This window comes from Chitinophaga sp. CB10 (assembly GCA_001870995.2).
Lineage (GTDB): Bacteria > Bacteroidota > Bacteroidia > Chitinophagales > Chitinophagaceae > Chitinophaga.
Genome location: MLAV02000015.1, coordinates 1 through 169,758 on the forward strand (window position 1 = coordinate 1; position 169,758 = coordinate 169,758).

Below are 169,758 nucleotides of genomic sequence, written 5' to 3' on the forward strand. Positions count from 1 at the left end.
GCCTTGACTATTATTAACTTTTGCGATGAACTGTATTTTATTCTTTTATCCATAAAAGTGCCCCCAAAAAGTGTCTAACTTTTTGGGGGCACTTCAATAGGTCCCTCCTTTGTTTTTATGCTTTGTACGGGCGGGTAAATGATTTTTACATGCCCTGGCAATTAGGTTATTATCTGATCCTTTTACATACCTCTGCGCTTCATTTCCTTTCTGATCAGGGCAAGCTCGCGGCCCATCTGGCCGGCGATGGAAGTATTTTCCTGCGCGCGGCGGATCAGGTAAGGCATTACGTCCTTTACAGGCCCGTAAGGGAGGTATTTGGAGACGTTATAGCCGGCGTGGGCCAGGTTGAACGTAATATTATCACTCATGCCCAGCAACTGGCTGAAGCTCACGTGCTCGTGATTATGAGGCAGGCCTTTTTCGTGCAGGATACGGGCGGCGAGCATGCAGCTATCCTCGTTGTGGGTACCGATAAACACGGCGAGTTTATCGAGGTTATCCAGGCAGAAAGTGACTGCTTCGTTATAATCTTTATCAGTAGCGGCTTTGCTGGGCTGGATCGGGGTAGGATAGCCCATTTCGACAGCGCGTTTATTTTCTTTTTCCATGTAGGCGCCGCGCACCAGTTTAGCGCCGAGCAGGTAGCCTTCTTTGACTGCTTTTTCCAGCGATACTTTCAGGAATTCCAGCCTGTCGTGACGGTACATCTGGAAGGTATTGAAAATGATCACTTTCTTTTTGTTGAACAGCGCCATCATTTCATCCGTGAGGTCGTCTACCGGCTGCTGTATCCAGGATTCTTCCGCGTCTACCAGGATGCCTACATTATTTTTGGCGGCTGCTTCCGCAATGGCGTGTACGCGTTGGCGTACCCGGGCAAATTCCTGTTCTTCCTCAGCAGTGAGGGGAGCTTTGCTATGCATTTTTTCCAGGAGGGCAAAACGGGCAAAACCAGTAATTTTAATGGCAATAAACGGGATATCAGGACGGGAGGCAGCGTATTGAATAGCGCGGATAAATTCAGGAACGGCTTTATCGTAGTTTTCTTCGCCTTCCATGGCTTCCACGCCATAGTCCAGCGCTACGCCCACATGGTAGTTACCCAGCTGCAATGCAGTATGGGCAGCTTCTTCCAGCGTTTCGCCGCCGCAGAATTGTGAAAAGATGGTGTTTTTGATGATTCCCTTGATCGGCAATCCCAGTTTAAAGGCAATAGGTGTGAATGTGGCGCCCAGTTTCACCAGCCAGGGCTTGCCAATGTTACTGAAGAGAAAGTTGGCCTTACTTAAAGCCTTGTCGGTTTTTGCTTCAAATGCAATAGCCGTATTATCAAAAGATAAAGATAGCTGCTTTTCCATGGCTCGCAAAGTTAGGGTGGACGGACAATTCAGCCAAAAAACATTGGCTCAGGGAAATATCTTTTTATCCGTATTAACAGATATTGTCTTTTGCTTGATAGAAATTGGAAAAGTGCCGTTTCCCACTGCTGCTAATTTTGATTACTTTTAGGATTTTTCGTTTGCATACAAAATTCCCGGAATATGCTATTTAAAAATGATACCAACTGTTTAAAGTTCCTGTTACCTGTAGCCTTACTTTCCACCATGGCCTGCCATACAGCGCCCCCTGCGGCTGAAAACAAGGCCAGCGCTATTTTAGCCATGCAATCGCCGGGAATGCACTATACTACTTACCAGGGGGAAACGGGTACCCGCAAAACCATCACGCTGCCGGATAGCTCGACGGTGATCCTTAACGCCAATTCCCGGCTGCTCGTGCCAGACGATTACGGCAAGGAACAGCGCCGCATTTTGCTGGACGGGGATGCCTGGTTTACCGTAAATCCTTCACCAGCCGTCTTTACAGTAGTAGCGGACAAGCTTACAGCGGAAGTGCTGGGCACGTCGTTCAGGATGCGCTGCTTTACCAGCCAGCAGGGCGCAACCGTACACCTGCTCAGCGGAAAGCTAAAAGTTTCCAAAAGCTATCATTCCGAAACGGACAATCAGCCGGAACTACTCGAAAGGGGGAATATGATCCTGGCAAACAAGGAAATAGACCTCATGGAGAAGGAAACCTATGATCCCCGGGATGCAGAACGCTGGCTGGCGGACAGCCTGCAGCTGACCAATGCACAGGGCTTGCTGATGTGGCGCACCCTGGAGGATTGGTATGGCGTAGAGATCAGCGTTACGGGGGATGCCTCCAAAACCACGCCCGTAACCCAGCTGTTTGTAAAAGCATCCTTGCAGCAGGTGCTGGATACATTGGGTAAGACGCAGGGCTTCGGGTATAAGGTGGAGGGGAATAAGGTAGCGATACGGTTTTAAGATGGGAGGTAAAGCAGCTACCCTGTTCCGGTCAGCTGCGCAGGTTGAAGGGAACCAGGTAACTGAACGGGCAATAGCTACCTGAGTCCGGGCAGCAGGCAATTATTCGCTCCTTAGGCTTTTTACCGGATTCATCATAGCAGCCCGTGCGCTCTGCACCCCTACCGTCAATGCAGCCAGGATCACCGTGCCGGCAATGGCCAGCAGGAATACGCCCGGCCCCAAAGTGATATGGTACTTGAAATCATTCAGCCAGGCATTCATCATCCACCAGCCTAAGGGGCCGGCGATTACAAATGCCAGCAGGATCAGGCGGGCAAACTCTTTTCCGAAGAGCCAGAGGATACCTGCCACGCTGCCTCCCAGCACTTTGCGGATGCCTATCTCCTTGCGCTTTTGCACGACCATGAAGGATACCAGCCCGTACAATCCCAGGCATGCTATGAAGATGGACATGATGGAGAATATTTTGACAATGTGCAGCATCGTCTGTTCCGTTTCGTAAAAGCTGGCGATGTTATCGTCCAGGAAGCGGTATTCATAGATTTTTTCAGGGTACATGGCCGACCAGTGTTTTTCAATTGCAGCAAGGGTGGCGGGCAGGCCGGACATATTGACCTTGATGGCATACTGCTGAAAATTTTCCGGCATAATCGCCATGCCTACCGGTTCAATTTCATTATGCAGGGAGCCGTTATGGAAGTCCGCCACCACGCCCACTACCGTTACCTGGTACTGGCCGCCATCAAAAGTGATACGCTTATTCAACGCCTCCTCCGGGGATTTCAGTCCCAGCTTTCGTACAGCCGTTTCATTTATGAGCATTTCCCTGGCGGTATCAGCAGGCAATAAGTTCCTGCCGGCAGCCAGTTTGAGCCCAAAGGCAGGTACGTAGTTTTCATCCACCGCCTTGATGTTTACCCGGAACAGTTCACTTTCATCCCTGTTATCGAAGAAGATATTGGTATTCCAGGAGGCGTTGGCGCTGGGCGCTGCAAAGCACATAGTCACTTTTTGTACGCCGGGAATATTTTCCAACTGATTAGCCAGCGTTTTGCGGCTCATATCCGGCTCGCTTGTTCCCAGCGGCACCATTACCACTGCGTCTTTATCGAACCCCAGGTCTATCTCCTGGGTGTATTGCATTTGCCGGGTTATTACCAACATTACAATTATTAATACCAGGGAGATGCTAAACTGCACGGTGATCAAACCCCTCCGGGTATTGAAGCCACCCAGCTGAGCCGGGCTCACCTTACCTTTTAATGCCGCGACAGGCTTAAATCCTGAGAGAATAAGCCCCGGGTACGCTCCCGCCAGGAAGGTCACCAGTACCACTACCAGCGCAAGCATGCCTGCCATTTGCGGATCTGTAAAAAGGATATAGCTCAGGTGTGTGTTGAAATAGTTATTTACAGCCGGCAGCAGTAACCAGGCCAGGCCGGCAGCTATCAGTGTAGCCGTCAGCGTTATAACGCCCGTTTCTGCGATAAACTGCCAGAACAGGCTGCTGCGCTGGCCGCCAAGGGCCTTTCGTATGCCCACTTCCTTACTTCTGTTCACAGCCTGGGCGGTAGCGAGATTGATAAAATTCACACAGGCGGTAAACAGGAGGAACACTGCTATCAGCGAGAGTATCACGAGGTTTTTCCTTTCCATAGGGCCGCCGTAACGGGCGTTGTAGTGTACATCGCTGAGGGGTTGCAGCTTATAGTGATGCACATTTTTATTTTTCGGGCGGTAGCGCGTTACGTAACCGGCCAGTTCCTTTTCCACTGTGGCAGGGTTCACGCCCGGGCGCAGGCGCACGTAACAGGCAAGGTCGGAGGTGATGCCGCCCCAGGAATCCTCGTTCGCCAGGAAGCTTTCGTATAGCTTTACCGTTGGCCAGGACAATATTACTTCCGGCTGTTGTTCCGATTCGGCAGGGATATCATTCAATACCCCGGTGATGCGGATATCAGCCTGGTTATTATAGTTAAAGGTTTTATTGACAGGGTTTGCGTTACCAAAGAGTCTGCGTGCAGTCTTTTCCGTTATAACGGCGGTATTAGGTTCATTCAGCGCTGCGCTGCCTGCCGCCAGCGGAAAGTTGAAGATATTCAGGAAGTCTGGCTCTGCAAAATAGAGATTATCTTCCTTGAACTTCTTTACATCCTGCCCTTCCCGGATGGTGATCAGCGCTCCATCGGTGGTAACGGAGCGGGATATATGTTCCGCATAGCTGTAATCCCTGCGGAAGGCGCTGCCCAGGGCCGGGGGCGTACTTGGCGCATAGGCAATCTTATCCCGGTGCTGTTCGGTAACAATCCGGTAAATGCGCTCGGGGTGATGATGAAAGTTATCAAATGCCAGGTGGAACTTCACCATGGTAATGATGAGGATAGCCGCGCCAATACTCAGCGACAGCCCCAGTACATTCAGCAGGCCGTAGGTTTTATTTTTCAGCAGGTTGCGCCATGCGATTTTAAAGTAGTTCTTCAGCATAACTATTTTTATTGCCGGAATGACTCCCAAACAAATGCCCTAATTGGCCGAAACTGATTGACACGCCTAAACATATAAACAAAAACAACAATATGTTCGGTTTTGATACAATCTTGTTCGTTTTTGTAAGATACGCGATCTCCCTCGCCTGTCACAAATAAAAAGAGGGTGTATCAACTGTTGATACACCCCCGGTATAATAAATGATTTTATCAGCTCAGGGCACTGCCTACTTTCACCAGCAGTTCTTTTGTTTTGCGGATACCGTCTTCTTCAGAGAGGTTGCTGCCTTCGTATTCGATACCTACGTGACCGGTATAGCCGGCATCTTTCACGATTTTCATGATGCGTGCGTAATCCATGGTAATCTCGCTGCCATCGTCTTTGAAATCGTATGATTTTGCGCTCACGCCTTTGGCGAACGGCATCAGTTCCTGGATACCTTCATAGCGGTCATATTCCTGCAGGCATTTGGTTTTGGCCCATGCTTCCGGCGTATTGGCTTCCGGCTTACTGCGTTCGATGCAGAAGTTGCCGAAGTCCGGCAAAGTACCGCAGTTAGCCAGGTTGACTGTTTTCATTACGTTGCTCAGCCATTTGCCGTTGGAGGAGTTGCCTCCATGATTTTCAACGATTACATTGATGTTGAAATCTTTTGCGAAGGTGGCCAGTTTTGCCAGCCCTTCTGCGGCCGCCTTACCTACTTCTTCCGGCGTGCCTTCCCCGGCAGCGTTGACGCGGATAGCGTGGCAACCGAGGAATTGCGCAGCTTCCACCCATTTGTAATGGTTTTCGACTGCCTGCATCCGTTTTTTAGCGTCTTTATCGCCCATCTCTCCTTCCCCGTCGCACATGATCAGTACGCTTTTCACGCCGTTGTCGTCACAACGTTTTTTCATTTCGCCGAGGTAGGTTTTATCTTTTGCTTTGTCTTTAAAAAACTGGTTTACATATTCCACTGCGTGGATATCAAATTCGTTCTTTGCACGCAGGGGGAAATCCAGGTGATTCATTTTGCCGGCAAATAGCGACTTATGGAATGACCATTCAGCGAGTGAAATTTTGAAGAACAGTTCATGCACATCTTTAGCGATATCGCTGCTGTCTGTTGCTTTACCGTCTTTGCTGTTTTCATTGGTGGATTGGCCCGTATTGCAGGCGGCCAGGAAGGAAGGTAACATACCGAGACCCATCGTATAAATGCCCATCTGGCGCAGGAAGTCGCGGCGATTGTTGGAATTGCTCATAATAACGTGGTTTTGTTTAAATATATCGTTTTTATGAGAATCAGGGAAGGTTTTTTTGATGAGTGATTTTTTCGGCCGGGGAGGGTTGCTCGCAGAGGTTTTTTTTCTCGCAGAGGGGCATAAGGAGCAGAGTGCGCAAAGAGGAGGAGGTTTTTTCTCGCAGAGGGGCATAAGGAGCAGAGTGCGCAAAGGAGGAGGTTTTTTTCTCGCAAAGAGGCAAAAGGAGCAGAGTGCGCAAAGGAGGAGGAGGTTTTTTCTCGCAAAGAGGCAATAGGAGCAGAGTGCGCAGAGGAGGAGTTTTTTTTCTCGAGCGGCGTAAGCAGCAGAAACGTGTGTCTAATTTCCATGTTTTCAAATATCGTTTTGAAAAACAGAATGTATGTCTTTGCTGCTTATGTCCTTTAGCAAGAACAATCCGCACAGGCCGAAGGCCCTCTTTGCGTACTCCGCTCCTTACGCCCCTTTGCGAGAAACAAACCCGCACAGGCCGAAGGCCCTCTTTGCGTACTCCGCTCCTTACGCCCCTCTGCGAGAAACAAACCCGCACAGGCCGAAGGCCCTCTTTGCGGACTCTGCTCCTTACGCCCCTTTGCGAGAAACAGGCATTCAAATTCAATTCCTCACTGTCTTATGGAAATAAATATAAGACACTGTCAATATCGCCATACCTACCAGCGGCGGCAGCGCAAACAACGGACCTTTCACCACGAAGTTCGCAATGAAAGCAGATATCAGGGAAATCCCGAATCCAACATACGCCCATTCCTTGAACCGTGCAGGTATCATCGGTAAGATCAGCAATATGCCGCCAATAATTTTACCAATGCCCAGCTCTACGCCAAAGTAAGCGGGAAAGCCCATGTCCTTAATACCCTGGCGGGCCAGCTCACTGTTAAACCAGATAGCCGGTACGGAGTCCAGCAATACAAACAAAGTGGTGAAGACCCAGTAAATGATACGGTCTCTTTTTACTACGCGGGTGGAAGTTAAGGTTGTCATAACAGAAAGTATAAAAAGTGATTTAATCAGGTTTATTTGCTGATGTAAAATTAGCACCCTTATACATTTCCGGTGGGGAGGCAATAAGACAATAAATGGGGTGATTGCGACATTATCGCCTAAGCAATAACTCCTCCACTTCCTCCGCATAGGCCGCGCCTATCGGAATGGGTTGATGATGAATATATAACGCAGTCCGGTCTGCCCGTTCGATCTTTTTATTGGCGACAATATACGAACGGTGCACCCGGGTAAACAGCGATTGCGGCAGCAGGTCCATGGCCTCCTGCATGGAAAGCCGGGAGATGATCTTCTTGTCCTTCAGGACAAAGTTTACATAGTTACCGGCGCTTTCCAGGTAGAGGATATCATCGAGGATAATTTTAAACTGCTCGTAACCACTTTTGACGAAAATATATTCCGGCACTTCCTTAGGCGCTGCCGTAACCGACTTATGCTTCAATAACCAGAGGTTATGCACCTTATTACAGGCTTTCATGAAGCGGGTAAGGGAGAAAGGTTTGAGCAGGTAATCGATCGCGTCCAGCTCAAAGCTTTTCACCGCATGTTCCGAATAGGCCGTGGTGAACACGGCCATGGGCGGCTCCGGCATGGCAGAAAGAAAGTCCAGCCCGGAAATATCCGGCATCTTTATATCAAGGAAAATCAGGTCTACTTTTTCCCTGCTCAGGAAGTCCATCGCTTCGAAAGCATTGGTGAAATAACCTTTTACATCCATAAAAGGCACCATGGCCGCATGGTTTTTTATTACCGTAAGCGCCACCGGTTCGTCGTCAATTGCAATGGCGGTCATTTTCATAATACGCTCTGTTTACCGTAACGGCAAGATAAGGATTACATCATCCTGCCGAGAAATAATCTTTTGGCTTGCAGCCAGAATTCCTTGATCGGGGAATGGGCATTGTTGCGCCACTGGTTCACCATATCCGCGGCTCGTTCCCGGCGGATGGCGTTACTTTCCTCGAACAGGTAATCCATTAATTCCCTGTCGGCCGTAACGGCCCGTTCTTTATAGTACTCCATCAGCTCCCTGCCTTTTTCCACCTCCATCTGCGAGGCGGTCACCGCTTCCTGTGTAGCGGCGGCCAGCCTTTCATCGTATTCGCCGCGGGGCATCAGCAGTTTACTGAGCAGGGGCATAATTTCTATCAGGGTGATAATGAATACGATTAGCCGGTACCGTTGCTGTAAAGGCGGGTGGGAAGCCGTCAGATCGTGCAGGGCTTCCGTCTGGGCCAGGAAGCCGTCCGTAAGGGTGGCGGTATAGGCAATAACTTTCAGGCTGTCGGCTGTACGCAGGTTAGCCAGCTGAATCTGCAGCGCTTCCCGCTCGGGAGCGAGCTGTTTGCGCAGGGCGGCCAGTTCCTCTTCGGAAGAGAGCCAGGCATTTTTCTTTGCCCTGGCCACCGCCTGTTCGCCAATACGGCCGGAGCCGCCTGTACCGTCGGTTTCAGCGAGGTAGCCGTCTTTATAATCCTTGGTATCGGCTTCCTTACGGGTAATTTGCTGATTCAGCTTGTCCAGGTCACGGGTAAGGGTGGCCTGTTGGCTGGCATTTTGCTTTTGGAGGGAGGCCTTGAAAGCATCTATCTTGTCCTGTTTGCTTATTTCCAGCTGGGCAGTTATATCTTTCTTAAATAACATTAAAACCACTGGCTGGGAAATAAAAAGGCCGATAGTAATGGCCAGGAAGAGGCGGAACACCACCGGCAACCACTTCGTGTTGCCATTACTGCGGGTCATGGCGGCGATGAGGGTTCTGTCGATGCTCAGGATGGCGAAGCCGAAAAACAGCGCCAGGGCAAGTACGATCAGGTCATCGTTGACGATGGTGGAAAAGAAATACCCCCAGGCGATGGTGGCAAACATCCAGGTTACGAATACCGCGATACCGATGATGCGGTAGCGTTCTTTTTCGGTTCTGCATTCCTTCAGGATGCTGCTGTCGGCAGCAGCAAGCCACCACAAAAATTTTGTGATGGCGTCCGGCTCGGGATTTTCCGCATTCATTTTTTTGTCAGGTACAGTGGTCATTGCGCTTCGTTTGTTTTCATGCGTATAGTAAGGTGTACAAAAAATCCGGTGGCCGTTTGTCGAATACTCAGTTCGTGGGAGCCGGGATACAATAAAGCCAGTCGCTCTTTGACGTTGTTGAGGCCTATTCCCAGGCTATTGCGTTCCGGATCGTTTTCCGGTTTGGGATGTACGCTGTTATAGACGTCAAAAAATATTTCCTCATCGTTGCAACTCAGCGAAATAACAATACTGGAGCGGTTACGCAGGCTGATGCCGTGTTTGAACGCGTTTTCCACAAACGGGATCAGCAGCATGGGGGCTATTTCGTGATGACAATTGGTTTCGTCGATATTCACTTCAATTTTGATATCGGGCGACTGCATCACGCGCAAACGCTGTAAGTCGATGTAATTTTGCAGATAAGCTACCTCCTTATCTAACGGAATTTTCTCCAGCGTATTATCATGCAGCATAAAACGCATCATATCTCCGAGTTTCTGAATCCCCTCGCTGGTACGGGCTGCCTGCTCCTGTAAAGCAGTACCATAGAGGGTATTCAGGGCATTAAAGAGAAAATGGGGGTTAATCTGGGTACGGAGGAAATCCAGGTCAGCCGCGGAGCGGCCCAGCGCTTTTTGCAGGCCGATGACCGTACGCTGTTGTTCCAGCCGGGTACGGAACAGCAGCCAGCAAAGCGGGATGGTCACCACCACGCTAACGAGCGCGCTCACCAGGCCGAGGATGACGGCGGCATCCCCGATGTGGTGTACCACGATGGCTGTTACAATCACCATCACAACATTGGACAACAGTACGAGGATCACCAGGTCGCGCCAGAGCTTTGGCTTACGGCCATGCGCCTGGAACTCAGGGAATATCCGGTACACGGTGAAGTAGTAAATAGCCAGCATCACCGGGCCAAAGAAAAAGATGGTATAGCTGACATGGCCATAGGTAATTACCACGAGGGCCAGCCAGAGGATGGCGCCGATGGAAATTTCGCGGGCTACCTTGTTGGGCAGCACTTTTTCCACCACCCAGCGGTGCAGGTATTGGGCATAGGCCGTCCGGGCCGTATAGTAAAAAACGTAGAGGATAACAAACACGATGGTGCTGAGAAAGGCCATTTTGGCAAACTGCGTATGTGCGCCACGTATGGTTTTATATTGACCGAGCATGTATCCATAGCGGTAGGAATTGGCTACCATCAGGGCAACAAACAATGCCAGTACCCCGGCCAGCACCAATAAGCCTCCGGTAATCCACCTGGACTTTTCCAGGAATTTGGGCACTACCAGGAAATTGAGGTACACAAAAAAGAGGTAAACAAACGTAATCTTGGTCATCAGGGGCAAAACAACGTGCAGGTAGTAGTCAAACACCTGGTGGTAGCGGTCGAACCTTGCGCGAAAGCCATCGTTGTAGCTGACGTGCCCGTCGCCCATAAAAGATGGCCCCAGCAAACTGAAGAGCGCCAGGAGGAAGATGCCTGTAGCCAATCCAAATTCAATTTTTCGCAATTGTTGCTGATTCATAGTAGGAGGAAGTATTTAAGGCAATATTACGGATTGCTGCCTGTCATGCTAACAAAATGGGATAAAACCGGTATTCTGTGTTATGAACAGCCATCTCCCGGGGCACTGCTTTGATTTCTGCGCCGGGATGTGTATTTTCAGCCAATTAACCTTAAGATATTATGTCCAACACAAACCGCAGAAAATTCCTGGGTACGGCTGCCGCCCTCTGCGCCGGCGCCGCTACCGCATCTGCCAAACCGCTGGTTCCTGCCGATAATGGGAAGCCATTGATCCACCATGTATTCTTCTGGCTTAAAAACCCGGGTTCCAAAGCGGACCGCGAGCAGCTCATTGAAGGGGTGAAAACCCTCTCCCGGATTGAAACTGTCCGTAAAATTTATGTAGGCACCGTTGCCGATACGGAAAAACGTGACGTGGTGGATGCCTCCTGGGACGTTTCCGAAATGATCTTTTTTGACGATCCTGCCGGTCAGTCCGTCTATCAAACCCACCCCATCCACCTGGCCTTCGTAAAAAATTACAGCCATCTTTGGGAAAAAGTGGTGGTGTATGATGCGATGACGGTGTAAGGGCAGAGCGGAACCACGCTGTTCCGCCGGCATATTTCCCCCTAAAAGCCGCACAGATACAGGTAAACAGAATTTACCCTATCTTCAGGCCGCAGAAATATTAATAACAGCGCCATGCAGGATCATCCGCATGGCCGAATGAAAAAATTGCTAAATTTCCACAAATGAATAGAAGAATTCTGCTCACCGCGCTGCTTGCGAGCGGCGCCCTGATGGTACAAGCACAGGAAAAAGCCAAACCCGAAGACACAGAGGTTTGGGAACCCGCTCCCAAAGTAGTTACGCCGGGAAAAATCACTTTCGAAAGCGCCCCATCCGACGCGATCATCCTTTTCGACGGTAAAAACCTGAATGAATGGGTATCCGTGGAGGACCGTACCAAAAAAGCCGAATGGGATGTAGCCAACGGCGTTATGACGGTTAACAAATCCAAAGGCAACATCGAAACCAAACGCGCCTTCACCAACTACCAGCTGCACCTGGAATGGCGGGTGCCGGCCAACATTACCGGTAGCGGACAAGGACGGGGCAACAGCGGTTTGTTCCTCGCTTCTACCGGCAAAGGCGATGAAGGTTATGAACTGCAGATTCTGGATGCCTACAACAACAAAACTTACGTAAACGGTATGGCCGGCAGCATCTATAAACAGGTGATTCCGCTGGCAAACCCATGCCGCCCGCCGGGAGAGTGGCAAACTTATGATGTGATCTGGACAGCGCCGGTATTCAATGGGGATGGTTCCTTAAAAGAGCCTGCCCGCGTAACCGCATTCTTCAACGGCGTGCTGGTACAAAATAATACGGCGCTCCAAGGCCCTACCCAATACATCGGCAAGCCTGCATACCGCAAGGCGCATGGCGCCTCGCCGATTAAACTGCAGGCGCATGGCGATAAGAGCGAGCCGCTGAGCTTCCGGAATATCTGGATCAGGGAACTGTAATTTATTGTAAATCATATTATTGAAAAGGGGAAGAAGGGAGACCTTTCTTTCCCTTTTTTGTTGGTATAACGGTAACGGATATACATAGTTATCATGAATAAAGTTACAGGATATATATAGTTCCTTGCGGATCTAAATTTTTATCCTTAACCAATACCCGAAGCGCCTATGAAAATAGCTTTACCCCGTTACCTATTTTTATGCCTGATCGCTGTGCTGTGCAGCCTTACCGTCCGCAGCCAAACTTAGTGGTAGAACTCCGCGGTATGGCGGAAACCAATATCCGCATCCAGTTGATCTCCGCCCAGGGTAATCTCGTATTCCAGCAGGATGTACCCGCCAACAGCAATACCGTCTCTCTGGATGTTTCCCACCTGCAGGACGGTTTATACCGGCTTATAATTAGAAGTGAAAAGGGAGCGGTGACGAAACAAATCATGATAAAGCGATAATAGACATCTCCCCCTAAAAAAAAATAAAATGCCGGTCAACAACCTGTTGGCCGGCATTTTTGTTTGATACCATATGAACGCTCAACAGCCAAAAGTAGCCGTAGTCTATCAAGCCCATCCCCTGCCCGCCACAAACGGTATTATAAAACCCATGAAACCCGGCGGATACGCGGATAGCGGCGCTGATATCGCCTACGCGCTGAAGAAGAACAATACCACCGTCATCACGCCGGCCGACAACCCGTTTATCGACCAGGACCTCGACTGGGTTTTTCCCGATACGGACGCCGGCATCCGCCACGCTATCGATAAAGGCGCCAATTGCATCTGGCTCAATACCACTCTCTATGCGGAGCATCCCATTACCACCTATCTCAACAGGGGCGTTAGCGTAGTAGGCCAGCTGCCGCTCCTCGCAGCGCTTTACGATGATAAATGGACCACCAACCATTTATTGAAGGATAACGGACTCCCCATCCCGGACGCCATCCAGGTGCATTATAAAGATTTTAAAAACCATCCCCTGCAATTCCCCCTGCCGGCAGTGGCAAAGCCCGTCAGAGGCCGCGGCAGCGAAGGCGTCACCCTCATCCATACGCCCGAAGAATACGAAGCCGTACTCAATCACCTCTTTGAAACGGACCGTTACGGCGCCACCGTTTATATAGAAAGTTTTTTACCGGGAGAAGAAATTACCGTGACGGTCATGCCCCCGGGCGAGTACGCCATTCACGGTAAACATGTGCCAAAGCCTGCCCCCTGGTGCCTGCCAGCCGTCCGCAGGTTTAATCATGAAAATGGCATTGCGCCTTACAATGGAACCGTGGCAGTGATCCATAACAGCGCCGTACTCAGCGATCGCGAAGAGGCTTCCATGCCCATCCGGCAGGTATATGAACAATGCATAGCAGCAGCTAAACTGGTAGGCCTGCGCGCGCCTGTCCGGATCGACTGCCGCCAGGATAGTACCGGGAATTACAAACTGTTTGACCTCAACATGAAACCCAATATGACCGGCGCCGCCCGCCCCCACCGCCACGATCAGGACAGCCTGACTGCCCTCGCAGCAAGGAAAATAGGCTGGTCCTATACGGATTTACTGGAAAATATGCTCGCCCAACGGTGGCACGTTTAGTATTTTTGAAAAAAATTTACTGGAAAATATACTCGCCCAACGCTAGCACGTTTAGTATTTTTCAAAGAAATACTTACCTTTGCACCACCATGTGATTATAATACACCCATACATACAAGCATAACGCTGCTTCAGCAGGCCGCCCGGCGCTGCTTTTATTATAATTCAATTTCTTAACTAAAATTTTACTGACATGAAACTTACATCCGACCGCAGGACCGTGTACTCATTTTTTCATTCCACAAATCAAACCACATGCTTATCAACGCGCAAAATATCTCCTACCGTAAACCCGATGCCACTGTATTATTTGAAGAAGTCTCCTTCACGGTAAATAAAGGCGACAAAACCGCTATCGTTGGAAAAAACGGTATCGGCAAAAGTACATTACTCAAAATAATCGCCGGCAACACTACCGAATACAACGGCGTACTGCAAATAAACGGTACCCTGTACTATGTACCGCAGCACTATGGCCACTTTGATGAAGTGACCGTCGCGGAAGCCCTGGGCATAGCGCCCATCCTCCAGGCCATGCAGGCTATCGAAAACGGCTCTACGGAGCAGGCCCATTACGACCTCATGGAACACAACTGGGACATCGTAGCCAGGTACGAGGAAGCCTTTGCCAGCTGGGGACTGGCCGGACTTCAGCCGGATCAGCCACTCCGGGAACTGAGTGGTGGCATGAAAACAAAATTGTTCCTCTCCGGTATCCAGATCCTTCAGCCGGATATAGTGCTGCTGGACGAACCCACCAACCACCTGGACACCGCTGCACGCAACCGCCTCAGCGACTGGATCAGCACCACCAATTGCGCGGTTTTACTCACCAGTCACGACAGGCAGCTCCTCCGCATCTGCGATCCCATCTGGGAACTCACGCCCACCGGCATCCTGGAATACGGCGGCAACTACGATTTCTATGAAGAACAAAAAGAAATTGAAATAGCCGCACAGGAACACAAACTCGAGTTCCACACCAAAGCGCTGAAAGAAGCAAAAAAGAAAGCACAGGAAGCGCTGGAAAGAAAACAACACGCGGATGCGCAAGCCCGCAAAAGCGTGCGTAACAGCTCGGACCCGAAGATCCTGCTCAACGCCCGCCGCAACGCCGCAGAAGCCAGTACCGGCAAACTCAAAAGCGTACACGCCGAAAAAGTGAACGACCTCCGCAGCTCCCTGCAGGAAGTAGCCGCCATGACCCAAATGCAACAGATCATGAAAGGCTTTTTCGACAGCGCTACCATGCCCGCAGGGAAAGTATTGTTCCAGGCGAATGACATCAACTTCGCCTGGCCGGGAAAACCTTTGCTGTGGACAAAACCACTGACGTTCACCATCCGCAGCGGTAATCGTATATCCATTGCCGGTAGTAACGGGAAAGGCAAATCCACACTGCTGAAAATACTGCTGGATCAACTGGAACCTACCACCGGCACGCTGCAGCGCACGCCCTGCACCAAGCTCTTGCTGGATCAGGATTACAGTGGGATCGACCGGAACAGGAAAGTGCTGGAGCAGGCGCTCGCCTTTAACGAACGAAAGCTGGATGAAGCGCAGGTCCATACCACGCTTGCCAACTTCCTCTTTAAGCCGGATAGCTGGGAGAAGCCCTGCAGCGTGCTAAGCGGCGGGGAAATGCTGCGTCTCTCGCTCTGCTGCATGGTATTGCAAAACAGAACACCCGACATCATCTTCCTGGATGAACCGGTCAACAACCTCGACCTGGTAAACATCCGGATGCTGGCAAAAATTTTCAGGGATTACAAAGGCACGGTCATTCTCATTTCACACGACCAAACCTTCACCGAAGAAACCGGCATCGAAGAAGTGATTACATTGGAGTAGCCCCACGGCTACTCCAACTCCTTCCTGCTCCCATTGCGGTCTATCACCGCCATGCGGGCCCCCTCAATCAGCAACCCCTGGTGCCGCCCCTCATGCTGGTCCACATCCACGCCAATTACCTTTCCTTCAAAACGCGTCACAATAGTGGTATCCATGATGGTATGCCCAACGATGATATGTTTGGCCTGGTATAAAGCCAGCGTACTGTCTACCGTAGCGCTGGTGGCTTTGGGATCGTAAAAGTAACCGCGGTACCAGAAAGGCCCCCGACTGTCAAACAGCAGTTGCAGCGAATCCGGAATTTGCTTACGGGGCACGCCCAGGTACTGCCGGCAATTTTCGTTGATGCGTTGGAGTGACCACTGCTTCCCTGTCAATTCCGGGGACGCGCCGGCGTGCATCACCAGCAGGTCGCCAATCTTCTCGATGACGTTTTTACTCCGCAGCCATCTGCCCAGTTCGGAGTCCGTACCAAATACCTGCCGCAGCTCTTTTCCCATCAGCCAGGCGTATTTGAAATAACGCGCATCAGTGTAGCGGTAGTCGCCCGCCAGCTGCATTACATCATGATTGCCCAGTATCACATGCACCGCGCCACCAGCGGCGGCGGCTTTATCCTCCAAGCTGTACAACAGCCAAAGCCAGGGCAGTACGGCGGTTCCGCGGTCAAACAAGTCGCCGGCAATAATCAGCTTGCCCTTGCCGAAGGTCCAGTTAAACTGCCGGTCTATTACGCCTGCCGCCAGCAACAAGTCTCTCCCCGCGTCAAATTCCCCTTCGATGTCGGAAAGCACAAACATCCTGCTGGCAGCGGGGCTCTCGTTGGGAGGAGTAGTAATTTTTTGTTTCAGGGAGATGGAAAAGCCGTTGACGGGCAGTTCCGGCGGCGACTGTAACGCATAAACTTTGCTGTCTGCCGTAGCCAAATCGTCTTTCTGATAGATAGTTTTCACCAGGAGGGAATCGTTCCGGTAAAAAACATAAGGCCCGTCCGCATACTGCTGGGCGTGGGTGAGCAATGGGCAAAGCCATAGTAACAGCGATAGTTTGAAGGTATTCATGGTGTATGTTAGGGTGAAAAAAAGTGAGGGACTGTGAAGATAAGGACTCTTCACCAAAATAAAAACTCCCGGCTGCCGGCAGGCAACCAGGAGTGTGCTGGTATTGTAGGCAAAAAATTACAAAGCGCCTTCCGGCCAAACGCTGGCCTGCACTTCGGCAATATGTTTTTGCTGCAGGAGCAGCATGCACAGGCGCGACTGCCCGATGCCGCCGCCCATGGAAAGCGGGTAGGCGCTGTTCAGTACGCTGGCATGGAAATCCAGCTGGGCGCGCTCTTCGCAGCGGCGGATCGCGAGTTGTTTTTTCAATGCCGCAGCATCCACGCGGATGCCCATGGAAGAGATTTCCAGCGCGCTGTTAAGCGCAGGGTTCCAGATGATGAGGTCCCCGTTGAGGCCCGTATAGCCGTCCTCGTTAGGAGTACTCCAGTCGTCGTAGTCCGGCGCCCGGTCATCGTGCACCTGGCTGTTGCTCAGCGCAGCGCCAATGCCCATAATGAATACGGCGCCATACTGTTTGGTAATTTCGTTTTCTCTTTCTTTGGGAGAGAGATGGGGGTATTGGGCGAGCAATGCCTCGCTGTGGATGAAATGTACATTTTCAGGTAGCGCTAACCTTTGCTCCTGCTGGTCCGCCAGCATGTCGTTCGTAGCTTTTACGGCGCTGTAAATTGCGTTGACGGTGGATTGCAGGTAGGCGATGGACCTGTCCTGCTGGCCGATGCGCTTTTCCCAGTCCCACTGATCCACGAAAAAGCTGTGGATGGGCGAAATCACTTCATCCGCCCGGATGGCCCGCATATCGGTAACAATACCGTGCCCTGGCTGGATTTCCAGCTCGTGGAGGCGCATGCGTTTCCATTTGGCGAGGGATTGTACGATTTCCACAGGAGTATTGACGCCGTTAAGATTAAATTTCACCGGCCTTTCGATGCCGTTGAGGTCATCGTTCAAACCCGTTCCTGCTTTTACAAATAGGGGCGCCGTTACCTTCACGAGGGAAAGTTGCTGGCAGAGTTGCTGGGCGAAGTGATCCTTGATCTTCGCAATAAGCTCTTCTTTGACGAGCAATGCACTTTTTGCTGTTTTGGCGGTCGATTGCATAAAATCTATTTACCTATATATTGATTCAGTTTGAAAATTTCGCATAAAACACACGAAATACAATACGAATTTCAATAATTAAGTTGATTAAATGAAATTATTTCAATCAAATAGGATAATTTTTAACAATTTGAACAAAAATAGTCTGGTTTATGACAAAATACGTAAACAAACCGGCTTTTTTTAGACAAAACCATTTTTAAAACGCGCAAATTTCATCACATTACTGCAGCCAGTGTTGCGGGGGAATGGTTAAATTTAACGGCATGATATTACCTTTCGAACCATATAACCACGAGTGGAAGCTCACTTACAGCAACCTTCAAAAAGAATTGGCCCAGGCCCTGGCCTCCCTGCGGCCGGTGATCTCCCACATCGGCAGCACCAGCATCGAAGGCCTTTCCGCCAAACCAATCATCGATATCCTCATTGGCTTGCAGGAGGAATCGCACCTGGATAAGATTCCGGCCCTGCTGATGGCAAAAAACTACCTCTACTATTCCAAATACAATGAACTCATGCCTTACCGCCGGTACTTCATCAAACTGAAAGTACCGCCCAAAAGCTTATCGCTGCCTTTGGAGCTGACCGTAAACGACGCTATTCCCCCCATCCTGCACGATCATCATTACCGGCTGGCGCATATCCACGCCATCCCGCTCTCCTCGCCCCACTGGACCCGCCACATCGCTTTCCGCGATTATGTGCGCGCCCACCCCGCCGTTAAGGCAGAATACCAGCAGTTGAAAACCGAACTGGTAAAGCAGGAATGGAAAGATGGCATCGATTATAACGACGCGAAAGACGCTTTCATGAAAAGGACGGAGAAAGCGGCCGTGGAATGGTACAGCCAACAACATAAATAGCTATTTTTGGCCCGCAAACAACTGCAGCTAAACATATACGGAATGAAAGCACAACTGACCTCCCTGTTGGAAAAATTAAAAGCGAATGAGATCAGCTTCAAGGAAGTGATTGAATTTATCGAAACTTATTACCAGCATCAGCCTACCGCCTTTAAAAACGGCGGGGCATACAACGAGGCGACCCAAAACCAGGGCAGCGCCAAAGTATTCTCCTTTGCACAGCAAAACCAACTGAGCAAGGAAGATACCCTGCATCTCTTTGCGGAACACTACCAGGCAGTGTTAAACACGCCGGACGCAACGGATCATCAGAACATCCGCCAGTTTATGCAACACGGCTGGGATGGCATCCGCTTCGAAGGCCAGGCCCTCACAGCGAAATAAATACATGCAGCCCCGTTAATCAACTAACGGGGCTTTTTATTTTTATACCATTCAGTTAAAGGATCGCCGGTAGGCCAGTGGCGAGGTATTCGTTTTCTTTTTGAAGAACCGGTTGAACGACTGCGAATGTTCAAACCCAAGGCTCCACGCAATTTCACCCACGCTGAGGTTACTGGTGGATAAAGCTTCCTTCGCCTTTGCAATCACCCGTTCATGAATATGCTGTTGCGCATTCTGCCCCGTCAGGTGGCGCAGCATATCGCTGAGGTAATGCGGCGAGAGGTGCAGCTGCTCCGCCAGGTATTGCACGGTAGGCAGCCCCTGCGTCAATGCCAGGGAGTTAGCGAAATAGGCGTCCAGCACGGATTCCAGCTTAGCCAGCAAATCGTGGTTCACAGCTTTGCGCGTGGTAAACTGCCGCTTGTAAAAGCGCCTGCTGTACGTCAGCAATAATTCAATCTGCGAAATGATTACATCCTGGCTGAAGTCATCAATCCGCTCTTCCAGTTCCGCTTCAATGCTGTTGAAAATGCCCACTACGGCGTCCTTCTCCCTGGCGGACAAATGCAGCGCTTCGTTGGCCGCATAGGAAAAGAAATCGTATTGCCTGATTTTCGCAGCCAGCGGATAAGATTGTAAAAAATCAGGATGCAGGAAGAGATTAATACCCTCGTACGCATCGGCGTCATCAGCCACGGTCAGCACCTGGTTGGCGGCAACAAATACCATCCCGCCTTCGTCGAAATCGTAATACCCTTGCCCGTAGCGGATTTTCCCCTTCAGGTCGTTCAGGAAGGAAATTTTATAGAACCCCAGTAACAACGATGCCGGGAAGGTTTCTTTTATCAGCTGCACGTCGCAGTTATGCACCACGCTTACCAGCGGATGCTGCGGCTTAGGCAGCCCCAACATGCGGTGCAATGCGGCGATGGACTCCACCCGGTGCGGTGCGGCTACTGGCTTCTTCATCACTCAATTTAAAGGTTTTCGCTGAAAAATTCCCCGAGCTTTTCCACGGCTGCATCCACGTGCGGTTGCTTGTAATACAGCTCCACGTGCGTCGCGCCGTCAATGATATGATGCGTCTTGGGCGCTTTGGCGGCGGCAATCGCCGCTTCCGTCATCCACGCCGTCACCGCTTCCGAACCGGTGATCATCAGCAGTGGCCGCGGCGCAATTAAATCTGCAAAGCGGAATGCATCAAAACCTGCGATAAGCTCCACGCTTTTCCACTGAAACGCTTTGGCAGAGCGGGGATGCTGCCCCTGGTCCGTACAGTAATATTTCCAGCCTTCGTACACATGCAGGCCCATAGCCCTGGCCTGTTCCTCCGCGGGAAAGAGGGGGAATGCGCCCGGTTCGGCCCCGCGCGCTACTGCAAGCCGGTCCGCAGCGGCCATATCCAGCATTCCCATGATCACGTCCGGACTTTGCCGGCCATCGCCGCCGTTGCGGAACTGCCGGCCTATATCCGCAGCGCTTACCGCGCCCACGGCCTTTATCCGGTGATCGGTGGCGGCGGCAGCTACGGCATAACCGCCGGACGCGCAGATGCCCAGCACGCCAATCCTTTCCGGATCCGCTGCCGGCAATGCCTGCAAACAGGAAACCGCCGCCCTGATGTCTTCCACCCGTTGCGCAGGGTCCTCCAGTCCGCGCGGGAAGCCGCCGCTGGCGCCCTGGTACGCAGCGTCATATGCTAAAGTGATGAAGCCTTTTTCCGCCAGTAATTGCGCGTATAACCCTGCAGTCTGTTCTTTCACGGCGGTGCCGGGGTGCCCCACTACCAGCGCGCCGCCGGCCGGCGTTTCCGGCAGGTACAGGTGGGCGGCCAATGTGATACCGTTGCTCAGGAAGCTTACTGCTTGTTTGGTTGTTTTCATGTTTTTTGATCTGTTTTGTTGGATACAAAATTGGGGGGATGGGGGGAGAAAGATGTAGCCGTACTACGGGGAAGTGTAGCGTAAATGAATAATTGTCCGCCGCCTTATGCCATGCAGGACGGTGCTGCAAAAGGAAAGGGCGTTCCTTAGGGCATTTCGCACAGGGCAAATGCAGCGGCATAAAAAAAGGGTGTTTCCCGGAATGGAAAACACCCTTTGCTGGTGGAGCTGACGGGAATCGAACCCGTGTCCAAACATATCCTTCAAAAGCTTTCTACATGCTTATTTGTGCATTGGTTTGTCGGGACTCGGCAGGGGCACAACAAACCAACCTCGTCCTTATCCGTTTAGCTTCAGCGCTCACTCACGGAAACCATGAACGCCTATCCCTATGGGTTTGATGATTCAGCGGCGGGAGTCGCATAAGGCGACAACTCCAGGCGGCTATAATGGGTGTCTAATCTCTGATTAGGCAGCCATGGCGTAGTTAGATTCGCCATTTAAAGTTTGAATATTCAGATTAACGTGCTAATTATCCAACGCACGGCATGCTTACACTCTCAAAGATCTACGCTGTCTAAACCAGGCAGCCCCGGGTTTATTGGAATGCAAATATACGACTTTTTTGAGAAGTAACACGAAAACCAAAATAAATACCTGGTTTTCAGGGGGTAGTACCTGGCAGTAGCGGGGTGGCCGTTCCCGTCCACCGTTAGGTGCGCCTGGGGAACTGAAGGCCCCGAAGCCGCAATGCCGGCGCCCTGTGGCGCCGGCATTGCGAACATTATTTTTCCCCTAAAAAATTTATTTACCGAAAATTCCCCTCCAGATATCCAGTCCGTTAGCGAACAACAGTAATCCCAGGAGTATCACCATCCCTACGATCTGTGCGTATTCCAGGAACTTCTCGCTCGGCTTGCGGCCGGTGATGATCTCGTACAGCAGGAAGAGCACGTGACCGCCGTCCAGCGCCGGGATCGGCAGGATGTTCATGAACGCCAGGATGATGGACAGGAAGGCTGTCAGCTGCCAGAAATCCAGCCAGTTCCACTGGTCAGGGAAGAGTTTGGCAATGCTGCCAAAACCGCCGAGGGATTCGGTTACTTTCACTTCCTTGGAAACGAAGAGTAAGCGCAGCTGCAATACGTAAGAGTTCAGCTTGTCCACACCCATTTTTATGCCGGCCGGGATCGACTGGAAGAAGGTATATGGCGTGGTCACCGCCTTGTAAGGCAGTACGTTCAGCTTGCCGGTGGTATCCAGTACCGGGTGCAGCATCACGGTGTCCGCACCTCTCAGCACCTGCAGGTTGATCGTTTCGCTTTTATGCTGCTTCATTTCAGCCATGAACGATTTCACGTTGGGCGTAGGTACCCCGTTCACGGCCAGCATGCGGTCCTCCGGCTTCAGACCGGCTTTGGCGCCGGCGCCATCTTCCAGGATATGACGCGCTACATAAGGCACCGTGTCAGGCATGTACGGCGCAATGAAAGAACCGCCGCCTTTCATGATGCCCATCACCCGGCGGATAAATCCATCCGGGATGTTCACATTCACGGCCTGTCCGTTTCTGTCTACCTGGATGGTTTTGCTGCCATGCAGGATCATATACACAGGAATTTTTTCAAACTCCTTTACTTCCTTGTTGTCGATGGATACGATCTTATCGCCATCCTGCAGGCCGATGCTCTTGCCGAGGGAATCCACCTGGATACCGTATGGCAGGTCCTTCACGGGCATATAGGTATAGCCGTTGGACCAGAGGATCATGGCATAGATGAAGAACGCGAGGAGGATATTTACGGTCACACCGCCAATCATGATGATCAGGCGCTGCCAGGCCGGCTTGGCTCTAAACTCCCATGGCTGCGGGGGTTTGGCCATCTGCTCCTTATCCATGCTTTCGTCGATCATACCGGATATTTTCACGTAACCGCCCAATGGCAGCCATCCGATACCGTATTCGGTTTCGCCTTTTTTGATTTTGAAGAGAGAAAACCAGGGGTCGAAGAACAGGTAGAATTTTTCTACGCGTGTTTTGAACAACTTGGCAGGGATAAAGTGGCCTAACTCATGCAGTACCACCAGTATAGAGAGCGACAGTATAAGCTGTCCGCCCTTCACCAATATTAGCTCTAATGTCATTTAATTAATTTCTGCTTTTATTCTGCCTGTTAAGATATCCGATTTGCCAGATATAATGGCAAAATGTGTTGTTAATTTTTGGATGCGGTTAGATTACAATAGAATTTATTAAAGAGGCCGCGTGCTCCCTGGCAGCGTTATCACATTCGTAATAATCATTCAGGGTTGGCTTTTCCACAAACGGTATTTTAGCCATGGTCTCTTCAATCACTTCTGTCATCTGCAGGAATCCGATCCTGTTTTTCAGGAAGGCGTTCACTACTTCTTCATTGGCCGCATTCATGACGCAGGCAGCGTTTCCGCCTTTGTACATCGCTTCCATGGCGATGGCAAGGTTACGGAAAGTTTTGGTATCCGGCTGTTCAAATGTGAGGGACGGATAGTTCCTGAAGCTAAACCGCGGGAAATCGTTAGGCAGCCTGTCCGGGAAGCCCAGTGCATATTGGATGGGCAGTTTCATATCCGGCAGGCCCATCTGCGCTTTCAGGGAGCCGTCCACGAACTGTACCATGGAGTGAATAATGGATTGCGGATGGATCACTACTTCAATGTCTTCCGGCTTCAGGCCAAACAGCCACCTGGCTTCGATCATCTCCAGCCCTTTGTTCATGAGGGTGGCGGAGTCGATCGTGATCTTGGCGCCCATGCTCCAGTTAGGATGCTGCAGGGCGTGATCCTTTTTCACATTGATGAGGAAATTCGGCTTCTTCCCGAGGAAAGGCCCGCCGGAAGCCGTGAGGATCACTTTTTCCAGTTTGGACATCGGCTCGCCGAGTAGGCACTGGAAGATGGCGGAATGTTCGGAATCCACGGGGATGATGGGCACGTTCTTGCGCGCAGCCGCGGCCATTACGATGTCGCCCGCGCATACGAGGGTTTCCTTATTGGCCAGGGCCACGGGAATGCCCTGCTCGATGGCTGCCATGGTAGGCGCAAGCCCTGCAAAGCCCATGATGGCCGCCAGCATCATATCGATAGAGTTCCAGGAGGCTACTTCCACCATTGATTTAGCGCCGGCAAATACTTTTATCCCTTTGTCGAATAATACGTCTTTTACCTGCTTGTATTTCTCTTCGTTTCCGATGACTACAGCATTAGGTTTGAATTTCAGCGCCTGTTCAATGAGCAGGTCCGCGTTGTTCTGTGCGGTCAGTACTTCCACACAAAATCTGTCGGGATGTGCCGCTATCACATCCAGTGCCTGAATGCCAATAGATCCTGTGGACCCGAAGATGGCAATTTTACGTTTGTTCATTACGGTTATTTACATTTTTACAGGTTACAAAAAATGAATGAACAGCCGCAGGATATGCTCCTGCAGCTGCTATGTATAAAGTCCTTTCAGGATACTATCATTGTAAATATTGGGTCAGTTCGTCTGCCAGCTTCCGGTCATTGCTCAGTCGTGGAACTTTGTTTTGTCCTCCGAGCTTACCTACTGATTTCATATAATCGATAAAGCCCTGGCGGCGTACCGGCCTGATTTTCAGCGGTTGCAGGATATTTCCGGACAAGAGGTCGTTATAGTAGATATTTTTCTGACGCATGTTTTCATCTACCTTTCTGGCGAAGGCCTCCAGGTTAGCCGGCATATTTTCAAACTCTACAAACCATTCGTGATAAGGCAGTTCCCCATCCGTCTGGACCTTTGGCGCTACGGTAAACTCGGTGATGTGCAGGTTTTCCTCCTGCGCCGCCTTCATGAGGCTGTACTCCACTTCCTCCCCGATCACATGTTCTCCAAACGCAGAAATGAAGTGTTTAATACGTCCGGTCACCAGAATTTTATACGGATTGGTGGAAATAAACTTGATCGTATCCCCGATGTTGTACCCCCACAAGCCGGCATTATTGTTAATAATGAGGGCGTAATTTACGCCAACCTGTACATCTTTGAGCGAGAGCCGGGTAGGATTTTCGTTAAAGATCTCCCCTGCCGGGATGAACTCGTAATAGATGCCGGAGTTGGTGTTGAGCAGCAGCCCTTCCTGTTCCTGGGAATCCTGGAAGGCGAAAAAGCCTTCGGATGCCGGGAAGGTTTCGATGGTGTGGATGGGCGCGCCGATGGAGGCCATCAGTTTAGCCCGGTAGGGTTCGAAATTCACCCCGCCATAGACCATCACATCAAAATTTTTAAATATTTCACGGATGCGTTTGCCGTTGGTACGCTCTATCAGGCGGTCGAAATACATCTGTACCCAAGGTGGTATGCCGCTGATGAGGGTCATATCCTGGTGGATGGTTTCCTCCACTATTTTGTCCAGCTTGGTTTCCCAGTCCTCAATGCAATTGGTTTCGTAAGACGGGAGCTGGTTGGTGCGCAAATAGCGCGGGATGTGGTGATTGACGATACCGCTGAGCCTGCCGGTAGGGATACCGCCTACCCTTTCCAGCTCGGGAGAGCCGGAGAGGAAGATCATCTTGCCATCCGCGAAGCGGCTGTTGCCGGTTTCGCCCATATAGTTCAGCAGCGCGTTGCGGGCCGTATCGATATGGTTGGAGATGGAATCCTTTGAGATCGGGATATATTTTACCCCGCTGGTAGTACCGGAGGTTTTTGCCAGATAAATGGGCTGCCCTTTCCAGAGGACGTTCTGTTTACCCTGCTTGATTCTTTCTATATAAGGTTTATACTGTTCGTAATCACGGATAGGGATTGCCTGTTTAAACTCATCATAATTATTAACAGCCTCCATTTTATGCTCCGCGCCGAACTCTGTTTTCCGTCCTGTTTTGATCAGCTCCTCCAGGATATGCTCCTGGTCTTCTACCGCCCTGGACATTTCCTTCTTTATCTTGCTATGGACGATAGAAGCAAATGGTTTGGCCAGCAGTGATTTAAACTTCATGCCACTTTATTTTATGATTGAAAGATTGGACATCTATTATATTATAGTGTAAACGACAAATGTATATAAAAATGCGTTGCCTTTTGCAGTAAAAAAGATGTTTTAAAGAATGGTAAGAAAATGTTAAAAAAATCTAAAATTCAGGAAAGTACGTATCTTTGAAAAGATTAAGTTTTATTGGGTTGAATACATTATTTTACGCATTGGAATTAAAAAATGCAGGAAAACTTTGTCAATTCAATAAACAAGTGTTACTTTTGCGGAAATTATATTTTGGATAATTATGTTTGCAGTTGTAAAAATCGCAGGTCAGCAATTTAAAGTACAAAAAGACCAGGAAATTTTTGTACAGCAGTTACAAGGAAATATCGGAGATAAAGTGGAGTTTTCTGATGTACTGTTGACAGATAACGCTGGTACGCTGGCTGTAGGTACTGATGTAAAATCAGTAGTAAAAGCAGAAATCTTAGGACATGTTCAGGGTGATAAAGTTATCGCTTTCAAGATGAAGAGAAGAAAAGGCTTCAGAAAGAAGATCGGTCACCGCACCCACTTCACTAAGATCAAAATCAATGAAATAGCTTAATTTTTGTACATTAAGCTGAACTTATTTTTTAGACAAAGTTTTTTAAAGTTATTATACAATGGCACATAAAAAAGGTGAAGGTAGTGTAAAGAACGGCCGTGACTCCCAAAGCAAAAGGCTGGGCGTTAAAATTTTCGGTGGTCAACCTGCTGTTTCTGGTAACATCATTGTTCGCCAGAGAGGTACTGTTTACCATCCAGGTTCAAATGTAGGCATTGGTAAAGATTTTACCATTTTCGCAGTTGCAGACGGTGTTGTAGAATTCAGAAAAGGTCGCGAAAACAAAACCTACGTTTCTGTTAAAGCATTTGACACCACTGCTCAGGCTGAAGCCTAATCAGTGTTTGCCATAAAGTTTTTTTATACCCAATTATTTTTTACTAACCCAAATTCAAAAAACAATGGCAACAATTAAAAAAGCCGCTGCTAAAAAAGCTGCGCCTAAAAAAGCTGCGGCTAAGAAAGCTGCTCCTAAAAAGAAAGCTGCTGCTAAAAAAGCTGCTGCTCCTAAAAAGAAAGCTGCTGCTAAGAAAGCCGCTCCTAAAAAAGCTGCTGCTAAGAAAGCTGCTCCTAAAAAAGCCGCTGCTAAGAAAGCTGCTCCTAAAAAAGCTGCTGCTAAGAAAGCTGCTCCTAAAAAGAAAGCTGCTGCTAAGAAAGCTGCTCCTAAAAAAGCCGCTGCTAAGAAAGCTGCTCCTAAAAAAGCTGCTGCTAAGAAAGCCGCTCCTAAAAAGAAAGCTGCTGCTCCTAAAAAGAAAGCCGCTCCTAAGAAGAAAGCCGCTGCTCCAGCACCAGCTGCAGCTCCAGCAAATCCAGCTAACTAAGACCGGATTTACAAAATGTAGTTATAAGGGTTCTGATGACAACATCAGAACCTTTTTCTTTTAGCAATATTACATAACCGCAGCTGCCCCCATTCCTTCCAGGTAATTAACCGCACCTCCACCCGGCTCCATATCCCCCTCCTATCCCAACTCCAACCCTCTTTTGCCCCTTTGCCCCTTATGCCCCTCTGCGAGAAACCATCCGCCCCACCAGAAAAAATTCCCTAATTTTATTGCATGGACAATTACGCAATAGCCGACAACTTCGCCCTGCTCTCCAAACTCATGGATATCCACGGCGAAAACAGTTTCAAAGCAAAATCATTTGCATCAGCAGCATTTACCATAGAAAAATTACCCGTTCAACTGAAGGATACTCCTCCCGAACAGATATTCAAAATCAAAGGTATCGGCGAATCCACCGGGAAAGCCATCCTCGAAATGCTGGAAAAACAGCAGTTCGCCCTGCTGGACCACTACATCCAGGTGACGCCCCCCGGTATCCTCGAAATCATGAAAATAAAAGGCCTGGGCCCTAAAAAGATCGCCACCATCTGGAAAGAACTGGAAGTGGAATCCATGGGCGAACTCCTTTACGCCTGCAACGAAAACCGCCTCCTCCTCCTGAAAGGATTCGGCCAAAAAACGCAGGAAAACGTTAAACAGAACATAGAATTCTACCTTTCCAATAAACACCGCTTCCTCTACGCAGAAGTGGAAAAAATCGGGAAAGACCTCGAAAAACAGCTGCAAACCCTGTTTGCACCCGCTCCCGTGAGCCTGACCGGGGCCTTCCGCCGCAACGCCGTTATCATCGACGAAATAGAACTCCTGATCGCCGCCTCCACCAACAACATCCGGGAACAACTCTCGCTGCTCCCCGGCTTCCACCTCGAAGCCAGCAACGATACCCACCTGGTATGGACCAACGAAGAGAAAGTAAAAGTAATCACCCACTCCTGCATGCAGGCGGAATTCTATTCCCAACTCTTCCTCACCACCGGCTCGCCGGCATTTATCGATAAATTCAACGTCTACGGCGGCCATACCGCCATCGCAGGCGCCGCCAGCGAAGAGGAGATCTTCAGCAAAGCGGATATGGACTATATCCCGCCCTTCCTGCGCGAAGGCATCAACGAAATTGAACAGGCCCGCAACCGCCAGCTGCCCCAACTCATTCAGCCCACCGATATCAAAGGCATCATCCACTCCCACAGCCAGTGGAGCGATGGCCTCAACACCCTGGAAGAAATGGCCACCGCCGCGCGTAAACAAGGCTTTGAATACCTCGTCATCAGCGATCACTCCCGCTCCGCCTTCTACGCCAACGGCCTCGATGCGGAACGCGTACTCGCCCAGCAATCCCAGATCGATGAGCTGAATACCAAAATGGCGCCTTTCAAAATATTTAAAAGCATTGAAGCGGATATCCTCAACGATGGTAGCCTCGACTACCCGGATGAAATCCTCGCTACGTTCGACCTCGTCATCGCTTCCGTACACTCCACGCTGAAAATGACGGAGGAAAAAGCCATGGCGCGGCTTCTCAAGGCGATCGAAAATCCCTACACCACCATCCTCGGGCATATGACCGGCCGCCTCCTGCTGAGCCGTAACGGTTACCCCGTAGATCATAAAAAGATTATCGACGCCTGCGCCGCAAATAATGTGGTGATTGAACTGAACGCCCACCCGCGCCGCCTCGATATCGACTGGACCTGGCTGCACTATGCAATCGAAAAGAACGTCCTCATCTCCATCGATCCGGACGCCCACAGCATCGAAGGCTTCCACGATACCTATTACGGTACCCTGGCCGCCCAAAAAGGCGGAATAACGAAGGCAAACAATCTAAGCAGCTTCTCTGTTGAAATGCTGAATACCTTCCTCGCAGAACGGAAAAAACAGAAAAATCTGACCGCATGACATTATTGGCCCTGGCCGTAGCTCCGGGATTGGCAATTTCCCTGCTCATCTATGCACTCGACAAATACGATCGCGAGCCCGTGGGCCTGCTGCTGAAAAGCTTCCTGCTCGGAATGGCCAGCATTGTGCTGCCGCTGGCCTTCCAGGCCGTGGCATTGATGCTGGGCTTCCGGGAAAGCGGGGGCGGACTCCTGAATACCGCCTTCTTCGCATATTGCATCGTCGGCTTCTCCGAAGAAACGGCGAAGTTCCTCGTACTCTACCTCTACGCCTATCCCAAGAAAGCTTTCAACGAACCCTTTGATGGCATCGTGTATGCAGTGATGATAGGAATGGGCTTTGCCACCCTCGAAAACATTGCCTACGTGGGCCAATACGGCTTCGGAACGGGCGTGGCGCGTATGTTCCTCTCCGTGCCGGCACATGCGGCGTTTGCCGTGCTAATGGGCTATTACGCAGGCCTGGCAAAATTCGTCCCGCAAAAGAAACAGCACCTGCTCGGGAAAGGGCTCCTCGTAGCCATCTTCTTCCATGGCACGTACGATTTCTTCCTCTTTACCGGCAATAATATTTTCCTGCTGGGAGCGGCTATCATCACGCTGATCTACGCCATCCGGAATGCCATCCGGGCCATCCGGAAAGACAGGAACCTGTCGGAAAAACTCTACGACAATCATTACTTCCGCGAAGAGGATAACGGGGACCAGCGCTGAGCAACCATGCCATCTCTCCCCATAATTCAGTAATTTGAACTTTCAACGATAACCAGTTCCCATGAAATTAATATATGTTACCGACGCCCTCTGCGGATGGTGTTACGGTTTTACCCCGGTAGTACAACAACTGAAAGCAGCCCATCCCGAAATGGAAGTGGAAGTACTGTCCGGCGGTATGATCCTCGGCGCCAACCGCCGCCCATGGTCCGCCATGCAGGCCTATATCCAGCAGGCGCATACCTCCGTGGAAGAAATGACAGGCGTAAAATTCGGGGACGCTTTCCTCCACAAACTGCTGGCCTCCGATGAACGGATGGATTCGGAAAAACCCGCAGTGGCCATCACTGTATTCAAACAATACCTGCCCGAAAAAGCGCTGGATTTCGTGCACGATATACAGGTAGCCCTCAACTACGACGGGGAAAGCCTCAACGATGATGAAACCTACCGCCGCCTCGTGGAAAAATACAACCTGCCGGCAGAAGAGTTCCTCCAAAAAATGCAGGACGAGCAGTTCCGCTACGAAACGCAACAGGAGTTCCAGGTGGTGCAAAACTGGGGCATTACCGGGTTCCCCGCTGCCATACTGGACGTAAACGACCAGCTGTACCTTTGCGCCAGGGGATTTACCCCGATCGATCGCCTGCAGCAAACAATTGATAATATTCTCGCAGAAATAAACAGTAAAAAATAACATGCTTCAAGTACGCCCTGCCAACACTGCCGACATTAAGCTGATCCGTGAACTGGCCGCCAAAGTATGGCCGGTAACCTATCAGTCCATTCTAAGCCCTGAGCAACTCCAATTCATGATGCAAATGATGTACAGCGAAGAGGCCCTTGCGCAGCAAATGACCGAAAAACAACACCAGTTCCTCATCATGACCGATGACGGCCAACCGGTAGCCTATGCTTCCTACAGCACTACCGGTGATCCCACAGTATATAAACTGCATAAAATCTACCTCGACCCTGCCTGCCAGGGCAAAGGCGCCGGCAAATTCCTCATCAATACCATCGCTGATATCGTGAAGGAAAAAGGAGCGCATATCCTGGAACTGGATGTAAACCGCTTTAATAAAGCGCTTCATTTTTACGAAAAAGTGGGGTTTTCCGTCATAAAAGAGAAAAATACAGACATCGGCAACGGCTTCCTCATGGAAGATTACGTGATGCAACGATCATTGGTGTAACAACAAAAACAGCGGAAAATAAAAAAGCCCGGTAAGGATATACCAGGCTTATTCCCAAGTTAACCATTAAAAGACACAACTCTTTATTAAGTTTCTTACTCTCTTGATTTATTTGCAATTCAAAAAATGAAGGGTTCATTTTCCTATCGCTGTATGGATCTATGAGGTAACCACCAACAGACGCTGACCCTTTTACAGGTCATAAAATATCGTGGGGGTTAGCGCTCTGCCATTATTCAACTGCTGCTAGTTAGATGAATAAATAACATGACAATCTTTTACAGACGAAAAAAAAGAACTTGATTTATTCTAAGGATATAGTGGTTGCTTAGTCGCTTTATTTCATATACGCGAACAATATTCCCTTTGGATTTAACAGGAAGAATTTTTTTTATAATTTTTTTTATAATTTCTTTTATATAATATATAAGTAATTGTTTGTTAAAAATTTAAATAAAAATCCCGCATAGTTTCCTATGCGGGACCGTAGGTGCTTGAATGCGTATATCGGTTAATTAATCAAGCCAACAGTTATTTAGCTGTTATCATGGCGCCATTCTCGTCAGTGTCATCATCGTGGATAACCGCAACAGCCTTGTTCAGCTTCAGATCCGGCGCAATGCTCAGTACACCCGCATTCGCAGCGGCGGTAGCATCACGCAGCTTCACAGCCACCAATGCATCGTTTTCCTTAATACGATCGTTTACCAATGCCACCTGTATATCGGTTTCGCTGAAAGCGCAATCGCCGGTGATCTTCACCATGTCCCCGTTCATGATCACGTAATCCTTACCATATACGGCGGTCGACATAGAGTCCACCCCAAAGTAAATATTGATATCACTACCGGTACAGTTGGTTTGTACGGACTGGTCGGAAGCTTTTACAAGGATACATTTAAACATACTTACCGGGGCGGTGGCAGACTCGTTGGCATCCGTGAGGCGTACCAGCGTAATATGCGCCGCCTGGTCCTGGATGTACTGGGAAGCGGAAATGCTCGTTACGTCACCGTTATAGCCTACGATTGCCTCGTTCTCCGCTTTGATTTCGCTCAGTACCAGCACCACGGTTTCGGCCAGTTCAAAGCGATTGTCGTCCTTCACTTTTACGTTCAGGTTAGCAGTGCTGGCGCCGGTTTCAATCACGAAAGGCGCTTTGATGCTGTTCACAAAATCCTGACCCGGCAACGCAGTACCGTTTCCGAATTTATACGTCAAACGCACCGGCTTATTGGTAGCATTGATCAGCGGCGTTCCATCGCGCTTGAACAAACCGGCGGAAAATACTACATCGGTAGCTGGTTCCGCGCCATTGTTACCGCCAATAAATTTCACGATAGCCGGCTGATCCAGGATGGTTACTTCACCCTTTGATTTGGTGAGGTATAAATCGCTGGCATCCATGATCTCTACATGAAACGCTTCCTTGCCTTCCAGCAGGTTGTCGCTCTTTACCGGTATCTGGATGGTTTTGGAGATGATAGCGCCGGCAGCAAACTCGGATGGCACGAAAGAGATAGTACCCTCTGTAGCATCGAAATCGCCGGTACCGGCCCCGCCATTATGTGGAATCGTTTTGTAATGCACGTTCACGGGCGTACGAACACCGTTGTTGCGCAGGAAGCCAGACAGCGTAATCGTCAGCGAAGCGTTGGACAAACCGTTCAGCGGCTCGGATACAGCAATGTCGTTGATAGACACGCCATGGCTGATTTTGATGATACGGTTCCCGTCTTCATCGCCACCGCCGGCAGCAATGATTTCGCCGCTTGGGCTCATGAGCAGCGCAGCGAGCGAGGTTTTGGCATCGTATTTACCCAGCTGTTTGTCGAACATCTGTTCGCCATCCGGCGTGAATTTAGTCAGGCGGTAACCATCTCTGGCCACCACGCAAATTTCATCGTCTTCCGTCAGCAGTAAATGCTGGTAAACAGTGCCGGCGTTCTTATTCACCACTTCCATTCCGTCCGGCAGCAGCTTCACGATCTTACCGGTGTTGGTGCTGGTGTTGCCACCGGCTGCCACCACTTTACCGTTTTTGCCTACTTCCAGGGCATACAGGGCAGCGTCCACTTCTTTATTGAACAGCTCTGTACCGTCGGGGCGCAGCTTAACGATACGGCCTCTTTCCCGCTCTTCCGCACACGCGAAGATCTGGCCCAGGTCGTTCACCCGCATCGCGTTGAACTTCCCGTCTACCGTACTGTATTCTTTATCGAAAACTACCTGGCCTTCTGCGTTTACTTTAGCAATACGGCTGGCATTCCCGGTACCATAAGCGCCGCCACCCATAGCGAGTACGGAGCCATCGTCCAGCAGCAGCATTTCTTCAAACACGGCGCCGGGCTTACCGAAGTTTAGTTCATATTGTTTTTCGCCTTTACCGTCCACTTTCACGAGGAATGCTTTCCCCTGGCCATCGCCCACATCGCCGCCTACTGCGATGATGTTCTCATCTTCATCGATCAGCACGTTGTTGAATACGTTGTGCGCGCCAAAACCTTTGTCGAACACGATCTTGCCGTCAGGTCCCATCTTGGTGATGCGCGCCTGGGCAGGTTTGCTACCGTCTACCCCTACAGTGATGTAGTTGCCGTGACGGTCGGTGATAACTTTTGTAAAATAACCGCCCTGGCCATTTCCGATGCTTTTATCGAAAATAACTTCGCCGGTAGCACTCAGTTTGGTAATGCGCGCGTTGCCATATGCGATGGTACCGCCGCCCACTGCCACCAGTTCGTTCTTAGGCAGCAACAGCATATCCTGGTATGCTACCAGACCGCCTTTATTCAGTTTGGCATTATAAATAAGGTTTCCGGTAGGAGATAACTTGGTTATGCAACCGTTATCAGACCCTCCTCCGATAGCAACAATGGAGTTATTGTCAGCAATAGCCAGCTTCTTGTACTGGTTTTTCACTGCGCTGAAACTCTTGTTGAACACTACTGGCATCTCCTGGGCAATGGCTTGTGAGCCTACCGCCAGGAAAAGCATTAAGGAAGCAATCTTGTTCATTTCTGTAATTTTGATATACGCTAAATTTTATTCTACAATATTTTCACTTCGCAGCGGCGGTTCACTCCCTGCAGGCGGATGAAAGTTTCCCTGTCTTCCTCCTGGCCCCGCTGGCCTGCCACCCATACCGGCTTTGCGGAACCGAAGTAGTTGATCCTTATCTTATCCGCACTCACTCCCCTGCTTTTCAGGCATTCCTGTATATACACCGCCCTGTTTTTTGAAAGGGCCAGGTTATATTGCTCTTCTCCGGTCACATCTGCATGGCCGTTGATCAGGATCAGGCGCTGCGGATGCTGCTTCCAGGTGCAAAAAATGGAATCCAGTTTTTTCCACTCCTGGTCCAGCGGTATATAGGAGTTCAGGTCAAAATAAATGATCCCCGGAACGGTGAGCAGCAGGTTGGCAGCACGCATGATGCTGTCCAGCCTGGTGGCGGAAGCGCCGCCGGCCTGCTGTAATCCCGAATTTTCCTTCTTGTTCGTAGTACCGTTACCGTTATCAGCCTTGCTTTTCGTGTTGGCGTTGGCGTTATTACCCTGCCAGGCCACCATTTCCGGATTGCTGTTCACCGGCCTTTCCACGACTGTTTGTGCAGCGGGAGCGGCTGCCATTGTTTTGGCAGCGGCGGCGGCGGCCTGTGGGCTGCCGGTTTCGTAATGCCAGGAAATCATTTCCGGCCCCGCGCTGTTGGCCGCAGAATTACCGTAATCGATGGTAGTACGCGCATCGGTTACCGGCGGCGCTGCAGGCGCTTGCGGCGCAGGCGTTACGGGCTGAACGGTGTCTTTGATGATGAGATTGTCGTAACGTGCATCGCCGGTAATGGTTTGCAGACGGCGATCGTCCGTTTTCATGACGGTAAGGGACAAGTTTTCATCTTTAGGCGCATCCGGGTTGGATATACCTACGTCTTTCAAAGGATCTTTCTTCAGGCTCATGACGTAAATATGGTCGTTGTCGTGCACCCCTGAACGGTCAGAGGTAAAGTACAGCAACCATTTTTTATCGTCCAGCACCGGGTTCAGGTCGTCGAATTGCGTGTTTACCGGGAAGGGTAAATGTTCGGGTTCCTTATCCGGCTCATTGATATTTATCACGAATATATCCAGGCCGCCAAATCCTTCCAGTCCGTTGGAGGAGAAGAACAACTTTTCCCCGCTGATGAAAGGATACAGCTCATTCCCGTTGGTATTGACTTTCGGCCCCATATTCACCGGAGCTTTCCAGCGCTTTTCGTTGGCATCCCAGTCGGCATAGTAGATGTCGGTACCGCCAAGGCCTCCCGGCATATCGGATGCAAAGTACAAACGTTTACCGTCAGGAGCAACTGATGGATGTAAAATTGAAGCGGAACTGCTCACTTTTCCGATTTCCACAGGTACCGGCCGGCTCCACGCATTGTGCTCCGCCTGGAAGCTCGCTGCCAGCAGCTGCGTGCCGTTGTTATAATTGATGAATGAATTCTTCTCGTTCCGCACATCGGTAAACCGGTTGGACGTGTAGATCACTTTGTTTCCCCCATCAAAGAAGGAAGCCGGCCCTATCTGTAATATCCCTTTCAGACTGCTGCTGAACGGGGATACGCCGGACTCGGAAATCATGTACAGCCTGGAGTTGGTGTACAGGGATTGTGCATCCTTTTTCTTTACGTCATTGGAGAGGAACACCAGGTTATCCTTATACAAGGCCAGCCCGTACTGGTAGCCGGGCAGGTTGGTCTTCAGGCTGTCCACCTGCATCTTGTCCGACTGGTTACGGTTAAAGAAGCTGTAATAATTTTCCAGCGAACGCTGGATATTGGTAAACCGGGTATTGTTCGTATATACTTTGGCGTATAATGCCGCCGCTTCCTTTGCCCTGGCAATGCGGCCCGTTCTTTTCAGGAGGTCCGTATAGGTGGTAACGTCAGACACTTCAATATCTTCCCCCGGCTTATACAGCAACTCGTCATACAACGCGATGGTCTTTTCAAACTGCCGGGTTTCGTAATAGGTACGCGCCAGCTGCAGTTTGGCTTTACGCATCACCGCTTCGCTGCTGCCTTTATTAATGACGGTATTACACAGGGAGATGGCATGTTCGTAATCCTGGCGCTTCAGCAATCTTTCGGCACGGTTCACTTTGGCCATATCGCCAAAAGAGCCGCCGCCGCTATGGTTCACGGCTGCGCAAGACGCCATGAGCAAGGCAACGCCATGCAGGAGTATAAGGGATGTAAAGGGCTTCATTGGCATAGTTCATCAATTATACAATTAGAAATAACGAGGCGCCACCACTTTCCATTTGTTCCAGGCAAAGCGGTAGTTGATCATTAGCTCGTGCGATACGGTTTGCGCACCTTTAAGATTGGATTGCAAGGGTGTATCATAGGAATAGCCTATCTGTAAATTTTTGGTCGCCTGGATTTGTACCAGCCCGGTGATCGTTTTTTCCGAACGCCAGGAAGCACCCAGCCAGACGAGGTTCTTAAGCAATACGTTGGCATTGATGTCGTACTCCACGCCTGCGCCGGTAACGGCACGGAGCAGGAGGTTGGGCTTGAATTTCACATCATCGGTCAGGGTAAACAGGTAGCCTGTCTGCAGATAATAGTGAGATTTGGCCGTCACCTTATAGAGCTTCCCTCCCAGGTCAAAGCTCTGAAAGGTAGGCGAAGATAAGCCAACAAAAAATTTATCCGTAAATAACATTAATCCAAATCCAACATCCGACTTCCAGTAGCTCTGATTCTGGGCAAATACCGGGTCGGTGGTGGACAGGGAGCTGTTATCTTCCCTGTACTGGGCCATCCCTCCTTTCAAACCGAGTGCTATATACACTTTTTCGTTCAGCTTTACACGTTGAGATATGTTGAAATTCAGTTGGGTTTGCGAATTGACCGTGATCTTTTCATTGATCAGGGACACGCCCAAGCTGGTATTGGTGGCTTTTACCGGGGTATAGAACGAAGCGGATAACGTCCTCGGGGCGCCGGCCACGCCTACCCACTGGTTGCGCCCCACGGCCGTAAAGCTCGAGGACTCATCCATAGACGGGTAGGCAGGATTGATCACCATACCGTTAAACATGTACTGTGAATAGATCGGCTCCTGCTGCGCCTGTACCACGGAGGCGGCGCCCAGCATCACCGAAAGGAAACAGCCTGTTCTAATCAAAAAGTTACGCATAGGTTCAACTTTTGAATGTTAGCGTTTTATTACAATGAAGCCCGTTTTGCTTTCCACCTTGCCATCTACCCAGATCTGGATATTATAGAAGTAGGATCCATCGGGCACATCGCTGCCGGACGCTCCGCCGGTATTGGATTTCCCTTTAAAGTTGTTGGACTTGTTGTTATAGTTATTTGTTTTGAACACCGTACCACCCCAGCGGTTGAAGATCACCACCTGGTTATTCGGGTATTTCTCGATGTTCTCGATATACATAAAGTCATTACCGCGGCCGTCATTATTAGGGGAGATGGCAGGATGCACCCTGATCTTACCCTCGTTATCGCTTAACTGCCGCCCATCGGTAGTCCATCGCTCTACGGAATCCGGTACGCCATCGCCGTCGGAGTCGAGGTCGAGGAAGTTTGGAATGCCATCGCCATCGGTGTCATCATCAAACGGATCGCCGTTCTTGTTGATATCCTCCTGGGCATTCGTCAGCCCATCTCCATCGGTATCGCACTCGCCGCACATCGGGTCATCGTTCAGGATGATGCCGGTAGCTTTACCCGGCTCGCCGATGGTTGGCAGGTTGGTGGCCGCATTGGCGCTCACGCTCAGCATCTTCAGCACAAAGGTTTCGTTCTGCTCAAAAGTGGTATCGCCGATCACATCTACAAAGAACTCGGCTTCGCTGCTAAACGGAGGAATCACCAGCTCGTTTACCGCCATGTTGTAATCCTCGCCCGGAGTGGCTTTGAAGTCGAAATACGGATAGCTCACGCCTTCTGTTGACGGCTCGGTGTCGAATTTCACCGTTACGGCGCGACTGCTCTTATTACTCAACGCCACTACAAACCGGAGGCGGTTGTTTTCTCCCCTGTCCCCTTCTTTGACGGAGAATTTGGTATCCGCAAAGGAGAGCATCAACGGATCGTTATCCGTGATGATCACATTGGCATTGGTAGCGCTGCCGGTAACATACAGCGGCGTGCTGTTAGCGCCGGCATATGGCAGCAGCGTCGTGTGCAGGAATCCGTCGTCATCGTTCACCGCGTCATCGGAAGCGGTGATGGTAAACGTATGCTCGGATGTCATAGCCGGCAGGTTCACGGTGAGAATGTTGCCACTGATCTGTCCTTCGCTGGCAGTGAACGTTCTTACGGCGTCCTGGGCTACCTGTATTCTAACGGGTACGGCTATAGCAGCGCGACTTGGCGACTTCAAAGTAAACTGTACCGGGCTGCCTTCAGCGGCCGTGGCTACAGCTGTGCTGAGGTTGACCACCAGCGTATCATTGTCCGCAATAATCACTTCCGGCGCCGTTTGGCTGGCCACCGGCCAGGTTACGCCGACCATGCTGCTGGTGATATCTTTTATCTGCAGGGAAACGGTACCATCTCCCTCCACGATGTTATTGTCAATCGGATCTACAACGATGGTGGCGCTGCTGCTGCCGGCAGGGATGGTTACCGTGCCGCTCAGTTTTTTGTAGCGGCTATCCGCTACGGCAGTACCGCCCACGGTATAATTCACCTGTACATCCTTCACGGCGGCCAGTTGCGCGTCCGTAAAGCCTATTTTAAATGCGCCCTGCACGGCCGGCTCGGCGGCATCTTTCACTTTTTGCACCAGCATGGTTCTGGCGGCCGCCTTGGCGCCGGTGGCGGCGCTTTCATCGTCATGAATAAGCATTTTCACCGTATCCAGGGTATTGACGGTAAACTGGAAGATGCCGTTACCCCTGTCCATCGTGGCCGCTTTCAGCGCGGCAGGCAGGGTTTCATCCCCTTCGATCACGTTGTTGTCTATCACATTCACCAGCACGTCCGCACTGTTGGCGCCCACCGGGATGGTAACGGTAGTGGCTACACTGCCAATGTTGGTAGCCCCCGGCACTGCGCCTGCAAAGAGGCTTACATTCACATCCGCCGCGGCGGTATAATCCAGCGGCAGCTTCACCGTGTAAGCGCCGGTGGTAGCCGGTTCGGAGGCATCGTTCTTTTTAAGCAGCTGCACGGTAGTTGGTACCGACTCCTGAATCGTCAGCAGTTGCGGCTGTTCCAGCTGGTAGCTGAAGTAGCTGGATGGAATGCTGCCTTTCAGCAAGAGTTTTTCACTGCCTTCAATCACTTTATCCGCAATTGCGGTGAGCGTATAGGTGGCGTAAGGTTCGCCGGCTTTGATTATCAGCTGAGGGGGCAAACCGGCATAATCCGCCGCGTCAGCGGTCGAGGACGGGTCGGGTGTCACCGCTATCACTAAATCTTCTCCCGCTATAATATTTTGTGTAACAAAACCTACCGTAACCTTACTGCTGTTACCTTCCATCAATGAAGTGGAATCCAGCGCCAGCTTCACTCTCAGGTTCTGAGGGTCCGCACTGGTAGCATCCACGATGGTCACGTCAATGGAATCGCCCTGCATACCGGCGTAGTTAACCGGGGTAGCCACAATGCGGTACAGCTCCGGCCTTTCTATGATGTTATCCGTCAGCGCGGTAAAGGCAAAGGCGTAGTTCGGCTGGCCGGCAGGGATGGTAATGGTCGTTGGCAGGCCATTCACGTCGGACACGGCGGCGGTAGAGTTGCCGGAAACGCTCAGCGCTACGGTGATGGCCTTGCTGGACGTCACGTTCGGCGCCAGGGATACATTCACCGTATAACTGTTGCCTTCCACTACGTTAGGCCCCGGCGTTACGCGGGAGAGGTAAATCCTTCCCGTGGCAGGGTCGTCGTGCGTCCTGTCGAGGATGGTCACCCGGGTGGCGTCCACCGGCAGGTTGGCATCGCTGCAAACGCCGTTGATCAGTACCTCTTCATCATCTTCCAGGATGAGGTCCGGCAGGCCGTTCAGCGTGGTCTGCGCATCGCCTGCATTCTGGTCCTTCGGAATGGTAATGCTGGCCGGGAGTGTGGAATGGTCCGTATCTGCCGCGGTGCTGGCCGCATCTTTCAGCAGGGACACCACGTAATCTTTCCCGGCTTTCCAGTTATTTTCAAACTTCGCACGGAGGGCTGTGCCTGCGCCGCCTTCATCTATCCGGGCAGGTATCGCCTCCAGGATGATGCGGGCCGGGTACTGCGCATCCTTAATCGTAAATGCAGCAGGTGTATTCGTATAGGCGCTGATGCCGTCCGTAGCGGAGGTACCGATGTTCAGCGCTTCTGTGCCTTCCACCAGGTCGTCCGCAGTAATATGTAAAAGGAGGGTTGTATCCTTATTGAAAGTAAATGCCGCCGGCAGCGTATAGTCGTTTGCGTTAACGTCCCCGCTAACGTTCATGGTTACACTGATAGGCACTTCCGTCGTGATGCCGGCAGGCAGGCTTACCTGTAACTGCACATCGTCCCCTTCTGCCAGCTGGCCTGTTTTCGACGGCGTGATGCTGAATACCAGGTTGGAGGCCGTCTGCCGGGTCATATCATGAATGGTAAACGGCAGGTCCGCAATGCTGTATTCGCCTGATTCGCCGGTTACTACAAACAGCTCGTCGCTTTCCAGCACCTGGTCCGCCACGGCGGTGAAGAAATCCGGCACGGTAACGCTGTGCGTGCCCGCTTTCAGCAGGGCCGTAGCTGTGGCAAACTGCAGCTCGCCGGCGCCGGCAGTGGAAGTAGCCTTGCGGCCGAGGGTCACCACTATGTCGGATTTGGACATCAGGCTGCTACCCAGCGCCACGGTGAGGTCCGCATGTTCGCCTTCATTCAGCGATGCCTTATTGCTGGTAATGTTGAGGATATTGGAGCCCGGGCGCTTGATCGTACTATCCTGTACGGTGATAGTCACCGGGGTAATGGTAATATTATTATCGGTATGGCTGCCTTCCACCACAATGGTACCGCCATCGCCGAGCATGTCATTGCTTTTCGCCAGCACGCTTGCGGCGGTAGCGCTGTTGCCGTTCTTAGGAATCACCAGTGTAAGCGGCAGCGGACTATGGCCCGCATCTTCCAGGGTGGAAGCCGCGCCTTTGTTAATGGTGATGGTCATATCCTCCGCGGCACGCCAGTTATTGGGCAGTTTAACGGATACGTCAGTCGTAAAGCCTTCAAGAATGTGGTCAGGCGTGGCCGTTAATGCAAGCGTAACCGGGTATTGCGCATCTTTTATCTCTGCATGAATATCATTTACGGTATAGGCGCTACCGGTATTATCCAGCCCGGAGGCAGTAATGATAATGGTTTCAGGGCCTTCCACGAGATCGTCTGCCAGGACGGTGAGCGGTACGGTTACCTGGTCCCCGCTGCTGATGATAGCCACCGGGTCAAAAGTATAATCCCCCGCTGCGCCGATCGTAGCCGTGCCGCTGGCGGTAAAATGCAGCGTGATCGGAATTTCTGTCGTGATGCCGGTTGGCAGGCTAAACGTGTACGGCTGTACGAAATTCTCCGGCAGCTGTACGGATGGCGGCGTGCTTACCGTAATCACGCGATTATTGATATCCCTGCGGGTAGCGTCGTTGATCGTCAGCGTATAACCGGTAACGTTATACCCCGCGCCGGCGTTCCCGGTGATGGTCAGCTGCTCATCGCTTTCAATGATATTGTCCGCAGCGGCCTGCAGCACATCATTATCCGTAGTGGTGCTGTTAACCGTAGCCGGCAGCGTAATGGTGGATTGCAGCAGGCTGTAATCCCCGGCGGAGGCCTGTGTGGACTGTACGCCCAGCGTTATAGCGATATCTTTGGCGGACTTGATATTCGCCGGCAGGCTGATCTGGAATTTGGTCGCACTGTTTTCCGTCAGCGGCGCAATTACCGGCGTAATAGTGATCACGTCGCTGTTAGGCGTAGTGACCCTGGTATTGTCCCCGATGTCCAGTTTGACAGGCGTACCTGCAATGATGTTCGGGTCCGTGCAGGCAGCGCCGATATAAAGGACGTCGTCATCGTCCAGGATATTGTTCGTAGTGGCGGTAATGTACACCGGGTCAGAGGTCTGTTTGCCGGATGCAATCGTCGCCTGTGCCGGCAGGTTAAACCTCGCGCTGGCGGCAGTGGTGCCCGCCGCGGCCGACAGGTTAAAGGTAAAGGTACGCCCTGCGGTAGCGCCGTCCGGCAGTTCGATCCAGAACGCTGCGCCCGGCGTTTCGCCTTCTTTGACAGCGGTTTTATCCAGGTGCAGGATCACCGGGTTTGCCGGCGGATAATCCTGGTCAATAATGGTAAACGTATGCGGGTTTACGGTGAATACATCGCTGGTACCGTCTGTGGCGGTAGCGTCAATCACCACCGTTTCATCACCTTCCATCAGGCCATCTGTTTTCAGGTCGAGGTCCGCCTCGGCGCTGTTGCCGGTGAAGCTACCGGCAGGGAAAGTCAGCGTATAATCCGCCGCAGTGGCTTCGCCCGTATTGGGTTTGAAGTTGACCGTAATTGGTACCTGTGTGCTAATGCCTGCCGGTAAGCTGATCTGCACTTTGCCGGTAAAGCTTTCCCTGAGCAGGGATGCAGCCGGCGTGCTGAAACTGATCACCCGGTTGGCGGCCACCTTGCGGGTTTCATCCGTGATGGCGATATTCCAGCTGGTATTATTTAAAGTATATCCTGCAATGCTTTGCGCAGTAACCTGCATTTGTTCATCCAGTTCCAGCACCTGGTCCGTATTGGCCGTCAGTTGCACATCCGCCGGCGTGGCGCTGTTGGCGGCTTTGGGCAGGGTGAGGGCAGTACCGCTGAAGCTGTAATCGTCGCTGGTAGCGGTACCTGCGGTGGCGCCCAGGTTTACGGTAATGGGCGTTTCGGAAGTTACATCCTTTGGCAATGCAATGGTAAACAGGGTGGATTCGCCTTCTTTCAGCGTGGAGGCCACCGGCGTGATGGTGATCACATCGCTGCCCGGAGCCGTCGCACGGGTGTTATCCGTGATGTCCAGCATGGCGTCAGCCGGGGAGCTGATCACAGGATCACTGCAGGTTGCTTTGATATACAGTACAGCAGGGTCGTTCAGTACCAGGTTGGTACCCGCTGTTATTTTTATTTTGGAAGACAATTTTTCGCCCTGCGTTATGGTAACGGCCGTGGGCAAAGAGTATCTGCCGGAAGCTGCCGTGGTAGCCGCACCTGCTGATATGGTAAAGGTTAAGGTATTACCCGCCGCAATATTGTCGGGCAGTTCTACCCAAAATTCAGCGCCGTCTGTATCCCCTTCCGCGATGTTCGTTTTGCTCAGGTGATAGATGACAGGGTTTACCGGCGGATAATCATGGTCAATGATATCAAACGTGCTGCTGGTAACGGTGTAGACGGTGGCGGTATGATCCGTTACGGTGGCATTCAGCACTACGGATTCAGGGCCTTCCATGAGGCCATCCTGCGGTATGGCCAGGTCGCCCTCAATGTTATTGCCGGTGAAGTGATCCGCAGGGAAGGTCAGCGTATAATCGGCCGTACTTGCGGAACCGGTATTAGGCAGCATCGTAAAGTACAGTGGTATTTCCGTGGTAATGCCGGCAGGGAGGCTCAGTTTCACCTTGCTGTTAGTGCCTTCTTTCAGGTCCGCCGCGTCCGGAATTTCAAAATGCAACCGGCGGTTATTCGCATCCTGGCTGGTAAGATCGTTGATCTGTATGGTTACCGGGCCGGCTATCTTCATGTTATTATCCGCGGTGGCGGTGAGTACGAGCGTTTCTGTGTTTTCCAGTACCTGGTCCAGCGCGGCGGTTACTACCGGGTCGGTGGTGGTCACGGAAGTAGCGCCCTGCGGTAAGATGAGCGTGGCCGTTTGCAGCGTATAATCGCCGCTGGCGTTGGCGGTGGACGAAGCGTCGGCCGTCAGCGTAATGGTAACCGGTTGCGCGCTTTTCACATTCGCAGGCAGCGTAATGGTGAAGGCGGTAGCCTCGCCTTCATCCAGCGTGGCTTTAACCGGCGTGATGGTGATCACGTCGCTACCCGGGGTAGTAGTACGGGTATCGTCCTGTATTTGCAGCTGTTTGGCGGCAGGTACAGGGATGTTGGCATCCCCGCTGGCGAGGTCGATATTTAACAGCGCATCGTCGTTGAGGATGGTATTGGCGGCAGCGGTGATCCTGCCGGTGGCAGCATCGCTGGAAGCGGTATTTTCCTTAATGGTAACGGTGGCTGGCATCGTATAACGGTCCGTGCCGGCGGTAGTACCGGCGGCAGGACTGAGCGTAAACGGCATGTCGAAACCGGCAATCAGTCCGCCCGGGAGCGTTACCGTGTAGGCGGCGCCGTTAGTATCCCCTTCTTTAATCGCCGTTTTATCAAGCGTTACTGTTACAGGCGCCGTTAATGGATAATCCCCGTCCAGGATGGTAATGGTGTGCCCTGTAACGGTGTACCCCGCGAAGCCGTCCGCATCGGTGGCGCCGCCGTTAAGGATGAGGGTTTCCGTTTTTTCCACCAGGTTATCGTCCGTCAGTTTTAAGGTGGTGGAACCGGCGTTACTATTGTTGATCACCATCGGCGTGCCGATGGTATAGTCACCCGGTTTAGCCGTTCCCGTTATAGCAGACAGGGATACGGTGATCGGTATGGTAGTGGTTACGCCTGCCGGCAGGGAAAAGGCCAGGGTGCCTTCATAACCCTCGTACAGGTCGCTGTTGGGTATGGTGGAAAAAGTAATGACGGTATTGGCCGGGTTCAGTTTGGTGCCATCTTTAATGGTGACATCCTGGCTGGTAGTTTTGGTATTGCCCATCACCACGGCGGAGATATTGATTTTCACCAGTTCATCCGGTTCTATCACCTGGTCCGGCAGTGCTTCCAAAATCAGGTCCGTACCATTTGAGCCGGGATTGATATCCGCGGATACAATGGTGGGGAAGTCGGTTCCTTCCGTGGCGGGGTTAGTAACCCCGGCGTTATTAATGGTAGCCGTTACGGTAATCTTTTCGGTTGCTAACACGTTATCCGGCAACTTCACATGAATGGTAGCATTATTACCTTCCACGACAGATGGGGAGGTTACGGAGGCGGTGATGTCGCTCGGTTCATCATCGAGGATCGTGTATTTGGTGGTGGTCCGCGTGCCGAGTACTACGAGCGGGTCCACTGCGGGCAATAACTGGAAGTTCAGGTTGCGGGCGTATTGCAGCTGCGTATTTCCAATGATTTTAACCATATCCACCGTAATGGTTTGGGGGGTGGAATAATCGCGGGCCGGAATCCAGAAGCCGGCATGGTCATAGGTATAATCCACGCCTTCCACGGCAGGGTGTTGCTCGCCCGGGTCTGCCGGCGCGGGTGCAAACTTCACGTAAGCGGGGGCGGTGAGTATTCCTCCGCTCACCTTGATGGTAAGGCTGGTAGCGGGAGCGGTGGTATTGCCTTCGGCCTGGGACTGGTTGGCGGCGGAGAATTCCACCGTTACCGGTTTACTGTTCAGGCCACTCACGTCCGTCATCGGTTCCCGGACGGTGGAGGTGGCCAGCATGTCGCGGGTATCGTCGTAGCCTATACGCAGTACGGTTCCGGAGGCAAAGCGGTTGGTGGAAGGCCCGGTTTCCGGCAGGCGGATGCCTACTGCCATGCCCCTGAGTACGCCGGTGCCGTTATTGACGTCGTTATTCAGGAAGCCGGTGCTGGGGTCCACGCTGGTAGTGGTGGCCAGCAGGCCAAGGCTCACGGAGTTAAAGCTCTCATTGTCTTTCAGGCGGTACACATGCGCATAATCCCCGTTGTTGGACTGGGGATAATTCACAAAATCGTCCGTAAAGCGGACGATCCCCGGTAAAGTATTGATAGTGGCGGAGGCGCCGAGCGTATTGGTATAAGTTTGTCCTGTCTGGTAAAAGCCCCTGGAGTTCAGGTTATTCTGCACTTCGGGCGCAGCGATGTTATCCTGGAGGGCAGCGTATTCCGTGATATAGAGGAAAGGGTTTACCCGCGTGAAGTCCGTTCCGTAGATGGTCACATTATAGGTAAAATATTTTTTAGGAACCTCATAGCTGATAACGGTGCGTATATAAGCAGTACGTGGCTGGCCGGAGAAATAGTCTATTTTGGAAAATATCGCCACTTTATATGGGTTGGTGGCTGTACCATCTCCCATAACATCCGTTACGGTAATATTATTGGGTAGAAAGTTCTTGGAGCCGGGAAAGCCATCGCTCCAAAAAAGTCCTTTCCAGAAAGTCCAGATCCCTTTATCCCCGGTGTCCGGGTTCGTACCAGTTTCAGCTCTGCCGTTCCGGTAAACGTTTATTTTACCATCCGGGGTGATGGAGATCCTCAATCCATCCGTGGCGGTATTGCCTCCGGAAGGGTTGATGACTACCTGCGCAACTGCGGCGAAAGCAGGCAGCAGGAAGATGGCTATCAGCAACACTTTCCTCATGGCAAAGGCTAAACGTTGGAGCATAGCTGTCTTAGATACTTTCGTAGGATAGGACAGGACTAACATATAAGCGTGTAAAATTTCTATTTATACATATAGATTTTAAGTCAGTAATGAAAAACAGTCCTTTGTAAACCCTATATGCGCGATTCCGTAAAATGGCTCTCCAATGGCATACACCTCAGAGGTGCTGAAAAACCGGCCATCGGTGTAAAATAGTTCCGTTGCATTTCAACGTGGAGCAAACAAAGTACCTGCAATACTTCAGCAGTGGGATGATTTATATAAATTATTTTATCTTACTTCTCGCTGTATTCTAAATCACAACAATACTATATTAAATCATATATTTTAAATTACAAATTTAAAACATAAAATATATTTATTCAAATAAAAATATCTTGAAGACTATAAATCCACCTTTGGGGGTATTTTTCGGATATTTTAACGTTTAGACAGAAAGAATGAGGTATAGAAAGCTATGTAGAAAGAAAAAATAACCATAGATTTGCAAAAAAAAGTAAGAATGTCTACTGTTTCAAAATCTAACATTGACTTTAACCTGAAATATAAGGTAAAAGATATGTCCCTCGCTGATTGGGGCCGCAAGGAAATTGAGCTGGCAGAAGCTGAAATGCCGGGTCTGATGTCGCTCCGCGAGGAATACGGTAACAGCCAGCCGCTGAAAGGCGCGCGCATTGCCGGTTGCCTGCACATGACCATCCAGACTGCCGTACTGATCGAAACCCTGGTACACCTGGGCGCTGAAGTACGCTGGAGCTCCTGCAATATCTTTTCCACACAAGACCACGCAGCTGCTGCCGTAGCTGCTGCCGGCGTGCCTGTTTTTGCCTGGAAAGGCCTGAACGAGCAGGAATTTGACTGGTGCATCGAGCAGACCCTGTTCTTCGGCAGCCCTGACCGCCCGCTGAACATGATCCTGGACGATGGCGGCGACCTGACCAACATGGTACTGGACCGTTATCCTGAGCTGATCCAGCACATCAAAGGCCTGTCCGAAGAAACTACTACCGGTGTTCACCGCCTGTACGAGCGCATGAAAAACGGTACTTTACCAATGCCTGCGATCAACATCAACGACTCCGTTACCAAGTCCAAATTCGATAACAAATACGGTTGCCGCGAATCCTGCGTGGATGCGATCCGCCGCGCTACCGACGTAATGATCGCCGGTAAAGTAGCGGTGGTTGCCGGCTTTGGCGACGTTGGTAAAGGTTCCGCTGAATCTCTCCGTGGCGCCGGCGCACGCGTAATCGTCACTGAAATCGATCCTATCTGCGCCCTGCAGGCTGCAATGGAAGGTTACGAAGTGAAAAAAATGAGCGATGCTATCAAAGAAGCCGACATCGTAGTAACTACTACCGGCTGCCGCGATATCATCACCGGCGAACACTTCAAACTGATGAAAGATAAATGCATCGTTTCCAATATCGGTCACTTCGATATCGAAATCGACGTTGCATGGTTAAATAAAAACTACGGCCATACCAAAGTTGAAATCAAACCTCAGGTGGATAAATACACCATCGATGGTAAGGATATCATCCTGCTGGCAGAAGGCCGCCTGGTAAACCTGGGTTGCGCTACCGGTCACCCATCTTTCGTAATGTCCAACTCTTTCACCAACCAAACCCTGGCTCAGCTGGAACTCTGGCTGAACTCAGACAAGTACGAAAACAAAGTGTACGTACTGCCTAAACACCTGGATGAAAAAGTTGCCCGCCTGCACCTGAAAAAAATCGGTGTGGAACTGGATGTACTCACTCCTACCCAATCCGAATACCTCGGCATTCCGGTGGAAGGTCCGTTCAAACCTGATTACTACAGATACTAATCGTTATACACGTAATCGTAAACGGGCGCCTCGTAAAAAAGGCGCCCGTTTTTATTTCCCCGCTTATTTTCGTTTAGCCCGTTCCCGTGCCCGCATTGCCAGAAAAATTCAATAATTTTGCGGCATGACAAAGCTTAGTGTTAACATCAACAAGTTTGCAACACTGCGCAATGCTCGCGGTGGCAACGTTCCAGATATTTTAAAGGTAGCCCGGGACTGTGAGCGATTCGGCGCCGATGGCATTACTGTTCACCCACGCCCCGACCAAAGGCATATCCGTTACCAGGATGTGCTGGACCTGAAACCGCTGATCACTACGGAATTCAATATAGAAGGTTACCCTTCACCGGATTTTATGGACCTGGTACTGAAAGTAAAACCAGACCAGGTAACGCTGGTGCCCGATCCGCCTGATGCCATCACCTCCAATACCGGGTGGGACACTGTTACCTACCAGTCCTTCCTCAAAGATGTGATCAGCGCATTCAAAAAAGAAGGCATCCGCGTTTCCATCTTCCTGAACCCGGAAGTAGGCATGGTAGAAGGCGCTAAAACCGCCGGTGCGGACCGTATTGAACTCTATACCGGCCCATATGCGGAAGAGTACTTCAACGCCCGTACGCAGCCGCAAAACCTGCAGCTGTTCAACGATTACAAGAACACTGCCCGCGCGGCCACGGAAATCGGTCTTGACCTCAATGCCGGCCATGACCTCAACCTGGATAACCTCCGCTTCTTCAAACTGCATATCCCGCAGCTGAAAGAAGTATCCATCGGGCATGCGCTCGTTGCGGACGCTATTTATTTTGGCCTGGAAAACACCATCCAGCTCTACAAACGCCAACTGGCGGATTAAGGACTTTCCTCAGTTTTATATAACGGAAAACGGGAATCGGGCGCAGGCCCGGATTCCCGTTTTTGTTTGGTGAACGCACCGCTGCCGGTGACGCCGTTATTTAAAGCGATAAAGCCACTCGCTTCCGCAAATGGCTTTATCGAACCCTTAAAACAATCAACATGATTCATACCGGGGTCACAACAAACCGATATGAATTTATTTATAGGTTACCGTCAGGAGTGACAGTAATGATACACGGTGTTACTTCTTTAATAACGCAATATCCAGCACTTGGTTCATTTCCCGTACATAATGGAACTTTAATCCCTTGATGTAATCCGGATTAATGTCCTTGATGTCCTTCTCATTTTGCCAGCACAGGATGATTTCGCGTATCCCGGCGCGCTTGGCGGCCAGGATTTTTTCCTTGATACCACCCACTGGCAGTACCTGCCCGCGGAGGGTAATCTCGCCCGTCATTGCCAGGTAGGATTTCACGCGGCGGCCGGTAAAGGCGGAAGCCAGCGCCGTCAGCATGGTGATACCTGCGCTCGGGCCATCCTTCGGCACCGCGCCTTCCGGTACGTGTACATGCACGCTCTTTTCCTTAAACAACTTCGGATCAATCTTATAGGTAGCAGCATTGGCCTGCAAATAAGTCAGCGCCGTTACTGCGGATTCTTTCATTACATTGCCCAGGTTACCCGTCAGCTTCAGGTCGCCCTTGCCTTCGCTCAAGCTGCTTTCAATGAAGAGGATATCCCCGCCAACATAAGTCCATGCAAGGCCTACGGCCACGCCCGGCGGGTTGCCCACCTTATAGATTTCGTTGGAGTAACGGGGCTTGCCCAGGACTTTTTCTACAAACTCGTTGGTAACAGCCTCCGGCAAAGGATTTTCCAGTGCCACCTCTTTGGCGAGGTTGCGCATCAGCGCGGCAAACTGCCTGTCCAGCTCACGCACGCCGCTTTCGCGGGTGTAGTTGGCGATGATATATTCAATAACGCTGTTGGCTATACGGATTTTAGCGTCCTTGAGGCCATGGGCGTCTTTTTGTTTCGGGATCAGGTGGCGCTTGGCAATCTCTATCTTCTCTTCGATGGAATAACCGGTCAGGTCAATGATCTCCAGCCTGTCGCGCAGCGGCGCCGGAATAGCCGCCACATTGTTGGCGGTAGCGATGAACAGGACCTTACTGAGGTCGTACTCCAATTCCAGGTAGTTATCGTAGAAAGTGCTGTTCTGCTCCGGATCGAGGACTTCCAGCATCGCGGAGCTGGGATCTCCCCGGTGATCATTTCCTAATTTATCTATCTCATCCAGTATCATGACCGGGTTGGAAGATTTGATCTTACGGATGGACTGCACAATGCGGCCGGGCATAGCGCCGATGTAGGTTTTGCGGTGTCCGCGGATCTCGCTTTCATCGTGCATGCCCCCCAGGCTCAAACGCACATATTTGCGGCCTACGGCATTGGCGATAGAACGCCCGAGCGATGTTTTACCAATACCCGGAGGGCCTACAAAGCAGAGGATAGGCGATTTCATATCCCCTTTCAGCTTCAGCACGGCCAGGTATTCCAGGATGCGCTCCTTGATCTTGTCCATGCCATAGTGGTCGTTATCCAGTATTTTCTTCGCCTTCTTCAGGTCGTAGCTATCGGTAGTATATTCATTCCAGGGCAGGTCCAGCAGGAGGTCCAGGTGGTTGTACACCACGCTGTAATCCGGCGTACTCGGATGCATGCGTTCCAGCTTCTCGATGCCTTTTGTGAAGGCTTCTGCAGCGGCTGCCGGCCACTTCTTGTCTTCCGCCTTACGCTTCATCTCCCGGATTTCGCGGTCATTGGTATCTCCCCCCAGCTCCTCTTTAATAGATTTCATTTGCTGCTGGAGGAAGTAATCGCGCTGCTGTTTATCGAGATCGGCCTTGGTTTTATTGGTAATCTTATTTTTCAGTTCCGCCAGTTGCAGCTCTGTTTGCAGGAGCTTCATCAATAATTCCGCCCGGTGCCGGAGGTTATTGGTTTCCAGCAGCAGCTGCTTATCCTTGAGTTCCGAATTCAGGTTGGAAGACACGAAATGCACCAAAAACGAAGCATTTTCGATGTTTTTCAGGATAATGCTGGCTTCGGAAGGCAGGTTGGGCGAAAGCTGAATGATTTGGGTGGCGAGGTCCTTGATAGAGGAGATGTAAGCGTCAAACTCCGGATCATCGTCTACCAGTTCATCCTGTAACAGCTCAATTTTAGCCTTGAAGTACGGATCTTCCGTCAGCACTTCGTCAATCTTAAAGCGCTTGCGGCCCTGGATGATGATGGTGGTGCCGCCATCTGGCATTTTGATCAGCTTCACGATACGGGCTACGGTTCCCACCTCGCTGAGATCGGCGACGGTCGGATCTTCGATCGTACTGTCTTTTTGCGCTACCACACCGACCATTTTGTCAGTCTTGTATGCGTCGTTAACTGCCTTTATGGATTTATCCCTGCCCACAGTGATAGGTAATACCACACCCGGGAAGAGTACTGTATTTCTTAACGGTAATAATGCCAGTTCATCGGGGATCTTCTCGTCCTGCTCTCCTTCTCCGTCTTCACTGAGGGGGATAATAGGCATGAACTCCATTTCATCTTCTGAATTTCCTAAATAAAATCTATTCATCTGAAATATTTAAAGCCACTGAGGACATTCTGTCAGATTATCTTTCTAAAACGACCTTAGTTTTATGCATGGGTACCTTGTCAAGATTAATGCCAAGTGAAATCCCTGCCAAAAGTAAGGGCTTTTATTCCTGCCCGCGCAGGAATAAAAGCCCTTAACAGTGTTTTAATAAAATATCTTTAGAGGGTCACACCCACACCCAGCTGGATGGCCTGGTTTTTCCAGTTGCCGGAATTGGTCACGCTGCTGAGGTTCTGCACATCGTTAAAGCCAATGATGTAGCGGGCGGACACGTTGATGATCGGCAGTTGCAGCCACAGGCCGGCCACACCGGAGATTTCGCCGCCGTTGAATGCGTTTTTGGCTGCGCCGAATACCTTTTTGTCGCTCACCATTGCGCCAAACTGAGGGCCCAGCTGCAGTTTCAGACGTGGCGTACCGAGGTCGATATTAGCCAGGATCGGAATACTCAGGTAGTTCAGTTTCACTTCTTTGCGGTTGTCGGCAGTACTTACGCCTTCGTAGATATCGCTGAAGTTATCAGTTGTTTTAGTTTTGGTGGAGGAGAAAATAGCTTCACCCTGCACGCCGAAACCTTTTACCAGGTTTAATTGTACGAAACCTCCGAGATGGTAACCGAGGTTAAAACCATCATCAAAGCCTTTACCATCGAGTTTTCCAAGGTTGGCGCCACCTTTAACACCCCAGCGGAGCAAAGATTGAGCATTAACAGACGAAACAGCTGTTGCAGTCAGCAGGACAACAGCAAGTAGGAACTTTTTCATAAAATAATTATTTGTCATGGTTAAAATATAGACGTACAGGAAATCATTTACCCCTACGTGTAATCCGTGGCTGGCTTTTATACAAATTCCGTGCTATATGTTAATTTTTTCAGAAGATGTAGGACAGGCGGGCAGTAAAGTAGCTCAGGAGGCCGGTTTCGTCCATATTAAAAGTTTTGAAAACGGTGTAGGACGGGGACAAACTGATTTTACCGAAGAGGTAAGATACGCTGACCGTCAGATCCAGCGCCCTCGGCTGGAACTCCGTTACCTGGCGCAGGCTGTACTCCTGGCCCAACGGCACTTTGGGCGGGTATCGCTTCAGCTTGGGGGACCTGGAAAAATACTGGAAGGATTTAAGGTTGCTGTAATAATTGGCCGTGCCGGTGGTGAGGGATAGGGATGGCGTTAGCAGCAGGGCGTCTTTGGAGGAAAAAAAATCTGTGAATATAAACGGATGCCGCAGGGTGGCGATGACGTTGAAATCCGCGCCCCGCATGGTTTCCTTATAGTACATACCTTCGGCGGTGGTCCTGCCCCAGCCGAAATCCAGGCTGATGCCGGGTTCCAGCCACCAGCCCCGGTAATAGAAATAGGTAAATAACTCGTTGTCGATGGGAGAAAGCGGCACATCGCTGCTGTCCGCAAAGAAGTAATGCGTATAGGAAATCCCGGTCAGCAGCTTGGGATTTTTCGTATAGTCGTACCCTATGGTAGCATCCCATTCAAACCAGGGCTGCTGGAAAGCGTTGAACAGGTAATACCCTGTGAAGCCCGCATAGAAACCGGATTTATGGTAATAGGTCAGCGAAGGCGCTACAAATGTTTTCATCACCAGCGGGGCGGTGTAATCCGGCACTTTACTGCCATAGGCGGGATTGTTGCCATAACCCAGTCCTGCCACCAGCTCACTTTTCGTTTTCTTACTTAACAGCGAATCCAGCTGGCGTTCGAGGTCGGCCAGGGACTGCCCGAAAACCGGGCGACTGCACAACAGCAACAGGAATATAAAGTAGGCACGCATGAACTGCTATTTGCGAGATTTTCGTTGGTGCAATATAGTTGTTCCTTAGCAGTGTTGCGTCAACTAAAAGGCCAAGGGGCCTTAACTATAGGTCAGGCATGGAAATTTGTCGATAACCGGGTGAAAAATGGCTTTAGGAGGGCCTGAATGAGCCTGGTGCGTGCCGGCTATGCCAGCTCGATCACCGTAATCTCCGGCAGTACCCCTACTCTGCCCGGGTACCCCAGGAAGCCAAATCCCCTGTTCACATACAGGAACTGCTCTCCTTCCTTATACAGCCCGGCCCATTCCTTATAGATATACTGCGCGGGGCTCCATTTGAGGCCCGGAATTTCAATACCGAACTGCATGCCATGGGTATGGCCGGCGAGGGTGAGGGCGATATCCGGGAATTCCGGGCGGATCTGCGCATCCCAGTGGGTAGGGTCGTGGGACATGAGGATTTTGAACGGCACATCCGCCACGCCTTCGTAGGCGCGTTTCAGGTCCCCGTACTTAGGGAAGCGGCTCATGGCGCTCCAGTTCTCTACTCCCAGGAGGGCGATCTTATCTTCTCCTTTCTGCAGGATGGTATTTTCGTTCATCATGAGGCGCCAGCCGAGGTCCGCATGCACTTTCTTCAGCGTTTCCAGGTTCTCGTGCTGCATGGCGCTGTAGCCGTTGGGCTGCTTGTCCGGCCATGGGTAATAGTCGCCATAATCGTGGTTGCCCAGGGTGGAATACACGCCCATAGGCGCTTTCACCTGGCGGAAGACGTCCATCCACTGTTCCATTTCCACGGCGCGGTCGTTCACAAGGTCGCCGGTAAAGAGGACCAGGTCCGGCTTTTGGTCATTGATCATTTTCACCCCTTTCATCACCGCTTCGCGGTTGGCAAAGCTGCCGGAGTGGATATCTGAAATTTGCACGATGCGCATGCCTTTGAAGGCGGCCGGCAGGTTTTTGAAGTTCAGTTTGATCTTATGAACATGATAATTATACTTGTTGGAAAACCCGTAGACGAGGGTGGCAAAGAGGCTGCCGCCGGCGATGAGGCCCAGCCTGTTGAGGAACTGGGAGCGGGTAAGGCCGTTGACCGCTTCCATGGTCACTTCCTTCGGGGTGGAAAATTTCCGGATGATCCAGGTGATCCCCCTGCGGGCGTCGTCGATAAGGAGGAACACGGCTGCCAGGAGCTTGGCGACCACCAGCCCGATGATGATGGCCAGCACGTAGGAACGCACGCTGGTAGGCCAGTTATGCCATTTTATATACGGGAGGAGCACTACCGTTACCAGGCAGGCAATGGAAATGATCCAGTAGGTACTGTAGGTGATGGTCCGCACCCGGGGGCTGGACATATAAACAATGGCACGAACGGCCTGAAAGACATAAATATCCAGTAGCAGCAGGAATATGACCAGAATAAACGAATTAGAGCCAGGGCGCATTATTATATATTATATTAATATGATTAATTAGGCAAGGTACCGATTTAGGGCCGGTACAAAAAGTTAAAAGTCATTCAGTTCGTTATATAGACGAATAACAATCCGGATAATTGTATGTTTTATTTTTTTTCCGTGGAAAAAGAAACAATTACTTTTGAAGCAATCTGGGAAACAGGGGTGTACGAAGGGAAGTTGTGAATAAATAAATATACTGCCTCGTCTGATTTTTACCTAATCGTTGTATTTTTGTCCGATTGGGGTTACTTTTAATTGTGTGAAATTAATATTGATATTCAAATTACGGGCCCTGGGCCTTGTAGTTCATTCAAATAATTAATTTATGAAATTCACCTATTACGGACATTCATGCTTTGTTGTGGAGATCAAAGGGAAAAAGATCATGTTTGATCCCTTCATCCGCCACAACGAACTCGCAAAGAAGATTGATATTGAAGCCATTAAGGCAGATTACATATTTGTTTCGCACGGTCATGACGATCATACGGCTGACCTGGTGGAAGTGGCAAAAAAGACCGGCGCCACGGTGGTGAGCAATTTTGAGATTGTGAGCTGGGCCGGCAAGCAGGGACTGGAATTATTACACCCGATGAATACCGGGGGCAAGTGGAAATTTGACTTTGGTATGGTGAAATGCACGGTAGCGCAGCATAGCAGCAGCCTGCCGGATGGCAGTTACGGCGGTAACCCCATGGGCTTTATCTTCATCACCGATGAGGGTAATTTCTATTACAGCGGGGATACGGCGCTGACGTACGACATGGAGCTGGTACCGGCGGCGGCTAAACTGGATTTTGCCATTTTGCCGATTGGCGACAATTTTACCATGGGAGTGGAAGATGCCATTGCGGCCTCCGAGATGATTGAATGTTCAAAAATAATTGGGGTACACTACGATACTTTTGGTTATATTAAGATTAACCACGTCTCGGCCAAAGCGCAATTTACGGATGCAGGTCTGGAATTGCTGCTGCCGGACATCGGCAGTACCATTGAGGTTTGAGGAAGAGGCAGCAAGTTTGGTTTATCCTTATCCTATAAATAACCTTGAATTTTTAAATTAGACAATGGCAAGAATAATCGCAATCGCTAACCAGAAAGGTGGCGTAGGAAAAACTACAAGTGCAATTAACCTGGCAAGCAGCCTGGCAGTACTGGAGTTCAAGACGCTGCTGGTAGATGCTGACCCACAGGCTAACAGCACCACGGGGCTGGGCTTTGACCTGCGCAATGTGCAGCAGAGCCTTTACGACTGTATGGTGAACGATGTGCAGGCCAAAGACGTCATCCTGGAATCTGATACCCCCAATCTGAAAGTACTCCCTTCCCATATTGATCTCGTTGGCGCTGAACTGGAGCTGATCAACCACCCCAACCGGGAACGTGTGATGAAGCAGGTGATTGACAGCGTGCAGGCGGATTACGACTTCGTTATACTCGACTGCTCCCCTTCCCTGGGCCTGATCACCGTAAATGCCCTGGTAGCGTCCAACTCCGTTATCATCCCCGTGCAGTGCGAATTCTTTGCGCTGGAAGGTTTGGGAAAACTGCTGAATACCATCAAAATTGTGCAAAGCCGGCTGAACACCGAACTGGAAATTGAGGGGATACTGATGACGATGTACGATGGCCGCCTGCGCCTGAGCAACCAGGTAGTGGATGAGGTGAAGCAGCACTTTGAAGAAAGCGTTTTCAACACTATTATACACCGTAATACCAAGCTGGGCGAGGCCCCGAGCTTTGGTAAGTCCGTTATTATGTACGATGCAGCCAGCACAGGGGCGATCAACTATCTCAACCTGGCCAAAGAGATCCTGCAGAAACATAATTTCACCAAAATAAAAACTAAAGATAAAATCTTAGCTATAAACGATGACCAATCCAAGTAAGAAAGAGGCGCTGGGTAAAGGCATCCGCTCACTGCTCCAAAACATCGAAACAGACCTGAAGCAAACCGCAGGCGCGCTTGGCGATAAAAGCGCCATCCCGGCTGCTGCGGCTGCAACCGGTATTGAACGCATCCCGGTGGATCAGATAGTGACCAACCCCAAACAGCCGCGACGTGATTTTGATGAGGCAGCCTTACAGGAACTGAGTCAGTCTATCAAACTGCATGACATCATCCAGCCTATCACTGTAGCTAAAATCAGCAATAAAAAATACCAGCTGATTGCCGGGGAACGCAGGCTCAGAGCCAGTAAGCTGGCAGGCCTGAAGGACATACCGGCGTACGTGCGCCAGGTCAACGACCAGGAGCTGCTGGAACTCGCCCTGCTGGAAAACCTGCAGCGCGAAAACCTCAACGCCATCGAGGTAGGCCTCAGTTACAAACGCCTGATGGAAGAGTGCAACCTCACCCAGGAACAGGTGGCCGACCGCATGGGTAAAGAAAGAAGTACCGTTACCAACTATATACGCCTGCTCAAACTGCCGCCGGATATCCAGGTAGCAGTCCGCAACGGACAGCTCAGCATGGGCCATGCCCGCGTAATCACCGGTATTGAAAAGGTTGAAAACCAGCTTTTCCTCTTTAATGAGGTCATGAAAGGCGGTTTATCAGTGAGGCAGACGGAAGAGCTGGCCCGCCGCATGCACCAGGCCGGTGAGAAAGGTAACCAGCAGCCAAAAGCCAAAGCCAAACTGGCGCCGGCATTCCTGAAAATCCAGGATAACCTGGCTTCGCACTTCTCCACTAAAGTTAAACTGGAAAGAGATAAGAACGGAAAAGGAAGTATCATGATCGAATTTTATTCAGATGAAGAGCTGAACGGAATTCTGGAAAAAATTGACTTATACGGTGGCTAAGCCTGCAGAGATTTATTCTTTCATCAGAAATTTATGCTTACTGCTACTGGTCATGGCGGCATTGCCTTCGATGGCTGCCTCCCGGCCCCAGCAGCAACAAGATACGGTAGCGCCGGTCATCAGACATGCCGGGGATACTACCGGCGGGCTCGTTATGCAGGCTGATACAGCCGTTGCCACGCAAACGGCAACCGCGGATTCCAGGTTCAATGAGCCGAATATCCACAGTCCCCGCAAGGCGGCCCTGTACTCCGCCATATTACCGGGCCTGGGCCAGGCTTATAACAAGGAATACTGGAAAATCCCTTTGGTATATGCCGCTATCGGAACCTGTACCGGGTTTTTCATCTTCAACATGAAAGAGTATAAGCGTTACCGTGACGCCTACCGCATCCGCATGCTCAACAATCCGGATATCCACGATGAGTTTGAAACGATCTATCCCCGTACCTACCCGGCGGAAGCCATTAAGGTAATCAGGGACCAGTACCGGCAGTATGTGGACTTGTCCGTATTATTCTTTGTGCTGTCGTATGGCCTCAATATCATTGACGCTACTGTATTTGCGCATCTGCGTTCCTTTGATGTATCCAACGATCTTACATTGAGGGTATCCCCTACTATCATTAACAACCGTACATTGGGAATAGGCGTGAATATCTCCATCGGAGGTAAAAAAGCCAAAAGGGGCCTGTTTTATGCAGGTCGCTGACGCCTTTCCAACCACAACATAAAACACGAGTCAGGTCATGAAAATTGCGTTAATCGGATATGGTAAAATGGGTAAAGCCATTGACGCCATCGCCACCGCCAAAGGACACGAAGTCATTCTCCGCATTGATATCAACAGCAAACACCTGCTGGAAAAGGAACACCTGGGCCAGGCAGATGTTGCCATTGAGTTCACCACCCCTGAAACAGCGTACGACAACGTCATGAAGTGCTTTGCAGCCGGCGTTCCCGTTGTTTCCGGCACTACCGGCTGGCTGGAAAAGCTGCCGGAAGTAAAAGCCATCGCGGAGAAGGAAGGCAAAGGCTTCCTCCATACCACCAACTTCAGCATCGGGGTAAACATCTTCTTCGAGGTAAACAAACGCCTCGCGGAGCTGATGGCCACCCAGCCCCAGTACGATGTACAAATGGAGGAAATCCACCATACGCAAAAGAAGGATAGTCCCAGCGGCACCGCCATTTCCCTGGCCGAGCAGGTACTGGGCGCCGTTACCCGCAAACATGCCTGGGTAAACGAACCCGCTGCCGCTGCCGATCAGCTCAGCATCATCTCCAAACGTATCGACCCGGCGCCGGGTACCCATACCGTTACCTATACCTCCACGATCGACGATATCAGTATCACCCACACTGCCCACAGCCGCGAAGGCTTTGCAGCAGGCGCCGTGGTGGCAGCCGAATTCCTCAAAGGCAAAAAAGGAGTCTATACCATGAAGGACGTCCTTAACCTCTAAGGGAAAATATCTAAAAGACGCAGGAACAACTTATATTTGTTGCATTAATAATGTTCGCTGCAACAAAAGTTCATCCGGGAGGGATGCAAAACAGACGATATGTTATCGAAAAAAACACAATACGCATTTCACGCTTTAATTTACCTGGCCGAGAATGTAGATAAAGGGCCCATCCTGATCTCCGAGATTGCACAGGAAAAAAATATCTCCATTAAATTCCTTGAAAATATCCTGCTGGAGCTGAAAAACTCCGGTATCCTGGGTAGTAAAAAGGGTAAAGGTGGCGGGTATTACCTGATGAAACCCCCGAAAGAGATCGCATTGGCCAAGATCATCCGCCTGCTGGATGGTCCGATTGCGCTGCTTCCCTGCGTGAGCCTGAATTACTACGAGCGGTGCGAAAACTGCCGCGATGAAGCCGTATGTGGTTTGAATGAGGTGATGGGAAGAGTGAGGGACTCCGCATTGAAAATATTGGAGAATAAAACCCTGAAGGACATCCTTACAAAAAACTAAAAGATTCATTTTCAACTATTTAAAATGCTCCTGCCACCGCAGGGGCATTTTTTTTCCACTTACACCCATTTAGTCTATCTTTTTTATAGGATTTATGTATTTTTGTGTATTGCTGGCACAAGCATATCACTATAAGGAAGTATTACATGACAGACATTACCACCGCACTGGACAACCTCTCGGTTGCGGAGGGCATCCAATACCTCACCGAACAATACCCGGGAGCGGTAGCCTTCAGCACCTCGTTTGGCCAGGAAGACCAGGTAATAGCGGATATTATCTGGAAGAACCAACTGCCCGTTCGGGTATTTACCCTGGATACAGGGCGCCTGTTCCAGGAAACCTATGACCTCATAGATCTGACAATGGCACGTTACAAGCAACCGATTGACGTGTATTTCCCGGAAACGGCCGCCGTAGAGCAGCTGATCAGACAAAAGGGACCAAACAGCTTTTATGAATCAGTGGCCAACAGGAAAGAGTGTTGCGGCATCCGCAAGGTAGTGCCGCTCAACAGGGCGCTCGAAGGGGTGAAAGTCTGGATTACCGGCCTGCGCGCCGAGCAATCTGAAAACCGTCATGATATGAAAGTGATAGAGTGGGATGAGCAAAGACGGTTATATAAGTACAACCCGCTGATCCACTGGGGATACGATGAAGTACTCCAGTACCTCACGGAGCATAACGTACCTTATAACAAGCTGCACGACAAAGGCTTTATCAGCATCGGCTGCGCCCCATGCACCCGCGCCATCGAACCGGGCGAACATCCGAGAGCCGGACGCTGGTGGTGGGAAGCATCTCACAAGGAATGCGGCCTCCATGGCTAAGTTCCGCTACTGACAAACAATATTGCATTCACTTAATTATAGTCCAATGACGAATCAGATCAATTGGGAATTTCCGCAGGCACTGGAAGATGAAGCCATCTATATTTTACGCGAAACGGCTGCCCAGTTTGAGAAACCTGTACTCCTTTTTTCAGGTGGCAAGGACTCTATCACACTCGTACGCCTGGCCCAAAAGGCCTTTTACCCCGGTAAAATCCCATTTCCGCTGCTGCATGTGGATACCGGGCATAACTTCCCGGAAACCATCCAGTTCCGCGACTGGCTGGTAAACTCCCTCGGCCTCGATATTATCGTGCGCAATGTGCAGGACAGCATCGACCAGGGTAAAGTGCAGGAAGAAACCGGCAAATACGCCAGCCGCAATGCGCTGCAAACCGTTACCCTCCTCGACGCCATCGAGGAAGGTAAATTCGATGCCTGCATCGGAGGCGCCCGCCGCGATGAAGAAAAAGCCCGCGCCAAGGAAAGAATATTCTCCGTTCGTGACGAATTCGGCCAATGGAACGCTAAAATGCAGCGCCCTGAACTGTTTGATATCCTCAACGGCAAAATTAATATAGGCGAAAACGTGAGAGTGTTCCCCATCTCCAACTGGACGGAGCTGGATGTATGGAATTACATCCGCCGCGAAAAGCTGGAAATACCTTCCATCTACTTCGCCCACGAAAGGGAAATCATCGAAAGGGACGGCTTATACTGGCCTTATTCCGAATTCCTCAACACCACCGCAGACGAGGTGCCTTACCGCCAGAAAGTACGCTTCCGTACCGTTGGCGATATGACCTGCACCGCCGCCGTCATCTCCGATGCGGATAAGCTGGAAGACATTATCGCCGAAATTATGGAAGCGAAAATCTCCGAAAGGGGCGCCCGTATCGACGATAAACGTTCCGAAGCTGCCATGGAAAAGCGCAAACAGGCCGGTTACTTTTAATCCTGCCCCTGCAGCATTCCCATCTCCCTAAAAAAATTACCTGCGCCCCCGGCGCAGCCTAACAATAGCAGCGCCACCGGCGCCGCCCTAAAAAATAAACAATGGAAGTATTACGTATAGCCACCTCCGGTAGTGTAGACGATGGAAAAAGCACACTTATAGGCCGTTTACTTTACGATACCAATTCCATCCCGCAGGATAAAATGGAAGCATTGCATGCTGCCAGCAAACGCAAGGGACTGGACTTCACCGACCTCTCCCTGCTGACAGACGGCCTGGTTGCAGAACGTGAGCAAGGCATCACCATCGATGTCGCGCACATCTACTTCTCCACGCCTACCCGTAAATACATCATCGCCGATACGCCCGGCCACGTAGAATATACCCGTAACATGGTTACCGGCGCCTCCAACGCCCAGGTATCCCTGATACTCATCGATGCCCGCAAAGGCATCGTGGAACAAACCTACCGCCACTTCTTCATCGCCAGCCTCCTGCGTATTCCTTACCTGGTGGTATGCGTGAACAAAATGGACCTCGTGGAATACAGCGAAGCGCGCTTTAACCAGATCGTGGAAGAGTTCCAGCAGCTGTTGCAGAACGCCTCCTTCAAAGCGCAGGACGTTGCCTTTATACCCGTATCGTCCCTCTATGGCGAAAACGTAGCCAGCGCAAACGGCGCTATCGACTGGTACAAAGGCCCTACCCTGCTGGATTACCTGGAAGGTGTGCAGTTTGACCATGCGGACAGCGTACACCCTGCCCGCTTCCCCATCCAGAGCGTGATCCGCCCCCGCACTACGGAATACCACGATTTCCGCGGTTTTGCCGGTAAAGTGGCCAGCGGCCATTTCAGTGTAGGCGACGAGGTTATTTCCCTGCCCTCCGGCCAGAAAAGCCGTATTAAAACGATTGAGCAATTCGAAAAACAGCTGGAAACCGCTCATGCAAGGGAAAGCGTAGTCATCACCCTGGAAGATGAAATTGATAGCAGCCGCGGTAACATGCTCGTAAAAACCAATGAGCAACCCAAGCAACTGAAAGAAATCAGCGCGCAAATCTGCTGGATGGACGCTCAACCCCTCACCGCCGGCAAAACCTACCTCCTGCAACATGGCGTGAACCGCGTGAAGGCAAAGGTGCAGCAGATCAATTACGTGATCGATGTAACCAGCTACCAGCAAACAACCGGTAAAACGACCATGGGCCTCAACGATATCGGGAAAATTACCTTAAAAACAGCTTCCCCGGTACTGGCAGACCCTTACAGCGTAAACCCCGCCAATGGCGCGTTTATCCTGATCGACGAGTTTAATAATACTACCGTTGCAGTAGGTTTCGTGGAATAGAAATTTGCAAACAGCCATAAAAAAAAGACGGATGCAGTATTTGCATCCGTCTTTTTTATGGGTAATGCTATTGCCTGTTGAATGGTTACAAATCGCCATCCCGCGGCAATACACGGAATAACGCTGCCTGCTTAATAACTCACCGCTATCCCCACATTAAACGAAGCCCCTCTGCCTTTCGCATAAAACCCCGGTTGCATAAACCACTGCGAGCGCGCCGGGAAATAATCCTCATTAAACAGGTTCTCCACCCCCAGCGTAAACATCGTCTTCGCATTCAGCTTGTAGCTCGCCGCCAGGTTAAACAGGTTGTACGCCTTTACTGCGCCTTCATTGCCGTTATACACGCCTTTCGCATTTTTTGCGAACCTGTCCCGGCCCTGCACACCTAAATACTGCAACCGCACCTCCAGGTCCCTGACCGGGCGGTAAGCAATGGTACCGGTAATTTTAGGCGGCGCAATGCGGCGGCCGTTCAGGTACACGTTATAGCTGCCGCCGGTTTTGGCGGTATCGGCTTTGCCTTCCAGGTAGCTGTAGGTAGCGCTCAGGTCCAGGTTTTTCAGCACCGCGTAGGATACGGCCGCTTCAAAACCATAAATCCTTTCCGGGGTACGGCTCACATTAAACAACTCCGTTTGCGGGTCAAAAATCAGCTCTGCGCCCAGTTTGCTGGTGCTGATAAACCCGCTCAGTTCAAAACGCAGTCCTTTATGCTCCGTTACAAAGCCCAGTTCGTAGTTATTCACCAGCACCGCCTCGGTATTGATCTTTTTGATATCGTTGACCTTGGAATCCCGCAGGGCCAGGCCAATGTCCGACACGGAGAAGCCCTGTGAGAAGCTGAAATAAGGCATAAACAGCGGCAACCGGTTGTAGCGGATGCCGGCATTAAACAGCTTCGCGGTATAGTTCAGGTCCCCGCCCTTTACCTGGATGGATGGCGTAACGTTGGCGCCATTGGTTAATTCCAGCGTGGTATAATCTTTTACTTTCACCCGCACATTTTCCACGCGTACGCCCGCTTTCAGGATCAGGTTATCCCAGAAGGTAAATTGGGTTTCCGCAAAGGGAGCGGCGTTGAGCATATTCATTTCCGGTACCCAGATGCGGCCATCGATCAGCGGCTGGGAGGTAATATCATTCAGCAGGTCCGCTCCATAGGAGAGGTTACCGGTGAAACCGCCGCGATTCAGTAGCGGGGAATTCATCATCAGCCTCAGTCCTTTCTTTTTATCCAGTGTGTGGGATTGTCCGTCGCCGCCTTCAAATCTCCCGAAGGAAACATAAAAAATATCATCCCTTGATTCGTAGTAGGCATCGGCCGTGAGGGAGGTACCGCCGATCAGGCTATCCGCCTGGTACACGAGGTGTATATTGTGATTGCCCTTAGCGCCTGTAGGCTCGCCCACCGGCTTGCCCGGCGTGCCGGTAGCAGGAATACCTTTGGCGATATCCCCGTTCACGAGCGTATAGTTACTGTTTTGCTGGCTGCGGAAGAAGTTGTACATCAGCTGCAGCTTTTGCCGGCGGTTGATATGATAACCCACTTTCGCAAAAGCGTTCCAGGTTTCGGTTTCGCCGAGGCTATAGTTGGGCCCAACGAGTTTTCCGTCTGCATCCTTGTACTCCCCGGTTTGTTCGTACACGCCGCTGACCATATAATCCCACCTGCCGGCGCGGCCTTGCAGCATCTGGCTGAAACGGCCGCCCACACTGTTTTTCAGGCCGGTGAGCCCGCCGGTCATGTTAATGGAGGTACGGCCGGAAAGCGGTTTATCTCCTTTGGGATTGGCGGTAATGTAGTTGATTAATCCGCCCGTAGCGCCGTTGCCATAAATAGCCGTGGCGCCTTTCAGCACCTCCACTCTTTCCAGCACGGCGGGGTCGATAGAACGCAAATCCACCTCTCCATTGCGCAGCGGGGAAGATTGCGGAATCCCATCGATCATGATCAGCACGGAGCGGCCGCGGAGTCCCTGGCCTACGTTGCTGTTGGTTTGCGCGCCGGGCGCCATGCCTGGCACCTCGCGGGCCAGGATGTCCGTTACATCGGTCGTGACAGCCATTTGGTTGTCCAGCATCTTCCGGGACACGATGGTAACGGAAGATGGCACATGGTCCAGCGTAACCGGGCGGCGGTTCGCGGAAACCACCACTTCGCCGAGGTGTTTTTGCTGTAAGGAATCGGGCGCATTCTGTGCGGAAAGCTGCTGCAGCGGCCAGGCGGCCAGTACGAGCAGGGGCAGTGTAGCCAGCGGTTTATACATATCTTCTGAAATCTGAAATCGCGCAAAGATAAGCCGGCGCCTACAGGGAGGTTTACGCAATCCGGAATTTCTGCCCGCTGAAAATTTTCCGCTTTCGTACGCGCGTGGCCGTGAGGCATTCCCATCTCCCCCAACAAAAAAAACCGCCAACCGGTATGGTTGGCGGTCTTTAGCCTTTAAGATATTTTTCTGTGCTTAGATATGGTCCAGCATATCTTTGGTCATTTTAGCCAGGTCGAATTCCGGCTTCCAGCCCCAGTCGGTGCGGGCCTGCGAATCGTCCATGCTGTTTGGCCAACCGTCAGCAATCTGCTGGCGATAGTCTGGTTCGTAGGAGATGGTAAAATCAGGAATATGCTTTTTGATCTCTGCGGCAATCTCTTTTGGAGAAAAGCTCATGGCCGACAGGTTGTACGCTGACCGGATGGAAATTTTAGACGCGTCGGCTTCCATCAGTTCAATGGTAGCGCGGATGGCATCCGGCATATACATCATCGGCAGGTAAGTATTTTCGGATAAGAAGCTGGTGTATTTTTTATGTTCTTTCGCCTCGTGGAAAATCTCGACCGCATAGTCGGTAGTACCGCCGCCCGGAGCCGATTTATAGCTGATCAGGCCCGGATAACGCAGGCTTCTTACATCCACGCCATAGCGGTGGTTGTAGTATTCGCACCAGCGCTCGCCGGCAAATTTGCTGATACCGTAGATGGTAGTAGGCTCAATGATGGTATGCTGCGGCGTGTCCTGCATCGGGCTGTTAGGGCCGAATACAGCGATGGAACTAGGCCAGTACACCTTATCGAGATGCTCTTCCTTGGCGATATCCAATACGTTCAGCAGGGATTGCATATTGATATGCCATGCCAGCAGCGGATTCTTTTCGCCGGTGGCGGAAAGGATGGCGGCCAGCAGATAGATCTGGGTAATGTTGTGGCGGATAACCAGTACGTGCAACATTTCTTTGTTCATCACATCCAGGGACACATAAGGACCGGTGCCTTTCAGCAGTTCATGCTCCTCCCGCAGGTCGGAAGCCAGGACGTTTGATTCCCCGTAAATTTTTCTCAAGGCCAGGGTCAGCTCCACGCCAATTTGTCCACAGGCGCCGATTACCAGGATCTTATCTTTCTTCATATCAGGTGTATAATGCAGTATTTTCTAAACGGACGTAATATTAAAGGCTTCCCCGCTATTTTCGATCAACGCCCCGCACTGGATGACAATGCTTTAACAATACCAATTACCATTGGGGAAAGGAATTGTTGCCGGATTACAATATTATGACAATAGGGTTACAAGGGCTGTTGGACATCCCCGGATAACTGAGATATAAAAGTTACCTTTGCCACCTGAATCAACAGAAAAAATTTCAAGATGAAGCATTTAAAAACATTGTTCCAGGGGCAGCAGTATAATCCGGATAACTTTTTCCTGATTGCGGGCCCGTGTGTGATTGAAGAAGAAGAATTACTGATGACCGTTGCTGAAAAGGTATCCGGCATCTGTAAGCGACTGGAGATTCCTTATATTTTCAAAGCCTCTTATCGTAAGGCCAACCGTACCAGCATCCATTCCTTTACCGGCATTGGCGATGTGGAAGGTTTGGAGCTGTTGCAGAAAGTAGGCAAAACATTTAACGTACCTGTAACTTCAGATATACACTCTGCTGCAGAAGCGGCCATGGCGGCGGCTTACGTGGATGTGCTGCAAATTCCGGCCTTCCTTTGCCGGCAGACGGATATTTTGCTGGCAGCCGCGGAAACCGGTAAAGTGGTGAACGTAAAGAAAGGCCAGTTCCTCAGCGGCGAAGCCATGAAATTTGCCGTGGAAAAAATCAAGGGCGCCGGTAATGATAACATCCTGCTGACCGAGCGTGGTACTACCTTCGGTTACCAGGATCTCGTGGTGGATTACCGCAATATCCCTATCATGCGCGAACTGGGCCAGCCCGTGGTGATGGACTGTACGCATTCCCTGCAGCAGCCAAACCAAACCAGCGGCGTTACCGGCGGTAACCCGAAGCTGATCGGCACGATTGCCAAAGCGGCGATTGCTACCGGCGCGGACGGGTTGTTCATTGAAACGCATCCGGACCCTGCCTGCGCAAAGTCAGACGGCGCCAACATGCTGCGGCTCGACCTCCTGGAGGAGCTGCTGGAGCAACTGGTAGCCATCCGCAAAGTGGTAAAATAACACCGGTGATTCCCCTTCCGAACATCTTGATGATTTGAGGCGTTTTATGTATATTCATATAACACTTTAAATCGTTCTCGCTATGATAAACTTACACCATTTAAAATCAGGTGATACTGTTATTACCAGTTACGGAGGAATGGAAAGGGAAGGCACGATTGTGCAGGTGGACCACGTGGAGAAGAAGGTGCTGGTGGCCACGGAAAACGATAATGAGTTCTGGTATGATCTTGACAACCTGAAATCGATTCCGCTGACCCCGGAAACGCTGTTGAGGTTGCAGTTTCATGTGGACGAGTCGCAGTCCGGCCAGGAAAGAGGCACCTTATACGTAAGGGGGCCGTTTTCCGTACGCTGGTATCCTGACGGGCACGATCCTTTGCTGGTGCTGCATTTCAGGGATGAGTTCCGGCAGCTCAAGCACCCGATTACGCTGAATGAATTGCAGAATCACTATCATGGTATGACGAATTACCATTTGGAATAGTGGGAAGATATTTTGCGGAAAGCCCCGGGCATAAGGTGTCCGGGGCTTTTTGCTGCGGGTAATTATTTTTTTTAGGGGGAAAGATTTAAGGACGCAGGGCCGGCGGTCCCGTACAGGAACGGTTATACGAAGGCGTTCTGCCGGAGTGGACCATGCCGCAACAGGCATCGCCGTACAGTAAAACGCAGGGAAAAAGGAAGCAGGTATGGGGCAAATAACGATAGCGCCACATGCGGGTGGCGTCAAGCGGGGACAAACCCTTTAAAACAACAATTACAGGTAACGCACCGGGTTACGACGTGCGTTCAGGATGTAATTTTTCATATTCATCCAGAAAGCGAGGATCATGTACACAATCAGTGGCGATCCCATGGTCAGGAATGTGGCATAGATGAAAAAGAGGCGAATCCGGGAAGTTGCAACACCTAGACGGTCCCCAATAGCATTGCAAACTCCGAAGGCCTTCCATTCCACGAAGTCTTTAATACGGTTCATGCTTCAAATTTATCAAATTTCAGATTCAAAAGCAAGCAGCCGTCTGCCATTTTAGCGGTCCAATTATTGATTGATTATCATATGTTTACCTGCTTCTGCCGTATAGTCGCACCGGTGAACGTTGTTCAAAAATTAAATATAATAATTAACATTAACGTTGTGAGGTTTCATATTCACCCGATTTAATTTAAAAACTTGTTGATTTATGTGTAATTTTGCAACCAATTTTTAACCGCTCTTAAATATTTTTTTCCATGGTGTTTGATATTGACATGATTAAAGGAGTGTATGCGGCATTACCGGGTAAGGTGGAAGCGACCCGCAAAATGTTAGGTCGTCCGCTCACACTGGCCGAGAAGATTTTATACGCACACTTATCCGCACCTACATCTACTCCTTTTGAAAGAGGTAAATCTTATGTAGATTTTGCTCCTGACCGTGTAGCGATGCAGGATGCTACTGCCCAGATGGCTTTGCTCCAGTTTATGACTGCTGGTCGTGACAAAGTTGCGGTTCCTTCTACTGTTCACTGCGATCACCTTATACAGGCTAAAGTAGGCGCCGTTCAGGACCTTGCTGTAGCTAACGATACAAATAAAGAGGTTTACGCCTTCTTATCCTCCATCTCTGATAAATACGGTATTGGTTTCTGGAAACCCGGCGCTGGTATCATTCACCAGGTTGTGCTGGAAAACTATGCATTCCCGGGCGGTATGATGATCGGTACTGACTCCCACACCCCTAACGCAGGCGGTCTGGGTATGGTGGCCATTGGCGTTGGCGGCGCTGACGCGGTAGACGTTATGGCCGGCCTGCCATGGGAACTCAAAATGCCTAAACTGATCGGTGTTAAACTGACCGGTAAAATGAGTGGCTGGACTTCCGCTAAAGACATCATCCTGAAAGTGGCCGGTATCCTCACTGTAAAAGGTGGTACAGGCGCTATCGTGGAATACTTCGGCGAAGGTGCTGACTCCTTCAGCGCTACCGGTAAAGCGACTATCTGTAACATGGGTGCTGAAATCGGCGCTACCTGCTCCCTGTTCGCTTACGACCAGAAAATGGCCGACTACTTGAAGCTCACCAACAGGGCCGAAGTAGCCGCTGCTGCTGATGCGATCAAAGAACACCTGCGTCCGGATGAAGAAGTGTACGCTGATCCTGCAAAATACTACGACCAGGTAATCGAAATCAACCTGGATGAACTGGAACCATATGTAAACGGTCCTTTCACACCGGACCTGGCATGGCCTATCTCCAAATTCGCACAGGCAGTGAAAGAAAACAACTGGCCTGAAAAACTGGAAGTAGCCCTGATCGGTTCCTGCACCAACTCTTCCTACGAAGACATCTCCCGCTCTGCGTCCCTGGCTCAGCAAGCTATCGACAAAGGACTGGAAATGAAATCCGAATATACCATCACTCCAGGTTCTGAACTGGTTCGCTACACCATCGAAAGAGATGGCCTGCTGAATACGTTCTCCCAGGTAGGCGGTGTGGTACTGGCAAACGCCTGCGGACCTTGCATCGGTCAATGGGCCCGTCATATCGACGATCCTAACCGTAAGAACTCTATCATCACTTCCTTCAACCGTAACTTCGCGAAAAGAAATGATGGTCTGGCTTCTACCCACGCGTTCGTAGCCTCCCCTGAAATCGTAACCGCACTGGCTATCGCCGGCGATCTGACCTTCAACCCGCTGACTGACACGCTGACCAACAAGAACGGCGAACAGGTGAAGCTGGATGAACCTAAAGGTTTTGAACTGCCTGTAAAAGGCTTCGCAGTAGAAGATGCCGGTTACCAGGCGCCTGCCGAAGACGGTAGCGGCGTACAGGTAATCGTTTCCCCTACTTCCGACCGTCTGCAACTCCTGGAACCATTCGCTCCATGGGAAGGCACTGACCTGAAAGGCCTGAAACTGCTCATCAAAGCAAAAGGTAAATGTACCACTGACCACATCTCTATGGCTGGTCCATGGCTGAAATACCGCGGTCACCTGGATAACATTTCCAACAACATGCTGATCGGCGCTGTAAACGCATTCAACGATAAAACCGATACCGTTAAGAACCAGCTGACCGGCGAATACGGTCCTGTTCCTGCGACCATGCGCGCTTACAAAGCTGCCGGCCTCGGCGCGGTAGTAGTAGGCGACGAAAACTACGGTGAAGGCTCCAGCCGCGAACACGCAGCTATGGAACCACGTCACCTCGGCGTTCGTGCCATCCTGGTGAAATCCTTCGCCCGTATCCACGAAACCAACCTGAAAAAACAAGGTATGCTGGGTCTGACCTTCGCTAACAAAGAAGATTACGACAAAATCCAGGAAGATGACAACATCGACATCCTGGGTCTGACTACCTTTGCTCCGGGCAAACAACTCACCGTTGTACTGCATCACAAAGATGGCAGCACCGACGAGTTCCCTGTAAACCACACTTACAACGAACAACAGATCGAGTGGTTTAAAGCTGGTGGCGCGCTGAACGTAATCCGTGCAGAAGCTGCTAAAAAAGCATAATCAAACCGTAAAGGTAAAAGCATAAAAAAGGACCGCAGTGATGCGGTCCTTTTCTTTTTGACAGGAATCAGCTGATAGATCCCATTAAAACCGGATCCACGCAATATACGCCCGCTTATCCTTTCCCTTCCTTTCAATCAGCATCGTCGCCATCGTCTTCTTATCCTGGCTGAAAGTATTCATTTCCATCTTACAAAACCTGGCTTCATCCTTCTTCCCGGGATCGCCGAACAGGTACGTCTTTTTCACCGCGCCGCCTTCTTCCCAGGCCAGTACCGTGTTGGCATCGCCCATGAACTTCATGGCCTTCTTCCCTTTGTAACTCTCATCATCTTCATCCATGTTCTGCGGGTTATCGTTGAACACCGTCAGCAGCTTATCCCCTGCATACACGCAATCAAAGGAAAAGAAACCATCATTGGGAGATTTGCCGAAAAAGCCTTTTTTGAAATTAAACGCGCCGTTACTGCGGTCATACACATACAAGGGGTCCAGCCAGGAGTAAGCCACCTGTTTTTTCGCGATGGCGTAGCTGCCAGGCAGCTCCTTCCCATCGGCGCCGAGCCGCACAATGCCCATATCCCCCAGTTTGGTGTAGGCGGAAGTGGTGCTGCCTACGGACATGCTGGCCGCAGAGTTAGGCGAATTGGAGAAACCCGGGGAGGAACCCGTTGGATTGAAATAGCGGGTTTGAGACTGCCGTATCTGCGCGTCCAGCTCTTCAAACATCAGCGTCAGGGAGCCGTCGTCATGTACGCGGAAGTCCTGTATCACGCCGTAATACGGCTTCTTATAACCTAAACGGTCCTTCGAATAGGCATTCAGCGCAGGATGATCAATGTACATCTCCTTGCCGATCTTCAAAGCAATAGGATCGATCACGTTTAATTTCAACACGTAGTTCACTTTGCTCGTCCACATCGTATAATCCATATCCATACTCTTTGCGCTTAAGGCCGAGAGCATGTACAGCTGCTTATTTGCCGGCTGGTACTTCAGCGCCACCAGCGGCTCCACGGTGGAGCTGCTGCCTGCAATGAATTCGGATTTAAATTCCTTTTCGCCCCTGGCCAGCCGGGAGATCATCACCCGCGACTCTTTGCCGCCGCTGGTAAGGGTATTGAACGAGAAGGATGTCACAAACACAAACTCATCGCCCCTGACATACATATCCTCAATTTTCAGGTACTTGTACTTGTTTTCGGGCGATTCATAAAACGCCTCGTTCAACACCTTATGCTCAGGGGAATAGTGGGTAATCTTCACCCGCTCGTTCTTATCATGCGAAAAGGCATTGTAGGTAGCCACGGCGTAGTAATCTGATTCAGGGTCCTTACGGACAATAAATCCCGGCGCATCCACTTTTCCGAACAGCATGGAATAGCCGGCCCCAAAGCCCAGGCGGTTGGTTTCGCTCACGAGGTCCTCGCTTTTCAGCTTACCTGTTTTGCCGTCAAACGTTAAGCGGAATAAGGAAGGCTTGCGGTCCACCATCTGCGTCATGAAAGCGACCGGCTCCCCGTTGATATCAAACAGGCCTTCCAGGGTGGCGGTAGACATTTTTTTTGCTTTCCAGGATTTGATTTCATTCGGGCCGCCGCCAATCCGCTTATGCTTTGCGTTGTACACGGTGGTTTCGATCCCGTCGTTTTTCGTGAAATGGACTAAAATGGTGTTGCCGTTTTTCATCAGGAGCAACTTGCTGGCGCCATCTTCCGGCTCTTCAAAACCGGCGCTTTTTTCCACCACCGGCGTTTGTGCGGATAATGCCATGGGTGCGAGGAAATAGCAAAAACCCAGCAGTAACAAACTTTTTAAACTCATAAGTATCAGGATTATGGCCCGTAAATTACAGCGCGCCATGCATACGGCCAATAGCCATTTGGTATAATATTATGCGGCAACTTATCCAGTTAAAATGTTTCCTAACTTTACCCTTATGAAACCGCTCCTACTCGAATACATCTGGACGGACCTCTGCAGCCGGTACACGGCCGACGATGCCCTTGTTAAAAGCGCCTATGGGCAGCTGGTTGCGGCCTACGGCAGCGAAGGCCGGTATTATCATACGCTCACGCATATACGAAATATGATCAGCAGCGCCTTTACCCATGAAGCGCTGATACAGGATAAAGATGCCTTCCTGTTTGCCATCTTCTTTCACGACATCGTGTACGATGCCACCGCAAAGGACAATGAAGAAAAAAGCGCCAGGGCCGCTGTAGATTTTTTACAAAAAATTAATTTTTGGGAAGAAGAGTTAGTGACGGTAGCGCAAATGATACTCGCCACCAAAACACATACCCCGGGCGATATGCCGGATACGGCCATGCTGCTGGATGTAGACCTGGAAGTTTTAGGTGCTGATGCAGCAACCTACCGGACGTATAGTGAACAAATCCGGAAAGAATATGCCATGTACCCGGATGAAGTGTACAACCCCGGCCGGAAGAAAGTGCTGGAGCATTTCCTTGAAAAACCGTTTATTTACGCCACCGCCGCCTTCCGGGAACAACTGGAAATACCGGCCAGGACAAACATTGAAAACGAAATTGCAACATTATAACTTATGAAGAGAATAGCAGTGTATTGCGGCTCCAGCATGGGCAACGAGGATATCTATAAAGAGCAGGCCATGCTCCTGGGCGCCACGCTCGCCAAAAAGGGAATAGGCCTCGTGTACGGCGGCGCGCGCGTAGGCCTGATGGGCGCTGTAGCGGATGGGGCCTTATCCGGAGGCGGCGAAGTAATAGGGGTACTGCCTCACTTCCTGCAACAAAAAGAGCTGGCGCATACAGGGCTCACCAGCCTCCTGCTGACGGACACCATGCATGAGCGCAAAGCTAAAATGAATGAGCTCTGCGACGGCGTCATTGCGCTCCCCGGCGGCTTCGGCACCATGGAAGAGTTGTTCGAAATGCTCACCTGGGGTCAACTTGGACTACACCGCAAACCAGTGGGGCTGTTGAACTCCGGCGGCTTCTATGACACGCTGATCGCCCTGACGGAACACATGACCAGCAAAGGCTTTTTATCTTCCCCCAATAAAAACATGCTGCTGCACAGCCCTGACATAAACCAGCTGATAGCAAAGATGGAACAGTACCAGCCGGCAGCAGGGCCTAAATGGATACCTTCGGAAAAGGAAAGCTAGAAGAGTTTATGCTTCAGCGTGAACCGGCGCACCATGCTCACCCGGAAGTTGCCCGCGCTGAAGGTTTGAAAAGTATTCGGGAGCGACATTTCGCTGCGGTTGGTATTGGCCACATAATGAATGCCGGCAAAGTACAACGGGGAATTATAGCCCAGCGATGCGCGGATGTTATTGTTGATCTGCCAGCCGAAATCGCGCGTGATATCGCCGCTTTCCAGGAACAGTTTGGTCCTGTTGATGCCAAGCCCGCCGGTGACGGAGAGGGACAGGAACCAGTGCGCCTTATACACAAACGTGTACGCATATCCCACGCTGGCCGTGGTGCTCATGATATTGGACTTGTAATAATGTATATCGTGTAAAAAGGCCGTATCCGCGAGGTTGGAAGGCACCAGCGAAGAATCTCCCGCTACCTGCACATAAAAAATATCGCCGCCTGCCAGGAAGGAGCCTGCGCTTTTTTTCTGGTACTCGTTCTGCAGGTTGGGCGCCCGGTAGGAAAAACGCTTGTCGTTAAACACATACTGCCCGCCGAGCCCGAAGGCCAGGCTGCGGATATCCGGCCGCTGCGGATAAGGATGCTGCGCGGCATACGCCTTCCCGAACACTTCCACGGGGTTGGCCACATAATACCCTTTGTACGACTGCCCGTAAAAGTCCACCACCAGCTTGCGGAGATAGATATGCGTCTGCAAATCGAGGTACTTGGTTTTGCCGTATTTGTCGTTATGCCGGTTCACGAAAGGCAGGTTGAACCCGAGGTTAAGCCCCAGGAATTTATAGTTGGCGCCAAAGCCGATATTGAACGGAGAGTTGGGGCGGTACTTGATGTCCTTCTTCTGCCGGGTATCCATGATATCGTAGCTGTTGAACTTACGGGACCCGTAGAAGCGAAACGTTACCTTGTCCGTATAATCCTGCACATATGCCGTATCGGTTTCTGTTTTGAGCCAGCTAAGGAGCGCGCTTTGTGCCTTTGTATGCGCGCATACAAAGCAACTGAGGCAGCAAAACAAAATTATTCTAGTTACCATACGCATATATCAGTTGTAGGGCGGGCCAAGATACGCAATCCTGATTCAAAAATGAGTAAATAATAGATAAAAGTCCTGATTTCAGCCTTATTTAGGCAGTTCTATGACTTCCAGTTGCTGGATATTCCCGGCATCCACCTGGAAACGCAGCAGGGTTTTCACCTTATGCCAGCCTTGCTGGCCGCAGGCGCCCGGGTTCATATGTAACAAGTTCAATGCCGGATCAGGCATTACTTTCAGAATATGCGAATGCCCGCAGATGAAGAGCCTGGGCCGGCGTTCCAGGAGCTGCGCTTTCACGCCGGGCGCATATTTGCCCGGGTAGCCACCGATGTGCGTGATCATCACCGGCACGTCTTCCACGGTAAAATGCAGCGTTTCAGGGTAACGGATACGGATATCTTTTCCATCGATATTGCCCCATACCGCGCGAAATGGTTTAAAGGCTTCCAGCTCGTCCGCCACCTTTGCATCGCCGATGTCCCCGGCATGCCAGATCTCGTCAACGCCTTCAAAATATTTGAATACCTGTGGATGCAGATAGCTGTGCGTATCCGACATCAGTCCTATTTTTTTCAATGTATTTTAGCTATTTTGGGTCGCATAGATTGCAATACCCCTATGGAAAATAATATTAGTTCTCCCAATACTGCCCGGTTATTAATCAGCTGTCCCGACAAGCCTGGAATAGTGGCCACCGTTTCCCGGTTCCTCTACCAGTCAGGTGCAAATATACTGGATGCAAGCCAACACAGTACCGATCCGGCGGAAGGTCTTTTTTTTATGCGCATGGAAGTGCTGATGCCGCATACGCCCGGCTTTGAAGCCGCCTTCCAGGAGCAGGTGGCCACGCCGTTAAATATGGAATGGAAGATCAGTTATGCGGATCAGCGCAAACGCATGGCCATCCTTGTGTCAGCATATGACCACTGCCTGCTGGACCTGCTCTGGCGCTGGCGTAGCGGCGAGCTGGGGGTGGATATTCCGCTCGTCATTTCCAACCATCCTACACTGGAAAAGGATTGCACTTCCATGGGCATCCCGTTTTATTACCTGCCCGTAAGCGGCGACACGAAAGCCTCGCAGGAGGCCGCCATCGCGAAGCTCATGGCGGAGCAGCGGATCGACTTCATTGTGCTGGCCCGCTACATGCAAATATTATCGCCACAGTTTGTGAGTTTATTTCCGCAACGGATCATCAATATTCACCACTCCTTCCTCCCCGCCTTTGCCGGCGCCCGCCCCTATCAGCACGCGTACAACCGCGGCGTGAAGCTGATTGGCGCCACCGCGCACTACGTCACCGATGAACTGGATGAAGGGCCTATCATTGAACAGGACGTGGCCCGTGTAAGCCACAAGCATGCGATCAACGACCTCGTGATGCTGGGAAGGGATATTGAGCGGCAGGTGTTAACCCGCGCCGTTAAAGCGCATATCGACGACCGGGTGATCGTCCTGGGCAACAAAACCATCGTATTCTAAAACGCTGTTTGCACGCTCCGGAGGTGACTGGCACATAATGCCAGCTGTTGCTGCGTTTCCTGCTTTAGCGCCTCCTGCAGCTTTACCGCCTTTGCAGGCACCGGCAATTGCTCCCGGCGGGCCTTGCGGATAGTACTGCTTACAAAGAGGTATAGCTCGCTGCTGTCGTGCCACCGGCCCAGCAGCTCTCCTGCTTTTTTGGAAAAATTCAGCATATAGGCATACTTCGGGTCCTCCGGAAATACCTCTTTCAGGATGGTTAGCTGGTAATACACTTCCTTTACCTGCTTGCGCACGCCATGCCAGGCGATATGCCCGGCGCGGCCCGCCGGCGGCCTGATGCCACGGAAATTATTTTCCACCTGTTCCAATAATTTTTTGGCGAGATGTTGTGCGTCCACGGCGGCCAGGCTTTCCCGGAATTGCTCCGGCAGCGCGGTGAAACTGCCTAGCTTCAAGCGCTTCGAGGCGGCCACCATCAGTTCCGCCGCCAATGCCTGCCGCTCCTGCAATAGCAGGCGCGCATAGGCAAAGCGCCAGTTGCCCCGCTTTTCATGCACAGTGAGCGCGCGGGCCTGCAGCTGCGCATCCCGGGAAATGCCGGCAATGTTTTGCAGGAACCGCAGCTTGTTGAGATAACGGTTATACCTAAACGAAAAGTCGGGGATGTGCTGTACCAATGCAAAAAAGGCCCGTAGTTTTTTCACGCCTACACGCTGTTCGTGTACGGCGGCGGGGTTGTGTGGCCGGGTCTGCAATTTTTGATGTGCAGTGTCCAGGGCTTCGCATTCCTTGCGGAGGTAGTGATATAAGGTTTTATGAATCATATACCGGGGGGGGCTGCTGGTAAAGGATTCCGGGGGGAGCGGGCTCCCCCCGGAAAGAAAAATTATCAGTCTTCTCCGCAATACGCCATCACTGTTTCAAATATCAGTGCAGCCGCCAGTTTAGCGGTTCTGTTATCCAAATCAAAAGCGGGATTCAGTTCGGCCACATCCGTGCCCTTCACTTTACCGCTGGCCAGTATTGCCCTGAAGCTCTCGAGGAACAAGCCATTCGGCAGGATGCCGTTGTAGGCTGTAGCGCTTACGCCCGGCGCAAAGGCCGCGGCAAATACATCCAGGCAGGTGGTGAGGTACACGTGGTCTACCTGTCCGAGGAAATGCTGGATGGCCGCAAACAGCGTATCCTTATCGTTCAGATGGAAGGCATCCGCGCCTACGTAGGTAGCGCCGGACTCGCCGGCCAGGTTAAAGAGCTGGCGGGTATTGCCCAGCTTCTGGATGCCGAGGGCCAGGTAATTAAACGGTTCGTTAGCCGCCTTCGCATCCTGCGCCAGCTGGAAAAAGCCGGTACCGGAGCTGGGGCCTTCGGGGCCCGGCACGCGGATATCGAAATGCGCATCGAAGTTGATATACCCTACCCGCGCTTTTTGCTGGCGCGCATTTTCGCGGATACCACAGCCATGACCATACGCCATTTCATGGCCGCCACCGAGTACGATGGGCAGGTAGCCCGCCTGTATAATGGCTTTCACCGCTTCGCTGAGCACCTGCTGGGCCAGTTCCATACGCCCGTCGAGGCAGGCGATGTCGCCCGCGTCCAGCAGTGTAGCCCCTGCCGTTAGGTGTACGGGGAGGTTGCCCAGTACGGCCCTGATGGCGGCAGGGCCATCTTTAGCGCCCATGCGGCCTTTGTTGCGGCGTACGCCTTCGTCGCACGCGAAGCCGAGGATGGCCACGCCTTTAGCGCCTGCGGCCAGCGGGGGCAGCGGCTCCTTCAGCAGGTCCACCTGCCGGACTACCTGGTGCCAGCGCAGCAGGTCTTCCGCCGCACCGTCCGTACGTCCCGTCCAGGCGGCAGCCTGGGTAGGATGATAAAATTCTTTTGTTATCATAATGCTGTAACTGTTTCACCATTTTTCCAGACGTGGCATGGCTTCAGCTTACCCTGAAAGTACAGAATATCCCTGTAATCGTTGGTAGGATAAGCCTGCATGTCCGCCAGCATACCGGCTTCGAGGCGGCCTCTGTCAGCCAGCTGCAAGGCGGGCGCTGCGCGGAACGTCAGCGCGGCAAACACTTCAGCGGCCGACAATTTTTCCGCGGCGCTCATCACCGCGGCTTGCATCAGCAGGTCGCCCATGGGGGCGGAACCCGGATTCCAGTCGCTCGCAATGGCCACGCATGCGCCTTCATTCAGCAATTTTCGTGCTGGGGCGTAATGCATACCCAGGCCGAGGGAAGCGCCGGGCAGCACCACCGCAACGGTATTGGATTGCGCCAGCAGCTGTATTTCCTTGTCCGTACTGGCTTCCAGGTGATCGGCGGACAATGCGCCCGCCGCTACCGCCACTGCAGCGCCTCCTGCCGTAAACTGGTCCGCATGCACCGTAGCGGCGAAGCCCTGTGCAGCGGCAGCTTTGAGGTAACGGGCGGCTGCCTCCGGGGAAAATGCCGTTTCCTCAATAAAAATATCCACGCGGTTGGTGAGGGATTCCGCCTGCAGGGCCGGCAGCAGTTCCGCCAGCGCCCAATCCAGGTACTGGTTTTCCGTGCCGCTGAAATCCTTTGGCTTCATGTGCGCGGCCAGGCAGGTTGGCACCAGCGTGGCCGGCGTATGCAGGGAGGCCTGCCGGATGGCCCGCAGCATTTTCACCTCGCTGTCGAAATCCAGCCCGTAACCGCTCTTCACCTCTATGGTAGTAACACCTTCGAGGAGGTGACGGTTCGCCCGGGCCACGGTATTTTCTGCAAGGGTAACGGTATCGGCTATACGCGTTTTGGTAACGGAGTCCCATATACCGCCGCCGGCGCGGGCAATTTCCAGGTAAGATTTACCGGCAATGCGCATGGCGTAGTCCCGGCTCCGGTTACCGTCGAAACAAATATGCGTATGGCAGTCTATAAAGCCCGGCAGCAGCACCATCGGGCGATCGATGAACCGGAGTTCCTGATCAGGATAGTCCTGTTGCAGGGCCTTGAAATCGCCCACCGCCAGCACTTTACCTTCTCCCACTACCACTCCTCCATTATGAATAACGGACAGTTGTTCATCCTGCAAAGCGCCTTTGAGCGGCAGGCCGGTCATCGGCAGTATTTGAGCGAAAGGCCCTATTAACATATGCCTGGTTTTAGAGGTTAATACCAAATTTCTCCGCCCACTCCTGCGCTTTTTCATAGCCGGCATCCGCATGGCGGAAGATGCCCATGGCCGGGTCGTTGAAGAGTACGCGGCGCAGGCATTCAGCCGCGCGCTCCGTACCATCCGCCAGCACTACCATACCGGCGTGCTGGGAGTAGCCCATGCCTACGCCGCCGCCGTGGTGGAAGGATACCCAGGTAGCGCCGCCGCCGGTGTTGGACATGAGGTTGAGCAGCGTCCAGTCGCTCACCGCATCGGACCCATCTTTCATGGCTTCGGTTTCCCTGTTGGGGGAGGCCACGGAACCGCAATCCAGGTGGTCGCGGCCAATCACGATCGGCGCTTTCACCTTACCGGTCCTTACCAGTTCATTAAATATCAGGCCGGCTTTTTCCCGCTCGCCCAAGCCCAGCCAGCAGATACGCGCAGGCAGGCCCTGGAAGGCCACTTTTTCCTGCGCCTGTTGCAGCCAGTTGATCAGGTGGGTATTTTCCGGGAAGGCTTCCATCAGCGCGCGGTCCGTGGTATAAATATCTTCAGGATCGCCGGAGAGGGCCACCCAGCGGAACGGTCCTTTACCTTCGCAGAACAAAGGGCGCATATACGCCGGCGTGAATCCGGGGAAGTTAAATGCGTTGGGCTCTCCGCCTTCTTTGGCAAACTCGCGGAGGTTGTTGCCGTAGTCGAAGGTAACGGCGCCGCGTTGCTGCATTTGCAGCATGAAGCCTACGTGGCGGGCCATGCTTTTGAGGGAGCGCTCCTTGTAGGTGGCAGGGTCCTGCTTACGCAGCGCTGCCGCGGCTTCCAGGGTAAGGCCGTTTGGCACGTAACCGTTGATCGGGTCATGCGCGGAAGTTTGATCCGTCAGGATGTCCGGGATGATGTTATCCTGCAGGAGCCTTTCCAGCAAATCGCCGGCATCGCTCACGAGGCCGATGCTCAGCGCCTCGCCTTTCTCCATCGCTGCTTTGGCCCATTGGATGGCCTCTTCGTAGGAGTGCGTCATCCGGTCGATATAACGGGTATCGATACGTTTCTGGATACGGCTGGCATCCACATCCGCGCCGAGGAACACGGCGCCCGCCATGGTAGCGGCCAGGGGCTGTGCGCCGCCCATACCGCCGATGCCGGCAGTGACGAGCAACCTCCCTTTGAGGTTACCGCCGAAGTGCTGGCGGCCGCATTCCATAAAGGTTTCGTAGGTCCCCTGGAGGATGCCCTGGGTGCCGATATAGATCCAGCTGCCGGCAGTCATCTGGCCGTACATCATGAGGCCTTTTGCACGCAGTTCGTTGAAATGCTCCCAGGTAGCCCATTTAGGCACCAGGTTACTGTTGGCCAGCATGACGCGGGGAGCCTGCGGATGCGTGCGTACAATACCCACGGGCTTGCCGGATTGAACCAGCAGGGAATGCTGATCGTCCAGCTCAAGTAATATTTTAATAATTTTTTCCAGCGCTTCGCGGTTGCGCGCGGCCTGGCCGATGCCGCCGTAAACCACCAGTTCATCCGGGTTTTCAGCTACTTCATGATCGAGGTTATTGAGCAGCATGCGCAGGGGAGCTTCCGTTTGCCATGATTTGGCGTGCAGGGTAGCGCCATGGGGCGCTTTATAGTGCGGGTGCGCCGCATAGGTTTTAATAAAGTCCAAACTGTTCATGATAAATACCGTTTAAGGATAATTGATGGCTGGCGGCTGCTTCGTTGGCAACGTTCACCAGCGATTGATTGGTGATGATGTTATGTAAGGCGGCAATGTCGTTTGCGAAGATGCGGTCTTTGTCCGCGAATGGCACATGCTGGCGGGTAAAGGCATGCACGGCTTCCAGCACCGGACCTGATTTCAGCGGGCGGCGGAAATCAATAGCCTGTGCGGCATACAGCAGTTCGATCGCCAGGATGTATTCCAGGTTGGAAATTACCTGGTTGAGTTTACGGCCGCTGATAGAGCCCATGGACACGTGGTCTTCCTGCCCGAGGGAGGTAGGCACGCTATCCGCGCTGGCCGGGAAGCAGAGCGTTTTATTTTCCGTCACCAGGGCGGCGGTGGTGTATTGCGGGATCATGAAACCGGAGTTGAGGCCGGCATCCTGGATCAGCAGTTTAGGTAATCCGAAGCGGCCTTCAATCATCATATAGCAGCGGCGGTCGGAGATGTTGCCCAGCTCGGCGGCCGCTACGGTAGCGTAATCCAGCGGCAGGGCCATGGGCTGGCCGTGGAAGTTGCCGCCGCTGATGGTATCCTCCGCGCTGAAGATGATCGGGTTATCGGTCACGCTGTTGAGTTCAATGGTAGTCAGGTGATGCAGGTGCTGCCAGGCCGTGCGGGAAGCGCCGTGTACCTGGGGCATGCAGCGGAGGGAGTATGGGTCCTGCACGCGGCCGCAGTCCACATGCGAATACATGATCTCACTACCATCCAGCATTGTCTTCAACCGGTGCGCTACCAGCTGGTTGCCGGGGAAGGGGCGGATGGTATGTAAGCGCGGATCAAATGGTTTGGAGGTGCCCATGAGGCCTTCCAGGGAGAGCGCGCCAATGATGTCCGCCGCATCGAGCGCGTTGTGCAGTCGCGCCACGGCTTTCACAGCAAAGGAGAGGATGAACTGCGTACCGTTGATCAGCGCCAGTCCTTCTTTAGGGCCCAGCGCTATGGGTTGCAGGTTTTCCGCCTGCAGTACTGCCTGCGTATCTGTTGGCTGGCCTTTGTACCATACTTTCCCGAGGCCTATGAGGGGGAGAAAGAGGTGGGACAGCGGAGCGAGGTCCCCGGAGGCGCCAACAGAGCCCTTTTCAGGCACCATGGGGGTCACGCGGTTTTCGATATGCCAGATGATCCTTTCCAGGGTGGCCAGCGCGGCGCCGGAGTAGCCCTGTGCGAGCGCGTGTACTTTGGTGATGAGCATGATCCGGGAAATCTCTTCCGGGATACTATCGCCTACGCCTACACTGTGGCTTTGGAGGATGTTGTATTGCAGGGTGCGGGTATCTTCTTCTGAAATTTTGGTATCGCAGAGGGGGCCGAAGCCGGTATTGATGCCGTAAACGGTGGTATGCTGCGCTACGATGGCCTGCACGTAGCCGGCGCTGGCCTGGATGCGTTCCACTGCTTCCGGCGCCAGGATGCCTTTCACTTTACCGCTGGCGATATCAAGCACGGCGCCTACGCTCAGCGTATCGATGCCATATTTGAAAATGTTGTTCATTGGTATGATTGATTTGGTATGTGATTACAGTTCTTTGCGGACTCTTTCTGCCAGCGGTATTTCCTGTACGGATTGCTCTATTTCCGCGATGGCGGCGAGTATCTGCTGGCTGTGTTTATGCTCCATGGCCACGTTTTCCATGGCTTTGGTGATGGCTTTCCAGATGGGTTGTACGCGTTTGAGCAGGGCCTCTCCTTCCGGGGTGAATACCACGAGCTGGCGGCGGCGATCGTCGTTGCAGGAGTCCGTACGCACGAGGCCTTTTTTGCGAAGGTTGGTCACCATCTGGCTTACGGCGCTGTGGGATATTTCCAGCTGGTCGGCAATATCGATCAGCGGCATGGGCTGGCCCTGGGAGAGGATATAGAATACCGGGAACCAGCTGGCATCGAAGGGGATGCCTTCCTGCTCATAAACTTTATTCACTTCCATGAGGAAGTATTCGCTGAGGCGGCGCAGCCGGGTTCCAAATACCAGGTGGCCTAGTGAGGCGTAAAACGACATGTTGGTAAAAATTATATAAGCACTTATACAATATTACAAAATAATCATGAATCTACATAATTACAGGTTACCGGAATTTCTCTGAAAATCAGCGTGGTTCCGGTAACCTGGTAAAAAAATTCGTAATTATTTTTTCTTTTCTTTAGATTTCTTTTTCTTTTTAGGTTCGGGCGTATCGGATTTGATATCGAACCAGAGTGGGTCTTTGCTGGTAGGTTCGCCGTTGTAATTGATGAGCAGTTCTTCGCCTTTTTTTACATCGCGGCGGGTGATGATGCTCATGGTTTCCTCTTCGAAGTCCATCTCGTATTTACAATTCGGCGAGTAATCGTGGTTGTAGATGGAGCAGAAGCCCAGTGCTATGCAGGATTCGGATTCGTCGTCGCCCCAGAGGAATATATAGTTGTGGAGGAAAGTCCTGTCGGCCAGCACGGTGTCCTCATGGTCGAGTACCAGTACCGGGGAAGTTTCGATCCTCGTTCCTGCCGGAATGTCTTCGTTGGTAAAAACGCCTCGGCCTTTACCTTTGGATTTTTGCACGTACAAGTATGGCTTTATCATAGCACAATTTCATATAAAAGAAGGCGTAAAGTAAAGTTAAAGCGGGAAGTTATCAAAATCATCCTGAAAAATTTTAGGTTTGCGGCCCGGAAGGATAAATCACCGGGCTTGGTATTTTTGTACTGGAATTAAATAACGCGAATGATCAATTACAACCCGAAGGAATGGTTTACATTCATTTTCCGCATTCACAAAGCGGACACTGTCAGGAAGCTGTTTCCCATGTTTATTGCCTTATCGGTTTATTCCGGGCTGATAGCCTGGCTGGAGCTGGAAGTATGGAAGCTTTCTTCCAACAGTGAGATCAAGAACATCTCGTTGATGCACGGGCTGCTGGGCTTTGTGATATCCCTGCTGCTTGTGTTCCGCACCAATACGGCGTACGACAGGTGGTGGGAAGGCCGGCGGCAATGGGGTACCCTGGTGAACAGCAGCCGCAACCTGGCATTGAAGCTGAACGCCATGTTGCCACCCGGGAACGAAGCCGCCAAAGCATGGTTCAGGGCAATGATCCCCAACTACGCCTTCAGCCTGAAAAATCATTTGCGTAAAACTTATTTACCGGAGGAGATGGATCAGCTGCCAGGCAATGAGGCACTCGCTCCGGACCAGCAAAAGCACATCCCCAATCAGCTGGCGGGCATGATCATGAACAAGATCATGGAACTGCACCGGGCCGGCCAGCTCAGCGGCGATCAGCTGATCATCCTCAACAACGAATTGCAGTCCTTCACGGAAATATGTGGCGCCTGCGAGCGCATCAAGAACACCCCGATCCCATTTTCCTACTCTGTATTTATCAAGAAATTTATTTTCTTCTACATTATGACCATGCCTTTCGGGTATGTGTTTAGCCTGGGCTACCTGATCATTCCCATGATCGTGTTCATCTTCTTTGTGCTGGCGAGCCTGGAACTGATTGCGGAAGAGATTGAGGATCCTTTTGGCCGGGATGCCAATGATCTGCCTACGGACACGATTTGTAACAATATCCGCATACATGTAGGAGAAATCTTATAGGCCATGCCCGGATGCGTACTATTTTAACTTAATTTCGCAGCTAGAGTCGATTTGTACATGGAAAATGAAGCTTTACAGGAGAAATTCATGGAACTGGCGGAAGAAAAAAATTTCCGTGAATTAAGCGTTTACCTGGATGATCAGCTGATTACGGACATAGCAGAGCTCATTCATGAGGAGCCGGACGAGGCAGGGGTTATTATCAACAACCTGTCGATCAGTCGCGCTGCCGCTGCTTTCCGTATCCTGGATTTTCCATTGCAGGAGGATGTGATTAAATCGCTGGCGCCCGCAAAGATTGCGGAGTTGCTCAACGAGCTGCCGGCGGATGACCGTACCTCGTTCCTGGAAGAGTTACCCAGCGAGGCGGTGAAGGAACTGATTAAACTGCTGGACCCGGAAGAACGCCGTATTACCCTGTCCCTGCTGGGTTACAAGGAAAACAGCGTGGGCCGTATCATGACCCCGGACTATATTGCCGTTCGCGAGGAGTGGACGGTGAAGCAGGTATTGGATTATATCCGGGAGCATGGCAAGGATTCTGAAACCATTGATGTAATATATGTCATAGACGGCAACGGCCACCTGCTGGACGACTTCCGTATCCGCGAGTTCCTGCTGGTAGCGCCGGACACGGTGGTGCATACACTGATGGACGACCGCTTTGTATCCCTTCATGCCAACGACGACCAGGAAGAGGCCATCCAGGTATTCCGGATGGAAAACCGTGTAGCCCTCCCCGTGGTAGACGACCAGGGCATCCTGCTCGGCATCGTTACCATCGACGATATGTTGTGGATTGCCAATGAAGAACATACGGAAGATATCCAGAAGATAGGTGGTACCGAGGCCCTGGATGAGCCTTACCTCGATATGCCCCTGCTTAAACTGGTGAAAAAGCGTGTAGGCTGGCTCGTGGTGTTATTTATCGGGGAGATGTTGACCGCCACGGCGATGGGCTTCTTCGAGGATGAAATAGCGAAAGCGGTGGTACTGGCCTTATTTGTACCGTTAATTATTTCCAGCGGCGGGAACAGCGGCTCCCAGGCATCCACGCTTATTATACAGGCCATGGCCCTGGGGGAAATCACGCTGAGCGACTGGTGGCGCGTGATGCGCCGGGAGCTGATCTCCGGCGTGCTGCTGGGCAGCGTACTGGGCGTGATCGGCTTTACCCGCATCCTGCTGTGGAACTCCCTGTTCCATACCTATGGCGATCATACGGTGCTGATTGGCTTTACGGTAGGCTTATCCCTGATAGGCGTAGTGCTGTGGGGCACCTTGTCGGGCTCTATGTTGCCGCTCATCCTGAAAAAGCTGGGCGCGGACCCTGCCACTTCCTCCGCTCCTTTTGTGGCTACCCTGGTGGATGTAACCGGGCTACTCATCTATTTCACCGTCGCATATACGCTGATGAAAGGCATCCTGCTGTAAGGCAGTTGCCCAACTTATATATAAAGGCTGCATCCTTCGGATACAGCCTTTTTTATTTATTTTTTTAGGGGGAGATGTTTAATACCGCAGGGAATGGACCCGCGTGCCTCCTTTTAGTTTCCTCACCACAAGCACTCTGTCAAACTCGTTTGAACGGATAGAGTCAACAGGAGGTTTTCCGCCAAGGGCCTTCACAATGGGCAGCATGGTATTGGCGTGGGCCACGATGAGGATATGCTTGCCCCAGTCCTCATGACGGGTGAGGGTATAAATGAGGGATTCCCCGGTGGTATCCGGCCGGTACACGGCCGTATCGAGGCGGAGGGCCAAACGCAGGCTGTCAGCGGTTTCCCGGCTGCGGCGGTATGGCGTTACATAGATTTTATTGAGTAAGGAATCTTTCAGGAGGCGATAGAGGCATCCCGCTCTTTCGTAGCCGGCGGGCGTCAGGGAAGAGTCCGGCCCTTCGTACCTTTCCGCATGGCGCACTACATAAAAGGTGCCTGTGAGGAAAGTACTGTCTTCCGAAACAGGTACCGGCTGCCGCACGGGAGCCTTCGGCTTGCAGGCCACCAGGCCCATGATGGTTATTAGCAGGAAAAAACGCATACTGTAAAGTTAAGGCATATATACATCGTACCGGACATCCCTATTATTCCCCATTTTAGGGATTATTCCATTATTTTTATTCCCTAACAAAATACTCAACTGCTATGAGAAAATGGTTTCTCCCTGCCATTATTTTTTTATCAACCAACAGCGCCTATGCCCAGCTGTCGCCGCTTACAGTGGACAAAATCATGCGCGATCCGAAGTGGATCGGCACCTCTCCCGACCAGGTCTTCTGGGGTACCGATAACCAAACGGTCTATTTCAACTGGAACCCGGAGAAGGCCCCGGCGGACTCCCTGTACTTTATCCAGCTAAAAGACGGCACGCCTAAAAAGACGCTGGCCACCGGGCGCAGTATGCTGATGGCCATGAACAACGGGGTGTATAGCAACGACAGGTCTATGGTGGCATTTGCCCACCAGGGCGACATCTACCTGAAGGAACTGAAATCCGGAAAGGTGACCCGTATTACTAATACAACCGCCCTGGAGAGCTCCCCCGCGTTCCTGAACGGCGGCGCTGCGATCGCGTTTCAGCAGGGCCGCGACGTATATGCGTGGAACCGTGCGGATGGCAGCCTGACGCAACTCAGCAGCTTTAAACAAGGGCCTCCCCCGCCGCCGGAAAAGGACGAGCTGCAAAAAGGAAATGACCAGGAGAAATGGCTCAAACAGCAGCAATTGGACCTCCTGCAGGTTATCCGCGATAAAAAAGCCAAGGCCGATGCCGTAAAGCGCTACTACGATTATATCTCTCCCAAACCCTTAAAAAATTTATATACAGAGGATAAACAGCTGCAAAACGTGCAGGTTAGCCCGGACGGCCGCTTTATCACATACCGGCTGTATGCCGCGCCAAAGGATGCCAAAAGCACCATTGTTCCGGATTATGTAACCAGTACCGGCTTTACAACGGATATCCCTTCCCGTGAAAAAGTAGGCGCGCCGCGGGGCAGCTTCACCAGCTACGTATATGATCGTATAGCCGATACCGTTATAGCAATCAACACGAAGGACCTGCCGGGCATAAAGGATCAGCCCGATTACGTGAAGGACTATACGAAAAAGGATTCGCCGGTGGTAAGGGAAGTGATTGTGAACGGCCCTTACTGGTCCGACAAGGGTACGCATGCCATCGTGGACATCCGCTCCATGGATAATAAAGACCGCTGGATCGCTTTACTGGACGGCGCTACCGGCAAACTGACCTCCATCAACCGCCAGCGGGACGAAGCCTGGATCGCCGGGCCGGGCATTGGCTGGAGCATGGGCGGCGGCAACCTGGGCTGGATAGATGAAAACACCATCTGGTTCCAGTCAGAAGCCAGCGGCTACTCGCACCTGTACACTGCCAATGTGAACTCCCGGGAGCTAAAACAACTCACTACAGGGAATTACGAGGTGCAGGAAGCGCAGCTTTCCAATGATAAAAAGACATTTTATATTGTTACCAACGAAGTACATCCCGGCGAAAAACAGTTTTATAAACTGCACATCGCCACCGGCAAACAGGAGCGCATTACCACCATGCAGGGCGCGCATGAAGTGAGCGTAAGCCCGGATGAAAAGTGGATCGCCTTCCGCTATTCCTCTTCCAACCAGCCATGGGAGCTGTATATACAGCCGAATACCGCCGGCGCTAAGGCTAAACAGGTGACGACCCTGGCCCAAAGCGAGGAATTTAAAAATTATTCCTGGCGGACGCCGGAGCTGATAACCATTACTGCCAGCGACAATCAGCCGGTTTACGCCCGCCTCTACACCCCTGATCCGGCAAAAAAGAACGGAGCAGGCGTAATTTTTGTACATGGGGCAGGATATTTGCAGAATGCACACCGCTGGTGGAGTCAGTACTTCAGGGAATACATGTTCCATAACCTGCTGACGGACCTCGGCTATACCGTGCTGGACGTGGATTACCGCGGCAGCGCCGGCTACGGCCGCAACTGGCGTACGGGCATTTACCGCTATATGGGCGGTAAGGACCTGGACGACGAAGTGGATGCAGCAAAATACCTGGCCAACAAAGCAGGAGTGGATGCCAACAGGATAGGGATATACGGAGGTAGCTACGGGGGCTTTATGACCCTCATGGGAATGTTCACAAAACCAGGTACATTTGCCGCCGGCGCCGCATTGCGCAGCGTTACTGACTGGGCCCATTATAACCATGGGTACACCAGTAACATACTAAATGAACCATATAAGGACAGTATTGCTTATCTTCGCTCCTCCCCCATCTATCACGCGGAAGGGTTGAAGGGCAGGTTGCTCATGTGTCATGGAATGGTAGATACGAATGTTCATTTTGAAGACATCGTGCGCTTGTCGCAACGACTCATTGAACTCAAAAAAGACAACTGGGAACTGGCAGTATATCCCGTAGAAGACCACGGGTTTACCACGCCGGCCAGCTGGACGGATGAATATAAAAGGATCTTGAAACTATTCAACGAAACGCTCCTGAAATAAGCTCCTTCCACTGCCCCGGTCTTTAACAAGACATACAGGGATACGGTGAACGATGAAGAACAGTATTAACACTTCGTTAATAACTGCTTAACATCTCACCGTATCCCTTTTTTTATTTTATTTTTTGTAAAAATTGCACGCGTCATGGTTGTGAAATGCTTTGAAATTTCATGGACCGAAAAACTAGCTGTCAGCCAATTGGCAGTTTTAAATAATTATTCTTCGCAACCAAACCTCATCTAAAATACAAGAAACCATATGTGTGGAATCGTAGCTTATATCGGGCAGCGTGAAGCTTACCCGATCGTATTGAAAGGCCTTAAAAGACTGGAATACCGCGGATACGACAGCGCGGGAGTTGCTATCATCAATGATGGACTCAAAGTCTACAAGAAAAAAGACAAAGTGGCGGCACTGGAAGAATACGCTTCCGGTAAAGATATGCGCAGCCATATCGCCATCGGCCACACCCGCTGGGCCACCCACGGAGAACCCTGCGACCGTAACGCCCACCCCCACAAATCCGGCGACGGTAAATTAGCCATGGTGCACAACGGCATTATCGAGAACTATGTACAGCTCAAACAGGAGCTGGAGAGCAAAGGTCATGTATTCGAGAGCGATACGGATACGGAAGTGTTACTGCACTTCATAGAAGAGATTAAGAAAAGCAATGACTCCACCCTCGAGGAAGCTTTGCGCATTGCGCTGAAACGCGTAGTAGGCGCCTATGTTATTGTACTGCTGGACGAAGATAACCCGGACACGCTCATCGCTGCCCGCAAAGGTAGTCCGCTCGTAATCGGCGTGGGTAAAGGCGAACACTTCCTCGCTTCCGACGCCTCTCCTATCGTGGAATACACCAAAGAAGTAGTGTATGTAAACGATTATGAGATTGCCATCATCAAAGCGGATGAACTGATCCTGAAAAACATCAGCAACGAACGCCAGACGCCGTATATCCAAAAGCTGGACATCGACCTGGCAGCCATCGAAAAAGGCGGTTACGACCACTTCATGCTGAAGGAAATTTTTGAACAGCCCCAAACTATACACGACAGCTTACGCGGCCGCCTGGATGCGCCTACGGGCACGCTTACACTGGGTGGTATCCGGGACCAGATGGAACTGCTGAAAAATGCGAAACGCATTATCATCGTAGCCTGCGGCACCTCCTGGCATGCGGGCCTGGTAGCGGAATACATGATTGAAGAGCTGTGCCGTATTCCCGTTGAAGTGGAATATGCCTCCGAATTCCGGTACCGTAACCCGGTAGTAGGCGAAGGAGATGTGATCATCGCGGTATCCCAATCCGGCGAAACGGCGGACACCCTCGTGGCCATAGAAAGCGCCAAGCAAAAAGGCGCGATCATCCTGGGCGTATGTAACGTGGTGGGTTCTTCCATCGCGCGTATGTCTGACGCGGGCGCCTATACGCACGCAGGCCCAGAAATTGGCGTGGCCTCCACCAAGGCCTTTACCGCCCAGCTCACCGTACTGGCGCTGATTGGCCTGAAAGTAGCCATGGAAAAAGGCACCATTACCGGCCAGCGCTTCCAGCACCTGCTGAACGAAATGGATCAGATATCCAAAAAAGTGGCCACCACCCTGCAACTGAACGATCAGGTAAAAGCGATTGCAGAAAAATATAAGGATGCGCGCGATTTCCTCTACCTCGGCCGCGGCTATAACTTCCCTGTTGCCCTGGAAGGCGCGCTGAAGCTGAAAGAGATTTCCTACATCCATGCGGAAGGCTACCCCGCCGCGGAAATGAAGCACGGCCCTATCGCCCTGGTAGACGAAAATTTACCGGTGGTGATCGTGGCTACAAAAGATAGTTTCTACGAAAAGATTGTAAGTAATATTCAGGAGATCAAAGCCCGTAAAGGCAAGGTGATCGCGGTGGTAACCGAAGGCGACACCACTATCCCTCCTATGGTTGATGACGTAATTATGGTTCCTGCGGCAGATGAACTGGTGGCGCCAATCATTAGTGTTATACCTCTACAGTTACTCGCTTATCACATCGGCGTATCCAAAGGATATGATGTAGACAAGCCAAGGAACCTGGCGAAGAGTGTAACAGTAGAATAGACTTAAGAAAGTATCCATGAACAACATCCGAAAAATGCCCCTGGAAGGCCTGGGGTATAACTTTATTGAAGATGAACTTCCAAAAGGGAAGGACGAGTACTACCTGCGCAATGAGCAATGGCAAAACAAAGAACAGTTTCGCCAGCTGACGGCGTATGAAATAGAGGCGCTCGTCCGCAACGACAATACGTCCGACAACTGGAACAACATCTTCGTATCCGATGAATTTAATCCGCAGCTGGTGCAGCACTGTCACTTCTTTGGGATGGTGCGCATCGGCAAGCTGGAACCTTATTATCTGGAGTACCGTAACCTGAAGCTGCCGGTGGGCCTGTATAACAGCACCATTTGCGCCTGCGACTTCGGGGATAACGTGGTAGTGCATAACGTCAACTACCTCTCCCACTACATCCTCGGCAACGAAGTGATCATTGCCAACGTAAACGAAATGGTGACTTCCGATGTTGCCAAATTCGGGAACGGGATCGTGAAGAGCAATGAACCGGAAAGCCTGCGCATTGAGCTGGAACTCTGCAATGAAAACGGCGGCCGCGCTGTACTGCCCTTCGATGGCATGCTCCCCGGCGACGCTTACCTCTGGACCCGCAACCGGGACGACCTCCAGTTACAGCAACAGTTCCGCAACTTCACGGAAAAGCAGTTTGACAAACGCAGGGGCTATTACGGCATGGTGGGCGACCGCACCGTGATCAAGAACTGCCGCATGATCAAGGATGTGACCATTGGTACGGACGCTTACCTGAAAGGCGCCAACAAGCTGAAGAACCTCACCATCAAAAGTACCGCGGAAGCCCGCTCCCAGATCGGGGAAGGTACGGAGCTGGTGAACGGCATCGTAGGGTACGGCTGCCGCATTTTCTACGGCGTAAAGGCCGTGCGTTTTGTAATGGCTTCCCATAGCCAGCTGAAATACGGCGCCCGGCTGATTAACTCCTACCTCGGCAACAACTCTACCATCTCCTGCTGCGAAGTATTGAACTCCCTCATATTTCCGGCGCATGAGCAGCACCATAACAACTCCTTCCTCTGTGCATCCATGATCATGGGGCAGAGTAATATGGCTGCCGGCGCAACGGTGGGCTCCAACCACAACTCCCGCGGCGCGGACGGGGAAATCATTGCCGGCAGGGGATTCTGGCCGGGGCTATGCGTGAGCCTTAAACATAATTCACAATTTGCCAACTTCACGCTGATCTCCAAAGGGAACTATCTCTGCGAACTGAATATCCCCATTCCGTTCAGCCTCGTCAGCAACGACGAGCACGATAACGTGCTGCAGGTGATGCCCGGCTACTGGTTCCTGTACAATATGTACGCCATTGCCCGCAACTCCTGGAAGTATGTGGACCGCGACAAACGGATCGATAAAAAACAACTCATCGAATACGATTACCTGGCGCCGGATTCCGTGGAAGAAATGTTTACCGCATTGGCCATTATGGAAATCGCTACTGCCAAAGCATGGTATGCATTGCCTGAAAACGAACCGCGGAAAGCGCTGACAGAAAAGGACCTTCGTAAAAAAGGGAAAGAGCTGCTGCTGGAAAGACCCGAAGACGTGAGCCGGCTCACCATCTATGCGGAAGGCATGGAAAACAGTAACCGCAAAACGGTGCTGACCAAAGTGCATAAGGCCTATCCTGTTTTCAGGGAGCTGATCGTATTTTACGGTATTAAAAATATTGTGGCGGCCGCCAAGCCTTCCTTCGTGGCATTGCAGGCCGCTGTAAAAGGCGCTAAACGCACGCCATGGGTAAACGTAGGCGGGCAGCTGATGAAAGCTGAAACGCTGGAAAACCTCAAGCAGCGCATCCGCAAAAACCGCATCAGCAGCTGGGGCCAGCTGCACGACGCTTACAAGGAAATTGGCCAGGAATATGCCTCCGATAAGCTGCAGCATGCTGTTGCCAGCATGCTGGAAATTAAAGAGGTGCCGCTGAAAAATTTTACCACGCAACACTTGCAGCAATGGCTGGTGGATAGTATTGGAACCATGGAGTGGATTGCGGAAGGCATCTTTAAATCAAGGGAGAAGGATTATAAAAATCCTTTCCGTAAGATGACGTACAGCAATGAAAAGGAAATGGATATTGTAGTAGGCAGCCTGGAAAATAATAGCTTCATTAATGCGACCAAAGAGGAATTGAAAGGGTATAAGGAACAGGTGCGGCGGCTGATTCAGGAGTGGGAATTATAGTTCTTTTTCTCGCAAAGAGGCACAAGTTAGCAGAGCTCGCAGAGGATGATGTTTGCTTTTTTTTTCTCGCAAAGAGGCACAAGTTAGCAGATGTCTTCTCATTCGCGCAAATAGGCCGAAGGCCCTCTTTGCGTACTTTGCTATCCTATGCCCCTTTGCGAGAAAAAACCTCCCCGCCAGAAAAACCCCTTTGCAAGAAAAAAGCTAATTTAGCCCGCATGGCAACAAAAGAAAAAGTGCGCTGCGGCTGGTGCACCAAAGACCAGCTGTACATCGATTACCACGACAACGAATGGGGTACCCCGCAGCACGATGACGTGCACCTGTTTGAAATGCTTAACCTGGAAGGCGCTCAGGCGGGCCTCAGCTGGTACACCATACTCGTAAAAAGAGAAAATTACCGCAAGGCATTCGATAACTGGGATGCAAAAAAAATCGCTAAATACGACGAGAAAAAAGTGGAAGCGCTGCTGCAAAACCCCGGCATTATCCGCAACCGCTTAAAGATCAACGCTACTATCACGAACGCTAAGGCATTCCTCGCCGTGCAGCAGGAATTTGGTTCTTTCGATAAATACATCTGGTCGTTTGTGAACCATGCGCCGATACAGCATAAATTCACTTCTATGAGCCAGGTGCCGGCTAAAACCGCTATTTCCGACGCTATGAGCAAGGACCTGCTGAAGCGGGGGTTTAAGTTTGTTGGCAGCACTATCTGTTACGCCTATATGCAGGCTACCGGCATGGTGAATGACCATGTGGCCGGGTGCTGGAAAGCAAAGCAATAGTTACGGGATGGGCACCTCGCTGAATGCAGGATTTTGCAACAGGGTATAATCCGTTAAGGTGTTCAGGAAAAAGTATAACTGGCGCTTTTCCGCATCGGTTAACGGGATGCCGTTTTTCACCAATGGATCGGTGGTGGCGGTCACCTGCACGCCGTGGTCATAGAAATCAAATACCTGGTAGATATCGTAAAAGCGGCCATCATGCATATAGGGTTGACTTTTCAGTACGTTCCGCAGCGTGGGCACCTTGAATTTGAGGTAGTCCGCAGTACTGTTGGTGATACGCATGCGGCCCACATCCTGCAGCACATTGATGGGCAGGCCGTTGCTGCGGTAGGATTGATCGGTAAATAATGGTTCCTTATGGCAGGCGGCGCATTTGAGCTGAAATACCTTATACCCTGCCTCTTCTTCCGGTGAAAAGGCCGCCCCTCCTACTTTATTGACTACGCTATCATATTTGGAATTGCCGGACACCATGGTGGCTACGAATTGCGTAATGGCCCGGAACATGCGCTGGCTCGTTATTTCCTCTGTACCAAATGCTGCCAGGAACATTTTGCGGTAATGGGGATCGCCCTGCATTTTCTTCAGCAGGTCCTTCAGGTCCACTCCCATTTCATTGGGGTCCGTGAGCGGGGTAAGCGGTTGTATTTCCAGGTTATTCACCCCGCCGTCCCACATAAACTCTTTCATGAAGATCATATTGAAAATCACGGGTACCGTCCTCGTGCCCTGGCGGCCCAGTACGCCATGGCTGAGCGGATGGTCGAAGTGCCCGAAGCCGGCAAACTGCTGGTGGCAGAAGCCGCAGGAAACCGTGCTATCCGCCGACAGGCGGAAATCGTAAAACAGGTACCTGCCCAGGGCAATGCCTTCTTTGGTAAGGGGGTTTTGGGAGAAGTCGTAGACCGGTTGCGGAAAGCCCGCAGGGAGTTGCAGCGTCACCGGCTGGGGTGGCGGAGTGGTACCGGTGTTGCCGGCGCCGTCCTTTTTACAGGCGTGCGCCAGGAGTATGACCAGTCCTATCAGTCCTGCGATGTATGTTATTTTCCGATTCATAGGGATGTATGTAGCCAGTTAGTTGGCTACTGTCGTAACGGTGAACATCTGCTGGTAGTTTGCGGCAATTTTCAGCGCGTCAGGCCCGGCGGCCATTACAATGCTGGTGGCGGCAAAGCTGATGACGTTGGGCGTATTCAGCCATTTGGCGGCATCTGCCCGGAAGCTGACTTTCGGTTGCGCCCCTGCGGCTACGGTTACGTTCGCGGGAAGATCCAGCGTGACGGTTTTCAGGGCGTTGTACGGCGCTTTGAAACCGCCTACGTGCAGCTGGAAGTCCTTGAGGGCGGTGGTGGCCGCCGGCGAGGTTCCTTCCAGCTTGGCCATGATATACCCGCTGTTCCAGGTCCAGAACATGCCGTTTTCAGGGGCTAACGCGCCCGCCTGCACGCCGCTGACATTGCGGGCACTATCCACCCCGATCAGCCATTTAATGGCCTTATATCGCCCCGCAGGCACACTGTCGAGCAGGAGGGTTTTGGTGGAATCCACCGCATCGTCTACCAGGAAATATCGTTGAGGCAGGGTCGTTATACGGCCCGCTGTATCTACCAGCTGGAAATTACTGAGATAGTAAAGGAACCTGGTGATGGTGTAGGTTTCCCCCGCGGCATTGGTATAAACGCCTGTATTCCTTTGCAGGGGCGCGTTGCCTGCATAATTGCTGAAGCGGAGTTGCAGGGTAGCGTAAGTGGTGGGGGGTACTATCGTTTGGTTGTTCTCTGATTTTGAGCAGGCCGCCAGCAGGAGGATGCTGCTACAACTCAGGATAGTAAACGTTCGGGAACTAAAAATCCGCAAAATCATGGTGTTCCTTTTTGTTGTCAGGAAGGTACGATGATTTTGCGGATTTCGGGTATAAATTAACTAGGCGTGGGCCTGGTCGAGCTTATAGCCTTTGGCGCCAAACCATACCACTACTGCGAAGCAGATCAGCGGTACGATATAGGCCATCTGGATGTTGGAAGCGTCAGAGATGACACCCATCAATGGCGGGCAAACTGCGCCGCCTACAATAGACATTACCAGTAATGAAGAGCCGAACTTCGTATCTCCCCCTAAACCTCTTAACCCCAGTGAGAAGATGGTTGGGAACATGATAGACATAAAGAACGGTATGGCCAGTACCGCGCCGATGGCGATGGTTCCTTTGGTGGTCATAGCCAGTAATACCAGCCCTACGTTAATAGCGCCGTAGATGGTGAGCAGGACCTGCGGTTTCACCTTGCTCATGAGGAAAGTACCGAAGAAGCGGCCTACCATGAAGCCGAGGCCGGCTACCCAGCCCAGGAGGTTGGCGGCTTCCTTTTCAGGGATGCCTGCGGAGAATTTCGCAAAGCGGATAAAGAACGCGTTTACGCCCACCTGCGCGCCGATGTAGAAGAACTGTGTTACTACGGCGGCGATCAGGTGTTTATGACGGAAGATGGAACCTTTGGAACCGGTGGTATCCTCCTGTTGGTCTTCCACTTCCTGCACTTCCGGCATTTTGGTCATGAAAAACAGGGCGGCGATCAGCAGCACCACCAGACCGATGATCAGGTATGGCATTTTTACGGTAGCCGCTTCGCTGTGCAGGTATGCCTGCAGCTGGTCCTGCGTCATGGCGGCCAGTTCCTCTTTGGAGTGTTCCGTACCGGAGAGGATGAACCTTGCGCCGAGGATAGGGCCTACTACGGCGCCCACCCCGTTGAAGGACTGGGCCAGGTTAAGGCGAACGGTGGCGGTTTCCGGCTTGCCCAGGATGGTCACATACGGGTTGGCCGCAGTTTCCAGGAAGGTGAGGCCGGAGGCGATGATGAACAACGCCGCCAGGAAGGCCAGGTATTGCCCGCTGTTAGCCGCAGGAATGAACAGGAATGCGCCGGCGGCATACATCAGCAGGCCGAAGATGATCCCTGCCTTATAGCCGAATTTGCGCATCACTGCTCCCGCCGGCAGCGCCATCAGGAAATAGGCGGCGAATACGGCCGAATCGATGAAAGACGATTGCAGGTCCGTCAGCTGACAGGCCTTTTTCAGGTGCGGGATCAGTACGGGGCTGAGGTTGTGGATCAGCGCCCATAAAAAGAATAGACTTGTTACCAGTATAAAAGGGAACAGGTAGTGCTGTTTTTTCCCTCCAGCGGGTGCTGTACTGGCGTAGGTGGAATTACTTACTGCGCCTCCGGCCATAACGAGTTTTTGTGATCAGGTGATTATTTGTATTGTATCAGTGAAATTTCCTAGCTGATGGATCTGTCGAGGTGGGTATAACCTCCGTCTACATAAAGAATTTGTCCGGTCGTATGGGACGATCTTCCGGAGAGCAGGAACACGGTGGTGTTAGCGATTTCTTCGGAGGTGGTCATCCTGGTTTCAAATGGTATTTTAGCGGTAATAGCCGCCAGTTTTTCTTTTGGATTAGGGAGAGAATTAATCCAGGTTTCGTACAATGGCGTCCACACTTCAGCAGGGATCACGGTATTCACCCGGATGGAGTAAGGCAGCAGTTCTACGGCCCATTCACGGGTAAGGGCATTGATTGCGCCTTTGGATGCCGCGTAGCCGGAGGTGTTTCCCTGGCCGGTGGTGGCAACTTTGGAGCCGATGTTCACAATGTTTCCTTTAGTGGCTTTCAGGTAAGGCAGCGCGTAGTGGGCCAGGTTGTAGTAGTGCGAGAGGTTGTTTTGCAGGGATTGCATAAAGCGTTCCGGGCTGCCGCTTTCGAGCCCTACTCCATCGTTGGCGCCGGCATTGTTCACCAGTCCGTCGATTTTCCCATAGGCGGCAACGGTAGCGTCGATTACTTTTTTACAATCTTCCACTTTGCCCAGTTCGGCCTGTACCGCCAGGGCTTTCCCGCCTGCTGCCATGATTGCGTTAGCAGTTTTCTCGTTATCAGCAGCATTGCGGCCGGCAATAACGGCGATGCCGCCTTCCTGGGCTATAATACGGCTGATAGCTTCTCCAATTCCTTTGGCTCCGCCTGTAACGATAATCACTTTATCCTGTAATCCTAAATCCATTGTAATCAATAATTATAAATGATAGAATGCGATGGCGTTGCCACCCATTATTTTTTGTTGTTCAGCAGGGCTAAGGCTGCTGATAAAGTTGGTGACGATCTCTTTCACCTCTCCGTATTCCGCTGCCAGCAGGCATACGGGCCAGTCGGACCCGAACAGCAGCCGATCGCAGCCGAACGCTTCCAGCACTACTTCCAGGAAAGGCTGGAAGTGGCCGGGTTGCCAGTTTTCCCAATCCGCTTCGGTAACCAATCCGCTTACCTTGCAGTACACGTTTGGCGAGGATGCGATGGCCCGCATCTGCGCCGCCCATATCTCCAGCTCGCCAGATTTAAAATCCGGTTTGGCCATATGATCGATCACGAGGCGTTGGCGGGGGAATTTTTTAACGAATTCCACCACGGCAGGTAACTGTTTCGGATATACGAGAATGTCGTACGTAAAATCATATTGTGCAAGGGCCAGTATCCCATGGCAAAAATCTTCCCTCAGCAGGAACATGGGATCTGGTTCCCCCTGTACAATATGACGAAATCCTTTGAGGAGCGGGAACTGTGCGTAGTGTGCCAGTTGCTCCTGTATGTCCGGGGAGCGGAGGTCCGTCCAGCCTACCACTCCTTTAATGAAGTCATGTTTTTGGGCGAGGTCCAGCAGGAAAGCGGTTTCCTTTTCGGACTGGTCCGCCTGTACGGCCACGCAGCCATCCACACCATGCGCCTGCAACACGGGCTGCAGGTGTTCCGGGAAGAAGTCTTTCCGGATCACTTCCATGGTATCATCTATCCATGCGTCCTTTACGGGATCATATTTCCAGAAATGCTGGTGTGCATCAATGATCATAACGTTTATTTACGGTAAACGCCACGCAGCGCCCTGTTACAGGCATTGCGCGGCGTCTGGTATCTTATAAGGAAAATATTCTGTCCATTACCACCCACTTCTCTCCCGGTTTGGCTACGGGGATGGCCTGCTGATATTTCCACATCAGCTGTTCCCATTCCTGTACTTTGGGATTAGCGGCATCCATGGCGCCTTTACGCTCAAAGGTAAAAGCGGCGCCGGTTTCCATGATCATGAACAGGCGGTTGCCTGCACGGTAGATTTCCATGCTGGTGATACCGCTGTCGGTGATACTTTTTTTAATTTCCGGCCAAACGTCGCGGTGATAAGCTTCGTATTCGCTGATCAGCTGCGGATCGTTTACCAGGTCGAGTGCAAGACAATACCTCATATGGCTTATTTGTAAGCTACCGCTGTTTGTTTGGAAGTACCCAGGCCATCGATACCCAGTTCGATGACATCGCCCGGTTTGATATATACCTGCGGGTTCATACCCAGGCCAACGCCGGCAGGGGTGCCTGTGGAGATCACATCTCCCGGCAGCAGGGTCATAAACTGGCTCAGGTAGGAAACCAGGAATGGCAGTTTGAAGATGAGGTTGGCGGTGGTGCCGTCCTGCATGGTTTTACCGTTTACGGTGAGCCAGAGGCGCAGGTTGTTTACATCCGCAATTTCATCTTTGGTGGCGAGCCATGGGCCCAGTGGCGCGAAGGTATCGTTGCTTTTACCTTTTACCCACTGGCCGCCTCTTTCCAGTTGGAAAGCGCGTTCGCTATAATCGTTGTGGAGGCAATAGCCGGCTACATAATCCATGGCGTCTTTTTCGTCCACATAGCTGGCTTTTTTACCGATAACAACGGCCAGTTCCACTTCCCAGTCGGTTTTTTCGCTGTTGCGCGGAATGATCAGGTCGTCGTTAGGGCCTACCAGGGAAGAAGTGCTCTTAAAGAAAACGATTGGTTCGGCAGGGATCTGCGCGTTCGTTTCCTTAGCGTGGTCGGCATAGTTCAAACCAATGCACACGATTTTTGAAGGGCGCTGTACGGCAGGTCCGAGGCGGGCGCCGGCGGGTACCTGCGGGCAGCTGGCGCTATTGGCAGCCCACCATGCGGCGAGGCGGTTAAGGCCATCCGTTTCAAAAAATTTCTCTCCATAATCTTCTCCAAATGCACTTACATCAAACATGCCGGCATCTGTTACAACACCTGGCTTTTCTGCACCTGGTAAACCAAACCTGATAAGTTTCATTACGCTGTTTTTATTGTTTTGCTATTATTTTATTTCTTTCAGATGTTCCACCTGCAGGCGGCCATCTTCTACCTTCAGGTCCATGACTGCGTCCAGCTTACCGTCCTTTTCCATGGAGAAGTACACGTGATCAGGCGTTGCAGTTTTCTGAATGGTAGGTTTATAACCCTGTGGAACAGGCATGGTCATGGTTTTATTCACACCGGCAAATTCCACGTAGAGCACCACGTTGTCAGGACTGGCGCCTGGTTTGATATCCACGATGAAGTCCTCGATGATTTTACCTGACTGGATATTTTTCCTGTAGCTGGTAACGGTTTCGCCGGAGGCGGCTACCTTACCGAGGCCCTGTACATTTTCCATGTAGAGCCAAACCGGTTTAGGCGGTACCGTAGCCCAGAAGATTTTCAGCGCGCCGTTGCTGCTGTCGACGCTGGCATGGTAGTAACGCGGGGCGCGGTTGGGCTTCACTACGCCGATGTAGGCGCTGTTGGGCTTATCCCACGCTACGCGGATCACATCCTCATCGCTGCCTTCCTGGAGGATGGCCTGTTCAAAGGTTTTTTCCTTTTCCTGGCCGTTGATGGAGAATTTGATCACCACGTGGGCCGTATCTTTCGTTCTGTCTTTCAGTACTACTTCTACTTTACCGGCGGCGGTGGCAGGCGTCATAGGTACGGAGTCCGATTGCTGCGCGGCGCCTTTTCCGGATTGCTGTGCGTTATTACAGGCGGCAGTAAAACCTAAAGCGGCTATCGCCAGGTAAACGGGAATTCTTTTCATGTATATCTATAGTTTGTGATGGATAAATATAGGCAATCAACCTAAAGTTACACCCATCACATTAGATTTTTTAGTTATTCAGGCGAATAAATCCACCGTCGATCGGGTAATCGCAGCCTGTGATAAACCCGGCTTCGTCTGAACAGAGGTAGAGGGCCAGGTTGCCCACTTCCGCAGGTTTGGCCATGCGGCCGATCGGCTGGGTTTTGCTCAGTTTTTCGAACATTTCCGCTTCTCTGCCCGGGTAATTTTTGGCGATGAAACCGTCTACGAAAGGCGTGTGTACCCTTGCAGGCGATACGCAGTTGCAGCGGATGTTATCGGCCAGGTAATCTTTTGCAACGGATAAGGTCATGGTGAGTACCGCGCCTTTACTCATGGAATAGGCAAACCTGTCCGGAATACCCACGCTGGAAGCGATGGAAGCGATATTGAGGATCACGCCGCCGCCCTGTTTTTTCATCTGGCCTATCACTGCGTACATGCAGTTGTAAGTGCCTTTCACGTTTACCTGGTACACGCGGTCAAAATCCTGTTCTGCGGTAGTATCCAGCTTGCCTACGTGGGCAATGCCGGCGCAGTTAACGAGGATATCCAGCTTACCGGCAGATTCGATAATTTTATTCATCACGGCAATCACCGCGGCCTGGTCGGCCACGTTGCAGGCATGCACCTGCGCTTTGCCTCCACCGGCAATAATTTCAGCGGCAGTGCCTTTACCGCCTTCTTCGTTCAATTCCAGGATATGCACTGCTGCACCCTGCGCGCCAAAACTTTTTGCTATCGCCTGTCCTATTCCGCTACCACCACCGGTGATAACTGCCACTTTATTATCTAATCTGAACAGCTCCATTTTTTATAGAATTTAAGGGTTCTAAAATACCTATTATAGCTACTGAATTGCAATTGTATTTTCACTGTATTTTGTACTTTCTTGCCTAATTTTCACAATTTTCAGTAATTTTTGAGGCAATTAAGTGAATTTATGACAAATAGACGGCTGAAGACGACCTTATTATTTTTGCTGGCTGGCAGCGCTTTTACCCCGCTGCGGGCCCAACAGATACCTCTCAACAAATACGGCCTGGCCGTCCTGCAGGATAAAAAACAATACGAACAACTGGTCAGAAAAGACAGTGCGCAACAACTGGTAGACCTGGAAAAATATATCCCCGGCATCCGCAAGGATGTGCGCTATGCTACTACGAATAATTTTACGCATCAGCGATTATACAGCTCCACTGCCATTTACCTCCGCAGGCCTGCGGCAGATAAGCTTAAACAGGTACAGGCCCTGCTTAATAAAAAGGGATACGGCCTGCTGATCTATGATGCGTACCGGCCGTACCGCTGTACGGAGCTGATGTTTAAGATTGTGCCGAACGACCTGTATGCCGCTGATCCGAAGAAAGGCTCCGGGCATAACCGCGGCGTGGCGGTGGATTTGAGCATGGTGGACCTGAAAACGGGCAAGCCGGTGGCCATGCCTACGGACTTTGACGATTTCACGCAAAAAGCGCACGAGAACTACCAGCCGGCGGACCCGAAGGTTGCGGCCAATCGCAAGCTATTGCGGGACACGATGAAACAACTGGGATTTAAAGGGAGCCGCACGGAGTGGTGGCATTATTATCTCCCGGATTATAAGAAATACCCCCTGATGGATATTGTGTTTTAAGGGATGCAATTGCCGGCAAGGCCTGCCCTCCGGGGGCACGGGTGAAAACAGCCAGGGTGGCAATGTCAGGCAGCCTCCATGCGTAAATCGTAGCGGATACGGGCAGTTGCTGCACCGGGGCGGTAAATTTTCACCCCCTTATTTTTATTATACGCCAATGAACCGGATGGCTGTTTCCTGTATGTTAAGGCAACGTCTTTTAGCGGTATTTAACCTGCACCTGCCGGGAAGCCACCATATCCACATCATCCCACACTTCCTCCACCCAGGAGGAGCGTAACCCGTTTGACTGGTACTGCACGTCCATCACGAAGGTTTCCAGCGGCATGGCGTTTCCTTCCTGGTTAAACCAGGTGTTGACCACATTGCCTCCGGAGAGGTAATATCTCCGGCTCCTGTCTACCAAACCCAGTATGCGTAAGGCTTTGTAGTAACCGGGTTTGTCATCATACTGGTAGAGATAGGTTTTGAAATATGCCGGCACGGTATCGGTCACATAGGCTTCATCCACCGCCACGAGGTTTTGCTGCGACCATTCCAGGAATTCCACGGTGGGCCGGCTGCTGAAATGATAAATGGCGATGATGCGGCGCTGGTTATCGTACACGAGGGAATCGTATTCATTTTTGCGGATCAGGTCCCGGTCAATTTCCACCAGGTCCCCGGCGTCATTGTAGCGGAGGTAAACGGGCGTGTTGCCGTAATGGATGGTAACGGGCCTGTTATTCGTATAGTCGATACTGATAGATTCCTGCAACTTCCAGCCGGCGCTGGTAGCGGGTACTTCAGTGATGATTTTAGCGGCATTAAGGTTTCTGTCGTACTCGATGGTCGTCCTTCTGTCCTGCTCATCGATCACGGCAGGCAGGGAGGGTACATTGACGTCAGCTTTCAGCTCCGGGCGGGTACAGGCGGCGCTACAGGTCAGCAACAGGATGTACAGGTATCTGGATGGATGCATTACTACTACAGGTTAATCCCGGGAAGATACAAAAAAAATTGGCCGCTGATGCACTAAATCAGCGGCCGGGAAATTCAAACGTAAATCAATCGTTATGAATACTAGTAGATTTTATTCAATGCATCTACATAGGCATGTACAGAAGCGTTGACGATGTCGGTAGAGTAGCCGAAGCCGTAGTAGGACTGCCCGTTGTATTTCACGCGCATGTTCACTTTGCTCACATCTTCGCTACCGCCGTGCATGGCCTGGATGCTGAATTCGTCCAGGTCGATATCATCCTTGATGATTTCATGAATGGCGTTGATGGTAGCGTTAACAGGGCCGTTTCCTGCGGCGCTGGCTTCTTTTTCCTCGCCGTTGACCAGGAGTTTTACGGTAGCCATCGGGCGCAGCGGATCACCGCATACTACCTGCAGCAGCGTTACTTTAATCCCTTTATCGTCGTCATAGACTTTACTATCGCCATCGCCCATCAGTTGCAGCAGGTCCGCATCGGAAACATCCTTTTTACTGTCGGCCATTACGAGGAAGCGTTCGTACACTTCGTCGAGGTTGATTTTATCCAGTTTATAACCCAGGCGTTCCAGGTGGTGTTTCAGTGCGTGGCGGCCGCTACGCGCGGTGAGGATGATAGAGTTGGAATTGATACCTACATCTTCCGGGTTGAGGATCTCGTAGTTTTCGCGGTGCTTCAGGATACCATCCTGGTGGATGCCGGAGCTGTGCGCGAAAGCGTTGCGGCCTACGATCGCCTTGTTTGGCTGAACAGGCATGCGCATCATGGATGACACCATGTTACTGATCTCGTAGATGCCTTTGGAATTGATGTTGGTATGATATCCCAGCGTATGGTGTGTTTTCAAAATCATGGCCACTTCTTCGAGGGAAGTGTTACCGGCACGTTCTCCGATACCGTTGATGGTACATTCCACCTGGCGGGCGCCGTTCTGGATACCGGCAATGGTGTTGGCGGTAGCGAGGCCGAGGTCGTTATGGCAGTGTACGGAGATAATCGCCTTATCGATATTGGGCACATTATCTACCAGGTATTTGATCTTGGCGCCGTACTGATCCGGCAGGCAATAGCCGTTGGTATCCGGGATGTTGACGGTGGTAGCGCCTGCGGCGATTACTGCTTCGATCATGCGGGCGAGGTATTCGTTATCCGCGCGGCCGGCGTCTTCGGCGTAGAATTCCACATCATCGGTAAACTTGCGGGCGTAGGCCACTGCTTTCACGGCACGTTCGAGAATTTCTTCGCGGGTGCTGTTGAATTTATACTTGATGTGCATATCCGAGGAACCGATACCGGTGTGGATACGGCCGCGTTTAGCGAAGCGGAGGGCTTCTGCGGCGGCGTCGATATCCTTGGTATTGGCGCGGGTGAGCGCGCAGATTACCGGTTCAGTAATGGCTTTGGAGATCTCTACCACACTCTGGAAATCGCCGGGGCTGGAGATGGGGAAACCAGCCTCGATGATGTCTACGCCGAGTGCTTCCAGTTTCTTTGCGACCTCGATTTTTTCTACGGTTGTCAGCTGACAGCCTGGTACCTGTTCACCATCGCGCAGGGTGGTATCAAAGACAAATACACGGTTATTATCCATGATAGTGTAACTATTTTCGGTTTAGTAAGATTAGTTCAGGTTCTCCAGTACTTTCGCGCCCATGGCGTCAGTACCCATGATAAAGTCGTTATCAGTATGTTTATTGGCGATATCCATTGTCCGGTAGCCCTGGCGCAGTGTGGCTTCCACGGCTTTGATAACGCGTTGTGATTCCGTTTTCAGGCCGAAGGAAATATCCAGCATGAGCGCGGCGGAAAGGATGGATGCCAGCGGGTTGGCAATACCTTTACCGGCGATATCGTGCGCGGAGCCGTGGATAGGCTCATAGAAGCCTACTTTATCCCCCACGGACGCAGAGGCGAGCATACCCATGGAGCCGGCGATCTGAGAGGCTTCGTCGGTAAGGATATCCCCGAAGAGGTTACCTGTCAGCACCACGTCAAAGCGTTTCGGGTCTTTGATGAGCTGCATGGCTGCGTTATCGATAAACATATGTTCCGTTTCCACATCCGGGTAATCTTTTGCCACTTCCTGTACCACTTCTCTCCAAAGGCGGCTGGCTTCCAGCACGTTTGCTTTATCTACGGAGCAGAGTTTTTTGCGGCGGGTACGCGCGGCTTCGTAGGCTTTGCGGGCGATGCGTTCCACTTCGTAGCGGTGGTAGATCATCAGGTCGGACGCGGTGTTACGGTCTTCCGTTCTTTTCTTTTCCCCGAAGTACACATCTCCCGTCAGTTCGCGGAAGAAGAGGATATCCGCTCCCCGAAGGATTTCCGGCTTGATGCTGGAAGCTTCCAGCAGTTCGTCGAATAATTTGATCGGGCGAAGGTTGGCATAGAGGCCAAGTTCCTTGCGGATCTTGAGCAAACCTTGTTCCGGCCGTACTTTGAGGGTAGGGTCGTTGTCATATTTTGCGTGACCGATAGCGCCGAAGAGGATGGCATCACTGTTTTTAGCTTTGTCCAGCGTACTATCTGGCAGCGGCTCGCCGGTAGCCTCGATGGCTACGTGGCCCATGATTCCTTCGTCGAAATGAAAAGTATGGTTGTAATTTTTGGCAATGGTAGCCAGTACTTTTTGTCCCCAGGCTGTTACTTCCTGTCCAATGCCGTCACCCGGTATAACTAATATTTTTTTATCAACGCCCATGTAGAGTGTACTTTATTTGAATTTATTCGGTGTATTAAAAGTTGAAAGGTCTGGACTGCTCGTATTTTTCGATGTCGCTGCGTAAGCTGAGCAGGTAGTCGATATCATCGTAGCCATTGAGGAGGCAGGTTTTCTTATACGGGTTGATATCGAAATTTTCCTGTTCGCCGGTAGCTTTGATTTTGATGAACTGGTTTTCGAGGTCTACTTCCAGTTCGGTTTTCGGATCCTTTTCGATCGCGGTGAAGATCTTATCCAGGAAGCCTTCGCTGACGGTGATAGGCAGGATGAAGTTGTTCAGTGCATTGTTTTTGAAGATATCTGCAAAGAAGGAGCTCACCACTACTTTGAAGCCATAGTCGGCGATGGCCCAGGCGGCGTGTTCGCGGGAGGAGCCGCAGCCGAAGTTTTTGCCGGCAACAAGGATTTTCCCGGAGTAGATGGGATTGTTGAGAACGAAATCAGCTTTAGGCGTGTTATCCGCTTCGTAGCGCCAGTCGCGGAAGAGGTTTTCGCCGAAGCCTTCCCTGGTGGTCGCTTTCAGGAAGCGCGCCGGGATGATCTGGTCTGTATCAATATTTTCGATCGGTACTGGTACCGCGGTAGAAACTAAGTGTTGAAATATCTTGCTCATTATAATTATTTTTTGACGGCAGCCACTCTCAGTCGGACGTAGTCTGCATATAAATTACCTTCCCTGGTTAATGCGGGCGCCAGTTGTTCCTGTACTTCCTTCAGTATGGCGGATCTGATATGAGCGGGCACCCCGGTGAAGAAGTGGTCGCCAAACATTTCCAGCCAGGTGATGATACCGCGTTCAGGGTTACTGAGTTTGGTAGGCCTTTCGAAGTACTGTACTTTTTCAACGGTGAAGCCGGCTTTTTCCAGGAGGGTGGTGTATTCCGCCGGAGAAGGGAAGTACCAGAAAGGCTGGTAGGCGTATCCTTTTTCCTGCATGACGTATTCCAGTTCCCGGAGGATGCTTTCCACGTTTCCTTTGCCGCCCATTTCGATGACGAGCCGTCCGCCTTTTTTGAGGTGGGTGTACATCCGTTCGATGGCTTTTTCCTTTTCGCGTACCCAGTGGAGGGTGGCGTTGGAAAAGATGGCATCGAATTGCAGGGGCAGGGAAAACCTGGTGGCGTCGGCTACTCTGAAGCTGATTTCCGGAAAGTGTTTTTTAGCGCTTTCGATCATGCTGGCAGAGGCGTCGATACCGATAACATGCGCTCCTGATTCGGCGATACGGGCGGTGAGTTCACCGGTGCCGCATCCGAGGTCGAGGATTTCTTCGCCTGGTTGTGGTTGCAGCCAGTCTACGAGGCTGTCGCCATATTCAAAAACGAAGGCATGTTCTTCTTTATATAAGTCAGCATTCCACTGGTTCATAGTCATAACGTTTAGCCGTGGCGGTGATTTACACCAATTCTCTTACATCTGTTACGCGGCCGGTGATAGCGGCGGCGGCGGCGGTCAGCGGGCTGGCCAGGAAGGTGCGGGCGTTTGGACCCTGGCGGCCTTCGAAGTTGCGGTTGGAAGTAGAGATACAGTACATGCCGGCAGGTACTTTATCTTCGTTCATACCGAGGCAGGCGGAGCATCCGGGTTCGCGGAGCTGGAAGCCGGCGGCGGTGAGTACTTTATCCAATCCTTCGGCGATGGCCTGGGCTTCTACCTGTTTGGAGCCTGGCACGATCCATACCACTACGTCTTTTGCTTTTTGTTTTCCTTTTACGAAGTCGGCCACGAGGCGGAGGTCTTCGATGCGGGAGTTGGTGCAGCTACCGATGAATACGTAGTCGATTTTTTTGCCGAGCAGCGGTGCGCCTGGCTGCAGGTCCATATAGTCGAGCGACTTCCTGAAGGAAGGCACTTCTTTTTCGTCAATCTGGTCCAGGGACGGAATTTGCTGGGTGATGCCCATGCCCATGCCCGGGTTGGTACCGTAGGTGATTTGCGGTTCGATGTCGGCGGCGTCGAAGGTGAGCACCTGGTCGAACTGCGCGTCCGCATCGGAATACAGGGTTTTCCAGTATTCGAGGGCTTTATCCCAGTCGGCCCCTTTAGGAGCGAACTCGCGGCCTTTGATATAATCGAAGGTCACCTGGTCCGGAGCGATCATACCGCCGCGGGCGCCCATTTCGATGCTCATGTTGCAGATAGTCATCCGGGCTTCCATGCTGAGGTTACGGATGGCCTCGCCGGCGTATTCCACGAAGTAGCCGGTAGCGCCGGAAGCGGAGATTTTCGAAATGATGTACAGGATGATATCTTTAGAGAGAACGCCGCTTTTCAGGACGCCGTTCACCTCAATTTTCATACGTTTAGGTTTGTACTGGAGGATACACTGGGTAGCGAGTACCTGTTCTACCTCGGAAGTACCGATACCGAAGGCGATGGCTCCGAAGGCGCCATGGGTGGAGGTGTGGCTGTCGCCGCAGACGATGGTCATACCCGGCAGGGTGATACCCAGTTCGGGGCCGATCACGTGTACGATACCCTGGTAGGGGTGGCCGAGGCCATAGAGTTCCACGCCGAATTCGGCGGTGTTTTTAGTGAGCATTTCTACCTGCATGCGGCTCAATGCTTCTTTGATCGGGAGGTGCTGATCCATCGTTGGCACGTTATGATCGGCAGTGGCTCTTGTTTTGGCGGGACGAAAAACAGGGATCCCGCGCTTGCGCAGGCCGTCGAATGCCTGCGGGCTGGTTACTTCGTGGATAAAGTGCGTGTTAATATACACGGCATCCGGGTGGCCCGGTTTGCTCATCACGATGTGGCTGTCCCAGATTTTGTCAAATAACGTTTTTCCCATCCTTGTTGCTTCCTTTTTAAATTGTTTATACCTTCAAATCTAATGGACGATATTTATTTGCCATATCGCTAAATTTGTATTAATTACAACCTATAAACGCGATTGAATAACATTAAATACTTGTTTTTCAATCATTTATAAGATTTTATTAACGATGCCCAACAGTCAAAGTGATGCTTTATTCATATTAATAAAAACGCTAACGAAAGCTGAAAAAAGGAGTTTTCAGCTGGCATTTAATAAGAATAACACGAAGGAAGATGTACTTTTCATCCAGTTGTTCAACACGCTGGACAAGATGAAGGAATATGATGAGGAGCAGATACTGAGGAAGGTTCCCGACCTGAAGAAGCAGCAGTTATCGAATGTAAAGGCTCATCTGTACAAGCATTTACTGACCAGTTTACGCCAGCTTTACAAGCAGAAGGACGCGGTGATTGACCTCCGCGAGCAGCTGGACTATGCCCGTGTGTTGTACAATAAAGGCTTATATAACCAGAGTTTAAAGGTGCTGGCAAAGGCCAAGACGATGGCTTTTGAGCAGGAGGAGGTGATGCTGGCGTATGAGATTGTGGAGTTTGAGAAGCTGATTGAGTCGCGGCATATTACCCGCAGCCTGGAAAACCGTGCTGAGGCGTTGAGTGCGGAATCGAAGCAGATCCAGCACCAGATTACGAATATCAGCATGTTGTCGACGTTGTCCTTACGGATGTATGGCCTGTATTTAAAGCTGGGGCATGCGCGCAATGAGCGGGATGCGGAGATGGTGAAATCGTTTTTCGAGAGCCAGTTGCCGCCCCGGGGCCTGGCTGAAATGAGTTTTTACGAGAAGGTGTATATGTACCAGGCGAGCTGCTGGTATTACTACATCCTGCAGGATTTTGTGATGTACTACCGGTACACGCAGAAGTGGGTGGACCTGTTTAAGCAGTATCCATCGTTGCAGCAGACGGACATGGACCTTTACATCAAGGCCCAGCATAATTTGCTGACGGCGCATTTTTATACTTCCAATTTTGAGAAATTCAAGACGGCCTTGTGCGAGCTGGAGCAGTTCATTGCTGCCAACGGGGAGGATTTTCATGAGAACACGCGAACATCCGCTTTTGTGTACCTCTACACGGCGAAGATCAACCGGTACTTCCTGGAAGGCACGTTCACGCAGGGTTTGGCGATGGTGCCGGAGCTGGAAACGGAGATCGGGAATCATTCGCTGAAGATAGATCAGCACCGGGTGCTGGTGTTTTATTACAAGATTGCCTGTTTGTATTTTGGTAGCGGGGATAACAGCAAGGCGATTGTGTACCTGAATAAGATTATCAATTTAAAGATAGGCAACCTGCGGGCGGACATACAATGTTTTGCGCGCATCCTGCATCTGATTGCGCATTACGAACTGGAGAACTACAGTTTGGTAGAATACCTGATCAAATCCGTGTATCACTTTATTTCCAAGCATAAGGATTTGGGGTTGGTGATGGAAGAGATTATGAAGTTTTTGCGTAAGTATATTTATGCGAATCCGAAGGAGCTGCGCAGTGCGTTCACTGACCTGAAGGACAGGCTGGAAGTGATTTCGCAGGATCCGTATGAGCGGCGTTCGTTCCTCTACCTGGATATTATTTCGTGGCTGGAGAGTAAGATAGAGGGGATACCGGTGCAGGATGTGATACAGCGGAAGTTTTTGAATAAGGAGAAAAGAATTTAAGTAAGGAAGCGGCCATCGGAGATGGTCGTTTTTTTTTGGGCGGCGTTGCTAAGGAAATTGGGATTATTGTTTTAAGAATAGTAAAATCAATTTGATAGAGTTGGCTGTAGCAAAGGGTTACAGGCGAAAGAAAATTTCTGCTATTTTTTTTGGCAGATAAAATTTAATGCGCTAATTTAGTTGTGTTCGTAAAGTATAAGCATCTTTTCAGATGCAAAATTTTTAAGCGAAATAAATGCCTGGATGACGTCTAACGTCCAGGCTTTTTCTCCCCCTCCCTAATAAAATTTCATTTTCCATGCCGTTGCAGGATTGAAAAGTAGGCAGCAGGTGATTGCATTTTAGACGGTGCAGTGATTTGTAGCGGTTGTTGCTCCGGAAGGTTACTTCGCGGGGGCAACCGCGTGTGTGGAGAATGGCGGGTAATTTATTTTTTTGGGGGAAAGATTTACTGCCGCAAGGAAAGTGGAATCGGCAATAGGATATTCCGGCCGGTGAAAATGCCATTGGCGGAAGTGTTTCCTTATGGGAGGTGGTATAATAGGTTGCAAGGGAAAAGCGCATCGAATATGCATTATTTAACGGTGTGGAAAGGCTTTTCACTCGCTCTCCAGCCAGGGTTCATACGCCCAAAATTTCCTGAAAAATATTCCCGCAGCCAACACATGCAACCCCAATATCGCCCACCAGGTAACATCTCCCAGAATCATAAACAACATCACAAAACTTATCACCAATATCCAACGCAAATGCACCTCCGCATTCATCCGCGGGAAATACAGCAATACGCGAAACAGGATCAGCATGGAAATACCTGTTACAATGCATGTAAACAACGGGAACAAAGTAAAATGCCCGGCCGACTGGAAAAACAGCATGATCGCTTCCGGCGCGAGCATCAGCGCATATATCCCCACCACCCGGCTGTAATGCCGCCAGGTGCTCATCGGCAGGTTCAGCATAAACGGAAGATATATTTCATCGAACGCGCGGTGATGGATCATTAGCTGGGTATGTAACAACACGCTTACGATCATGCCTAACTGTAACGCACGCACGTCGTAGAAATCGCTTTGCCCCATGAGGAAGAAGGTAAGCCATAATACAGCGGCCGACCATATTTTGGTGGTGAATATTTTGCGTGGAAAAGCGGTGAATAGTTCGTAATAAAAATACAGTACCGGCGGTTTGATGAACAACTTATTCAGCCAGCGGGAAAACCTGGTAGCAAAGAAAAATACATCCGGCTGCCAGAGTTTTTTTTCGTATAACCACACCGGCCAGATGCACATGGCCATATTAAATACCAGGATAATTGCCGCGGGTACAAAATACTGCTTACATATGCCTAATACAGCGGCGATACCGCCATAGATAAACACCGGTAAATACATCCTGAAATGGAGTCGCCACCAAAGCGTTTTACGCTCGCGGGCAGCCATGCAGGTCATTGTATCATACAAAAAACTGTACTGCGGCAATTGCAGTGTTTTTATTACAAACCCGATGCATTTGAAATTATACAATAGCCACAGTACCAATACAAGCGCGAGGAAACTATTTCCTGTTAAAAATCCTTCCATTAACCCCATGTGATAATACAACAGGTTAGACGCATTCACCACGCCAAACAGGAAATAGAAAAGTATGAGGAAGAAACCTATGTTTTCCACAAAAAACCTGCGTACAAAAATCCGGTTGAAGACGCCCATGCTAGTTCAGAATAAGATTTTTATTTTCAATAGTGAGCGTTCCGGCAATGGAAAGCCTTCCGCTATCCAAAGGCTGGTGGGAAGTAATGATGAAACTCACCCCTTCCGCATGCACCTCCCTGATGAAGTCATACAGCTGCGCGATCGTTTTGGCATCGATGGTGATCAGCGGCTCATCCAGCAGAATGATGGATGGTTTTCCCACGAAGGCCAGCAGCAGGCTCAATTTCTTCAGCATCCCGCTGGAATAGCTGCTTACGGGGTTATTCACAAAGTTATCCACACCCATTTTGGCGGACATCTCCAATACCGGCTGCCGGTCCCCTCCTTTCGTCCGGAAATAGAGTTCCAGTAAGTCGCGGCCGGTCAGATACGCCGGATACAGCGGCTCCGCTTCTGCGTAATTGATCAGGCGGCGGTATTGCACCGGCTGTTGCCGGCTGTTCACATGACCATTAAGCGTAATGTTTCCACGGAAGGGCAACACGCCGGCCAAAACCTTCATGGTAGTCGTTTTCCCTGCGCCGTTTTCCCCTTTCAGCCAGTAGATACCGGTGGATAAATCCAGCCGCGGGATGTCCAGTACCTGGAAATCCTGGTAGCTTTTGCTCACCGATTGCATTGAAATAACCTGGTCCGCCATATAGAAATTATTAATTCTGTAAATATGAAAAATTGTATATGAATATCCTCAAATTGTCACATTTTTTCATCGACTTTTTTTCTATTGACCGTCATTCACTTAGATTATTCAGTATAAAAAACAGGCATATATCTTGTTGGTTTGCACACATAAAAATTATTCGAATGTACTTGCCTGATAAAATCGTCAAACCCAATACCAGATTGATGTTTAACAATACCCACACTCTTTTTCCACACCTGTTGAAAACTATATCTTCCCTACTAACTAATCGCTCTTACATTTGTAATCCTGGGCGTATGGATTTCGAAAGAATGAGTTGGAATTGATGTAGCGTGGTATAAAGATTTTTAGTCATGCTAACCCCCTAATGGAAAGAGAAACCTTCGACAGTACCCATAAAATATTTATATGAACAACGAGAATGAAATTCTTTTAAAAGAGAACAAGGATCGCTTTGTGTTATTGCCCATCAACTACCCAAAGATTTGGGAGCAATATAAAAAACATGAAGCGAGTTTCTGGACTGCAGAGGAAATAGATCTTGGCAGTGACTTAAAGGATTGGGCTAACCTGAATGATGGCGAGCGTCACTTTATTTCACATGTACTGGCATTTTTCGCAGCGAGCGATGGCATCGTTAACGAAAACCTGGCTGTGAACTTTATGAGCGAAGTACAGATCCCGGAAGCTCGTTGCTTCTATGGATTCCAGATCATGATGGAGAATATCCACTCTGAAACCTATGCGCTCCTTATCGATACATATGTAAAAGATCCGGTTGAAAAAGACCGCCTGTTCCACGCGATCGAAACCGTTCCTGCGGTGAAGAAGAAAGCGGAGTGGGCGCTGCGCTGGATTGAGAACGGCAATTTCGCGGAAAGACTGGTAGCATTTGCAGCGGTAGAAGGTATCTTCTTCTCCGGTAGCTTCTGCTCTATCTTCTGGCTGAAAAAACGCGGCCTGATGCCGGGGCTGACTTTCTCCAACGAGCTGATCTCCCGCGATGAAGGACTGCACTGCGAATTCGCCTGCCTGCTGTACAGCATGCTGGAAAACAAACTCAGCGAAGAGCAGGTACATGCGATCATCGGCAACGCGGTGGAAATTGAGAAAGAGTTTGTAACAGATGCGCTTCCGGTAGACCTGATCGGTATGAACGCCCGCCTGATGCAGCAATACATTGAGTTTGTTGCCGACAGATGGTTGTCCGAACTGGGCTACAGCAAGATATATAACGCTACCAATCCTTTCGACTTCATGGAAATGATTTCCCTCCAGGGTAAAACCAATTTCTTTGAAAAACGTGTAGGTGACTATCAGAAAGCCGGCGTACTCGGCGGCAACAAAGAATCACAGACCTTCAGTCTGGAAGAAGATTTCTAATCTAAAGTTTTTCTAACCTCTTAAATTCACCACCCATGTTCGTAATTAAAAGAGATGGCAGGAAAGAAGCAGTGAAATTCGATAAAATCACTGCACGTATCGAGAAGCTCTGCTATGGCTTCAACACTGAATATGTTGACGCAATTGATGTAGCGAAAAAAGTGATTCAGGGATTGTATGATGGCGTAACAACAACCGAACTGGACAACCTGGCCGCAGAAACAGCTGCGTCCCTCACTACCAAACACCCGGATTATGCACTGCTGGCATCCCGCATTGCAGTGAGTAACCTGCATAAAAATACAGAGAAGTCGTTTTCCAAAACGATGAAGATCCTGTATGAATATATTGATCCGAAAACCGGCAAACCTGCGCCATTGCTCTCTGATGAGGTATATGAAATCATCGAGAAAAATGCGGAGCTGCTGGATTCCACGATCATCTACGATCGCGATTTCGCATTCGACTATTTCGGCTTCAAAACCCTGGAAAGATCCTACCTGCTGAAAACAGACGGCCGCATCAGGGAACGTCCGCAACATATGTTCATGCGCGTGTCCGTTGGTATTCACAAAGAGGACATCGAATCCGCGATCAAAACCTATAACCTGATGAGCGAGCGCTGGTTTACACATGCCACGCCTACCCTCTTCAACTCAGGTACGCCAAAGCCGCAGATGTCTTCCTGCTTCCTGCTCACCATGAAGGACGACAGCATCGAAGGTATCTATGACACCCTGAAACAAACGGCAAAAATTTCCCAGAGCGCCGGCGGTATCGGATTAAGCATCCACAACATCCGCGCTACGGGTTCTTATATCAGCGGCACCAACGGTACCAGCAATGGTATCATTCCTATGCTGCGCGTATTCAACGATACTGCGCGCTATGTAGACCAGGGCGGCGGTAAGCGTAAAGGCGCCTTCGCGATTTACCTGGAACCATGGCATGCCGATATCTTCGAATTCCTGGACCTGCGTAAAAACCATGGTAAAGAAGAGCTGCGCGCACGCGACCTGTTCTATGCCCTCTGGACGCCGGACCTGTTCATGAAGCGCGTGGAAGCGAACGGCGACTGGTCCCTCTTCTGCCCACACGAAGCTCCGGGACTCCACGAATGCTGGGGCGAAGAGTTTGAGGCGCTCTATGAGCAATATGAAAAAGAAGGCCGCGCCCGCAAAACCGTAAAAGCGCAGGAACTCTGGTTTGCCATCCTGGATGCGCAAATCGAAACCGGTAACCCGTACATCCTGTATAAAGATTCTGCCAACCGCAAATCCAACCAACAGAACCTGGGTACCATCAAGAGCTCCAACCTCTGTACAGAGATTATCGAATACACCGATGCCAACGAGGTAGCCGTATGTAACCTGGCTTCCCTGGCGCTGCCACGCTTCGTGATAGACGGTCAGTTCGATCACCAGAAATTATACGAGGTAACCTACCAGGCTACCCTCAACCTGAATAAGATCATCGACGAAAACTACTACCCTGTTGAAGAAGCAGAACGTAGTAACAGACGTCACCGCCCGATCGGCCTGGGCGTGCAGGGACTGGCAGACGCCTTCATCCTGCTGCGCTATCCGTTCGAAAGCGATGAAGCCAAAAAGCTCAACAGCGAAATTTTTGAAACCATCTACTTCGCAGCCATGACCGCTTCCAACGATCTGGCCAAACGTGATGGCGCTTATGAGACCTTCCCTGGCTCTCCTGCTTCCAAAGGTATCTTCCAGTTTGACATGTGGGGCGTTACGCCTTCCCCGCGCTGGAACTGGGATGCCCTGAAAGCATCCGTGATGAAAGACGGTATCCGCAACTCCCTGTTGCTGGCGCCAATGCCTACCGCTTCTACTTCACAGATCCTCGGTAACAACGAGTGTTTTGAACCATACACTTCCAACATCTATACCCGCCGCGTACTCTCCGGCGAATTTGTGGTAGTGAACAAACATCTCCTGAAAGACCTGGTAGAACTGGGCCTCTGGGATAACGATATGAAGAATAAAATCATTGCCCACAATGGTTCTATCCAGAATATCAACGAAATCCCGGCCAACATCAAGGAGCTGTACAAAACAGTTTGGGAAATCAAACAACGTAACATCATCGATATGGCGGCAGACCGCGGCGCATTCATTTGCCAGTCGCAGTCCCTCAACCTCTTCGTAGATACGCCAACCACCGGTAAACTGACCTCCATGCACTTCCACGCCTGGAAGAAAGGCCTCAAAACCGGCATGTACTATCTGCGTACGCAGGCAGCCGCACAGGCGGTACAGTTCACTGTTGAAAAACAGGCCGGCCAACAGGTACAACCTGTGGTGGGTACCAAAACGCCTTCTATCGACGAGATTCCTGTTGGCGCAGTTTGCACCATGGAAGAAGGTTGCGTAACCTGCTCCGCATAATAACAACGGGTTATAAATTAGTAAGTACAGAAAAGGCGCTTCGTGATGAAGCGCCTTTTTCGTATATCCTTAGGCGTTATTCCCCGCTTATCCATTGCAAACCCTTTACGAATGCCGGCAACTGTGTATCCATATGATCCAGGTCCGTATAAAGCGCCGTACTGCAGGCAAGCGGCAGCTTCGCTTTTAATCCCGCCAGCACAGCGGCGGCCGGCCGCAGGGTAGTATCCGCATCTTCCTGCCCGCCGTAAGCGATATACACCCTGCGGGGTAAGGTGCTGCCTTTAGCCGGCGTGAACTTATCCAGCAGGTAATAATGATTATAATGCAGTGAAGGACTCGCGGCGATGAAACCGTCAAACAACCTGGCGTTATGCCTCAACTGGCGCTGCAACGCAAACAGGGTAAAGTACCCGCCCAGCGAGTGGCCCATGAGCCAGCGTTTAGCCGGGTCCGTTGCATATTGCCGGTCGATAAGAGGCGTCAGCTCGTCCCGGAGGAATTGCAGGAATTTATCCGCACCGCCGCTCACCGGCATTTCATATTCCGGGATAGCTACCGGAAAGGTATAATCCCGGTTGCGGAGGGAGTCCATACTCCTGAAATCACGATACCCAATACCTGCCACAATGCAAGCCGGTAATAATCCGACCTCACTGTACCGGCGCATGGTGGCTGCGTATATATCAAAATACAGGTTTGCATCCAGCACGTACACTACGGGATATTTCCCGGCTGGCTGGTACCCGGGCGGTACGGCTACCCGGATTTGAAAGCTGTCCCCTACTGCCTTGCTATACACGCTAAAAACAGCATTTACGGCGGGCGGGGGGCCTTCAGCAGCAGGTTTGCCCTGGCATGCCGCGAGCAGGGCTATTGTGGCGAGGACGATTGGGCGTATAGTCATACAGGTGATTTTTCTCCCCTAAAAAATACACCGGCTAATGCAAACAAAAGGTTAATAAATAACGAAGCCCCGGCAATGCTTGCCAGGGCCGGTTATAAAAATTTTGACCACTATTCCTCTTCTTCAAATCCCCATTTCTCCAACAGCGCATTGTACTCGCTTTCCGGCAGCCCGGGCTTGTCGTAATGGCCTGCGAGGGACTTCTGGCGCATGGCTTCATAAATGCTCACGGCGCAGGCCACGGAAATATTGAGGGACTTGATAATTCCCATCTGCGGGATGATAAAGTTTCCATCCACCAGGCGGATCAGCTCATCGCTGACGCCTTCGTGTTCGTTCCCGAAGACCAGGGCCACGGAGCCGGTAAAATCAATATCATAGAGGCTCACGGCGTCATGCGCCAGGTGAGTGGCCAGTATCTTGTCATATTTGGCGCGCAGGGCGGCCATGCAGGCCTCCAAATTGTCGAACTGATGTACGGTGAGCCATTTAGCGGCAGAACTGCTGCTTTTGGCGCCCCATTTTTTGTGGCGGGGGATCTTCGTGTTCAACACGTAGATCTCCTGGATGCCAACGGCATCGCATGTACGCATAACAGCGGAAATATTGTGCGGGTCCTGCACATTTTCCAGTACTACCGTCAAATTACCCTGTCGTTTATTCAAAACGGACAACAATCTTTCCCGTCTTTCTGGTGTCATATCAAAAAAAATATTTATCCTGAAGGCCGTAAAATTACGAAATAAGGTAATTTCACCCCACATAATTAAATCTTACAAACCTATGCTCAAGAAGATCCTGAAAATTGTGGGCATCACAATTATCGTCTTGATTATCGCTGTTATTGCCATTCCATATTTCTTTAAAGATAAGATCATGGCCCGCGTTAAGACTGAACTGAACGACCAGCTGAACGCCAAAGTGGACTTTAAAGACGTGGATATCAGTTTGATCAGACATTTTCCGAAACTGGCCGTAGCCCTGGAAGACCTCAGCATCACGGGGAAAGACCGCTTCCGGGAAGATACGCTGGTAGCCGTCAAAAAAATTGACGTGGCGCTAAACCTGATGAGCGTGATCAAGGGAGATAAAATGGAAATCTACAACGTCGCCCTCGAACAGCCACGCATACACGCAATTGTGGATAAGGACGGGCATGCCAACTGGGATATTACCAAGCCGGATACCAGCGCGCAAACGCCCGCTGATACCAGTAAGAGCAACTTTGCCCTCCGCCTTAGCAAATACAGCATCTCAGATGCTTATGTGAGCTACGACGACCGGCAGGGCAATATGTTCCTGGAAGTGGATGGCCTGAACCACGATGGTAACGGCGACTTCACGCAGGACCAGTTTACCCTGAACACCCATACTGACGCTGCCGGCATTACCTTCAAATATGGCCTCATCCCCTACCTTAGCCGGGTAAAAACCAACCTGGATGCGGCTATACAGATTGATAACACTACCAGCACCTACACGCTGAAAGATGCGAAAGCTGCTCTCAACAACCTGGTACTGAATTTCGAAGGCCTGTTCAAATTTGTGAACGATACCACGTACGGGATGGATTTCAAATTCAAATCGCCCGGCAACGAGTTTAAAGACCTCCTCTCTTTAGTACCCGCCATCTACGCGAGCGATTTCGATAAGATCAAAACCAGCGGTAAAGCCGCTTTCGAAGGTTTTGTAAATGGGAATTACAACAGTGTCCAAATGCCGGCCTTCGGCCTTAAACTGGCCGTAACGGATGGCTTCTTCCAATATCCGGACCTGCCCAAGCCGGTGAAAAACATCCAGCTGGCGGTGAATATCACCAACCCGGACGGCGTGCCTGACCATACGGTAGTGGATATGCCCAAAGGCCACCTGGAAATGGATAATACGCCGCTGGACCTGCGCATGCTGGTGAAAACGCCGGTATCCGACATGTACGTGGACGCTTCCGCGAAAGGAAAGCTGGACCTGGCCACCATCCCGCAGTATGTGAAACTGGAAGCCGGCACTGCGCTGCAGGGCATCCTGGATGCGGACATCAGCGCCAAAGGAAATATGAGTGCGGTGGAAAAAGGCCAGTACGATAAATTCTATGCTGCCGGCACCCTGCAACTCAGCCACCTGCTGTATAAAAGCAAGGACTATCCCGATGGCGTGAAGGTGAATAACCTTTTCCTGCAGTTCAACCCGAAGAACGTAACGGTAAAGGATCTTAACGCGGAATACCTGGGTTCACATTTTGAGGCCAACGGGGAAGTGAATAACCTCCTCGCCTATACGCTGAAAAATGAAGCGCTGGACGGTAAGTTCAACCTGAAGGCCGACCAGATCAACCTGGACAAATGGATGGCCACTTCCCCTACCAGCACCACTGCTGCGCCGGCGGAGAAGAAAGCCGCCGAACCCGCCAGCGATGCGCCATTCCCCGTGCCGGCGAACCTGAACATCGCATTACAGACGAATGTAGGTAAAGTACACTACGATAAAGTGGACCTCAACAACTTATCCGGCGCCCTCACCGTGAAGGATGAAACGGTGACCATGAACCAGCTGAAGGCGGAAGCCCTGCAGGGGACCATGGCCATCAGCGGCAGCTACAGCACCAAAGCGAGCAAGCTGAACCCGGATATTCATCTTACCTACGATGTGCAGCGCGTGGATATACAACAGACGTTTAACGCCTTCAACACCGTGCAAAGCCTGATGCCGATCGGTAAGTTCCTGAATGGTAAAATCTCCTCCCAGCTCACCATGCATGGTAAACTCGGTAAGGACATGATGCCGGAACTCAATACCCTCACGGGCGATGGTAACCTGTTGCTGATTGAAGGGGTGTTAAAGCAATTTGCACCGGTAGACCAGCTGGCCAGCAGCCTGAACATCTCCCAGTTAAAGGACATCAGCCTGCGGGACATTAAAAACTATTTTGCTTTTGAAAACGGCCGCGTGAAGGTAAATCCGTTCAAGGTAACGGTGAACGGCGTACGAATGGATATCAGCGGCAGCCACGGCTTTGACCAGTCGCTCGACTACAACCTGCAACTGGCGCTGCCCCGCAGCCTGATGGGTACGGCCGGCAACAACCTGGTAAACAGCCTGGCTTCGCAGGCGCAAAGCAAGGGCATACCGGTACAGCTGGGCGACAGCGTACACCTGGCCATTGCCATGGGCGGTAATATCCTGAAGCCTTCCCTGAAAACGGACCTCCGCGAAAGCGCCAATAATATTAAGGCACAGGCCACCGCGCTGGTGAAAGATAAGGTGGACACCCTGAAGAGCGCGGTGCGCGACTCAGTGAACAGCCTGAAGAACAATGCCGTGAATGCCGCGAAGAATGAGTTGAAAAACCAGCTTTTTGGCAAGAAGGACAGTACGGCTGCAAGCAGTGGTAATGCAGTGCAGGATATTGGCAAACAGGCGGGAGAATCTGCCAAGGGGGTGATTAAAGGGCTGTTTGGAAAGAAGAAACCGGCCGCCGATTCTACGAAAAATTAAACCATACACTTCCGGATAATAGACGGGACAGGGCTTAGGGCCTTGTCCCGTCTTCTTTTTTTAAGAACAAAGTCCCGAATTATTTGTATCTTATATAGAGCGTATAAACACGGACAGCCATGATCACCTCCTTTGTGCACAGCACCTATTGTAACGCCGCCTTGTTGGGGGGCCTGCTGTTTGTTATTATGGGATACCTTATTGCGCGTTTCCCGCCGAAAAGCGTAAACGCCTGGTACGGTTACCGCAGCTTCCTATCCACCCGCAACCAGGAGATGTGGGAGGCTGCCAACAGGGATGCCGCGCTGGTTTCCAAAAAGGTAGGGGGCATCCTTATGTTGATCGGCATTTGCTGCGCGTTAATCTTTGACCGCCAGTCCGACTGGTTTATGTACATCACCGTAGGCGCCCTGGTTGCCGGCGTGCTGTATATTGTAGGCGATACGGAATGGATGCTCAGCAACGAATTTGACGAAGAGGGCAAACGCAGGGTTCCGCCAAAATTGTAGTTGTATGACATTTCTTATTGTATAAAGCGCCAACTTTGCTGTCTGAAGAACCAATACTTGAATCTATGACAGACAGCGCAGTTCAGTTGAAACCGATCCGGGAAAAGAATATAGGAATAGCCACCCTGCTGGCTTTCGCTATGATACCGATGTCCGGTTTTGCGACGGACATCTACATTCCCTCCCTGCCGGGAATGACCGCGGCCCTTGGCATCAGCAACAGCCAGGCCCAGCTTACCCTCAGTTTATTCCTCATCAGTTACGGCGTGTCGCAGCTCTTTGTAGGCGGCCTGCTGGACAGTTACGGGCGTTATAAGATATCCCTTTTTTCCATTCTTATATTTTTCCTGAGTTGCATTACCATCGCCAACACGCACAGCATATACGTGATTTATGCCATGCGGATTGTGCACGGCATCACTATTGCCGCTATGGTGGTGGCCAAACGGGCGTTTTTTGTGGATCTTTTTTCGGGGGAGAGATTAAAGCACTACCTGAGCCTGTTTACGATTATTTGGTCAACCGGGCCAATCGTTGCGCCGTTTATAGGCGGGTATCTGGAGGTGAGCTTTGGTTGGGAGTCCAACTTTTATTTCCTGGCTATTATTGCTGCCGTGCTTTTTGTGATGGAAGCGATTTTCAGCGGGGAAACGCTGAAACATGCAACGGCTTTCCATCTTACGCGCATCACGCGCATTTATGCGGACATGTTGCAAACCGGCAGTTTTGTACTCGGTATTCTTATGCTGGGATTGGGGTATAGCATGGTGATGGTGTATAATATGTCCGGCCCGTTTATTATTGAGCATCATTTTAATTTGTCGCCGGTGATTACGGGGTATTGCTCCCTCCTGCTCGGCTTTGCGTGGATGGTAGGCGGTTTTGTGGGCAAGGCGCTGATCAATAAACCATTTACCCGTAAGATGACGACGAACGTGGTATTACAGCTGCTGTATGCCGTTATTATGCTGCTGGCCTTGCAGCGGCTGCACACGCTGCCGGTTATACTGATATTTGCCTTCCTGATCCACGTGGGCGCAGGATTTACCTATAACAACTATTTTACTTACTGCCTGGCGAAGTTTCCGAAGAATGCGGGGATTGCCGGCGGCTTAACCGGCGGGTTGTGTTATGTGATTGTGTCGTTGCTGAGTTATGTGATAACAGCTACTTTCCCGGCTAAGGATGGCGGGAATTTGGGCGTGAGTTACCTGGTGCTGATATTGGCGTCTATCGTGGTGATGTACCGGGTGGGGGTGTTGAGTAGAAGAGCGGCGGTGCAGGAGGCGTAGGAGCATGGCGATGTGAGATTCGATAAAGCTAACCGGCTTGCTATTCTATAACTTACTACATAAAAAAAGACCTGCGTGAAGTACGCAGGTCTTTTTTTATATGCTTATTTATTTCTTACGGGCGGCCCTGGATATCATGATCAGGTACATTATTATACATTTTCTTCATTTCTTCCAGTTTTGCTTTACCGTAAGCCAGCCGGGTGATTACCACGAACAGTACCGGTACGATAAAGATGGCCAGGAAGGTAGCGGTAAACATACCGCCGAGTACCGTCCATCCCATGGTTTTACGCGCTTCCGCACCGGCGCCTGACGCCAGTACCAGCGGCATAATACCCAGCAGGAAGGCCAGGGAGGTCATGATGATTGGGCGCAGACGCAGCTTGGCCGCTTCCACGGCGGAGGTGACTACATCCATACCCCTGTCTACACGTTCTTTCGCAAATTCCACGATCAGGATCGCGTTCTTGGCCGACAAACCGATCAGCGTAATCAAACCAATCTGCGCATACACGTTGTTGCTCAGTTTAGGCAGGAACGTGAGTACGAGGATGGCGCCGAAGGCCCCGATAGGCACGGCCAGCAGTACGGAGAATGGTACGGACCAGCTTTCGTAGAGCGCCGCGAGGAAGAGGAATACGAATATGATTGACAATGCAAAGATGTACACGGTCTTATCTCCGGACAGCAACTCTTCCCTGCTCAAACCGGAGAACTCGTAGCCATATCCTTCCGGTAATTCCTGTGCGGCCACTTCTTTCAGGGCTTTGATCGCATCGCCGGAGCTGTAGCCCGGAGCAGGGTTACCGTTGATTTCCGCGGAACGGAAGAGGTTATAGTGGGAGATCACCGGCGCGTTTTCCACTACCTTGTAGGACGTCAGCGCGCTCAGTGGCACCATGTTGCCCGCAGTGTTGCGGACGAAGAGCTGACTGAGGTTCTTGATATCCCCGCGGTAGGAGGAATCCGCCTGGGTTACCACGCGGAAGTTACGGCCGTAGATGGTGAAGTCGTTGATATAGGCGCTACCCATGTAGGTTTGCAGGGCGGTAGCGATATCGGAGATCTTCACGCCCATTTTCTTCGCCTTTTCACGGTCGATATCCAGCTGGTAACCCGGTGTGCGGGCCGTGAAGAAGGAGAACGCCCTGGAAATTTCCGGACGCTGGTTGATTTTGGCTACAAAGTTTTGCAGCACGCCTTCAAACGCTTTGATATCGCCGGCAGTACGCTGTTGCAACACGAAGGAGAAACCGGCCGTCTGCCCCAGACCCGGGATTGCCGGTGGCGGGATCACGACGAGGTTGGCCTCTTTATACTTGGATAATTTTTTCTGCAGGGTAGCCACCAAACCGAATACCTGTAAGGAATCCGCTTTACGCTCATCCCATGGTTTCAGCTGGCAGAAGATGGTACCGCTGTTGGATTTGGTGGAGAAGTTCACCGCGTTCAAACCACCGAGGGCGGCATAGTGCGCGATGCCCGGGGTTTCGTCCAGGTCCTTCATCATTTTCTGCATGACCGCTACCGTACGCTCTGTAGAAGAGGATTCCGGCAGGTCGAAGGTGATGATGATACGGCCTTCATCCTCTGTAGGAATAAAGCCGCTTGGCTTGGCCTTGAACAGCATAGCCGTACCAACGAAGATACAGAGCAGCAGGATAAGCGCCAGGCGGGAGTACTTAATCGTCTTCTTCACGCCCATGGAGTAGCGGGAGGTCGTATGCCCGAACCAGCGGTTAAACTTGTAGAAGAACTTGTTCAGCCCTTTGGAATCCTTATCCAGGTGCATAGGCCGCAGGATGAGGATACAGAGCGCCGGCGTGAGGGACAATGCCACGAATGCGGAGATCAGTACGGAGATGGCGATAGTGATTGCGAACTGTTGGTAGAGGCGACCTACGATGCCCGGGATAAACCCTACCGGTACGAATACCGCGGCCAGGATGAGCGCAATGGCTATTACCGGCCCGGAGATCTCTTTCATCGCCTGTATGGTTGCGTCCCTGGGCGACATCTTCTCGTGATCTATATTATGCTGCACTGCCTCCACCACTACGATGGCGTCATCCACCACGATACCGATGGCCAGTACGAAACCGAAGAGGGTCAGCGTATTGATGGTGAAGCCGAGCGGTATGAAGAAGATGAACGTAGCGATGATAGACACCGGGATGGCGAGGATAGGGATAATGGTTGCCCTCCAGCTTTGCAGGAAGAGGAATACCACCAGTACCACGAGTATCAGCGCTTCCACGAGGGTATGCACCACCTCTTCGATGGATACTTTCACCACGGATACGGATTCGAATGGCACTACGTAATCCACATCGTTCGGGAAAGCCTTCTTCAGGTCTTCCATGGCGGCGGTTACGTTGGCAGCGGTTTCGATCGCGTTACTGCCCGGCGCCTGGTACACGAGGAGGTAGGCGGCGCGGCGGCCATCCACGAAGTTGTTACCGGAGTAGTTGAATTTACCCAGCTGGATGCGGGCAACATCTTTCAGGTACACGATGGAACCGTCGCTGGGGCGGGTCTTCACGATAATGTTACCAAATTCCTCCGGCGTTTGTAAACGGCCTTTGGTAAAGATGTTGTATTCGAACGTTTGGCCTACCGGTTGCGGTGGCGCGCCTACGGAGCCGGCGGTGATCTGCGCGTTCTGTTCCTGGAGGGCGGCGCGGATTTCGTCCGCGGTAACGCCCATCTGGGCCAGCTTATCCGGCTTCAGCCAGATGCGCATGGAGAAGTCGTCCGCACGGGTGAAGATATCACCCACGCCTTTTGCGCGGAGCAACGCGTCCTTTACATATACGTTGGTATAGTTGTCGAGGAAGGTGATATCGTGTGTGCCTTTGGGTGAGTAGAGCGCTACGAGCATGAGGATACTCGGGTTACGCTTTCTAACGGTCAACCCTAAACGCTGTACTTCCTGCGGCAGCGTTGGCTGCGCAATACCTACACGGTTCTGTACGTCCAGCGCGGCGATGTTGATATCCGTACCTACTTCGAAGTTAACGGTCATACTCATTTGACCGGCGCTGGTGTTGTTGGTAGAGATATAAGTCATACCGGGGGTACCGTTTACCTGTACTTCCACGGGGGTGGCTACGGTTTGTTCCACGGTTTGGGCGTCCGCGCCGGTATAGGTACCTGTAACCTGTACAGTGGGCGGGGAGATTTCAGGATACTGCCCGATAGGCAGATTCGTCATCGCCAATAAGCCCACCAGTACCAGTACGATAGAAATCACTATCGCTGTTACCGGCCTTTTGATAAAAGTATTTGCAATCATGATCTAATGTTGATTCTCGTGAACTTATTTCTTCGCTGCTGCTGCGCCTTGCGGTGCGGCAGGGATACCTATCTGAATCTTGCCTCCGTCGCGCAGGCGCTGGAAGCCTTCTGTAATAACCTTTTCTCCTTGCTGGAGGCCATCCATGATTACTATCTGGTCGCGCATCCTTGGTCCGAGATGCACTTTACGTTGTTCTGCGATGCTGTCTTTCGCCACGAATACAAAGAATTCACCCATTTGCTCGGTGAGGGCTTTGTAAGGGATGATGAGGCGATCGCCGGATTGTTTGTTGAGTACGTTGAGGACGCAGCTCATACCGTCTTTCAGTTTATTGTCCGGGTTGGCGAATTCCACGCGTACGCGGATGGTGGCCGTCTGGTTATCGACTCCGCGGTCAATTGCCAGCAGGCGGCCATTTTGCTCGTACATGGAGCCATCGGATAACTGCAGGCGGAAGGTGGTATCGCCGGCGGTTGCTTTACCCTGCAGCTCTGCGAAGCGGGCGATGTCCGATTCGTTTACCACGAAGTCCACCGCGATCGGGTTTTCGCTGGAAATGGTGTTGAGCAGGGTGGAACCCGGGCTCACCTGTGCGCCTAAACGCACCTGCGAAATACCGATACGGCCGGTGAACGGCGCTTTGATGAGGGAATAGTCGAGGTCAGTACGTGCGGCGAGCAGGCTGGCCTGCGCAGCAGCGAGCTGGCTGCGGGAGGTTTCCAGGGCTGCTTCCGCGTTATCGAGGATCTGACGGGCTACCGCATCCTGTTCTGCGAGGCGTTTATAGCGGTCGTCATCTTTTTTAGCCTTGTTATAGTTGGCCTGCGCGCTGGCAATGCTGGCTTCCGCCTGGCGGTAGGCAGCTTCGTATTTGCGGCGGTCAATTTCATAGAGGACTTTGCCTTTCTGCACTACTTCCCCTTCCTGGAAGAAGATGCCGGTGATGAAGCCGGATACCTGGGAGCGCAGTTCCACCTGGTTGAGCGCTACTACGGTAGCCGGGAACTTATCGTAATACACTGCGGGCGCTATGTTGGCTTCCACGATGTTTACCGGCGTGGGGGGCATTACAGGCGCGCCTTTTTGTTCAGGTCCTTTGCAGGCAGAAAAGGCCAGCATGCCGGCAGCGCTTAAGAAGACAAAGTGATTCATTTTTTTCATATCCGTTCCGGTTACCTTTTAATAATTTACTGTTAATGTTCCTAATGCTTTCTGCAGATCGATTTTGCTGCTCAGTACCTGGTACATGGCATTGTAGTAGCTCAGTTGAGCCGTACGCAGTTCAGTTTCCGAGATCAGCACATCGAGGTAGGTTTTGATGCCTTCCTTGTATTGCAGTTGCAGCATGTTATATACGTCTTGTGCCATGGCCACATTTTCTTTCAGCGTCAGGTAGTCGTTGAGGTTGCTCCTGTAGGCTGCCATTGCCTGCGTGTATTCGGTGTTGATGGCTTTGTTCAGCGCTTCGAAATCCCATTCGTTGCGTTGCAGCTGCAGTTCGGCCATCCTGATATTGTGGATGCGTTTACCGCCCTGGAAGATGGGTACGGAGAGCTTTACGCCCAACAGGGAGTTTGGGTAGTTGGTGCTGTACAGCTGACCGAAGTTCTGGTTCTGCCAGGCGAAGGCGTAGTTGACGAATGCGGAAACATTCGGGATGAAGCTCCATTTGTTATACTGGATGTTGGCCTGCAGGAGGCTTTGCTGGGTTTTGAGGAGCTGGTATTCGATCCTGTTTTGGTAATCCACTACTACGCTGGTATCGCTGCTGTTCACTTCCGCAACCATGCGGGAGGTATCGTTGGCAATAGGAATATCCGGGCTGCTGGCCGGGTATCCCATGAGTTGCTTCAGGTAAGCCTGTTTGGCAGCTACCAGTTCCAGCGCTGATTTGCGCTGGGCTTTCGCATTATTTAGGGAGATGGTAGCGCGTTTGTAGTCCGTTTTATCGACTATGCCACTTTCGTACTGGTTCACCGCGTCTTTGAGCGAGCGTTCCAAACGGAGAATGTCTTCATCCAAAACGCTGATTTGCTGGTGCGTCAGCAACACATCGTAGTACGCTTTGCTAACGTTGGCCACTACGTCAATTTTGTTGCTGGCAGTGGTTTGTTTGATCTGCTTTCGCACGTCCCTGGCGGTGTTGCTGGCCAGGAGGAGGTCGCGGGTAAACAGGTTCTGGTTAAGGGTAAAGGTAGCCCCGGAGGTATTGGCTACGCCCACTTTGGTAGGATTCCCACCGAAGATGGAGGTAGGCAGTTCCAGGTAGTGCTGCAGGTTAGCGTCCAGCTGTACCTGCGGGTACCAGTCCGCCAGTTTGCTTTTAATGGTACGGTCGGTGATGGCTTCATCGATCAGCGACTGGTGGAGCAGCGGCTGATTGGCCAGTGCATAGCGGATACAATCCTGCAGGGTGGCGGAAGTCAGCAAGGAGTCCGATGACTGCTGCGCGTGAAGCTGGCCGGAAAATAACATTCCGCACGACACAGCTAACAGGTAAAATGCTCTTTTCATAAAAGGCTTTTGACATTCAGTTCTTCTTTGTTCCAATCTCGGAGGACAATAAGCGGGAAATAACGCAGAGGTATATACGCAGATACATGTATTATAGCCAGATTATCGTCCTCTATATTGCAAATCCATAAGACTTGCAAAAAGTTCAGTGCATTCAATTGCTAATGCTGTGCAGTCGCAGATAACAGGCAGTGTTTAAGTTAACACACTCAGGTAGTAGGTTAGCAACGGGTTTCGTGCCGTTTTCAGGTAAATTTAAACGAGGCGCTAAGATAGTGTACTAAAAAGAAAAATCCACCCGGTTGGGTGGATTTTAACAATTACATGAAGTTAGACACCGGTCATCCTTTATTTCGACCGCTGAAAATATGTTTTTCCGCGTGGTAGGAGGAGCGTACTAACGGTCCGGCCTCTACGTAGTCGAGACCCATGTTATATCCTATTTCGCGCAGTTCTGCAAATTCGTCCGGGTGTACGAAGCGTACTACCGGGAGGTGTTTAGGCGTTGGCTGCAGGTATTGGCCGAGGGTTACTACATCGCAACCGTTATCGTACAGGTCCTGCATGGCCTGGATGACTTCTTCTTTGGTTTCGCCGAGGCCGAGCATGATACCGCTTTTGGTACGCATACCACCTTCTTTGAGGCGGCGGATCACTTCGAGGCTGCGGTGGTATTTTGCCTGGATACGTACCTGTTTGGTGAGGCGCTCTACGGTTTCCAGGTTATGGGATACGATTTCCGGCGCAGCGTCGATGATGCGCTGGAGGTTTTCCCATTGGCCGCGGAAGTCGGGGATGAGCGTTTCCATGGTAGTTCCCGGGTTGAGGGCGCGTACGGCTTTGATGGTATTGGCCCAGATGATGGAGCCGCCGTCTTTGAGTTCGTCCCTGTCTACGGAGGTGATAACGGCATGTTTCACCTTCATGAGGTAGATGGCTTCGGCAACGCGCTGCGGCTCGTCGTTATCCACAGGATCGGGACGGCCGGTAGCTACGGCGCAGAATCCGCAGCTGCGGGTACAGATATTGCCCAGGATCATAAAGGTGGCGGTGCCGGCTCCCCAGCACTCACCCATGTTAGGGCAGTTACCGCTTTCGCAGATGGTATGTAATTTATGGGTATCTACCAGGTTTCTTACCTGTTTGTAGTTCTCTCCTATCGGTAATTTAACGCGCAGCCAGTCGGGCTTTTTCACTCTTGTGGTGGCCGGTTCGGCAGCTAATACGGGTAATTCTTGCATCGCTTACTCCTTTCTTTAGAAAAACAAAGGTAATACTTATCTCTTATTCCAGCGCTTCCCGAATTGAAGACCTACATAAGCGTTGAACATGAACTGCTTATTATAATCATTAATCATAATAGGTACTTTCTTGGTGTACATTTCGAAGTTCACGCCGCATTCCAGCGCGCTCACTACTTCATTGAAATGAGCCCAGTCAAAACGCAGTCCCAGCTTGGCATGTACCCCGGGGATCACACTCAGCTCGCTCCATCCCTTGCCGAAACCGCCGGCGCCGTAGATGGAGGCATCGTCCAGGAATACGTCCGCATACGGTCCATTAGGATCATATTTAATATCTTCCAGCCGGTCGTTACCGGCATTTACGCTCAGGTAGTAGGGTTTCAGCAGGCCGATGGAGATACCGCCGTAATAGATACCGGAAACCTCCACGCCGTTTTTATTGGCTTTGCCGCCGATGAGGTAGCGCTGCCCTACGCCCAGTTTCACCGGGTAGAAGTTATTCTGTTTACCGTAGATGAAGGGGCGGGCGCTGAAGCCCAGGGGGGTGATAGCCTGGAGTTTGTCTTCCTTGGGGCTTTTCTTCTCGGACACCTCAAACTGGAAATAATTCACGATTTTCCGGCTTTTCCGGTAGCCCAGCTCAAAAAAGCCGCTCCAGCCGTCTGTATTCAGGCGGCCTCCCAGGGAGAAATCGCGCTGGAATACGTTTTCCCCTTCTTCCTGCTCCTTGAAGACCTTTATTTTCTTCAGCTTACGCTGTTCTTTTTCTGACTTGCCGGAATTGGGTCGGTTGTCCGTAGACGTGGATTGTGCTGATACTAAGCCACTGATCGCTGAAATAAGGATTATCAAGTATAATTTTTTCACAGTAATGGGCTGTTGATATAATTATTAAACGCTTGGATAAAGGTATTGTTATGTTATGATAATTAAAAATACACTTATTTTATGGTTTGTTTACAATATGTAACTTGCATATAAATCAAAAAGCATAACCATGCATACAGCTGAAATAATATACACCGGCGAACTCCGCACTACTGCAACGCACCTGCAATCCGGATCTGTTATTGAAACAGATGCCCCTGTTGATAACAATGGCAAGGGGGAAAGGTTTTCCCCTACTGACCTGGTGGCTACGGCGCTGGGCTCCTGCATGCTGACCATTATGGGTATGCGTGCCCGTGAGAGCAAATGGAATATTGACGGCACGAAGGTGAGCATCAAAAAAATCATGGGTACTGACCCGCGCAGGATCGTAGGCGTGGATGTAACGTTCGATTTCCCTGCCGGTCATGGATTGGGCGAGAAGGAAAGGACGGTGCTGGAAAAGGCGGCGCACACTTGCCCGGTGGCGTATAGCATACATCCGGATATTAAGCAGACGGTGGTATTTAACTGGTGATCCGGGACCGTGATATTTTTAGGGCAGGGCAGGCATATCCTGCCCTTTTCTTTTTATCGTTTTTCTACGGTCCGATAATCAGGCGTTGCATGGGCCCACAGCGCAGGCGCGCAATACCTGGATGGCGCTATCCTCGCTACGCCGCGGCAGGTAGGCCATGCATACACGCCGATCTGGGCGAAGCCGTGGGCGCTGCCGCCACCTGGGATATCGGGTTCCTGAACACGGTATTTGGCGCTATCACCGAATTTTTCCAGGGAGCCCGCCTGTTTGAAGCGGAAGTTTACACTGTTCCGGATATTGGAGTATTCCTCCCCCCTACCCTACACTCCCCTTCAGCAACTTTGCTCCAATGGCGCATTCCAAACACCTCTTCCTGTCGCAATGCCACTTCTTCAGCTGCAGCAATGCCTGGGATTCCAGCGCATTCTCCGCCGCCACCCCGTGCTGCTTCCAGTTACGGATTACCACGTTATCTTCGGCGGGGAGCCTGAGCAGCATATCCATTGCCTTTTGCTGCTGGTAAAGGGAAGATTTCATCTTCCCGTAGAAATAGAGGAAAGGCAATACCACGTTGATCAATAAGCCATTTACCCCTTTGGGGCCCATACTAACGGTTTTGGCTACTTCTTTATCGGGTTTATAGTGGGTTTTCCAGTAAGATGTGGGCGCCGCGGTGATCAACTGCCGTAAACCGGCAATAGTACCGGCTTCCAGCAGGCTGCCGAGTAAACGGGGCTGCTGATGCCACAAAGCCGCAAATGCCGCTATGCGCATAGTGGGAAAGCCGGCAGGCCGCACCCGCAGCCACTCCCACCGACTGGGCGGCAGGGGCGCGAGGCGGTGTTTATGTTGCAGCCAGCGAAACTCCCGTTGGAGCGAGGCGGGATAAGGGTCTTTAAACTCCCCCTGCAGCAGGCCCGCCTGGCCAAAGAGCAGGGCCTCCGCCAGCAGCGGCTGGTGGCAATAGCGCAGCAATACCCGGTACGGGAGGGCCCTGGCTACATCCAGCAGCGGAGCGGCGTTCAGCGGCAGGCCAAAGCCTTCCGCCATGACCCGGTACAGCAGCTCCTCCCAGTTGTTGCCGCTGTGTTGCAGCCAGGCTTCCCACTGCTGCATTTTCTGCTCCCAGCGGTCCGCCAGGAGGCGCTCCATCCACGACTTCCACCACAACCGGGGCACGGTGGCGGCCTGGGCTTCGCAGGGCACAAAGCCTGCCGCATTTTTCAGGGAAGCATAGTGCTGCAGCAGCATTTTGGGCACGTACTGCTGTAATTCCAGGCAGGGCACCTGCAGCCGGTCATCATCGTGATAGAACACGACGTGGAGGATGATGTTGGCATACCGCTCATCATGCTGGTGCCGGTGCCGGAACCAGTCCGTACTGCGGAGGTGCAGCTCCACATTACCCATCCAGCGGGTATTGCCGATGCGGATGCTGGCGGCGGTGAAATCCGGGCCGTCGTGCAGGTTGCGGGAACCGGGATGGAGGACTAAAATTTTCTCCCCATTGGTAGACTGCAGATCGCGCTGGTTATACAGGCGATACTGCCAGATAAACTGGAGTAACTCCTCACGGAGCAAAGGGTTAACAGGCATATAGATATGGTTGGTTTTTCTAAAATTAGTGCAGGATTGGCAATAAAAAATCAGGCGCCGGAAAAAAATTTAGCAACGGGATTTGGAAAATTGCATCAACTGCCGTTACCTTTGCACCCAGTTCTTACACATCACTTATCCAGAAAGGCGGAGGGTCTGGCCCTACGATGCCTTAGCAACCTTTCCTGAATTGCAAGTCAGGAAAAAGGTGCTAATTCCTGCCCCGGGCGTACCGGGGAAAGATAAGTTGGCAGAGATTAATCTTCACCTGAAATATATTTGAAAGGCTCTTCCAACAAAAGGAAGAGCTTTTTTTTTGCTCCTCTCCCTCCCTTCATGGATTTGTGGTTGTTTAAGTTAGATTTTAGTGATAAAGTTGCAGAATGTATTTCCATATTCTGACATCATTAAAACAGTTCTGACAATGAAAACAGCAACACAACTGATTCACAGCATTCCGGTAGACGAACTGACAGGCGCCATTTCAGTGCCTATCTATCAAACGTCCACTTTTGTGCAGGAATCACCGGGCATTAACAAAGGCTTCGAATTTTCCAGGGCCAACAATCCTACGCGGAAGGTACTGGAAGAACTGATCTGCAACCTGGAAGAAGGGTATGCAGGGTTCGCGTTTGCCAGCGGTATGTCCGCCATTGACGCTGTTTTGAAATTGCTGAAAACCGGCGATGAGATCATGGCGGTGGAAGATACCTACGGTGGTATTTTCCAGATTTTCAACCACATGTTCGAGCGCTTTGGTATCAAGGTCAACTTCGTTGATACCAGCAATACCGACAAGGTGCTGGCAGCTATCACTCCCAAAACAAAGGTGATATGGCTGGAATCGCCTACCAACCCTACGCTGCGTATTTCGGATATCAAGTCTGTCAGCAAGATTGCCAAACAGCATAATATCCTGCTCGTGGTGGACAATACTTTCAGTACCCCGTTGCTGCAGCAACCTATTACGCTCGGTGCTGATATTGTTATCCACAGCGCGTCCAAATACCTGGCGGGGCACTGCGACGTCATCGCAGGACTGGTAGTGGTGAACTCCAAGCCGCTGGCGGATCAGATCCGGTACAACCAGAATATTTCCGGTAGTATCCTCAGTCCGTTCGAAGCCTGGCTCACCATCCGCGGTATCGAAACGCTGGCACTGCGCCTGGAAAAACAATGCGCCAACGCATTGGCCGTGGCCCAGTGGTTAAGCACGCATCCGGCGATCGACAAGGTGTATTATCCCGGGTTGGCCACCCATAAGAATCACCACATCGCCCGCAAACAACAAAAGAACTACGGCGGCCTTGTCAGCTTCTCCCTGAAAAGCGATAACATCAAAAATGCGATCCGCATTGTGAACGCTACCAAGCTGTTCAAACTGGCGGAAAGCTTTGGCGGCGTAAAGAGCATGCTGGCCCACCCGGCCACTATGACGCATCGCAACATCCCGGAAGATTTCCGGAAGAAAACGGGCTTGCAGGACTCCTGTATCCGACTGTCCCTGGGGATTGAGGATGCGGAAGACCTGATCAACGACCTGAAACAGGCACTGGACAGATTAAACTCTCCTGCCGGGAAACAAATTACTGTTTTACAATAGTGTGGCGCAAATAGCTGTAAAGCTGATTGATGACCACCAGAAGTTATAAGTTAGATATGGAAAACAAGATCATCAATTTAGGTATTTTCGGATTCGGCTGCGTAGGACAAGGGTTGTATGAAGTTTTGAACAGAACAAAAGGTATTAATGCAAGGATTAAAAAAATCTGTATTAAAGATCCTAACAAATCAAGACCAATCGACAGCAGTTATTTTACTACTGACAAAAATGAAATTCTCGAAGATCCTACCATTGACGTGGTTGTGGAACTCATCAATGAAACAGATGCAGCATTTGAGATCGTCAGCACCGCCCTGCGCAACGGCAAAGCAGTAGTGAGCGCCAGCAAACGCATGATTGCTGAAAACCTCGCTTCCCTGTACCAGCTGCAGGCGGAAAACAAAGTGCCTTTCCTGTACGAAGCATCCAGCTGCGCCAGTATTCCCATCATCCGTAACCTGGAAGAATACTACGACAACGACTTGCTGAACGCGGTGGAAGGTATCTGCAACGGCTCTACGAACTATATACTCACCAAAATTTTCGAAGAAAACCTGAGCTTCGACACGGCGCTGAAACAGGCGCAGGAACTGGGCTTCGCGGAAACCGATCCTACCCTCGACATCGAAGGATATGATCCTAAATTCAAAATCGTCATCCTCCTGTTGCATGCCTTCGGTACATTCGTAAAACCGGAAGAAGTGTTCAACTTCGGTATTCATCACCTGAATGATTTCGATATCCAGTTCGCCAAACAACGTAATTCTACGATCAAACTCATTGGGCACTGCCGCCGCAACAACGGAAACGTATTTGCGTTTGTACTGCCTCACCTCGTGAAAGAACACAACCTGCTCTACGATGTATATAATGAATACAACGGCATCCTGCTGGAAAGCGCTTTCACGGATAAACAATTCTTTGTAGGCAAGGGAGCGGGCGGCACCGCTACCGGTAGCGCCGTACTGTCCGACATCTCCGCGCTGTTGTACAACTACCGTTACGAATACAAGAAGATCAAGCAAAACAACCAGCCGGCTTTCACCAACGATGTGAAGCTGAAAATCTACCTCCGTTACAAAACTCCTGACCAGGTGGACCTGACCGAGTTCTTCAGCATTGAAGAAAAATATGAGTCCGCCGCATGGCGTTATGTAGTAGGCACCATCAACCTGCAGAAACTGAAAGATGCTGCATGGCTGAAAAATAAAGATGTGAACCTGCTGGTATTGGAATAAGCGTAACTATTGTTTAGTCAGATATAGAAAACAAGATCAGAAACCAGCCGCAATGCATTTCCGCAAAGCGGAACCAACCATCTCGACGGCGCAGTTTTCTGCGCCGTATTTTTTTACCACCCATTGCGGCGGATGTCCATCACAATACCGTCTGCCACCTTCCCCGGCAGGTCCGTACGCAGGTAAGTCCAGTTAGGCGTATCGCTGTAATTGCGTTGGTCCTTTTTGTCCATTCTGCGCATATGTGTGCGGTAGATGGGCGGGGCCAGGTAAAAATGCGCTTTCCCTTCCTCATCCAGCTGCAACAACCGCAGGAAAAAGAACATAGGCGTACCGTTGGAGTAAGCTTTCATCTGGTACACATCGCCTACTTGCGGATCAGCAGCGCATTGGCGGATACGCCTTTGGGCGGCTTTATCGGAAAGGTAAGCATAGAGTGTCATCCAGAAGAAGGGTAAGGCGCCGGCGTAGAGGAGTGCAGGCGTTGCCGTTTGCAAGTATTTTTCCCGTATAGCCGGTACACGTTGGCCATTGCCGCAACTGCTACAGTAAATGGTGACCATCTTCCGGCCGGTGGGGTATAAAGGCACGGTCAGGAAATGATGATAATCCCGCATGACCCTTACCTGTAGTTGGGTGGCACGGCATTCGGGGCAAGGAGTATCTGTTACGAGGTCAAATTTTATTAAGGCTATTCTCTTGCCGAACATGGGGCGCATAGGTATATAGGCTTATGTTGGTTACAATAGTAATAAAATTCACAGGAAAACGGAACCTTCTTCTTTAACATGATAACGCAGCAAAACGGCAAAGGGAGAGCGCCTGCGGCACTCTCCCTTTAAGCGTTTAACAGGACGGGCCTCCCGTCAGCGGGAGGATGGCGATGGCATGCTCCCTGCGCGATTGATGGTGTTACCGTTACCCTATTGCGGCGTGACGGTAAATCTCTCTTCCCCCCCTAAAAAAATTAATACCCCGGATTAGGCATCAGTTTAGGATTGGCGATCATTTCTGAAATGGGAATGGGGAGCAGGAGCCGATGGGCCGACCAGGGCTGTTTATACGCCAGCTTACTCAGCACCGCCGAGGCTTTGCCAGTACGCTTGAGATCCAGCCAGCGGTGGCCGCCTTCCGCAAACAGCTCCGTCTGCCGTTCGTGCATAACGGCATCCAGCAATGCATCCCGGCTGGCTGCGGTGGTATTGCCGAGGCCTGCGCGGGTACGGATAATATTGATATCCGCCGCGGCCTCCGTGGTTTTGCCCAGCTGCGCATTAGCTTCCGCGCGTATGAGGTACACCTCCCCGAGGCGCAGCGCCATCATGCTCAGGTTGCCTTTATAGGTCCCCTGCGGGTCCGCCAGGGCGTACTTCCAGGCGTAATACACGGGCACGGCGTTATAGGGCTCCTCCTTTGGCGTGAGCGTGCGGGAGGCCCATTTCACCAGGCGCTGGTCGCCGGCTTCAAAAGCCTGCACCTGCTGCGTTGTAAATTTTAACTGTGGCAGAATCATGAAGGAAAGGGATGACCACATATCAGGCGTGGTATATAATTCCTCCATATCCGGGTAATCCGACAACTTGAATAAAGGCGAGACCATAAAGGCTTCCGGCAGTTGCCCCATCCCCTGGGAACTGCCTTGCAGCTGCCAGATGGCTTCCTGGCTGTTGGGTTCAAAAGTTTTTTCCAGGGCCGTCAGCTGGTATTTGCGGCTGTTGATCACCAGGTCCGCCTGGGCGGCTGCTTCCGCCCACTTTTGCTGATAGAGGTACACCCGCGCGAGCATGGTTGCCGCGCCGTATTTATTGACCTGGGATTTATTGTTGCCAGTGGCTGTATAGTTATCCTGCAGCAGCGCTTCCGCTTCCTTTAAATCCGCTTCTATCTGCGCATATACGGCGGGTACCGGGCTACGGCCCTTGCTCATGTTCTGGTTCACGTCCGTCACCATAATCAGCGGCACCTCGCCAAAGCAGTTCACCAGCAGGAAATAGGCATAGGCGCGGAGGAACTTCGCCTCGCCGGTAATGCGCTGCCGGGTACTGTCAGAAATGTTGTTAGCGGACGCCAGTCCTTCCAGCACGGAGTTGACGGTGTAGATGATACGATATGGCTTGGCCCAGTAGGTAACGGAATAGGGGTCCGCCTTGACCATCTGGCAAGTATTGTAGGGATACAGCAATTCATTCTGGGAGCCATAGGTTAGTTCCAGCTCATCGCTCAGGAGCCCGCCGCCGATGGTGAGCCCGCCGTTGAAAGCGCTCACCTGCTCTCCATCTTCGCTGGCCATCAGGGAGTAGGCGGCTGCCAGCGCTGCATTGGCATTCTGGTCATTTTTAAAAACGATTTCCGTGCCTACGGTGCTGATCGGCGGGTCTATTTCAATCAGTTTTGTACAGGAGGAAAGGCCCGCCCCTGCCAGCAAAGCTGTAATGAACAACCGGTATGGTAATTTATTTAAATCAAACATAATTTTCTTGAATTGAGGCATTATAAATCGCACCTGATACCAAAGTTTATTTTACGCATGGCCGGATCAGTGAGGGCCACTTCAGGATCCACGCCCTGGTAGTTGGTGAGCATAAAGAGGTTATCGCAGGACACATCAAAGTACACGCCGCGGAGCTTCGCCTTCCTGGTCCATGCTTCCGGCATGCTGTAGGTAAGGGTGGCGCCCTGTAAGCGCAGCAGGTTGATCATTTTATACCTGCCGTCTGATTCTACGGCAAGGCCTGCCCCGGTTTCCTGCTGTAAATAAGGCCGCATGCCGGCGGAGTGATCCCCCGGGCCTTTCCACCTTGCGTTGAACTGGTCGTAGGTGACATTGCGCATGGTACCTACGGTTTGCAGCGCATTGTTGGTAGAAGTGTACCAGCGCTTAAACGAAAGGTTAGCCGACAAACTAAATTGTTTGTACCGGAAGGTTGTCTGGAAACCGCCGTAGAATTTGGGTTGCGTATTGAGGACGATACGGTTGTCGCCCGTGCCGGGCGGCGCATTCTGCGTGGTGCTGATTTGCCCGTCCTTATCGTAATCTTCGAACATGGGTATGCCCGTGGCCGGATCGATGCCGAGGAAGTGATACAGGTACACTGCATCCAGGGAGTTGCCGATGATGTATTTGGTGAAGTAGGAAGACTCTTCGATACCGGGATAGGACAGCAGTTTATTCTTCTCGAAGCTGGTATTGAAGCTGACGAACCAGTTAATATTCTTTTTAGCAATCAGCCGGCCGCCCAGGGTAATATCCATCCCTTTGTTTTCCACATTGGCCGGCAGGTTGGTGACCACGTTGCCCAGCCCGGTGATAAAGGCTGTGCTGTAGGATAAGAGCTGGTCATCGCAGGTATTGCGGTAGAGGTTCACATCCAGGCTGATGTTATCGTCCAGGAAGGCGGTATTCAGCGCCAGGTCCAGCGATTTTTTGGTTGGCCAGTGGAACTGGTTATTGGCCTGCCATTGCAGCAGCAGCGGCGAGTAGCCGTTATAGTTAGGCAGCTTACCGCCGGCGCCATTGCTGCCCCATTGCGGGAGGAACTGGTATTCCCCTACTGCGTCGGAACCGGTGGTTCCGTAGGTCAGGCGGAGTTTTAAAAGGCTGATCGCTTCCGGCAAAAATGCGCGCATCCATTTTTCTTCAGAGGCAATCCAGGCGCCGCCTACGGAGGAGAAGGTACCGAACTGTTTACCGGGGCCAAAGCGGCTGCTACCGTCCCTCCTGGCTGTCAGGTTCAAAATATATTTACCTGCATAGTTGTAATTGAGGGAGCCGAAAATACCTGCATACTTATATTTGGCGGCATTTTCCGTAATGGATAAAGAAGGAGCGTTAGCGATGCTGTTCATCAGGTCCCCGGAGGTATAATCGGACCCCAGCTCAGCGATGGCCGTCGTTTGCGTGTATTGGTAGGTACTACCGGCCAGGAGGGACACCTGCCCCTGTTGCCCTAAAACAAAGGAATAGTTGAGTTGTGGTTCCACAATGAAGTTACTATTCTGCGTCCGGAACTGGCTGAGCTTACCGAGGTCGACATTACCCGACTGCGAACCGACGAAACTGACGTAAGGCGGCGTGGCAGTGCTGGAATTGGTGATGTTTAACTGGTAACCGATGTTGGTGGAAAAGGATAAACCTTTCAGGATATTATAGGTAACGGTACCGCCTATACGCGAATTAAAAGGTTTTTGTTCCGTTTTGGTGGACAGCATTTTAAACAGGAAATCAGAGAAGTTGGAAGTACCGGCATTGAAGTTGACGCCGGCCCATCCTGCCTTATTAAACTTCCCGTCTGCCGTGAAGATAGGCGGCGCATTTGGCGCTAAAGTAGAAAGGGCTTCCGGCATTCTTACCTGGTTATTATATCCGAAACCGATGCCGGAATTCAGACTGATGAGGAGCTTATTGTTAAAGCTGGTATTATTCAAAGAAAAATTCAGTCCGCCTGTATGCACGCCACCGCCGAAATTGCTGATCCCTTCTTCTTTGGTATAGTTGGCGGAAACGTTGTAAGTGGTACCGGCTACGCCGCCCGTCATCCCGATGCCGGTGGCAATACGTTTGCCAACGCCGCCGTACAGCACGCGCTGCCAGTCCGTGTACCGGGTGGTATCCCAGAGCAGCAGGTCCGGCGCCAGGCCGATGCCTTCATTGAGCGTAGGGGTAACGCCGGCGTTCTTAAAAGCTTCCCGGCGCATTTGCAGGTAATCCGGCGTATTGAGCATGTGCTGGTACCTGCGGACCATAGTCAGCCCTTCTGAAAAGCTGACGTTGAACCGTGTAGGTCCGATCGCGCCTTTTTTGGTAGTGATGAGGATAACGCCGTTGGCGCCGCGGCTGCCGTAAATAGCGGTAGCATCCGCATCTTTCAGGACGGAGATGGAAGCGATCGTCCGGGGATCGATGCCGAAAAAGGGACTGAGGCCTGTGGTGCTACCCTGATCAAGACCGTAGGATAGCTGGGAGATAATGGCGGGCGTGTTCACATTATTCGGATTCGCTTTCAGGTCCAGTACGGACATGGGGATACCGTCCACAATCACCAGCGGTTCCGCGGAGAAGTTGGGATTAATTGTATTCCGTCCGCGGATCTGCATACGTACCGGCGCTGCGGGGCTGCCGCTGGTTTGGGTGATAAGCAGTCCGGCTACGCGGCCTTCCAGGGCTTGCAGCGGGTTGGTGATGGGCAGGTTTTCAATTTCTTTCCCGGAGATGGTGGTCATACTGCCGGTGGAAAAACGTTGCGTTGTGGTACCGTAAGCTTTCACGACCACTTTATCCAGCTGGTTCTCGGCCGGTTTCATAAAGAAGGAATAGTTGCGTTGGCTGGTACTGATGAGCAATTCCTTCGCGGACGCGTAACCGATAAACGAAACCATAATTTCTTCCCCTAATTTAACCCCATGCAACACAAAATTGCCTTGCTCGTCCGTAAGGGCTTGTTTTTTCGTCACGGAGCTTCTGACGGAGGCGTTGGGGAGTTTAATAGCCCCTTCGCCGTACACGGTTCCGGTGATATTGATGGTATCGGCTACGGGGGCGCCGCCTGATTTTTTGCCGGCAGCGGTATTGACGGACACCACTTTGTTGACCACGCGGTATTCGAACGGAGAGCCCTGGAAGACTTTACCAATGGCGGTCTTCACGTCTTCGTTTTTCAGGTCCAGGTTTACCTGGTAATTTGTTTCCCGTAAATCTTTCGGATATACGAAGTTATAGCCGGTTTGTTTTTCTATCTCCTTGCAAGCCTTTTCAATAGGCATATTTTTTAGGGAGAGATTAACGGTTTGCGCGGATAACGCTGGCGTAAAGGCTAACAATACGGCCAGTGCAAAAGCACTACGCAACAGCCTTCCATAAAGGGAAGGCAGGCAGGCATTTAAATGTAACGCCCCAATTTTTTCAGACTTCATCAGGCAGAAGAATTTCAAAAAATTAGAATAATGGTAATAAAACGATGCAGCTACTGCTATTTTGGTTGAACGATCAATTGTTTTCCTTTCAGCTGAAAATGTACATATCCTGTTGATTCCAGTATGGTCAAGACGTCCGCCAGGTTGGTATTGCGCGGGATCTTGCCGATGAACTGCTGGGTGATATTTCCTTCGTAAATAACATCCACATCATACCAGCGGCTTATTTGCCGCATGATTTCGCCGATGGTGGCATCCTGCAGATAGAATACGCCGGCTTTCCAGGCCAGTGTTGCCTCCATATCCGCTGTGACGACTTTGAACTGATCAGCCGCATCCGTCAGCGTTTGCTGGCCGGGGCGGAGTACTGCTGAATGCCCGTTGCCGGCGACGCGTATCTTGCCGGATTCCAGCGTAGCCGTGTGTACCGGTTCATCCGGATAAGCCTGTATGTTGAAGCCGGTACCGAGGACCTGCACCTGCAGGCCTCCTGCTGCCAGTACGGTAAACTGGCGGGCTGCGTCCGGCGCTACGTCGAAATAGGCTTCCCCGGTGAGTTCCACCGTTCTGTCAGTACCCGTAAACACAGCCGGGTAGCGCAGGGAGGAAGCTGCGTTTAGCCATACCTGTGTGCCATCCGGCAGCACAAGTTTGTATTGGCCGCCGCGGGGAGTACTGATCTTATTATAGGTGATTTCCTGCGGAGCGGCAGCTGCCGGCGCCGCATAGGCAATTGTACCATCCTCCTTCTTCAGCACGCGGGTATTGCCCTGCACGGCCAGCAGCCCTTTGGAAGCGCTGTCCAGCAGGATGCGGCTGCCATCGGCGAGTTCCAGCACTGCCTTGTCTCCACCAGGCAGCACGCTACTATTGTAACGCGCTGCCATAGGAGTTTCCAGGGTTTTGTTTTGCTTATGAAGGACTAGTATGGCGGAAGTAACAATTACAGCTGCGATGGCCGCTGCGGCAGCCCATCGCATCCATACCCGTTTTGCGGGAACTATTCTTGTATCAACGGGAACGCCTATACGATTACAGACATCCTTCCAGGCAGCGTCTTCATCCACCTGTTGCAGCATCCGTAAGGAGGCTTCCATACTGGCAGCGGTGGTCATGTTGTCATAGAAGGCGTTGCTGGCGGCGGATTGCGCGTTGAGCCACTGTTGCAGCTCCCGGCTTTCCGCTTCTGTAAGCGTGCCTCTTTCCCTGCCTAATAGCAAGCCGGCTATTTTTTCCATGATTTCAATTTCCTGCTGACCGGAGAATGGTGTTGACACTTAACTATCTTTTATTTTTTCGATAATATTTTTTCTATCCTGCCATTGATATCAGCCAGGTGCGCTTTGGTGAGTACATCGCTGCTGCTGTTCATGGCTTGTTTAACCTGCGACTGGATCTTTATTACATCCAGGCGGATGAGGGAAGAGACGTCCGTTTCCGTATCATCCGTGGACATGGACCCGAGGATATTGTTTACGGTATTCAGGTACACTTTCTGCAGGTTGCGGCGGTAAGCGTCCGATTGGATGCTGCCGCCTTTCAGGTTGTTCCATATGCCATCGTGTACCAGGGAGATGAATTCCTGGACGCCCAAAGCGTCCTTTCCGAACCTGCGTTCATTGCTCAGCATAAAGTTCAGCCGGTTGGGCGCATACAGGGAAGACAGCACTTTCTTCTGGATATCCTGGATATAATCCTTCACGGCAGGCTCGCCTACCATACTGGTCACCTTAGGGTCCAGCAGCCAGGTTGGCGTGGTGAACAGCTGCTGGTTAAAGAATTGTACGGCATCAATCTGCTTTTGCCGCTCTACCGGCACAAAGGCAGGGCGGCTATCGCCGTCAGGGCGCGGCGTGTAGCTGGTAGTACCTATATTTTTGATCACATGATCGAGATAGCGCTGGAACTGCGCTTTTACTTCCTTGTACATCTCATCCAGCGTGTTATTCAGCCCGGTTTCTTCTTTGGTCCACTGCGGGAGGTTGGCCATGACGCGTTTCAGGTTTTCGATACCCAGGGCGTTGGCTTTGGCGGCGTTATCCCCGAGGTCTTCCGTTTGGCAGCGGGCATCGTCCTGTCGGGATTCCCCGTCCCCGAACCAGAGGCGCGGATTTTCGTTGAGCCGTTGCGTGACTACCTTATCCAGTATTTCTTTGTCTTTGGCAGCTGTAGGCGCAAAGATGAGTTTATATCCCCATTCTATCGCCCATTGATCGTATTCTCCTATCCTGGGGAACAGCAGTTCCTGCGGGATATTGTCCTCCGGTTGGGCTACATAGTTAAAGCGTGCATAGTCCATGATACTGGCCGTATGACCGTGTTTACGCAGGTAGGTAACGCTGCGCAGGCTATCCACCGGCGTCATGGCGCTGCTGCCGAAGTTATGGCGGAGGCCAAGGGTATGGCCTACTTCGTGGCTGGATACAAAGCGGATCAGCTGTCCCATCAGTTCCTCGTCAAATTTCGGTTTGCGGGCCATGGGATCGTTGGGCGCGCCTTGTATCATATACCAGTTGCGCACGAGGCTCATTACGTTATGGTACCAGCCGATGTGGGTTTGTATGATTTCGCCGCTGCGGGGGTCATGCACGTTAGGCCCGTAGGCATTCGCCACAGCGGATGGGAAGTAGTTGATGAAGGAGTAGCGCACATCGTCCATATTCATGGTAGAATCATTCTCCGGCCATTCCTTAGCCATGATGGCGTTTTTGAAGCCGGCTTTTTCGAAAGCCACCTGCCAGTCGTTCACGCCCTGGATCAGGTATTTGCGCCATTGCTTTGGCGTGGCAGGATCGATGTAGTACACAATCGGTTTTGCCGGTTCTACCAGTTCGCCTCTTTTGTATTTTTCCAGGTCTTCCGGTTTTGGTTCGAGTCGCCAGCGGACAATGAAATCCCGGCGGACGGCGCGTTGCTGGTCGTCCCCAAACTCGGTGAGGTAGTCCGCAAAAAAGCCGACGCGGTTATCTGTAAACCGGCGTTGCATGGGCACTTTAGGCAGCAGCACAAAGGAAGTGGTGTTTTCGAACGAGATCGGCGCACCCATAGTTTTATCCTTGGTGGGCTTGCCATTCGCATTTTTGCGGGTCACCAGTTCCAGGTTTTCAGGATAGCTGGCGATGGTGAGGATTTCAATATCGCGGAACGTTTTGCCGCTGATGAGGGAAGTAAGTTTGCTGCGGTCAACAGCGTTGCTGATAGCGGCGGGTTCTTTCAGGTACTTGCCCAGGTCCACCACGTAGCTGGCGGAGTCCTTACCATATGCTTTAATCGGTAAGCTGCCTACTACCGGCGCGTTGTTGGACTGGAGGACGGCCTTGTAGATCATATCGCTGCTGTCCGCATCGGCAATCACTTCATTCAAGCGCATTTTCAGCGTTTCATTTGCACCGGGTTCGAAGTAGATGGTATTTTCATCCAGCGACTCGCCGGCAAACACGCCGGAGCCGGCGGGGGATTTTTTCAAACGGTTGACCACCATAATGTCCCGGCCGAGCAGGCTGGCCGGTATTTCCATATAGATAGTATCCAGCTCTTTGGATTGGTATATAGTGAACAGGCCCGGTTTCTTTATCAGCGTACCGGAGATTACTTTATCGAAAGGCAGCACCCCGTTTTTATTGGGTTTTACCACCGGGGCTGCCGGTGCGGCGGCCGCGGCTGCTGCTGCTTTTTGTTTCTTTTTATGTCCGCCTTTAAACACTGCGCAGGAAGCGGCCAGTGTAATTAAAGGAATATATGCATAGCGTTTCATCACAGATCTACTATTAATGAGTTTGGAATGAGTAATAAATTACTTAGTTGTTGCGGCCTGTATTTCCGGTATAGTCCTGATCAGGTTGATATACTTTTCGGCCCGCTGCTTTGCGGCGTCGTCCCAGATCAGCTGCAACGGCATGGTTTGGTTTTGCAACGTCACTTCGTAGGTGGCGCTGATGGCGCGGCCATTGGCCGCCCGCAGGTCAAGTACAATTCCTTTCCGGTTTGACTGCAGCCATTCCTGTAACAGCGGCAAGGCTATCGGGCGATATCTCTCCGCCAGGCTGAAAGCAATGGAATCATAGAAATTATCTGGTAAGGCAACACTATAGTAGGTAGTAGTAACATCTGCTGCCGACAAATCTACTACACGGGTATCAAAAGGTAAAGCGTCGTCCCATTCTTTTTTAACCAGGCCTGGCGTTTCGGTTGACTCCTGCGGCATGTAGGCGCCGGGCATTACTTTGCGGGGCGGCGCTTTTTTCACTCCTTCGGAGCAACTCCCCAGCAGCAGCGGGAAAGCTGCTGCCAGCGTAAGCCGGAGGCCTGTTTTTATATGATTAAACGGCATAGCAAATAGGTGATACTGTTTGTTATGATAACCAGAACACGCATGGCAGCGAAATGAACTAGTCACCGGGATAATTTTTTATTCCATGATGAGCATTGAAAAAAAGCCTCCCGGTGGTTGGCGGGAGGCCAGCCTTCATCAACACTTTATGGTTTATTTCTTACGTTGGTTTTGAAATTTTTCCAGGCGGGCCGCGAGGTCCGTCAGGTGCGCTTTATCCAGGGTGGTACCGGCTTTGGGCAATGCCAGTTTGAGCTGTTGCTGCAGCCGGTTCACTTCCAGGAGCAGGAGGGAATGGATATCGGATTCGCCTTCCGCATTGGCAGGGTTGTTCAGGTCGTCGATCAGCGCGCCAACGTAGGTCTTTTGCATATCGCGGCGGTAGGGATCTATTTTTATGCTGCCGTTGCTCAGCTCTTTCCAGATCATGCCGTGGAGGACCGTTAATAATTTATCCACGCCTAATGATTTTTTATCAAAGCGTTCGTAGTTGGTTTGTTGATAGTCGAGCCGTTTATAATCCAGCAGGGAGTTGATTACCCTTGCCTGTATATCGCCTACAAACTCCTGCCCTGCCGGCGTGGGTTCAGCGGCGAGGCTGGTAATGAGCGGGTCTAGCAGCCAGTACGGTGTGGTGAATAGCTGTTTGTCGAGGAAGTCCAGCGCGGCCAGTTGTTTGTCCAGCGGCACGGGCATCATGACCGGTTGCGGATCACCGTCCGCACGGGTGGTGTGGGTAAGCGTGCCTACATATTGCAGGGCGTGGTTGATATAGCGGAAATACTGGGCGCGAACCTGGCGGTACATGGCGGAGAGGTCATCGTGCAGGCCTTCCGGGTTGTAGGTCCATGCCGGCAGGTTTTTCATTACCCGTTTGAGGTTGGCGATGCCGCAGGCGCCGGCTTTGGCGGCATCGTCGCCCAGGTCTTCCGTCTGGCAGCGGGGGTCGATTTTTTTCAGCTCCCCATCTCCGAACCACAGGCGCGGATTAGCTGCCAGCGCGGCGCTGGTCATATCGTGGAATTGTTTTCTATCGGCATGCATATCGTTGCCGGTGTAGGTATATCCCCATTTGATGGCCCACTGGTCGTACTCGCCGATGCGTGGAAACAGCAGCTGTTGCGGGATATGATCTTCCGGCTGGGCTACGTAATTGAAGCGGGCATAGTCCATGATGCTGGCGGTATGTCCATGGGCGCGCAGGTAGGAAATGCTGCGCAGGCTATCCACGGGGGTCATGCTGCTGCTCCCGAAGTTATGGCGCAGGCCGAGCGTGTGGCCTACTTCATGGCTGGATACGAAGCGGATCAGTTGCCCCATCAGTTCATCGTCAAATTTCGCTTTGCGTGCCTGCGGGTCGTTCGGGCCTGCCTGCAGCATGTACCAGTTGCGCAGCAGGCTCATTACGTTGTGGTACCAGCCGATGTGCGTTTGAATAATTTCGCCGCTGCGGGGATCAATTACGTTTGGCCCGTAGGCGTTAGCTACTTCGGAAGGGAAGTAGTTGATAAAGGAGAAACGCGCATCATCCGGATGCATGGTGGAATCGCCTTCCGGCCATTCTTTTGCGAGGATGGCATTTTTGAAGCCGGCTTTTTCAAAGGCCGCCTGCCAGTCGTTGACGCCCATGATGAGGTATTTTCTCCATTTCTTAGGCGTGGCAGGGTCGATATAATAGACGATGGGTTTGGCCGGTTCTACGAGTTCCCCTCTTTTATATTTTTCCAGGTCTTCGGGTTTGGGTTCGAGCCGCCAGCGGCGTGCGATGCCCAGCCGTTCTGCTTTTTGCTGATCGTCTTCAAAATTGTTCTGGAAGGTGGGGAAGTAGCCGACGCGGGCATCAATTGGCCTGCGCACCATGGGTGTTGCCGGCAGCAGTACCAGGGAGGTATTGGTTTGGATGGAGTACTGGTGCGTTTCTTCCCTGTCCGGGCAGTCCTTGTCTACCGCGAGTTCCAGGTTTAGCGGATAAGAACGTATATCCGCTACCGTTATGTTTTTGATCAGCGGGTACACGATTCTTTTTTTCAGGGAATCGTTCCTTTCCACGGTATGTATAAAGCTGGTGGTTTCTTTTATATAGGGGGAGAAGAATACCACTACGGATGCTGAATCCTTCCCGTAGGCTTTAACAGGTAACGTCCCGATGACAGGACCAAGGTTATTGGCGCTGATACTGTTATAAAAGAGGCTGGAAGTGTCCGCATAGTTATCGGTGTCCACTTCGCGGATGCAGATGGTTTCGTTGGGTCCTTTCTCGAAGCTGATTACGCTGTGGTCCAGTTCCTCGCCGGCGTAGACGTTAATGTTACCGGGGCTCTTCGTGATGCGGTTCAGCACGAGGATGTCGCGGTTGAGTAAACTATCCGGAATTTCCAGGTAGATACTATCCTTATCAGCGGAAGTATAAACGGTGAATAGTCCGGGTTTGGCCACCAGGTTTTTGATCACTTCCTGGTAAGGTTTTACGCCGTTCCTGTTAGGGCGTGGCGCAGGAGCGGCGGTATTGGTGGCGGCGGGCGGCGTTTTTTTCTTGTGGCTTTTGAAAACGGCACAGGAAGCTAACAGCGCTGCCAGTGGGATGTATGTATAGTGTTTCATGACAGGTGTATTGTGTATTGTGTATTGTGTATTGTTTATTGGTATGGATGAAGGGATGGGGATGGGGATGGGTGGTTGGCGGGATGCGGGGCAGCGACCAGGTGTATGTCCGTAAGGGATTCCGTGTGTTCGTTGTATTTGGCGGGATGCGGGGCATCTACCAGGCGCAGGTCTGGAACGGATTCCATGAGTGTTTTGTATTTGGCAGGATGCGGATCATTCACCAGGCGCATGTCCGGAACGGATTCCAGCAGCGCTTTATAGGCGGAGGCGCGATGCGCGGAAGCGCGGTCCCACAGTAGAACTACCGGGATGTTGATACCGCCGGCGTTGACATTATATTGCGCTCCCTCAGTAGCTGTTGCGCTGCTGCGCAGGTCCAGCAGGATGCCTTTGCCGGAAGCCGCTGCCCAGCGTTGCAGCAGGGTAGTTACCAGCGGCCGGTAAGTACGGGCCATATCAAAGGCAATGGAATCTTTGGCGGCATCCGGGATAGCGACGGCAGTAAATGAACCTGTGCCGGCATCCATCGACCAGTCGACCTGCCGGACACGGAAAGGAAATAAGTCGCCGGCAGCATCCCCTGCGAAGTTACAGATGAAGGGAAGTCCGGGTACTTCCGCCATTGGCATATACAACTGAGGCATTTTTTTCCGGCTTTCTTTTTCCACCGGCATATCGGAACAAGCGTTCAAAACGCATGGCAAAGCCAATACCATAGCGCACTTCAAATAATAATCGAGATTCCTTTTCGGCATAGCTTCGAATTCTTTACGCTACCTCAAACACGGTAGATGCTGAAATGAACTAGTCCGTATCAGAAAAAAAATAATTTTTTAACATGCCCTAGTAAATTTGCAGGGGATTATATAGCTTAGCTCACTTTTCCCGCTATACGACTAAACTTTCTAAATCAGCTGTTGTTCATGAATGCCGATCTATTACTAGATCTTATACCTGCATTTCAGCAAGGAGATTCAAATGCGTTTAATACTTTCTTCAGAGAGTATTACCGGCCATTGTGTTTTTTTGCGGAGCAATTGTTAGGTAATATGGCTGATGCGGAGGATATCGTGAAAGATGGTTTCGTGAAACTCTGGAATAAGAAGGAAGATTTCGATCACCCTAAAAGCATTAAGAGCTTTTTATATACTACAACTAAAAATGCCAGCCTTAATCACCTGCGTCATCAGAAGGTGCAGGACCACTTCCGGCAGGAGATGCTTTACCTGGATGATAAAAAAGGAGATGAGCTGATCCTGCAGCGGATGATACAATCAGAGCTGATGCAGTCTATTTACCGGGAGATAGAAAAGTTGCCGGAGAAGCGGCAGCAGGTATTCCGGATGATTTTCCTGGAAGGCATGAAGAATGATGAAATAGCGGAACAGCTTGGGATATCTGTATTTACCGTGAAGGAGCATAAGGCGAAAGCCTTGCAGCAACTGCGTTTGAGGTTTAGTGATCAGCAGCTGATGCTGTTTATGATTTGCTGTAGCAGTATTTTATTGATGAAGAAGTAGAAGACATTGTTTGCTGCTTATGATTTGCTGTAGCAGTAATTTATTGATGAAAAAGTAGAAGACATTGTTTGCTGCCAGTGATCAGGAGCTGAAGTTGCTAATAATTTACTGTGGCGGTATTTTATTTATTAGAAAGTAGGTGGGGTAGGCGCAAGCAGTGAAGACACTGTTTGCTGTTTAGAACCCATGGCGGAGCAACGCCCCGCCTGTTATAATGATTATTGACACACGCAACCTGCGGGCTAAAACTTTTCCAGCTCCTCCACTACCCTGCTCACCGGCAAGCCCATTACATTATAAAAGCAACCCTCTATCTTATCAATGGCCACTGCGCCGATCCACTCCTGGATAGCATATGCGCCTGCTTTATCGTATGGTTTGTAATTATCCACATAATAGGTAATCTGTTCCTGCGTGAGCGGGTTAAAGAACACGCCGGTTTCTTTTGAAAAGGCTACTTCCTTAACGGCATTACGTATAATCACCCCCGTTATCACCTTATGTTCACGGCCGCTGAGGGCGGTGAGGATGCGGATGGCATTTTCCCGGTCGCGGGGCTTGCCGATAATCGTATTATCCAGCACCACTACGGTGTCTGCCGCTATTATTATTTTTTCGGGAGATGTAATAGCTGCGATGACAGCGGCTTTTTGACGGGCAATGTGCACCGGGATATCTGCCAGGGGCAAAGCGTCCGGAAATGATTCGTCGGTATCAGCGACCTGCACGGAAAAAGGAATCCTGGCTTGTTCCAGCAGCTGTTTCCTGCGCGGGGACTGTGAAGCCAGTACTACGGTATCGCCTTTATACATTTATAAGAATAATTTAAAGAAGATCATGGATAAAATTCCGGTCAGCATCACCAGCTTTACCAGTGAGCTTACCTTATGGTAATCAGCGGCTGTCGTAGCCTTTTTCAGTTGCTGATAGATGTACAAACATGGCAGTTGGACGAGGAGTAAAAGGTAGCCAATGGCGATATACCATCCCAACAGCCAGACTCTGATCTCTACCAAAATAATAGTTACCTGCAAACCCAGCAGGAGGGCATAACAAAGCCTTTTGGCCGGCAGTACTCCCCAGAGAATGGGAATGGTACGGCAGCCGTCCTTGCTGTCGCCGATCATATCTTCCAGGTCTTTTACGATTTCCCGTACCATGGAAATAATGAAGGCAAACAACGCATACACGCCGATTATCTGGATGAGTTTACGGCCGATGGGCGACATGATGGCTTCAAAGCTGTGGTAAATCTGCTTTTCGTAAAAGCCCACCACTACTACGGACAATGCAGTAAGCAGGGAGATCACCACATTGCCGATGAGCGCCTGGCGCTTGAAGGAGGTGGAATAAAACCAGAGGAGCAGCGAGCAGATGACCTGGGTGAAGCCGAGGTAGATCTGGCCGGTTTTCCAGGCTACGATGAAGCCCAGGGATACCCCAGCCATATTTAATATGGTGTGCCAGGCCATCGCCCAGCGTCGGGAGATCACCTTGTCCAGCACCATTTTATCGGGCTTGTTGATAATATCTATGTTGATATCGAAGTAGTCGTTGATGATATACCCTGCTGCCGCCACAAATACGGTGGAGAGGCAGAGCAGGATGAACTGCGGGACTGACAGGCTGGGCTCTTCCCCGCCGCTGTGCAGCACGGGCGCCACCACGCAATATTGCAGCAGGAACTGCGTCAGGGCAATATATACCAGGTTTGGATATCTTATCAGTCTGAAAAATGCGGCCCAGAGTTTCATGGGATAAATGAGTTAAAATTTTGTGTTGCGGATGGATGGCGTTAACGGGAGGCGATCCCTTCGTCCATCATCCAGTGGTCGTTCAATTTCAGCACTTTCTCCATGATATCGCGCACGCAGCCGAGTCCACCGCCGTAGGGCGACACATACCTGGAAATACTTTTGATCTCAGGCGCGGCATCGGCCGGGCAGGTTGCCAGACCTACCAGTTGCATGGGGGCATAGTCAGGGATATCATCTCCCATATATAAAATTTCATCCCAGCGGAGGTCATTTTCAAAAACATAATCCTGCAGCTTTTCCTTCTTATCCACGATACCAACATAGATATCTTTAATGCCAAGGCCCTGCAGGCGACTCACCACGCTTTCGGACTTCCCCCCGGAGATGATGACTACCCGGTAACCTTTTTTGACGGCCAGCTGCATGGCGTAACCGTCCTTGATGTTCATTTTGCGGGACAGCTCTCCTCCCGGCAGCAGTTGTACCGTTCCGTCAGTCAATACTCCGTCCACATCCAGAACGAATGTGGTGATAGGCTTAAATAATGCTAAAATGTTCATAGTCGGCGGCGAAAATACGAATTATGCGCCAAGATGCTATTTCCCGGCTGTGTTGTGAAAGTTAAAAATACTGTCCGACATCACATTATATACCAGCTGGAGGTATTCATCGTTTGTCAGGAGATCGCGGTGGAGGGCCATGGTGGTTTCGTCCTGCCGGAGGGCCGGGCCGGTTTGCACCGCTTCCGGGGCAAATTTCTCCAGCCGGTCGAAGGTTTCCTTTATAATAGGTTGCAGGAGGGTAAAGTCCAGGTGCTCCTTTTCGCAATAGGCTTTGGCCCGGGCGAAGAGGTGGTTGGTGAAATTATTCACCAGTACGGCCGTCAGGTGGTACTGCAGGCGCTGGTGGGAGTCCGTCACGGCTATTCGGGAGGCGATGCTCTGGGCCAGGGCCTGGAGGCGCTTCATCACTTCGTCGTTACTGGCTTCCAGCATGATGGGGATGGGCGGGTAGTTCTTGATTTCCTTCCGGATGGATTGGAGGGGGTAGATCACGCCCGTATTGGAGGAAATTTTGGAGATGGCGCTCAGGGGCACGGCGCCGGCGGTGTGGGCTACCATGCGGCGCCCGAGGCGCAGCTCGTCGTTCAGTACCGGATAGGCAGCGTCCGAAACGGCCAGCAGGTACATATCCGCCTCCATATTAATATCGAGGAGGTCGGTGATATAAGGTGAATGGAGCATCTCGCCCAATTCGGCAGCGCGGGCCTGGTTACGGCCTACGATCTGAATAACCTGGTGTCCGTGTATTTTCAGGAGGTGACCAAAACAATGGGCAATATTGCCTGTGCCAACTATTACGATATCCATTAATATTATTTTATTTGTGGGTGGATAAAACAGGGATTCAGCCCGCCAATATACAGCGTTTACGCCGGTATCCGTTTTTTCATTACATTACAAGTGAATTTAAACTAATACGAGTACCTTATTTTTTATTTTCAAGGTACTTTTATATACTTGCAGAATTCGTAATCCTTTATTTTACGAAATTTTGCGTATTTAGCAGCATATTAAAGAAGCATACATGGCAAAAAATTTAGTTATAGTTGAGTCCCCAGCAAAGGCCAAAACCATTGAAAAGATCCTGGGAAAGGACTTTGAAGTCAAATCCTGCTTCGGTCACATACGTGACCTGGAGAAGGACGACATGGGGATAGACATTGATAATAATTTCAAGCCTAAATATGTTATACCGGAAGATAAGGAAAAGGTTGTAAAAGACCTGAAGAAGCTGGCCAAGGATACCGATGAGGTATGGCTCGCAACGGATGAGGACCGTGAAGGGGAAGCCATTTCATGGCATTTATGCGAGGTATTGGGTCTGGATCCGAAGAACACCAAAAGAATCGTTTTCCACGAGATCACCAAGCCGGCAATTGAAAATGCGGTGGCGCATCCCCGCAAGCTGGATATGGACCGTGTAAACGCGCAACAGGCCCGCAGGATACTGGACCGCATCGTGGGTTTTGAGCTCTCTCCTGTGCTCTGGCGCAAGATGAGCATGCGCAACAGCCTCTCCGCCGGCCGTGTACAGTCCGTTGCCGTACGCCTGATCGTGGAAAGGGAAAGGGAGATCAACGCCTTCAACCCTGTCAGCACCTTTAAAGTGGAAGCCTGGTTTACCGGTAAGGACATTAACGGTAAGAGTATTTCCTTTAAAGCAGAGGGCCCTAATAAGTTTAAAACTGCCGAAGATGCGGAGAAGTTCCTCCAGCAGTGTATCGGCGCCGCCTATACGGTAAAAGACATACAGGTAAAGCCCGGTAAGAAATCGCCGGCTGCCCCTTTCACTACTTCCACCCTGCAGCAGGAAGCGAGCCGCAAACTGGGCTACAGCGTATCCAAGACCATGTTGCTGGCGCAAAAGTTGTATGAGAGTGGTAACATTACCTATATGCGTACGGACTCTGTGAACCTTTCTGACACTGCCCTGGCAGATATCCAGAAAGCGATTGTGGGTAACTGGGGAGATAAATACCACCAGCACCGCAAGTTCAAGAACAAGAACGAGTCCGCCCAGGAAGCGCACGAGGCTATCCGCCCGACCTACATGGAAAACACCACTGTAGACGACAGCGATACCCGTAAGCTGTACGAGCTGATCTGGAAGCGTACCATTGCCAGCCAGATGGCCGATGCAGAACTGGAAAAGACCATCGCCAAGATCGATATTTCCACCAACCACGAGGAGCTGACCGCCAGTGGGGAGGTGCTGAAATTTGACGGCTTCCTGAAAGTGTACATGGAAAGCCACGATGATGAGGACGTAAATGAAGAAGAAGGACAGGAAGGATCTCTGCCGCCATTATCTGTAAAACAGTCACTGGACCTGAAAGAGATGAAAGCGACCGAACGCTTCTCCCGCCCTGCTCCGAGATATACGGAGGCCAGCCTCGTTAAAAAGCTGGAAGAACTGGGTATTGGCCGCCCTTCTACCTATGCTCCTACCATTACAACCGTGCAGAAACGCGGTTATGTGGAAAAGCGGGATAAAGAAGGGGTAAAAAGAGAATACCGTATCCTGGCGCTGAAGGGGGACAAGCTCAGCAAACAGACCGAGAGCGAGAATACCGGCGCTGAAAAGTCGAAGCTCTTCCCTACCGACCTGGGTATGATCGTTACGGACTTCCTCAACCAGTATTTCAATTCCGTAATGGACTATGGATTTACTGCCAAAATTGAGGGTGAGTTCGACGAGATTGCCAATGGTAAAAAGGTGTGGAATAAAATGCTGGCTGAGTTCTACAATCCTTTCCATAAGGATGTGGAAAACACCCTGGAAAAAGCGGAGCGTGTGAAAGGCGAGCGTCAGCTGGGCGTGGAAGAGTCCACCGGCAAACCGATTGTGGCCCGTATGGGTCGTTACGGTCCGATGATCCAGATTGGCCAGGCTGAAGATGAGGAGAAGCCGCGTTTCGCGAAGCTGAAGCCTACCCAGAGCATCGAAACCATAACCCTGGAAGATGCGATGGAGCTGTTCAGACTGCCGCGTAACCTGGGGCAGTTCGAAGATTCGGACGTTATTATTAACATAGGCCGCTTTGGTCCGTATGCGCAACACGATAAGAAGTTTTATTCCCTGAAAAAGGAAATGGACCCCTATACAGTGGAGCTGGATGAAGTAGCGCCGCTGATCGTGGAAAAGCGTGCTGCCAAAGACGAACGTACCATTAAAGTATTTGAGAAAGAGAAGATACAGATCCTGAAAGGCCCTTACGGTCCTTATATCAAGCAGGGTCTTAAGAACTATAAGATCCCCAAAGAGAGGATAGACCAGGCCGCAGAAATTACTGTGGAAGAAGCCAAAGCCATCATTGAGGAGGCCAAGGCGAATCCACCGAAGAAGAAAGCCCCGCCAAGGAAGAAAAAGGCCTAAACAGCCGGTTTCAAGGGAACATTGGCGGTGGGATTGACCATTGTTACATCGTTGACATGCACGAAAACAGAGAAATAAACGCTTTGTTCCACCTGTTGGATGATCCGGATCAGGAGGTTTTCGATACCGTGGCCAGCAAGATTCTGCTGTATGGTAAAGAGATCATCCCGAACCTGGAGAATTTGTGGGAGAATACAATTGACGAGTCGATACAGGAGCGGATAGAGCTGCTCATACATCGTGTACACTACCAGGATTTGCAGGCTGCCCTGCGTACCTGGAGCCTGTCGGAACAGCAGGACCTCCTTGAAGGAGCGATACTCACCGCCCGTTATCAATTCCCCGACCTGGCCCGTTCCCAGATCACCGGAGAGATTGAGCGCATCAAGCGCAACATCTGGCTGGAGCTTAATAACTACCTGACCCCACTGGAACAGATAAATGTGCTTAACAGCATGATTTATAATTACTTCGGACTGAAGGGGGAAGAGATTTCCTACCAGCGGAGGAACCAGTTTTTCCTAAACCAGGTCATAGAATCCAAGAAAGGCAATCCGTTTACGAATGGCATCATCTACCAGGCGCTTTGCAGCATGCTGGATTTGCCGGTATATGCGGTGAATATACCGCGGCAGTTTATCCTGGCGTATTTCGATTCTTTTGTGGATTTTTCCATGCCGGTAGAGCCGGACGACTATCGGATTCTCTTTTATATAGACCCGCTGCAGGGGCAGATTTATACCCAGCAGGATGTGGATACTTACCTGAAGCGGGTATCGGTGCCGGCGGTACCGTCTTATTTCAAGCCGCAGTCTAATAAACGAATTATACAGTTATTGCTGGAAGAACTGGCAAAATGTTTCCGGGAGGATAAGGATCAGTACCGGCAGGACGAGCTGATGAACCTGAGCAGTATTTTAGAAGAATAAGTTATTGTGAGATAAATAGGTTGTTTTCTGACCAATTAAAAAGCCCACCGCATAAGCGATGGGCTTCTTAATTTCTTGCAAGAATATTATCGAAATGATAAATTCTTAGTGTGCAGCAGGAGCTGGAGCAGCAGCAGCAGCGCTATCAGCAACTGGAGCAGCAGCGGAATCAACAGTAGCAGCAGAATCAGCTGGAGCAGCAGCAGGCTCAGTTACTGGAGCAGCAGCCATAGTGTCAACAGCAGTTGCAGTAGAATCAGTACCTTCAGATTTACCACCGTTACAAGCTACAAAGAACATACCTGCAGCGATTGCGAAAACGAATAATTTTTTCATTTGTGTGTTGTTTATAGTTTTTTAAAACCGGCGCAAAGGTATTCAATAAATTCAAATTACAAAATATTTATACCTGCAACTGATTAAATTATTTCTTTCTAAAGAAGATTTTGATCGGCACTCCGCGGAAGTCAAAGTTAGTACGGAGCTGGTTTTCCAGGTAATTCCTGTACGGAGTCTTCACATCGTCCGGGAGGTTACAGAAAAACGCAAATGCCGGGGTATGTGTCGGTAACTGGGTCACGTATTTGATCCGGATCGGAATACCGCGTACCACAGGCGGGTGATAGGCTTCGATGGCCTTGAGCATCACCTCATTGAGTTTGGATGTCTGGATTTTGCGGGTACGGTTCTCGTAAACTTCCAGGGCTACCTCGATGGCTTTGAAAATACGTTGTTTTTCTATCACGCTGGTGAAGATGATAGGCACGTCGGAGAACGGCGCCAGCCTGTTTTTGAGTTCTTTCTCGTAATCGCGGGCGGTGTTGGTGGCCTTCTCTATCAGGTCCCATTTATTTACCAGTACCACTACCCCTTTCCCTTTTCGGGCGGCGAGGCTGAAAATGTTGAGGTCCTGTGCGGTGATGCCTTTTTCGGCGTCGAGCAGCAGCATAACCACATCCGCTTCGTCCAGGGCTTTGATGGCACGGATTACGGAATAGAATTCCAGGTCTTCCTGCACTTTGGTTTTGCGGCGGATACCGGCCGTATCAATGAGCATGAATTCCTTCTGGAACATGTTGTAGTGGGTATGGATGGTATCGCGGGTGGTGCCGGCGATATCGGAAACGATGTTCCGCTCCTCTCCTACCAGCGCATTGAGCAGGGAGGATTTACCCACGTTTGGCTGGCCGATGATGGCGATCTTAGGGATGTTGGTTTCCATGGAAGCCTCGCCCATATCCTCGGTGATGTTGGTCACCACATCATCCAGGAGCTCGCCGGTACCGCTGCCGGACATGGAGGAAAGGAAGTAAATATTATCAAATCCCAGGCTGTAGAATTCGGTAGCTTCCAGTGCGCGCTGTTGGTTATCCACTTTGTTTACCACGAGGTACACCGGCTTGGAGCTGCGGCGCAGCAAGTCGGCCACGTCTGCATCGAGGTCGGTAATACCGGTAGTTACATCGCACATAAAGAGGAGGAGGTTAGCCTCCTGCATAGCTATCTTTACCTGTTTACGGATTTCGCGTTCGAATACGTCATCGCTGCCGGCAACAAAACCGCCGGTATCGATTACGTTAAAAGTTTTACCGTTCCAGTCGGCCACGCCGTACTGGCGATCGCGGGTAACGCCGCTCTGGTCATCCACGATGGCCTTGCGTTGTTCCAGCAAACGGTTAAATAATGTTGATTTCCCCACGTTGGGGCGGCCTACAATAGCAACTGTAAATCCTGCCATTTCTCTGGTTTTATTAATTGATTGTCGTAATCACCTGTTGCAGCGGGGCTGCCCAGGAATTTATTAATTAGTACCCGTATTCTTTCAGGAAGAGGTCATTATCTCTCCATTTGCCACGAACTTTTACAAACAGTTCGAGGAAAACCTTGCGTTCGATAAATTTCTCAATATCTTGACGGGCCCTTGTTCCCAGCTCACGGATGGACTTACCTTTTTCGCCAAGGATGATCGCTTTCTGTGATTCTCTGGTAACAATTATTTCGGCAGTAATTTTTGTCAGCGTTTCCTTTTCCTGGAATTGCGTAACGATTACTGTTGTATGATAAGGAATCTCTTCTTCGAAGAGCTGGAAGATTTTTTCGCGGATCATTTCGGCTACGAAAAAGCGTGTAGACTTATCCGTTAGCGTATCGTCCGGGTAGAATGCGTTGGCTTCGGGGAGGAGGTTTACAATCTCGGCCAGCAGTTCCTTGATGTTTTTCTGCTGACGGGCAGAGATAGGTACGATAGCTTTGGCTTTTCCCCATTCGGTGCATTTGGCGATGAGCGTTTCCATTTCCTCTTTGGACAGGTTGTCCATTTTATTGAGGATGAGGATGCTGGGTACTTTCAGTTTAAGCGAGTTGAAGAGCTCCAGGTTTTCTTCCAGGTTATCCTTTGCATCCATGATGAGCAGGGCTACGTCCGCATCTTCCAGGGCGGATTTCACGGCCGACATCATTTTTTCATGGAGTTTGTATTTAGGATCTATGATACCCGGTGTATCGGAGAAAACGATCTGGTAGCCTGGTTCTGTGAGCACACCGGTGATACGGTGGCGGGTGGTTTGCACTTTAGGAGAAATAATAGCCAGTTTTTCGCCGATGATGGCGTTTAACAAAGTACTCTTTCCCGCGTTGGGCTTTCCGAAAATATTTACAAAACCTGCTTTGTGCATCTTAATCCCTATTAAAAATTGAAGTCATCTTTAGCTAAAACACCAAACTAAGGCAGAGGGTTGTCCGGTGGCGCTTCCGCAAATAAAAAAAGCCGAATTTCTTCGGCTCTTTTACTAATATTTTGTAGCGAGGAGCGGATTCGAACCACTGACCTTCGGGTTATGAGCCCGACGAGCTACCTCTGCTCTACCTCGCAATGAGGGTGCAAAGATAAGAAGATTTGAGAAAACTCCAAATAAATTTAATGAAATTCGAAAATTAAAAATATAAATTATTGATTATCAATTGAATAATAAAACAAGAAAAGTCACGCCTGGGGCGTGACTTTTATAGGAATGCGCATAATTTCAGTGTCAGGACGCAGGTTAACTGCAGGGGTTCCTGTTGTGTTGCGGAACTGTTACAGGAGGGAACAGTGCCTTTTGATTGGAAAGGCGGTTATCCGCGGAGGTTTTACAGTTCGTGAAATGCCGGTTTTACACTGGCGGGATGCGGGCATCCGTGCGAAGCTTCCGGATGGAAAGATTCACCGGAGCTGCGATGTTGCTATCCTAAAAGGGCAGATCATCCGCCGGCGTTTCTAATTCCGGCTCCGCCTCCACGATAGGAGGAGCAGTTACAGCGGACGCCTTTCGCTTGTCATCATCCCTGCGGCTAAGGAGCTGCAGTGAAAAGACCTTCAGGCGAAGAATGCTGGACAGCACGCCGGAACTGTTTACATACGAATCCGCTTTAGGGATGCCTTCGACATGTACGAGCGTTCCCTGCAGCAGGTAAGGCGCCATTTGAGGGCGCTCCCACAAACTACAGTCCACCCAGATGGTGCGCTCGTTTAGCACACCTGCCTTGTCGCGAAACTTTTCGTTTACCGCTACCGTAAAACTAAGAACTGTACTGCCGTTTACCTCGCGGACTACGGCGTCACGGCCTAAATTGCCGATCAACTGCAACTTAATCATCTCAATAAAAATTAAATGGTTAAAAAAAATTGATGATGATTGAGAGAAGTCCTTGAAAATACCGAAAATACCATTGCCCAAAAAATATTTTATTTTTTTCAGGCATCGCTTACTACCTTTGTACCGGAAACGGCCAATCTGCCGCTTTCACATGGGGTGCCTTACTTTCAGGCTGAGATCACACCCATAGAACCTGGACCAGGTAATGCTGGTTAGGAAAGTGAAAAATACTTAACAGACATTTTTAACATGAAACAGTTACTGTTGTGGGTGCTGCTGTTTACAGCTGCTACCGTACAAGCACAATCCGTCGTAACCGGCACTGTTACCAACAAAGCCAACGGCCAACCTATGGAAGGCGTATCCGTATCTGTGAACCAACAGGGCGCACTGACGGATCGCAAAGGACATTTTAGTATCCCTCTCAAAAAGAGCGGCTCCTATACGCTTACTGCCACATTCCTGGGATTTAAGCCATATGCAGTCAGCATAGATGCCAACGGCTCTTCACGGGCTGACATTGCTATGGAAGAAACGGGGCTCTTTGTAAAACCGGTGGAGATCAGCAGCCTCCGCGCGGGAAAAAACTCCCCTTTTGTAAACAGCAGCATGAACGCGGAAGAAATCAAGAAAGCGAACATGGGCCAGGACCTGCCATTTATACTTAACCAACAACCAGGCGTTGTTTCCAACTCAGATGCGGGTACCGGCATCGGCTATACGGGCATGCGCGTGCGCGGCTCGGATATCACCCGTATCAATGTTACGGTAAATGGTATTCCTATCAATGACGCGGAATCCCAGGGGACTTTCTTTGTAAATATGCCGGACTTCGCCAGCTCTGTGAACAGCATAGAACTGCAGCGGGGCGTAGGTACCAGCACCAACGGCGCCGGCGCTTTTGGCGCTACGCTCAACCTCAGTACCAACGAATTCCGCGAGAAGGCCTACGGTGAAATCAACAGCAGCTTCGGTTCCTTCAACAGCTGGAAGAATACGGTACGCGCAGGCTCCGGCCTGATCGGGGATCACTTTACTATCGACGCCCGCTTATCTAAGATCACTTCCGATGGTTATATCGATCGTGCTACTTCTGACCTGAAGTCATTCTATACTTCCGCTGCTTACATCAGCAAGAAAACCGCGATCCGACTCAACGTTTTCTCCGGCAAAGAACGCACCTACCAGGCCTGGAATGGCGTGCCGGAAGCCTTGCTGAAAACGGACCGGACCTACAATTCTGCCGGTACCGAAAAGCCGGGTACGCCATACGATAACGAAACAGACAACTACCAGCAGGATCACTACCAGTTATTTTACAACCAGGAAATCAATTCGCACCTGAATTTCAACGTGGCTGCCCACCTTACCCGCGGTCGCGGCTACTATGAGCAGTACAAAGCTAACCAGCCGTTCACTAAGTACGGCTTGACGCCTCCGGTAATCAATGGAGCTACTGTGGATACGACGGACCTGGTGCGCCAGCTCTGGCTGGATAACTATTTTTACGGTGGCATCTTTTCTGTGAACAGGACCGGCAATAAATTTAACTGGAGCCTCGGCGGCGGCTGGAACCGCTATGAAGGGGAGCATTACGACCGCATTATCTGGGCTTCTGTGGGCATTGATAAGGACCATGAGTACCACCGGTTCCCGGCCGACAAAAATGACTTCAACATCTATTGGAAAGGCCAGTATAACCTGACCGAAGCCTTCCAGTTGTTTGTGGATCTGCAATACCGCAATGTACAATACAACATGTACGGCTTTGATGATAATGCCAATTACAAGCCACAGGTGAAGTACAACTTCTTCAACCCCAAGGCTGGTATCAACTACTTCCTTAATCCCAATAGCCGCCTTTTTGCCAGCATAGCCGTTGGCCATAAGGAACCTAACCGCACCGACTTCGAATCCAACATCGGCGCCAGGGAGCCTAAGCCGGAAGAGTTGCGCGACATAGAAGCCGGCTACAGCTGGCATAACAGTAATGTGAACATCCAGGCAAATGTGTACTACATGGATTATAAAAACCAGTTGGTACAAACCGGCCAGCTTAATGATGTGGGCGCCTATATACGCACGAACATCCCGAAAAGCTACCGCATGGGTATTGAAGTAACAGGAACGGCTAAGCTGAGCAATGTATTTACCATTGCAGCCAATGCCGCACTCTCTGATAATAAAGTGAAAAATTTCAATGGGGTATATTACGATGGTGATTATAACCCCCATACGGTGGAATTTGGCACTACGCCTATTTCCTTCTCTCCCAACTTTGTCGGGGGCTATACCCTCTCCGCCAAACCGGTTAAAAACCTCAACATCAACCTGCTGGGTAAGTATGTGAGCAGGCAGTACCTGGATAACACCGGGGATAAAAACGCCAGCTTATCTGATTACTATGTGAGCGACCTGAGATTTGGTTATACCATTCCGCAATCACTGTTCCGTGAATTAGGGGTGCAGTTGATGTTGAATAATATTTTCAACAGGAAATATGAACCGAACGGCAGTACTTATGGAATGTATGTGGATGGTAAGGTGGTGCCGGATAATTATTATTATCCGATGGCCGGGTTTAACTTTTTTGTGGGGGTGAGTGTAGGGTTTTAGTGAGATAAATTGGGGACAAGATAAAAGCGTGGTAATTATGGTTACCGCGCTTTTGTTTTTTTATATATTTGCCGTGAGCAGGTTTATTATTCGTAGTTTAACCATTACCCATATACTTATGAATTTCAGATTATTTCTTAGCAGGAAATTAACTGCAATCGTTGTTTTGTTAACCTTTGCGTTGAATACTCATGCCCAAACGAAGGCCTCTTTCCGTGTGGAAGGTGACCTTGACAAGTTTTATCCTGTACTGTTTACTGATTGCGAATGGTTCAACAACAAGGCAACAGAATTGGAAATTGGACGGTCAGACATACATGTTGATGGCAAGTGGCGAGGCAGCCTAATGTCTAAATTCCGATATCACGTGACAAATTGGGGCAATGGCGCAAACTTTATTGATGCCGAAATAAACGAGGGGATTACAGCTGATTCACCAAATGAGTTTATTGCTGGCTGGGGCGATCCGACCGGAGGCAATGCATTAAATGGCATCGTAATTTGGTTACGTGGTAATACTACCTATAACTACAGTTGTACCTGCACCATGACGCCATATATCTACGATGGAGTTCAAAATGCGCTACCAATGGCTGTCCCGGACGATGCACCCCTGACATACAAGACTGCTATTGATCCCTATGTTCAGTCGAATGGGGTTAGCTCAGGCAGGAATATGACTTTTAACGGCGCCGGTACCAATGTATTTATGGGCTCCATGGTAATTGGCACCTACAATGCTAATGGTTACAAACTTGCCGTAAATGGTAACGCCATTTTTGGAAAAGTAACTGTGAAAAACCCTGCCAACTGGCCGGACTATGTTTTTGCAAGCGATTATCAACTTCCCTCCTTACATGAACTGGACAAATTTATCCGGCAGCATAAACATCTCCCCGGCACCCCAACAGCTACTGAGATAAGCGACAATGGACAGGATATTGCAGCCTTACAGGTAATTCAGCAGCAAAAAATAGAGGAATTAACCCTTTATCTTATTAAATTAAATAAAGAATTGGAGGATCAAAGGGAAAAAATTAAAGTGCTGGAAGAGCGTTTAAAAAAATAAGGAACAAATTCCAAAATATAAAATATGTACAGCATCTCCTGGTTATCTGGAAATCAAGGTAAATCTTATATACATTTGCGATTCATCCAATACGCTCCTCGCGTAAACCATCAATAAATGCGACCCATATACCTGATAATAACCTGTTTCATTTGCTGTGCCCAACTGGTATGGGCACAGGATAGCCTGCTGCAAAAGTCCAAAGAAATACCACAGAAATACTATTCTGCAGTACAACATAAAGCGGATGCGCTCAACAGGCAGTTGACTGCCCGTACGGAGAAAGCCCTGAACCGTCTTGCTAAATATGAGGAGAAGATGAAAAAGAAATTGATGAAGGTGGACTCCTCTCAGGCAAAGGCATTGTTTAACGAAAGCCAGCAGAAGTTTACTTCCTTCAAGGATAAGCTGAAGGCCAAAACTGATAAAATTCCGGGGAAAAATATTCTGACAAATACCCCTGGTGTTGATAGCCTTTTCAATACATTAAACTTCCTCAAGCAGGGTAACGATAAACTTCCACAGCTGAATAGCAGCCTCAGATCCGTTACCGCCTTACAGGACAAGCTGGCGATACTCAATGAAGCCAAGGCATTTATCCAGCAGCGCAGGCAGCTTCTGAATGCTCAGTTAGGTAAGTTTCCCGAACTGGCAGGCAACCTCAAAGGTATTAACAAGGAAGCCTACTATTATACGCAACAGGTTAAAGAGCTGAAGGAAGCTTTTAGCGATAAAAAGAAGATTGAGAAAAAAGCCCTGGAGATTGCGCAAAAGATCCCTGCCTATAATGACTTTATGGCTAAGCACAGTTACCTGGCTTCTCTCCTTGGCAGCAACCTCGGAGGTGGTGGGGAAGCCCCAAACCTGGAGGGCTTGCAAACCCGTGCTCAGGTGGAACAACTGATTCAGCAGCGCCTGGGTAGTGGTCCAAATGCCTCACAGGCAGTCAGCCAGTCCATGGCTGAAGCCAGGGCAAAAATGAATGAGTTGAAAAGTAAGTTTCCTGACCTGGATAATGCCGGTGAAATGCCGAATTTCAAACCGAACGAAATGAAGTCAAAAAGATTCCTGCAAAGGCTGGAATATGGAGGTAATATACAGTTCGCACGAAATACCAGCTTCTACCCCACCACCAGCGATATTGCAGGACAGATTGGTTATAAATTTCATAAGAATGGGGTGGCCGGCGTAGGCGCATCTTATAAGCTAGGACTCGGACAAGGGTTTAATAAGATAGCGATTTCAAGCGAAGGCCTGGGCCTCCGGTCATTTGTGGATTGGAAACTGAAAAATACGTTCTTTTTAAACGGCGGGTATGAGCAAAATTACCAGCCGGTACATATTAATCCCTCAGTTCCAAATGCCGAAATGTGGACCTCCAGTGCATTGCTGGGGATTAAGAAGAAATACAAAGTGAGCGCAAAGATGAAGGGGGATGTATCGTTATTGTTTGATTTCCTGTATAACAGCCATGTACCGAGGACGGATCCGGTTAAGCTGAGGATGGGGTATAATTTCTAATATTCCAAGTAATTCTATATCATCTTGGCATGTTGCTGATAACAGGGCTCGCAGGAAAATCGTACGCACGGTTGAATATGGTAATTGGTAGTAGCGCAGGAAATAATTTGTCCACCGTTTATGATAAAACTGCTTCTACACAGTTATGCGTATTTTCAGTTTACAATCTTTGTCAACGGCCCTTGCAATAGCATCGCGGGAGTACTGGTACTTATTCAACATATTTACTTCCTATACTTAATCTTATACCGATCATCATTTATTACATTATTAATCACATCATAAAGACCAATCATCTCTTTCTGATAAAAATTGGATATGTTAACCGTTTTATTTTTGTTTCCAATCTGCAACGTTATTCGTTTCTGGTCACCGTCATCTACTCTTTGGTTAATGTAATCGGTCTTTAATGTGTCGATATCAAATGTAGAAAGATAGTTACAAAGACTTGTTCGCTCTGCCTGGATTAGGGGCCGCTTTAACAATATTGAGTCTCGACCACCTTCCACTTCATTGATAAACTCAACTGATATGCTGTCATCGTTTACATGATAAAGGGTAGTGTAAGCCATGGAAGCATTAATGCTCCGGATATCAATTGTATATTTCGTATTACAGCTCGATGGCTGTTGATACTTGCAGGCACAAAATAAGAACACTGCAATGAAAGCTGTATTTTTCATATTTACCCTGCATTATTTTCATCTTCTTTTCTCCTGTTATTGTATTAATATGATAATTACAGGAACTAGTTTGAAGTAGCAGCAGTAAAAAGACAAAAAACCACTGAATATGTTAATTTCATAATCCAATTTTTATTTATCTTTTTTAGTACAACCTACCTACTTGCTGGTCATAAGTCCTCGCACTAAAATCATTAAATTCTTCAAAACCCTTCCATGTTCCTAGAGATGAACTGTATATTCTTCCCAGATGGATTGCTTTGTTCTATTTGAGCAGCTCTAATAGGCTTTAATGATTAAGTGCTTGTCAAATTCCAATTAACTACCATTTTCTGGTTCAATGATCTTCTTCATAGTTTACACTTTTGGTGCAAACCTATTCAAGGATAAGACAAAGTAATTTTTTTCACGATTATAACATCTATCAATAAAAAATTGTAAACAGACTATCTATTAATATGCTCGTCTATCGGTTTTGTAAAGATCCTGCTTTTCCCAAACCATTCTTTTTTTAGGTCGTATAAATATTTCCAATTGAAAATTAAAAAAAGCACTAATAGAAGAATACAATATGGTTGAAGGACTAAATCAAGCCCTCTACCATTAATTGTATAACCTAACCTTACCCTTGAAATGATAGGAGTAAATGCGGCAATGCTAAAAGTTGCGAGCAACAACGCTACGAAGGTAGCGATAGTGGAAGCTTTCCGACTAAAAGGCAAGGCCACTATTGCGAAAACTATTAAAGTAAGTCCAATATAATGCTCATAAGAGAATATAATATTTGTAGTTGATACTACATAAATAGTATATACCATCAGGCAAAAAATGACTGCTAAGGGTAAACTAGAAATAATCCTTTTCATAATTATTACCATTAAATGTATGAGGAAATTGAACCTCCAATTTTAGTTTGATTTTGTGTAGTGACTTGAACTGATCCTCCATTGGACACTATCTCATAAACTGTGTAAATGATAAAAATCGGGGATTGTCTCCGATTTTTTAACTTTAACGGATATACAGTTTTATGAAGACAGAGGATTTTTTATCAGACGACTTTCTGAAGCAGTTTAAAACAGCTGATCAGCTAAACGATTTTCTTGCCCAGATTCAGAAACGGGGCATAGAAAAGATGCTGGAGGGCGAGCTGGATAGCCATTTGGGCTATGACAAGCATGAACCCAATGATAGTGCCAATAGCCGTAATGGTTACGGCAAAAAGAAGATTAAGACCAGCTACGGTGAATCTGAGATAAAAATCCCCAGAGATCGTGACGCCAGTTTTAATCCCATGATCGTACCTAAACGGGAAGGGATGGTCCAAGGCTTGGAAGAGGTAATTGTGTCTTTTTATGCCAAGGGAATGAGCGTGTCCGACATCGAAGAGCAAATAAGAGAAATATACAAATTTGATGTTTCCACTGCTACAATCAGCCGCATCACCAGCAGGGTGGCAGAAGATATTGTAGCCTGGCAAAATCGGCCATTAGAACCTGTTTACCTCATAGTCTGGATGGATGGCATTGTGTTTAAGGTTCGGGAGAATAGCAAAGTAGTGAATAAAACCGTTTATATCGCTGTGGGGCTAAAGCGAGATGGCCTCAAGGAGGTTCTGGGAATGTGGCTGGGCAAAAATGAATCTGCTGCTTATTGGATGACTGTACTTACTGATCTGAAAGCCCGTGGCCTGGAAGATATTCTAATAACGGCCACCGATAACCTTAATGGCTTTACGCAGACCATCAAATCTGTGTTCCCACAGTCTGCCACTCAGGTTTGTGTCGTACATCAAATACGTAACAGTTGCCGCTATGTGGTCTGGAAAGATAAAAAAGAGTTTACCACCGATATGAAGGATGTTTATGCAGCTCCAACCAGACAAGCTGCCATGGCTGCTCTTGATGCCCTGGATGTTAAATGGAGTGCAAAGTATGCATATGCCATCAGAAGCTGGCGCGAAAACTGGGAGGAACTCACTGTCTTTTTTGACTTCCCGCTGGAGATCAGGCAGATCATCTACACAACTAATCTAATCGAAAACCTGAATGGGAAAATCAGAAAGTATACTAAAAACAAGCTGTCTTTCCCAACTGATGATGCAGTGTTGAAATCCGTGTATCTGGCTTTAAGGGAAGTATCAAAAAAATGGACCATGCCAATTAGAAACTGGGGCATGATCCTAAATCAGTTCTTAACTATATTTGATAAAAGGGTGAGAATATAATTATCAATTTGATTCCCCGGTTTTAAAGTTTACACACGAGACTGTAAAATAAACTGTGTCAAAGGCTAAAAAAACAAGACCTTTAACACAGTTTTTTTTTATGGAACAACAAG

Annotated in this window: 133 protein-coding genes, 1 tRNA gene, 1 other RNA gene and 2 riboswitches; of the genes, 55 read left to right on the forward strand and 80 right to left on the reverse strand. The window is 50.8% G+C overall.

Annotation, left to right across the window (positions count from 1 at the left end):
* Positions 1 to 182: 182 nt before the first annotated feature.
* A complete protein-coding gene (locus tag BOC67_RS19070) occupies positions 183 to 1,361 on the reverse strand; it encodes a proline dehydrogenase family protein (RefSeq protein WP_291912462.1) in 1,179 nt (392 codons plus the stop codon).
* 183 nt (positions 1,362 to 1,544) lie between these two features.
* On the opposite strand from BOC67_RS19070, the gene BOC67_RS19075 reads away from it, so the two are divergent.
* Positions 1,545 to 2,333, forward strand: a complete 789-nt coding sequence (locus tag BOC67_RS19075) for a FecR family protein (protein WP_291912463.1) — start codon at positions 1,545 to 1,547, stop codon at positions 2,331 to 2,333.
* A gap of 102 nt (positions 2,334 to 2,435) precedes the next feature.
* Here the strand turns inward: BOC67_RS19075 and BOC67_RS19080 are convergent, their stop codons facing one another.
* The 6 genes from BOC67_RS19080 to BOC67_RS19105 all read right to left on the reverse strand — a co-directional run bounded on the left by BOC67_RS19080 (position 2,436) and on the right by BOC67_RS19105 (position 10,638).
* Positions 2,436 to 4,820 carry an ABC transporter permease gene (locus tag BOC67_RS19080; RefSeq protein WP_291912464.1) on the reverse strand — a complete coding sequence of 795 codons (2,385 nt, stop codon included), beginning with the start codon at positions 4,818 to 4,820 and terminating at the stop codon, positions 2,436 to 2,438.
* A gap of 212 nt (positions 4,821 to 5,032) precedes the next feature.
* The gene (locus tag BOC67_RS19085; protein WP_291912465.1) at positions 5,033 to 6,067 is read right to left on the reverse strand and encodes a sugar phosphate isomerase/epimerase; all 1,035 of its coding nucleotides are present in this window, start codon (positions 6,065 to 6,067) and stop codon (positions 5,033 to 5,035) included.
* A 612-nt stretch (positions 6,068 to 6,679) separates the two neighbouring features.
* Positions 6,680 to 7,066: a DoxX family protein gene (locus BOC67_RS19090; RefSeq protein WP_291912467.1), complete on the reverse strand. Its 387-nt coding sequence runs from the start codon at positions 7,064 to 7,066 to the stop codon at positions 6,680 to 6,682.
* A 112-nt stretch (positions 7,067 to 7,178) separates the two neighbouring features.
* Positions 7,179 to 7,886 carry a LytTR family DNA-binding domain-containing protein gene (locus BOC67_RS19095; RefSeq protein ID WP_291912468.1) on the reverse strand — a complete coding sequence of 236 codons (708 nt, stop codon included), beginning with the start codon at positions 7,884 to 7,886 and terminating at the stop codon, positions 7,179 to 7,181.
* Between the two features lie 35 nt (positions 7,887 to 7,921).
* Positions 7,922 to 9,121, reverse strand: coding sequence for a DUF4407 domain-containing protein (locus BOC67_RS19100; RefSeq protein WP_291912469.1), 1,200 nt, complete (start codon positions 9,119 to 9,121; stop codon positions 7,922 to 7,924).
* The gene (locus tag BOC67_RS19105) at positions 9,118 to 10,638 is read right to left on the reverse strand and encodes a sensor histidine kinase (protein WP_291912470.1); all 1,521 of its coding nucleotides are present in this window, start codon (positions 10,636 to 10,638) and stop codon (positions 9,118 to 9,120) included. The genes BOC67_RS19100 and BOC67_RS19105 overlap by 4 nt, the downstream gene beginning before the upstream one ends.
* Before the next feature lie 161 nt (positions 10,639 to 10,799).
* On the opposite strand from BOC67_RS19105, the gene BOC67_RS19110 reads away from it, so the two are divergent.
* The 5 genes from BOC67_RS19110 to BOC67_RS19130 all read left to right on the forward strand — a co-directional run bounded on the left by BOC67_RS19110 (position 10,800) and on the right by BOC67_RS19130 (position 15,589).
* The gene (locus BOC67_RS19110) at positions 10,800 to 11,210 is read left to right on the forward strand and encodes a Dabb family protein (RefSeq protein ID WP_291912471.1); all 411 of its coding nucleotides are present in this window, start codon (positions 10,800 to 10,802) and stop codon (positions 11,208 to 11,210) included.
* A 164-nt stretch (positions 11,211 to 11,374) separates the two neighbouring features.
* Positions 11,375 to 12,151 carry a DUF1080 domain-containing protein gene (locus BOC67_RS19115; protein ID WP_291912472.1) on the forward strand — a complete coding sequence of 259 codons (777 nt, stop codon included), beginning with the start codon at positions 11,375 to 11,377 and terminating at the stop codon, positions 12,149 to 12,151.
* 266 nt (positions 12,152 to 12,417) lie between these two features.
* Entirely contained in the window at positions 12,418 to 12,603 is a 186-nt protein-coding gene (locus BOC67_RS25400; RefSeq protein ID WP_367115578.1) for a T9SS type A sorting domain-containing protein, read from the forward strand.
* 73 nt (positions 12,604 to 12,676) lie between these two features.
* On the forward strand, positions 12,677 to 13,738 hold the full coding sequence (locus BOC67_RS19125) for an ATP-grasp domain-containing protein (protein WP_291912474.1): 1,062 nt from the start codon (positions 12,677 to 12,679) through the stop codon (positions 13,736 to 13,738).
* A gap of 255 nt (positions 13,739 to 13,993) precedes the next feature.
* Positions 13,994 to 15,589 carry an ABC-F family ATP-binding cassette domain-containing protein gene (locus tag BOC67_RS19130; protein ID WP_291912475.1) on the forward strand — a complete coding sequence of 532 codons (1,596 nt, stop codon included), beginning with the start codon at positions 13,994 to 13,996 and terminating at the stop codon, positions 15,587 to 15,589.
* 8 nt (positions 15,590 to 15,597) lie between these two features.
* Here BOC67_RS19130 and BOC67_RS19135 read toward each other — a convergent pair whose 3' ends face one another.
* Together BOC67_RS19135 and asnA are read right to left on the reverse strand one after the other, a co-directional pair.
* Complete coding sequence (locus BOC67_RS19135) at positions 15,598 to 16,650, reverse strand: metallophosphoesterase (RefSeq protein WP_291912477.1); 1,053 nt, start codon at positions 16,648 to 16,650, stop codon at positions 15,598 to 15,600.
* A gap of 117 nt (positions 16,651 to 16,767) precedes the next feature.
* Positions 16,768 to 17,754 (reverse strand): aspartate--ammonia ligase, encoded by a 987-nt coding sequence (asnA, locus tag BOC67_RS19140; protein WP_291912479.1) that lies wholly within the window; start codon positions 17,752 to 17,754, stop codon positions 16,768 to 16,770.
* A gap of 266 nt (positions 17,755 to 18,020) precedes the next feature.
* Between asnA and BOC67_RS19145 the strand changes: the two genes are divergently transcribed.
* Positions 18,021 to 18,620: a GrpB family protein gene (locus BOC67_RS19145; protein ID WP_291912481.1), complete on the forward strand. Its 600-nt coding sequence runs from the start codon at positions 18,021 to 18,023 to the stop codon at positions 18,618 to 18,620.
* A 42-nt stretch (positions 18,621 to 18,662) separates the two neighbouring features.
* A complete protein-coding gene (locus tag BOC67_RS19150; protein WP_291912483.1) occupies positions 18,663 to 19,004 on the forward strand; it encodes a HopJ type III effector protein in 342 nt (113 codons plus the stop codon).
* 51 nt (positions 19,005 to 19,055) lie between these two features.
* On the opposite strand, the gene BOC67_RS19155 is transcribed toward BOC67_RS19150, so the two are convergent.
* From BOC67_RS19155 to BOC67_RS19180, 6 genes are all read right to left on the reverse strand, one after another.
* Entirely contained in the window at positions 19,056 to 19,973 is a 918-nt protein-coding gene (locus BOC67_RS19155; protein WP_291912485.1) for a helix-turn-helix transcriptional regulator, read from the reverse strand.
* An 8-nt stretch (positions 19,974 to 19,981) separates the two neighbouring features.
* On the reverse strand, positions 19,982 to 20,887 hold the full coding sequence (locus BOC67_RS19160) for an alpha/beta hydrolase (protein ID WP_291912488.1): 906 nt from the start codon (positions 20,885 to 20,887) through the stop codon (positions 19,982 to 19,984).
* Between the two features lie 220 nt (positions 20,888 to 21,107).
* Positions 21,108 to 21,481: a transfer-messenger RNA gene (gene ssrA, locus BOC67_RS19165) on the reverse strand.
* Between the two features lie 210 nt (positions 21,482 to 21,691).
* Positions 21,692 to 23,032 carry an RIP metalloprotease RseP gene (gene rseP / locus BOC67_RS19170; RefSeq protein ID WP_291912490.1) on the reverse strand — a complete coding sequence of 447 codons (1,341 nt, stop codon included), beginning with the start codon at positions 23,030 to 23,032 and terminating at the stop codon, positions 21,692 to 21,694.
* 88 nt (positions 23,033 to 23,120) lie between these two features.
* On the reverse strand, positions 23,121 to 24,287 hold the full coding sequence (locus BOC67_RS19175) for a 1-deoxy-D-xylulose-5-phosphate reductoisomerase (protein WP_291912492.1): 1,167 nt from the start codon (positions 24,285 to 24,287) through the stop codon (positions 23,121 to 23,123).
* Positions 24,288 to 24,384: 97 nt separating this feature from the next.
* Positions 24,385 to 25,881, reverse strand: a complete 1,497-nt coding sequence (locus tag BOC67_RS19180) for a GH3 auxin-responsive promoter family protein (RefSeq protein WP_291912494.1) — start codon at positions 25,879 to 25,881, stop codon at positions 24,385 to 24,387.
* A gap of 283 nt (positions 25,882 to 26,164) precedes the next feature.
* Here BOC67_RS19180 and rplU point away from each other — a divergent pair, with 283 nt between their 5' ends.
* The 7 genes from rplU (at position 26,165) to BOC67_RS19215 (ending at position 31,123) form a co-directional block, all read left to right on the forward strand.
* Positions 26,165 to 26,467, forward strand: coding sequence for a 50S ribosomal protein L21 (gene rplU, locus BOC67_RS19185; RefSeq protein ID WP_291912496.1), 303 nt, complete (start codon positions 26,165 to 26,167; stop codon positions 26,465 to 26,467).
* A 58-nt stretch (positions 26,468 to 26,525) separates the two neighbouring features.
* On the forward strand, positions 26,526 to 26,804 hold the full coding sequence (gene rpmA / locus BOC67_RS19190) for a 50S ribosomal protein L27 (RefSeq protein WP_291912499.1): 279 nt from the start codon (positions 26,526 to 26,528) through the stop codon (positions 26,802 to 26,804).
* 64 nt (positions 26,805 to 26,868) lie between these two features.
* The gene (locus BOC67_RS19195; protein WP_291912501.1) at positions 26,869 to 27,288 is read left to right on the forward strand and encodes a histone H1-like repetitive region-containing protein; all 420 of its coding nucleotides are present in this window, start codon (positions 26,869 to 26,871) and stop codon (positions 27,286 to 27,288) included.
* A gap of 237 nt (positions 27,289 to 27,525) precedes the next feature.
* Positions 27,526 to 29,214 carry a helix-hairpin-helix domain-containing protein gene (locus BOC67_RS19200; protein ID WP_291912503.1) on the forward strand — a complete coding sequence of 563 codons (1,689 nt, stop codon included), beginning with the start codon at positions 27,526 to 27,528 and terminating at the stop codon, positions 29,212 to 29,214.
* Positions 29,211 to 29,927, forward strand: coding sequence for a PrsW family glutamic-type intramembrane protease (locus tag BOC67_RS19205; RefSeq protein ID WP_291912505.1), 717 nt, complete (start codon positions 29,211 to 29,213; stop codon positions 29,925 to 29,927). Before BOC67_RS19200 ends, BOC67_RS19205 begins: the two co-directional genes overlap by 4 nt.
* Positions 29,928 to 29,988: 61 nt before the next feature.
* A complete protein-coding gene (locus BOC67_RS19210) occupies positions 29,989 to 30,624 on the forward strand; it encodes a DsbA family protein (protein WP_291912507.1) in 636 nt (211 codons plus the stop codon).
* Between the two features lies 1 nt (position 30,625).
* Positions 30,626 to 31,123, forward strand: a complete 498-nt coding sequence (locus tag BOC67_RS19215) for a GNAT family N-acetyltransferase (RefSeq protein WP_291912508.1) — start codon at positions 30,626 to 30,628, stop codon at positions 31,121 to 31,123.
* 531 nt (positions 31,124 to 31,654) lie between these two features.
* Here the strand turns inward: BOC67_RS19215 and BOC67_RS19220 are convergent.
* Genes BOC67_RS19220 through BOC67_RS19235 form a run of 4 tightly spaced genes read right to left on the reverse strand, consistent with a single transcriptional unit; the run spans position 31,655 to position 46,623 of the window.
* A complete protein-coding gene (locus BOC67_RS19220) occupies positions 31,655 to 34,141 on the reverse strand; it encodes a Calx-beta domain-containing protein (RefSeq protein WP_291912510.1) in 2,487 nt (828 codons plus the stop codon).
* A 32-nt stretch (positions 34,142 to 34,173) separates the two neighbouring features.
* Complete coding sequence (locus BOC67_RS19225) at positions 34,174 to 36,372, reverse strand: OmpA family protein (RefSeq protein WP_291912512.1); 2,199 nt, start codon at positions 36,370 to 36,372, stop codon at positions 34,174 to 34,176.
* 24 nt (positions 36,373 to 36,396) lie between these two features.
* Positions 36,397 to 37,311: a type IX secretion system membrane protein PorP/SprF gene (locus BOC67_RS19230; protein WP_291912513.1), complete on the reverse strand. Its 915-nt coding sequence runs from the start codon at positions 37,309 to 37,311 to the stop codon at positions 36,397 to 36,399.
* A gap of 18 nt (positions 37,312 to 37,329) precedes the next feature.
* A complete protein-coding gene (locus tag BOC67_RS19235; RefSeq protein WP_291912514.1) occupies positions 37,330 to 46,623 on the reverse strand; it encodes a Calx-beta domain-containing protein in 9,294 nt (3,097 codons plus the stop codon).
* Between the two features lie 502 nt (positions 46,624 to 47,125).
* On the opposite strand from BOC67_RS19235, the gene ahcY reads away from it, so the two are divergent.
* Together ahcY and BOC67_RS19245 are read left to right on the forward strand one after the other, a co-directional pair.
* Positions 47,126 to 48,454 (forward strand): adenosylhomocysteinase, encoded by a 1,329-nt coding sequence (gene ahcY / locus BOC67_RS19240; RefSeq protein WP_291912515.1) that lies wholly within the window; start codon positions 47,126 to 47,128, stop codon positions 48,452 to 48,454.
* Positions 48,455 to 48,578: 124 nt separating this feature from the next.
* The gene (locus tag BOC67_RS19245; RefSeq protein WP_291912517.1) at positions 48,579 to 49,310 is read left to right on the forward strand and encodes a pyridoxine 5'-phosphate synthase; all 732 of its coding nucleotides are present in this window, start codon (positions 48,579 to 48,581) and stop codon (positions 49,308 to 49,310) included.
* A gap of 243 nt (positions 49,311 to 49,553) precedes the next feature.
* Here the strand turns inward: BOC67_RS19245 and lon are convergent, their stop codons facing one another.
* From lon to BOC67_RS19265, 4 genes are all read right to left on the reverse strand, one after another.
* Complete coding sequence (lon, locus tag BOC67_RS19250; protein WP_291912518.1) at positions 49,554 to 51,956, reverse strand: endopeptidase La; 2,403 nt, start codon at positions 51,954 to 51,956, stop codon at positions 49,554 to 49,556.
* A gap of 179 nt (positions 51,957 to 52,135) precedes the next feature.
* Positions 52,136 to 52,741: a porin family protein gene (locus BOC67_RS19255; RefSeq protein WP_291912519.1), complete on the reverse strand. Its 606-nt coding sequence runs from the start codon at positions 52,739 to 52,741 to the stop codon at positions 52,136 to 52,138.
* 109 nt (positions 52,742 to 52,850) lie between these two features.
* Positions 52,851 to 53,765, reverse strand: coding sequence for a hypothetical protein (locus tag BOC67_RS19260; RefSeq protein ID WP_291912521.1), 915 nt, complete (start codon positions 53,763 to 53,765; stop codon positions 52,851 to 52,853).
* Between the two features lie 167 nt (positions 53,766 to 53,932).
* On the reverse strand, positions 53,933 to 55,195 hold the full coding sequence (locus BOC67_RS19265; RefSeq protein WP_291912522.1) for a metallophosphoesterase: 1,263 nt from the start codon (positions 55,193 to 55,195) through the stop codon (positions 53,933 to 53,935).
* 340 nt (positions 55,196 to 55,535) lie between these two features.
* Here BOC67_RS19265 and BOC67_RS19270 point away from each other — a divergent pair, with 340 nt between their 5' ends.
* The 9 genes from BOC67_RS19270 to BOC67_RS19310 all read left to right on the forward strand — a co-directional run bounded on the left by BOC67_RS19270 (position 55,536) and on the right by BOC67_RS19310 (position 63,134).
* Positions 55,536 to 56,216, forward strand: a complete 681-nt coding sequence (locus BOC67_RS19270) for a metal-dependent hydrolase (RefSeq protein ID WP_291912523.1) — start codon at positions 55,536 to 55,538, stop codon at positions 56,214 to 56,216.
* A 64-nt stretch (positions 56,217 to 56,280) separates the two neighbouring features.
* Positions 56,281 to 57,102 (forward strand): AAA family ATPase, encoded by an 822-nt coding sequence (locus BOC67_RS19275; RefSeq protein WP_218377476.1) that lies wholly within the window; start codon positions 56,281 to 56,283, stop codon positions 57,100 to 57,102.
* Complete coding sequence (locus BOC67_RS19280) at positions 57,086 to 58,018, forward strand: ParB/RepB/Spo0J family partition protein (protein ID WP_291912525.1); 933 nt, start codon at positions 57,086 to 57,088, stop codon at positions 58,016 to 58,018. The genes BOC67_RS19275 and BOC67_RS19280 overlap by 17 nt, the downstream gene beginning before the upstream one ends.
* A 52-nt stretch (positions 58,019 to 58,070) precedes the next feature.
* A complete protein-coding gene (locus tag BOC67_RS19285) occupies positions 58,071 to 58,730 on the forward strand; it encodes a DUF5683 domain-containing protein (protein WP_291912527.1) in 660 nt (219 codons plus the stop codon).
* A gap of 37 nt (positions 58,731 to 58,767) precedes the next feature.
* The gene (dapB, locus tag BOC67_RS19290) at positions 58,768 to 59,484 is read left to right on the forward strand and encodes a 4-hydroxy-tetrahydrodipicolinate reductase (protein WP_291912529.1); all 717 of its coding nucleotides are present in this window, start codon (positions 58,768 to 58,770) and stop codon (positions 59,482 to 59,484) included.
* A 99-nt stretch (positions 59,485 to 59,583) separates the two neighbouring features.
* Positions 59,584 to 60,000, forward strand: a complete 417-nt coding sequence (locus BOC67_RS19295; protein ID WP_291912530.1) for an Rrf2 family transcriptional regulator — start codon at positions 59,584 to 59,586, stop codon at positions 59,998 to 60,000.
* A 146-nt stretch (positions 60,001 to 60,146) separates the two neighbouring features.
* On the forward strand, positions 60,147 to 60,830 hold the full coding sequence (locus BOC67_RS19300; protein ID WP_291912532.1) for a phosphoadenylyl-sulfate reductase: 684 nt from the start codon (positions 60,147 to 60,149) through the stop codon (positions 60,828 to 60,830).
* Between the two features lie 46 nt (positions 60,831 to 60,876).
* Entirely contained in the window at positions 60,877 to 61,785 is a 909-nt protein-coding gene (gene cysD / locus BOC67_RS19305; protein ID WP_291912534.1) for a sulfate adenylyltransferase subunit CysD, read from the forward strand.
* Positions 61,786 to 61,886: 101 nt separating this feature from the next.
* The gene (locus BOC67_RS19310; RefSeq protein ID WP_291912536.1) at positions 61,887 to 63,134 is read left to right on the forward strand and encodes a GTP-binding protein; all 1,248 of its coding nucleotides are present in this window, start codon (positions 61,887 to 61,889) and stop codon (positions 63,132 to 63,134) included.
* A 131-nt stretch (positions 63,135 to 63,265) separates the two neighbouring features.
* On the opposite strand, the gene BOC67_RS19315 is transcribed toward BOC67_RS19310, so the two are convergent.
* Both BOC67_RS19315 and BOC67_RS19320 read right to left on the reverse strand, forming a co-directional pair.
* On the reverse strand, positions 63,266 to 65,404 hold the full coding sequence (locus BOC67_RS19315; RefSeq protein ID WP_291912538.1) for a TonB-dependent receptor: 2,139 nt from the start codon (positions 65,402 to 65,404) through the stop codon (positions 63,266 to 63,268).
* Between the two features lie 195 nt (positions 65,405 to 65,599).
* Complete coding sequence (locus BOC67_RS19320) at positions 65,600 to 66,538, reverse strand: NAD-dependent epimerase/dehydratase family protein (protein ID WP_291912540.1); 939 nt, start codon at positions 66,536 to 66,538, stop codon at positions 65,600 to 65,602.
* Positions 66,539 to 66,778: 240 nt separating this feature from the next.
* On the opposite strand from BOC67_RS19320, the gene kdsA reads away from it, so the two are divergent.
* A complete protein-coding gene (kdsA, locus tag BOC67_RS19325; protein ID WP_291912542.1) occupies positions 66,779 to 67,597 on the forward strand; it encodes a 3-deoxy-8-phosphooctulonate synthase in 819 nt (272 codons plus the stop codon).
* An 82-nt stretch (positions 67,598 to 67,679) separates the two neighbouring features.
* Positions 67,680 to 68,084 (forward strand): hypothetical protein, encoded by a 405-nt coding sequence (locus tag BOC67_RS19330; protein ID WP_291912544.1) that lies wholly within the window; start codon positions 67,680 to 67,682, stop codon positions 68,082 to 68,084.
* Positions 68,085 to 68,357: 273 nt separating this feature from the next.
* Here BOC67_RS19330 and BOC67_RS19335 read toward each other — a convergent pair whose 3' ends face one another.
* Complete coding sequence (locus BOC67_RS19335; RefSeq protein ID WP_073076881.1) at positions 68,358 to 68,579, reverse strand: PspC domain-containing protein; 222 nt, start codon at positions 68,577 to 68,579, stop codon at positions 68,358 to 68,360.
* A gap of 254 nt (positions 68,580 to 68,833) precedes the next feature.
* On the opposite strand from BOC67_RS19335, the gene BOC67_RS19340 reads away from it, so the two are divergent.
* The gene (locus tag BOC67_RS19340) at positions 68,834 to 71,104 is read left to right on the forward strand and encodes an aconitate hydratase (protein WP_291912551.1); all 2,271 of its coding nucleotides are present in this window, start codon (positions 68,834 to 68,836) and stop codon (positions 71,102 to 71,104) included.
* A gap of 84 nt (positions 71,105 to 71,188) precedes the next feature.
* Here the strand turns inward: BOC67_RS19340 and BOC67_RS19345 are convergent, their stop codons facing one another.
* Positions 71,189 to 72,928, reverse strand: coding sequence for a hypothetical protein (locus tag BOC67_RS19345; protein WP_291912553.1), 1,740 nt, complete (start codon positions 72,926 to 72,928; stop codon positions 71,189 to 71,191).
* Between the two features lie 115 nt (positions 72,929 to 73,043).
* Here BOC67_RS19345 and BOC67_RS19350 point away from each other — a divergent pair, with 115 nt between their 5' ends.
* A complete protein-coding gene (locus BOC67_RS19350) occupies positions 73,044 to 73,670 on the forward strand; it encodes a hypothetical protein (protein ID WP_291912555.1) in 627 nt (208 codons plus the stop codon).
* Between the two features lie 3 nt (positions 73,671 to 73,673).
* Entirely contained in the window at positions 73,674 to 74,258 is a 585-nt protein-coding gene (locus BOC67_RS19355) for a TIGR00730 family Rossman fold protein (RefSeq protein ID WP_291912556.1), read from the forward strand.
* Here BOC67_RS19355 and BOC67_RS19360 read toward each other — a convergent pair.
* Positions 74,255 to 75,292 carry a DUF4421 domain-containing protein gene (locus tag BOC67_RS19360; RefSeq protein WP_291912558.1) on the reverse strand — a complete coding sequence of 346 codons (1,038 nt, stop codon included), beginning with the start codon at positions 75,290 to 75,292 and terminating at the stop codon, positions 74,255 to 74,257. The two genes, BOC67_RS19355 and BOC67_RS19360, sit on opposite strands and share 4 nt — an antisense overlap.
* Positions 75,293 to 75,379: 87 nt before the next feature.
* Positions 75,380 to 75,853, reverse strand: a complete 474-nt coding sequence (locus BOC67_RS19365; protein ID WP_291912562.1) for a metallophosphoesterase family protein — start codon at positions 75,851 to 75,853, stop codon at positions 75,380 to 75,382.
* A gap of 60 nt (positions 75,854 to 75,913) precedes the next feature.
* On the opposite strand from BOC67_RS19365, the gene purU reads away from it, so the two are divergent.
* Positions 75,914 to 76,777 (forward strand): formyltetrahydrofolate deformylase, encoded by an 864-nt coding sequence (gene purU, locus BOC67_RS19370; protein WP_291912564.1) that lies wholly within the window; start codon positions 75,914 to 75,916, stop codon positions 76,775 to 76,777.
* Here purU and BOC67_RS19375 read toward each other — a convergent pair.
* The 7 genes from BOC67_RS19375 to BOC67_RS19405 form a co-directional block, all read right to left on the reverse strand.
* The gene (locus BOC67_RS19375; protein ID WP_291912566.1) at positions 76,774 to 77,604 is read right to left on the reverse strand and encodes a CHAD domain-containing protein; all 831 of its coding nucleotides are present in this window, start codon (positions 77,602 to 77,604) and stop codon (positions 76,774 to 76,776) included. The two genes, purU and BOC67_RS19375, sit on opposite strands and share 4 nt — an antisense overlap.
* Positions 77,605 to 77,669: 65 nt before the next feature.
* Positions 77,670 to 78,674 (reverse strand): formimidoylglutamase, encoded by a 1,005-nt coding sequence (hutG, locus tag BOC67_RS19380; RefSeq protein WP_291912568.1) that lies wholly within the window; start codon positions 78,672 to 78,674, stop codon positions 77,670 to 77,672.
* A complete protein-coding gene (hutI, locus tag BOC67_RS19385) occupies positions 78,671 to 79,900 on the reverse strand; it encodes an imidazolonepropionase (RefSeq protein ID WP_291912570.1) in 1,230 nt (409 codons plus the stop codon). The genes hutG and hutI overlap by 4 nt, the downstream gene beginning before the upstream one ends.
* 10 nt (positions 79,901 to 79,910) lie before the next feature.
* A complete protein-coding gene (hutU, locus tag BOC67_RS19390; RefSeq protein WP_291912572.1) occupies positions 79,911 to 81,581 on the reverse strand; it encodes a urocanate hydratase in 1,671 nt (556 codons plus the stop codon).
* Entirely contained in the window at positions 81,559 to 83,127 is a 1,569-nt protein-coding gene (gene hutH, locus BOC67_RS19395; protein ID WP_291912574.1) for a histidine ammonia-lyase, read from the reverse strand. Before hutH ends, hutU begins: the two co-directional genes overlap by 23 nt.
* A gap of 24 nt (positions 83,128 to 83,151) precedes the next feature.
* On the reverse strand, positions 83,152 to 83,631 hold the full coding sequence (locus BOC67_RS19400; RefSeq protein WP_291912576.1) for a MarR family transcriptional regulator: 480 nt from the start codon (positions 83,629 to 83,631) through the stop codon (positions 83,152 to 83,154).
* A gap of 126 nt (positions 83,632 to 83,757) precedes the next feature.
* Positions 83,758 to 84,192 carry an SET domain-containing protein gene (locus BOC67_RS19405; protein WP_291912580.1) on the reverse strand — a complete coding sequence of 145 codons (435 nt, stop codon included), beginning with the start codon at positions 84,190 to 84,192 and terminating at the stop codon, positions 83,758 to 83,760.
* Positions 84,193 to 84,333: 141 nt separating this feature from the next.
* On the opposite strand from BOC67_RS19405, the gene BOC67_RS19410 reads away from it, so the two are divergent.
* The gene (locus tag BOC67_RS19410; RefSeq protein ID WP_291912582.1) at positions 84,334 to 85,212 is read left to right on the forward strand and encodes a bestrophin family protein; all 879 of its coding nucleotides are present in this window, start codon (positions 84,334 to 84,336) and stop codon (positions 85,210 to 85,212) included.
* A gap of 57 nt (positions 85,213 to 85,269) precedes the next feature.
* On the forward strand, positions 85,270 to 86,646 hold the full coding sequence (mgtE, locus tag BOC67_RS19415) for a magnesium transporter (RefSeq protein ID WP_291912583.1): 1,377 nt from the start codon (positions 85,270 to 85,272) through the stop codon (positions 86,644 to 86,646).
* Between the two features lie 78 nt (positions 86,647 to 86,724).
* On the opposite strand, the gene BOC67_RS19420 is transcribed toward mgtE, so the two are convergent.
* Entirely contained in the window at positions 86,725 to 87,255 is a 531-nt protein-coding gene (locus tag BOC67_RS19420; RefSeq protein WP_291912586.1) for a histidine phosphatase family protein, read from the reverse strand.
* A gap of 104 nt (positions 87,256 to 87,359) precedes the next feature.
* Between BOC67_RS19420 and BOC67_RS19425 the strand changes: the two genes are divergently transcribed.
* The 4 genes from BOC67_RS19425 (at position 87,360) to BOC67_RS19440 (ending at position 94,829) form a co-directional block, all read left to right on the forward strand.
* Positions 87,360 to 89,729, forward strand: coding sequence for a prolyl oligopeptidase family serine peptidase (locus BOC67_RS19425; protein ID WP_291912587.1), 2,370 nt, complete (start codon positions 87,360 to 87,362; stop codon positions 89,727 to 89,729).
* Positions 89,730 to 89,987: 258 nt separating this feature from the next.
* Positions 89,988 to 91,823: a glutamine--fructose-6-phosphate transaminase (isomerizing) gene (gene glmS, locus BOC67_RS19430; RefSeq protein ID WP_291912588.1), complete on the forward strand. Its 1,836-nt coding sequence runs from the start codon at positions 89,988 to 89,990 to the stop codon at positions 91,821 to 91,823.
* A gap of 16 nt (positions 91,824 to 91,839) precedes the next feature.
* A complete protein-coding gene (locus tag BOC67_RS19435) occupies positions 91,840 to 94,041 on the forward strand; it encodes a DUF4954 family protein (RefSeq protein WP_291912590.1) in 2,202 nt (733 codons plus the stop codon).
* 218 nt (positions 94,042 to 94,259) lie between these two features.
* Positions 94,260 to 94,829 (forward strand): DNA-3-methyladenine glycosylase I, encoded by a 570-nt coding sequence (locus BOC67_RS19440; protein WP_291912592.1) that lies wholly within the window; start codon positions 94,260 to 94,262, stop codon positions 94,827 to 94,829.
* Here BOC67_RS19440 and BOC67_RS19445 read toward each other — a convergent pair whose 3' ends face one another.
* The 9 genes from BOC67_RS19445 to BOC67_RS19485 all read right to left on the reverse strand — a co-directional run bounded on the left by BOC67_RS19445 (position 94,830) and on the right by BOC67_RS19485 (position 102,623).
* Positions 94,830 to 95,891, reverse strand: a complete 1,062-nt coding sequence (locus BOC67_RS19445; protein WP_291912595.1) for a cytochrome c peroxidase — start codon at positions 95,889 to 95,891, stop codon at positions 94,830 to 94,832.
* Positions 95,892 to 95,909: 18 nt separating this feature from the next.
* Entirely contained in the window at positions 95,910 to 96,698 is a 789-nt protein-coding gene (locus tag BOC67_RS19450; protein ID WP_291912597.1) for an MbnP family protein, read from the reverse strand.
* A 60-nt stretch (positions 96,699 to 96,758) separates the two neighbouring features.
* On the reverse strand, positions 96,759 to 98,066 hold the full coding sequence (gene fucP, locus BOC67_RS19455) for an L-fucose:H+ symporter permease (RefSeq protein WP_291912599.1): 1,308 nt from the start codon (positions 98,064 to 98,066) through the stop codon (positions 96,759 to 96,761).
* A gap of 50 nt (positions 98,067 to 98,116) precedes the next feature.
* Complete coding sequence (locus BOC67_RS19460) at positions 98,117 to 98,899, reverse strand: SDR family oxidoreductase (protein ID WP_291912601.1); 783 nt, start codon at positions 98,897 to 98,899, stop codon at positions 98,117 to 98,119.
* Between the two features lie 12 nt (positions 98,900 to 98,911).
* A complete protein-coding gene (locus tag BOC67_RS19465; RefSeq protein WP_291912603.1) occupies positions 98,912 to 99,739 on the reverse strand; it encodes an amidohydrolase in 828 nt (275 codons plus the stop codon).
* A gap of 64 nt (positions 99,740 to 99,803) precedes the next feature.
* Positions 99,804 to 100,130, reverse strand: a complete 327-nt coding sequence (locus BOC67_RS19470) for an L-rhamnose mutarotase (protein WP_291912606.1) — start codon at positions 100,128 to 100,130, stop codon at positions 99,804 to 99,806.
* A 5-nt stretch (positions 100,131 to 100,135) separates the two neighbouring features.
* Positions 100,136 to 100,987, reverse strand: coding sequence for a fumarylacetoacetate hydrolase family protein (locus BOC67_RS19475; RefSeq protein ID WP_291912607.1), 852 nt, complete (start codon positions 100,985 to 100,987; stop codon positions 100,136 to 100,138).
* Positions 100,988 to 101,011: 24 nt separating this feature from the next.
* Entirely contained in the window at positions 101,012 to 101,770 is a 759-nt protein-coding gene (locus BOC67_RS19480; protein WP_291912609.1) for a hypothetical protein, read from the reverse strand.
* A 70-nt stretch (positions 101,771 to 101,840) separates the two neighbouring features.
* A complete protein-coding gene (locus BOC67_RS19485) occupies positions 101,841 to 102,623 on the reverse strand; it encodes an SDR family NAD(P)-dependent oxidoreductase (protein ID WP_291912611.1) in 783 nt (260 codons plus the stop codon).
* Positions 102,624 to 102,755: 132 nt separating this feature from the next.
* Here BOC67_RS19485 and BOC67_RS19490 point away from each other — a divergent pair, with 132 nt between their 5' ends.
* Positions 102,756 to 103,448, forward strand: coding sequence for a M15 family metallopeptidase (locus tag BOC67_RS19490; protein WP_291912613.1), 693 nt, complete (start codon positions 102,756 to 102,758; stop codon positions 103,446 to 103,448).
* 199 nt (positions 103,449 to 103,647) lie between these two features.
* Here BOC67_RS19490 and BOC67_RS19495 read toward each other — a convergent pair whose 3' ends face one another.
* The 6 genes from BOC67_RS19495 to leuC form a co-directional block, all read right to left on the reverse strand.
* Positions 103,648 to 104,409, reverse strand: coding sequence for a hypothetical protein (locus BOC67_RS19495; RefSeq protein WP_291912615.1), 762 nt, complete (start codon positions 104,407 to 104,409; stop codon positions 103,648 to 103,650).
* 101 nt (positions 104,410 to 104,510) lie between these two features.
* Positions 104,511 to 106,019, reverse strand: coding sequence for a 2-isopropylmalate synthase (locus tag BOC67_RS19500; protein WP_291912617.1), 1,509 nt, complete (start codon positions 106,017 to 106,019; stop codon positions 104,511 to 104,513).
* Between the two features lie 30 nt (positions 106,020 to 106,049).
* Complete coding sequence (gene leuB, locus BOC67_RS19505) at positions 106,050 to 107,129, reverse strand: 3-isopropylmalate dehydrogenase (RefSeq protein ID WP_291912619.1); 1,080 nt, start codon at positions 107,127 to 107,129, stop codon at positions 106,050 to 106,052.
* A 34-nt stretch (positions 107,130 to 107,163) separates the two neighbouring features.
* Positions 107,164 to 107,763 (reverse strand): 3-isopropylmalate dehydratase small subunit, encoded by a 600-nt coding sequence (gene leuD, locus BOC67_RS19510; protein WP_291912621.1) that lies wholly within the window; start codon positions 107,761 to 107,763, stop codon positions 107,164 to 107,166.
* Between the two features lie 5 nt (positions 107,764 to 107,768).
* Positions 107,769 to 108,518 (reverse strand): class I SAM-dependent methyltransferase, encoded by a 750-nt coding sequence (locus BOC67_RS19515; RefSeq protein WP_291912623.1) that lies wholly within the window; start codon positions 108,516 to 108,518, stop codon positions 107,769 to 107,771.
* Between the two features lie 28 nt (positions 108,519 to 108,546).
* Positions 108,547 to 109,944: a 3-isopropylmalate dehydratase large subunit gene (gene leuC, locus BOC67_RS19520; protein ID WP_291912626.1), complete on the reverse strand. Its 1,398-nt coding sequence runs from the start codon at positions 109,942 to 109,944 to the stop codon at positions 108,547 to 108,549.
* 154 nt (positions 109,945 to 110,098) lie between these two features.
* Here leuC and BOC67_RS19525 point away from each other — a divergent pair, with 154 nt between their 5' ends.
* Complete coding sequence (locus tag BOC67_RS19525; RefSeq protein WP_291912628.1) at positions 110,099 to 111,652, forward strand: hypothetical protein; 1,554 nt, start codon at positions 110,099 to 110,101, stop codon at positions 111,650 to 111,652.
* A 599-nt stretch (positions 111,653 to 112,251) separates the two neighbouring features.
* Here the strand turns inward: BOC67_RS19525 and BOC67_RS19530 are convergent.
* Both BOC67_RS19530 and BOC67_RS19535 read right to left on the reverse strand, forming a co-directional pair.
* Positions 112,252 to 113,364, reverse strand: coding sequence for a hypothetical protein (locus BOC67_RS19530; protein WP_291912630.1), 1,113 nt, complete (start codon positions 113,362 to 113,364; stop codon positions 112,252 to 112,254).
* A gap of 1 nt (position 113,365) precedes the next feature.
* Positions 113,366 to 114,007 carry an ABC transporter ATP-binding protein gene (locus tag BOC67_RS19535; RefSeq protein WP_291912633.1) on the reverse strand — a complete coding sequence of 214 codons (642 nt, stop codon included), beginning with the start codon at positions 114,005 to 114,007 and terminating at the stop codon, positions 113,366 to 113,368.
* A gap of 411 nt (positions 114,008 to 114,418) precedes the next feature.
* Between BOC67_RS19535 and BOC67_RS19540 the strand changes: the two genes are divergently transcribed.
* On the forward strand, positions 114,419 to 115,393 hold the full coding sequence (locus BOC67_RS19540) for a ribonucleoside-diphosphate reductase small subunit (protein ID WP_291912634.1): 975 nt from the start codon (positions 114,419 to 114,421) through the stop codon (positions 115,391 to 115,393).
* A gap of 35 nt (positions 115,394 to 115,428) precedes the next feature.
* Positions 115,429 to 117,801 (forward strand): ribonucleoside-diphosphate reductase subunit alpha, encoded by a 2,373-nt coding sequence (locus BOC67_RS19545; RefSeq protein WP_291912636.1) that lies wholly within the window; start codon positions 115,429 to 115,431, stop codon positions 117,799 to 117,801.
* A gap of 76 nt (positions 117,802 to 117,877) precedes the next feature.
* On the opposite strand, the gene BOC67_RS19550 is transcribed toward BOC67_RS19545, so the two are convergent.
* Together BOC67_RS19550 and BOC67_RS19555 are read right to left on the reverse strand one after the other, a co-directional pair.
* A complete protein-coding gene (locus tag BOC67_RS19550) occupies positions 117,878 to 118,708 on the reverse strand; it encodes an alpha/beta hydrolase-fold protein (protein ID WP_291912638.1) in 831 nt (276 codons plus the stop codon).
* A gap of 110 nt (positions 118,709 to 118,818) precedes the next feature.
* Positions 118,819 to 119,409 (reverse strand): RNA methyltransferase, encoded by a 591-nt coding sequence (locus BOC67_RS19555; protein ID WP_291912639.1) that lies wholly within the window; start codon positions 119,407 to 119,409, stop codon positions 118,819 to 118,821.
* A gap of 82 nt (positions 119,410 to 119,491) precedes the next feature.
* On the opposite strand from BOC67_RS19555, the gene BOC67_RS19560 reads away from it, so the two are divergent.
* From BOC67_RS19560 to BOC67_RS19570, 3 genes are all read left to right on the forward strand, one after another.
* On the forward strand, positions 119,492 to 122,200 hold the full coding sequence (locus tag BOC67_RS19560) for an AsmA-like C-terminal region-containing protein (protein WP_291912641.1): 2,709 nt from the start codon (positions 119,492 to 119,494) through the stop codon (positions 122,198 to 122,200).
* Between the two features lie 119 nt (positions 122,201 to 122,319).
* A complete protein-coding gene (locus BOC67_RS19565) occupies positions 122,320 to 122,709 on the forward strand; it encodes an SdpI family protein (RefSeq protein ID WP_291912643.1) in 390 nt (129 codons plus the stop codon).
* Positions 122,710 to 122,774: 65 nt separating this feature from the next.
* Positions 122,775 to 124,001, forward strand: a complete 1,227-nt coding sequence (locus BOC67_RS19570) for an MFS transporter (protein ID WP_291912645.1) — start codon at positions 122,775 to 122,777, stop codon at positions 123,999 to 124,001.
* 115 nt (positions 124,002 to 124,116) lie between these two features.
* Here the strand turns inward: BOC67_RS19570 and BOC67_RS19575 are convergent, their stop codons facing one another.
* The 5 genes from BOC67_RS19575 to BOC67_RS19595 form a co-directional block, all read right to left on the reverse strand.
* Positions 124,117 to 127,299, reverse strand: coding sequence for an efflux RND transporter permease subunit (locus BOC67_RS19575; RefSeq protein WP_291912647.1), 3,183 nt, complete (start codon positions 127,297 to 127,299; stop codon positions 124,117 to 124,119).
* Between the two features lie 24 nt (positions 127,300 to 127,323).
* Positions 127,324 to 128,463 carry an efflux RND transporter periplasmic adaptor subunit gene (locus tag BOC67_RS19580; RefSeq protein ID WP_291912650.1) on the reverse strand — a complete coding sequence of 380 codons (1,140 nt, stop codon included), beginning with the start codon at positions 128,461 to 128,463 and terminating at the stop codon, positions 127,324 to 127,326.
* Between the two features lie 18 nt (positions 128,464 to 128,481).
* Positions 128,482 to 129,816 (reverse strand): TolC family protein, encoded by a 1,335-nt coding sequence (locus tag BOC67_RS19585; protein ID WP_291912652.1) that lies wholly within the window; start codon positions 129,814 to 129,816, stop codon positions 128,482 to 128,484.
* Between the two features lie 341 nt (positions 129,817 to 130,157).
* Entirely contained in the window at positions 130,158 to 131,057 is a 900-nt protein-coding gene (gene lipA / locus BOC67_RS19590) for a lipoyl synthase (RefSeq protein ID WP_291912654.1), read from the reverse strand.
* 36 nt (positions 131,058 to 131,093) lie between these two features.
* On the reverse strand, positions 131,094 to 131,912 hold the full coding sequence (locus BOC67_RS19595; RefSeq protein WP_291912656.1) for a hypothetical protein: 819 nt from the start codon (positions 131,910 to 131,912) through the stop codon (positions 131,094 to 131,096).
* Positions 131,913 to 132,057: 145 nt separating this feature from the next.
* Between BOC67_RS19595 and BOC67_RS19600 the strand changes: the two genes are divergently transcribed.
* The gene (locus tag BOC67_RS19600; RefSeq protein ID WP_291912658.1) at positions 132,058 to 132,465 is read left to right on the forward strand and encodes an OsmC family protein; all 408 of its coding nucleotides are present in this window, start codon (positions 132,058 to 132,060) and stop codon (positions 132,463 to 132,465) included.
* Positions 132,466 to 132,783: 318 nt separating this feature from the next.
* On the opposite strand, the gene BOC67_RS19605 is transcribed toward BOC67_RS19600, so the two are convergent.
* A complete protein-coding gene (locus tag BOC67_RS19605) occupies positions 132,784 to 134,064 on the reverse strand; it encodes a DUF2851 family protein (RefSeq protein ID WP_291912660.1) in 1,281 nt (426 codons plus the stop codon).
* A 132-nt stretch (positions 134,065 to 134,196) separates the two neighbouring features.
* Positions 134,197 to 134,313: riboswitch (SAM riboswitch) on the forward strand.
* A gap of 175 nt (positions 134,314 to 134,488) precedes the next feature.
* On the opposite strand from BOC67_RS19605, the gene BOC67_RS19610 reads away from it, so the two are divergent.
* Together BOC67_RS19610 and BOC67_RS19615 are read left to right on the forward strand one after the other, a co-directional pair.
* Positions 134,489 to 135,667, forward strand: coding sequence for a PLP-dependent aspartate aminotransferase family protein (locus BOC67_RS19610; RefSeq protein ID WP_291912661.1), 1,179 nt, complete (start codon positions 134,489 to 134,491; stop codon positions 135,665 to 135,667).
* Positions 135,668 to 135,723: 56 nt separating this feature from the next.
* Positions 135,724 to 136,905 (forward strand): homoserine dehydrogenase, encoded by a 1,182-nt coding sequence (locus tag BOC67_RS19615; protein ID WP_291912662.1) that lies wholly within the window; start codon positions 135,724 to 135,726, stop codon positions 136,903 to 136,905.
* A gap of 113 nt (positions 136,906 to 137,018) precedes the next feature.
* Here the strand turns inward: BOC67_RS19615 and BOC67_RS19620 are convergent, their stop codons facing one another.
* From BOC67_RS19620 to BOC67_RS19655, 8 genes are all read right to left on the reverse strand, one after another.
* Positions 137,019 to 137,615 (reverse strand): hypothetical protein, encoded by a 597-nt coding sequence (locus BOC67_RS19620; protein WP_291912664.1) that lies wholly within the window; start codon positions 137,613 to 137,615, stop codon positions 137,019 to 137,021.
* A 257-nt stretch (positions 137,616 to 137,872) separates the two neighbouring features.
* Positions 137,873 to 139,375, reverse strand: a complete 1,503-nt coding sequence (locus tag BOC67_RS19625; RefSeq protein WP_291912665.1) for a RagB/SusD family nutrient uptake outer membrane protein — start codon at positions 139,373 to 139,375, stop codon at positions 137,873 to 137,875.
* Between the two features lie 20 nt (positions 139,376 to 139,395).
* On the reverse strand, positions 139,396 to 142,665 hold the full coding sequence (locus tag BOC67_RS19630; RefSeq protein ID WP_291912666.1) for a SusC/RagA family TonB-linked outer membrane protein: 3,270 nt from the start codon (positions 142,663 to 142,665) through the stop codon (positions 139,396 to 139,398).
* 206 nt (positions 142,666 to 142,871) lie between these two features.
* A complete protein-coding gene (locus tag BOC67_RS19635) occupies positions 142,872 to 144,092 on the reverse strand; it encodes a FecR family protein (RefSeq protein ID WP_291912667.1) in 1,221 nt (406 codons plus the stop codon).
* Between the two features lie 11 nt (positions 144,093 to 144,103).
* Entirely contained in the window at positions 144,104 to 146,569 is a 2,466-nt protein-coding gene (locus BOC67_RS19640; protein ID WP_291912692.1) for a zinc-dependent metalloprotease, read from the reverse strand.
* Positions 146,570 to 146,608: 39 nt separating this feature from the next.
* Positions 146,609 to 147,145, reverse strand: coding sequence for a hypothetical protein (locus BOC67_RS19645; RefSeq protein ID WP_291912668.1), 537 nt, complete (start codon positions 147,143 to 147,145; stop codon positions 146,609 to 146,611).
* 153 nt (positions 147,146 to 147,298) lie between these two features.
* Positions 147,299 to 149,746: a zinc-dependent metalloprotease gene (locus BOC67_RS19650; protein WP_291912670.1), complete on the reverse strand. Its 2,448-nt coding sequence runs from the start codon at positions 149,744 to 149,746 to the stop codon at positions 147,299 to 147,301.
* Positions 149,747 to 149,781: 35 nt separating this feature from the next.
* Positions 149,782 to 150,393, reverse strand: a complete 612-nt coding sequence (locus BOC67_RS19655) for a hypothetical protein (protein WP_291912671.1) — start codon at positions 150,391 to 150,393, stop codon at positions 149,782 to 149,784.
* Between the two features lie 279 nt (positions 150,394 to 150,672).
* Here BOC67_RS19655 and BOC67_RS19660 point away from each other — a divergent pair, with 279 nt between their 5' ends.
* Positions 150,673 to 151,269 (forward strand): RNA polymerase sigma-70 factor, encoded by a 597-nt coding sequence (locus tag BOC67_RS19660; protein ID WP_291912672.1) that lies wholly within the window; start codon positions 150,673 to 150,675, stop codon positions 151,267 to 151,269.
* Positions 151,270 to 151,511: 242 nt separating this feature from the next.
* Here BOC67_RS19660 and BOC67_RS19665 read toward each other — a convergent pair whose 3' ends face one another.
* The 4 genes from BOC67_RS19665 to BOC67_RS19680 are packed head-to-tail and all read right to left on the reverse strand — an operon-like array spanning position 151,512 to position 154,396.
* Complete coding sequence (locus BOC67_RS19665) at positions 151,512 to 152,081, reverse strand: nucleoside triphosphate pyrophosphatase (RefSeq protein WP_291912673.1); 570 nt, start codon at positions 152,079 to 152,081, stop codon at positions 151,512 to 151,514.
* Positions 152,082 to 153,023 carry a geranylgeranylglycerol-phosphate geranylgeranyltransferase gene (locus tag BOC67_RS19670; protein WP_291912674.1) on the reverse strand — a complete coding sequence of 314 codons (942 nt, stop codon included), beginning with the start codon at positions 153,021 to 153,023 and terminating at the stop codon, positions 152,082 to 152,084.
* Positions 153,024 to 153,064: 41 nt separating this feature from the next.
* Entirely contained in the window at positions 153,065 to 153,586 is a 522-nt protein-coding gene (locus tag BOC67_RS19675; protein WP_291912675.1) for a 3-deoxy-D-manno-octulosonate 8-phosphate phosphatase, read from the reverse strand.
* A 36-nt stretch (positions 153,587 to 153,622) separates the two neighbouring features.
* Positions 153,623 to 154,396 carry a DUF2520 domain-containing protein gene (locus BOC67_RS19680; RefSeq protein WP_291912676.1) on the reverse strand — a complete coding sequence of 258 codons (774 nt, stop codon included), beginning with the start codon at positions 154,394 to 154,396 and terminating at the stop codon, positions 153,623 to 153,625.
* Between the two features lie 217 nt (positions 154,397 to 154,613).
* Between BOC67_RS19680 and topA the strand changes: the two genes are divergently transcribed.
* Together topA and BOC67_RS19690 are read left to right on the forward strand one after the other, a co-directional pair.
* Positions 154,614 to 156,965 (forward strand): type I DNA topoisomerase, encoded by a 2,352-nt coding sequence (topA, locus tag BOC67_RS19685; protein WP_291912678.1) that lies wholly within the window; start codon positions 154,614 to 154,616, stop codon positions 156,963 to 156,965.
* A 56-nt stretch (positions 156,966 to 157,021) separates the two neighbouring features.
* A complete protein-coding gene (locus BOC67_RS19690) occupies positions 157,022 to 157,894 on the forward strand; it encodes a transglutaminase-like domain-containing protein (RefSeq protein ID WP_291912679.1) in 873 nt (290 codons plus the stop codon).
* A gap of 105 nt (positions 157,895 to 157,999) precedes the next feature.
* On the opposite strand, the gene BOC67_RS19695 is transcribed toward BOC67_RS19690, so the two are convergent.
* The 5 genes from BOC67_RS19695 to BOC67_RS19715 form a co-directional block, all read right to left on the reverse strand.
* Entirely contained in the window at positions 158,000 to 158,230 is a 231-nt protein-coding gene (locus BOC67_RS19695) for a hypothetical protein (protein WP_291912680.1), read from the reverse strand.
* Between the two features lie 88 nt (positions 158,231 to 158,318).
* Positions 158,319 to 159,632, reverse strand: a complete 1,314-nt coding sequence (gene der / locus BOC67_RS19700; protein WP_291912681.1) for a ribosome biogenesis GTPase Der — start codon at positions 159,630 to 159,632, stop codon at positions 158,319 to 158,321.
* A gap of 67 nt (positions 159,633 to 159,699) precedes the next feature.
* Positions 159,700 to 160,569 (reverse strand): GTPase Era, encoded by an 870-nt coding sequence (gene era, locus BOC67_RS19705; RefSeq protein ID WP_291912682.1) that lies wholly within the window; start codon positions 160,567 to 160,569, stop codon positions 159,700 to 159,702.
* 125 nt (positions 160,570 to 160,694) lie between these two features.
* Positions 160,695 to 160,766: transfer RNA gene (locus BOC67_RS19710), tRNA-Met, on the reverse strand.
* Positions 160,767 to 161,121: 355 nt separating this feature from the next.
* On the reverse strand, positions 161,122 to 161,529 hold the full coding sequence (locus BOC67_RS19715) for a single-stranded DNA-binding protein (protein WP_291912683.1): 408 nt from the start codon (positions 161,527 to 161,529) through the stop codon (positions 161,122 to 161,124).
* Between the two features lie 142 nt (positions 161,530 to 161,671).
* Positions 161,672 to 161,765, forward strand: a riboswitch (TPP riboswitch).
* 13 nt (positions 161,766 to 161,778) lie between these two features.
* Here BOC67_RS19715 and BOC67_RS19720 point away from each other — a divergent pair.
* The 3 genes from BOC67_RS19720 (at position 161,779) to BOC67_RS19730 (ending at position 166,735) form a co-directional block, all read left to right on the forward strand.
* A complete protein-coding gene (locus BOC67_RS19720) occupies positions 161,779 to 164,145 on the forward strand; it encodes a TonB-dependent receptor (protein WP_291912684.1) in 2,367 nt (788 codons plus the stop codon).
* A gap of 118 nt (positions 164,146 to 164,263) precedes the next feature.
* Complete coding sequence (locus BOC67_RS19725) at positions 164,264 to 165,214, forward strand: hypothetical protein (RefSeq protein ID WP_291912685.1); 951 nt, start codon at positions 164,264 to 164,266, stop codon at positions 165,212 to 165,214.
* A gap of 117 nt (positions 165,215 to 165,331) precedes the next feature.
* Complete coding sequence (locus BOC67_RS19730) at positions 165,332 to 166,735, forward strand: hypothetical protein (protein ID WP_291912686.1); 1,404 nt, start codon at positions 165,332 to 165,334, stop codon at positions 166,733 to 166,735.
* 1,129 nt (positions 166,736 to 167,864) lie between these two features.
* On the opposite strand, the gene BOC67_RS19735 is transcribed toward BOC67_RS19730, so the two are convergent.
* The gene (locus BOC67_RS19735; protein WP_291912689.1) at positions 167,865 to 168,284 is read right to left on the reverse strand and encodes a hypothetical protein; all 420 of its coding nucleotides are present in this window, start codon (positions 168,282 to 168,284) and stop codon (positions 167,865 to 167,867) included.
* 164 nt (positions 168,285 to 168,448) lie between these two features.
* Between BOC67_RS19735 and BOC67_RS19740 the strand changes: the two genes are divergently transcribed.
* Positions 168,449 to 169,645, forward strand: a complete 1,197-nt coding sequence (locus BOC67_RS19740) for an IS256 family transposase (protein ID WP_291912690.1) — start codon at positions 168,449 to 168,451, stop codon at positions 169,643 to 169,645.
* The last annotated feature ends 113 nt before the right edge of the window (positions 169,646 to 169,758 follow it).

Excerpts from the sequence above, each read along its gene's own strand:
- BOC67_RS19070 (WP_291912462.1), bottom strand. The coding sequence starts at position 1,361 with ATGGAAAAGCAGCTATCTTTATCTTTTGATAATACGGCTATTGCATTT.
- BOC67_RS19075 (WP_291912463.1), top strand. The coding sequence starts at position 1,545 with ATGCTATTTAAAAATGATACCAACTGTTTAAAGTTCCTGTTACCTGTA.
- BOC67_RS19080 (WP_291912464.1), bottom strand. The coding sequence starts at position 4,820 with ATGCTGAAGAACTACTTTAAAATCGCATGGCGCAACCTGCTGAAAAAT.
- BOC67_RS19085 (WP_291912465.1), bottom strand. The coding sequence starts at position 6,067 with ATGAGCAATTCCAACAATCGCCGCGACTTCCTGCGCCAGATGGGCATT.
- BOC67_RS19090 (WP_291912467.1), bottom strand. The coding sequence starts at position 7,066 with ATGACAACCTTAACTTCCACCCGCGTAGTAAAAAGAGACCGTATCATT.
- BOC67_RS19095 (WP_291912468.1), bottom strand. The coding sequence starts at position 7,886 with ATGAAAATGACCGCCATTGCAATTGACGACGAACCGGTGGCGCTTACG.
- BOC67_RS19100 (WP_291912469.1), bottom strand. The coding sequence starts at position 9,121 with ATGACCACTGTACCTGACAAAAAAATGAATGCGGAAAATCCCGAGCCG.
- BOC67_RS19105 (WP_291912470.1), bottom strand. The coding sequence starts at position 10,638 with ATGAATCAGCAACAATTGCGAAAAATTGAATTTGGATTGGCTACAGGC.
- BOC67_RS19110 (WP_291912471.1), top strand. The coding sequence starts at position 10,800 with ATGTCCAACACAAACCGCAGAAAATTCCTGGGTACGGCTGCCGCCCTC.
- BOC67_RS19115 (WP_291912472.1), top strand. The coding sequence starts at position 11,375 with ATGAATAGAAGAATTCTGCTCACCGCGCTGCTTGCGAGCGGCGCCCTG.
- BOC67_RS25400 (WP_367115578.1), top strand. The coding sequence starts at position 12,418 with ATGGCGGAAACCAATATCCGCATCCAGTTGATCTCCGCCCAGGGTAAT.
- BOC67_RS19125 (WP_291912474.1), top strand. The coding sequence starts at position 12,677 with ATGAACGCTCAACAGCCAAAAGTAGCCGTAGTCTATCAAGCCCATCCC.
- BOC67_RS19130 (WP_291912475.1), top strand. The coding sequence starts at position 13,994 with ATGCTTATCAACGCGCAAAATATCTCCTACCGTAAACCCGATGCCACT.
- BOC67_RS19135 (WP_291912477.1), bottom strand. The coding sequence starts at position 16,650 with ATGAATACCTTCAAACTATCGCTGTTACTATGGCTTTGCCCATTGCTC.
- asnA (WP_291912479.1), bottom strand. The coding sequence starts at position 17,754 with ATGCAATCGACCGCCAAAACAGCAAAAAGTGCATTGCTCGTCAAAGAA.
- BOC67_RS19145 (WP_291912481.1), top strand. The coding sequence starts at position 18,021 with ATGATATTACCTTTCGAACCATATAACCACGAGTGGAAGCTCACTTAC.
- BOC67_RS19150 (WP_291912483.1), top strand. The coding sequence starts at position 18,663 with ATGAAAGCACAACTGACCTCCCTGTTGGAAAAATTAAAAGCGAATGAG.
- BOC67_RS19155 (WP_291912485.1), bottom strand. The coding sequence starts at position 19,973 with ATGAAGAAGCCAGTAGCCGCACCGCACCGGGTGGAGTCCATCGCCGCA.
- BOC67_RS19160 (WP_291912488.1), bottom strand. The coding sequence starts at position 20,887 with ATGAAAACAACCAAACAAGCAGTAAGCTTCCTGAGCAACGGTATCACA.
- rseP (WP_291912490.1), bottom strand. The coding sequence starts at position 23,032 with ATGACATTAGAGCTAATATTGGTGAAGGGCGGACAGCTTATACTGTCG.
- BOC67_RS19175 (WP_291912492.1), bottom strand. The coding sequence starts at position 24,287 with ATGAACAAACGTAAAATTGCCATCTTCGGGTCCACAGGATCTATTGGC.
- BOC67_RS19180 (WP_291912494.1), bottom strand. The coding sequence starts at position 25,881 with ATGAAGTTTAAATCACTGCTGGCCAAACCATTTGCTTCTATCGTCCAT.
- rplU (WP_291912496.1), top strand. The coding sequence starts at position 26,165 with ATGTTTGCAGTTGTAAAAATCGCAGGTCAGCAATTTAAAGTACAAAAA.
- rpmA (WP_291912499.1), top strand. The coding sequence starts at position 26,526 with ATGGCACATAAAAAAGGTGAAGGTAGTGTAAAGAACGGCCGTGACTCC.
- BOC67_RS19195 (WP_291912501.1), top strand. The coding sequence starts at position 26,869 with ATGGCAACAATTAAAAAAGCCGCTGCTAAAAAAGCTGCGCCTAAAAAA.
- BOC67_RS19200 (WP_291912503.1), top strand. The coding sequence starts at position 27,526 with ATGGACAATTACGCAATAGCCGACAACTTCGCCCTGCTCTCCAAACTC.
- BOC67_RS19205 (WP_291912505.1), top strand. The coding sequence starts at position 29,211 with ATGACATTATTGGCCCTGGCCGTAGCTCCGGGATTGGCAATTTCCCTG.
- BOC67_RS19210 (WP_291912507.1), top strand. The coding sequence starts at position 29,989 with ATGAAATTAATATATGTTACCGACGCCCTCTGCGGATGGTGTTACGGT.
- BOC67_RS19215 (WP_291912508.1), top strand. The coding sequence starts at position 30,626 with ATGCTTCAAGTACGCCCTGCCAACACTGCCGACATTAAGCTGATCCGT.
- BOC67_RS19220 (WP_291912510.1), bottom strand. The coding sequence starts at position 34,141 with ATGAACAAGATTGCTTCCTTAATGCTTTTCCTGGCGGTAGGCTCACAA.
- BOC67_RS19225 (WP_291912512.1), bottom strand. The coding sequence starts at position 36,372 with ATGAAGCCCTTTACATCCCTTATACTCCTGCATGGCGTTGCCTTGCTC.
- BOC67_RS19230 (WP_291912513.1), bottom strand. The coding sequence starts at position 37,311 with ATGCGTAACTTTTTGATTAGAACAGGCTGTTTCCTTTCGGTGATGCTG.
- BOC67_RS19235 (WP_291912514.1), bottom strand. The coding sequence starts at position 46,623 with ATGCTCCAACGTTTAGCCTTTGCCATGAGGAAAGTGTTGCTGATAGCC.
- ahcY (WP_291912515.1), top strand. The coding sequence starts at position 47,126 with ATGTCTACTGTTTCAAAATCTAACATTGACTTTAACCTGAAATATAAG.
- BOC67_RS19245 (WP_291912517.1), top strand. The coding sequence starts at position 48,579 with ATGACAAAGCTTAGTGTTAACATCAACAAGTTTGCAACACTGCGCAAT.
- lon (WP_291912518.1), bottom strand. The coding sequence starts at position 51,956 with ATGAATAGATTTTATTTAGGAAATTCAGAAGATGAAATGGAGTTCATG.
- BOC67_RS19255 (WP_291912519.1), bottom strand. The coding sequence starts at position 52,741 with ATGAAAAAGTTCCTACTTGCTGTTGTCCTGCTGACTGCAACAGCTGTT.
- BOC67_RS19260 (WP_291912521.1), bottom strand. The coding sequence starts at position 53,765 with ATGCGTGCCTACTTTATATTCCTGTTGCTGTTGTGCAGTCGCCCGGTT.
- BOC67_RS19265 (WP_291912522.1), bottom strand. The coding sequence starts at position 55,195 with ATGCGCCCTGGCTCTAATTCGTTTATTCTGGTCATATTCCTGCTGCTA.
- BOC67_RS19270 (WP_291912523.1), top strand. The coding sequence starts at position 55,536 with ATGAAATTCACCTATTACGGACATTCATGCTTTGTTGTGGAGATCAAA.
- BOC67_RS19275 (WP_218377476.1), top strand. The coding sequence starts at position 56,281 with ATGGCAAGAATAATCGCAATCGCTAACCAGAAAGGTGGCGTAGGAAAA.
- BOC67_RS19280 (WP_291912525.1), top strand. The coding sequence starts at position 57,086 with ATGACCAATCCAAGTAAGAAAGAGGCGCTGGGTAAAGGCATCCGCTCA.
- BOC67_RS19285 (WP_291912527.1), top strand. The coding sequence starts at position 58,071 with ATGGCGGCATTGCCTTCGATGGCTGCCTCCCGGCCCCAGCAGCAACAA.
- dapB (WP_291912529.1), top strand. The coding sequence starts at position 58,768 with ATGAAAATTGCGTTAATCGGATATGGTAAAATGGGTAAAGCCATTGAC.
- BOC67_RS19295 (WP_291912530.1), top strand. The coding sequence starts at position 59,584 with ATGTTATCGAAAAAAACACAATACGCATTTCACGCTTTAATTTACCTG.
- BOC67_RS19300 (WP_291912532.1), top strand. The coding sequence starts at position 60,147 with ATGACAGACATTACCACCGCACTGGACAACCTCTCGGTTGCGGAGGGC.
- cysD (WP_291912534.1), top strand. The coding sequence starts at position 60,877 with ATGACGAATCAGATCAATTGGGAATTTCCGCAGGCACTGGAAGATGAA.
- BOC67_RS19310 (WP_291912536.1), top strand. The coding sequence starts at position 61,887 with ATGGAAGTATTACGTATAGCCACCTCCGGTAGTGTAGACGATGGAAAA.
- BOC67_RS19315 (WP_291912538.1), bottom strand. The coding sequence starts at position 65,404 with ATGTATAAACCGCTGGCTACACTGCCCCTGCTCGTACTGGCCGCCTGG.
- BOC67_RS19320 (WP_291912540.1), bottom strand. The coding sequence starts at position 66,538 with ATGAAGAAAGATAAGATCCTGGTAATCGGCGCCTGTGGACAAATTGGC.
- kdsA (WP_291912542.1), top strand. The coding sequence starts at position 66,779 with ATGAAGCATTTAAAAACATTGTTCCAGGGGCAGCAGTATAATCCGGAT.
- BOC67_RS19330 (WP_291912544.1), top strand. The coding sequence starts at position 67,680 with ATGATAAACTTACACCATTTAAAATCAGGTGATACTGTTATTACCAGT.
- BOC67_RS19335 (WP_073076881.1), bottom strand. The coding sequence starts at position 68,579 with ATGAACCGTATTAAAGACTTCGTGGAATGGAAGGCCTTCGGAGTTTGC.
- BOC67_RS19340 (WP_291912551.1), top strand. The coding sequence starts at position 68,834 with ATGGTGTTTGATATTGACATGATTAAAGGAGTGTATGCGGCATTACCG.
- BOC67_RS19345 (WP_291912553.1), bottom strand. The coding sequence starts at position 72,928 with ATGAGTTTAAAAAGTTTGTTACTGCTGGGTTTTTGCTATTTCCTCGCA.
- BOC67_RS19350 (WP_291912555.1), top strand. The coding sequence starts at position 73,044 with ATGAAACCGCTCCTACTCGAATACATCTGGACGGACCTCTGCAGCCGG.
- BOC67_RS19355 (WP_291912556.1), top strand. The coding sequence starts at position 73,674 with ATGAAGAGAATAGCAGTGTATTGCGGCTCCAGCATGGGCAACGAGGAT.
- BOC67_RS19360 (WP_291912558.1), bottom strand. The coding sequence starts at position 75,292 with ATGGTAACTAGAATAATTTTGTTTTGCTGCCTCAGTTGCTTTGTATGC.
- BOC67_RS19365 (WP_291912562.1), bottom strand. The coding sequence starts at position 75,853 with ATGTCGGATACGCACAGCTATCTGCATCCACAGGTATTCAAATATTTT.
- purU (WP_291912564.1), top strand. The coding sequence starts at position 75,914 with ATGGAAAATAATATTAGTTCTCCCAATACTGCCCGGTTATTAATCAGC.
- BOC67_RS19375 (WP_291912566.1), bottom strand. The coding sequence starts at position 77,604 with ATGATTCATAAAACCTTATATCACTACCTCCGCAAGGAATGCGAAGCC.
- hutG (WP_291912568.1), bottom strand. The coding sequence starts at position 78,674 with ATGATAACAAAAGAATTTTATCATCCTACCCAGGCTGCCGCCTGGACG.
- hutI (WP_291912570.1), bottom strand. The coding sequence starts at position 79,900 with ATGTTAATAGGGCCTTTCGCTCAAATACTGCCGATGACCGGCCTGCCG.
- hutU (WP_291912572.1), bottom strand. The coding sequence starts at position 81,581 with ATGAACAGTTTGGACTTTATTAAAACCTATGCGGCGCACCCGCACTAT.
- hutH (WP_291912574.1), bottom strand. The coding sequence starts at position 83,127 with ATGAACAACATTTTCAAATATGGCATCGATACGCTGAGCGTAGGCGCC.
- BOC67_RS19400 (WP_291912576.1), bottom strand. The coding sequence starts at position 83,631 with ATGTCGTTTTACGCCTCACTAGGCCACCTGGTATTTGGAACCCGGCTG.
- BOC67_RS19405 (WP_291912580.1), bottom strand. The coding sequence starts at position 84,192 with ATGATAAAGCCATACTTGTACGTGCAAAAATCCAAAGGTAAAGGCCGA.
- BOC67_RS19410 (WP_291912582.1), top strand. The coding sequence starts at position 84,334 with ATGATCAATTACAACCCGAAGGAATGGTTTACATTCATTTTCCGCATT.
- mgtE (WP_291912583.1), top strand. The coding sequence starts at position 85,270 with ATGGAAAATGAAGCTTTACAGGAGAAATTCATGGAACTGGCGGAAGAA.
- BOC67_RS19420 (WP_291912586.1), bottom strand. The coding sequence starts at position 87,255 with ATGCGTTTTTTCCTGCTAATAACCATCATGGGCCTGGTGGCCTGCAAG.
- BOC67_RS19425 (WP_291912587.1), top strand. The coding sequence starts at position 87,360 with ATGAGAAAATGGTTTCTCCCTGCCATTATTTTTTTATCAACCAACAGC.
- glmS (WP_291912588.1), top strand. The coding sequence starts at position 89,988 with ATGTGTGGAATCGTAGCTTATATCGGGCAGCGTGAAGCTTACCCGATC.
- BOC67_RS19435 (WP_291912590.1), top strand. The coding sequence starts at position 91,840 with ATGAACAACATCCGAAAAATGCCCCTGGAAGGCCTGGGGTATAACTTT.
- BOC67_RS19440 (WP_291912592.1), top strand. The coding sequence starts at position 94,260 with ATGGCAACAAAAGAAAAAGTGCGCTGCGGCTGGTGCACCAAAGACCAG.
- BOC67_RS19445 (WP_291912595.1), bottom strand. The coding sequence starts at position 95,891 with ATGAATCGGAAAATAACATACATCGCAGGACTGATAGGACTGGTCATA.
- BOC67_RS19450 (WP_291912597.1), bottom strand. The coding sequence starts at position 96,698 with ATGATTTTGCGGATTTTTAGTTCCCGAACGTTTACTATCCTGAGTTGT.
- fucP (WP_291912599.1), bottom strand. The coding sequence starts at position 98,066 with ATGGCCGGAGGCGCAGTAAGTAATTCCACCTACGCCAGTACAGCACCC.
- BOC67_RS19460 (WP_291912601.1), bottom strand. The coding sequence starts at position 98,899 with ATGGATTTAGGATTACAGGATAAAGTGATTATCGTTACAGGCGGAGCC.
- BOC67_RS19465 (WP_291912603.1), bottom strand. The coding sequence starts at position 99,739 with ATGATCATTGATGCACACCAGCATTTCTGGAAATATGATCCCGTAAAG.
- BOC67_RS19470 (WP_291912606.1), bottom strand. The coding sequence starts at position 100,130 with ATGAGGTATTGTCTTGCACTCGACCTGGTAAACGATCCGCAGCTGATC.
- BOC67_RS19475 (WP_291912607.1), bottom strand. The coding sequence starts at position 100,987 with ATGAAACTTATCAGGTTTGGTTTACCAGGTGCAGAAAAGCCAGGTGTT.
- BOC67_RS19480 (WP_291912609.1), bottom strand. The coding sequence starts at position 101,770 with ATGAAAAGAATTCCCGTTTACCTGGCGATAGCCGCTTTAGGTTTTACT.
- BOC67_RS19485 (WP_291912611.1), bottom strand. The coding sequence starts at position 102,623 with ATGGAGCTGTTCAGATTAGATAATAAAGTGGCAGTTATCACCGGTGGT.
- BOC67_RS19490 (WP_291912613.1), top strand. The coding sequence starts at position 102,756 with ATGACAAATAGACGGCTGAAGACGACCTTATTATTTTTGCTGGCTGGC.
- BOC67_RS19495 (WP_291912615.1), bottom strand. The coding sequence starts at position 104,409 with ATGCATCCATCCAGATACCTGTACATCCTGTTGCTGACCTGTAGCGCC.
- BOC67_RS19500 (WP_291912617.1), bottom strand. The coding sequence starts at position 106,019 with ATGGATAATAACCGTGTATTTGTCTTTGATACCACCCTGCGCGATGGT.
- leuB (WP_291912619.1), bottom strand. The coding sequence starts at position 107,129 with ATGGGCGTTGATAAAAAAATATTAGTTATACCGGGTGACGGCATTGGA.
- leuD (WP_291912621.1), bottom strand. The coding sequence starts at position 107,763 with ATGAGCAAGATATTTCAACACTTAGTTTCTACCGCGGTACCAGTACCG.
- BOC67_RS19515 (WP_291912623.1), bottom strand. The coding sequence starts at position 108,518 with ATGAACCAGTGGAATGCTGACTTATATAAAGAAGAACATGCCTTCGTT.
- leuC (WP_291912626.1), bottom strand. The coding sequence starts at position 109,944 with ATGGGAAAAACGTTATTTGACAAAATCTGGGACAGCCACATCGTGATG.
- BOC67_RS19525 (WP_291912628.1), top strand. The coding sequence starts at position 110,099 with ATGCCCAACAGTCAAAGTGATGCTTTATTCATATTAATAAAAACGCTA.
- BOC67_RS19530 (WP_291912630.1), bottom strand. The coding sequence starts at position 113,364 with ATGGGCGTCTTCAACCGGATTTTTGTACGCAGGTTTTTTGTGGAAAAC.
- BOC67_RS19535 (WP_291912633.1), bottom strand. The coding sequence starts at position 114,007 with ATGGCGGACCAGGTTATTTCAATGCAATCGGTGAGCAAAAGCTACCAG.
- BOC67_RS19540 (WP_291912634.1), top strand. The coding sequence starts at position 114,419 with ATGAACAACGAGAATGAAATTCTTTTAAAAGAGAACAAGGATCGCTTT.
- BOC67_RS19545 (WP_291912636.1), top strand. The coding sequence starts at position 115,429 with ATGTTCGTAATTAAAAGAGATGGCAGGAAAGAAGCAGTGAAATTCGAT.
- BOC67_RS19550 (WP_291912638.1), bottom strand. The coding sequence starts at position 118,708 with ATGACTATACGCCCAATCGTCCTCGCCACAATAGCCCTGCTCGCGGCA.
- BOC67_RS19555 (WP_291912639.1), bottom strand. The coding sequence starts at position 119,409 with ATGACACCAGAAAGACGGGAAAGATTGTTGTCCGTTTTGAATAAACGA.
- BOC67_RS19560 (WP_291912641.1), top strand. The coding sequence starts at position 119,492 with ATGCTCAAGAAGATCCTGAAAATTGTGGGCATCACAATTATCGTCTTG.
- BOC67_RS19565 (WP_291912643.1), top strand. The coding sequence starts at position 122,320 with ATGATCACCTCCTTTGTGCACAGCACCTATTGTAACGCCGCCTTGTTG.
- BOC67_RS19570 (WP_291912645.1), top strand. The coding sequence starts at position 122,775 with ATGACAGACAGCGCAGTTCAGTTGAAACCGATCCGGGAAAAGAATATA.
- BOC67_RS19575 (WP_291912647.1), bottom strand. The coding sequence starts at position 127,299 with ATGATTGCAAATACTTTTATCAAAAGGCCGGTAACAGCGATAGTGATT.
- BOC67_RS19580 (WP_291912650.1), bottom strand. The coding sequence starts at position 128,463 with ATGAAAAAAATGAATCACTTTGTCTTCTTAAGCGCTGCCGGCATGCTG.
- BOC67_RS19585 (WP_291912652.1), bottom strand. The coding sequence starts at position 129,816 with ATGAAAAGAGCATTTTACCTGTTAGCTGTGTCGTGCGGAATGTTATTT.
- lipA (WP_291912654.1), bottom strand. The coding sequence starts at position 131,057 with ATGCAAGAATTACCCGTATTAGCTGCCGAACCGGCCACCACAAGAGTG.
- BOC67_RS19600 (WP_291912658.1), top strand. The coding sequence starts at position 132,058 with ATGCATACAGCTGAAATAATATACACCGGCGAACTCCGCACTACTGCA.
- BOC67_RS19605 (WP_291912660.1), bottom strand. The coding sequence starts at position 134,064 with ATGCCTGTTAACCCTTTGCTCCGTGAGGAGTTACTCCAGTTTATCTGG.
- BOC67_RS19610 (WP_291912661.1), top strand. The coding sequence starts at position 134,489 with ATGAAAACAGCAACACAACTGATTCACAGCATTCCGGTAGACGAACTG.
- BOC67_RS19615 (WP_291912662.1), top strand. The coding sequence starts at position 135,724 with ATGGAAAACAAGATCATCAATTTAGGTATTTTCGGATTCGGCTGCGTA.
- BOC67_RS19620 (WP_291912664.1), bottom strand. The coding sequence starts at position 137,615 with ATGTTCGGCAAGAGAATAGCCTTAATAAAATTTGACCTCGTAACAGAT.
- BOC67_RS19625 (WP_291912665.1), bottom strand. The coding sequence starts at position 139,375 with ATGTTTGATTTAAATAAATTACCATACCGGTTGTTCATTACAGCTTTG.
- BOC67_RS19630 (WP_291912666.1), bottom strand. The coding sequence starts at position 142,665 with ATGCCTATTGAAAAGGCTTGCAAGGAGATAGAAAAACAAACCGGCTAT.
- BOC67_RS19640 (WP_291912692.1), bottom strand. The coding sequence starts at position 146,569 with ATGAAACGCTATGCATATATTCCTTTAATTACACTGGCCGCTTCCTGC.
- BOC67_RS19645 (WP_291912668.1), bottom strand. The coding sequence starts at position 147,145 with ATGCCGTTTAATCATATAAAAACAGGCCTCCGGCTTACGCTGGCAGCA.
- BOC67_RS19650 (WP_291912670.1), bottom strand. The coding sequence starts at position 149,746 with ATGAAACACTATACATACATCCCACTGGCAGCGCTGTTAGCTTCCTGT.
- BOC67_RS19655 (WP_291912671.1), bottom strand. The coding sequence starts at position 150,393 with ATGCCTCAGTTGTATATGCCAATGGCGGAAGTACCCGGACTTCCCTTC.
- BOC67_RS19660 (WP_291912672.1), top strand. The coding sequence starts at position 150,673 with ATGAATGCCGATCTATTACTAGATCTTATACCTGCATTTCAGCAAGGA.
- BOC67_RS19665 (WP_291912673.1), bottom strand. The coding sequence starts at position 152,081 with ATGTATAAAGGCGATACCGTAGTACTGGCTTCACAGTCCCCGCGCAGG.
- BOC67_RS19670 (WP_291912674.1), bottom strand. The coding sequence starts at position 153,023 with ATGAAACTCTGGGCCGCATTTTTCAGACTGATAAGATATCCAAACCTG.
- BOC67_RS19675 (WP_291912675.1), bottom strand. The coding sequence starts at position 153,586 with ATGAACATTTTAGCATTATTTAAGCCTATCACCACATTCGTTCTGGAT.
- BOC67_RS19680 (WP_291912676.1), bottom strand. The coding sequence starts at position 154,396 with ATGGATATCGTAATAGTTGGCACAGGCAATATTGCCCATTGTTTTGGT.
- topA (WP_291912678.1), top strand. The coding sequence starts at position 154,614 with ATGGCAAAAAATTTAGTTATAGTTGAGTCCCCAGCAAAGGCCAAAACC.
- BOC67_RS19690 (WP_291912679.1), top strand. The coding sequence starts at position 157,022 with ATGCACGAAAACAGAGAAATAAACGCTTTGTTCCACCTGTTGGATGAT.
- BOC67_RS19695 (WP_291912680.1), bottom strand. The coding sequence starts at position 158,230 with ATGAAAAAATTATTCGTTTTCGCAATCGCTGCAGGTATGTTCTTTGTA.
- der (WP_291912681.1), bottom strand. The coding sequence starts at position 159,632 with ATGGCAGGATTTACAGTTGCTATTGTAGGCCGCCCCAACGTGGGGAAA.
- era (WP_291912682.1), bottom strand. The coding sequence starts at position 160,569 with ATGCACAAAGCAGGTTTTGTAAATATTTTCGGAAAGCCCAACGCGGGA.
- BOC67_RS19715 (WP_291912683.1), bottom strand. The coding sequence starts at position 161,529 with ATGATTAAGTTGCAGTTGATCGGCAATTTAGGCCGTGACGCCGTAGTC.
- BOC67_RS19720 (WP_291912684.1), top strand. The coding sequence starts at position 161,779 with ATGAAACAGTTACTGTTGTGGGTGCTGCTGTTTACAGCTGCTACCGTA.
- BOC67_RS19725 (WP_291912685.1), top strand. The coding sequence starts at position 164,264 with ATGAATTTCAGATTATTTCTTAGCAGGAAATTAACTGCAATCGTTGTT.
- BOC67_RS19730 (WP_291912686.1), top strand. The coding sequence starts at position 165,332 with ATGCGACCCATATACCTGATAATAACCTGTTTCATTTGCTGTGCCCAA.
- BOC67_RS19735 (WP_291912689.1), bottom strand. The coding sequence starts at position 168,284 with ATGAAAAGGATTATTTCTAGTTTACCCTTAGCAGTCATTTTTTGCCTG.
- BOC67_RS19740 (WP_291912690.1), top strand. The coding sequence starts at position 168,449 with ATGAAGACAGAGGATTTTTTATCAGACGACTTTCTGAAGCAGTTTAAA.